We start from the raw sequence: 164,805 nt of genomic DNA on the forward strand, positions 1-164,805 counted from the left end.
TGAGCGCCCGCGCCGCACCCGACGACTCGATCACCGCACCCCACGACGAGGAGAACCCCTGCCCATGTCATCCCGCCTGTCCGCCCCGCTGATCGCCGCCGCGACCTCGACCGCCCTGCTGCTGACCTCCTGCGGCGCCGGATCGACCGACTCCGCCGCCGAGGACGACCAGGTCATCCGCGTCGCCTCGCATATGCCGCCGATGACCGACGTCGTCGAGCTCGCCTCCGAGGTCGCCGCCGAGGACGGCTGGGACGTCGAGCTCGTCCGCGTGAACGACAACGTCCAGTACAACCGGCTGCTGGTCGACGGCGAGGTCGACGCCAACTTCGCCCAGCACGAGCCCTACATGCAGAAGTTCGAGGAGGAGAACGACGCCGATCTGACCGCGATCGCTCCGATCTACGACGCCAAGGTCGGCTTCTACTCCCGGGACTACGACGACGTCGCCGACATCCCCGACGGCGCGAAGGTCGCCCTGCCCAACGACATCTCCAACGAGGGTCGGGCGCTGGCCATCCTCGACGAGCAGGGGCTGATCACCCTGCGCGAGGGCGTGGGCTTCGACGGCCGCCTCTCCGACATCGAGGAGAACCCGCATGACTTCGAGTGGGCGCAGGTCGACCTGCTGAACCTGTCCTCCGCCTACGAGGAGGACGACGTCGCGCTGGTCTACAACTATCCGACCTACATCTCCAAAGTCGGCCTCACTCCGGAGGACGCGCTCTTCCTGGAGGAGACCGTCGATCAGCGGTTCTCCATCTCGCTGGTCGCTCGTGCCGAGGACGAGGAGTCGGAGAAGATCCGGGCGCTGCGCGAGGCGATGACCGGCGAGGAGGTCCGCGACTTCCTCACCGAGGAGCACTCGGCCACGCTGCTTCCGGCGTTCTGAGCGGCGTGGATCCGGCATGACGACGGCGCCCGCCCTTCGACCGGCTGGGTCGAGGGGCGGGCGCCGCATCAGGGGGTGCGGAGCGCCGACGTCGACGACGTCGCCGTCATGCGCCGGTCTCCGCGGCTCAGGCGACGGCCGCGCGCAGCTCCTCGGCCGCCGAGCCGATGTCCTCGGCCGAGTACAGGGCGCCGCCGGCGACGGCGATCTGCGCTCCGGCGGCCTTCACGTCGCCGGCGGTGGTGGAGCTGACGCCCCCGGCGACGGAGAACGGCACGCCGGCGGAGCGGCCGGCGGTGAGCAGGCCGTCCAGCGAGTAGCCCTCCTGGGCCTGCTCGTCCAGGCCGGCGTGCATCTCCACGAACTCGGCGCCGAGCTCGACGGCCTGCTGGGCGCGGAGGGCCTTGTCCTCCACGCCGATCAGGTCGACCACCACGCCCTTGCCGTGGCGGGTCGCGGTCTCGACCGCGCCGGCGATGGTGCTGTCGTCGGCGGTGCCGAGCACGGTGACCAGGTCCGCGCCGGCGTCGAAGGCGATCTCGGCCTCCAGCCCGCCGGCGTCCATCGTCTTCAGGTCGGCCAGGATGATCTTGTCCGGGTGCGCGGCCTTCACCGCCGTGACGGCGGCGAGTCCCTCGCTCTTGATGAGCGGGGTGCCGAGCTCGAGGATGTCGACGTGCGGGGCCGCCGCGGCGGCCCACTCCAGGGCCTGGGCGGTGGTCAGGGTGTCCATGGCGAACTGGATCTTCATCGGGGTCTGCATCACAGGTCTCCTTCAGCGGGGTCGGGGAGGGCGGGATCGGGCCGGCGAGCGTGCCGGCGGGTCATTCGAGGTTCGCGTGGTACGGCCAGAGGTCGTCGCCGGTGAGGCCGCTGCGGCGCCACAGCGCGTGGAAGATCGCATCGCCGAGCAGCGCCACGCTCTGTTCGAAGAGGCCTCCGGCGTACTGCGCGGAGACGGCGCCGCTGCGGTCGAGCTTCTGCGCGGCGGGCACGACCACGGCGGCGTCGGCGAGCTCGGTCAGCGGAGAGCCGGACGTGGCGGTGACGGCGGCGACGCGCGCGCCGGCCGAGCGGGCCTTCTCCGCCGACCGCAGCACGCCGCCGGTGGTGCCGGAGCCGCTGGCGGTCAGCAGCACGTCGCCGGGGCGGATCGCCGGGGCGGTCGTCTCGCCGACGACGTGGACGGTCCGGCCCAGGTGCATCAGACGCATCGCGGTCATCCGCAGGGCGAAGCCCGAGCGTCCGGCGGCCAGCACGAAGACCCGGTCGGCGTCGTCGACGACGCGGGCGAGGGACTCCAGCGCCTCGGGGGTGAGGGCCAGAGCCTCGACGGTGCTGGTCAGCTCGGCGGTGATCGTCCGGAGGGCGCCGGCGACGGCGGTGTCGTCGGCGTCCGCCGGAGCGGAGGCGGGGTTCATGGCAGCGGGGGCGACAGTGGTGTCGGTGTCCATGGAGACGATCCTGCCGGTGTGAGCGCCGTCGCACAGTCCCTCGAACGTCCAGGCGACCTGCCCGTTCGGGCAGGTCGGATAGTCTGGAGGCATGTCGGAGAACTCACCGGAGGCGTCCGAGTCGGCCGACCGGCTCCGGGCGTCCCGCCACACCCGGGCCCTCTCGGAGCTGGCGGATCGTCACGCGGTGACGCTGGAGTCGCTGCTGGCCGCCCTGCGCTCGCCCCGCCTGGGAGACCGCGAGGCGCGGGAGGCCGCGATCACCGTCGCCTCCTCCGCTCTGGTCGAGATGCGCTCGGCGGAGAAGCAGGGGGCGGATCTGCTGGAGCCGGTCACCGGCGCCTTCGCCCAGCTGAAGTCCGAGCTCCGTCCGATGATGCGGTACGGCCGCGTCGCGGTGGAGTTCGTCGAGCCGCCGGCCAACGGGCGCGCGCTGCCGGGAGACGTGGCCCATGCCGCGCGGGCGGTGGTCCGCAGCGCCGTGCTGACGCTGGTGGACTCGGCGAACGCGCGGCGGGTCCGGGTGCACTGGGACTGCGACGGCCTCCACCTGCTGATGCATCTCCGCGACGACGGCGACGGCGAGCTCGGCGCCCACGACGACGTGCTGCGGCCGATCGCCGACCACGTGAGCGCCTTCGAGGGACGGATGGGGGTCGAGTCGACCCTCGGCTGGGGCACGGAGATCAGCATCGCCGTCCCGCTGGATCCGGTGCCGGCGCCGCTGGCCGTCGACGACCTCGGCGACCTCAGCCCGCGCGAGACCGAGGTCCTGCAGCATCTCGGCCGCGGCGCGCGGAATGCGGCGATCGCGGAGGAGCTGGGGATCAGCGGGCACACGGTGAAGTTCCACATCTCGAACCTGCTGCGCAAGACCGGCGCCCGCAGCCGCGCCGAGCTGATCGCGCTGCTGCGCTGATCGACGCTGACCGACGCGTGCCGGCGCCGACCGGTCGGCCGCGGGCCGTCAGTCGCGCAGCGCCTCGAGCGCGGCCCGCATCGCCTCCGGCAGTCGGCACGGCCGGCCGGTCTCCCGGTCGACGGTGGCGATGGTCGTCGACGCGGTCACGCGCGGGGCGTCCTCGCCGTCGGCGCAGACCGCATAGCCGATCGTGCAGCTGGCCGCCGAGACTGTCGGCACGGTCAGCTCGACGGTGATCGGGGAGTGCTCGTAGTCCAGCTGCCGGCGGTAGGTCACCTGCAGGTCGGCGACCACCGACCACACCGGCGAGTCCGCCGCGAGCCGCGGGAAGGCGCCGTCGCCGGAGTCCGGAGCCCAGAGTCCGCGGGTGCGGGCCTCCTCCAGCAGGCGCACGACGGCGGCGTTGTTGACGTGGCCGAAGGCGTCCAGATCGCCCCAGCGCAGGTCCAGTCGCACCGGGATGCCGGTCATCGCAGTCTCCTGTCTCATGCGGTGTGCTCGCAACGGGCGCCGCCGCGGACGCTGTGCCGCAGTCCGTCTGATCAGGGGCGACGGCGCGCCGTCGGCGGAGTCCGTCACAGAGGGACATCTGCGGAATGTCGGGGACATGCCCGGCTGTTAGCGTACAAGGTCCTTCAGCGCCCGCCTGAACACATCTGACGAGGAAGTCCATCATGATCCGTCGTTCCATCGCCGTCACCGCAGCCGCCGTCGCCGTGCTCGCCACCGCCGCCTGCGGCGAGCCGCAGACCCGCGGAGACGCGGGAGATTCCGAGTCCTCCGCCGAGCCGGTGACCCTCGAAGAGGTCCAGGAGGCCGGCACGCTGGTCGTCGGCACCGAGGGCACCTACCCTCCGTTCACCTACCATGAGGGCGGCTCCGGCGAGCTGACCGGCTACGACGTCGACGTCGCCGAGGCCGTCGGCGAGGAGCTCGGCGTCGACGTGCAGTTCGAGGAGACGCAGTGGGACGCGCTGCTCTCCGGACTGACGGCCGGCCGCTTCGACATGCTGGCCAATCAGGTCACCATCACCGAGGAGCGCCGGGAGGACTACACCTTCTCCGAGCCCTACACCTACTCCAACGGGGTGATCGTCACCCGCTCCGACGACGACTCGATCACCGCCTTCGAGGACCTCGAGGGCACGACGACGGCGCAGTCGCTGACCAGCAACTGGTACGGCATGGCGGAGGAGGCCGGCGCCGAGATCGAGCCGGTCGAGGGCTGGGCGCAGTCGGTCGACCTGCTCGAGCAGGGCCGGGTGGACGCGACGATCAACGATCGGCTCTCCTACCTGAACTATCAGGAGGAGGAGAACAACACGAACATCGCGATCGCCGTGCAGACCGAGGAGCAGTCGCGGGCGGCGATGGCCTTCCCGAAGGGCTCGGGCTCGCTGGCCGACGCCGTCGACGAGGCCCTGGCCGCCCTGGCCGAGGACGGCACGCTGACCGAGCTCAGCGAGAAGTACTTCGACGGCGACTACACGACCTCGGAGGCCGCGACCGCGGCGGGCGCTGAGGAAGGCTCCGGCGACTGATGGGCGAGACCTGGCAGCTCGTCCTGGACTCGTTCTGGCCGCTGCTGCAGGGCGCGCTGGTCGGCACCATCCCGCTGACGCTGATCAGCTTCGCCCTCGGGCTGGTCATCGCGCTCGTGGTGGCGATCATGCGGCTCTCCGGCCGCCGGGTGCTCGTCGGGCTCGGCCGCGCCTACGTCTCGGCGATCCGCGGGACCCCGCTGCTGGTCCAGCTCTTCGTGATCTTCTACGGACTGCCGCAGGTCGGGCTCACCTGGGCCGCCTGGCCCAGCGCCGTCGTCGCGCTGTCGCTGAACGTGGGCGGCTACGCCGCCGAGATCATCCGCGCGGCGATCCTCTCAGTGCCTGCCGGCCAGTGGGAAGCCGGCTACACCGTCGGCATGTCCCGGGGCCAGACGCTGCGGCGGATCATCCTGCCGCAGGCCGCCCGGGTCTCGGTGCCGCCGCTGTCGAACTCCTTCATCTCGCTGGTCAAGGACACCTCGCTGGCCGCGATGATCCTGGTCGACGAGACGTTCCGCACCGCCCAGGAGATCGCCGCGGCGACCAACGAGTACCTGATCATCTACATGGAGGTCGCCGTGATCTACTGGGTGATCTGCCTGGTGCTGTCGGCGGCGCAGGGCCGTCTGGAGAGGAGGCTGGAACGCCATGTCGTCCGTGCCTGACCACACCCCCGCCCCGTCGTCGGGCGCTCTGCTGGAGGTCTCCGGGCTGCGCAAGTCCTTCGGCGGCACCGAGGTGCTGACCTCCATCGACCTGCGCGTGGACACCGGCACCGTGGTCGCGCTGATCGGCCCGTCCGGCTCCGGCAAGACCACCGTGCTGCGCTGCCTCAACGGGCTCGAGCAGCCCGACGCCGGCGTCATCAGCTTCGACGGCGGCCCGTCGGTGACCTTCTCCGCGGCCACCACGCGGCGGCGGCGCGAGTCGCTGCGCACCCGCAGCGCGATGGTCTTCCAGGGCTACAACCTCTTCCCGCACCGCACTGTGCTGCAGAACGTCACCGAGGGGCCGATCCACGCGCTGGGCCGGTCGAAGGCCGAGGCGGAGGAGCTGGCGATGCGGCTGCTGGATCGGGTCGGACTGGCCGAGCGTCGGGACGCCTACCCGCATGAGCTCTCCGGCGGGCAGCAGCAGCGCGTGGGCATCGTCCGGGCGCTGGCGATGACGCCGTCGCTGCTGCTCTTCGACGAGCCGACGTCGGCGCTGGATCCGGAGCTGGTCGGCGACGTGCTGCGCGTGATCAAGGAGCTGGCCGAGGAGGGCTGGACCATGGTGCTGGTGACCCATGAGCTCTCCTTCGCCCGCGACGTCGCCGACGAGGTCGTCTTCATGGACGGCGGCGTCGTGGTCGAGCGCGGCCCGGCGTCCCAGGTGCTCGGCGAACCGAGGCAGGAGCGCACGCAGCGCTTCGTCCACCGGCTGCTCAACCCGTTCTGAGGCGGGTCAGTCCCGCAGCGGCGAGCCGGCCACCTCGAAGCGGTGCCCGCCCATGTCTCCGGTGAGCATCGGCATCGCCTCGGCGATCGCCTCCTTCACGCTCTCCAGCTGCAGCGAGTCGTCGTGCGCCTCGCGCGAGGTCCACAGCTCGGCGACGAAGACCGTGTCGGGCTGCTCGTCGTCGACGCCGACTTCGTAGCTCAGACAGCCGGCCGCGGCCAGCTGCGGGTTGTGCCGGGACAGGATGGCGACGACGTCGTCGCGATGCCCGGGCTGGACGTCGATGGTTCCCACGTTCGCGAAAGTCATGCCGCAACCCTAGGAGTCCATGTCGACGCCGCACAGCCCCTCGCGGCCGTCGACGGCCTCGACCAGCAGCGCCGCGCCCATGCCGCCGCCGATCGCACAGGCGATCAGGCCGCGGGTCCCGGCCGGCGCGGTCGCCAGCCGGTGGACGAGATGCGTCGCGGCCACGGCCGGGGAGGCGCCCCAGGGGTGACCGAGCGCCAGGGCCCCGCCGTCGGCGTCGACTCGCGGGTCGCCGGCGCCCAGTCCGAGCGCGTCGAGGCAGGCCAGCGCCTGGGCGGCGTAGGCCTCGACGATCTCCACCGCGGCCAGGTCCTCGAGCCGCGTCCCGGTCGCGGCGAGCACCTGCGCCGCGGCGGGGGCCGCGGCGATCCCCGGCAGGGCGGGGTCGGCGCCGATCAGCGCCCGGCCGCGCACCCGCACGCCGGCCAGTCCGAGAGCGCGGGCCCGTGCGGCGGGCATCAGCAGCAGCGCCGCGGCGCCGTCGGCCGGCCGGGCCGCCGTCGCCGGGGTGACGCTCGCGCCCGGCTCTGCCCGGACCGGGCGGAACCGGGACGTCAGCGCCGGGGTGAGCCGTCGCGGGCCGTCGTCGACGATCCCGCCGAGGGGCGCGACCGGCGCGGGATCCTCCGTGCGGTCCCCGGCTGTGCGATCCCCGGCTGTGCGGTCCCCGGCTGTGCGGTCCCGGGCCGTGCGATTCCCGGCCGCATGCCGCCGGGCCAGAGCATGACTGCGCCGGGCGAAGGCCTCCTGTCGGGCCCGTGGGATGCCGCGGCGGGCCGCCAAGTCGTCGGCCGCGGCGGTCATGTCCGGGTCGGGGAAGCCGGCGGCGGTGAAGGGTCGCTGGTGGACTCCGCCGCCGGCGCGCCTCTCCGCCGGCAGCCCGGAGACGCTCTCCGCCCCGCCGGCGGCGACGACGCCGCCGTCCTGCTCGACCGTCGCCGCGGCCTGCTGCAGCGCCACCAGCGAGGAGCCGCACTGCGCGTCGACGGTCCAGCCCGGACAGCCGACGCCGAATCCCGCGACCAGCGCCGCGCGCCGGCCGAGATTGCCGCCGTCGCCGAGACTGCTGCCCAGCACGACCTGCTCGGGCCGCGCCCCGGCCCGGCGGGCGACCTCGGCCAGGGCGACGCCGGCGAGCTCATGGGCGGTCATCGACGCCAGCGCCCGCCCGCGGGCGGTGATCGGCGTGCGCGCGGCGGCGACGATCACTGCGCCGGCCTCCTGCCGTCCCGCTCTGCTCATCGGATCCCGCCTCGCACGGCCGCCGGCTCCTCCTCGAGCCGCGGCAGGGCCCGCAGCTCCGCGGCGTCGAGCCGACGGACCTTGCCCGAGCCGGTGCGCGGCAGCCGGGCGACGCGGTGCCAGCGCCGCGGCCGCTGCGCCGGGGCCAGGCGCTCCCGTGCGGCGCGGCGCAGGGCCGCGGTGCTGGGTCCGTCCGGGGCGACTTCGACGCCGGCCAGCACCAGCTGCCCGGCCCGCGGCTCGGGCGTGCCGACCACGAGGGCCGCCGAGACGCCGTCGAGACGCTCCAGCTCGGCCTCGACGTCAGCCGGGGACACGGTCGCGCCGGCGGTGAGGATCGCCTCGTCGGCCCGGCCGTGCAGGGTGAGCACGCCGTCGTCGTCGAGCGAGGCGCGGTCGCCGACGGTGAGCCAGTCGCCGTCGCGGCGCATCGGTCCGCCGCCGAGCGTGGTCAGTGCGGCCTGCGGGGTGCGGACCCAGAGCTCGTGGTCGCGCAGGCGGACTTCGACGCCGTCCAGCGGCCGCAGCCCGTCGCCGTGGTCGAAGGCCACGAAGGACAGCTCGGCGGCGCCGGCATAGCCGACGACGCGCAGGCCGTGGGCCCGGGCGCGGGCGGCGAGCTCCGGGTCCAGGGCCGCGCCGCCGATCAGCGCCGAGCGGATGCTGCTCCGCGCGCGGCCCTCGAGCAGCTCGACCAGATCCTGCAGATGCCAGGGCGTGCCGTGGAGCAGCGTCGGTCCGTCGAGGTCGGCGGCCGTCAGTCGCGCCGAGCGCGGGACGCTGAAGCCGGCGGTGCGGGCGGCGGCGTGCGCGAGGCCGAAGAGCGTCATGGAGGACACCGGATGGACCGGCAGCAGGATCCGGTCGCCGGGTTCGGCGTCGAGGGCGGCGTCGACGGCGTCGAAGGCGACCTCCCAGGACGCCGCGCTGCGCAGCACCACCCGCGGACGGCCGCTGCTGCCGGAGGTGAAGGTCGCCCAGGCGGTCTCGTCAGGCAGCGTGCTCGCCTCCACGGCGGCAACGACCTCGGCCCAGTGTTCGTCGCTCCACCGCTCGTCGCCGACCAGCGGGACCTTGCCGGCCGTGCGGGCCTGAAGCGCCTGAAGCAGCACCTGCCGGTGGTCGGCGCCGCGCAGCGGGCGCAGCCGCGGTGCGCCGCCGCCGGGGGTCATCGCCGGACCTCCGGGCGACGGAAGGCCGTCGGGTAGGCCCGATGCAGGCCGACGGTGATCGCGGCGGCGAGGATCACCTTGACCAGGTCGCCGGGGAGGAAGGCCGCCGAGAGCAGCGCCGTCTCCCGCAGGCCCAGGCCGGTGACGGCCGACTGCACCGGGATGCCCAGGGCGTAGATGACGACGATGCCGCCGACGAGGGAGCCGATCAGCACCCGCGGCCAGGTCGGCCGGACCCGGCCGGTGCGGCGCGCGCCGGCGTGGACGATCCACCCGATCACCACGACGCCCAGCACCCAGCCGAGGAGGTATCCGGCGGACGGCCCGGCGAAGGCGCCCAGGCCGCCGCGGCCGCCGGAGAGCAGCGGCAGCCCGGCGGCGACCAGCGTCTCGAGCAGCAGCACTGCCGCGGCCCCCTGTCGCGGGCCCAGCACGGCGCCGGCCAGCATGACGCCCAGCGTCTGGGCGGTGATCGGCACCGGGATGCCCGGGACCGGCACGGCCCCGGGGATGCCGAGGGCGGCGATGACCGCGGCGAAGACGGCCACCCGGGCCAGCGCCCGGGCGGCGTGGGCGTCGGCGGGGCGGCGGGACACGGACGACGGCGCCGGCGGCGCGGTCGACGAGGCGAGGGGCTCGGACACGGATCCTCCTGGGCGCGACAGCTTTTGAACGGTGTTCAAAACCGTACTGCCTGGGGAGGTCTCCGGGCTGGAGGATGACGTCGGCTCGCCGCGCGCGGTTCAGCCGGCTCGGCTCACTCCGGGCGCAGCGTCGTGGAGTGCACCGTCTCGCCCAGCCCGTCGCGCAGCGAGACGGTGAGGGTGTCGTCCGCGGCGAGGTCGACATGGCCGAAGTACTGGCTCGTCCCGTCGCGCGGGGACTGGTTCGCGTGCCGGCCGGCCCGGTGGAAGACCGCCTCCGGGCCGAAGGTCATGTCCAGCTCGTTCGGGCCGAAGGAGCCGGCGTTGATCGGACCGGCGACGAACTCCCAGAAGGGGGCGAAGTCGGTGAAGGCCGCCCGCTCGGGGGAGTAGTGGTGGGCGGCGCAGTAGTGGACGTCGGCGGTCAGGAAGACGACGTTGTGCACGTCAGCGTCCTTCAGCGCCTTCAGCAGCCGGGCGATCTCCAGCTCCCGGCCCAGCGGCGCGCCGTCGTCCGCGTTGGCGATCGCCTCCTGGGCGTCGCCGTCGGGGACGATGACGCCCAACGGGAGATCGTTGAGCACCACCTTCCACGTCGCCCGGGAGCGGGTCATCTCACGGATCAGCCACTGCAGCTGCTCCTCGCCGAGGATCGAGGTCTGCTCGGTCTCGGTGCCGGCGCTGTTCGGAGACTTGAACGAGCGCATGTCCAGGGAGAAGAGATCGAGCTGCGGGCCGCGGGAGATCTTCCGGTGGATGCGCGCCGGCTCGAAGCCGTTCCCGCGGCCCATCGCCCGCGGATCGGCGATCGGCTGGAACTCCTGCCAGGCGCGGCGCCCGCGGGCGGCCAGCGTGTCGACGTCGCGGACGGTGTAGCGCTCGTCGTCGAGCACCTCGCCGGGCCACCAGTTGTTGGTGGTCTCGTGGTCGTCCCACTGGGCGATGACCGGGACCTCGGCGTACATCGCGCGGATATTGGCATCCATGAGGTTGTAACGGTGCCGGCCGCGGTACTCCTCCAGCGTCTCGGCGACCTTGGACGCCTCCTCGGTGACCAGGTTGCGCCAGATCTGCCCGTCGGGCTCCTCGACCGTCTCGGCCAGCGGCCCGTCGGCGTAGATGGTGTCGCCGGAGTGGACGAAGAAGTCCGGGGCGGTCTCGTGCATCGCCCGGTAGGCGAACATCCCGCCGATCTCCTCGTTGATGCCCCACCCCTGGCCGGCGGTGTCGCCGGTCCAGACGAAGCTCTGCCCGCCGGCGAGGTCGACGTCGCGACCCTTCCCGTGCCATCCGGGCCCGCCGGCGGCGGTGGAGAAGCTGCCCTCGCCGGCCTCGCCGAGCCGGCCCTGCTCGTCCTCGAACTGCATCGTGACGGCGAAGCGGGTGGCCGGCGGCAGGTTCTCCGCGCTCAGCCGGGCGGTGAAGTCGGTCTCGGGGCGGGCGACGCCGCCGCGCAGCGTGCGGGAGAAGGCGTTCTTGCCGCGCAGCGGGGCGCCGTCGGCGTCGACGGCGGTGAGCCGGGCGATCAGCCGGCCGGGGCCGGAGCTGCGCGACCACAGCACCGCCGAGCGGTCGGTGGGATCGCCGAACTGCAGGCCGGAGGGCAGGGTGAGCCGGTCGGCGACCAGCGGCGACGCCGTGGCCGACGGAGCCGCGGGCAGCGTCAGGGCGCCGGCGGCGGCCGCACCCAGCGAGCCGGTCAGCAGCGTGCGGCGGGACAGCGGGGACGGGGCGGGGAAGTCAGCCATGCGCTCAGCTCACCGCATGGACGTGACCACATGGTGAACCGCGGGCCAACCCCGGTCCACCGCGTCGCCGTGCGACGGCGAGGGCGACGTCGGCGGCCCGGCCCTGGTCAGCCGCAGATCAGCGAGGCCAGCGCCTCGTCGGAGGCGGCCAGCTGCTCCCGGTCGTGGATGCTGGTCCAGGCCATGACCTCCTCCGCGCCGGAGGCCTCCAGCAGGTCCGTCAGCTGCTCGCCGACCTCGGCGGCGGTGCCGACCACCGCCGCGTCGAGATGCCGGCGCATCGCCGCGTCCGCGGCGTCGGAGACTCCGGCGCTCAGCTGCTCCTCCACCGCCTCCAGCGGCTCGAGCGGACGGAACTCGCCGACCTCGCGGGTGCGGGCCAGCGCCCAGGCCTCGGGCAGCAGCAGGCGCCGAGCCTGCGCGGCGGAGTCGGCGACGGCGACGTCGACGCTGAGGATCAGCCGCGGCTCCGGCTCGGCCGTCGTCGGGCGGAAGTCGCGGCGGTACGCCGCGAGGCGCTCGGGACGGCGCAGCAGGTCGCCGCCGACGACGGCCGGCAGACCCAGCTCGGCGGCGACGACGAGTCCGTCGCCCATGGCCAGCTGGAGGATGGGCGGCGGGTCGGCGACCTGCGGGCGGGCGGTGATGGGCGCGTCGTCGTGCAGATGGTCGATCAGCTCGCGGACCAGCTCCGGGTACTCGCCGTCGTCGAGCCGGGTGCGGCCCAGCGCCCGGCGCACGCCGGCGGTGTAGCCCAGCGAGGCGCCCAGGCCCAGGTCCAGGCGGCCGGGATGCAGCGCCTCGAGCAGCCGGGCCTGCTCGGCGACGCCGGGGACTCCGTGGTGCTCGGCCACCCAGAAGCGATGAAAGCCCAGGGTCTCGGCGCGACGGACACGGTCGACGAGTCCGGTCAGCGCGGCGGCGTCGGGCTCTCCGGCCCGGGTGCGGGCGCGGTCCAGCAGCGAGATCCTCATCGCAGGCCAGTCTTCCACGGTCCGCCGCGCCGACGGGCGGCTCCGGGGCGCAGACGGTGTCGGGTCCGAGGGGCGCCCTGGTATCTTTCCGCCACGCGCCCCGACAGGTGCGAGCAGAAGCAGCCAGGACGGAACGGACCGGCCAGGATGGGCCTTGCCGGTCACGGCAGGGGACGAGGAGGCGGCATGAGCACGGCACCGGTGCCGCAGGGCACGCTCGAGGACGGGCCGCGCGGTCGCGAGCTGCGGATCCGGCGACGGATCCCGGCCCGGATCGAGGAGGTCTGGGCGGCGATGACGGAGCCCGCCCGGCTGCAGCGATGGATCGGTCGGTGGGAGGGTGATCCGGACTCCGGGGCGGTCACCTTCTTCATGACGGCCGAGGACGAGGACGCCGAGCCCGAGACATTCGCGATCACCGAGTGCGAGCCGCCCCGCCGCTTCGCCGCGGACACCGGAGTCGGCGCGAGCACGTGGCACCTGCGCGTCGAGCTGAGCCGGGAGGACGGCCTCACCCGGCTGATGTTCGCCCAGGTCGTCGGGGAGGACCCGCTCGGCAGCATCGGCCCGGGGTGGGAGTACTACCTGGACCGGCTCGTCCGGGTGCTGGACGGCGAGGACCCGGGCTCGGTGGACTGGCGGGACTACCACCCCGCGATGAGCGCCTATTACGAGTCCCTGGCGCGCTGAGCGAGCGTGGCCGCTCCGGACGACGTCGAGGGACGGCCCGGCCGGAGCATCCGGCGGGACCGTCCCTCGACGCGTCGGGAGCGGCAGGTGCGGTCAGAGCCGGCGGCTCAGCCCTCGACGTTCGCCGGGATCACCGCGGACCAGATCTCGCGGAGCTCGTCGAGCCCCAGGATGAAGGAGCCCCCCTCGAAGTCCCCGGCGACCTCGAGCTCGCCGGACTCGGCGTCGACGACGCCCAGTCGCAGCGCCGGCAGCCCGCGGGCGGTGATCATGTCCTTGAAGCGGACCTCCTCGCTGCGCGGCAGCGCGACCAGCGCCCGGCCGGCCGACTCGCTGAACAGCGCGGTGGCCGGGTCGAGGCCGTCGCGCTCGCAGAGCGCATCCAGGTTCACCCGCGAGCCGACGCCGAAGCGCAGGCTCATCTCCACCAGTGCGGCCGCCAGACCGCCCTCGGAGAGGTCGTGGGCGGCGTCGACCATCCCGTCGCGGGAGGCGTTGATCAGCACCGCGCCCAGCGTCTTCTCCCGCTCGAGGTCCACCTGCGGCGGACGGCCGCCGAGGTGCCCGTGCAGCCGGGCGTACTCCGAGCCGTCCAGCTCTGCGGCGGTCTCGCCGAGCAGGTAGATCGCCTGCCCGTCGGCCCACCGCTCGAAGCCCGACGGCGTGCGCCGGCCGACGTCGTCGAAGGCGCCGAGGACGCCGACCACCGGGGTCGGGTGGATGGCGTTCCCGCCGGTCTGGTTGTACAGCGAGACGTTGCCGCCGGTGACCGGGATGCCCAGCTCGCGGCAGCCGTCGGCCAGGCCGCGGACGGCCTCGGCGAACTGCCACATGATCGGCGGGTCCTCCGGCGAGCCGAAGTTCAGGCAGTCCGAGACCGCCTTCGGGATCGCCCCGGAGGTGGCCACATTGCGGTAGGCCTGGGCCAGCGCCAGCTGCGCGCCGGTGTACGGGTCCAGATAGGCGTGCCGCGGCGTGGCGTCCACCGACAGGCCGACGCCGAGGCCGGTGGACTCGTCGACGCGGACCACTCCCGAGTCGTCGGGCTGCGACAGCGCGGTGTTGCCGCCGACGAAGCGGTCGTACTGGTCGGTGATCCAGGACGGGTCGGCCAGGTTCGGGTTGGTCACCAGCTCGGCGACGGCGGTGCCCAGCTGCTCGGCCGTCCGCGGCAGGTTCTGCCCGGCGTCAGTGGCGGCGAAGGAGTCGGCCTGCACGGCGTCCAGCCAGTCGGGGCGCTCGTAGGGGCGCTCGTAGACGGGTCCGTCGTGGGCGACGGTGCGCGGGTCGACGTCGACGATGGTCTCGCCGTTCCAGTCGATCACCAGCCGACCGGTGTCGGTGACCTCGCCCAGCCAGGAGTACTCCACGCCCCACTTCGCCAGCGTGCGCTCGAAGGCCTCGACGTTCTCCGGCGTCACCACGGCCATCATCCGCTCCTGCGACTCCGACATCAGGATCTCGCCGGGGGTCAGCGTGGGGTCGCGCAGCAGCACGTCGGTGAGTTCGACATGCATGCCGCCCTCGCCGTTGGAGGCCAGCTCGCTGGTCGCGCAGGAGATTCCCGCCGCACCCAGGTCCTGGATGCCCTCGACGAGCTCGCCGCCGAAGAGCTCCAGGCAGCACTCGATGAGCACCTTCTCGCTGAACGGGTCGCCCACCTGCACCGAGGGGCGCTTCGAGGGCTTGGAGTCGTCGAAGGCCTCGGAGGCCAGCACCGAGGCGCCGCCGATGCCGTCGCCGCCGGTGCGCGCGCCGAAGAGCACCACTCTGTTGCCCACGCCGGAGGCGTTGGCCAGACGCAGGTCCTCATGCCGCATCACGCCGACCGCCAGCGCGTTGACCAGCGGGTTGGCCTGGTAGCAGGCGTCGAACTCGACCTCGCCGCCGATGTTCGGCAGGCCCAGCGAGTTGCCGTAGCCGCCGACGCCGGCGACGACGCCGGGCAGCACGCGCCGGGTGTCGGGGTGGTCGATCTCGCCGAAGCGCAGCGCGTCCATCACCGCCACCGGGCGGGCACCCATGGAGATGATGTCGCGGACGATGCCGCCGACGCCGGTGGCCGCGCCCTGGTAGGGCTCCACATAGCTGGGGTGGTTGTGCGACTCGATCTTGAAGGTCACCGCCCAGCCGTCGCCGAGGTCGGTGACTCCGGCGTTCTCGCCGATGCCCACCATCAGGTCGGTCTTCATCTCCTCGGTGACCTTCTCGCCGAACTGGCGCAGATGGACCTTCGAGGACTTGTAGGAGCAGTGCTCGGACCACATCACCGAGTACATCGCCAGCTCGGCGGCGGTGGGGCGGCGGCCGAGGATCGCGACGATGCGCTCGTACTCGTCGGCCTTCAGCCCCAGCTCGTCCCAGGGCAGTTCGACGTCCGGGGTGGAGGAGGCGTGCTCGACGGTGTCGATGGAGAAGTCCTGGTCGCTCATGCGGCGCCTCCTGCAGGGTCGGATCCGGCCTCGGAGCCGGCGAGGGAAGAGATCACGGAGGTGAAGACGGTCAGCCCGTCGGTGCCGGAGCGCATGCCGGTCGCGTCGTCGGGGCCGAAGCCGGCCTCCACGGCATGCTCGGGATGCGGCATCAGGCCCACGACGTTGCCGGCGGCGTTGGTCACCCCGGCGATGTCCTGCCGCGAGCCGTTGGGATTGGTCCCGACGTAGCGGAAGGCCACCCGGCCCTCGGCCTCGAGCTGCTCGAGGGTGGCCGCGTCGGCGACGTACTGGCCGTCCTGGTTCTTCAGCGGCACGGTGATCAGCTCGTCGTCGGTGAACTGCGCGGTCCAGGCGGTGGAGGTGTTCTCCACGCGCAGCACCTGATCGCTGCAGCGGAACCGCAGGTGGTCGTTCTTGATCATCGAGCCGGGCAGCAGATGCGCCTCGGTGAGGATCTGGAAGCCGTTGCAGATGCCCAGCACCGGCAGTCCGGCGCCGGCGGAGGAGTCGGCGGACTCGGCGATCCGGCGCATCAGCGGGGCGAAGCGGGAGATCGCCCCGGCGCGCAGGTAGTCGCCGTAGGAGAAGCCGCCGGGGACGATGACCGCGTCGACGTCGCCCAGCGCGTCGTCGGCGTGCCACAGCGGCACCGCCGTGCCGCCGGCGACCCGCACCGCACGGGCGGCGTCGCGGTCGTCCAGCGTGCCGGGGAAGGTGACGACGCCGATGCGCGCGCCGTCGAGGGTCGGCGTGCCGGAGGCGGAGCCCGTCTCGCCGATCAGGGGAGTCTCGGATGCCTGCGCCATGGTCAGCCCTCGTCTCCGGCGCCGGCCTCGGCCGGGTCATCCTCCACCCGGACGTCGACGACGTCCTCGATGACCGGGTTGGACAGCATCTCGGCGGCGGCCTCGCGGGCCTGGGCCAGGACGGCGTCGGTGATCTCGCCGTCGACGCTCAGCTCGAAGCGCTTGCCCTGCCGGACCGCGGAGAACCCGCGGAAGCCGAGGTGGGGCAGTGCTGAAGCGATGGCTTTGCCCTGCGGGTCGAGGATCTCAGGCTTGGGCATGACCTCGACGACGATGCGCGGCATACAGTCTCCTGTGCTCGTGTGCGGGTGACGCCCGCGGACAGGACTGCCGGCCGCCGGACCGGGGCGGACCGCCGGAGAGGTGCCGTCTCACGCGCCGGGGAGCGCGCTCCGCGAGCTTGCCCGACGAGTCTACCGGCTGTGGGACCCGCGCGCGGAGCCGGTGCGGGACGGTCTCGCCGGGGCCGCGCCGCCGTGACCGGCGGACGGGGCGGACGGGGCGGATCGCTCGGAATCCCTGGTGATCAGGGTCACCTGCGGGCTACTCTGGGAGGGTCATCGTCGCCGTCTGCGACGGCGACCGCCGCGAGGAGAGCTGGCAGCGGGGTGAGTGCGATGGAGACCGTCCCGGAGCGCGCCGAGGTCGTGGTGATCGGCGCCGGAATCGTGGGCAGCAGCCTGGTGCGGCATCTGGCCGAGCTGGGCCGACGAGACATCCTGCTGGTGGATAAGGGGCCGCTGCCCGACCCCGGAGGCTCCACCGGCCATGCGTCGAACTTCGTCTTCCCGGTGGACCACTCCAAGGAGATCACCGAGCTGACGCTGGACTCGATGCGCCAGTACGCCGAGCTCGACGTGCTGATCCGCTGCGGCGGCATCGAGGTCGCCCGCACGCCGGAACGGCTGCAGGAGCTGCGCCGCCGGCTGACCTCGGCGCACGCCTGGGGCGTGGACGCCGAGCTGATCTCGCCGGAGCGCATCCGCGAGCTGGTGCCCTGGATCCGCGAGGACCTGCTCATCGGCGGCTTCCACACGCCCACCGGAGCGGTGGTCGATCCGATCCGCGCCGGCGAGCTGATGCGCGCCCGCGCCGAGGAGCTCGGCGCGCTGCGCACGCTCGCCGAGACCGAGATCACCGGCTTCGACGTCGACGGCGGCCGAGTGCGGGCCGTGCACACCTCGCGCGGCCGCGTGGAGGTCGAGCAGGTCGTCGTCGCCTGCGGGGTCTGGAGCCCGCAGATCGCCGCACTGGCCGGCGCCTCGGTGCCGCTGACCCCGGTGGTGCACCAGATGATGGACGTCGGCCCGATCGACGAGCTCGCCGAGACGGGGGAGGACATCTCCCGGCCGCTGGTCCGCGACATGGACGCGCGGATGTACGAGCGCCAGCGCGGCGCCGACCTGGAGATCGGCTCCTACGCCCACCGGCCGATCCTCCATGACCCCGCCGAGATCCCGCCGGTGGGCAGCCCCGGGCAGCGCTCGCCGACGGAGATGCCCTTCAGCGAGGCCGACTTCGCTCCGCAGCTGGCCCATGCGAAGCAGCTGTTCCCCACGCTGGTGGACCGCGACGACGTCGGCGTGGTCGACGCCGTCGACGGACTGCTGTCCATCACTCCCGACGGCGCCCCGGTGCTCGGCGAGACCGCCGAGGTCGACGGGCTGTGGTCGGCCGCTGCGGTCTGGATCAAGGAGGCCCCCGGCGTCGGCCGGGCCGTGGCCGAGTGGATGACGGCCGGGGCCAGCGAGATCGACGTCCACGGGGCTGATGTCACGCGCTTCGCCCCGCACGCTCGCACCCGGCACCATGCCCGCGCCCGGGCGGCCGAAGGCTTCCCCAAGGTCTACGGCATCGTGCATCCGCGCGAGCAGTGGGCCAGCCATCGGCCGGCGCGGACCAGCCCGCTGCAGCTGCGCACCGAGGCCCTCGGCGCGGAGTTCTTCGAGGGCGCCGGCTGGGAGCGTCCGCAGTGGTACCGCAGCAACGAACGCCTGCTGGCCGACTACGGCGAACGCGTCGAGCGACGGCTGCACGAGTGGGACGCCCGCTGGTGGTCGCCGATCATCGAGGCCGAGCATCTGGCGATGCGCGAGCGCGCGGCGATGATCGACCTCAGCTTCTTCGCCGTCTTCGACGTGACCGGCCCCGGGGCGCTGGAGGCGGTCCAGCACCTGGCCGTCGCGAATGCGGACAAGGAGCCCGGCCGGGTCATCTACACTCCGCTGCTCGACGCCCGCGGCGGCTTCCGCGCGGACCTGACCATCCTGCGGCTGGACGAGCAGCATTTCCGGATCATCACCGGAGCCGCCGACGGCGCGCGCGACCTGGCCTGGATCCGCCGCCGTCTGCCGGAGTCGGCCCGCGGCCGGGCGACGGTGACCGACCTGAGCTCGGCGACCTCGGCGATCGGGCTGTGGGGCCCGCGGGCCCGCGACGTCGTCGCCGCGCTGACCGACGAGGACGTCTCCGCCGCCGGATTCGGCTTCGGCGCCGCCCGGGAGGTGACGCTGGCGGGGATCCCGACGCTGATGGTGCGGATCTCCTACGTCGGCGATCTCGGCTGGGAGATCCACACCGCCGCCGAGCACGCCGTCGCGCTGTGGGACGCGCTGGCCGAGGCCGGCCGTGAGCATGGAGCGGTGCCCGCCGGCGCCGGCGTCTACGGCACCACCGGCCGGCTGGAGAAGGCCCACCGGCTGATGGGCGCGGAGCTGGCCCCGGACCGCGACCCGGTCGAGGCCGGGCTGGCGCTGCCGCGGGTGAAGAGCGCAGACTTCCTCGGCAAGGAGGCCTATCTGGCCGTGCGCGAGCAGGAGCCGGCCGCGGTGCTCTGCTCGCTGGTCATGGACGGCCCCGGGGCGGCCGAGCCGCGGTTCCCCGCCGGCAACGAACCGATCCTCGCGCCGGACGGCTCGCCGCTGCGCGACGCCCGCGGCCGACGCAGCTACGTCACCAGCGCCGGGCCTGCGCCGTCGCTGGGCGAGCATCTGCTGCTGGCCTACCTGCCGCCCGAGGTCGCCGTCGACGGCGCGCAGCTGGCCGTGGAGATCCTCGCGGTCCGCCAGCCGGTGCGGGTGCTGACCGTCGGGCGGACGGCGCCGTTCGACCCGGAGCACGCGCGGATGAAGGGCTGAGCGCAGCCGGGGCCGGGTCCGGGGATCGGGCCCGGGCTCAGGCCGCGCCGCCCCGATGCCCCATGCGCCGGGAGAGCTCGGCGGCGGCGTGGAGCACCGCCGTGCGGATCTCCGGCAGCCGCTCGGACGGCAGCCGGTAGGCCGGCCCGGCCGCGCTGATCGCGGCGACGACCCCGCCGCTGTGGTCGAGCACCGGCGCGCCGACGGCGTTGAGCCCCTCCTCGTACTCCTCGAGGGCCTCGGCGAAGCCCTGGTCGCGGATGGCGCCGAGCTCCGCGTCGAGGTGCGCGGCGTCGAGGGTGTGTGCGGTGAACGCGTCGAGCCCCGCCACGACGACATCCTGCCGCTCGTCGGCGGGCAGATGGGCGAGCAGCACTTTGCCCGAGGACGTCGCATGCAGCGCGGTGCGCTGACCGATCCAGTTGCGCATCGCCACGGCGGAGTCGCCCTGGGACTGGCAGACATTGATCGCCACGCCGTCGCGGGTGATCGCGACGTTGGTGGTCTCGCCGACTTCGGCGGAGAGCCGGTCGCAGATCGGCTGGGCCTCCACGCCGATGTCGAGTCGGGCCGCGGTCGCGCTGGCCAGCCGCAGGCAGCCCACGCCCAGATGGAAGCCGTCGGCGCGGGTCGGCGGCTCGATCATGTCATGGCCGACCAGCGTCTCGACCAGCCGGCCGACGGTGGACTTGTGCACGCCCAGCTCGCGGGCCATCGCGCTGAGCGTGGCCTCGCCGTCGCGGGCCAGGATGTGCAGGATCTGCAGCGCGCGGTCCACCGAGCGCACCGTCGTCGAGGACTCGGCGGTCGTCGGCGCGGCCGCGGCCAGGCCTCCGGTGGAGGCCGACGGCGCAGTCCGGCGGGCGTCGTCCTCCCAGCCGTCGTCGGGGTCCTCGGCGGGGGCGGATGCAGGGTTCATGGGCTTCGAGAGTAGTCCGCGGTGCGGGGGTGCGAGCAACAGATGGCGTCTCGCATGACGCAACCTATTGTGTGATACGCGACACAGTGCCACGCTGGAGGTGTCCCGATGATGTGACACCAGCGGAGGTTCCCATGACGGTCAGCGAGGGTACCGCCACCACCACCGACAGCGTCGGTCCAGTCGTCCCGGACCCCCGGATCCTGCTCTACCCGCGGATCCGGAAGTCCCCCTTCTTCTGGGCCTCCCGTCGGCACGGCGTGGCGATGTACAGCGTCTACAACCACACGTACCACCCGCGGCACTACGGCGATCCGGTCGCCGAGTACTGGGCGCTGCTCGAGGGTGTGACGCTGTGGGACACCGGCGTCGAGCGGCAGATCGAGATCACCGGCCCCGACGCCTTCGAATTCACCAACATGCTCATCCCGCGCGACCTGTCCAAGTGCGCGGTGGGGCAGTGCAAGTACGTCTTCATCACCGGCGAGGACGGCGGCATCCTCAACGACCCGGTCCTGCTGCGGCTCGGGGAGAACCACTTCTGGCTCTCGCTGGCCGACAGCGACATCCTGCTCTGGGCCCGCGGCGTGGCGCTGCACTCCGGGATGGACGTGACCATCCGGGAGGCCGACGTCGGCCCGGTCCAGGTGCAGGGTCCGCTCTCGGCCGAGGTGATGGCCGCGGTCTTCGGGCCCGAGGTGCTCGACATCGGCTACTACCGACTGGCCGAGTACACCCTGGACGACATGGAGGTCGTCGTCTCCCGCACCGGCTACAGCGCCGAGGTGGGCTTCGAGATCTACGTCAAGAACGCCTCCCGCGACGGCGTGCGGCTCTGGGAGACGATCTGGGCCGCCGGCGAGCCCTACGGGATGCGGGTCATCGGGCCCTGCCACATGCGCCGCATCGAGGCCGGCATCCTCTCCCACGGCTGCGACATCACCGTCGACACCAACCCCTTCGAGGTGGGGATGGGCTACGACTGGATGGTCAACCTGGATCAGGAGGCCGACTTCATCGGCAAGGAGGCGCTCATCCGGATCAAGGCCGAGGGGGTGAGTCGGCGGCTGGCCGGCATCACCATCGGCGGTCCGCCGCTGGGCACCTTCAACGACGGCTCGATGATCGAGTCCTTCCCGGTCTGGCGCGGCGCGGAGCGCGTCGGCCACGTCACCTCGGCCTGCCACTCGCCGCGGCTGGAGCAGAACATCGGCTACGCGATGGTCCCGATGGAGCTCAGCGAGACCGGCACCGAGCTGGAGGTCGAGACCCCGGCCGGGGTGGTCCAGGCGGTCGTGGTGCCGAAGCCCTTCGTCGACCCGACGAAGGACACGCCCAAGCAGGATCTCAGCGACGGCGCGGCCTCCGACGGCGCGGCCTCCGACGGCGCGGGCGCCGGCGGGTCCGCATCGCCGATCTCGGGATGAGGTGATCAGGATGCGGCGCACCACGGCCCCTGAGTCGGGGCTCGACCGCGAGACGCGTCGCCGGCTCGGCGCGATGCTGGCCGAGGCGCGCTTCGAGGTGCTGCCGCTGGACGGCGTCGTCGAGGGGGTGACTGATCGGCTGCCCGCCGAGGTCACGGTGACGGTCACCTCCTCGCCGGCGAAGGGGCCTGAGGCCACCGTCGAGGTGGCCGCGGAGCTGTCTCGGCGCGGCCATCGCGTCGTGCCGCATCTTGCCGCCGCGCACCTCGCCGGCGAGGACCAGCTGGCCGCAGTGCTGGAACGGCTCGCCGCGGCCGGGATCGAGGAGGTCTTCGTCGTCGGCGGAGACTCCGACGCCGGCGCCGACGGCGCGACGGCGGGCTTCCGCGACGGCGAGCAGCTGCTCGAGGCCGTCTCCCGGCTGGCCCCGCAGCTGCGGCTCGGCGTCGGCGGCTATCCGGAGGGCCACCCGGGCATCCCGGAGGAGGCGCTGCGCGACGGGCTGCGCAGGAAGAGTCGGCGCGCCGAGGTCGTGGTCTCGCAGATGTGCCTGGACGCCGAGACCGTCCGCGGGTGGGCGGCGACGATGCGCGACGACGGCATCAGCGCCCGGCTGGTCGCCGGGCTGCCCGGCGTGGTGGGGACCTCGCGGCTGCTGCGGGTGGGCCGCCGCATCGGCGTCGGCGACTCGCTGCGCTTCCTCACCTCGCGGCTGCGCGGCGGACAGGGCGGCGGGCTGGCCCGACTGGTGGCCCCGGGACGCTGGGATCCCGCCCCCACGGCGACGGCGCTGGCGGCGCCGCCGGCCGAGGGGGAGGTCCCGCTGGACGGACTGCACTTCTACACGTTCAACGCCATCGCGGAGACCGAGCATCGGCGCCGGGATCTGCTGGCGCAGCTGGAGGAGCTCGAACGCCTCGACGAAGGAGGAGCGGCATGACCACGACATCGCACGAGAGGGGCACCACCGCTGCCGACAGCCTGGCGATCTCCTCCGGGGCCGATCTGGCCCGGCTCGAGGAGCTGACGGCGAGCATGGGGCTCGACGAGGACCTCGTCGAGCCCTACGGCCGCGGCGTGGGAACGGTCGACCTCGCCGCGATCGAGCGGATGGCCGACCGGCCGCGGGCGAAGTACGTGCTGGTCACGGCCATCACGCCGACCCCGCTGGGGGAGGGGAAGACCACCACGGCGGTGGGCCTGGGCCAGGGGATGCGGCACACCGGGCGGCGCGGCGTCGTCGCCGTGCGCCAGCCCTCGCTGGGCCCCAGCCTGGGCATCAAGGGCGGCGGCGCCGGCGGGGGCTACAGCCAGGTGGTGCCGATGGACCGGCTCAACCTGCATCTGACCGGCGACCTGCACGCGGTCGCCGCCGCGCACAACCAGCTGGCGGCGATGATCGACAACCATCTGCACCGCGGCAGCCCCTCCGGCCTGGATCCCGAGCAGGTGACCTGGCGGAGGACGATGGACGTCAACGACCGCTCGCTGCGCCAGATCGTCACCGGGCTCGGGCCGACGGCCCACGGACCGGTGCGCCAGACCGGCTTCGAGATCACCGCGGCCTCGGAGATCATGGCCGCACTGTCGCTGTCGACCTCGCTGCGCGACCTGCGGAAGCGGATGGGACGCATCGTGGTCGGCCGCACCCGCGACGGCGAGCCGGTCACCGCCGAGGACATCAAGGCCGCCGGGGCGATGACCGTGCTGCTGCGCGAGGCGATCCGGCCGAATCTGATGCAGACGCTGGAGCGGACGCCGGCGCTGGTGCACTGCGGCCCCTTCGGCAACATCGCCACCGGCAACTCCTCGATCGTCGCCGACCTGATCGGCAGCCGCTGCGGGGACTACCTGATCACCGAGGCCGGCTTCTCCGCGGACATGGGCGCCGAACGCTTCTTCAACATCAAGTGCCGCATCTCCGGGCTGACCCCCGACGTCGCCGTCGTGGTGGCCACAGTGCGGGCGCTGAAGGTCCACTCCGGCCGGCACCGGGTGGTCGCCGGCAAGCCGCTGCCCGAGGAGATGACCGCCGAACGGCCGGACGAGGTCCGCCTCGGTGCGGAGAACCTGCGTGCGCAGCTGCGCATCATCCGTCGCCACGGGGTCACCCCGGTGGTGGCGGTCAACGCCTTCCCGACCGACTACGACTCCGAGCACCGGGCGATCGCCGAGGTCGCCGCCGAGGAGGGGGCGCGCTGCGCGCTGTCCACCCACTTCGCCGACGGCGGCGCCGGGGCCGCCGAGCTGGCCGACGCCGTCGCCGAGGCCGCCGAGGAGGACAGCGAGTTCCAGTTCCTCTACCGCGACGAGACCCCGCTGCGCGAGAAGATCGAGACGATCGCCACCGAGGTCTACGGCGCCGACGGCGTGGACTTCTCCGCGGCGGCCGAGCGGGAGCTGGAGCGGTTCATCGCCGAGGGTCACGGCCGGCTGCCGGTCTGCGTGGCCAAGACGCATCTCTCGCTCTCGGCCGATCCGACGCTCCCCGGCGCCCCGACCGGCTGGCGCCTGCCGGTCCGCGAGGTGCGGCTCTCCGCCGGTGCCGGGTTCATCTACCTGATCTGCGGGACCATGCAGACCATGCCTGGGCTGGGCTCGGCCCCGGCGGCCGAGAGCATCGACATCGACGACGACGGGAACATCGTCGGACTGTTCTGAGCCGCCGGGCTTACGGGGATGCGCGGGGAAGTGATGCTCGGCGCGCTGGGGCGTCGCAGCATCGGACGGCATACTGGGCGTCATGGAATGGAGCGCCTACCTGAGCTTCCTGGCGATCGCCGCCGCCGTCGTGCTGACTCCCGGCGCCGACGTCGCCGTGGTGCTGAAGAACTCCCTGATGAGCGGGCGGCGCGGGGGAGTGGCCGCCGCCCTCGGGGTGACCACCGCCGTGGGCATCCAGGGCGTGCTCACCGCCGCGGGCCTGGGCGTGCTGATCGCCCAGTCGCAGCCGCTGCTGCAGACGATCCGCTGGATCGGCGTGGCGTATCTGGCCTGGCTGGCGCTGCAGGCGCTGCGCTCGGCCTGGCGCGGCGAGTACTCCGGACTGGTGGACACCTCCGGCGTCGCCGCCCGCGGCTACCGGCAGGGATTCCTGACCAACATCACCAACCCGGCGGTGCTGATGTTCTACCTGGCGCTCTTCCCGCAGTTCATGACCGCCGACATGTCGGTCTGGTGGCTGGGCGCGATGGCCATGACGCTGCCCGCGCTGGGCATCGTCCAGCTGGTCACCCTGGCGCTGGTCATCGACGGCGCCTCCCGCTGGCTGCAGCGCCGACGCGTGCGCCGGGTGCTCGACTCGGTCACCGGAGTGGCCCTCGGCGGGCTGGGGCTGCGGGTCGCGCTGCAGTGAGCTGAGACGGGCCGGCGCGGTCGACGGGGCGGCGGGTCTGGCAGACGCCGCGCCCCGCATGCCACGGTGTCGAGGATGTGACCCGGCCGTCGGTTCCGGGTCGTGGGACCCTGCCGATCAGGAGGAGCCATGACACAGCGCATCGCCGTACTGGGCGCCACCGGCACTGCGGGGCGGCGCGTCGCGGAGTCGCTGCGCCGTCGCGACGTCGAAGTCGTGCCGATCAGCCGGGCCGACGGCGTCGACGTGCTGGACCGCGGCGCGCTGGCCGCCGCGCTCGTCGCCGTCGACGCCGTGGTCGACTGCCTGGATCGCAAGACCCCGGCCGCCGGGGTGGCCGGCGACTTCTTCGCCCGGGCCGCGGCCACGGTGCTCGGCGCGCTCGACGACGCCGACGCCGCCGGGGCCCGAGTGGTGTGCCTGTCCATCGTCAACGCCGACGCCCCGTCGGTGAACCGGTGGATGCCCTACTACCGGGCGAAGGTGCGCCAGGAGCAGAGCTGGCGCGTGCACGGCCGCGGTGTCTGCGTGGTGCGCACGACCCAATGGTTCGAGTTCGCCGAGCAGATGATGCAGATGCTGGCCTGCCGCGGCACGGCGGTGGTCCCCGGGGCGCGGGCGCGGCCGACGGCGGCGGCCGACGTCGCCGAGGTGCTCGCCGACCAGGCGCTCGCCGCGGATCCGCCGCGGCTGCTCGAGGTCTGCGGCCCCGATGTGCTCGACATCGCCGAGCTGGCGCGGCGGGTGGTGGCCCGTCGTCGGAGCGGCGGGCCCGGCGGCGTGCGCCGGGTGGTGCGTCTGCCGCTGGGCGGCACTCCGCTGGGGGACGGCTCGCTGCTGCCGCTGGAGCCCGACGTCGTCACCTCCACGACGGCGTCCGAATGGCTGGCCTCCCGCGGCTGAGTCGCGGCGATTCTGTCGACCAGTACCCTGGGGCCATGACGCGGAACTCGGACGAACTGCTTCGACAGATGCTCGATCAGCTGGGCGTCGATCCTCGGGAGGGGGAGGTCCCAGGTCCGGGCCTGCCGCCGGGGTGGCCGAGTGTCCTGGAGCCGCGCCCGCAGCCCGAGCTGCGGCGGCCGCGCCGGGACGAGCCCTGCCTCTACCGGGTGCGGGTGGATCTCGCCGAGGCGAAGCCGCCGATCTGGAGGCGACTGGACCTGCGGTCGGATCTGTCTCTCGATGTGGTCCATTCCATCCTGCAGGCGGCCTTCTTCTGGGACGACTATCACCTGCATCGCTTCGCGATCGGCGATGGCGTGTTCGGCCGCGGCCAGGAGTTCCTCTGTCCGTTCGACGTCGACGAGGGCGACGGCGGCATCCCGGAGGAGGACGTGCGTCTGGACGAGACGCTGGCAGCTCCGGGCGATCGACTGCACTACATGTACGACTACGGCGACGGCTGGCGACTGCGCATCCGACTGGAGAAGGTGCTGGAGCTCGAGCCGGAGGCGATGCCGGCGGTCTGCCTCGGCGGTCGTCGTGCGGCCCCTCCCGAGGATTCCCGAGGGGCCACGGACGAGGAGCTGGCCGAGCTGCTGGACGATCCGGAGGAGTTCGACGCGGACGAGGTCAACGCGCTGCTGGACGACCAGGTCCCGGAGCCCGGTCCGCGGCTTCCGCCGATGATGGAGGAGCTCGTCGACCGGGTCGGGTTCCGGCTGCCCGGGGCGCGGCTGCGTCGCCGGATCGGCGCGCTCGCCGCGCGGCCGGCGCCGTCGCCCGCACGCCGGGAGAAGGAGGCCGCGCTGGTTCCGCATCAGTGGTTCCTCGACCGGGCCGCTGAGGGGATCCCGCTGACCGCCGCCGGGTGGATGGCCCCGGACGCGGTCTCCGCCGCGGCCGAGGTGATCCCCTCGGCGCGGGAGTGGATCGGGAAGAAGAACCGTGAACAGGGGACGATTCCGGTGCTGCACTTCCGCCGGATGATGCAGCGGTTCGGGCTGCTGCACCGCCATCGGGGAGAGCTGCGCCTGACCCAGGTGGGCCGGGCCGCTCAGCACGACGTCGAGGTGCTCTGGGATCAGCTGGCGTCCGCGCTGCCCCTTGCGGACGGCGACGAGTTCGAGCACGACGTCGCCCGCGTCGAGCTGCTGGTCATCGCCGACTCCGGGGAGTCGGCGGCGGACCTCTCCGAGGTGCCCCGGCTGCTGGAGGCCATGCTGTGGACCGGGCCCGACGGGGAGGTGCTGCCACCCTCGGTGCGGCACAGCGTCATCCACAGTCCGAGTCATCTGCTGGCCGAGGTCGGCGAGCACCGACGCTCTCGAGAGGCCGACTCGGGCGTGGAGTTCTTCGACCCGGCGGTGGTGGCGCTGGCCCGCGAGGCCCTGCATCTGGACGCGCCGGCCGCCCCCTGAGATCGGGGGAGGCATGTCGCCGACGCCACGCCGGGACCGGGAATGCCGCGGCGGGTTCCCCTGTTATTTCAAATCGAGAATACTTGCGGAGGGTCGTTGCGCCACCCTCCGCATCCACGATGGGAGGAGCAGGTGATGAGCGGAGAGCAGCTGACCGTCGGGGTCCTGGGGGCCGGCCGCGTGGGCACCGCCGTCGGACGCCAGGCAGTGCGTGCCGGCCACACGGTGAAGATCGCCACCAGCCGACCGGCCGAGGAGAATCGCCTGCTCACCGAGGTCGTCGTGCCCGGTGCCACGGCCGCGGATCCGCAGGACTTCGCCGACGCCGACCTGGTCATCGTCGCGGTGCCGCTGAACAAGCACCGCAGCATCGACGCCTCGGCACTGCAGGGCAAGGTGGTCGTCGACGCGATGAACTACTGGGTCGGCGTCGACGGCTTCCTCGCCGAGTTCGACGGCACCCGCTCCACATCCGAGGTCGTCGGGGAGCTCCTCGGCGATGTGCGCCTGGTCAAGACGCTGAACCACATCGGCTACGGCGAGCTCGAGGTCGAGGCGAAGCCTGCCGGTGCGGAGGATCGCCGCGCACTGGGCGTGGCGAGCGACGATGCCGCCGCCAAGGCTCTGGTGTCCGGCTTCGTCGACAGCCTGGGCTTCGACGTCGTCGACGCCGGCGAGCTGGCCGCCGGCCGGGCCTTCGAGAACGGCTCGGAGATCTTCACCGGCCGGCACACCGCCGCGCAGATGCGCGAGGTGCTCGAGCGCGACACAGCCCGCGTCTGAGCGTTCCCCCGCCGGCGATGACTCGCCGGCGTTGATCGGCCGGCGATGACTCTGTGGAAAGCGTGGGAATGCTCGGACATTCCCACGCTTTCCACAGAGTCATCGTGTCCGGGGCGGCGGCTCAGGCGGTGCGGACGACCATCTTGCCGGTGTTGCTGCCCTGCATCATGCCCAGGAAGGCGTCGACGGCGTGCTCGATCCCGTCGACCACCGTCTCGTCATAGGCGATCTCCCCGGCGGCGAACCACTCGGCCATGCGCTGCGAGTACTCGCCGGCCAGGTCGAAGTGCCCGCCGAGCGTGAAGCCCTCCATGCGCAGGCTGCGGGTGATCAGCGCGCTGAGGTTGTCCGGACCGGGAGTCGGAGCCTCGGCGTTGTAGCTGGCGATCGCCCCGCACAGCGCCAGGCGGCCGCCGGTGTTCATCACGTCCAGCGCCGCCTCCAGGTGGTCTCCGCCGACGTTGTCGAAGAAGACGTCGACGCCGTCGGGGGCGTGGTCCGGCAGCTGCTCGCGAATCGGGGCGTCCTTGTAGTTGACCGCGGCGTCGAAGCCGTACTTCGAGGTCAGCAGTTCGACCTTCTCCGCCGATCCGGCCGAGCCGATGACCCGCTCGGCGCCGAGCAGCCGGGCGATCTGGCCCGCCGTCGAGCCCACGGCGCCGGCGGCGCCGGAGATGAACACCGTGTCGCCGGAGCGCAGCCCGGCGATGCGGGTGAGGCCGACGTAGGCCGTCAGGCCGGTCATGCCCAGCACGCCCAGATGCAGCGAGAGCGGGGCGCCCTCGATCTCGGCGACCGGGCGGAAGGCGCTCTCCTCGGCCTGGGCGACGTCGCGCCAGCCGAGCTGGTGCAGCACCGGCGTGCCGACCGGAAGATCCGCGGAGCGGGAGGCGACGACGCGGCCGACGGCGCCGCCGGTCATCGTCTCCTCCAGGGCGAAGGGCGGGACGTAGCTCTTCACGTCGTTCATCCGGCCGCGCATGTAGGGGTCGACGGAGATGAACTCGTTGGCCACGCGGACCTCGTCCTCGCCGAGATCGGGCAGCTCGACCTCGACTGTGCGGAAGTTCTCCGGCGTCGGCCAGCCGGCGGGACGGCTGACCAGCTGGATCTGGGTGCTGGTGCTGGCATTCGTGGACGACATGAGTGTCCGCCTTTCTGGGCCGGACCGGGGAGGCGGCGCCGGCGAGTCTTTCTGGAATGACTGTTCCAGTATATTCTGGACCAGTCATCACACAAGGGGCGGAACGGAGGATCCATGCCACGCACGCGGGAGTTCGCGACCGACGACGCCGTCGTCGCCGCCCGTTCGGTGTTCTGGGAGCACGGCTACGAGCAGGCCTCGGTGCCCGAGCTGGAGCGTGCCACCGGACTCGGGCGCTCGAGCATCTATCAGGCCTTCGGCAGCAAGCGGGGGCTCTTCGACGCCTGCGTGGAGAGCTACCTCGACGAGGTCATCCGTCCGCGGCTGCGCCCGATGCAGCAGGATCCGGTGGATGCCGGAGCGCTGGCGGCCTACCTGGACGGTCTGCGCGAGGCGCTGGCCGACGCCGCCTCTGATCCCGGGCGGCACGGGTGCCTGCTGATGAACGCCGCCTCGGCCCCGATCAGCCGACAGCATGCAGTGGCCGAGCAGGTGGCCGCCTATCGCGCGGAGCTGCGCGCGGCGATGCGCCGCGGCCTGGCCGCCGCGCGGGCAGGCCGCGGAGCGGGCGACGGCGAGCCGGAGCCGGAGCTGCTGGACCGCGACGCCGAGGCCTGCGCCTCCCTGGTGACCTCAGCCTTCGCGCTGACCCGCGTCGACCACGCCGCGGCGCTGCGCTGCGTCGACGCCGCCCGCGCGATGATCTGAGCCGCTCGGGGCGGTCTGTCCGGGCGGTCGCTCAGGCCTCGGCGAGCTCGTCGACGGCGTCGAGCACCGCCAGCAGCCGCTCGCGCAGTCGCTGCGCCTCCTCGGAGAAGCCCCGCTGCGCGCGGGCGTACTCCGCCCGGCCTGCCGGGGTCTCGATGCGCACCGGCTCATAGCCCCAGTCGGAGAGGTCGTAGGGCGAGGCGCGCATGTCCAGCTCGCGGATGCGCCAGGCCAGATCGAAGCAGTCCAGCAGCAGATCTGCGCTGACTGCCGGGATCAGCTTGTAGGCCCACTTGTAGAGGTCCATGTTCGCGTGCAGGCAGCCCGGCTGCTCCATCTCCACCTGCGTCTCGCGGGTGGGCTGCAGCGCGTTCAGCGGCCGGGCCGAGGGTGTGTAGAAGCGGAAGGCGTCGAAGTGCGTGCAGCGGATGTTCTGCTCCTCGACGACGGCGTCGGTGCCGGCCGCGCCCAGCCGCAGCGGCACTTCATCGTGGCGCTGACCGTGCTGCTCGGAGCGGTAGACCATCGCCCACTCGTGCAGCCCGAAGCAGCCCAGCTGTGCCGGCCGGGCCGCCGTCGCGCTGAGCAGCCGCCGGGCGAAGCCGATCATCGAGGCGCGCTCCTCACGGAAGCGCCCGACGTCGACCGTCGCCCCGCCGGCCGCGGTGCCGTCGTCGACAGTGGTGTAGAACTTCCAGCCCGCCGCCTCCGAGGCTCCGGCGCCCTCGAGGACCATCCCGGCGCCGGGGTGCCAGCGGGAGAGCTGGCCGGGGGAGTGCGAGTAGTAGGTGAACAGGAAGTCCTCGACGGGGTGCTTCTCTCCCGCATGCCGGCGGGCCAGGAAGGCGTCGGCATAGCCGGCGACGGCGCGCTGGTGCGCGGCCGCGCGCTCGCGGTGCTCGTGTTCAGGGATCACGGAGAAAACGGGAGGAGTCTGAAGCTCGGCTGGGACGTGGGTTACACTCATGATTGTCTCTCGCACCATATGCGCAGGCGGCAGGACGGCCCGATCGGGATCGACCTGCCGCCTGCGTGTGTCTGAGGGGATTCTGCCTCGATCACCGCGGCGGGCGCGCGGCGCGCGTTTGGACGCTCCGACGACGATGGCTCTGGAGTTCGGGCCTTAACCCCCTCTGGATCGAAGGGGGTTAAGGCCCGAACTCCAGAGCCAACGCGGGGTGGAGCGGGTCGGAGCCCGGGTGGAGCCGGGGACGGCCTCAGCGGCCGGTGCCGGCGTAGACCGTGGCCTCCTGGTCGGCGTCGAGGCCGAAGGCGGTGTGGATCGCCTGCACCGCACGGCCCAGGTCCTCGATGTCGGTGATCACCGAGACGCGGATCTCCGAGGTGGAGATCAGGCCGATGTTGATGCCGGCGTCGCGCAGGGCGGTGAAGAACCGCGCCGAGACGCCCGGGTGGTGGCGCATGCCGCCGCCGACGAGCGAGACCTTGCCGACCTGCGGCACGTAGTCCAGCTCCTCGAAGCCGATCTGCTCCTTGTTGTCCGTCAGGATCTGCACCGACTTCTCGATGTCCGCACCTGGCAGGGTGAAGGAGATGTTCGTCGTCTTCGTGTCGTCGGAGACGTTCTGCACGATCATGTCGATGTTCGTGCCGGCCTGGGCGATCAGGTTGAAGATGTCGGCGGCCTTGCCGGGCACGTCCGGTACGCCGGAGATCGTCAGCTTGGCCTCGGAGTCGTCGTGGGCGACGCCGGAGATGATGGGCTGTTCCAAGGGTTCCCCTTCCTGGAGGGCGATGGTGTCGTCGGGGCCGGGCAGCACCCAGGTGCCTTCGTGCTGGGAGAACGACGAGCGCACGTGCAGCTTCACGCCGAAGCGCCGGGCGTACTCGACCGAGCGCAGGTGGAGCACCTTCGACCCGGCGGCGGCCATCTCCAGCATGTCCTCGCTGGAGATCTGGTCGATCTTGTGCGCGGACTTCACCACGCGCGGGTCGGCGGTGAAGACGCCGTCGACGTCGGTGTAGATCTCGCAGGCGTCGGCGTTCAGCGCCGCGGCCAGGGCGACGGCGGTGGTGTCTGAGCCGCCGCGGCCCATGGTGGTGATGTCCTTGGACTCGCTGCTGACGCCCTGGAAGCCTGCCACGATGCCGATGTGGTCAGTGTCCAGGGACTCCTGGACGCGGTCCGGGCTGACGTCGATGATGCGCGCCTTGCCGTGCGAGGTGTCGGTGATCATGCCGGCCTGGGAGCCGGTGAACGACTGGGCGGTCTCGCCGTGCTCGTGGATCGCCATGGCCAGCAGGGCCATGGACATGCGCTCGCCCGAGGACAGCAGGATGTCCATCTCGCGGGAGGGAGGAGCGTCGGCGATGGCGGCCGCCAGATCGAGCAGCTCGTCGGTGGTGTCTCCCATCGCGGAGACCACGACGACCACTTGGTGGCCGGCTCGCTTGGTCTCGACGACTCGTCGGGCCACACGCTTGATGCTCTCGGCATCGGCGACCGACGAACCGCCGTATTTCTGGACGATCAGGCTCATGGGGTTGTTGTCTCACTCCCGTACAGGGTCATCTCGCGGACTTGTTCGATTCTACGAGCGCGCCCGGGGGTCGGGCACGACGCGGTGCCCGGTCTCACAGAGTGGATCGCCCGCCGCGGGGCGGGGTCACCGGGGTCGACGACGGCGCGGCGGGCCGGCACGGGGGCCGGCACCCGGGCAGGGGTCGCCGAGGCGTGGGACCGGGCAGGTCTGGTGGGGATCAGGTGTCCCGGAGCACGGCGCCGAGGAAGGCCTTGGTGCGGTCATGGTCGGGCTCGGAGAAGATCTTCTCCGGCGGGCCGGACTCGACGACGTGGCCGCCGTCGAACATCATCACCTTGTGCGAGACGTCGCGGGCGAAGCTCATCTCGTGGGTGACGATCAGCATGGTCACATCGGTGGTCTCGGCGACGCGGCGCAGGATGTTCAGCACTTCGCCGACGACCTCCGGGTCCAGGGCCGAGGTGACCTCGTCGAGCAGCAGGATCTCCGGGTCCATGGCCAGCGCGCGGGCGATGGCCACGCGCTGCTGCTGGCCGCCGGAGAGCGACGTCGGGTGGGCGTGCGCCTTGTCGGAGAGGCCCACCTGCTCGAGCAGGTCGTGGGCCTTGGCGACGGCCTCCTGCTTGGACCGGCCCAGCACGTGGATCGGGGCCTCGACGATGTTCTCCAGCACCGTCATGTTCGGGAACAGGTTGAACTGCTGGAAGACCATGCCGATGCGGGTGCGCAGGTTCTTCTGGTGCTTCTTCGACACCGGCACCCGGCGGCCGTCGCGCTCCTCGTGGGTCAGCGGCTCGCCGTCGACGAAGATGTAGCCGCCGGTGAGCTCCTCCAGCGTCATCACCAGCCGCAGGATGGTCGTCTTGCCCGAGCCGGAGGGCCCGATCAGGGTGACGCGCTCGCCGCGGCCCACGGTGAAGTCGAGGTCCTTGAGGACCACGTTGTCGCCGAACCGCTTCTCCACGTCCCGGAACTCGATGACGGGGGTCTCGGCGGCCGCCGTCGCGGCGGGCGTCGGCGACGGCTGCTCAGTTGGCGTAGGCAAGTCGCTTCTCCAATCGACTGATCAGCAGGGCAGTGGGGTAGCTGGCGGCCAGGAAGATCAGACCCGCGATCGTGATGGCCTCGTTGTACCGGAAGGTCTGGGCACCGATGGTCTGGGCGACGGTGACCATCTCGGGCACCGAGATCACGAAGAGGAACGGGGTGTCCTTGAACATCGAGATCGCGTAGTTGCCCAGCGCCGGGACGGTCGAGCGCAGCGCCTGCGGGATGATCACCCGGCGCCAGGTGCGCACTGCGCTCATCGACAGCGCCGTCGTCGCCTCCCACTGGCCCTGCGGCACCGACTCGATGCCGGCGCGGTAGACCTCGGACATGTAGGTGGCGTAGTGGACGCCGAAGACGATGACGCCGATGACCATCGGGTCCAGCCACAGGAAGCTCCAGAAGAGGAAGAGCAGCTGGACCACGATCGGCGTCATCCGGATGAAGTTGGCCGCCCAGCGCACGACCCAGGCCAGCGGCTTGGGCAGCACGAGGATCAGGATGGCGATGAACAGGCCGAGCACGGCGGCGACGATCGTGCCCACCACCGTCACCACGAGGGTGACTCTGAGGAAGGCCATGAGCATCTCGGGGAAGATCTCGGCGGCGAAGCCCCAGTCGAGGATCGGGCCGGTCTCGTCGACGATGCCGGGATCCTCGGTCTGCGCCAGGACGTGCTGTGCGAGCGTCGGCGACGTCATCACTGGGTCTCCTTCCCGGCGCGCGGACGGGTGGTCGCGGCCTTCGTCCGGGGAGGCGCCGCGGAGGCCGCATCAGGAGGGGTCGGGCGCGGGTCGGGGGAGAGGATCTCCCACAGCGACGGGCCGCGGCCCAGCTTGTGTTTGGCCCGGGCCTCCAGCGCCTGCATGCCGAGGGTGAGGATCAGCGCCAGCACGAAGTAGGTGGCCAGGCCGATGAACGCATGGGAGAACCAGATGTCGGTCGGGCGGCGCAGGTTGTCCAGCTCGAAGGTGAACTCGTTGACCTCCGGGACGATCGAGACGATCGCGCTGCCCTTGAGCAGGTGGACCCACAGGTTCGTCAGCGAGGGGATCATCAGCGCCCAGGCCTGCGGGAAGATGATGCGGCGCATCTTATGCGGCCAGGACATCGACAGCGCCGTCGTCGCCTCCCACTGTCCCTGCGGCACGGAGGTGAGCGCGGAGCGGACGGCCTCGGCGCCGTAGGCCCCGTAGTTGATCGCCAGGGCGATGGCCGCGGTGGCGAAGGTGTTGTCCTGCGGCGCCGGCAGCGTGATGTCGTACTTGATCCAGAACAGCGGCAGCACGTACAGCAGCCAGAAGAGCAGCACCAGCAGCGAGATGCCGCGGAAGAACTCGATGAGCACCCGGGCGGGGCCGCGCAGCCAGAGGCTCCGGCTGCCGGCCATGAGCCCCAGGACGACGGCGATGACGAAGCCCAGCAGGCCGGAGATGACGGTCAGCTGGACAGTGGTGATCAGACCGTCGAGGATGCGGTCGGAGAAGTTGCCCAGCGCCTCGAAGTTCGCGCGCTGCTCGTCGAGCCAGTCCATCGTGCGAGTGGTGCCCCTTCAGTCGGAGGTGCCCGGTGCTCGCCGCACCAGCCGGCGGCCAGCGTTCGGGATGGTCCGAACACTGGCCGCCGTGGTCAGCGGAGTGCCGTGCGGGTCTGCGCGGATCAGTCCAGGTACTTCTCCTCCAGGGCCTCCGTGTCTCCCTCGCAGAGCTCGTCGGCGGTCATCTCCAGGTCCGGCATCTCGGCCTCGGTGAAGCCGAACTCGCCGACGATCTCCAGGTACTCGCCGGACTCCTTCAGCTCGGTCAGGTGCTCGTTGAACTCCTCGCGCAGCTCGTCGTCCTCGGGACGGAAGGTGTGCGCGCCCACTGAGACGGTGTGCGAGAAGGGATCGGTGACCTCGAGGCCCTCCATGTCGCCGGCCATGGTCTCCAGCGAGATGGCGGTCAGGGCGAAGACGTCGGCGCGGCCGCCGTCGACGAAGTCGATGCCGTCCTCCGCGCTGCCCACGCCCTCGGCCTCGACGCCCAGCTCCTCGAGCCAGCCCATCTCGACGCCGGAGCTCAGCGCGACGACGTCGATCCCCTCGCCGGACTCCTGGGCCTCGAGCAGGTCCTCGAAGTTCTGCACGTCGAGCGGGTTGCCCTCCTCGGTCAGCAGGGCGGTGGTGTAGACCAGCTCCGGCGCGCCGAAGTCCGCCTCCGAACAGCGGTCGGGGTTGATGGACATGCCGGCCGAGACCACGTCCCAGTTGCCGGCGTTCAGTCCGGGGATGAGGTTGTCCCACTCGGTCTGCTGGGCGTCGAGCTCATAGCCCATCTCCTCGCCGAAGATCCGCTCGGCGACGGCGATGGTGGCGCCGGTCGGCTCGCCGTTCTCGTCGAGCCAGGAGTAGGGCTCCTCGCCGAAGACGGCGACGTCGAGGACGTCCTCGTCGGAGCCTGCTTCGGAGTCGCCGTCGTCTCCGCCGCCGCAGGCGGTCAGCGCGAGCAGCGCCGTCGCGGTGAACGCGCCGGCCTTCACAGCCATGGAAGTCTTCGTGCCCATTGCGTCAGATACCTCATCCTCTGGTGTGCGAGTGTTCCGCGAGCTCGGGGTGCGAGGGCCGGGCTGCGCGGGTGCACCACACGGTAGTGACCCATAAAGGAAAAGGAAACTGCATTCGCCCGCCGACGATTAGCAGCCGGCCCCTGGCGGTCGACGAACAATGCAACGGGAAAAATGATCGTGATATGAAGTGGATCTCGCCAGATTCCTGCGAGGCCGGGCGGCTGGCGCCGCACCTAAGTGGGGAGGAATTCCTGAGCGAGGTCTGCGAGCGAATCGCCCATCACGCTTGGATAACGTTCTGGAGCGTGCCGTCCGGGACCGGCTGCGGCACTCCCTCGCCGGTGGAGCAGCCGCGCCCTTCAGGAGAGGCTGCGGCGTCCCTCGAAGGCGCGTCCGAGGGTGACGTCGTCGGCGTACTCGAGATCGCCGCCGACCGGCAGTCCGGAGGCCAGTCGCGTGAGGTCGATGCCGATGGGGCCGAGGGTGCGGACCAGGTAGGTGGCCGTCGCCTCGCCCTCCAGGTTCGGATCGGTGGCGACGATGACCTCCTGGACCTCGTCGTCGGAGAGCCGGCTGAGCAGCTCGCGGACGTGCAGCTGCTCCGGGCCGACGCCGGCGATCGGATTGATGGAGCCTCCGAGCACGTGGTACAGCCCGTTGAAGGAGCGCGTCCGTTCGATGGCCATGACGTCCTTGGACTCCTCGACCACGCAGATCACGCTGCGGTCCCGGCTCGCATCGCGGCAGATGCGGCAGGTGTCCTCCTCGGAGACGTTGAAGCAGATCTGGCAGAACTTCACCTTCTCCTTCACGGAGACGATGGCCTCGGCCAGCCGCTTCATGTCGTCGGAGTCGGCCTCCAGGATGTGGAAGGCCACGCGCTGGGCGGACTTCGGCCCGATGCCGGGCAGTCGGCCCAGCTCGTCGATCAGCTCTTGGACAGCACCCTCGTACACGGTGGGGCAGCGCCTTTCTCAGCAAGCGGTCGGGCAGTGTGCCGGACTGCGCAGGCGGTCCGGGCGGCGTCGTCCAGTCTACTGCCGTCCGGTGCGATGCCGACGGTCGACGCGATGCTCCCGGAGTGGAGCGCGTCCCCGGTCAGGAACCCTCGTCGAGGCGTCGCTCCTCGATGAGCGTGGCGTCCAGCAGGCGCTCCAGGGCCTTGCGCCCGAAGACGCTGGACTCCTCGACGGGGATGTCGTCGTCGCTGGGGACCTCTTCGACGTCCTCGGCCGGTGCCGGGGCCCCGGCGGGCGACGCCGCGGAACCGGCGGGGGTGTGCCCCGCCGGGGCGGCCTGCTCGTCGTCCGGCGGCGGCCCCTGCGGATCCATCGGGTCGGGCGGCGGAGGGGCGGCGTTCCAGTCGTCCGGGGCGTCCTGCCGCTGGGCGATGCGCTGCTTGATCGCCGCGATGCGGCCTGAGGCGCCGGCGGACTGCTGTTCGGCACCCTGGTCGGCGGGTGCCGCCTCAGGATGGCCTGCGGATGCCCCCGGGCTGCCTGGGCCTGCCGTCGACGCCGATGCTGACGCCGACGACGACGCGGGCGCGCGGCGGGCGAACACCGGGATCGGCGGCTTCTCGTCGCTCGGTCGGTAGGCGTCGACCGGTTCCTCGGACTGGTCGGGCTGGTCGGACGGCCCGGACTGGTCGGGCGGCTCCACGGGAGCCGACGACGCCGACGGCGCCGGGTCCTCCGGCGGCTCCCGGTGCTGGGCCGCGACGGGCGCCGGCTGCTCCGGCGGCGCGGGGGCGGCCTCGGCCGTCAGAGGAGCCGTGGGGTCGACCGGCTCGTCGTCGGGCTCGTCGGGGGAGTCGGCGACGCCGGCCGGATCGCGGCTGGGCTCGCCGTTCCAGGCCGGATGCGGCGACGGCGGAGCCTGCGGCGGCTCCGGCTCGGCGTCGTAGGGCTCGGGGGTCTCCTCGGCGACCCAGGCGGGTGCGCCCTCGGGCACGTCAGGCCCCTGAGGAGAGGGCTCCTGGGGAGACGGCTCCGGGGAGGACGGCTCCTGGGCAGTCTGCTGCTGCGCGGCGGCGCCCGGCGCCCCAGCGGGCTGCGGCGTCCGGGACGGTTTCGGCTCCGCTGCCGGCGCCGCGGGCTCGGCGCCGGCCGGAGCGGCCGACGTCGACACGTCCGAGGCGGGGGCGGATGCCGGCGTGGGCCGGCTAGGGCCTTTTGGGGAGGAACCAGCTGCCGGCGGGGCACCTCCCGTGATGAGGTCGAAGCTGACCTGCATCCCCAGCACCTGCTGGATCGCGGCATTGAGCGCCTGGTCGCCGCGCCGGTTGGCGAAGGTCGAGCGGGCACCGTCGTTGATGAACTGCAGCGTCAGCGTGCGGCCGTCGAAGCCGGCGACCGAGGCGTTGTCCTTGATCAGCATCCACAGCAGGCGCGACTGCGGCGCCAGCGCCTGGACGATGTCCGGCCAGGCACGGCGCATCATCTCCACGCGCGAGTCGCTCTCCTGGGCGGGCTGCTCCGGGGCAGGCTCCGGCGTCCGCTCCGGGGCAGACTGCGGCTCCTGCTGCGGTGTCGGCTGAGGCTCCGGCGCCTGCTCTGCCGCGGGCGTGGCAGCAGGCTCCTCCGGCGGCTCGGCCGTCGGCTGCTGCGGAGTCGTCGGCTCCGCGGGGGCGGGTGTCTGCTCCTCCGCCTGCTCCTCCGCCTGCTCCTCCGGCGGCTCCTCCGTGTGCTCGGCGGCGCGCGGCACGCCGGGGGTCGCCCACTCGTCGGCGGAGCCGGCGCCTGCCGCGGGCGTCGGCTCGGGCCGGCTCGGTGCGGTGCCCCAGGACTCTGCGGCCGCGGCCGTCGGCTCCTGGGCCGGCGGCGTCGCACCGGACGCGGCGTCGTCGGAGGGCTCCGGCGTCGCGGACGGCGTCGGCGCGGCCTCAGCAGCACCAGCCGCGGCAGCACCGGCCTCAGCAGCACCGGGTTCAGCAGCACCGGGTTCGGCGGCCGGTGTCATCCCCGCCTCCGAGGCGAAGTCCATCCGGCGCTCCATGCGCTCCAGGCGGGAGGCCAGGCTCGAGACGCCCGACTCGGCCTGCGGCAGCAGCAGCCGGGCCATCAGCAGCTCCAGATGCAGCCGCGGCGAGGTCGCGCCGACCATGTCGGTCAGCGCCTGGGCGGTGATGTCGGCGGCCCGGGAGAGCTCGGCGTGGCCGACGGCGGCGGCCTGCTGCTGCATGCTGCGGATCTGGTCGTCGGGGACGCCGCGCAGGATCGCGCCGGGGTTGTCCGGCATCGTCTTGACGATGATCAGGTCCCGCATGCGCTCGAGCAGGTCCTCGACGAAGCGACGCGGATCCTGGCCGGACTGCACGACGCGGTCGACCACGCTGAAGGCTGTGGCCCCGTCGAGCGCGGCGACGGCGCCGACGACGTCGTCGAGCAGGCTGGCATGGGTGAAGCCCAGCAGCGCGACCGCGCGGTCGTAGTCGATGCCCGAGGCCTCGGATCCGGCGATGAGCTGGTCCAGCACGGAGAGCGTGTCGCGGACCGAGCCGCCGCCGGCGCGGATGACCAGCGGCAGCACGCCGTGGTCGACCGGGACCTGCTCCTCGGTGCACAGCCGCTGCAGGTACTCCAGCAGCGGCTCCGGCGGCACCAGGCGGAAGGGGTAGTGGTGGGTGCGCGAGCGGATGGTGCCGATGACCTTGTCCGGCTCAGTCGTCGCGAAGACGAACTTGATGTGCTCCGGGGGCTCCTCGACGATCTTCAGCAGTGCGTTGAAGCCCGCGGCGGTGACCATGTGGGCCTCATCGATGATGAAGATCTTGTAGCGGTCGCGCACCGGGGCGAAGGTGGCCCGCTCGCGCAGGTCGCGCGCGTCGTCGACGCCTCCGTGGGAGGCGGCGTCGATCTCGATGACGTCCAGCGACCCGGAGCCGCCGGTGGAGAGGTCCTGGCAGGATGCGCACTCGCCGCAGGGGTCGCCGGTCGGGCCCTGCTCGCAGTTCAGGCAGCGCGCCAGGATGCGGGCGCTGGTGGTCTTGCCGCAGCCGCGCGGGCCGGAGAAGAGATAGGCGTGCGAGACGGAATTCTTGCCCAGCGCCGTGACCAGGGGAGCGGTGACATGCTCCTGTCCGATCACGTCGGCGAACGTGTCCGGGCGGTAGCGGCGATACAGGGCGGTGCTCACTGACATGACCCTACCGTGCAGCGCGGACGTCCGCATTCGTCGGAGCCCCGGTGCTGGCCCCGGCGTCGGCCCCTGTGCCGGCCTCTTCTCGCGCCTCGGCGCGGGCCCGCAGCCGCCCGGCGATCCGCGCCGCGCCCGGGGCGAGGTACAGCCACGGCATCCGGGGCCGCAGGCGCACCATGAGCACTGTCAGGGCCAGTCCGACGGCGGTGGTCAGCGCGACGTGCCAGGCCGGGTCGGCGCCGAGGCGATCGAGGCCGCGGTGGAGCAGCACCAGGATCGGGAAGTGGACGACGTAGACGACGATCGAGCTGCGCCCGACCCAGCGCAGGAACTGCGCGGCTCCGCCGACGGGCAGCCGCGGAGCGACCCAGAGGATCACCAGCAGGCCCAGCGCCGAGATGCCGGCGGCCTCCAGCGTGCCGAGTCGCAGCCGCTGGTCCTCCAGGCCGAGGTGGGAGAGCACCGCCGCGGCGACGCCGAGCAGCGCCACCAGTGGCCACCGTACGGTGATCCACCGCGGCACCAGGTGACCCAGCCCGGCGCCCAGGAAGAAGAAGGCGCCGTAGTAGAGGGTCTTCGTCGCCAGGCCGGCGGGGACGTCGACGGAGGTGACGACGACGAGCATCGCCGCGGCGACGCCGACGGCGGGCACGGAGCGCAGCAGCACGGCCGCGAGGTAGCAGGCCGACAGTGCCAGCAGGAACCACAGGTAGTCGCCGGTCAGCCAGTAGTCGGGGTCGCCCGGACCGTTGCGGAAGACCAGGACGCCGTAGAGGACCATCCACACCGCCGCCGGCCAGACGATCCCGGCGACCTTGCCCCAGAGGTACTGGGCGGTCGGCTTCGCCAGCGAGGTCGGCAGCAGCATCCCGGAGAGCAGCATGAGCATCGGCATGCGGAACGGCTCGACGTAGCGGTTGATCAGGACCCACTCGCGGATCGCATCGCCGGTGGAGGCCGGGATGGACGCCGCATGGAGCACGACGACGAGCAGCACCGCGGTGCCGCGCAGCAGGTCCATCCATTCCATGCGCGGGCGCGCGGCGGAGGGCCCCTGCGGAGCAGAGGGGGAGGAGGCGGAGGCGGCGGGAGCAGACATGAGCGGCGAAGGCGGTCCTGGTCCGGGATCGGGCGGGTGGGCCGAGCTCAGTGTAGCTGGCGGAGCTGGCGGAGCTGGCGAAACTGGCGGAGCCGGAGGTGCCGGCGGCGCGACCTTCCGCGCGCGGGCTCGAGGTCCATAGGCTGACGCCATGGACGATTCCGCGGATTCCGTGACCCAGCCCGGCCCCGATCGCACGACCCGTTCCTGGGCCGACGTCGACGCGCATCTCGAGCGCAGCATCGTCCGCCCGGACGAGTCGTTCGCCGAAGTGCAGCGCCGCGCGCAGGAAGCCTCGATGCCCGGCATCGAGGTCTCTGCCGGCACGGGCAAGCTCCTCGGGCTGCTGGCCGAGATCTCCGGAGCTCGGCGGGTGCTGGAGGTCGGCACGCTGGCCGGCTTCTCCACGCTCTGGATGGCCCGCGCCGTCGGCGGCGACGGCGCGGTCGTCACCTGCGAGGCCGAGCCGGCCCATGCCGACGTCGCCCGGACCAACCTGGACGCCGCCGGCGTCGGCGGCCGCGTCGACATCCGTGTGGGCGCGGCCGAGCAGACTCTCGAGCAGCTGGTGGAGGAGCACCGCGGCGGCGACGGGGCGGCCTTCGACCTGGTCTTCCTGGACGCCGACAAGGCGGGCAACCCGCGCTACCTCCAGCTGGCGCTGCAGATGGCCCGTCCGGGCACTGTGATCGTCGGCGACAACGTGGTCCGCGACGGCGCCGTGCTCGACGCGGACTCGTCGGATCCCGACATCCGCGGCATCCGGCAGTTCCTCCAGGACCAGGGCGAGGACCCGCGGCTGGAGGCCACGGCGGTGCAGACCGTCGGCGCCAAGGGATGGGACGGCTTCAGCCTGGCGGTGGTGCGCGAGCCGGCGTCCTGAGCGGGGCTGATTGATCTGGGACTGCGGGCCTGGGGCGTGGGTCTGGGCTGCGAGCCTGAGCTGCTGTGGGCGACTCTCCTGCGCTGCGCGTCTCGGTGCCCTCGTGCCCTGGCGTCGAGTGGCGGCTCCGAGCGGCATCTCCCCGAAGACGCGCCGTGTCGCCGCGGCAGAAGCTGCTGGGAGCCGCCACTCGATCGGCGCGGGGCGGGCTCTCAGCCGGGCCGGAGCGAAGAAGAGGCCCGGAGCTCCGTGGGAGCTCCGGGCCTCGATCGGCGGAGGATGAGGGATTCGAACCCTCGAGGGCGTTAACCCAACACGCGTTCCAAGCGTGCGCCATAGGCCGCTAGGCGAATCCTCCTGGCCGCTTTCCGCGGCGATTCCGCCGGCGGCACCCTCGGGTGCACGCGGCGATGCCGCGAAAGCAGATTTCATCCTAGCGGACATCGGGGGCGGAACGCACATCGAAGCCTCGGGTCGGCGGGTGAGTCGTCTCACCGGGTCCGGGCGGGTGCTGGTTGGCCAAGCCGAGCAGGCGAGGGCTACTATGGACGTCGGCCCCACGTGTGGTGTCATCCTGCTGAACTCCCCCAGGACCGGAAGGTAGCAAGGGTAGGTGGGCTCTGGCAGGTGCACGTGGGGCCTTTCCATGCCCGAGCCGGCTTCGGGCCGTCCGGCGATGTCCTGCGTGACGCGGGATCATCCCCGGGGCGGATGGCGGCCGGCTCGAGGCCTCCTAGAGTGCGGGTCATGAGCTCACCCTCCTCTCGCCTCCTGTCAGCTCCCTGCTCCACGAGGCGACGCGCTGTCGGCGATCCCTGGATCCAGGGCACAGTCTCCGGTCTGCTGGCCCTCATGCCCGCGCGCCGCTGGCCGCGTGCGGTGCGCGCGCTCTACCTGTGGGGCCCGGCGGTGCTCCTCGGCGGCGGTGTTGCTGTGATGTCCCTGGCCCCCGCGCCGTCGTCGACCGCCGCCGCAGAGCACGAGCAGCCCGCCGGGGAATCGGCCGCGCAGGACTCGGCCGCGCGAGCGCAGCGATCGGCCTCGCCGCTGCGCCGTGCAGTCGCCGGCCTCGTCGCCGGCGCCGTCGTGGGCGGGACTGCGTACGGCGTCGCCCGCTTCTCGCTCTGGGCCGACGACGCCGCCGAGCGCGGCCTGCAGAGGCTGGGCGTGCCGCGGCCGCGGGCGGCGATGGCCATCATGTCGGGCCTCGGCATCGCCGCGACGGCGGCCGCCGAGGGTCGGGCGGAGGTTCGCACCGAGGCCGATCAGCTCTCGTCCGCCGTCTCCTGACTCTCGGAGGTCGTGTCGTCGCCGGTCTCGTCCTCCGAGGCGTCGGTCGGGCTCTCGCTCTGCGCATCGGCCGGTGACTCCTCCGGCCCCTCGGCCGCATCCTCATGCAGGGCGAAGCTGGTGAACAGCTCCCACAGCTGCTGGTACTGCGGAGTGTCGGCCAGCTCCTCGGCCTCCTCGCGGCTGAGCCAGGTCGGGTCCCCGTTCTCCGGGTGCGGGGGAAGCGTCGCGTTCATGATCACGTTGCCGGCCCGCTCTTCAGGGGTGTGGTGGAAGAAGGCCCAGACGCTGGAGTCCTCGAGGGCCTCGTCGGGCTCCACGGACACCAGGCTCATGACGACCCGGTACTCGCAGTCCTCGGGGACGGAGGCGTCGTCCGAGGAGTCGCTCCCCTCGGGAGGGACCTGCTGAGTGGTGGTCAGACAGTTGCTGGAGAGCAGGCTCTGCGCCCACGTCTCCGTCTCTCCCTGGGCGGCGTCGGTCAGCTGCCGCGAGTCGAGGACCTCGCGGTACATCGGCGGTGCGCCTCCGGCATCGGTGGAGGTGTTGATGACGATCTCGCCGTAGACCAGCCCGTCGGAGCTGGTGATCGGGTAGCTCTGCGAGGACTCGCCGTCGGGCCACTCCGACTGCTGCTCCGCAGTGTCCTCGCCGAGGCTCAGCCCGGAGGGCACCTGCCAGCTGTAGGTGCCCTCCGCCGAGGTGAAGGTCGAGGCGTCTCCTGAGGGATCCTCCGACTCCGTCGCCGCGGACGACTCCTCTCCGGTGCTCCCGTCGGCACCCCCGGCAGCGCTCCCGTCGGCACCGCCGGCAGCGCTCCCGTCGGCACCGCCGTCGGCGTCCTCGCTCGACGCCGCAGACGTGCCCGCCGTCGCGCCGTCGTCCGGGCCTCCGTCCTCGCCGTCTCCGCCGCTCTGGCAGCCGGTCAGCGCGAGCAGCGCGGCGGTGCCCAGTGCGAGCAGCGGGGACGGGGACCTGGAGGTGGTGGTGGGCATCGTCGCGGCTCCTCGAGTCGTGTCTGCCGGGGCGGGCCGTGCAGAATCCGGACGTTCACTGGACAATGGGTGGCGGGACGTGAGCTGCGCAACCCGCCGAGACGTCCCCCGTTCTGAGGACACGATGGTCGCCACAGCCCCGTGGTTCGTGCGTCCAGTGTGCCTCACCGCACAGCATGCGGAAAGTCCCACAAGGGCGGACGCCTGCTCGACGACCGATGGAAGGTGACCTCCATGCCCGCACCCGCTGACCAGCAGATTCAGCAGAACTCGGAGACCCGGCAGGACCGCGGCGACTACACGATCGGCGACTACCTGCTCGACCGGCTGGCCGAGCTCGGGCTGACCGAGATGTTCGGCGTCCCCGGCGACTTCAACCTGCATTTCCTGGACCACGTGGTCGCCCACGACAGAGTCCACTGGGTCGGCTCGGCCAATGAGCTCAACGCTGGCTACTCCGCCGACGGCTACGCCCGCATCCGCGGGATCGGGGCCTTCCTGACCACCTACGGCGTCGGCGAGCTCTCCGCGATCAATGCGCTGGCCGGCTCCACCGCCGAGTCGGTGCCGGTGGTGCAGATCGTCGGCGCTCCGCCGAAGGACGTGCAGGCTTCGGGCCGGAAGATCCACCATTCGCTGGGCGACGGCGACTTCAAGCACTTCGTGCGCATGGCCGCCGAGGTCACCTGCGCTCATGCCGACCTCGACGCCGCCACCGCCACCTGGGAGATAGACCGGGTGCTGCGCGAGGTGGTCTTCCGCCGCAAGCCCGGCTATCTGATGCTGGCCCACGACGTCGCCGAGGTGCCGACCTTCCCGCCGAACACGCCGCTGGCCACCGACCTGGTGCAGACCACGCCCGGGGCCGAGGCGGCCTTCGAGCAGGCCGTCCGCCGCTTCCTCTCCGGGCGCCGGGCCGCGGTGCTGGCCGATCTGATGGTCCACCGGCTGGGCGCGACCGAGCAGCTCTCGGCGATGCTCTCCGAGACCCGGCTGCCCTTCGCCACGCTGGCCTGGGGCAAGACGCTGGTCGACGAATCGGATCCGCATTTCGTCGGCATCTACGCCGGCGCGGCCTCGCAGCCGCAGGTGCGCGAGGTGATCGAGGAGGCCGAGGCGCTGATCACCGTCGGAGTGGAGTACACCGACAACACCACCGCCGGCTTCTCGATGGACCTGGACGCGGCGAAGCTCATCGAGATCTCGCGCTTCGGAGCCCGGGTCGCCGGCGAGGTCTTCACCCCGATCTCGCTGGAGGTCGCGCTGCAGGTGATCCATCGGGTGATCAGCGACCTCGGCGACGTCGAGGCGATGCCGCACGAGACCGCCGAGGACCCGACGACGCCGCACGAGCCGGGGGAGGGGGCGCTCACCCAGGACGCGCTGTGGTCGACGCTGGCCTCGCAGCTGGAATCGGGCAACATCGTCGCCGCGGACCAGGGCACCAGCTACTTCGGCATGGCCGCCCACCGGTTCCCGGCGTCGTCGACGTTCATCGGCCAGCCGATGTGGGGCTCGATCGGCTACACGCTGCCGGCGATCCTCGGCGCAGGCCTGGCCGACCGCGAGCGCCGGCCGGTGCTGCTCATCGGCGACGGCTCCGCGCAGCTGACCATCCAGGAGATGGGCGTCATCATCCGCGAGCAGCTGCCGGCGGTGGTCGTGCTGGTGAACAACGACGGCTACACCGTCGAGCGTGCGATCCACGGCCCCGACCAGTCCTACAACGACATCCCGCGGTGGCGCTGGGAGCTGGTGCCGCAGCTCTTCGGCGCGGCCGAGGGCACGTATCGGTACCACCGCGTCACCACGGAGGCCGAGCTGCTCGAGGCCTGCCGGGACACCATGGCCCACCGCGACCAGCTGGTGCTCATCGAGGCGATCACCGCCCGTGACGACATTCCCCGGCTGTTGAACGACGTCGCCGAGGCGCTGAAGCGCTGAACCGGGGCGGAGCCGCCGCCGCCCTCGCGGATCGGGGTGCAGGAAACTGCACCTCGATCCGGCAGTCACCTCGCTCGTCGCTCGCTGTGCTGTCCGCATAGGCTCGCAGGTGATGGAGACGAAGACGGCGTTCGGTGCGGTCTCCGGCGCGGTCGCCGCCGCCCGCTGATCCTCGGGGTCGGCGGCGACGACGCGCAGTCCCGTCGCGCGCCCTCGGTCCGGCCGGCGCTCGTAGAATGGCCAGCATGAGTCCGGCCGATCCTCCTGAGACGCGGGACCGGTCCCGCCTCCTCGTCGCTGTCTCCTCGGGCCTGGTGCTGGCCGCCGTCACGCTGGGCAGCTGGCTGATGATCGACGGCACGCTCTCCGTCGAGCTCGGCGGGGGAGTGCCGCACACCGAGGACTGCCCCGAGAACGTGCTCGCCCCGGTCGTGCCGGAGCGGGTGCGCATCAGCGTCTACAACGCCACCAACGAGTCCGGGCTGGCCGGCGAGGCCGCCGAGGACCTGCGCGCCCGCGGGTTCCGGGTGGCCGACGTGGGCAACGAATACGTCGCCGACACGGAGTTCGACAGCATCATCCGCGCCGGCGGCCGCGGGCTGCGCCAGGCCCATACGCTGCAGGAGCATCTGCCCGCGGCGGTCGTCGACCTCGACGGGCGGAGCACCTTCGCCGTCGATCTGGTGCTCGGCTCCGGGTATGACGGGCCGGGGACTGCGTCCGACGTCGAGCCGGCCCCCGGACGGCTGTCCTGCGAGGGCGGGTCGTGAGCGGCGCCGGGGCGGCGCCGTCGAGACCGGACGGACGCGGCCGACGGCGCGAGCTGGTCTGGCCGGCCTCGCTCGGCCGTTTGGAGGTCGAGGTCGGCCTCCGCGCCGCCGTCGCCGTGGGCGTCTCGCTGATGGTGCTGCATGCCGCCGGCGCCGAGGACCTGGCCGCCTACGCGGCCTTCGCCGCCTTCGTGATCCTCTACGGCCGCGGCGAGACCTATCGGCGGCGGCTGACCACCCTCGCCGTCGTCGGCACGGTGTTCCTGGCGATCATCGCCGCCGCGATGGCCGTGGCGCTGCGCGGCTCGCCCGATGACGCGGTGGTCGGCGGGCTCGCCGTCGTCGCCGCGCTGGGCATGGTGGTCTCGCAGGCGATGGCGCTGAAGCCGTTCGGGCCGATCTTCATGGTCTTCGCCTTCGGGGTGATCTCCTCGATCCCGCTGACGCCGGAGCAGTTCCTGCCGCGGCTGGGCATCTCCGCGGCCACAGTGGTCTTCTGCCTGCTCCTGACCCTGATCGGCCGGCCGCTGCGCCGGCTGCCCGGTCCCCACCGTCGGCTGCTCGGGCCGCTGGACTCGCCCCGGCGGGCCCTGCACGCGCTGTCCGACCCGGCGCTGTGGGGACTGGCCGCCCTCGCGGCGGCCGGCACGGCGGCGGCGATGCAGCTGTCCTCGCTGGTGGGCCTGGGGCACTCCTACTGGGCGGCGGTGGCCGTGGCCGCCTGCATGCCCCGGCCGCATGCCCCGCTGAGCCTGGCGCGGATCATCCACCGCGTCGTCGGCACCACACTGGGCGTCGGCGGAGCCTGGGCGCTGCTGGTGCTGGACCCGCCGACGCCGGTGGTGATCCTGCTGGTGGCGGCCTTCCAGTTCATCGCCGAGCTCTTCGTGGTCCGCGTCTACTGGTTCGCCCTGCTGTTCATCACGCCGCTGGCGCTGATGGTCAGCCACCTCTCCCAGCCGCGGCCGGTCGACCAGCTGGTGGTGGACCGGGTGCTGGACACGCTGCTCGGCGGGCTGGTCCTGCTGCCGATCATGGGCGTCGTCCACCTGGTGCGGCGCCGGGCGGCCGTGCGCTGAACTGCCCCGAGGCGGTGCCGCGGCACACCTGATGTGTCACCGAAGGCCCGGTCGGCGTTCCTCGGTGACACATCAGGTGTGCGCTCGCCACGGACGGGACCGGAGGCACTCCGGCAGTCCGGTGGTCCTGCACGATCAGCCCTGCTGGCCCTCCCAGCGGCGGGCGCGGATGAACGAGCGCACTCCCAGGACCAGGTAGACCACCAGCAGCACGAAGGCGATGCTTCCGGTGATCACCGCACCGGGCCGCTCGGCCTCGCCGGCGAAGAGCGCCGGCAGGCTCGAGACCTGCATCAGGGTGCCCAGCGCGCCGATGAGCGCGACCACCAGAGCGATGTGGATGCCGATCTTCGGGCGCTTCACCCCGATGATCCCGCTGATCACCAGGATCACGCCGAGGGCCGACGGGATCAGGGCGGTGGCGCTGGCGAAGGCGGTGGCGATGTAGGCGATGATGCCGAGCAGGACGAGGATCCCGCCTAGGCCGATGGTCAGGCGCGGCATGGGGCTCCTTCAGGGTCGGTGCGGATGACGGACGATTCTTCTACACAGTGTAGTAGAAGTGCGGTCGCTCCGGGGCGCTCGCGGGCCTCTCCCCGCCGGTCAGCGCGGTTCCATCCGCACGGCGCCGTCGAGCCGGATCACCTCGCCGTTGAGCATCGGGTTGGTCAGGATCTGCTCGACGGTCAGCGCGTAGTCCTCCGGGCGACCCAGTCGGGCCGGATGCGGGGTCTTCTCCGCCAGGGACGTGCGGGCCTCCTCCGGCAGCCCGGCCATCATCGGCGTCTCGAAGAGCCCTGGGGCGATGGTGACCACCCGGATCTGCGTCGCGGCCAGCTCGCGGGCGGCCGGCAGCGTCATCGAGGCCACCGCCCCCTTGGAGGCGGAGTAGGCGATCTGGCCGATCTGCCCCTCGAAGGCCGCGATCGAGGCGGTGTTGATCAGTACCCCGCGGTCCTCGCCGCGCAGCTCGTTGGCCTGCATGGCCTCGGCGGCATGGGCCATGAGATTCATCGTCCCGCCGGTGTTCACCGCCAGCACGTGCATGAAGGTCTCCGAGTCCAGCGCGCCGCGGCGCCCCACCAGCTTCCCCGGCGAGGCGACGCCGGCGCAGCTGACGGCCGCGCGCAGCGGGGCCCGGTCGGTCGCGGCCTCGACGGCGGCCGCGGCGGCGGACGGATCGGTGACGTCGCCGCCGACGAAGTGCGCGCGCTCGCCGATCGCGGCGACCTGCTGCGCGCGCGTCGAGGACGCGTCGTCCGGGCGGTCGAGCACGACCACCTCGGCGCCGGCGGCATGCAGCCGCGTCGCCGCGGCCAGGCCGAGCCCCGAGGCGCCCCCGCTGACGATCGCGCTGGTGCCTGAGAGATCCATCGTCGTCCTCCTCGCCGTCGTCGGTGACGTCGTCGCTCCTGTCCACAGCCTACGGAGGCGCCGGCGGCAGGTCACGGGCCGCGGCGAGGCGCGAGAGCGTCGATTTCTTCGCCGTCGCGAAGAAGTGCAGAAATTCTCCCCGGATTCCTCGCACAAAGGGGTTGCGGCGGCCGCAGAGTGGGTTCCACGGCGAAGAAGCCGCCGGTCACCGATTCGAAGGAGAACCCCGTGACTGCCACTGCTGAGACCACGACGAGCACCCCGACCGCGACCCGCAGCGCCGAGACCGGCACCGACGCCGAGCGCGCCGAGCAGATCCGGCGGGCCTGGCAGACCGACCCGCGCTGGGCCGGCGTCCGCCGCGACTACACCCCCGAGGAGGTCGTGCGCCTGCAGGGCTCGGTGCTCGAGGAGCAGACGCTGGCCCGCCGCGGCGCCGAGAAGCTCTGGGGCCAGCTCGCCGCAGAGCATGCCGCCGGCACCTACACCAATGCACTGGGTGCGCTGACCGGCAACCAGGCCGTCCAGCAGGTCCGCGCCGGGCTGCGGGCCATCTACCTCTCCGGCTGGCAGGTCGCCGGCGATGCGAACCTCTCGGGCCACACCTACCCCGACCAGTCGCTCTACCCGGCCAACTCGGTGCCGAGCGTCGTGCGCCGCATCAACAACGCCCTGATGCGCGCCGACCAGATCGAGCATCTGGAGGGCGAGCGCAGCGTCGACGACTGGCTGGTCCCGATCATCGCCGACGCCGAGGCCGGCTTCGGCGGCCCGCTCAACGCCTACGAGCTGATGAAGCAGATGATCTCCGCCGGTGCGGCGGCGGTCCACTGGGAGGACCAGCTGGCCAGCGAGAAGAAGTGCGGGCACCTCGGCGGCAAGGTGCTGGTCCCCACCGGCCAGCACATCCGCACGTTGCAGGCCGCGCGGCTGGCCGCCGACGTCGCCGACGTCCCCTCGCTGCTCATCGCCCGCACCGACGCCGAGGCGGCCACGCTGATCACCTCGGACATCGACGAGCGCGATGCGCAGTTCCTCACCGGCGAGCGCACCGCCGAGGGCTTCTACAAGGTCCGCAGCGGGATCGAGCCCTGCATCGCCCGGGCGAAGGCCTACGCGCCCTACGCCGATCTGATCTGGATGGAGACCGGCACCCCGGACCTCGAGGCCGCGCGGCGCTTCGCCGAGGAGGTCAAGGCCGAGCACCCGGACGTGATGCTGGCCTACAACTGCTCGCCGTCGTTCAACTGGCGCAAGAACCTCGACGACGCCACGATCGCGCGCTTCCAGCGCGAGCTCGGCGCGATGGGCTACACCTTCCAGTTCATCACCCTGGCCGGCTTCCACGCGCTGAACCACTCGATGTTCGAGCTGGCCGCCGGCTACAAGGAGCGGCAGATGGCCGCCTATGTGGAGCTGCAGGAGGAGGAGTTCGCCGCCGAGGCGGCCGGCTACACCGCCACCAAGCATCAGCGCGAGGTCGGCACCGGCTACTTCGACGCCGTCTCCACCACGCTGAATCCCGATTCCTCGACGGTCGCGCTGGCCGGCTCCACGGAAGAGGGCCAGTTCAGCTGATCCCCGCCGGGGCGGCCGGCACCCCCGCGATCCCGCCGGTCGCCCCGCCCCGTCGACTCGACCTCACTGCATTCCCCGCCCCTGCTGATCGAAGGAGATCATCATGTCGTTCCCGACGACCCCGACGCATTCCATGCCCCCGACCATCGACGGCGTCACCGTCGCCGGTCCGGAGATCCCCCGGCTCGGCGAGGTGCTCACCCACGACGCGCTGCGCTTCCTGGCCGCGCTGCACCGCGAGTTCGAGCCGCGCCGCCGCGAGCTGATGCGCCACCGGGCCGAGCGCCGTCGCCGCTTCGCCAACGGCGAGGACCCCGGGTTCCTGCCCGAGACCCGCGAGATCCGCGAGAACTCCTCCTGGCTCGTCGCCCCGCTGGCTCCGGGACTGGAGGACCGGCGCGTGGAGATCACCGGACCGGTCGACCGGAAGATGACGATCAATGCGCTCAACTCCGGCGCCCGCTGCTGGCTGGCCGACTTCGAGGACGCCTCCACGCCCTGCTGGTCGACGATGATCGAGGGCCAGCTGAACCTCACCGACGCGCTGGAGCGCCGGATCGACTTCACCGCGGAGAACGGCAAGCACTACGCGCTGCGCGAGGCGGAGCTGACCGACATGCCCACGATCATCGTGAGGCCGCGCGGCTGGCATCTGCAGGAGCGGCACCTGCTGGTCGACGGCGAGCCGATGTCCGGCGGGCTCGTCGACTTCGGGCTGCACCTGTTCCACAACGGTCAGCGGCTCATCGACCAGGGCCGCGGTCCGTACTACTACCTGCCGAAGATCGAGGGCCACCTGGAGGCGCAGCTCTGGGACGACATCTTCACCCGGGCCCAGCAGATGCTGGACATCCCGCACGGCACCATCCGGGCGACGGTCCTGATCGAGACGATCACCGCCGCCTTCGAGATGGAGGAGATCCTCCACGCGCTGCAGCACCACTCGGCCGGGCTCAACGCCGGCCGCTGGGACTACATCTTCTCGATGATCAAGAACTTCCGCGATCGCGGCGAGGAGTTCGTCATGCCGGACCGGGCGCAGGTGACGATGACCGCACCGTTCATGCGGGCCTACACCGAGCAGCTGGTCCGCGCCTGCCATCGCCGCAGGGCCTCGGCCATCGGCGGGATGGCCGCCTTCATCCCGGATCGTCGGAATCCCGAGGCCACCGAGGAGGCCGTCGCCAAGGTCCGCGAGGACAAGACCCGCGAGGCGGCCGACGGCTTCGACGGCTCCTGGGTCGCGCATCCGGATCTGGTCCCGATCGTCGAGGAGGTCTTCGACGAGCATATGGGCGGCATCGAGAACCAGATCGACCGCGACCGCGAGGACGTCGTCCCCGACGCGGCGGCGCTGCTCGACGTCCGTTCGACGCCGGGGCGGATCACCGAGTCCGGGCTGCGGGCGAACATCGCCGTCGGCATCCGCTACGTGGAGTCCTGGCTGCGCGGCCGGGGAGCGGCGGCGATCGACCACCTGATGGAGGACGCCGCCACTGCAGAGATCGCCCGCTCGCAGGTCTGGCAGTGGATCCGCACCGGCAGCCACACCTCCTCGGGGCAGGAGATCACCCGGGCGTTCGTCGCCCGGCTGGTCGACGAGGAGGTCGAGCGGCTGCCGCGGACCGAGGACGACCGGATCGACGACGCGGTGCGGCTCTTCGCGGAATGCGCGCTGGCCGAGGAGTTCCCGGAGTTCCTCACGCTGCCGGGCTATGACCGGCATCTGCGCCAGGACCGTGCGGCCCGTGACGAGACCCGCGACGAATCCCGCCGCGAGCCCGCCGCGGCTGTGAGCTGAGCCACGGGTGCCTAGAATGGCCGCCATGGACACTCGGTCCGAGGCAGCCCCGTCCGCGCCCGCCGAGGGCGACGAGGAGCTCGACCTCGTCGCCCTCGGCCGGCGTGTGCGGCACCTGCGGAAACAGGCGCGGATGACCCTCGACGACGTCGCCGAGCGGCTGGACACCGCCCCCAGCCAGCTCTCGCTGCTGGAGAACGGCCGCCGCGAGCCGAAGCTGAGCCAGCTCACCCAGCTGGCCGCCACCCTCGGGGTGAGCCTGGACGATCTGCTGGGCGCCGAGCCGCCGTCGCGCCGTGCGGCGCTGGAGATCGAGCTGGAGAAGGCCCAGCGCGGTCCGCTGTACTCGGCGCTGGGGCTGCCGACGGTGCGGGTGAGTCCGCGGCTGCCGCTGGACGTGCTCGAGTCGCTGGTGTCCCTGCAGCGCGAGCTGTGGCGGCGGATGGAGGAGCAGGCGGCCACGCCGGAGGAGGCCCGCCGGGCGAACACCGAGCTGCGCGGCGAGATGCGCGCGCGGAACAACCACTATCCGGAGATCGAGGCGGAGGCGCAGGGCCTGTTGGACGCCGTCGGACACGGCGACGGTCCGCTGTCCCACCACGTCGTCGCCGACATCGCCGATCACCTGGGCTATACGGTCCGCTTCGTCTCCTCCCTGCCGCATTCGACCCGCTCGGTCACCGACCAGCGGAACCGCATCGTCTACCTGGCCCAGTCCCGCGGCGAGGGCCAGGACGCCCGGTCGGTGCTGCTGCAGGCGCTGGGCCACCAGGTCCTCGGCCACGCCGAGCCGCAGGACTATTCGGAGTTCCTCCGCCAGCGGGTGGCGACGAACTACTTCGCCGCCGCGCTGCTGATGCCCGAGCGCACCGCCGCCCCCTTCCTGCGCGAGGCCAAGTCCCGGCGCGAGCTGGCGATCGAGGATCTGCGCGACGCCTACGCAGTCTCCTACGAGTCCGCCGCGCACCGATTCACCAATCTGGCCACCGAGCATCTGGGGATCACCTGTCACTTCCAGAAGGTCCACGAGTCCGGGATCATCCATAAGGTCTATGAGAACGACGGGGTGAACTTCCCGGCCGACCATTCCGGGGCGATCGAGGGGCAGACCGTCTGCCGCTGGTGGACCTCGCGGACCGTCTTCGACGCCGAGGACAAGTTCCGCTCGTTCAACCAGTTCACCGACACCGCCGTCGGCACCTTCTGGTGCACTGCGCGGACCGAAGGCCATTCCTCGGGGCAGTACTCGCTGAGCATCGGCGTGCCCTTCGAACACGCCCGCTGGTTCCGCGGCGGCGACACCTCCGAGCGCACCCGCTCGCGATGCCCGGACGACCCGAGCTGCTGCCGCCGTCCGCCGGACGAGCTCGCCGCGGTCTGGGAGGGGCAGGCCTGGCCGGCGGCCCGGGCGAACACCCACCTGCTGGCGGCGATGCCGCAGGGGGCCTTCCCCGGCGTCGACACCACTGAGGTCTACGAGTTCCTGGAGCGGCACCGGCCGGGAGAGTGAGGCCGACGCCGGCCGGTATTGCAACCGGTGCTCCAGCCGGTGCCGCCGTCGGTCGTGCGGCACCGTGACGGCGTGAGTCAGATCACGCGCGGCGTCGAATATGACGACGCTGCCCTCTCGCGCCCGATCCGCAGGAGGAGCGCGAATTGCGCGCAGAATCTGCCTGCGGAGAGGTGTGAAATATGACGTTCCGAGATGGCTCTCCATGCCGGCCGGGACGCGCGGTCTCGCCTTCCGTCGTCGGGTGGTCCCCGCAGTGCCGCGGCGACCTCGCGCAGGCAGGCGCCCGCGCGAGGCTGAGCTCACATCGTGATCGGATCGGAATCTCCAATCCGGACAGAGTTTTCCGGGGGCGTCGGCAGGATTGGTAGGCTCGATGCACTCGCGCCGTGAGTTCATCGTCACTCCTCTCATCTCCCCGCCGGGGAACTTTCTGCCCGTTGGGGCGGACCCCGTCGCGCGGGGCGGGAGCGGCCGGCTCGGCGGCGCCCCTGTCCCCGAATGAAGGAAAGATGTGACTCAGGACATAACAGATCCTGTCGTCAGCGTGCGCGACGCGTACAAGGTGTTCGGGCGTCGGCCCGAACGCGGCGTCGAGCGCCTGAAGGCCGGCGAGACGCGGGACGACCTGCGTGAGGACGGCATCACCGCCGCCGTCATCGACGCCTCCTTCGACGTCTCCGACTCGGAGATCTTCGTCGTCATGGGACTCTCCGGCTCCGGAAAGTCCACGCTGATCCGCATGGTCAACGGGCTGCTCGAGCCCACCGCCGGCTCGGTGAAGATCGCCGGCGAGGACATCGCCCGCATGGGAGCCGCCGGCCTCCGGAAAGTCCGTCGGGAGAAGGTCTCGATGGTCTTCCAGAACTTCGCGCTGCTGCCGCACCGCACCGTCGGCCAGAACGCCGCCTACGCCCTGGAGGTCCAGGGCGTGAATCGTTCCGAGCGCGAGCGGCGGGCCGAGGAGGCGCTGCGCATGGTCGGCCTGGACGGCTGGGGCGGACAGCGCCCGGACCAGCTCTCCGGCGGCATGCGTCAGCGCGTCGGCCTGGCCCGCGCGCTGGCCGCCGGCAGCGACGTGATGCTCATGGACGAGGCCTTCAGCGCGCTCGACCCGCTGATCCGCCGGGAGATGCAGGACCAGCTCATCGAGCTGCAGCACCAGCTGGGCAAGACCGTCCTGTTCATCACCCACGACCTCAACGAGGCCATGCGCCTGGGCGACCACATCGCGATGATGCGCGACGGGCGCATCGTGCAGATCGGCACCTCCGAGCAGATCCTCAACGACCCGGCCACCGACTACGTCGCCCAGTTCGTCCAGGACGTCGACCGTACCCGCGTGCTCTCCGCGGAGAGCATCATGGAACCACCGGCGGTCACGCTCGGCGCCGAACAGGGCCCGCGCAGCGCCCACCGGCTGATGCGCGAGCGGCAGACGACGACACTGTTGGTCGTCGCCCACGGCCGTCGCCTGGTCGGGCTGGTCACCGAGACCGACGTCGCCGAGGCGGTGCGCAGCGGCACGCAGAGCCTGGACGGGATCATCCGGCCGGTGCCGGCGGTCGCGGCGGAGACCCCGCTGGTCGACCTGATGACCGCCGCGGCCGAGTCGCCGATGGCGCTCGCCGTCGTCGACGACGAGCAGCGGCTGCAGGGCGTCATCCCCCGGGTGACGCTGCTCAACGCGCTCGCCGACCCGACGTCGACGGCCACCGGATCCATGGAGGTGATCGGATGATCCGCGCAGCTGCTGAGGCCGACGGCTCGCGGGTGATCCCGCGCGTGCCGGTCGGCGAGTGGATCGACACCGGCTTCGACTGGCTGAAGGACACCTTCGAGGTGTTCTTCGACTTCGTCAGCACCTTCATCACAAGCGTGGGCGACGGGTTCCTGGCCGTGCTGACGTCCTTCGACGCGCTCGTGCTCCTGGTCGTCTTCGCGCTGATCGGCTGGGCACTGAAGAGCTGGAAGCTCGGCGTGCTCAGCGCGGTGCTGATGGCGTTCATCATCAGCGTCGACATGTGGCAGGAGGCGATGGACACGTTCGTGATGGTCGTGATCGCCGCCGCGATCGCGCTGATCATCGGAATTCCGCTGGGCATCCTGGCCGCTCGATCGGAGAAGGTCAGCAACACGGTCCGTCCGGTCCTGGACCTGATGCAGACCATGCCGCCCTTCGTCTGGCTGGTTCCCGTCGTCGCGCTGTTCAGCGTCGGCTTCGCCCCCGGCGTGGTGGCCACGCTGATCTTCTGCCTGCCCCCGGGCGTGCGCTTCACCGAGTTGGGAATCCGCCAGGTCGACGCCGAAGTCGTCGAGGCCGGCCACGCCTTCGGGAGCACGCCGGGCCAGATCCTGCGCCGCATCCAGATCCCGCTGGCCATGCCGACCATCATGGCCGGCGTCAATCAGGTCATCATGCTGGCGCTCTCCATGGCCGTCATCGCCGGGCTCGTCGGCGCCGGCGGCCTCGGCGGCGAGGTCTCCAAGGCGATGAGCACCATCGACATCGCCCTCGGCTTCGAAGCAGGGCTCTCCGTGGTGGCGCTGGCCATCTATCTGGACCGCGTGACCGCGGCCATCGGCAACCGGTCCGCCGGCGGCGGGATGATCAGTCGGCTGCTGCAGCGGCGCAGGGAGGCGAAGACCGTCGCAGCCGCCTGAGTCGAGCCCTACAGGCCACCCTCCGAAATCTCGCACTGAATGAAGGAAGAGGTAGGAAATATGCAGACAGGAAAGATCACGAAGTTCGTCGGCCTGACCGCGGCCGCCGCGTTGGCGCTGTCCGCCTGCTCGGACTCCGGAGAGTCCGGCGGCGACGGCGGCGGCGACGGCGGCGAGGGCGGCGGCACCGTCACCCTGGGCATCCTCCCCTCGTGGACCGACGGCCTGAGCATGGCCCATCTGTGGAAGGTGATCCTGGAGGAGGAGGGATACACCGTCGAGATCGAGGAGATGTCCGAGGCCGGCCCGCTGTACACCGCCGTCGCCGAGGGCGACTACGACGTGTACCCCTCGGCCTGGCCGCAGGTCACCCACGCTGACTACATGGAGGAGTACGGCGACGACTTGGAGGACCTCGGCGCGTACTACGAGGGCGCCGTCCTCACCATGGCCGTGCCGGAGTACACCGAGGTGGACTCCATCGCCGAGCTCAATGACAACGCCGAGCTCTTCGACGGCCAGATCACCGGCATCGAGCCGGGGGCAGGGCTGACCGGCGTCATCGACGACAGCGCCATCCCGGAGTACAACCTCGGGGACAACTATGAGCATGTCACGTCCTCGACCACGGCGATGCTCACCGAGCTCGAGGAGGCCACGGAGAACGAGGAGGACATCCTGGTGGCCCTGTGGCGTCCGTTCTGGGCCAACGCCGAGTACCCGGTGAAGGATCTGGAGGACCCGAAGGGCGCCATGGGCGAGCCGGAGACGCTGAATGCGATCGCCAACGCCGAGTTCTCCTCGGAGTTCCCGGATGTCGCCGAGTGGATGGGCAACCTGACGCTGGACGACGAGCAGTACGGCGAGCTGGAGGACCTGGTGGTCAACCAGCACGAGGACGACCCGGCCGCCGGCGCCGAGGAGTTCGTCGAGAACAACCAGGACCTGATCGACTCCGTCACGGAGTGATCATGTCCGGCTGACGGCGCTGCACGTCGTCGGCTCGACCCGTCGCGGCGGGGTCCGGCCACACGGTCGGGCCCCGCCGTCGTCGTGTCCGGGCGGGGTCGGCCGGCGGCCCGACCGCGCTCAGTCGGCGCGCAGTCGCCGCGGGACGCCCTGCTTGACTCCGTGGCGGCCGTGCAGCAGCCAGTAGAGCCCGATCGTCGCGGTGACCAGCACCGCACAGGCGGCGTACATCAGTCGGTAGCCGCCCAGCTCCAGCAGCGGGCCCAGGATCATCGGGGAGAGACCGAAGCCCGAGTCGAGCAGGATGAAGAACGTCGAGATGCCGATGCTGGTCCGTGTGGCCGGCAGCAGCGCGGCGATGGTGGCCTGGAAGGCCGGCAGCAGCGCGCCGAAGCCCAGTCCGGCCAGCACGCCGGAGAGCAGCACCACCGCCTGGTCCGGCGACCAGGCCAGCAGGCCCAGGGAGACTGCGTAGAGCACCAGCGCGGGGTAGACGACGGTGTTGTCGCCGAAGCGGTCCTGGATCTTCCCGGCGACGAGCCGGGTGACCAGCACGGCGCCGGCATAGATGAGGAAGAACAGCGAGGCGGCGTCGACCATCCCCTCGCTGCGGGCGAAGCCGTTGAGGAAGGTCATCACCGAGGCGAAGCCGAAGCCGAGCATCATCGCGATCGTCGCCAGCGGGAGGGCCCGCGGCTCGAGGATGTCGCCCGGGCGCAGGCGCAGCCGGTCCTTCCAGCGGTCGGGCACATGCGGCGGGGCGGGCAGGCGGATGAACAGCGCGGCGAGCAGCCCGACCACCGAGACCGCGGAGGTGGCCAGGAACATCGCCCAGAAGTCGAAGAGCTCGGTCAGCTGCAGGGTGAGCATCGGTCCCACCGCCGGCGGCAGGGCGACGGCGAGCATGTAGTAGCCCGCCCCCTCGCCGCGGCGGCTGGCCGGGATCAGCGCGAAGACTGCGGCGTTCAGCGCCGTCTGGCCGAAGCCGAAGGAGATGCCGTGGACCATGCGCAGCGCGATCAGCGCCGGATAGGAGTCCACCCAGAGATAGGCGACGCCGGCGAGCACGTAGATCGCCAGGCCGGCGATGACGGTGCGGCGCCGTCCCAGGAAGTCGACGTACTTGCCGGCGGCGAAGCGCGAGATCAGCGCGCCGATGACGAAGGCCGAGGCGGCGAAGCCCGCGGCGGTCTGGTCGGCGGCGAACTCCTCGACGGCGAAGACCGCCATGCCGGTGACCAGCATGTAGAAGACCAGCGCCAGGATGACGTTGATGATGATGGCCAGCAGGAAGTCCCGGGTGAAGAGCCTCTCGCGCCGGGCCGGCTGCTCCTCGCGGCGGCCCTCGCGGCGAGGGGAGGAGGCGGCGTCGACGGCGGGCTGCTGCGGTCCGGTCTGCGGGGTCTCCCTCTCATGGTCCATCACCAGAGGATTGTTTCATGGAGCACACGATCGGCGGGCCCGGCGTCGAGCGGCAGACGCGCCGAGCAGGAATTGTTGAACAATCCTGTGATTTGCGGCATGCTGGAGGTTCCGAACGTGAGGAGGAGCACCTGTGGCACCGATCGATCTGAACTCCGACGTCGGCGAGTCCTTCGGCCGCTGGCGGCTCGGCGACGACGCCGCGATCCTGCGCACGGTCACCAGTGCGAACATCGCCTGCGGCTTCCACGCCGGCGATCCGATGACCATCGAGCAGACCGCCCGCACCGCCGCCGAGCAGGATGTCGCGATCGGCGCCCACATCGCCTACCGCGACCTCGCCGGCTTCGGCCGCCGCCATCTGGAGTGCTCCTACGAGGAGCTCGCCGCCGACGTGCGCTACCAGCTCGGCGGACTGGCCTCCATGGCCGCCGCCTCCGGCGCGCGGATCCGCTACGTGAAGCCGCACGGGGCGCTGTACCACGCGATGATCGCCCATGAGACGCATGCGCGAGCGGTCATCGACACCATCGCCGCCGTCGACGACTCCCTGCCGGTGCTGCTGCTGCCGGGCTCGCGCGGCCTGCAGCTCGCCGCCGAGGCCGGACTGCGCGGCGTCGCCGAGGCCTTCGCCGACCGGAACTACGAGCCCGACGGCACGCTGGTCTCCCGCCGCGAGCCGGACGCCGTGCTCCACGACGCCGAGGCGGTGGTGGCGAACATGGTCCGACTGGCCACCGCCGGCGAGATCGTCGCCCGCGACGGCACCGTGCTGCCCATGGAGGCCGAGAGCATCTGCGTCCACGGCGACACCGACGGTGCGGTGCAGATGGCCGCGGCCGTGCGCGCCGGGCTGCAGGACGCCGACGTCGAGATCCGCAGCTTCGTCGCATGAGCGGCCCCGAGCAGCCGGCCGACGCCCCGGCCGATGCCTCGGCTGTCCTGGAGGGCGGCCACAGTGCGGCGCCGCTGGGCGTCCGCGCCGCCGGAGACCGGGCACTGCTGGTCGAGTACGCGCGGCTCGAGGACGTGCTCGCCCATCACCAGCAGCTCTGCGCCCGTCCGTTGGACGGCCAGCGCGAGGCGGTGGCCGCCGCGCGCACCATCCTGCTGCGCTTCGACGCCCCGGCCTCGGCCGCCGCCGCGCGGCAGCGGCTCGCCGCGCTGCAGGTGGCCGGCTTCTCGGCGGCCGAGGCCCGCGTGGTCGGGCTCGACGTCGTCTACGACGGCGAGGACCTCGACGCGGTCGCCGCCGCCGTCTCGATGAGCCGCGAGGCGCTGATCGCCTGGCACGCCGGCCAGGAGTGGACCGGAGCCTTCGGCGGCTTCGCGCCCGGCTTCACCTACTGCACCCCGACCGACGCCGCGCAGGCGCTGCAGGTGCCGCGGCGAGAGACGCCGCGCACGGCGCTGCCGGCCGGCTCGGTGGCGCTGGCGGCCGAGTTCTCCGCGGTCTACCCGCGCGTCTCGCCGGGCGGCTGGCAGCTGATCGGCCGCACCGACGCGGCGATGTGGGATCTCGACCGCGCCGCGGCGGGGGAGTCCCCGGCGCTGGTGCGCCCCGGCGACGTCGTCCGGCATCGGCCGGTCCGTGAGCTGGCCACGCTGCGCGACGCTCCGCAGCCGCCGGAGGGCGACGACGCCGCCGAGGAGCCGCCGGACGCCGCGTCGGAGCAGCCCGGGCTCGAGGTGCTCGACCCCGGGCTGCAGACGCTGGTCCAGGACCTCGGCCGCGAGGGACTCAGCGACCTCGGCGTCTCGCGCGCCGGCGTCGCCGACGAGGCCGCGATGCGCCAGGCGAACCGGCTGGTGGGCAACGCCGCCGACGCCGCCGTGCTGGAGACCCTCCAGGGCGGACTGCGGCTGCGGGCCGCCGAGACGGTGGTGCTCGCGGTCACCGGCGCCGAGGTCGGTCTGCAGGTCGTCTCCGCCGACGGCGCTGCGCGTTCCCCGGCACTGCGGGCGCCCTTCGCGCTGATCGCCGGCGAGACCCTGACCCTGGACGCCCCGCGCCGCGGGCTGCGCGGCGTCGTCGCCGTCCGCGGCGGCCTCGCCGCCGAGGAGGTGCTGGGCAGCGTCTCGGCCGACACCATGTCCGGCCTCGGCCCCGCGCCGCTGCAGGCCGGCGACCGGCTCGCCGTCGCCGACTCCGCCCTCGCCCCGGTGGGCGCGGAGGAGCCGAGCACGCTGCCCGCCCCCGACGCCGACGGCGCGATCACGCTGCGCGTGGTCCTCGGGCCGCGCGACGACTGGTTCGCCGCCGAGGAGCTCGACCGGCTGCAGCGCCAGGTGTGGCGGGTCTCCGCCCAGGCCGATCGGATCGGCGTGCGGTTGGAGCTGGGAGAGTCGGCGGAGGACGCCGACGGCACCTCCTCTGACGCCCCGCGACCGCTGCGCCGCGCCCGCGACGGCGAGCTGCCCAGCGAGGGCGTGCCGCGCGGGGCGCTGCAGGTCCCGCCGTCGGGGACGCCGGTGCTCTTCCTCAACGACCATCCCGTCACCGGCGGCTATCCGGTGATCGCCGTCGTCCTCGCCGAGGACCTCTCGGCCGCCGCGCAGCTGGCCCCCGGCCAGCACCTGCGACTGCGAGCCGTCGACGGGCCCGACGGACCCGACGGCGCTGACGCGTCCGACCATCCCGACCACGACCCCACGACCCAGGACACCCCATGAGACGACTCCTCATCGCCAACCGCGGCGAGATCGCCGTGCGCATCATCCGGGCCGCCGCCGAGCAGGGCCTGGAGACGGTCGCCGTCCATGCCGACCAGGACGCCGACTCGCTCGCCGTGGCCCTGGCCGACGTCGCCGTGCCGCTGGCCGGGACCACGGCGGCCGAGACCTATCTGGATCAGCAGAAGATCCTGGAGGCCGCGCAGTCGACCGGCGCCGACGCCGTGCACCCCGGCTACGGCTTCCTCTCCGAGAACGCCGACTTCGCCCGGGCGGTGACCGCGGCCGGGCTGATCTGGATCGGCCCCTCGCCGGAGACCATCGAGAGGCTCGGCGACAAGGTCGCCGCCCGCGAGCTCGCCGCCTCGGTGGACGCGCCGCTGGCCCCGGGCACCGACGGGCCGGTCTCCGGTCCGCAGGCGGTGCGGGACTTCGCCGCCGAGCACGGGCTGCCGGTGGTCATCAAGGCCGCCCACGGCGGCGGCGGCCGCGGCATGCGGGTGGTCCGCGACCTCGACGCCGTCGAGGAGGCCTGGGCCTCGGCGGTGCGCGAGGCCGAGGGCGCCTTCGGCCGCGGCGAGTGTTTCGTCGAGCGCTTCCTCGACCGCCCGCGGCACGTCGAGGCGCAGGTGATCGCCGATGCGCACGGGCACGTCGCCGTCGTCGGACTGCGCGACTGCTCGCTGCAGCGTCGCGGGCAGAAGCTCGTCGAGGAGGCCCCCGCGCCCTTCCTGCCCGCCGGCGTGGAGGAGCGGATCCGCGCCTCCGCCGCCGCGATCTGCGCGGCGGCCGGCTACGTGAGTGCGGGCACAGTGGAGTACCTGCTCAGCGACGCCGATGATGCCGGTTCGCAGCCGCTGGTCAGCTTCCTGGAGGTCAACACCCGCCTGCAGGTTGAGCATCCGGTGACCGAGGAGACCTCCGGAGTGGATCTGGTCGTCGAGCAGCTGCGCGTCGCCGCGGGCGAGCCGCTGAACCTCCCCGAGGACTCGGCGCCGCGCGGGCACGCGATCGAGTTCCGGCTCAACGCCGAGGACCCGGCGCTGGGCTTCCTGCCGACTCCCGGCCTCGTGGAGCGCTTCGACCCGCCGACCGGGCCCGGAGTGCGCCTCGACGCCGGGGTGCGCGGCGGCGACGAGATCCCGGCGGCCTTCGACTCGATGATCGGCAAGCTGATCATCACCGGCCCGGACCGCGAGACCGCGCTGCGGCGGGCGCGGCTGGCGCTGGCCGAGATGCGGATCGAGGGCGTGCCCAGCGTGCTGCCCTTCTACCGGGCGGTGCTCGAGGCCCCGGCCTTCCGTGCCGCCGACGGTGCGGGCGGCTTCGCCGTGCACACCCGCTGGATCGAGGAGGAGTTCGACGCCGAGCTCGCCGAGTCCGAGCATCTGGCCGCCGCGCTGCGCCACCGCGAGCAGCAGATGCTGCGCAGCACTGTCGAGCTCGACGGCCGGACGGTGGAGCTCGGACTGCCCGCCGCGCTGCTGCGCCGACTGGGAGGCGCTCCGGCGGGGGAGGCCGGTGGATCCGCCGCCGACGTCGACCGGCCGGGCGCCGAGGACGGCGCGGTGACCACGCCGGTCGGCGGCTCGCTGGTGCGCTGGGCCGCCGAGGACGGCGCCGTCGTCGCGGCCGGTGACGCGCTCGCCGTCGTCGAGGCGATGAAGATGGAGCAAACCGTCACCGCGCCGCAGGCCGGCACGCTGGAGCGTGCCGCGCTGGAGCCGGGCGAGATGCTCGCGGCCGGCCAGCGGCTGGGCACCGTCCGCTGAGCCAGTCGGCCCGGGTCCGCCGGCCGGGTCGGCCCGATCGGCCCCGGCGCGCCCCGTCGCCCTCGGGCCGCCGAGCACTCGACCGTCGGCGCGCTCGGTAGTGTGGAGCCCATGGATCGCACCGAGGACGCCGGACCGCGCGGCGAGACGGCCCAGCGCGCCGAACGCGCCGCGGCAGTGCTGCGCGCGCGGATCGCCGCCGGAGAGGTCGCCCCGGGCGCGAAACTGCCCGAGGTCCAGCTCTGCGCGGATCTGCAGGTCTCGCGGCACACGCTGCGCAGCGCGCTGCAGACCCTGGCCGCCGAGGGGTTGGCCGAGCGGCGGCCGAACGTCGGCGTCTTCGTCCACGCCCCCACGTCGGAGGACCTCGCCGAGATCTACCGGGTCCGGCGGGTCGTGGAGATCGGCGCGGTGCGCCAGGCGGCCTTCGACGCGGCGACGCTGGACGAGCTGGACGCGCTCGTCGCCCATGCCCGGAAGCGCGCCGCGGCCGACGACGTCGCCGCCGTCGCCGAGGCCAACCAGCGCTTCCACCGCCGGCTGGTCGCCCAGGCCGGCTCGGAGCAGCTGAGCACCTTCATGGAGCGGATCCTGGCGCGGATGCGGCTGGTCTTCCACGTGATGCGCGGCGAGCCGACCTTCCACGTGGAGTTCGCCGCCGGCAACGCCGAGCTGGTGCGGCTGCTGCGCGCCGACGACCGCGACGGCGCCGAACGGCATATGGAGTCCTACTTCGACCACGCCGAGCAGCTGCTGGGCGCCCGGCTCGGCGGATGATCCGCCGCCGGACGCCCGATGCGCGTTGCCTCTGGAGTTCGGGCCTTAACCCCCTGCTGTTCGGAGGGGGTTAAGGCCCGAACTCCAGAGGCAACGCAGACGGGGACGTGCTGCGGCGCGGGTGGGGACGGCCGCGGCGACCGGCCCGGTGCCGCAGCTGGACGCGTCAGCCCTGCCGCGGGCTCCGCGAGAGGACCAGCGCGGCGGTGACCGCCAGCAGCGCGAGCACGCCGTAGCCCAGACCGATCGTCACCAGCGAGAGGTGCTCGGTGAGTCGCCCGGCGATCAGCGAGGGGATCGCCGCCGAGGAGTAGTTGACCAGGTAGATCGTCGAGACCAGGCCGGCACGTTCGCCGGGGGAGGTCATCGGCAGCAGCGTGCGCATCCCGCCGGTCTGGGCCGTGCCCTGGGTGATGCCGGCGACCAGGCTGAGGACTACGAAGGGCACGATGGCCCCGGCCGCCAGCGAGGCCAGGATCCCGGCGAGGACGAGCACGTAGGCGGCCGCGCCGAGGCGGAGGCCGAGGACCGGGCGCAGCCTCGCCGTCAGCGGTCCGCCGATCATGTTCAGCACGGTGAACGAGGAGAACACCGCCGCGGCCACCAGCGCCGAGGTCGAGCCGAGATGGTCGGTGGTGATCGAGGGGCCGAAGGACTGGTAGAAGCCGCCGACCGACCAGGTCGCCAGGATCAGCGCGGACATCGCCAGCAGCGGGCGGCCGGCGCCGCGCGGCACGGTGATCCGCGGGCGCAGCGAGGCCGCCGCGCGCCGCAGCGAGGTGCGCGGCGTCGTCTCCGGGCTCAGCGCGACGGCGAGTCCGGCCGCCAGCAGCCCGACGAGCACCACTCCGTAGGTCAGATGCCGCGGATCGGGGCCGTGGTCCACCAGGGCGCCGGAGAGCAGCGCACCGGTCGGAATGCCCAGCATCGGCGCCGCCGAGGTGACCACGGCCGCCAGCCAGGGCGGTCGTCTCGGGGCAGAGTCGATGACATAGGCGCCCAGCGCGCTGGTGGCGATGCCGGTGGCCAGCCCCTGGAGCCCGCGGCCGAGCAGCAGCGGGGCCTCGCCGTCGACGGTCAGCAGCGCGCCCATCCCGCCGGCGGCCAGCACCAGCGCGACGACGGCGATCGGGCGGCGCCCGAAGTGGTCGGAGAGCCGGCCCAGCACCAGCAGCGAGAAGGCCGCGGCGACCATGTAGGTCGCCGCCGCGGCGGCGAGGTCGGCGTTGGTCAGCCCGTCCTCGAGCCGGTAGGTGGGGAAGAGCGGGATCGGAGTCCCGGCGCCGACGAAGATCAGCACCAGGGAGGCCGAGGCGGCGAAGAAGCCGACCAGCAGGCGCCGCGGCGACGGCGGGGCGGGGGAGCCGGGGGTCTCCGAGAGGCTCGGGGCGGGGCGCGATGACGTCTGCGTGGTTCCTCCTGCAGCTGAGGCGTCCGTGCGGGACACGGGCGGGGGACGGGCGCGGGCGGCTCGGCGCCGCGTCGAGGCGGCGCCGGACGGGTGCAGCGCGCCGTCGGCGTCGGACATTCCCTCGGGGAGGTGTCGCGATAGCCTGAGCAGGTGACCACGACATTCACCGCCCGGCGGTCCGACGAGCTCACCGCCCGCGAGATGCACGATCTGCTGAAGCTGCGCGTCGACGTCTTCGTCGTCGAGCAGGAATGCCCGTATGCGGAGATCGACGGCCGGGACCTGCTCGAGGACACCGTCCAGCTCCTCGCCCATGAGGACGGGGAGCTGGTCGCCGCCCAGCGGGTGCTGGGCGTGCACGACGCCGAACCGTCCATCGGCCGCGTCGTCACCCGCGCCGACGCCCGCGGCCGCGGGCTGGCCGGCGCGCTGCTCGAGCGGGGGATCGAACTCTGCCGCCCTGAGGCGACGATCCGTCTGGGCGCGCAGGCGCATCTGGAGCAGTGGTACGGACGCTTCGGATTCGTCCGCGCCGGCGAGGACTACCTCGAGGACGGCATCCCGCACTGCCCGATGCTCCGGACGCCGCGCGGCTGACGGCCGGAGCCGCTCCGCGCCGGCACGAGACGAGAGGAGGCCCCATGACTGCCGACGACACCGGCCCCGGCGCCGGCACGAGCCCCGCGCGAGGCGACGACGACGCCTCCGCCGGCCGGATCTACACCCGGCGCGCGGCCTACCAGTCGCCTCCCGGCGGGGCGCTCGACGTCGACCGCGGCCTCTATGCCGCCGTCGCCGCCGCGGACCGGCGGCTGGTCGAGGAGTTCGAGATCCCGATCCGCTCCGGGCGGGCCTGGCAGGTGTCGGCCGGGCATATCGTGCGGATCCACCAGACTGACGGTCCGCAGGTCGGCGACCTGAACCTGTGGAACCTGCACGACCCGCGGGAGCGGTTCTGGGCGGCGCGGACCCGGCAGCTGCAGCGCTCCTCGATGACCACCTACGACCGGTTCTGGTCCACGCTGCCGGCGCTGCGGCCGCTGGCGACGATGATCGCCGACACGCTCGCCGACCACCCGGACGCCGCGGTGATCCACGATCTGCTGGGCACCCGCTGCGATCCGTATGTGAACCGGATGCTCTCCGGCGAGGACTTCGACCGGCACTGCCATTCGAATCTCACCCGGGCCGTGCTGCCCCACGGGCTGACCGAGCACGACGTCCACGACGTGCTCAACGTCTTCCAGATGGCCGGGCTCAACCACCGCCACGAGTACTTCATGGATGCCTGCCCGGCGAGGCCGGACGACTTCGTGGAGATCTTCGCCGAAGTCGACCTGCTCATGGCGCTGTCCACCTGTCCGGGCGGGGACCTCTCGGTGCACATGTGGGGCCCCGAGGCGGCCTCGACCGAGGAGCAGCTGGCCCACTGCCACCCGCTGGGCGTGCAGGTCTTCGCCGTCGACGACGCCGTCCTGGAGCGCTGGCGGCCGCCGGCGAAGGCCGCCTATCGCGGCGCCGACGGGCTGCACGGCCTCGGGGTGTGGGCGGCGGGGCTCAGGGCACCTGGAGCTTGGCCTCCGGCAGGTCCGTGATGAGCATGTGTCCCGGCGCATGGCTGATCGCCAGTTCGGGGCGCGATTCCATCACCGCCGCCTGCGGGGTCACGCCGCAGGCCCAGAACACCGGAAGCCAGCCGTCGGGCACGTCGACGGCGTCGCCGAAGTCCGGGGCCGCGAGGTCGCCGATGCCCAGGGCGGCGGGGTCGCCCACATGCACCGGCGCCCCGTGGACTCCGGGGAAGCGGGAGGAGATGCGCACCGCGTCGGCCACCCGGTCGGCCGGGATCGGCCGCATCGAGACCACCAAGGGTCCGGAGAGCGTGCCGGCCGGGGCGCAGCGGCGCGTGGTGCGGAACATCGGCACGTTGACGCCCAGCTGCTGGTGGCGCAGCGGAATGCCGGCCCGGCGCAGCGGCGTCTCGAAGGTGAAGCTGCAGCCCAGCAGGAAGGTCACCAGATCCTCGCGCCAGTGCTCGACGACGTCGTCCGGCTCGGCGACCAGGGCGCCGTCGCGGTAGACCCGGTAGGCGGGGACGTCGGTGCGGATGTCGCCGCCGGCCAGCAGCTCCGAGTCCAGCTGCCCGGCCTCAAGGACTCCGAGGACGGGGCAGGCCTTCGGGTTCCGCTGGGCGAAGAGCAGCATGTCGAAGGCCATGCCGCGGGGGAGGGCCAGCACGTTGGCCTGGGCGGCCCCCGGCACCCACCCGCTGGTCGGCGTGCGCAGTCCCCCGCGGAACCGGCCCCGCGCCTGCGCGGGGGAGAGCCGGTCATTGGTCGGCGTCGTCATCGTCGCTCCCTCCTCGTCCGATGTCTCGATGATCAGCCCGCCTGCCAGAGCTCGGCCAGCCCGCCCAGCGAGCTGACACCCATGTAGAGCGTCAGCGCCCAGGCCAGCACGCCGATGATCAGCAGCCAGGCGGGGTGGCGCCGACCCTGCATCAGGTCGCGGCGACGCCAGGCGGCCCAGAGGATCACGGTGAAGCCCAGCGGCAGGACGGCGCCGTTGAAGGCTCCGGCCATGATCAGCAGCGTCTGCGGGGCCTGGCCGACGCTCAGGAAGATCGCGCCGGTGACCGCGAGGAAGCCGGCGGCCAGCCAGTTGCGCGTGCGCTCGCCGGTGCGGGCGGTGACCAGGAAGCTCACCGAGGTGAAGGTCGCTCCGAGGATGGAGGTGATCGCCGCGACCCAGAAGACCAGTCCGAAGGTCCGCAGCCCGATCTCCCCCAGGGCGGCGCCGAAGGCCTCGGCGGCGACGTTGTCCTCGGCCAGCGAGGCCCCGGTGACGACGACGCCGAGGATCGCCAGGAACAGCAGGAAGCGGATGACGCTGGCGACGATGATGCCCAGCACCGAGGTGCGGGTGATCGCGCCGATGTTGTCCACGCCGGTGTTGCCCGAGGCGATCAGCCGGTGGGCGCCGGCGTAGGTGATGTAGCCCCCGACGGTGCCGCCGACCAGAGTGGTGATCACGAAGAAGTCGACCTGCTCGGGCAGCACGGTCTGGCGCATCGCCTCGCCGACCGGGGGAGCGGTGGTGGCCGCCATGGTGATCATCAGCAGGATCAGCACCGCCCCGCAGGCGACCACCACGCGGTCCAGGGCGACGCCGGCCTTGCGGGAGAGGAAGATCAGCAGCGCCAGGACCACGGAGATCCCGCCGCCGATGCGGGCGTCCATCCCCGTCAGCGCGTTGAGCCCCATCCCGGCGCCGGCGATGTTGCCGACGTTGAACACGATGCCGCCGAAGAACACCAGGGCCGCGAGGGCCCAGCCGGCCCCGGGCAGCACCCGGTTGCCCAGCTGCTGGGCGTAGAGCCCGGAGAGTCCGAGCACGCGCCAGACGTTGAGCTGGACGGCGACGTCGATCAGCACCGAGACCAGGATGGCGAAGGCGAACGCCGCGCCGAGCTGGTGGGTGAAGGTCGCGGTCTGGGTGATGAAGCCCGGTCCGACTGCGCTGGTGGCCATGAGGAACATGGCGCCCAGCAGCGCAGTGCGGCGGCGTCGGGTGCGACGGCGGGTCGTCTCGGCGGACGAGGCTGTCGGCGGGGTCGCGGCGGGGTCGGTCACAGATCTGCTCCCTCGGACGTGGTGCTGGTCGGCGGTCGACGTGGCCAGGATGTGACGTGGATCTAGTCGACGAATGCATCACACAGTAGCGGTTGTTCAACAATCGGGGCAACGGATTGTTGGACAAAATTTCCCGGCGAGACACCGGGCAGCGGATCATCCCTTGTCAACCGTCCTTCGGGCGGTGACGATTGACCCACTGCCCATGCCGCGACCGGCAGACGCACGACGGCCCCGGGGAAGGAGCGCCATGGACGAGGACACCGCCTGTGCGATCGTCGGCGGCGGGCCGGCCGGCATCGTCACCGGACTGCTGCTCGCCCGCGCCGGCGTCGACGTCGTCGTGCTGGAGAAGCACGGCGACTTCCTCCGCGACTTCCGCGGCGACACCATCCACCCCTCCACGCTGCTGCTGCTCGACGAGCTCGGGCTGATGGACCGCTTCGCGCAGATCGACTGGCATCGCATGGAGACCGCGCGGGTGCCGGCCGCCGACGGATCGCTGGTCACCACCGGCGACTTCCGCCGGCTGGACCACCCCTACCCCTACGTCGCCCTGGCCCCGCAGTGGGACGTGCTGGACCTGCTCGCCGCGGCCGCCGCCGAGGAGCCGAGCTTCCGGCTGATCATGGACGCCGAGGTCACCGGACTGCGGCGACGCCGCGACGCCTCCGGGAGCGAGCAGATCACCGGGGTGAGATGGCGCGACGCCGACGGCGGCGCCCATGAGCTCTCCGCGCTGCTGACGATCGCCGCCGACGGACGCGGCTCGGTCGTCCGCCGGGAGGCGGGGCTGTCGATGATCGAGCACGCCGTGCCGATGGATGCCTGGTGGTTCCGCCTCGACGCCGACGACGCGGAGTCCCAGGAGGCCGCCGGCCACACGCTCTTCCCGCGCACCGGCGGCGAGCTCCCGGTGATCGCGATCCCGCGCGGGACCTACTTCCAGTCGGCGATGCTCATCCCGAAGGGAGCCGATGCCGGGCTGCGCGCCCGCGGGGTCGGCTGGTTCCGCGAGCAGGTCGCCGCCGCCTTCCCGGAGTTCGCCGAGGCTGCGGCCGCACTGTCGCTGGAGGACGTCCACGTGCTCGACGTGCGGCTGGACCGTGCTCGTCAGTGGTGGCGGCGCGGGCTGCTGGCCGTCGGCGACGCCGCCCATGCGATGTCGCCGGTCGGCGGGGTCGGGATCAACCTGGCCGTGCAGGACGGCGTGGCCGCCGCGCGGCTGCTGGCGGCCCCGCTGCGCGCGGAGACGATCAGCGACGCCGACGTCGCCGCGGTCCAGCGCCGTCGCCGACCGCCGACGGTCGTGATCCAGGGGCTGCAGCGCGTGCTGCACCGCGGACTGGCGCGGCTCTTCGGCGACGGCGCGCAGCTGCGGATGCCGGCCGCCGTCGCGGAGCTGCTGCGGCGACGGCCGGAGCTGACCGTCGGGCCGGCTGCGCTGATCGGCGTCGGCCCGCGCCCGGAGCACGCCCCGGACTGGGCGCGGCGGCGAGCTGCGACGGAGGCGAAGGAGACGAAGGAGGACGACGATGTCACCTCAGGATGAGGGCGGAGCCGCGACGCCGGAGCGCTCGGCGCGCCGATCCCGTCGGTGAGGGTCAGCGCGGCTCGGCCGGACCCGGCCCCGGATGGACCACGACGCTGCCCACCTTCTGCCCGGCGTCCACGTAGCGGTGGGCCGCGACGATCTCCTCCAGCCCGCAGTGCCGGTCGATCACCGGGACGAGGTCTCCGGAGGCGAGCAGCTCGCCGATCTCCTCGATCACCTGCTGGCCAACCTCGGGGAACGGGAAGACCACCCGGCGTCCGCGCGACGGCCGGCCGGGCAGCCGCGAGCCGAGCGCGGACAGCGCGGACCAGGCCAGGTTCTGCCATCCCGGCCCCGGATCGGTGGACACGTAGCGGCCGCCGGGCCGGAGGATCCGTCGACAGTGCCCGAAGGTGCTGGTGCCGACGGCGTCCAGCACGACGTCGTACGTCTCCGGGGCGGGCGGTGAAATCCTCGGCGAACCGGTCGACGACCAGCTCTGCGCCCAGCTCCCGCAGCAGATGCTCATGCTCGGCGGCGCAGACCGCCGTGACCGAAGCCCGGCGATGGGCCAGCAGCTGCACCGCCGCCGAGCCGATGGCCCCTGTAGCGCCGTTGACCAGGACGCGTTCCCCCGGCTGCACCCGGGCGCGCCGGATCGCCGAGCGGGCGTAGTGGGGGCCTTCGGTGCTCGCCGCCGCGTGATCGAGGTCGACGCCCTCCGGCACCCGCGCGATCGAGGACGTCTCCCGGGCCGTCATCAGCTCGGCATGCGCGCCGAACCGGCCCTCGCAGTAGCCGAAGACGCGGTCTCCCGGGCCGAAGCCCGTGACCCGTCCGCCCACGGTGACGACGTCTCCGGCGTACTCGGTGCCCAGGACGGTCCGGCGCGGGCGACGCAGGCCGGCGGAGGCGCGCAGGACCCACGGCCGCGCGGCACGATAGGCGCAGTCGGTGCGGTTCACCGTGGTGGCGCGGACGCGGACGAGCACCTCGTCGTCGGCCGGCTCCGGCGCCGCGACGTCGACCACCTGCACGACGTCCGGCGAGCCGTACTCCGTGGTGACCGCTGCCCGCATCAGTGCCTCCTGACTCGCAGTGTGACCGGACGGCGGGCCGTGGGGAAGGGCGGGCGGCCGCACCACCGGGGACGCCCGCGACTCAGTCCACCGTCGGGCCGTAACGGTCGGAGCTGAAGCCGCGCATCCGCTCGACGAGCGCCTCCAGAGTCGCCGCGGCATGGTGGTTCGGGCGCCAGGCGGCGGTCAGCCGCACCCGCAGGTCTCCGTCGCCGACGCTGATCCGCAGCGGCACCAGCGCGAAGTGCGGGTCGTCGGTGACCACTGCGACCCCGCGCCCGGCCGCCGCCAGGGCCTGGGCGACATGGCTGTGCCGGGCCTCGACCGCCCCGTGCGGGGCCAGTCCGGCGACCTCCAGGGCGCCGTCGAGCAGCCGGCGGGCCATATAGTCGCGCGAGGTGAGCACCAGCTGCTCCTCGACCAGCTCCTCCAGGGCGACGGCGCCGCGTCCGGCCCACCGATGGTCGGCGGGCACGCAGGCCCACACCGGCAGTTCGGCCAGCCGCCAGGAGGCGACCTGATCGCCCGGTTCATGGGTGACCAGCACGAGGTCATGGGCGGCGACCAGCAGGCGCGGATCGGCGTCGACGGGGATCTCGGCCACCGAGGGGACGGGGTCTCCGACGGTGAAGGTGGCGACGAACGGCGCGACGACGTCGACCAGCGTGGTGCCCGGAGCCGCGAGGCCGACATGCTCCAGACGTCCGGCGGCCAGCTGACGGGCATAGCCGCGGGCGTGGTCGTGGGCCTGCAGCACCTGCTGCGCCGTGCTCAGGAAGGCGCGTCCCTCGCTGGTCATCGCCAGTCGGGGGCCGGTCCGGTCGAAGAGCGCCAGCCCCAGATCGCTCTCCAGCGAGCGGATCTGCCGGGAGAGGGCGGGCTGGGTCATATGCAGCGTCTCGGCGGCCGCGGAGACGCCGCCCTCTTCGGCGACGGCGACGAAGTAGCGCAGCAGGCGGTGTTCCATGCCTGCCAAGCATACAGATCATGAAAATTGGGCATTAGACGGCATATCCGGTTCCCGTCATCATCGAGGGGAGACGTACCCGCCCCCTCCGCCCGAGGAGCCGCCATGAGCACTGCGACCACCCCCGCCGCCGAGCACGACGCGCCGTCCGAGACCTCGGCGCCGCTGCCGCAGTCCCGCCGGCTGGCCACTGAGATCCCCGGCCCGCGGGCCCAGGAGCTGCAGGAGCGCCAGCGCGCCGTCGTGCCGGCCGGAGTCTCCTCGATCATGCCGACCTACGCCGTGCGCGCCGAGGGTGGGATCGTCGAGGACGTCGACGGCAACCGGCTGATCGACTTCGGCTCCGGCATCGCGGTGACCAGCGTGGGGGCCAGCGCCGAGCGGGTGGTCTCCGGCGTGCAGCGGCAGGTCGAGCAGTTCACCCACACCTGCTTCATGGTCACTCCCTACGAGGGCTATCTGCAGGTCGCCGAGAAGCTCGCCGAGCTCTCCCCGGTGCCCGGCGAGACCCGCACCGCGCTGTTCAACTCCGGCGCCGAGGCGGTGGAGAACGCGGTCAAGGTCGCCCGCGCGCACACCGGCAAGCAGGCGGTGGCCGCCTTCGACCACGCCTATCACGGGCGCACCACGCTGACGATGGCGCTGACGGCGAAGAACAGGCCCTATAAGCACAGCTTCGGCCCCTTCGCCCCGGAGGTCTACCGGGTCTCGGGCTCCTACCCGCTGCATGACCAGCTCGACGGCGCCGCCGCGGCGGCCCGGGCGATCGACCAGCTGCAGACCCAGGTCGGCGCGGAGAACCTGGCGGCGGTCATCATGGAGCCCATCCAGGGCGAGGGCGGCTTCATCGAGCCCGCGCCGGGCTTCCTGCCGGCGATCGTCGACTGGTGCCGTCAGAACGGCGTGCTGTTCATCGCCGACGAGATCCAGACCGGATTCGCCCGCACCGGCCAGTGGTTCGCCTCCGAGCACGAGGGCATCCAGCCCGACCTCATCACCACCGCCAAGGGCATCGCCGGCGGCCTGCCGCTCTCGGCGGTCACCGGCCGCGCCGAGGTCATGGACTCCGCCCACGCCGGCGGGCTCGGCGGCACCTACGGCGGCAACCCGGTCGCCTGCGCCGCCGCCGTCGGCGCCATCGAGACCATCGAGCGCGAGGGGCTGCTGCACCGGGCGCAGGAGATCGAGGAGCGCGCCGTGGCCCACCTGCGCGCGGCGGCGCAGCACGATGCCCGCATCGCCGAGGTCCGCGGCCGCGGGGCGATGCTCGCCGTCGAGCTGGTGGATCCGGCCACCGGCGCCCCCGACGCCGCACTGACCTCGCGGGCGGCCGCCGCGGCCCGCGCGGCCGGCGTCATCACCTTGACCTGCGGCACCCATGGCAACGTGATCCGCCTGCTGCCGCCGCTGAGCATCGGCGACGAGCTCCTCGACGAGGGGCTGCAGATCATCACCGACGCCCTGGCCGCAGCCTGAACCATCCATCCGCCCGCGCGGCGCCCCGCCGGGCATCTCGTCCTCCGGGAGGAACCCCATGACCACTTTCGACGTCCGCAACCCCGCCACCGGCGCGGTCATCGACAGCGTCCCCGACACCACCGCCGATCAGGCCGCCGCCCAGGTCGACGCCGCCCAGGCCGCCTTCGAGCAGTGGCGGGCCACCGCGCCCCGGCACCGTGCCGAGGTGCTGACGGCCGCCCACCGGGCCCTGCTCGACGACGCCGACCACCTGGCCGATCTGATGGTCGCCGAGAACGGCAAGTCCCGCGCCGACGCCGCCGCCGAGGTGAAGTACGCCGCGGAGTTCTTCCGCTGGTACGCCGAGGAGGCCGTGCGCGGGCCGGGCCAGTACACCGAGGCCCCGGCCGGCGGGGTGCGCAACGTCGTGACCCGCCATCCGGTGGGCGTCTCGGTGCTGATCACCCCGTGGAACTTCCCCGCGGCGATGGCCACCCGCAAGATCGCCCCGGCGCTGGCGGCGGGCTGCTCGGTGCTGATCAAGCCCGCCGGCGAGACTCCGCTGACCGCGCTGCGGATCGTCGAGCTGCTCGTCGACGCCGGCGTGCCCGCCGACGCGGTGCAGATCGCCCCCACCTCCAGCTCCTCGCGGGTGGTCTCCGCCTGGCTCGCCGACGAGCGGGTCCGCAAGCTCTCCTTCACCGGCTCCACCGGGGTGGGACGCACGCTGCTGGCCCAGTGCGCCGAGCGGGTGGTGAACACCTCCATGGAGCTGGGCGGCAACGCGCCGTTCATAGTCACCGCCGACGCCGACGTCGACGCCGCCGTCGAGGGCGCGATGGTCGCGAAGTTCCGCAACTCCGGACAGGCCTGCACGGCGGCGAACCGCTTCTACGTCCACGCCGACGTCGCCGCGGAGTTCATCGCCGCCTTCGGCGCGAAGATCGAGGCGCTGCAGGTCGGGAACCCCGCCGACGGCTCCGATCTGGGGCCGGTGATCCATGCGAAGGCCGCCGCGGGCATCCGCGGGATGATCGACGACGCCGTCGCCGCCGGGGCGCGCATCGCCCACCAGGCCGCCGCGCCCTCGGGCGAGGGACTGGACGCCGATGCCTTCGTGGCGCCGACGCTGCTGGCCGACGTGCCCGCCGACGCGGCGATCCTGGGCGAGGAGATCTTCGGCCCGGTCGCCCCGGTGGTCGTCTACACCGACGAGGAGGAGATGATCGCCCGCGCCAACGAGGCCGAGGTGGGGCTTTCCTCCTACGTCTACTCCGGCGATCTGAAGCACGCGATGCAGATCGGCGAGCGGCTCGAGGCCGGCATGGTCGGCGTCAACCGCGGCGCCGTCTCCGACCCCAGCGCACCCTTCGGCGGCGTGAAGCAGGCCGGCATCGGCCGCGAGGGCGGGACCTTCGGCATCGAGGAGTTCACCGAGCCGCAGTACCTCAGCGTCGACTGGAGCTGACCCGGCCGCTGACCGGCGCGACGCCTCGCCGCCCGGTGAGGCGCCGCGCCCTGCGGGCGGGCCGGCCGGAGATCCCGGCCGCCGCGCCCGCGACCTGATCCGGGCCCCGACGACGATCCGTCGGGGCCCGCGTCGCGTCCGGGGGCGTATCCTGTGCCGCACGCCCCGTCACGGAGAGGATCACCATGTTCGGCGGACTCCACGCGTTCCCGCTCACCCCGATGCCCGATGACGTCCTCGACGAGCCGGCGCTGACCGGCCTGATCGATCGGCTCGCGGCCGCCGGGGTCGACGCGATCACCGTGCTGGGATCCACCGGTTCCTACGCCTATCTCACCGCCGCCGAGCGGGCGCGAGTCGTCGAACTCGCCGTCGCCCGTGCCGGGGACGTCCCGGTGATCGCCGGCGTCGGAGCGCTGCGCACCTCGCAGGTGCTGCGGCACCTCGCCGACGCCGAGGCCGCCGGCGCCTCCGGGGCGCTGCTGGCGCCGATGGCCTACCAGCCGCTGACCGAGGCGGAGATCCTCGGGCTCTACCGGGAGGTCGCCGCCGCCACCGATCTGCCGGTGATGGTCTACGACAACCCGACGACCACGCATGTCGAGTTCAGCGTCGAGCTCTACGGGGAGATCGCCGCGCTGCCCGGGATCGCGGCGATCAAGATCCCGCCGGTCCCGCTCGACCCCGAGTCGGCCCGTCGGCGGGTCGCGGCAGTGCGGGCCGTGGTCCCGGAGCACGTGCAGGTGGGGATCTCGGGCGACCACGCCGCGCTCGCCGGCCTGCAGGCCGGCTGCGAGATCTGGTGCTCGGTGATCGGCGGGACGCTGCCCGATCCGGCGCTGGCGATCACCCGCGCCGCGCAGGGCGGCCGCTGGGCCGAGGCGCGGGCCGCCGCCGAGAGGCTGGCCCCGGTGTGGGAGCTCTTCGCCGCCTGCGGCGGCAGTCTGCGCGGCACGGTCGCGCTCGCCGAGCAGCTGTCCCTGGTGCCGCCGGGCAGCCTGCCGGCGCCGCTGCAGGGTCCGGACGCTGTCGCGCGGCGCCGGGCCGCGGCGGTCGTCGACGCCTGCGGACTGGGCGAGGAGAGGTCCCGATGAGGGCCGACGACGCCGAACCCGGAGTGATCGACCTCAGCCGACCGATCCGTTCGGGGATGATGGTCTACCCGGGCGACCCGGAGGTGACCCGGACGCCGGCGCTGACGCTGGCCGAGGACGGCGTCGCCGTCGAACGGCTGGCCTGCGGCTCGCACACCGGCACGCATGTCGACGCCCCGCGCCACAGCATCGCCGGAGGGCGCACCACCTCGGAGATCACCCTGGAGGAGCTGATCGGGCCGGCGCTGGTGCTGCCGCTCGACGCCGCGCCCGCCGAGCTGATCCCCGCTGAGCGGGTCGAGCGTGCGCTCGCCGACCTGCTCGCACCCGGCGAGCCGCTGCCGCCTCGGGTGCTGCTGGCCGTCGGCTGGGACCGGCACGCCGGCACCGAGATCGCGCTGCGGCATCCGGCGCTGGGCGTCGAGGCCGTCGAGCTGCTCTGGTCCCGCGGGATGCGCGTGCTCGGGACTGATGCGCTGAGCCCGGATGCCACCGCGGGCGAGGCGGCCGGGGCGTTCCCGGTGCACGAGCTCGTCCTCGGTCGCGACGGGCTGATCGTGGAGAACCTCTGCCGGCTGCGCGAGCTGTCCCCGGGGATCCACCCGGTCGGGATCTTCCCGCTGCCGCTGGCCGAGGCCGACGGCGCGCCGGTGCGGGCCGTGGCCTGGCCGCGCTCGGGCCGCCGGAGCTTCTGAAAGTCCCGGCGGCCCGAGCGTCGTCGTCTCCCCGCCCTCAGTAGAGGATGTGGGCGCAGATCACGATCACCGGCAGGGTGATCACTGTGCGCTCGAGGAAGACCATCACCAGGTGGCGGAGCTTCACCGGCAGGCTGGAGGCCAGCAGCATGCCGCCGACCTCGGACATGTAGATCAGCTGGGTGATCGACAGGCAGCCGATGATGAATCGGGTCATCTCCGAGGTGATGTCCATGGCGATCACCGAGGGCAGCAGCATGTCGGTGAAGCCGATGAGCATCGTCTCCGAGGCGGCCTTGGCCTCGGGCACCTGCATCGCCTCCAGCACCGGCACGAAGGGGGTTCCCAGCCAGGTGAACACCGGAGTGTGCTCGGCGACGACGACGGCGAGCGTGCCGACCGCCATGATCACCGGCAGCACGCCGATCCACATCTCCAGCACGTTGGTCAGGCCGCGCTTGACCGTCTCGCCGGGCAGCGCGATCGAGGCCCGGTCCAGCGCGCCCTGCCAGGCGCGCCGCAGCAGCGGGCCCTGCTCCTCGGCGTCCTCCTGGGCGCGGCGCGGCGTGCCGTCGATGTAGACGTCCGGGAACCGGGACAGCGGCGGGATCCGCGGCATGATCATCGCCGCCACCAGCCCGGCGACCACGATGGTGCCGTAGAAGCCCAGGAACATGTGCTCCAGACCCAGGTAGCCCATGACCACGATGGTGAAGGTCAGCGAGACCACGTTGAACGTGGTGCCCAGCACCGCGGCTTCGCGCCGGGTGTAGTAGCCGTGCTCGTACTGCTGGCTGGTCATCAGCACGCCGATGATCGCGTCGCCGAACCAGGAGGCCAGGCTGTCGATGGAGGAGCGGCCGGGCACGGTGAACAGCGGACGCATGATCTTGTTCATCAGCGCGCCGGCGAACTCGATGAGTCCGAAGTTCAGCAGCAGCGGCAGCAGCAGCCCCGCGAAGAAGAACACCGTGACCAGCAGGGCGGCGAGGTCGAAGATCACCTGGCCGGTGTTCTCGCCCCAGAGCCACTGCGGGCCGATCTGCCAGAGCGTCATCGCGCCGACGATCAGGCCGACGACGCGGATGACCAGCCAGGAGACGGTGCTGCGGAACAGCGTGCGCAGCGTGGCCGAGCGCTCCATGAACGCCGGGGCGAAGAGCAGATGGACGGCGGTGCCCGCCGCCGAGACGGCCATCAGTCCGACCATCAGATACGGCATGATGCCGCTCAGCAGGGAGCCGGCGGTGTCGGCCAGGATGGCCACCGGGATGGTGATCGACCCGTCGGGGGAGGGGACCGGCACCATGAACAGCGCGACGCCGATCAGCGAGGGGATGAGGAAGCGCGGGACGGCCCGCGCGGTGCGTGTGGTCGCCATGGCCATCAGCCCTCGGCCCGGCGCTCGGCGGTCCGGCCCATCGCCGAGACGAGCTCGTAGACCAGGTGGCTGGCGGCGACGCCGGTGATCTGGGCGTGGTCGTAGGCCGGGGAGACCTCGACGACGTCGGCGCCGACGATGTTCAGATCCGTCAGCGAGCGGATGATGCGCAGCATCTCGCGGCTGGTGAGCCCGCCGGCCTCCGGGGTGCCGGTGCCCGGAGCGTGGGCCGGGTCCATGACGTCGACGTCGATGGAGAGGTAGACCGGCTTGTCGCCGAGGCGCTCGCGCAGCCGGGCGACGGCGGCCGGCACCCCGTGCTTCTCGATGAACTCGCTGGAGGTGATCTCGAAGCCGAGCTTCGCGTCGTCGTCGAGATCGCCCTTGCCGTAGAGCGGGCCGCGGGTGCCCAGGTGCGCGCTGGCGGTCAGGTCGATGAACCCGTCCTCGGAGGCGCGGCGGAACGGGGTGCCGTGGGTGACCGGGGCGCCGAAGTAGGTGTCCCAGGTGTCCAGATGCGCATCGGCGTGCAGCACCGCGATCGGGCCGTGCTTCTCGGCCATGGTGCGCAGCAGCGGGTAGGCGATGGTGTGATCGCCGCCGATTGTCACCAGCTTCCCGGCTCGCTCGAGCAGCTCGCGGGAGCCGGCGGCCACCGCCTCGATCGCCTCGTCGAGGTCGAAGGGGTTGGCGATGAGGTCGCCGGCGTCGGCGACCTGCTGCACGGCGAAGGGCGAGACGTCCTGGGCGGGGTTGTACGGGCGCAGCAGCCGGGAGGCGTCGCGGACGTGGGACGGTCCGAAGCGTGCGCCCGGACGGTAGCTGACGCCGGAGTCGAAGGGCACGCCGACGACGGCGACGTCGGCGCGGCCGACGTCGTCCAGGCCCGGCAGCAGGGCGAAGTTGGCGTGGCCGGCGTAGCGCGGAGTGGCCGAGCTGTCGCGCGGGCCGACGGGGGAGGGGGTCTGCTCAGTCATGATGTCCTTTCGGCGCCGCAGGGAGGCGGCGGTGCGGAGGCAACGGTGCAGAGGCGGCAGGGTGGTGGGGAGCCGCCGTCGGGTTCAGTCCAGGGCGATGGGCTTCAGCGCGTCCCACTGGTCGCCGGGCCCGGGGTTCGACGCCGACGTCGCCCCGCCCAGGTGGTCCATCACGCCCCAGACGGCGTTCAGCGCGGTGGTGACCGCGCCGTCGGCCCATCCGGCGGTGAACGAGATGTCGTCGCCGGCCAGGAAGATCCCGCGCTGATGCTCGGGCAGGTCGCGCTGGACGAAGTGGTTGAACAGCCGCTCCTGGTACCGGTAGTGGCCGGGCAGGTTGTTCTTGAAGGCGCCCATGAAGTTCGGGTCCGCCTCCCAGGAGACGGTGATCGGCCGGCCGATGATGTGCCGGCCGATGTCCACGTGCGGGTAGATCTTGTGCAGCGAGTGCAGCATCAGCCGGGTGCGCTCGTCGGCGTCCAGCGGCAGCCACTTCAGCGCGTCGTCGTTCCAGGTGTAGGAGAGCAGGATCGCCGCGGGCTTGTCCGGGCCCTCGTCCAGCAGGTAGGTGGCCCGCGGCAGCCGGTCGGTGAGCGTCATCGACATCGCGTCGCGGCCGGTCTGCGGGTCGGTGTCGCGCCAGAAGGGGCGGTCGACCATCACGAAGGTCTTCGAGGAGAGCATGTAGTGGCTCTTCTCGACGGCGTTCCACATCCGCGGGGAGAACAGCTCCTCGTCGGTGTCGATGCGCGTGGAGAGCAGCCAGGACTGGCAGGTGACCACCGCGGCGGCGTACTCGACGGTGCGGCCCCATTTCTCGGTGATGGTCACCCCGCCCTCGATGCCGCGGTGGATGCCGGTGACCGCCCCGCGCGGGGCGCCGCGGTGCAGCGACTCCAGCGAGGTGCCCGCCGGCCAGTGGACGATGTCCTCGGGGGCATGGCGCCACAGCGACTCGGGCAGGCGCTGGGCGCCGCCGACGATGCCGTGGTGGTCGTCGTCGGCGTCGGTGAAGACCACGCGCAGCACCTCGAGCACCGAGTTGGGGAAGTCGGTGTCCCAGCCGCCGGAGCCGAAGCCGACCTGGCCGAAGGTCTCGATGTGCTTCCAGCTCAGCTTCCGGAAGGCCTCCGAGCCGGAGATGAAGCCGTAGAAGGACTCGTCGTCGAAGCGGGCGACCAGCTCGTTCCACAGCCGCTTGAGCTCGGCGGCGTCGCGCCGGCGGATGGCGTCCTGGACGGCGTCGATCTCCGCCTCGTCGCGCAGCGCCTGCTTCCAGGCCTCGGCGACCTCGCGGTAGAAGGCCGGCAGCTGGCCCTCGGTCTCGGCGTAGGTGGGCTCGGCCTCGTCGGCCAGGTCGATCACCGTCGACGGCGTCGCCGGCGACAGCGGGTTCGGGAACTCGCGGGTCTCCAGCCCCAGCAGGTCGACGTAGTGGTAGAAGGCCCGGCCGGTGCTCGGGAAGCGCATGCCGCCGAGGTCGACCACGCAGTCCGGGGCGCCGTCGAAGGCCTGCGACTTCAGCCGGCCGCCGATCTCGCCGGCCTCGTGGATCACCGGCTTCAGGCCCATCTTCATCAGCTCGTAGGCGGCGACGATGCCGGCCAGGCCGGCGCCGACGACGGCGACCTCGGTGCCGCGGACCTCCTCGGGCACGCGGCCCAGGCCCTCGGCGGAGTCCAGGAAGTGGTCGTAGCTGAAGGGGAAGTCCGGGCTGAACATGGTCAGCGGCGGCGTCGCGCCGGCGGCGGCGTGGTCCGGGGCGGTCTCGGTCATGGCGTCCTCATCCTTCGGGCGATCGGGGGCGGCAGGAGGGGCTGCGGTGCGGACGGGCGGGGCGCTCCTGCGCGGCGGCGTCAGGAGACGAATGTACTGAGGCGCACCTCACACAGCAATGAGAGATCATCAGCAGGAGTCATCATATGCTTGCAGATCTGCAGGCCTTCATCGCTCACCGTTCACCGAACAGTCGTGACGAACGCCTCACGCATGATTTGTGTCATGATCGAGGCGGAACTGCGCTGAATTCGGCGGATCCGGCGCACAGAGGGAGGGCCAGGGCATGTCGACCATCGACGACGAGCTCATCGCCGCGCTGCAGGACGACGGCCGCGCCAGCTACAGCGCGCTGGCGACCCGCCTCGGCGTCCCGCGCGGGACCGTCTCCGAGCGACTGAAGGCCCTGACCGAGTCCGGCCGGGTGCGCATCGTCGCCGCCGCCGACCCGGCGTTCCTCGGCGAGACCTGCTCGGCGCACGTCTCGATCGCCGGCCGCGGCGAGCTGAGCGAGGTCATCGAGCATCTGCGCGGCCGCGACGACATCCCGCTGGTCTCGGCGATCTCCGGGGCCCAGGACCTGGTGGTGGAGGTGCGCGCCGCCGACCAGGACGCGCTCTTCGACGTGCTCGCCTGGATCCGGAGCTTCGAGCAGGTCGCCCGGATCTCCACAGTGCTCTACAACGACATCCTGCGCGGATCCTTCGTCTCCGACTACGGCGGCGGCGGGCGCATCGACGCCATCGACAGCGAGCTGGTGGAGCTGCTGCGCCATGACGGCCGGATGAGCTATCGCGATCTCGCCGCCCGCGTGCGGCTCTCGCCGACGGCGGTGCGGGCGCGGGTGCGACGGATGGTCGACGGGCGGATCCTGCGGATCAGCGCAGTGGTCACGCATACCGCCCGGGCCGGACGCACCAAAGTCGGGGTCGGCCTGCACCTCGGCGCCGACGACCAGGCGGTGATCGACCAGCTCATGGGCTGGCCCGAGGCGGAGTTCGCCGCGCTGACCATCGGCGCCTTCGACCTCATCGCCACGCTCAGCTCCGGAGTGCCGGGAGAGGTCTTCGCCCGGCTGGACGAGCTCAAGGGGCTCGCCGGCGTCGCCGGGATGGAGACCTGGTTCCACCTGCAGACGCTGAAGGAGGACTACTCGCGGGCGATCTGAGCATCCAGGCCGCGCCCCGGGCATCGAGTGGGCGATGTGTCGAGGTTTCGGGGCTCTTCACCGGGCGGAACCTCGACACATCGCCCACTCGATGGAGGGCAGGGGGCTCAGAGGCGCAGGTGCACCACAGTGGGCCCGTCGGCGGCCAGCTCTTCGGAGACCACGGCGCTCAGCCGGTCCTCCCAGCCTTCCGCTGAAACGTCGACGGCGGCTCCGCGGGCCCCCATCGCACAGCCCAGGGCCGCGAAGTCGGGGCTGCTCAGCCGCACGCCCGTCGGCTCGACGCCGATCTGGCGCATCTGGGCCTCGATCTCGCCGTAGCCGCCGTTGTCGGCGATGATGATCACCACCGGCAGGCCCTGCTCGACTGCGGTGGCGACCTCCTGGACGGTGAACATCGCCGCGCCGTCGCCGACGAGGGCGACCACCGGTCGGTCCGGGACCCCGATCTGCGCGCCGATGGCCGCGGGGATCCCGTAGCCGAGTGTGGCGTGACCGGGCATGTACAGCAGCTGGTCCTCCCTGCGGGCGCGCAGGGCGTGGATGGTGCCGTCGTAGGTCACCTGGGAGGAGTCGCCGGCGACGATCACGTCGTCGCCGGCGGCCTGCTGGACCACTGTGGTGATCCTCGGCAGCGTCGCGGTGCGGTCGAACTCCTCGTCGACCTCGCCCCGCAGCGTCGCGGCACGCCGGCGGCCGGGCGTCGTCCGGGCAGAGGTCGTCGGGTCCTCGGCGTCGCCCGTCGTTCCGGGCCCCTCCCGGCGAGGGGGCAGCTCGGCGACCAGCGCGCGCAGTCCGGCACCGGCGTCGGCGGCGAGGACGACGTCGCCGGGCAGGTTCTTGTGCAGCTGAGCCGGATCGACATCGAGCCGGATCACCGTCTGGGGGTCGTCGTCCGCGGACTCGGACGCACGGCTCGGGGCTGATCCGTAGGCCGCGCCGATCGTCCCGCCCCACAGGTCTGAATCGCCGAGCTCGGAGCCGACCACCATCAGCACGTCGGCGGACCGGGAGGCTCGTTGGACGGCGGCCCGGCGCACGTCCGCGCGGAGGCTCAGCGGATGGTCCTCGGCGAGCACTCCCTTGCCGTTGGCCGTGGTGACCACCGGGGCATCGATCCGCTCGGCCAGGGCCTGCAGCGCGGGGCCCGCGCCGCGGGCGCCGCCGCCGGCGACGATCAGCGGTTCCTGCGCCGCGGCCAGGCGGGCGGCGGCGGTGCGCACCGGCTCGTCGGAGGCGTCGGGCCGCAGCTCGGCGGGTCCGCCGAGCCGCAGTCCTGGCAGTCGGCCCGACCAGGGGCCTTCGAGCACGTCGAGCGGGACCTCCAGGTGCACCGGGCGCGGGCGGCGGCGGGCGAAGCCGTCGAAGGCCTCGGCGACGGCGTCGACGGCCTCCTCGGCCGTGGTCACCCGACGGGAGGAGCCCATGAGCCGGTCCGCGGCGCCGGAGGCGTCCTTGGTCTCGTGGAGCCGGCCGAGGTCCATGCCCTCGGTGCCGACAGGCATGCCGGGGGAGACGACCAGCAAAGGCCGGGACTCCGCGTGGGCGGTGGCCGCGGCGGTCAGGACGTTGGTCAGCGCCGGACCGGTGGTGGTGAGGACCACCCCCGGGCGGCCGGTGACCAGATGGTGGCCGTCGGCGGCGTATCCGGCGCCCTGCTCGTGCCGTGGCGTGACCGCCCGGACGTCCAGCGTCGGCAGATGTCGGTAGATCTCCAGATTATGAGTGCCGGGGATGCCGAAGACCACGTCGGTGCCGTGGGCGGCCAGCGCGGCGACGACGGCCAGTCCACCGGTGCGCTCTGCGGCGGGGATATCACGCACTACGCGGCGGACGCGCTCCTCGGTGGTGTGCTCAAGCGTCATCGCGGGCCCCCTCCGTGGTCTCCGAGTCTGTTGCGTCCTCCTGGCCCATCGTGCCCTGCGGCTTCGGCGAGTCCGGCGAGGGTGTCGCGTCCTCGTCGACCAGCTGCGGGGCGCCCACCACGCAGGCGACGTTCAGCGCGGCGAAGACGACGAAGAGGACCACGACCGACCAGATCGTGCCGGTCTGACCGTACAAGAAGCTGGCGGTGACCGGGGCCAGGCCGCCGTAGACCGCCGCGCCGACGCCGTAGGTCAGCGAGACGCTGGTGTAGCGCGCCTGCGGAACGAACAGCTGGGAGAGGAACGTCGCCGTCGGCGCATAGGTCATCGACATCGCCACGCGGACCACGGCGACCAGCACGAAGATCATCACGTGGCTGCCGGACCCGAAGACCAGGAACAGCGGAGCGATGAGCACTCCGGAGCTGACCACGCCGATGCCGATCGTCAGGCGGCGGCCGATGGTGTCGCCCAGTGCGGCGACCGGCAGAGTGACCAGCAGCTCGACGAAGGAGGCCAGGGTCATCGCGTTGAGGATGATGTGGGTGGGGACGCCGACCTCCGGCCCGGTGGCGTACGCCTGGGCGAAGGTGGTGGTCAGGTAGTAGCCGCCGGTGGCCACTGGCAGGGCGCCGAGACCCAGCAGCATCGCGATCCAGTTGCGCCGCACCGCGAAGAGCACCGGCACGCCGTCCTTGGACTTTCTGCCGGATCCTTCCGAGGCGTCGGCCTCGGCGACGCGCTTCTCGAAGACCGGGGACTCCTCGACCTTCCAGCGTACCCAGAAGCCGACGGCGACGAGCACGATCGAGACCAGGAAGGGGATGCGCCAGCCGCCGTCGCGCAGGAAGTCGTCGCCGCCCAGCGAGATCAGGCTGAAGATGCCGGTGGCCAGCATCGCGCCGGCCGGATTGCCCAGCTGCGGGAAGCCGCCGTAGAAGGTCTTCCACTTCTTCGGGGCGTGCTCCACCGACATGAGCACCGCGCCGCCCCATTCGCCGCCGACGGCGATGCCCTGCAGCGCGCGCAGCAGCACCAGCAGCAGCGCGGCCCACGTGCCGATCTGCGCGTAGGTGGGCAGCAGGCCGACCAGAAAGGTCGACCCGCCCATCAGCACCAGGGTCATGACCAGTGCCGGCCGGCGCCCGAAGGTGTCGCCGATGTGGCCGAAGATCACCCCGCCCAACGGACGGAGGAAGAAGCCGACGGCGTAGGTCGCGAAGGCTGCGAGGATGCCGACCCAGCGGTCGCTCTCCGGGAAGAAGACCTCCCCGAAGACCAGTGCCGCGGCGGTGGCGTAGACGTAGAAGTCGAACCACTCGATCGTGGTGCCCACGAAGGCCGCCAGGCCGGCCTGGCGAGCCTTCTTCGGCAGGAACTGCGGCTCCGGCGGGGTCGGAGCGGGGGAGCGGTGCGAGGTGTTCATCGAGGGGCCTCCCAGGCGAGGCGTCCGTCGACCCAGGTCTGGCGGACGGTCAGGGCGGGCAGGGTGTCGGGGGATAGGGACAGCGGGTCGTCGTCCAGGACGACGAAGTCGGCCCGGGTGCCGGGGGCGAGCGACCCGAGGTCGTGCTCCCGGCCCAGGGCCCGGGCGGCGTCGACTGTGTGGGCCTGCAGGGCCCGGTCGACGCCGACGGTCAGCTCCGCGGAGCCGTGCACGGCTCCGCTGCGGGTGCGGCGGGTGGCCGCGGTGCCGACGGCCGCCAGGGCGTGCGGATCCGCCACCGGCGCGTCCGAGCTCAGCGCGAAGCGGATCCCGGCGGCGTCGAACTCGCCCAGCGGATTGAACCGCGCGGCGGTCTCGCCGACGGTCGTCAACAGCCCGTCGCCCCAGTTGTGGTAATGCTGCGGCTGGTTGACCGGGATGATCCCCAAGTCGGCGATCTCGGCGACCTGGGCGGCCGAGGGCAGGCCGCAGTGCTCGATGCGATGCCGGGCATCCTTCCTGGGGGCCGTGCGCTGTGCCGCGCGGACAGCGTCGAGGACCATGCCCACCGCCGTCGGCGACTGGGCGTGCGTGGCGGTCTGCAGTCCGACGGAGTGGGCGCGACGCACCAGCTCGGCGTACTCCTCGGGCGGGTGATAGAGCATGCCGCGACGGCAGGGGTCGTCCCGATAGCCTTCCGGGAAGTAGGCCGTGGAGCCGCCGAGGGTGCCGTCGGCGTAGAGCTTGACCCCGGCGAACCAGAGCCGGGCGTTGCCGAAAGCGCCGTGCAGTCCGAGATCCACGGCGGCGTCGAGCAGGTGGGAGAGTGCGTAGAGGCCCACGCGGGTGCGCAGTCGGCCTTCGGCGGCCGCACGCAGATAGGTGTCGAACTCGCGGCGCGAGACCTGGGCGTCGCCGATCGTCGTCACTCCGTGGGAGAGGAACTCCTGCTGGGAGGCGTCGAGCTGTTCCAGGTGTTCGGCGGGAGAGTCTCCCAGATGGAAGTTGGGGCCGTGGCTGCCGATCTTGACGCCGTCGAGGCCGGTGAGCACATTGCAGGCCGAGTCGGAGACCTCTCCGGTCAGCCGGCCGTCGCCGTCGCGGAAGAACTCCCCGCCGGGAGGGTCGGGGGTGGACTCGTCGACGCCGCAGGAGGTCAGGGTCCGGCTGTTGACCACGCCGCCGTGCCCGGAGGCGTTCATCAGGTAGACCGGGCGGTCGTCGGCGACCCGGTCCAGCTCGTCGCGGGTGGGGTGGCGGCCCTCGGCGAGGTTCGTCTGCTCGTAGCCGTAGCCGCGGACCGGCGTGTCGGCGGGCAGTCGGGCCGCTGCGGCGCGCAGCAGCTCGACGATCTCCGGGATGGAGCCGGCGCGCTCGGGGCTGCAGTCGACCCAGCTCATCATCTGTCCGTGCATCAGCGGATGCGCGTGCGGGTCGATGAAGCCCGGCGCGACGACGGCGTCGCCGAGGTCGACGTGGTGCGGGCGCTGGTCGGTCCGGCACAGTCGCCGCGCCTCGGCGTGCGCGGCCGCAGTCTCGCCGATCCAGGCGATGCGGCCGCCGAGCAGCACCATCGCCTCGGCCTCCGGCCGGGCGTCGGTCATCGTGCGGATCCGGCGGGCCGTGACGAGCGTGGGCGCGTCCTCGGTCGGCGGGGTGCTGTGCTCCCCGGTGAACAGTCGGCGCACCGGCGTCCTCCTCGACGATCCTCGGGTGATGTGGCGGGTGCCACATCGATGGGGTCAGAATGTACGGCTGCCGCTGTGCCCCGGGCAATGGGCGGGACGGCAGGAGAAGGAGCGTTCAGGTCCCGATCTGCACGCATACTGTGCAGAGTGTCACTCGTATCCTCGATTAGAGTGGCTTGATCTGCGAAAGTGCACGGACACGGATGCAACCTCGCCGAATCCGGCGGATCGCCGAGGGCGGGGGGAGGAGGCTCCATGGTCGACGTCGACGACGCGCTCATCCGGGCGCTGCAGCAGGACGGGCGGCGCAGCTACAGCGGACTCGCGCGCGACCTCGGGCTCTCCCGGAACCAGGTCTCCGCCCGTGTCCGCGCGATGGTCGCCCAGGGGCGCATCCGGATCGTCGCGGCGGCCGACCCGGGGCTGCTCGGCGAACGGGTCATGGCGCACGTCGCTGTCGTCGGGGCCGGACCGTCGTCGGCCGTGGTGGAGGCCCTCTGCGCCCGGGACGATGTGCCGCTCGTGTCGGCGGTCACCGGCGGCCACGACCTCATCGCCGAGATCCGTACCTCCGACCTGGGCTCTCTGCAGGAGGCGCTGGACTGGCTGCGCCGATTCCCCGAGGTCGCCGCGTTGGACGTGGCGCTCTACGTCGAGGTGAGCTCCGGGGTCTTCATCACCGAGCACTCCGCGGCGCGGGGGATCGACGAGGTCGATGTGCGGCTCATCGAGCAGCTGCGTCACGACGGGCGGGCCAGCTGCCGGCATCTGGCGCGCACGGTGATGCTCTCGGAGTCGGCGGTGCGCGGCCGGCTCGAGCGGCTCACCTCCTCCGGGGTGGTCCGGATCGGCGCGGTGGTCGCCCACGACGCGGAGAGCCGGAGGACCAAGATCGGTCTGGGCATCACGCTCTGCGGCGACGGGGAACCGGTGGTCGCAGCGCTGCGGCAGTGCCCCGAGCTGGAGTTCGCGGCTCGGACCGTCGGACGCTTCGATCTGGTCGCGACGTTGAACTCCGCCGAGGCCGCGACCCTCGTCTCCCGGATCGAGGAGCTCACGGCGCTCCCGCAGGTGGCCCGGATGGAGACCTGGCACCACCTGCAGACCTGGAAGGAGGACTATGCCCTCTCGCTGAGCCGGGAGCGAGCGCTCCGCGGGTGACCGGTGGGCGTCCGCATCGTCTCGAGCGAGGCCCCCGACGACGTCTGCCCTTCGGCGCCCAAGCTCCAGGCGCGCAGGGCCAGGTGCACGTCCAGGCTCCGCGGCGCGCGGTCCCAGCCGTCCCCGAGCACCCGGCGGATCGTCTGCAGCCGCTGTTTGACGGTGCTGCGGTGGACGAAAAGCGCCTCGGCGGTGCGATCGATGCGCCGGTCGGTCTCGAAGAAGGTCGCCGCCGTGCGGGTCAGTTCCGTGCCCCGGGCGGCGTCCTGGGCGGTGAGAGGGGCGATCGGGTCCGTCAGCTCGACAGGGTCCCTGTCGTGGGCTGCGGCCTGCTCGGCGGCGTGGACGACGGCGCCGACGAGACCGACGTCGGCGGCGTCCAGCAGGCCCTGCCGGTCGCCCAGGCGCATCGCCGCCACGGCCATCCGTGCCGTCCGGTGATGGCGGCGCAGCCGACGCAGGGAGTCCATCGGGCCGCTCGTCGCCCCGCGCACGGCCAGTCCTGCCGTCCGCAACGCGGCGTCGGCCGCCCGCGGCCAGTCCGGGTCGGTGTAGACCACACACAGGTCTTCGCCCCGCGGGGCGGTCAGTCGAGTGCCCGGCATACCGCGGAGCAGTCGCCGCACCGGGGCCTCCAGCTCCTGGCTGCAGGACACGACGGCGACCCAGGCGCGATCGTGCGCGGAGAGCTGCCAGCGGCGCAGCCGCTGGTCCAGGCGATGGTCTGAGATCATCCGGTCGGCGAGCAGGTCCTCGACCACGTCCAGCTGCTGGCGGTCCTGGGCATCCTCCTCGGCGCGGATGAACTGCAGGGTCAGGGCCATATGGGCTGCCGCATGCTCGAGCAGCTGCCGGGGCGCCGCGTCTGCGGCGCCCTCGACCACGAGGAACCCCATGAGGGAGTCTCCGGCGGTCACCGGCGCCGCCGTGACGGATCCGCGCGCGCCATCGAGAACCACGGGGTGCTCGCCCGCGGAGACCTCACCGCGCAGCGCGGCGGGCGACGCTGCGGCGCCCTCGAGCAGCGTGCCGCTCTCCGGCGGGGTGACGGCGACCTGCTCGCCGGTCTCGGAGAGCAGCGCGGCCGGCCGGCCCAGCGTGTCGGCCGTCAGCTCGAGCACTCCGTCCTCCGTGGGGGAGCGCAGGATCTCGTGCAGCAGTCCGGCGTCGAACTCCATCACCTGGGTCTGGGAGGTCAGCTCCTCCTGGCTGCGTTCGTGTTCGCGGCTGAGCTGCTCGGCGTCAAACAGGGCCCGGGAGTAGCGCTCGGCGTTGTCCAGCGCGACGGCGGCATGCTTGCCGAGCGAGTCGACGATGTCGACCTCCTCAGGGCTGAACACGCGCCGGCCGCGTTCGGCGACCATCAGGGCCCCGATCACCTGGCCGCCCACCAGCAGCGGAACCCCCATGATCGTCTGCACGCCTTCGGCGGCGACGATGGCGTCGATGCTCTCAAGGTGGGGAATGGAGTCGTCGTGGAGGTAGGCGGTGGTCTGATAAGGCGCGACGCCGGTGGCCACGCGCCCGAGGATGCCGTAGCCGACGGGCATCCGGAGCGTGCGGTAGGCGGTGGTCGCGACGCCGTCCGACTGCCGGATGTAGGTCTCGCCCGAGGGGTGGTCGTTGAGACTGATGTAGGCCATCTCGGCGCGCAGAAGGTGGCGCGTCCGTCGCACGATCGACTGCAGCACGGACTCGACGTCCTGCAGGCTCGACAGCTCGGCGGCAGTGTCCAGCAGTGCACGCAGCAGCGCTTCGCGCTCCGAGCCGGAGGTATCCATCATTGACACATTCTAGAAGGTTTCATGCCCATAGTGGCTGTAGCAGTGCCGGCGCAGTCCTGATGGGATCTGAGGGACCCGTTCGTGGTCGGGGTCACAACCTCGGGGCGACCCGCGATCAGGCCCGACACGCGATCCGCCACATCAGTGAGGAGCACACCCCGGTGAAGATCAGAGGAGCCGTCCTCGAGGAGATCGGCCGCCCCCGCCCCTACGCCCGGACCACCCCGCTGACCGTGGGGGAGCTGACCCTCGAGGAGCCCGGCCCGGACGAGATCCGCGTGCGTATGGAGGCCGCCGGCGTCTGCCACTCGGATCTCTCGGTGGTCAACGGTCATCGTGAGCGTCCCGTTCCGATGCTGCTGGGCCACGAGGCCGCCGGGATCGTCGAGGCCGTCGGCTCCGCCGTCGACGACCTCGCCGTCGGGCGGCGTGTGGTCATGACCTTCCTGCCGCGTTGCGAGGACTGCGCCGGCTGCGCCGCCGATGGACGGCTGCCGTGCCGGCGCGGTTCAGCCGCCAACGAGGCGGGGGAGTTGCTGCACGGCGGACGCCGGCTGCGCCGCGAGGCCGCCGACGTCCACCACCATCTGGGCGTATCCGGATTCGCGACCCACGCCGTCGTGGACCGCGCCAGCGCGGTGCCCGTCGGCGACGACGTGCCGCCCCATGTTGCCGCTGTGCTCGGCTGCGCGGTGCTCACCGGCGGCGGGGCGCTGCTCAACGCGGCCCGGCCCGGCGCCGCGGACTCGGTGATGATCGTCGGTCTCGGCGGGGTCGGCATGGCCGCGCTCGTGACGGCTCAGGCCGAGGGCGTGGACGATCTGATCGCGGTGGACATGGCCGAGGACAAGCTGGACATGGCCCGCGAGCTCGGAGTTGGCCGCACGTTGACGCCTCAGCAGGTCGCCGAGCAGGGGATCACCGCCGACCACGTGATCGAGTGCGCGGGCAGTCCGCGCGCCTTCGAGACCGCCTTCGAGGCCACCGCCCCCGGCGGACGCACTGTGACTGCGGGCCTCCCCGCCCCGACGGCGACGTCGACCGTCTCTCCGCTGCGCATCACCGCGGAGGCGCGGACCATCGTCGGCTCCTACCTCGGCTCCTCGGTGCCGGCCCGCGACATCCCCCGGTACGAGGACCTCTGGCGCGACGGCCGGCTCCCCGTGGAGAAGCTCATCACCGGGCGGATCCGCCTGGAGGACGTCAATCAGGCTATGGACGATCTCGAGGACGGGCGGGCCGTGCGGCAGATCATCGACTTCGACCCCCCGACCGACCGACAGGACCGATGACCATGGACCAGACTCTCGAGAACACCGGCGACTCTCCGGAGGAGCGCGGCGACCTCTCCGCGACCTCGCCCCATTGGAAGGCCGGGCCCTTCCGGGTGCGTCTGCCCTTCGTCCACTACCGTCTCGAATGGCCTGACTACACCCAGGGCCTGCTGATGTGCGCCGTGGACCTCGCCGCCATCCCGATGATGGTGGACCTGCTCGGGATGCCGTTCGAAGTCGCACTCGCAGTGGTCCTGCTCAATGGGATCCTCTACCTGACCCACCATCTGCTCGGCGATCCGGTGGTCCCCGGATGGATCACGCCGGCCATTCCTCTGGTCATCGCCTACTGCGAGACCTTCCCCGAGGGGCCCGAACGGGTCCATGCGCTGATCTCCTTCCAGATCCTGCTCGGAGTGTTCTCCGTGCTGCTCGGCGTCACGGGTCTGGCCCGTCGGGTGGTCGGCGCCATCCCGCCGGCGATCAAGGCCGGCGTGCTGATGGGCGCGGGCATCGCCGCCGTGCAGACCGTCTTCGGCGAGGGTGGCGAATTCGAGACCTTCCCGGTCACCATCAGTATCGCCATCGGACTGGCGTTCTTCCTGATGTTCTCGCGTCACTTCAGCTCCTGGCGGGAGCGCAGCCGGTTCGCCGCCCAGATCGGCAAGCTCGGCGTGCTGCCGGCGATCCTGCTGGCGGTGGTCGTGGCGCCGCTGGCCGGCGAGGCGGAATGGTCGGAGGTCGAGTGGGGACTCATCCAGCCGGACTTCGTCACGCTCTGGACCGACTACACGATCTTCGGCCTGGGCCTGCCGCCGGCGTCGATGTTCCTCACCGCCGTGCCGACGGTGCTGGCCGCCTACATCGTGGTCTTCGGCGACACTCTGCAGGCGAATTCCGTGCTCAAGCAGGCGGACCGTGTCCGCGAGGACGAGGACGTGACCTACGACCCCGACCGGTCGCACCTGATCTTCGGCGGACGCAATGCCCTGATGGGCGTGATCGGCCCCGACGTCGCGATGTGCGGCCCGTCCTGGTCGGCGATGCTCGTCGTCATCACCGAGCGATTCAAGGAGGGGCGCCGCGCGATGGGGTCGCTCTTCGGCGGCGCCGGCTCCTTCCGCTGGGGCACGAACACCGGTCTGGTGCTCATGCCGATCGTCACCCTGGTCAAGCCGGTGCTCGGTGTCGCGCTGGCGCTGACCCTGCTGATCCAGGCCTATGTGAGCGTGCGCATCGGCATCATGGAGGCGCGCAGTCAGCGCGACCTGGGCATCGCGGGCGTGACCGCCGGCGCCCTGGCGCTGCTCGGCGCCGCCTGGGGTCTGGGCGTGGGGGTCCTGATGTGCCTCGTGATATACGGGCGCGACTTCTTCCGCGGAGAGGACGACGGCACCTTCGCCGAGTCCCCGGAGTGAGCCGCAAGGCCCGGGCATCGAGTGGGCGATGTGTCGAGGTTTCCGGGCTTATCGCCGGGCAGAACCTCGACACAACGCCCACTCGATGGAGGATGGAGGTCGACACCTCGCCCGAGCCGATGGAGGGACCTGCCATGCCGACTGAGACGACCGACGCCGCGGCCGAGACCACGGACATCATCCTGGACTGCGACCCCGGCCACGACGACGTCGTCGCGCTGCTGCTGGCGCTGGGCAGCCCGCGGATCCGCGTGCTGGCGGTGACCACCGTCGCCGGCAACCAGACGCTGGAGAAGGTCACCGCCAACGCGCTGGGCACCCTGGCGCTCGCCGGCGCCGAGGACGTCGCCGTCCACGCCGGCTGCGACCGGCCGCTGGCCCGCGAGCTGCGCGTCGCCGCCGACATCCACGGCGAGTCCGGGATCGACGGCGTGACGCTGCCGGCGCCGACCCGCGAGCCGCGGGAGGAGCACGCCGTCGACCGGATCATCGCCGAGGTGATGGACCGGCCGGCCGGGACGGTGACGCTGGTGCCCACCGGTCCGCTGACGAACATCGCCGCCGCCGTGCGCCGCGAGCCGCGGCTCGTCGAGCGGGTGCGCGAGGTGGTGCTCATGGGCGGGGCCTGCCGCGGCGGCAACGTGACCCCGGCCGCCGAGTTCAACATCCACGTGGATCCTGAGGCCGCCGACGTCGTGTTCCGCCAGGACTGGCCGCTGACGATGGTCGGCCTCGACGCCACTCACCAGGCGATCGCCGACGAACAGGTCGTGGCCGCCTGCGGAGGGCTCGGCACCGCCGTCGGCTCGGCGATGGCGGACCTGCTCGGGGCCTTCCGGCGCAATTATCGGGACGTGCAGGGCCTCGTCGGCGCGCCGCTGCACGACGCCTGCACGATCGCCGAGCTCATCGAGCCCGGCCTGCTGCAGACGGTGGCCGCGCCGGTCGCCGTCGAGCTCCAGGGCGAGCACACCACCGGGATGACGGTGGCCGACCTGCGCCCGCAGGCGCCGTCGGACGGCACGACGCGCGTGGCCCTGGGGCTCGACCGCGACCGGTTCTGGACGATCCTCCTCGACGCCCTCGCCCGCCTCTGATCCCGCCCCGGAGGTGATGACTCCGTGGGAGATGTGGGAATGCGCGCGCATTCCCACATCTCCCACGGAGTCATCGCAGGGGAGGGGACGCTCAGCGGCGGCGCCAGGCGGAGACGGCGGCGTCGTCCTCGGCCGGGGCGACGAACGGCGCATAGCGGGCGTCGTGGTCGAGATGGCGCTTCAGCCACGCGACGGTGTGCGCGGCGATCGTCGGATCGGGGTCCAGCGGATCCAGATGGTCGGCGCCGCGCAGCTCCAGATAGGCCGCAGCCCGGGCACGGGTCAGCCCGGCGAGGATCGGCAGCGCATGCTCGTCCACCGGGGCGACGCGGTCCTGCTCGGCGCCGATGACCAGCGTCGCCGCCTCGACCTCGGACCAGCCGCGCCGCGGATGCCACGGCGCCACCGGCACGACGGCGTCGATCCGCCCCCGCTCGGCGGCCGCGCGCATCGCCCCGCCGCCGCCCATCGAATGGCCGATCACCGCCTGCCGGTCCGCGTCGATCCGGACCGGCAGATCCTCGGCGGCCAGCAGGTGGTCCAGGGCCGCGAGCAGCTGGCGGCCGCGCGCGCCCGGCTCGTCGTCGAGGGACTCGGTGTCGAGCGTGATCACCGCGAAGCCGAAGGAGGCCAGCCGCGGTCCCATCCACGCGATCGCCGATTCCTGCGCGCCGTAGCCCGGCGAGATCGCGACCGCTCCGACGGCGCCGTCGACGTCGGTCGGCAGGTGCAGCGTCCCGTCGCCGAAGCCCTCCGCCTCTGCCGCGGGGACCTCGCGCTGGTCGACGGCGAACGGGCCGCGCGGTCGCCGCAGCATCTCCGCAGTCGGATCCGGGCCGCGGGCGTGGTCGACGGACGGCGCCGCCGCGGGAGGGGGCGCCTCGGCCGCGGGCGCCGCTGGCGTCGGACGGGTCGGCGCCGAGGCGGTGGCCAGGCCGACGACGGCGGCGCCGCAGATCAGCAGAGCGGCGGCGCGGCGGGCCGCGGAACCCACGACGGCCATGGCGCCTCTCCCGGTCTCGACAGCGTGCGGCGATGCAGAGCAGTCGTGTCGACCTTCGCCGCGCCGGGGCCCGGTGTCAAGGGCGGCGGCTCGCCGGGCCGCGGAGCTGGCGCCCGACGTCCGGCGATCCCCGCCGGCCCACGCCGGAGCGCCGGTCCAGGTGGCCCTTCAGTCGCGGCTCCGACGCACGGTGATCCTCACGAGGAGCGCGTCATCTCCGCGGCCGGGTCGGACCATCGGCCGGCGCGCACGCCCCGGTGGTAGATCATCCCCGCAGTGAGCGAGACGACGAAGACCACCGCCATCGGCGCCAGGATCCACCAGACGCCGAAGGCCGCCATCACCGGGATGGAGATCGCGGTGATCAGCCCGCCGCCGAAGAACGGCTCGAAGACCAGCTGCTTGTAGCCGAAGGCCTCCAGCGCCGGGGACTCGTCGTGCGGGTCGGCCACGCGCAGCAGCGCCAGGCCGGTGGCCGTCACGCCCATCGACTGGCCGAAATCGGCGATGCCGCGCTCCAGCCAGAACTCCGGCACGATCCGCGGGGTGAAGAACAGCAGCATCAGCGTGCAGAAGGCCACGCCGGCGACCGACAGCACCAGGAAGGTCTGCCAGTAGTCGGCGATGACGGTCAGCGAGATCGACGAGAGCGCGGCGACGATGAGGATGTCCAGCGCCAGGCCCTGGATGCGCTTCATCATCTCGTGGTCGATCAGGTGGGTGTTGCCGGTGCGGTCGAGCACCACCTGCACCAGTACGCCGCCGAGCATCGCCAGGGGGAACAGCGGCACGTAGCCCAGCAGCGTGGTGCCCTCGCCGCCGTCGGCGGTCCACAGCGCGTCGGGCTGGCCCCACAGCGCGTCCTCGACGGCGACCATCGCCTCCTGCATCAGCCAGCCGAGGATGATGGCCACGCCGACGACGGCGACGTGCAGCGTCAGCGGCTCGATCGAGCCCGGCCGGGCGGTCATCCGGCCGGCGTAGACGGTCTCAGAGTCGGTGTACAGGCCGCGCAGCTCGTCCCGGGACTGGTGGGAGACCTCCTTGAGCACGCGGGTGCGTCCGGTGCGCACACCCCAGTTGATCACCGCGACGCCGATGATGATCGCCGAGACCAGTCCGACGGTGGCCATCGCCAGCGCGAGGTCGGCGGCCTCCGGGATGCCGATGTCCTCGAAGACGGTGGTCATCCCGCCGGCGGTGCCGTGGCCGCCCTCGAAGGCGATCTCGATCAGCGCGCCCAGCAGCGGGTCGACGCCGAACAGCGGTCCGAGCACGAGCAGGGCCAGGAGGATGCCGACGACGTACTGGCCCGACCCGTAGGCGATGCCCACCGAGATCTGCGGGCCGGCCAGCCGGGCGACGCGCACCGGCGACGGGATCCGGCTGCCGAGGAACAGCGTGGCGAAGACCACGGTGATCAGCAGTCCCGGCAGCGAACCCCAGATCTCGTAGATCTCGTCGGTGAAGACGCCGCCGGACTCCAGCCAGGACCATCCGGTGGGGCCGGCCAGCCGTCCGGCCACCTGGGGGCCGAGGGCGAGGCCGAGCACGCCGGCGATGATGGCGCTGGGCAGCAGCAGCTTCTGGATGAACGGAACCTTCACGCGCAGGTACTTGCCGGCCAGCATGATCGCGGCGAGCAGGATGATCGCGAATCCGATCGCGTCGGGACTCATCGGGGATGTCCTCCGTCTTCTCTCCGGGCAGGAGGGGGTGCGGCGGGGTCGAGGGGCGGCGGAGTCCGGGCAGTAGACTGATGCCCGTCGTCCGAGTCCGGATCCGTGCTGACCATTCGGGCCCCGGTCACAGTGAGGCGTCACGCTCTTCAGGAATGAAGGGCGCGACGCGCATCTCGTGATCGGCGTCACGTGAGGTGGGCGACAGGATCCAGGTTCCACAGTGTAAGGCGTGAAAGGTCAGGTCGCATGCCGCAGCAGCACGACGGCGGAGCCGCCCCCGCGGCCGGCTCCGCCGCCCTCCCCGTCCGCCGCACCTCGACGGTCGGGAATCTGGTCCGCGGTGCGCTCATCGGGCTCGTGGAGACGGTGCCCGGCGTCTCCGGCGGCACAGTGGCCCTGGTGGTCGGGATCTATGCGCAGCTGCTCGAGTCGGCCGACCACGTCGTCACCGCCGTCCGCCGGCTGCTGCTCGGCCCGGAGCGGCTGGCCGGCGCCCGCGAGCACCTGGCGGCGGTGCGCTGGCGGCTGATCATCCCGGTGCTGATCGGCATGGCCGCGGCGGTCTTCACCGTCGCCGGGCCGATGGCCGCCGCGGTGGAGAACCACCCGGTGCTGACCCGGGCGGCCTTCTTCGGCATGGTGCTGGCCTCGTTGGCGGTGCCGCTGCGCATGGCCGGCCTCGGCGGGCTGCGGATGCGGCACGTCCTCGCCGGCCTGGCCGCGGCGGTGCTGACCTTCTGGCTGGTCTCGCTGCCGCCGACGACGATCTCCGCCACGCCGGCGACCATCCTGCCGGCGGCCGCAGTCGCCGTCTCCGCGCTGATGCTTCCCGGGCTCTCGGGCTCCTTCCTGCTGCTCACCGTCGGCCTCTACGAGCCCACGCTGCAGGCCGTGGACCAGCGCGACGTCGGCTACCTCGGCATCTTCGCCGTCGGGATGGTGCTCGGCGGGATCGTGCTGGTCAAAGTGCTCACCTGGCTGCTGGCCCATCACCGGCGGATGACCCTGGTGGTGCTCGCCGGGCTGATGCTCGGCGCGCTGCGCAGCCTGTGGCCGTGGCAGACCGAGTCGCGGGCGCTGCTGGCCCCCGACGACGCCTGGCTCGGCGTCCTGAGCCTCGGGCTGGCCGGCTTCGTCGTCGTCGGGCTGCTGGTGGCGCTCGACGCCCGGCTGGCGCGCCGGCAGGGCTGAGTCCCGGCGCGAGGCTGTGCCAGAATGGGAGTGAACTGAATAACCTGCCACGTCCTCTGCGTGGGAGAGTCCGGACCCTCCGGGTCCGGCGCCGAAGGAGCAATCTCCTCCCCGAGAATCTCTCAGGCTCCCGTACCGTGCAGAGGTGGCGACTCTGGAAAGCAGCGACGACGCCGGCCGCGAGGCGGTCGTCGTCGCTCACCCACGGTGCAAGCCGGCGGGACCGGACCCGCACCAGCGGCCCGGCCGGTCGGTGAAACTCTCAGGTCGGCGCCGGCACGGCGTTCGAGTACAGAGCGGGGAGGGCGTCCCACGTTCCGTGACCGGAAGGTTCCGCCCATGACCGCCGCTGACCGCACTGCCGCCCCCACCTTCTCCGCCGCCGTCGACGCCGCGCCCCGCGACTTCGCCGCCCGCCACCTCGGCTCCGACGAGCCGGCGGCGGCCACGATGCTGGACACCCTCGGATACGGCTCGCTGGCCGAGCTGATCGACGACGCCGTCCCGCCGTCGATCCGTCAGCAGGGGCCGCTGGAGCTGCCCGAGGCGCTGACCGAGGACGAGGCGCTGGCCGCGCTGCGCGGCTACGCCGGCCGCAACACGGTGATGACCCAGATGATCGGGCAGGGCTTCCACGGCACGCACACCCCGTCGGTGATCCTGCGCAACGTGCTCCAGGACCCGGCCTGGTACACCGCCTACACGCCCTACCAGCCGGAGATCTCCCAGGGCCGGCTGGAGGCGCTGCTGAACTTCCAGACCATGGTCGCCGACCTGACCGGCCTGGATCTCGCCAACGCCTCGCTGCTCGACGAGTCCTCCGCCGTCGCCGAGGCGATCCTGCTGATGCGCCGGGCGAACAAGAAGCACGCCGCAGGCCGCCTCGTCCTCGACGCCGACAGCTGGCCGCAGACCCGCGAGGTCGTCGCCGGCCGGGCCGAGGCGCTCGGGCTCGCCGTCGACGTCGTCGACCTGGCCGCCGAAGGGCTGCCCGACGGCGAGCTGTGCGGGGTGGTGCTGCAGCAGCCCGGCGACTCCGGCGCCGTCGTCGACCACCGGGCGCTGATCGCCGAGGCGAAGGAGCGCGGGGCGATGGTCGCGGTCGCCGCCGACCTGCTGGCCTGCACGCTGCTCACCCCGCCCGGCGAGCAGGGAGCGGACATCGCGATCGGCAGCACGCAGCGCTTCGGCGTGCCGCTGTTCTTCGGCGGCCCGCATGCCGCCTACATGGCCGTCCGCTCGGGGCTGCAGCGCCAGCTGCCCGGCCGGCTGGTCGGCGTCTCCCACGACGCCGAGGGGCGGCCGGCCTATCGGCTCTCGCTGCAGACCCGCGAGCAGCACATCCGCCGGGAGAAGGCGACGTCGAACATCTGCACCGCCCAGGCGCTGCTGGCCGTCGCCGCCGGGCTCTACGGCGTCTACCACGGCCCCGAGGGGCTGCGGGCGATCGCCGAACGGGTCCACGGACAGGCGCGGACGCTGGCCGCCGTCCTGGCCGAGGCCGGCTTCCGCCTGGTCGGCGAGTCCTTCTTCGACACCGTCCAGCTCCGGATGGACTCTGCCGAGGCGGCGCGGCTCGTCGCCGCCGCCGAGGACCTGCGGATCAACCTGCGCCGGGTCGACCAGCAGACGGTGGGCATCACCGTCGACGAGACCACCACCGACGAACAGCTGGGTCGGGTGCTGATCGCCGCCCGGGCGGCGAAGGCCGAGGACGCCGCGGCCGCCGCGCTGGCCGGCGTCGAGCTCTCCGGCGAGCACGCCTTCGCCGCCGAGCTGGCGCGCACCAGCGAGTACATGACCCATCCGATCTTCCACACGGTGCGCTCCGAGACCCGGATGATGCGGTATCTGCGGCGGCTCGGCGACCGGGACCTGGCGCTGGACCGGACGATGATCCCGCTGGGCTCCTGCACGATGAAGCTCAACGCCGCGACCGAGATGGAGGCGATCTCCTGGCCGGAGTTCGCCGCGATCCACCCGTTCGCGCCGACGCACCAGACCGCGGGCTGGCGGGCGCTGATCGCCGACCTGGAGTCCCGGCTGCAGGCGGTCACCGGCTATGCGCAGGTCTCGCTGCAGCCCAACGCCGGCTCGCAGGGCGAGTACGCCGGGCTGCTGGCGATCCGCCGCCACCACCTGGCGAACGGCGAGACCGACCGCGACATCTGCCTCATCCCGGCCTCGGCGCACGGGACCAACGCGTCCTCGGCCGTGCTGGCCGGACTGCAGGTGGTCGTCGTCGACACCGCCGACGACGGCACCGTCTCGATGGAGGCGCTGCGCCGGACGATCGCCGCGCATCCCGGCCGGATCGCGGCCATCATGCTCACCTACCCGTCGACGCACGGCGTCTTCGAGCCCGAGGTCGGCGAGGTCTGCGCGGCGGTCCACGAGGCCGGCGGGCAGGTCTACATCGACGGCGCGAACCTCAACGCGCTGCTCGGCGTCGCCAAGCCCGGCGAGTTCGGCGGCGACGTCTCGCATCTGAACCTGCACAAGACCTTCTGCATCCCGCACGGCGGCGGCGGACCCGGCGTCGGGCCGGTGGCCGTGGCCGAGCATCTGGTCGAGCATCTGCCCACCACCCGGGTCGGCGCCTCCGACGGCGTCCGCGGTGACGACGTCGACCACAGCGCCGAGCGCCTCGCGGAGTCCGCCCGCGGCGGGGCGCCGGTGACCTCGACGCCCTACGGATCGGCCGGCGTGCTGCCGATCTCCTGGGCCTACCTGGCGATGATGGGCGCCGAGGGGCTCACCCAGGCCACCGGCCACGCGCTGCTGACCGCCAACTACCTCTCCGCCCGGCTGGCCGACCACTTCCCGACGCTCTACACCGGCGAGAGCGCCGACGGTCGCCCGGGGCTGGTCGCCCATGAGTGCATCCTGGACCTGCGGGAGCTGACCAAGGCCTCCGGAGTCACCGCCGAGGACGTCTGCAAGCGGCTCATCGACTTCGGCATCCACGCGCCGACGCTGGCTTTCCCGGTCAACGGCACGCTGATGGTCGAGCCCACCGAGTCGGAGGATCTGGAGGAGATCGACCGGTTCATCGAGGCGATGATCGCCGTCCACGGCGAGATCCAGGAGGTGATCGACGGCGAGATCCCGATCGAGGAGTCGCCGCTGCGGCACGCGCCGCATCCGGCCGCCGTCGTCGTCTCCGACGACTGGGACCGGGTCTATGGCCGCGAGCAGGCGGCCTTCCCGGTGCCCGGGCTGCGCCAGGACAAGTACTTCGCCCCGGTCTCGCGGATCGACGGCGCCCACGGCGACCGGAACCTGGTCTGCAGCTGCCCGCCGCCGGAGGCCTTCGAGGTCGACTGACCCTCTCCGCGGCCGCCCCGCCGCACCCCGCCGCACCCCGGCGGGCGTCACGTCCTCGCCCGGGTGTCACGTCCGGGCTGGGACGTGAGATCCCGGTGCGGGCGTGACACTCCAGCACACGAGACCTGCACGACGAGCAGCACCAGGAGCATCCCGATGACCGAGTCGTCCGAGACCGCCCAGACCGCCGAGACCGCCCAGACCGCCCTGCGCGAGAGCCCGCTGGCCGCCGAGCATGCCGAGCTCGGCGCGAGCTTCACCGACTTCGGCGGCTGGCGGATGCCGCTGAAGTACGGATCCGAGCTGGCCGAGCACGAGGCGGTGCGCACCGCCGCCGGACTCTTCGACCTCTCGCACATGGGCGAGGTCCGCGTCGTCGGCGACGACGCCGCGCAGTTCCTCAACACCGCGATGGTCGGCGACTTCTCCCGCGTGCGGGTCGGCAAGGCGAAGTACTCGCTGCTCTGCGCCGCCGACGGAGGAGTGATCGACGACCTCATCGGCTACCGCATCGAGGAGTCCGAGTACCTGATCGTGCCCAATGCCGCGAACCGGGCCGCCGTCGTCGAGGCGCTGGAGCAGCGCGCGGCCGACTTCGACGTCGAGATCTGGGACGAGTCCGAGGGCATCGCGCTGCTGGCGGTGCAGGGGCCGCGGGCCGAGGAGCTGATCTCCTCGGCGGTGCGCATGGACGAGACCGCGATCGTGGAGAACCTGGCCTACTACGCCGTCGACACCGTCACCGTCGGAGGCGACCAGGTGCTGCTGGCCCGCACCGGCTACACCGGCGAGGACGGCTTCGAGATCTTCCTGCCCGTCGACCGGGCCGGCGCGCTGTGGCGGGCGCTGCGCACCCGCGGCGAGGACGTCGGGCTGCTGCCCTGCGGGCTGGCCTGCCGCGACTCGCTGCGGCTGGAGGCGGGCATGCCGCTCTACGGCCACGAGCTCGGCCGCGACCGCACCAGCTTCGAGGCCGGGCTGCCGGTGGTCTCCTTCTCCAAGGAGGAGGACTTCGTCGGCCGCGCGGCCCTGCAGCAGGCCAAGGAGGCCGGCCTGGGGAAGACCTCCGGACAGCGGCTGGTCGGGCTGAAGGGCCTGGGGCGCCGGGCCGGACGGTCCGGGCAGGCCGTGCAGCTGCCGGAGTCCGAGGACGCCGCCGCCGACGACGACGCCGGCCCGCGCCGCGTCGGCGAGGTCACCTCCGGGATGCCCAGTCCGACGCTGGGGCATCCGATCGCCATGGCCTACGTCGACGTCGAGTGCACGGAGGCGGGCACGCGGCTGGAGATCGACGTGCGCGGGAAGCCCCAGCCCGTCGAGGTCGTCGAGATGCCCTTCTACTCGAAGGTGCGGTGATCCGTCATGGCGATCAGTCTCTTCGACCTCTTCAGCGTCGGCATCGGACCCTCGTCCTCGCACACCGTGGGGCCGCTGCGCGCGGCTCGACGCTTCGTCGCCGAGGAGCTGGCCGCGCCGGAACGACTCGCCGACGTCGCCGCGGTGCGGGTGGACCTGTTCGGCTCGCTGGCGGCCACCGGCCAGGGGCACGGCACCTTCGAGGCGGTGCTGCTGGGCCTGGAAGGATGGCGGGCCGAGACGATCCTGCCCGAGCAGGTGGACGCCCGGATCGCGGCGATGACCGACTCCGGGACCGTCGCCCTGGGCGCCCAGCTCGACGTCGACGAGGCGGGGGCGTCGAGCGGAGGCGTGGAGATCGCGCTGCGCGTCGAGGACTTCGTGGTCCGCCCGTTGACGATGCTGGACACCCATGCCAACGGGATGCGGCTGCGGGCCGAGGCGGCCGACGGCACGATGCTGGCCGAGCAGACCTGCTTCTCCATCGGCGGCGGGTTCGTCGTCACGCAGGACGAGGCCGACGCCGAGTCCCTCAGCGAGGCCGTCGAGTCCGCCGAGGCCCAGGTGCCCTGCCCGTTCACCACCGCCGCCGAGCTGATGGACCACAGCGCGCGCACCGGGATGCCGATCTGGCAGGTCATGCTGGTGAACGAGACCGCCCTGGCCGCCGCTCAGGGGCCGGAGCCCGCCGTGCCGGGCGATGCCGAGCTGGTCGTCCGCGACGGCATCCGGCACCTCTGGGACGTGATGGAGGAATGCAAGGACTCCGCGCTGGGCCGCGACGGCACCCTGCCCGGCGGACTGGAGGTCCGACGGCGCGCGCCCGACTGGCATGCCCGCCTCAGCGCGGAGGATCCGGACTGCAGCCATGCCTACTGGCAGGAGTGGGTCAATCTGGTGGCCCTGGCCGTCAACGAGGAGAACGCCTCCGGCGGCCGGGTCGTCACCGCCCCGACCAACGGAGCCGCCGGCATCATCCCCGCCGTCGGGTTCTACGCCGCCCATTACGGGCCGGGCGGGTCCTTCGTGGCGCGCGAGGAGCGGGACGAGGTCGTCCAGCGCTATCTGCTCACCGCCGGGGCGATCGGGGTGCTCTACAAGGAGCAGGCCTCGATCTCCGGAGCCGAGGTCGGCTGCCAGGGCGAGGTCGGTTCGGCCTCGTCGATGGCCGCCGCCGGTCTCTGCGAGGTGCTCGGAGGCACTCCCCAGCAGGTGGAGAACGCCGCGGAGATCGCCATGGAGCACAACCTGGGACTGACCTGCGATCCGATCAGCGGTCTGGTGCAGGTGCCCTGCATCGAGCGCAACGCGATCGCGGCGACCAAGGCGGTCAATGCCGCGCGGATGGCGCTGATGGGCGACGGCGAGCATCGGGTGAGCCTGGACGAGGTCATCGTGACCATGCGCGAGACCGGCGCGGACATGTCCTCGAAGTACAAGGAGACTGCCCAGGGCGGGCTCGCGGTGAACGTCACCGAATGCTGAGGGAGCCCTGAGGAGACGGACGAGGAGCCCGTCGACGGTCCGGTCGACGAACTGTCTCGGCCCGTGGTCGTCGTGGCCACGGGCGGCCACGGGGGCGGGATCGTCCCGGCCGGCTCAGGCGGACGTCTCGACGCGGCGATACCTCTCGTACACCACGCGCGAGGAGAAGGTCCGGGACTCGACGAGGTCCAGGGCGACGGTCTCCTCGACCGGCGGCAGCAGCGGCGTGCCGCCGCCGACGATGACGGGGAAGCGGAAGATCCGGAACTCGTCGACCAGCCCCAGTTCGATCGCCTGCCCGGCGACGTCGGCGCCGCCGATCTCCACGTCCCCGTCGGTCGCGGCGCGCACGGCGGCGACCTCCTCGCCGAGCGGCCGCCGGGCCAGTCGGGCATTGCCCTCCACGCGCCGCAGGGTGCGGCTGACCACGACCTTCGGCAGAGCGGTCCAGACGTCGGAGAAGCGTGCGGAGAGTTCGCCGTCGCGCATCGCCGGATCGGTCTCCCAGGGCAGCATCGTCTCGTAGAGCCGGCGGCCGCAGACGCAGGCGCTCAGCGCGGCGACGCTGTCCAGGTGGAAGCCGAAGAGCTCGTCGTCGGGCGCCGACCAGTCGAAGGCGCCGGTGCGGTCGGCGATGAAGCCGTCCACTGAGGCGCCCATGGAGAGGATCAGCATGCTCGGGCTCCTCAGGCGAAGGCGGAGAGGCCGGTCAGGTCGCGTCCGATGATCAGGCTCTGCACCGACTCGGTGCCCTCGTAGGTGTGGATCGCCTCGACGTCGGCCATGTGCCGGGCGACCTTGTTCTTCAGCAGGATGCCGTTGCCGCCGAGCATGTCGCGGGCGACCTGGGCGATGGCCCGGGCCTTGCGGGTGTTGTGGTACTTCGCCATCGACGCCTGCGCCCCGGAGAGCCGGCCGGCGGCGTCGAGCTCGGTCACCCGGCGGACATGCAGCTGCATCGAGGTCAGCTCCGAGACCATCCAGCTCAGTCGCTCCTGGACGAGTTGGAAGCCGGCCAGCGGACGGCTGAACTGCTCGCGCTGCTTGGCGTAGTTCAGCGCCGCCTCCACCAGGGCGGAGGCATGGCCGACCGCCGACCAGGCCACGCCCAGCCGGGTCGCGAAGAGCACCGCCGAGGCGTCCTTGAATCCCGTGGTGCCCGGCAGCACCGCATCATGCGGCAGCTCGACGTCCCGGTAGTGGATCAGCGCCTGGTGGATGGCGCGCAGCGAGGACTTGCCCTCGATGACTTCGGCCGAGTAGCCGCGGGTGTCCTGGTCGACCAGGAAGCAGCGGACCGCGCCGTGGTGGTCGCCGCCCTCCACGCGCGCCCAGGTGAAGGTCAGTCCGCCCGAGGCGCCGTTGCCGATCCACTTCTTGGTGCCGTTGAGCACGTAGTAGCCGTTGTCGTCGTCGCCGATGAGCTGGGCGGTGGTCTCCAGCGAGACCGAGTCGGAGCCGTGCTCCGGCTCGGTCAGCGCGAAGGCCCCCAGCGTCCGTGCGGCGGCCAGATCCGCCAGATGCTCGCGCTTCTGCTCGGTGGAGCCGAAGAGCGCCAGCGTGCGCAGCGCCAGTCCGCCCTGCACGGCCAGCGCGGTGCCCAGTGAGCCGTCGGCGCGGGAGACCTCCATGGTCACCAGGCCGGCGGCCAGCGGAGACAGCGTGCTGAGTCCCTCCTCGCCGAGACCGTCGACGTCGACGCCGTCGGTGAGCAGCCCGCGGCTCCCGGCCTCGTGCAGCAGGTCCAGCGGGTACTCGCTGCGCTCCCAGTGGCCGGTCATGCGGTCGTCGAGGCCGTCGACGAAGTCGCGGGCGCGGGTCCACCACTCGCGGTCGGCCGCGCCGACGTCGGCGAAGGCCGCGTAGTAGTCGAGGTCCAGGGGAGTGGTGACGTCGTACTCCGGATCCAGCGGCGACGGCATGGTGCCTCCTGCGTCATGGGGTCGCGGCGGGAGGGGGATGCTCGCCCGCCGCATCGTCTGTGATGCAGTTCATGTTACCGGAGAGTCATCGACGGCGGCAGGGGTGCGCCGCGTCATGTGATTCCTGTCACATCCCGGAGGTGCGCCGAGCGTCTCGACGAGCGGCGGGCGTCGATGCCGGGCCCCGGCGTGGCGGGCGAGAAGTCCCTCCGACCAGCAGTGATGACTGTGCAGTAGGTTCTGCTGATCCAAATAGGTTACTTGCATATGGAGTAATTGAGGTTATGCTCCCCTCACATGACTGCTCCTCACGATGTCATCGCTGACCAGCCCCGCCTCGTCGACGCGACGAGCACCGACCGATACCGGAGTCTGATGGCCGAGGCGACCGAGCGGATCGCCGCCCGGTTCGCCGCGGTCGAGACTCCGGCCACCAGCACCTCGGCCCGCGAGCTCGCCGAGCGCGTGGCCGCCGTCGACCTGGACGCTCCCGGCGTCGGGGGAGAGGAGGTGCTCCGCGAGATCGACGAGCTCGTCCTCTCCGAGGCCGTCTGGTACCACCATCCGGCCTATCTGGCGCATCTGAACTGCCCGCTCGACGTCCACGCCGTCGCCGCCGAGGCCGTGCTGGCGGCGGTGAACACCTCGGTGGACACCTACGACCAGTCCCGCATCGGCACCTTCGTCGAGCGGCGGCTGATCAGCTGGGTCGGCGGCCGCCTCGGCTTCCCCGCCGCCGACGGCGTGTTCACCTCCGGCGGCACCCAGTCCAACCTGCAGGCGCTCTTCCTGGCCCGCGAGGCCGCACTCTCCGGCCTCGCGGGAGCACAGCGGGCGGCGCGCCAGCAGCGCCTGACGATCCTGACCACCGCCGAGAGCCACTTCAGCATCGCCAAGTCCGCGCTGCTGCTCGGCCTGGCCGACGACGCGGTGCGCAGCGTCGCCGTCGACGCCTCCGGCCGCATGGACCCGGCGGCGCTCCAGACCGAGCTGGACGCGCTGGACGCCGAGGACCGGATCCCGATGGCCGTCGCGGCCACCGCCGGCACCACCGACCGCGGCGTCGTCGACCCGCTGGCGGCGATCGGCGCCGTCTGCCGCGACCGCCAGGTCTGGTTCCACGTCGACGCCGCCTACGGCTGCGGGCTGCTGGTCTCGCCGCGACGCCGCCACCTGCTGGACGGCATCGACCAGGCGCGCAGCGTGACGCTGGACTTCCACAAGACCTTCTTCCAGCCGGTCTCCTCCTCGGCGCTGGTGCTGCGCGACGCCGCCGACGCCGGCCGGGCCCGCTGGCACGCCGACTACCTGAACCCGGAGGACTCCGCCGAGCCGAACCAGGTCGACAAGTCGCTGCAGACCACCCGGCGCTTCGACGCGCTGAAGCTGCTGGCCACGCTGCGCGGCACCGGCGCGGAGGCGATCGGCCGCGGCGTCGACGCGGTGATCGACCTGGCCGAGGACGTCCACGCCGTCGTCGCCGCCCATGAGGAGCTGCAGCTGCTCGCCGCGACGGACCTGTCCACAGTCCTCTTCCGCTGGCAGCCGGCCGGCGTCGCCGATCACGACGCGGACGTGCTGGTCGGACAGGTCCGCCAGGTGCTGCAGGAGTCCGGCCGTGTGCTGGTCGCCCGGACGGTGCTCGACGGCCGCCCCTGCCTGAAGCTCACACTGCTGAACCCCGAGACCGCTGCCGAGCAGGTCGCGGCCTCGCTGGAGGAGGTCGCCGGCGCCGCGCGGCTGCTGCATGCCCACCGCGCCGGCGTCGACGACGCCGTCGCCGAGGAGGCCGCCCGATGAGCAGCACGTCCAGCGCCACGACGGCACCCGCCGGTGCCGACTCCGCCGACGTCCATGACCTGATCGGAGTGGGCATCGGGCCGTTCAACCTCGGCCTGGCCTGTCTGGCCGACCCGCTCGACGACGTCGACGCCGTCTTCCTCGACGGCCGCGACGGCTTCGCCTGGCACCACGGCATGATGCTCGACGACGCCACGATCCAGGTGCCCTTCCTCGCCGACCTGGTGACCATGGCGGACCCGACCTCGCCGTACTCCTTCCTGAACTGGCTCAAGCACACCGGCCGGCTCTACCCTTTCTACATCCGCGAGGACTTCCACCCGCTGCGCAGCGAGTACGACGCCTACTGCCGCTGGGCGTCCGAGCAGCTGGAGAGCCTGCGCTGGGGCCGGCAGGTCGAGTCGGTCGAGCATGATCCGCAGACGGACCTGTTCACCGTCACCGCGGTGACCGCCGACGGCGTGGAGGTCCGCCGCGCCCGGCACGTGGTCCTCGGCATCGGCACCGCCCCGCACATCCCGGAGCCGCTGCGCGGCCTCGGCACCGCGGCCCGGCATGCGGCCGACTACCTGCCCGCTCGCGGGCAGCTGCTGGAGGCCGGGTCCATCGCGGTGATCGGCAGCGGGCAGTCCGCCGCCGAGATCTACCTGGACCTGCTCGAGCGGCAGGGCGAGCACGGCTACCGGCTGGACTGGATCACCCGCTCGCCGCGGTTCTTCCCGATGGAGGACACCAAGCTCACCCTGGAGATGACCTCTCCGGAGTACACCGACCACTTCCACGCGCTGCCCGAGCCGCTGCGCGACCAGCTCGCCCGCGAGCAGCGCGGCCTGTACAAGGGCATCAGCGCGGCGACGATCGACCGGATCCACGACGCGCTCTACCGGCAGAGCGCCCATCGGACGGTGCCCACCACGCTGCTGACCGACACGGAGGTCACCGCCGCGCAGCCGCGCTCCGGCGCGGAGGCTGGCTCGGGGGAGGGCGTGGAACTCACCCTGCGGCATCGGCAGCTCGGCGAGACCGTCGCGCGCACCGCCGAGCAGCTGGTGCTGGCCACCGGCTACGCTCCGCGCGCGGCGAGCATGCTGGCCGGGGTGGAGCATCTGATCGGCCGCGACGACGCCGGCCGGCTCGCCGTCGCCCGCGACTATCACGTCGACACTCTCGGCGGACGGATCTTCGTGCAGAACGGCGAGGAGCACACCCACGGGCTCACCGCCCCGGATCTGGGCATGGGGGCCTGGCGCAGCGCCTCGATCCTCGCCTCGATCACCGGGCGCGAGCCCTATCCGCTGGAGCGCCGCGTCGCATTCCAGCAGTTCGGAGTCCCCACCCGCACGGAGGTGCCGCGATGATGCCCCTGACCACTGCCGTCCCCGAGACCGCCGAGGCCGCCGAGAGGTCCGAGGCTGCCGCCCCGGCGCCGACGCCGCGGCCCGAGGACCTGACCTTCACTCCCGTGGATCCCGACGCCGATGCGGCGACAGTCGCCGCATGGCTGACGCATCCCGCAGCGGCCTTCTGGCAGATGGGCCACCTGAGCATCGACCAGGTGCGCGACTATCTGCGGGAGATCTCCGACGACGGCGCCCAGGCCGGCTGGATCATCCGCGAGCAGGGCGTGCCGCTGGCCTACGCGGAGACCTACGATCCGGCCCGGGTGCTGCTGGACGAGGTGTTCGCCGCCGTCGACGGCGACCTCGGCATGCACCTGCTCGTCGCCCCGCCGCCGCACGACCCCGCCGCCCGGCGGCCCGGGCTGACCTCGGCGATCATGCGCGCCGTCGTCGACCACTGTCTCGAGACGCTGTCCGCGGCGCGGATCGTCGTCGAGCCCGACGTCGAGAACGACGCCGTGGCCGCGAAGAACGCCGCCGTCGGCTTCGAGGTGCTGCGCGAGATCGACCTGCCGGGCAAGCGCGCGGCGCTGAGCGTGCTCGACGCCGAGCGGGCTCGCGCGGTGCGCGCCCAGGGTGCGGAGCCCGCCGGCGCGGCGTCGCAGGTGCCGCATCTGCGCCCCGAGCATCTGGCCCCGGCTCAGCGGCATCTGGTGGCCAAGGCGCTGGCCGAGTTCAGCCATGAGCGGCTGATCGCCCCGGAGCCCGACGGCGCGGCGGAGCGCTGGGTCCTCGACACCGGCACGAGCCGCTGGCGCTTCGCCGCCCGCCGGTACGCGCTGCACCACTGGGCGGTGGAGGCATCCAGCCTGGTGCGCGAGGACGCCGAGGGCGCGGAGCTGCCGCTGGACGTCCAGCAATTGGTGGTCGAGCTGCACCGGATGCTCGGGATCCCCGACGACCTGCTGGGCACCTACCTGGAGGAACTGGCCTCCACGCTGGCCAGCGCGGCGTATAAGCACCACCGCGGCGGACCGAGCGCCGCGCAGCTGGCGCGCGGCCGGACCGACGTGGACGTCGCCGCCGACTTCCAGCAGACCGAAGCGGCGATGACCGAGGGACACCCCAGCTTCGTGGCGACCAACGGGAGGATCGGCTTCGGCCTCGACGAGTTCGGCGCCTACGCTCCGGAGGCCGGACGCACCTTCCGGCACGTCTGGCTGGCCGCCCGCCGCGAGCACACCCTGCTGTCCACGGCCGCAGGGCTCGGCGAGGAGGCCCACTACGCCGCCGAGCTGGATGCGGAGACCCGCGAGCGGTTCGTCGCCCGGCTGACCGCCCTCGGTCTGGCGCCGCAGGACTACCTCTGGCTGCCGGTGCATCCCTGGCAGTTCCAGCACCGCGTCGCGGTGAGCTTCGCTCCGGAGCTCTCCCGCCGCGACCTGGTGGTCCTCGGCGAGGGCGGCGACGAGCACCAGCCGCAGCAGTCGATCCGCACCGGCTTCAGCCGCACTGCGCCGGAACGCTCCTATGTGAAGACCGCGCTGTCCATCCAGAACATGGGGTTCCTCCGCGGGCTCTCGCCGGCCTATATGCGGGCCACCCCGGCGGTGAACGACTGGGTCGCCGCCCAGGTCCGCGGCGACGCCTTCCTGCGCGGCGTCGGCTTCGAGGTGCTGCGCGAGCATGCCGCGATCGGCTTCACCGGCGACGCCTACCACCGGGCTGAGCCCAGCTCCGACCAGCAGAAGATGCTCGCCGCGCTCTGGCGGGAGAGCCCGCTGCCGCTGCTGCCGGACGGGCAGCGGCTGCTGACGCTGGCCGCGCTGCTGCACCGCGACGACGCCGGGGCGTCCGTAGCCGCGGCGCTGATCGAGCACTCCGGGCTGGCCGCCGACGAGTGGCTCGCCGAGCTGCTGCGGGCCTATCTGCTGCCGGTGGTGCACTGCCTGGAGGTCCACGAGCTGGCCTTCATGCCCCACGGCGAGAACCTGATCCTGCGGCTGCAGGACGGCCGCGTGGTCGGCGCCTTCATGAAGGACATCGGCGAGGAGGCCGCCGTGATCGGCGAGCGCGCGCTGGACGAGGAGATCGAGCGCATCCGGCACGTCGTCGACGACGCCGAGGCCGCCCAGGTGATCTTCACCGACGTCTTCGACGGCGTGCTGCGGCATCTGGCCGCGATCCTCGTCGGCGACGGCGTGCTGGACGAGGAGAGCTTCTGGGGCACCGTCTCGGCGGTGCTGGCCGAGCACGAGCGGCTGGATCTGCGCCGGCGTCGGCGGCTGGACCTGCGGGCGGCCGACGCCGTGCATCACTGCCTGAATCGGCTGCAGCTGCGCAACACCCGGCAGATGGTCGATCTGCAGGACGCCTCGGGCTCGATGATCCGCGCCGGCCGGCTGGAGAATCCGGTGGGCGGCTGAGCGCCGCGGCTCAGCCCGACGATCTCAGTCCAGCGACGGCTCGACCAGGCCCAGCAGCGTGGCCCGGATGAGCAGCTGGACGCGGTCGCGGACCTCGAGCCGCTGCATCAGTCGGCCCATATGCGCCTTGACCGTCGCCTCGGAGATGACCATCTGCTGGGCGATCTCCTGGTTCGAATGCCCGCTGGCCAGCAGTCGCAGCCCCTCCAGCTCGCGGGCCGGGATCTGCGGCGGCTCGGGGAAGCGGCGCAGCGCCGCCTCGACCTGGGCCGGCTCGTCGCGGGCGGAGAGCATCAGGTCCCGGGCGACGGCGGGGGAGAAGGGGGCCGCGCCGTCGGCCACCTCGCGGATGGCCGAGAGGATCTCCTCGGGCTCGGCGTCCTTGACGATGTAGCCGCCGGCGCCGGCCCGCAGCGCCGGGATCACGTAGCGTTCGGTGGAGAAGGTCGTCACCGCCAGCACCGAGACCTCCGGGCAGCGCGCGGTGATCTGCTCGGTGGCCTGGATGCCGTCCATCCCGGGCATATGCAGGTCCATCACGACGACGTCGGGGCGGTGCCGCACGGCGTCGCGCACTGCGGCCTCGCCGTCGCGGACCTCGCCGAGGCAGTCCATGCCGTCGGTGGTGTCCACATAGGTGCGCAGCGCCATCGACATCAGCGGGTGGTCGTCGACGACGAGCACCCGCACCGGCGCGTCGCCGCTGCGGTGCGCTGCGTGGCGGCCGGCCTCGGGCGCGGCGTCCTCGGAGTGACCCATGGCCACGATTCTAAGCGTCCCGCCGCCGGGCGTCGCACGCCGCCGTCGCGAGGTGGGCGAGGGGTCCCGCGTCCGCGCCGCCCGCCGTCCGGGGCGGGGAGACTATAGACGAAAGTCCAATAGCGGCGGGAGCGCCGACCCTGCCAGAATGAGACGTGGCGTACAGAAACAGGTGTACGTGATCGAGGGGCTGGCTTCGAGACGCTCCGATCTACGGTGCAACAGATCGGAACAACGGCTCAGTCAGCTCGAGCCCGGGCGATGGGAACGGCATCGCCCGGGCTCTTCATTCGTCTCGGGGAATCACCGCGCGGCACATCGTCCCGGAGCTTTCGCAGGTTCCCCGGTCTTCAGCGCGGTGATACTGCGAAAGGTCGGTGACACTCGGGGCGCGGCCCGCTCAGCGGCGCAGGCCGCCCTGCCACAGGGCGTCGAAGGGCGTGCTCCCGGCGACGCGCTGGGCGATGCCGGCGGTGACGAACTCCTTGGCCCGACGGGCGGACTCGCGCGGACTCGTTCCCTGGGCGAGCAGCGCGGCGACGGCGGCGGCCAGCGAGCAGCCGGCTCCGGAGACGGCGTGCTCGCCGTTCTTCGGCGCGCGCAGCACCTCGGTGCCCTCGGCGCCGACGAAGACGTCGACGGCCTCGTCGCCGGCCAGCCGGACGCCGCCCTTGGCCAGCACCGCCGCGCCGGAGATCCGGCGGATCTCCTCGGCTGCGGTCTGCAGGTCGTCGACCGTCTCGACCGTCATCCCGGAGAGCTGCTCGGTCTCGAAGTGGTTCGGCGTCACGAAGGTCGCCTGCGGCAGCAGCTCGGCCTTCAGCGCGTTGTCGGTCTCCAACGCATGGCCGGGCTCCTGGCCCTTGCAGATCAGCACCGGGTCCAGGACCACGTGCGCGGGGCTGCGTTCGGCCAGCGCGCCGGCGACAGTGGTGATCGTCGCCGGGCTGCCCATCATCCCCAGCTTCACGGTGTCCAGGGCCTCGGGAGCGTAGTCGGCGAAGGTCGCCTCGATCTGGTCGGCGATGACCTGCGCGTCGATCGGGGTGAAGCGGTGGCTCCAGCCGTCCTTCGGGTCGAAGGAGACGATGCAGGTCAGCGCGGCGATCCCGAAGGATCCCAGCTCTTGGAAGGTCTTCAGATCCGCCTGCGCACCGGCGCCGCCGGTGGCCTCGGAGCCGGCGATCGTCAGCGTCATCGGCGGGCGGGCGGTCTCAGCCGTCGGTGCGGACATCGGCATCTCCTCGCGCAGTCGTCTCGGCGTCGGTCTCGGCGTCGGTGTCGGCGGCGGTCTCGTCGGTCGTCGGGTCCTCGACCCGGGCCAGCGGCTGGGCGATCCAGCGGCCGGCGCCGAGCAGGATACCGGCGGGGAAGCCGACGATGGGGATGAGCATCGGCACCAGGCCCTGCGGTCCGGCGAGCAGCACCACCGGTCCGTGGAGCAGGCCGACCAGCACATAGCCCAGCACATGGACCACCGGGTTCAGGTGATGGCGGTAGAACCACCCGATCAGCAGCGTGCCGGGGATGCCGACGACGACGGCGGCACCGCCGATCAGCGGGATCAGCGGGGCCAGGTAGCCCTCGGCGTCGAGGCCCGGCACCAGCGTCAGGCTCAGCAGCGCCGCACCCATGATCGCCGTGGGCAGCAACCAGGACACCGCCCAGCCCAGCAGGCCCAGGCGCAGCCGGGGGCGCGGGCCGGGCGCGGCCCGGCGCCGGGGGCGACGGCGCCGCGGAGTCTTCTCAGGGGCGGGAGTCGTCATCAGGTCCCTTTCGACGGCGCGGGGCAGGACGGGCGGCGTCCCATTCTAGCGCCGCCGGCTGGACGCGGACCGAGCGTCGCACGGGCGGGGCGCGAGCACGGCGCGGAGAGAGATGGACTTCACAAACTGAGAATGTCATGACAAAGTGACAATACGATGACGAAGGAGCAGACCGTGTCCGATCAGCTGGAGATCACCCTGGACCGCTCGTCGCCGGTCCCGCTGTACCACCAGGTCGCCTCCGCGCTGGAGCGTGCCATCCGTGACGGCACGCTGCCGCCGGAGACCAAGCTGGAGAACGAGATCGACCTGGCCAAGCGGTTCAGCCTCTCGCGGCCGACGATGCGGCAGGCCATGGATCAGCTGGTGCGCGACGGGCTCGTCGTCCGCCGCCGCGGCGTCGGCACCCAGGTGGTCGGCGCGCCGGTCCGCCGCAATCTGCGGCTGTCCAGCCTCTACGACGACCTGCAGGACGAAGGGGCCAGCCAGCGCACCGAGGTCCTCTCGCTGGAGCGCGTGCCGGCCTCCGCCGACGTCGCCGAGCGCCTGCAGCTGCGCGCCGGCGAGGAGGTCCAGCACGTGGTCCGGCTGCGCTCGGTGGACGAGCGTCCGCTGGCGTTGATGGAGAACTGGGTGCCGCCGCACGTCGCCGAGTTCTCCCGCGAGACGCTCGCCGCCGGCGGGCTCTACAACCTGCTGCGCACCGCCGGCGTCGACTTCCGGATGGCTCACCAGCGCGTCGGCGCCGCCGTGGCCGACGCGCGCCAGGCGGAGCTGCTCGGCGTCGCGACCGGCGATCCGCTGGTGACCATGGACCGCACCGCGCTGGACAGCGCCGGACGGGCGGTCGAATGCGGCCACCATCTCTACCGCGCCGACCGGTACTCCTTCGACACCACCCTCGTGAACTGACACTCCGCGTCCGCACTCCCGGACCGAATTCCAGGACCGCATCCCAGGACCACACCCCAGGAAGGACCCCGCCGATGACTTCGCAGAGCACCCGCGTCCCGCAGCCCTCGCCCTGGTTCCACCGCGCCGGCGACGCCGCGCAGGGGGACTGGTTCGTCGATCTGGGCACGCAGGAGTCGCTCGTCCGGCCGCCCGGCTGGACGCACACCGGGCTGCGCGTGGCCGACCTTCCCGCCGGCGGCGAGGTCGTGCTCGCCGCCCAGGAGGAGGAGCGCATCGTCGTGCCGCTCTCCGGCTCCTTCGTCGTCGAGGTCTCCGCGGAGGGCGGGGCCGCCGACGACGGCACCTATGAGCTGGCCGGCCGCGCCTCGGTCTTCGCCGGAGCCAGCGATGTGCTCTACACCGGCGTGCGGCGGGCGGCGACGATCCGCTCGGCCGCCGGCGGCCGCGTCGCGGTGGCCTCGGCCCCGGCCGCTCAGGCCTACCCGGTCCGGCACCTGAGCCTCGACGAGGTGCCGGTGGAGCTGCGCGGCGCCGGCCAGCTCTCCCGCGAGGTGCGCAACTTCGGCACTCCGGCCACGCTGGAGGCCGACCGGTTCATCGTCTGCGAGGTGCTCACCCCGCACGGCAACTGGTCCTCCTACCCGCCGCATAAGCATGACGAGGAGGCCGAGGGCGAGACCGCCCTCGAGGAGATCTACTACTTCGAGATGCAGACCGCGAAGGGCATGCCGATCCCGGACGAGGCCGCCGGCGGCCCGGACGCGATGGGCTATCAGCGCGTCTACGCCTCCGACGACCGCGAGATCGACGTCACCGCCGAAGTCCGCTCCGGCGACGTCGTGCTGGTGCCCCACGGCTGGCACGGCCCGGCGATGACCCCGCCCGGCCACGACATGTACTACCTCAACGTGATGGCCGGGCCAGGCCCGGTGCGGAAGTGGCTGATCAGCGACGACCCGCACCACGGCTGGATCCGGAAGACCTGGGAGCACCAGGACGTCGACCCGCGGCTGCCCTTCGACGGCTGAGCCGCTCTCCTCCGACGGCGCCGTCGCCCGACCACCACGAGCAGCAGAGGACCTGACGACGATGACCACCCGCATCGGACTGATCGGCGCCGGACGCATCGGCGCCATGCACGCCGAGCACCTCGCCGCGCTCGCCGACGACGGCGTCGATCTGATCATCGCCGACGTCGACGCCGCCCGGGCGGCCGAGGTCGCCGAGCCGCTGGGGGCTGCCGCCGTCGCCGACGTCGACGCGCTCTTCGCCGAGCAGCCCGACGGGGTGGTCATCGCCGTCGGCACCGGCGGCCACGCCCCGCTGATCCTGCGCGCGGTGGAGGCGTCCATTCCGGTGTTCTGCGAGAAGCCGGTGGCCGAGACGGTCGAGGCCGCGCTGCCGGTGCTCGAGGCCGTCGAGGCCGCGGGTGCGCAGGTGCAGATCGGCCACCAGCGCCGGCTGGACCCCGGGCACTGCGAGGCCCGCCGCGCAGTGCAGGCCGGCGAGCTCGGCTGGCTGCACACCCTCCGGGCGATCACTGCGGACATGACCCCGCCGCCGGTGGAGTTCCTGGCCACCTCCGGCGGACTGTTCCGCGACTGTTCGGTCCACGACTTCGACACGCTGCAGTGGATCACCGGCCGGCGGATCGTCGAGGTCTGCGCCCGCGGCTCGAACCGCGGGGATCCGGCGATCGGAGCGGTCGGCGACGTCGACACCGCCCATGCGCTGGTCACCCTCGACGACGGCACCGTGGCCACCGTCTCGGCGACCCGGTACAACGGCGCCGGCCATGACGTGCGGCTGGAGCTGCAGGGCTCGGCGGCGAGCCTGCAGGTCGGGCTCGACGACAGCTACGCCGGCCGCTCGGCCGAGGCCGGGGCGGCCTTCCCCGCCGGGCCGGTCCACCGGACCTTCCACGAGCGCTTCGCCGCCGCCTATCGCGAGGAGATGCGCACCTTCGTCGCAGTGGTCCGCGGTGAACAGGACAGCCCCTGCACCCCCGCCGAGGCGGTGGACGCCTCGCGCGTCGCCGATGCGGCGCAGCGTGCGCTGGAGACGGGGCGGACGGAGCCGGTGCGGCGCTGAGCCGGGGCCGGCAGGATCGCCGCCTGCGGCAGGACATCATCGACGAGGAGCGCCGGGATCGCCCGTCCGGCGCGGAAGGAGCACGCATGCGCATCGGTCTGGTCGGCTTCGGCTTCGGCGGACGACGCTTCCACCTGCCCTACATCCAGGCGGCCGAGGCCTGGGAGCTGGTCGGGGTCGTCACCCGCTCGGCCGCCCGCCGGGCCGAGCTGGCCGAGGACGCGCCCGGAGTGCCCGCCGTCGACGACCTCGAGGCGCTGCTGGACCGCGGCGTCGACGTCGTCGTGATCACCACGCCGCCGGAGACCCGGCGCGAGCTGGTGCTGGCGGCCCTGGCCCGCGGCGTGCACGTCGTCGCCGACAAGCCCTTCGCGCCCACCGCCGACGGCGGCCGCGAGCTCGCCGCAGCCGCCCGCGAGGCCGGGCTGCTGCTGACCGTCTTCCACAACCGCCGCTGGGACACTGATCTGCGGACTCTGGCCGGTGTGCTGGAGTCCGGCGAGCTGGGGCCGGTGCGCCGGGCGGTCAGCCGATTCGACGTCGACGAGCCCGACACGCTGGAGGCTGGTCCCGCCCACGGGCTGCTGCGCGACCTGGGCTCGCATCAGGTCGACCAGATGACCCATCTCTTCGGGTCGGTCGTGCGCGTGGACGCGCATCTGGATCACGTCCGGGTCGACGGGCAGGACGTCGACGCCGGGTACGTGCTCGGCCTGCACCACCGCGACGGCGTCTTCAGCCAGGTCACCGCCAGCAAGGTCTTCCACCTCACCGAGCGGGAGCTGACCATCCACGCCGAGCGCGGCTCCTACGTCTCGCGGATGACCGACGTGCAGACCGAGCAGATCCTAGCCGGCGAACACCCGGGCACCGCCGAGAACTGGGGCGTGGAGGACGAGGAGCGCTGGGGCGTGATCTCCACCGCCGCCGGTCGGCGGGCGGTGCCCAGCGCCGTCGGCGACTACGCGGAGTTCTACCGCGAGCTGCATGCCGCGCTCGCCGCGGGGCGGGGGTTCAGCGTCACTCTGGAGCAGGCGGTGCACACGCTGGAGATCCTGGACGCCGCGCGGACCGCCGACGCCGAAGGGCGCAGCGTGCCGCTCTGAACCCCTCGGCGTCGGATCCGCGTCAGCTCCGCGGCGGATCGACGGCGGAGCGCGCGGCTCAGTCCGTCCGCGGCACGCCCAGCTCGCCGGTGACGTACTGGGCGGTGCCGAAGCCGAAGCTCCAGTCCTCCGGACCGTTCTCCACGTATCCGATGAACACGTCCGAGCCGGCGACGCCGACCGGCTCGAGCGCGGCGGCGATCTCCGCGTAGAGCGCCTGCTTCTGCGCGACGTCGCGGCCGCGCTGGGTGAAGATCTGGATGATCACCGGGTCCTGCCGCTCGAAGCCCAGCCCGGCGTCCTGGGCGATGATCGCCTCGGCGGGGCGGGCCGCGAGCACCTGGAAGCGGTCCCGCTCGGGGATGCCGTAGGTGTCGACGATTGCCCGGTGGACGGCGTCGGCGATCTCGCGCGGGTTGGTCCGGGCGTCGCTGTGGTCGATGCGCACCAGGGGCATGAGTGTCTCCTTCGTCAGGGGTGGAGGGGAGAGGGGCGGGGGTCAGCGCAGTCCGGCGCGGCCGGCGGCGTCGAGCAGCACGGCGGAGGATTCGCGCACACCCTCGACGGCGCCGAGCGAGGTGTCCTCGTGCTCGATCTGCACCGCCATGCCGGGGTCGACGGCGTGCAGCGCGGCGAGGAACTCCGCCCAGTACTCGGCGTCATGGCCGCGACCCAGCGCGACGAAGTCCCAGGCGGAATCCTGCGGCCACTCGTTGGCGAATTCCTCGGCGCCGATCTGCGTGCGGTCCTCGTCCGGGCCGAGGCGCCGGAAGCTGTTGTCCAGCACGCCGCACCAGGCGGCCTCCGGATTGACGCGCACATCCTTGGCCGCGGCATGGACGACGTGCCGTCCCAGGCGCCGCACCACCTGGACGGGATCCATCTGCTGCCAGAACAGGTGGCTGGCGTCGAGCTCGACGCCGAGCTGCGTCGCGGAGGTGCGCTCGATCAGCTCCAGGAAGCTCGGCGGGTTGAAGACCAGATTCTGCGGATGCAGCTCCAGCGCGACGGTGACGCCGTGCGCGGCGGCGAGCGCATCGATCTCGGTCCAGAACGCCGCGGCGACCTCCCACTGGTGCTCCAGCACGTCGAGCGCGCGGGAGGACCAGGCGTTGACCACCCAGGCGGGCTGGCCGCCGCCCGGCTCGGCCGCCGGCAGCCCGGACATGCACACCACTCGGGTCTGGCCGAGCGCGCCGGCCACGCGGATGCTGCGCCGCAGGTCCTCGGCGTGCCTCTGTCCGGTCCGCGGGTCCGGATGCAGCGGATTGCCGTTGCAGTTCAGCCCCTGCAGGCTGACCCCGGTGCCCTCGAAGGTGGCCAGCCACTCGGCGGCCCGCGAGGGATCGGCGTCGAGCTCCTCGACTGGGATGTGGGCGGCCGGCAGGAAGCCGCCGGTGTTGAGCTCGACGGCGTCGAGGCCGCAGCCGGCGACGACGTCGAGGGCCTCGGCCAGCGGGCGGTCGTGCAGCGGAGCGGTGTACAGGCCCAGATGCATAGTGGGTCTCCTCTCGGAAGCGGGCGGAGAAGCCCGCGGACGGGTGACCAGTCGGGTCAGCGGGCGACGGAGACTGCGCGCCCCTCGTCCCCGGCCGAGGCGACGACCGCCTCGATGAGGTCGAGGGTGCGCAGCCCCTCGGCGAAGGAGGCGCAGCGCGGCCAGGACTGCTCCTCGTCGAGGCCGACGACCTCTTCGAGGAAGGCCCGGGCCTGGAAGATGAAGCCGTCGTTCTGCCCGACGCCGATGCCCGGGGCCGCCATCGCGTACCCCTCGCCGATGTACGGGTGCTCGGGGCCGAGCTTGACGGTGCGGAAGCCGTTGCTCGCCGCGGCGGCGCCGCCGATCTCCTGGGTGTGGACCTGGATCTCGGCGGGGTTCTCCTGGTCCCAGACCGCCGCGCCGGCGCGGCAGCTGATCTCCAGCCGCAGGCCGTTGGGGTGGCCGGCGGCGACGCGGGAGGCCTCGAAGGTGCCCGCGGCGCCGTCGAAGTCCGCGGTGAAGCCGGCCCAGTCGTCATTGGTGACCGGCTCGGTCTCCTCGCTCACTGCGACCTTGCCGTGGCCGACCGTCGCGGTCAGCGGCAGCGGCCGCTCGGCGACGACAGTGCGGAACCGGGCGCCGGAGACGGCGCGCATCGGTCCGGCCAGGAACTCGGCGGCGTCGAGCAGGTGGCTGCCGACGTCGCCCAGCGCCCCGGATCCGGGCTCGCCGCGGAAGCGCCAGGCCATCGGCGCCTGCGGGTCGCAGGCGTAGTCGGCCAGGTAGCGGCCGTGCAGGTGGACGATCTCGCCGAGCGCGCCGGAGGTCACCAGCTCGCGCAGTGCGGCCAGCCCCGGGGCCCGCCGGTAGGTGTAGCCCAGGCGGGCCACCGGGCCCGCGGTCTCAGCCGCGGCGACCATGGCCTCGGCGTCCTCGCGCGTGTCGGCCAGCGGCTTCTCGCAGAGCACGTGTTTGCCGGCGGCCAGCAGCGCCTCGACTATCTCGCGGTGCAGCCGGTTGGCCACGACCACGGAGACGACGTCGACGTCGGCGGCGTCGAGCAGCGCGCGCCAGTCGGTCTCGACCCGCTCGTAGCCGAAGCGGCCGGCGACGTGCCGGGCCAGCGGCTCGGCGATGTCGGCGACGGCGACGAGCCGCACCGGGCGGGGGAGCGGGGTGCGCACTGTGGTCGCCGCCCGCCAGGCGGCGGCGTGGGCGGCTCCGGCCATGCCGGCGCCGATCACGGCGACGCCGAGCGGACGGTCCTCGGTCATCTCATCACTCATGGGTACTCCTCGGAGACGAGTCCGGGCCGCCCTCGAGGCGAGGACGGCCCGGAGCGTGGGGTCAGGTCCGACTGCCGCCGGCGGCGCGGCGCCGGCGTCAGCGCATGCGCTTCGGGCTCGGCACGGCGGGCATGCCGGCGGTGTTGCGGAAGGTCGACTCGATCTCCTCCAGCGAGCGGCCCTTGGTCTCCGGGACGCGCCGCCAGGTGAAGATCAGGGCGCCGAGGCAGATGACGGCGAAGCCGGTGAAGAGCCAGCCGACGCCGACGGCCTCCAGCACCGGCGGGAAGCCCAGCGAGACGATGCCGTTGCCGACCCACAGGGCGGTGGTCGCCACGCCCATCGCGGCCGCGCGGATGCCCAGCGGGAAGATCTCGCCGAGCATGACCCAGACCATCGAGCCCCAGCTGGCCTGGAACATGAAGATGTAGACGGCCATGCAGACCAGCGTGACGATGCCGACGAGTCCGAAGCCGTCGGGCTCGGGCAGCACCAGGTTGGTGAAGGCCAGCACGCCCAGGCTCAGGCAGGTGCCGACGGCGCCGGCGATGAGCAGCGGCTTGCGGCCCCAGCGGTCCGCGTAGGTCAGCGCCAGCCAGACGGCCAGGATGTTCATGATGCCGATGATCAGGTTGGAGGCGACGGCGGCCTGGTCGGAGAAGCCGACGTTCTGCAGCGTGGTCGGGGCGTAGTAGATGATCGAGTTGATGCCCATGATCTGCTGCAGGATCGCCAGGCCGAGGCCGACGACGAGGATCGGGCGGACCCAGGCCTGCAGCAGCGCTTTGAGATTCTGCGCGCCGGCGGCCTCCTCGGCCTGCTGGATGACGTGGATCTCCTGCAGTTCGGCGGAGGCCTCCTCCTCGGTGCGGTCGTAGAGCAGCACCTGCTTCGCCTCGTCCTCGCGGCCCTTCTTGACCAGCCAGCGCGGCGTCTCCCAGATGAAGAACAGGCCGATGGTGAAGAGCACCGAGGGCACCACCGACAGGCCCAGCATCCAGCGCCAGGACTCCATCGGGGCGAAGGCGAGTCCGATGATGAAGCCGAGGAACTGCCCGGAGACGATCGCCAGGGCGTAGAAGGCGGTGACCTTGCCGCGGATCCGCGCCGGGGCGATCTCCGAGAGATAGACCGGCAGGGTCACCGCCGCCAGGCCGGCGCCGAGGCCGACGATGACGCGGAAGATGAACAGGACCTCCGTCGTCGGAGCGGCCGCCATGCCGAGGGGAGCGATGATGAAGGTCACCGCGGTGGCCATCAGCACCTTCCACCGGCCGAACTTGTCCGACATCCGGCCGCCGACGGCCGCGCCGACGATCGCGCCGAGGATCAGGCCGGTGACGACCCAGCCCTCGGTCCAGCTGTCCATCTGGAACTCCTCGCGCAGATAGATCAGCGCCGCGGAGATGACGCCGGTGTCGTATCCCCAGTTCAGCCCGCCGAGCGCGCCGAAGAGATAGATGAGGATCGTGCTCCTGCGCCGTCCGACGCCGGCCGGCGTGGAGCCCTTCTCAGGCTTGATGTTGCTCATGGTGATGTCCTTCGTCCGATTCGGCCGCCGGCGTCATCGCCGCGCGGCGCTCATCCTGGTCGTCATCTGCTCGAGCTGGAAGCGCGAGACGTCGTGGGCGTCCTCGTTCTCGCCGAAGACGCTGGTGACCATCACCGACTCGGCGCGCTGGTCGAAGTCGTTGCGGGCCAGCTCGGCGAAGAAGCGGTCCCAGTCGACGTCGCCGACGCCGAGCTTGTTGTGCTGGTGCACCCGCGCCGGGGACTCGGGGGGATTGGTGATGTAGCGCAGGCCGTTCGAGCGGTGGTGGTCGTAGGTGTCGGCCACGTGCACCACGCGCAGCCGGTCGCCGACGGCGTCGAGGATCTCCGGCATCGGGTCCTGGTAGTGGAAGGTGTGCGGGGCGACGTAGACGAAGCCGAGGTGCTTCGAGTTCACCCCGCGGATGACCCGCCAGGCGGCCAGTCCCTGCTCGACGAAGTCGTCGGGGTGCGGGTCGATGGCCACATGCAGCCCCTCGGACTCGATGGTCGGCAGCAGCTCGTCCATCGAGCGGTGGAAGGCCCGCTCCGACTCCTCGGCCAGCTCCGGCCGGCCGGAGAACTCGGTGTTGAGCTGCTCGACGCCGAGGTCGACGGCCATCTGCAGGATCCGGCGCCAGTGGCGGACGGCGGCCTGGCGGGCGTCGGGGTCCGGCGAGGACCAGCGCTGCACCGGCAGGATCGAGGCGATCGAGACGCCGGCGTCGGCGCAGGCCCGCTTCAGATCGGCCACGAGGTCGTCGTCGGCGGTGGGGTGCCGGAAGAACGGGGCGAAGTCCGGATGCGGGGTCAGCTGCAGGTGTTCGAAGCCCAGCTCGGCGGCCAGGCGGGGGAACTCCAGCAGCGAGTGGGTGCTGTGGAAGGGTGTGGGGTCCAGGGCGTACTTCATGGGAGTCCGGTCCTCTCGGAAGGGGCGGGCGGGGCGCGCGGGGCGGCCCGGGTCAGTCCGTCGGGCGGGAGTAGAAGCTCGGGCGCTGGGCCAGCTGCACCGTCTGCAGGCCCTGGTCCTGCTGGGAGGCGACGCCGGCGGCGCAGCACGCGGCGGTCGCGTAGCCGTCCCAGGCGTCGGGGCCGGCGATCTCGCCGCGCAGCGTGGCGTCCACCCAGTCCTGCACCTCGCGGTCGTAGGCCTCGCCGAAGCGGGTGACGAAGCCGGCGTCGACGGCGCCGCCGGTGCGCCCGCCGGTGGTGAGCTGCAGCTCGGCGCCCTGGCCGATGGAGACCACTCCGTCCTCGAAGGATGCCTGGGTGTGGACCTGGTAGCCGAACTGGGCGTTGACGAAGATCTCGACTGTGGCCAGCAGGCCGGATTCGGTGCGCAGGGTGACCAGCTGCGGGTCGTGGAGGGTCTCGGCCGCCCGCGAGCTGCGCCGGCCCAGGCGCACCTGGACTTCGGTGACCTCTTCGCCGGTGAAGTAGCGCACGGCGTCGAACTCGTGGACCACCGAGTCGTGGATGATCATCTCGTCGGTGAACTCCGGCGGCGAGACCGGGTTGCGGTGCTGGTGGTGGAGCAGCAGCAGCTCGCCGTGCTCGCCGGAGTCGATCAGCTGCTTCAGCTGCCGGTAGCCGGCGTCGAAGCGGCGCATGAAGCCGACCTGGATCAGCTGCCGGCCGGCGGCCGCCTCAGCTTCGACCACGCGCAGCGAGGACTCCGGGTCCGGGGTGAGCGGCTTCTCGCAGAGCACCGGGATCCCGGCGTCGATGAGCCGCAGCAGGGCCTCCTCGTGGAGGAAGCCGGGAGTGGCCAGCACCACCGCGTCGGCGACGTCGGCGGCCAGCAGCTCGTCGAGGCTGGTGAAGACCTGCGCGCCGTCGGCGCCGGCGGCCGCCGCGGCGGCGCGGTCGGCGTCGATGTCGACGACGGCGGAGACCCGGGCGCGCAGCGTGCGGTGGGCGAGGCGGTCGACGTGGTCCGCGCCCATGCGGCCGGCGCCGACGACGGCGACGCGGAGCTCGTCCTGCGGTGAGATCGACATGTGTGATGCTCCTCGAACGGGGGTGGGGCGAGGCGTGCTCGCAAAGCTGTGACTGCACTCACTGTAGGACACATCACGTGCATATGTCCAGACATTCGGACTATAAGATTCGGTCGACGGTCCGACACAGCTCGGGCGGGGGATCCGGCGCCGCCGGCCGGCGCCCCGAGGGGCGCGGCGACGACGTCCGGATCCCCCGCCCGATCGCTGCGAGGGCCGTGCTCAGCCGTTGGTGCTCAGCTGCTGGAGCTCAGCCGTTGGAAGGGAAGTTCATCGACGCGGTGGACTCGTCGTTCTCATGCGGCCACCGCTGGGTGACGACCTTGCCGCGGGTGTAGAAGCGCACCCCGTCGGGGCCGTAGATGTGCAGGTCGCCGAAGAGCGAGTCCTTCCACCCGCCGAAGGAGTGCTGGGCGGCCGGCACCGGGATCGGGATGTTGACCCCGACCATGCCCACGGTGACCTGCCGCTGGAAGGTCCGGGCGGCGTGTCCGGAGCCGGTGAAGATCGCGGTGCCGTTGCCGTAGGGGTTGGCGTTGATCACCCGGATCGCGTCCTCCAGGGTGTCCACCCGGACCACGGCGAGCACGGGCCCGAAGATCTCCTCCTCATAGGCCGACATCGTCTCCTTCACGCGGTCGAGCACCGTCGGGCCGACGAAGAAGCCCTCCTCGCGTCCTTCGACCACCAGGTCGCGGCCGTCGACGACGACGGCGGCGCCGTCGGCCTCGGCCTCGCCGACCAGTCGGCGCACCCGCTCGGTCGAGGCCGGAGTGATCAGCGGCCCCATGTCGGTCTCGGACTCGGTGCCGTCGCCGACGGTGATGTCCCGGGCGCGCTGCCCGACCTTCTCGACGACCGCATCGGCGGCGTCGCCGACGGCCACCGCCACCGAGATCGCCATGCAGCGCTCGCCGGCCGAGCCGAAGGCCGCCGCCGAGAGGTGGTCGGCGGCCAGCTCGAGGTCCGCGTCGGGCATGACCACCGCGTGGTTCTTCGCCCCGCCGAGGGCCTGGACCCGCTTGCCGTGGGCGGTGGCGGTCTCGTGCACATGCTTCGCGATCGGCGTGGAGCCGACGAAGGAGACGCCGTCGACCAGCTCGTGGGTGAGCAGGCCGTCGACGATCTCCTTGTCGCCGTGGAGCACCTGGAAGACGCCGTCGGGCAGGCCCGCCTGCTTCCAGAGCTTCGCCAGCAGCAGCGAGGCCGAGGGATCGCGCTCGGAGGGCTTGAGCACGAAGGCGTTTCCGGTGGCGATGGCCACCGGCGCCATCCACAGCGGCACCATCACCGGGAAGTTGAACGGCGTGATGCCGGCGACCACGCCCAGCGGCTGGCGGAAGGAGAAGACGTCGATGCCCGTGGAGGCCTGGTCGGTGTAGTCGCCCTTGAGCGTCTGCGGCATCGTGCAGGCGTACTCGACGACCTCCAGGCCGCGGGCGACCTCTCCGGCGGCGTCGGAGAGCACCTTGCCGTGCTCGGCGGTGACCAGCGCGGCCAGCTCGTCGGTGTGGGCCGCGACCAGCTCGCGGAAGCGGAAGAGCACGCCCATGCGCTTCGACAGCGACATCTCGCCCCAGGAGTCGGCCGCGCGCCGGGCGGCCTGCAGCGTCTTCTCCAGGTCCTCGCCGTCGCCCAGGTGCAGGCTGCCGCTGGCGCGGCCTGTGGCGGGGTTGAAGACGTCCTGGCGGCGCTCGCCGTGGCCGGCGTCGGCCTCGCCGTCGATCCAGTGCGTGATGTCGGTGACCGGCGCGGTGCTCCCGGTGGTCTCAGGGGTGGTCTGTGCAGTCATCAGTGGATCCTCTCGTGGTCCGTGGTCCCGTCCCCGGCGGCGGGGGCGGCTCCCAGCAGCCGCCGCTGCCGGGACTTGTGCTGGCTGTAGGTTCGGTGGGCCTGCTGGGTGGAGTCCAGGGCGGAGACGCCGGTGACCGGCACGTCCCACCAGGATTCCGAGTCCGGGGCGTCGATGAAGGGGGTGGACTCGACATGGACGAGCACCGGGCCGGAGCCCTCCTCGCGCGCCTTGGCCTCGGCGACGGCGTCCTGCAGCCGATCGATCACGTCGGCGCCGCGGTCGACGCGGATGACGTCGACGCCCAGCGACTCGGCGTTGGTCGCCAGGTCCACCGGCAGCGCCGAGCCCTCGTCGAAGCTGCGGGTCTCCTCGTCGAGGTAGCGGTACTTGGTGCCGAAGCGCTGCGAGCCCAGCGACTCGGACAGCGCCCCGATGGAGGCGTAGCCGTGGTTCTGGATGAGCACCACGATCAGCTTGATGCCCTCGGCGACGGCGGTGACCAGCTCGGTGTGCATCATCAGATAGGAGCCGTCGCCGACCATGACGACGACGTCGCGGCCGTCGTCGTCGGCGCCGGCGTCCGACGCCGGCCCGGCGGTGGTCGAGCCGGTGGCGGCGGTGCCGGCGGCCTCGGCCAGCGCGGCGCGCTTGACGCCCAGCCCGCCGGCGATCTCGTAGCCCATGCAGGAGTAGGCGTACTCGACGTGATAGCCGTGGGCGTCCTTGACGCGCCACATCTTGTGCAGGTCGCCCGGCAGCGAGCCGGCCGCGCAGACGACGGTGTCGCGGTCGTCCATGGCGGCGTTCACCGCCCCGATGATCTCGTCCTGCGCGGGCAGCGGCTGATTCCTGGTGGTGAAGGCCTCGTCGACGATGCCGTCCCAGCGGGCCTTCTGCGCGCGGACGGTCTCGGCGACCTGCTCGCCGGCGTGATGGCCCACGGAGCTCAGCGCCGCGGTGAGCGCGGTCAGCGCCTTGCCGGCGTCGGCGATCACCGGCACCGAGGTGCCCATCTTCTGGGCGTCGAGCCCGGTGATGTTGATCGTCACGAACCGCACCTCGGCGTGCTGGAAGGCGGTCATCGAGGCGGTGGTGAAGTCCTCCCACCGGGTGCCCACGCCGATGACGACGTCGGCGTCGGCGGCATAGGCGTTCGACGCCGTCGAGCCGGTGGAGCCGATCGCACCCAGGCACAGCGGGTGGTCCCAGTCCATCACCCCGACGCCGGCCTGGGTGTAGGTCACCGGAGTGCCGGTGGCCTCGGCCAGCGCGCGCAGCTTCTCCTCGGCGAAGGCGTAGTGCACGCCGCCGCCGGCGACGATCAGCGGACGCCGCGCCGAGCGGATGACCTCCACCGCGTCGGCGATGTCGGACTCCTCGGGCTCCGGGCGGCGGATCCGCCACTGCCGCGGGGCCAGGAACTCCTCGGGGACCTCGATCCGCTCGGCCTGGACGTCCTGCGGCAGCGAGATGGTCACCGCGCCGGTCTCGGCCGGGTCGGTGAGCACCCGCATGCCGTGCAGCAGCGAGGAGCAGAGCTGCTCCGGGCGGGAGACCCGGTCGAAGAAGCGGCTGATCGGCCGGAAGACGTCGGCGCAGCTGACGTCGTAGGCATGCGGCAGCTCCAGCTGCTGCAGCACCGGGTCCGGCGCGCGGGTGGCGAACTCGTCGGAGGGCAGCAGCAGCGCCGGCAGTCGGTTGGTCGTCGCCAGCGCGGCGCCGGTGACCATGTTGGTCGAGCCCGGGCCGATCGAGGCGGTCACCGCATAGGTCTGCCGTCGGCGGGTGTGGCGGGCGTAGCCGACCGCCTGGTGGACCAGGCCCTGCTCGTTGCGGCCCTGGTGGTACGGCATCAGCCCGGGGGCCAGCGCCTGGGCCTGCTTCAGCGCCTGGCCGACGCCGGCGACGTTGCCGTGCCCGAAGATCCCATGCGTCCCCGGGATCGTGCGGACCTCGACGCGCTCGCCGTCGACGATGTCGACAGTGCGCTGGTTCGCCAGGAACTCCACCGTCGCCTGGGCCACCGACATCTCACGGGTGGTCATCGGTCCTCCTCCTTCGCTCCGGCCGGCGCCGGAGACGTCGCGTCGGCGGCGGGGGCCGCCGCGGGGTTCTGCAGCAGGGACGCGGCCTCGCCCACTGCGGCGGCGACGTCGCCGCCGTCAGGGTAGAGCAGCGTGCGGCCGACGGTCAGGCCCTGCACGCCTGGCAGCCGCAGGGCGCTGCGCCAGGTCTCCAGCGTCTCGTCGGTGGCGCCGGTCGGCTCGCCGCCGAGGAGCACCGTCGGAAGCGTGGTCGCGGCCATGACCCGCTCCATCTCCGCGACGACGGGCAGCTTCATCCAGGTGTCGGCCGAGCTGGCGCCCAGCCCCTGGGCGATGGCCACCGACTGCACCACCGCGTCGGTGCTCAGGTCGTTGACCACGCGGGCTCCGGAGGACCGGGAGATGAACGGTTCGACCATCGCGACCAGGTCGTGGGCGTGCAGCCCGTCGACCGCCTGGGCGGTGGACTCGAGCATCGACGTCGTCGCGGCGTCGTCGAAGGCGATGCGGGTGAGCATCTTGCCGCCGGTGGCGCCGAGGGCGGCCAGGGCGGCGGCGGTGTGGCCGGTGAAGCGGTCGTCGATCTCGTTGACCAGGCCGGGGAGCCCGGCGCGGTTCATCGAGCCGAAGATCTGCTTGCCCTCCAGCGCGCCGAGCAGCAGCAGGTCGTCGAGGACGTCCGGGGAGGCCAGCACGCCGTCGACGGCGGGGTCGGCCAGGGCGATGCGCAGCCGGTCGAGCAGGTCGCGGCGGTCGGCCATCGCCCGGAGGTCGTCCTTCACCGCCAGCGCGCCGCGGGCGGCGTGGTCGGCGGCGATGATGAAGTTCTGCCGCCCGTAGCGGGCGCCGGGGTGGTGCCGACGGATCGCGGCGGCCTCGGCGACGGCCTCGGGGTGCTCCAGACGCAGCCGGGTCAGCGGCTCGTAGCGGCGCGGATCGTCGTCGCCCGGCGGCGAGATCGCCGCGCGGGTCTGGTCGAGGGCGGTGCTCATGCGGTGACCTCCTCGGGCACGGCCCGTCCCCGGGCGGTGAGCATCTCGGCGACCGCCGGGGGCGTGGGCATCGCCTCCGAGCAGGCGATCTCGGAGGCGACCAGCGCGCCGGCGGCGTTGGCGTAGTCGAGCACCTGCTCCAGCGGCCAGCCGGCCAGCAGCCCGTGGACCAGCGCTCCGCCGAAGGCGTCGCCGGCGCCGAGGCCGTTGACGGTCTCCACCGGCAGCGGCGCGGAGATGACCCGCTCGTCGGCGGTGGCGGCCATGACGCCCTCGGAGCCGCGCTTGACCACGGCCAGCTGCACGCCGGCGGCCAGCAGCCGGTCGGCCTGCTCGTCCGGAGTACCCTCGCCGACGGCGACGGCGCACTCCTCGGAGTTGCCGACGGCGACGGTGACCTGCGGCAGGATGCGCTGCACCTGCTCGCGGGCCTGCTCGACGGAATCCCAGAACATCGGGCGATAGTCGAGGTCGAGGATGGTGTGCTGGCCCGCGGCCAGCGACGCCTGCGGCCGGGCCTGATGCGCGGCGACCTGCGCCTCGCGGGCCGTCGGCCGGGAGAGGCCGGTGACGGTGGACCAGAAGATCTTCGCCTCGGCGATGGCCGCGGTGTCCAGCTCGTCGGCCTCGATCTCCCAGTCCGGGGCGCTGGGGGAGCGGCCGTAGAAGTAGAGCGGGAAGTCCTCCGGCGGACGGATCGCGCAGAAGGTCACCGGCGTCTGCAGCGCGGACACCGGAGCGACCCACTGGTCGTCGACGCCGTAGCGGCGCAGCTCGTGGTGGAGGAACTCGCCGAAGGAGTCGTCTCCGGTGCGGGTGATCACCGCCGGGCGGCGCCCGTGGCGGGCGGCGGCGACGGCGACGTTGGCCGGGGATCCGCCGAGGTACTTGCCGAAGCTGGAGACCTCGGCGAGGCCGACGCCGATGTCGTTCGGGTAGATGTCGACGCTGATGCGTCCCATCGTGATGAGGTCGTGGGTCATCGATGCTCCTGTGCGTGCCGTGCCGGCGGGCGGCCGGCTCGTCGGGATGGACGGGGCGTGGGCGGGGCGGTCAGCGGATGCGGGTGCGCGAGCCGCAGCCGCAGAGATGCTTCCGGGTGCGGGTCGCGATGGGCAGCGGGTCGTCGAAGGAGGCCACCGGATACATGTCCTGCTCGACGATCCCGTAGAAGGAGCGGTCCAGCGTCTCCAGCTCGTCGATCACCGACTCCAGCGAGGGCTCGCCGGCCGGCGGCTCGACCATCACTCCGGCCTGGTTGGCCGCGGCCCAGGTGAGGTCCTCGCGGCGGACCCGCTCCATGACCTGCGGGTCGATCTGCTTCAGGTGCAGATAGCCGATGCGCTCCGGGTGGCGGCGGATCAGCTCCACCGAGGAGGCGCCGCCGTACTCGGCGTGGCCGGTGTCCAGGCAGAGGCTGACCCGCTCGGGGTCGGTCACCTCGAGGAACCGCTCGATCTGCTCCATGGAGCAGACGTGGGAGTCAGCGTGCGAGTGGAACTGCTGGGCCAGGCCGTACTGCTCCTGCAGCACGGCGCCGAGCTCGTCGTGGCCCTCGGCCATCCGGCGCCAGCCCTCGTCGTCGAGGGTGCCGGGCTCGACGGCCTCGCCGGTGACGTCGTCGCGCCACATCGCCGGGATGGTCACCAGATGGCGGCCGCCGACGGCGGCGGTCAGCGCGGCGACCCGGTGGACCTGCTCCCAGGTGGCCCGCCGCTCCTCGGGGTCGGCGCGGTGGAAGGCGGTGAAGATCGTGCCGGCCGAGACCTTCAGGTTCCGGGCGGCCAGCTCCTCGGCCAGCGTCGTCGGGTCGGTGGGCAGGTATCCGTAGGGGCCGAGCTCGACCCAGTGGTAGCCGGCCTCGACGACCTCGTCGAGGAAGCGCTGCCACGGAGTCTGCTGCGGGTCCTCGGGGAACCAGACGCCCCAGGAGTCCGGGGCGGTGCCGATGAGCACCGGCGAGTCGGTGCCGTCCTCGGCGCGGACGGGGGTGCGGGCGTGGGCGGTGGTCACTTCGGCCTCCTCGACGGCGTCGGACGCGGGCGGCGGCCGACGGACGGGTTCTGCGTGGTGCACACCACTCTGGCGCTTCGATGTTCTAATGTCAAGACATATAGAGTCAGGGGTCTCCGGAGGCTCGTTCCGGCGGCGGCTCCCGGCGGATCCTTCCGCCGACGGCGGGAGGCCCGTCGCCGCCGGTCGCCGCCGCTCAGCGTCGGTCAGCTGCGGTCAGCGGCCGGCGACGGGGGCGCGGAGGCCCGGCGGGCGTCGTCGGCGTCGTCGTAGCCTGCCGGGACCTCCGAGCCCTCGGCGGCGCGGTGGAAGCTCGTCTCGATCTGCTCCAGCGAGCGGCCCGTGGTCTCCGGGATCCGCCGCCAGGTGAAGGTCAGGCCGGCGCAGCAGATCACCGCGAAGCCGGCGAAGGCCCAGCCGACGCCGACGGCCTCGAGCAGCGGCGGGAAGCCGAGGGCGACGACGCCGTTGCCGATCCACAGAGCGGTGGTCGCCACGGCCATGGCCGCCGCGCGCACACTCAGCGGGAAGATCTCGCCGAGGACCACCCAGGTGATCGAGCCCCAGCTGGCCTGGAACAGGAAGATGTAGGCGGCCATGCAGGCCAGCGTCACCAGTCCGACGACGCCGAAGCCGTCCGGCGCGGGCAGCACCAGGTTGGTCACGGCCAGCACCCCCAGGCTCAGCGCCATGCCGGCCGCGCCGCCGAGCAGCAGCGGCCGGCGGCCCCAGCGGTCGGCGACGGTCAGCGCCAGCCAGACGGCCAGCACGTTCATCACCCCGATGATCAGATTCGAGGTGACGGCGGCCTGGTCGGAGAAGCCGACGTTCTGCAGCGTGGTCGGGGCGTAATAGATGATCGCGTTGGCGCCCATGATCTGCTGCAGCACTGCGACCACGAGGCCGACCAGCAGGATCGGGCGGACCCAGGGGCGCAGCAGCACCGTCAGCGTCTGCGCGCCGGCGGCCTGCTCGGCCTGCCGGATCGCGTGGATCTCCTCCAGTTCGGCGGCGGCCTCCTCCGCGCTGCGGTCGCGCCGCAGGATCTCGCGGGCCTCCTCCTCGCGGCCCTTCGTGACCAGCCAGCGCGGCGTCTCCCGGATGAAGGCCAGACCGGCGGCGAAGAGCACCGAGGGCACCACTGACAGCCCCAGCATCCAGCGCCACGACTCCTCCGGAGTGAAGGCCAGCCCGACGAGGAAGCCGAGGAGCTGGCCGGAGACGATCGCCAGCACATAGGTGGCGGTGACGCGGCCCCGGATGCGGGCCGGGGCGATCTCGGCGAGATAGACCGGCAGAGTCACCGCCGCCAGCCCGGCGCCGAGCCCGACGAGCACGCGGAATGCCAGCAGCACCGCCGCCGTCGGGGCGGCCGCCATGCCGATCGGGGCGATGACGAAGGCCGCCGCCGCGGCGATGAGCACCGGCCGGCGGCCGTGCCGGTCGGAGAGCCGTCCTCCGCCGGCGGCGCCGACGATCGCCCCGAGGATCAGTCCGGTGACGACCCAGCCCTCCGCCCAGCTGTCCAGGGCGAACTCCTCGCGGAGGAACAGCACCGCCGTGGACATCACGCCGGTGTCGTAGCCCCAGTTCAGACCGCCCAGCGCGCCGAAGAGCACGAGCAGGGCGGCGCGGCGGGAGCGGCGGGAGTCGGCCTCGGCGGGGCGGGCGGTCGGCACGGGGGAGTCCTCGGGAACGGGCGGGCGGCGGGAGGGTGTGGAGAGAGGAGGGCGGTTCAGCGCAGCACGCCGAGCCGGCGATGGTGCCGCGCGTAGAGCCAGAAGCCGATCATCCAGGCGGTGATGATCAGGTCGGTCAGCGCGAGCCGCGGACCGAGGGCCTGCCACCGGTCCATCGCGCCGAAGGTCGCCGCCAGCATCACCAGCTGGGCGACGACGGCGACGAGCCCGGCGGGCGCGGCCCAGCGGCGGCGCAGCATCAGCAGCACCGCCGCGACGATGCCGCTGAGCACCTGGACCGCCCAGAGGGCGCGGAGCGCGACCGGGTAGTCGGTGAAGTACTCCACCTGGGCCGGGCCGTAGCCCATCTCGGCGAAGTAGGTCTGCGACATCCGCGCGGTCTCCACCAGGTCCCGCGCCGCGATCGCGTACAGCAGCAGCCCGACGACGCCCATCATCCACAGGTGCCAGGGAGCGCTCGGTCGGGGCGCGGCGTCGTCGGGGGAGGCCCCGGCGGTCATCAGTCCGTCCACCCCATATGCGCCAGCGCCTGACGCAGCAGCCGGGAGCGGCCGCCGAGCAGCTCCGCGCCGACGTCGGCGCCCAGCGCCTGCTCCGGGGTGAGCCAGGCGACCTCCAGTGCGTCCTGGCGAGGCTCGCACTCGCCGGAGACCGGGATGACGTAGGCCAGCGAGACGGCGTGCTGACGGTCGTCGACCAGGCCGGTCTCGCTGGGGCTGGGGAAGTACTCGGCGACGGTGAACGGCACCGGCGACGGCGGCAGCTGCGGCAGCGCCAGCGATCCCAGGTCCTTCTCGATGTGCCGGATCAGCGCCCCGCGGATCGTCTCGCGGTAGAGCACCCGGCCGGAGACGAAGGTGCGGTAGAAGCGGCCGTCGTCGTCGGCGGTGTAGAGCATCCCGATCTCGGTGAGATACCCCAGCGCGTCCAGCCGGACCGGCACGGCCTCCACATAGACCATCGGCAGCCGGCGGCGGGCCTCGTGGAGGTCCTCCTCGCTGAGCCAGCCGGGGTTCGGGTCGGGGGTGCGCACGCTCATGGGTCCACCACTCCTCAGCTCGTGTCAGAGTCTCGTGTCAGATGATGTCGTCGACCGGTCGGCCCATCGCCGCCCGCCGCTCGGCATGATTGATCCGGTGCCGCCGCGACTCGGTGGCGAGCACCACGATGAAGGCGCCGAAGGCCGCCCCGACGGCGACCCACGCCGAGGGGGCGTCGGAGACCAGCCGCGGGAAGACCAGGCAGAGCAGGCCGAAGCCCATGCCGAGCGCCACCGCCATCCGGCCGCGCTCGGTCATCGCGTAGTACGCGCCCGTCCACACGGTGACCATCAGTCCGACCATGCCCCACAGATCCGCGGGCACCCCGGGGATGTGCACGCCGACGGCGGTCAGCGCGATCGAGACCGAGGACATCGCTCCCACCAGCGCCCAGCCGGCGAACAGGCCCACTGTCCTGTCGGTCAGCCGGCGCTCGGCGATGGACCGGGCGGTGTGGAAGGTGAACTGACGGACGACGTCGAGCAGCGCCAGCGCGGCGGCCAGCGACGCCAGCACCGCCAGCCAGAGCATGTCGGCGTGCACTGCGGCGGTCCAGCCCAGCATCAGCCAGGAGGAGGCGGCGACCAGCCAGCCGGAGCGGCGCTGCCGTCGGGCGGAGCGCTGCGACGGCGCCCACTGGTGCAGCGCGTGCAGCACCAGCCCGACGACGATCAGCGGCCAGAGCCAATAGTGCACGGCATCGGGCGTCAGCAGGGAGCGGCGGCCCGTGTACCAGCCGTCGACGAGCCCGTCGAGCCCTCCGACGGCCAGGATCCGCGTGTCGGCCTGCCAGCCGGCCATCCACAGCACCGAGAGCACTGCGGCACCGGCGCCGAGGGTCACCACGACCCGGCGGAGCAGGTCATGCGGCCGCGGCCTGGGGTCGGGGCCGCGCGAGGGCAGGTTATAGGGCGGGATGTAGGTGTAGAGGTCCTCTTCGTCGTCGGCGCGCTCCTCCTCGGCCTGCGACTCCTCCTCCTGCGAGGTGGCCGCCTCGATGGCCGAGGCCTTCTCCAGGATGACGGCGCGGCGGCGTTCGGCGCTGGCGCTGCGGCTGCCGGCGCCATGGTCCCAGGGCAGCGGGCGATCGTCCGTCGCCGCCGGCGGGCGCGGCATCGCCAGTCGGCCGGGACCGTCCACCGGCGGCAGATGCCGGGTGTCCTCCGGGGCGTCGGGGGTCTTCGAGTCCGCGTCCGCGTCCGCGGCCTCGGGCCGGGACGCACCGGCGGTGTCGGCCCCACCGGCCGCACCGGCCGTGCCGCCGGCGTCGTCGGGACGTCCGGCGTGGTCGGCGCCGGCCGGGCGCGGCGGCGCCGGGAGCGTCGGAGCGGGCGGCTGCTCCGCGGGAGCCTCCTGCTCCTCGGGCGGGAGCGGGGCGGCGCTGCCGACGGCGGGGACGTCGGGCTCGGCGTCCTCGTCATGCTCGGCGACGCGCCGGTCGCCGTCGATGATCTCCTGCAGCGACGCGGCGATCCGGCCCCTGGCGCGCTCGAAGCGGGCGTCGAGCGTGTCGAAGAACTCGCTGAGCGCCGACTCATCGGTCTCGCGGGCCTCCGGCGGCAGCTCCGGAGTCGGCTCGCTGCGGCGGATCCGCGGGGCAGTGGACGACGCTGCCGCCGACGACGACGCTGCCGCCGATGACGACGCGGCGTCCCCGGAGGTGTCCTGGTGAGCGTCCGCCATCTCGTCCTTGCCCTCGTCGGTCTCCTCGGCGGGGGGCGTCTCGACCTCGGCCGCGGCGGGTTCCGCCGGGGCGCCGTGCTCGTCCGGCTCGGGGCGCTCGGTCGGCTCGGAGTGCTCGGTCGGCTCCGGCGCCGACGCCGCCTGCTCCGGGCGTCGGGCGGCGTCGTCGGGCACGGAGGCGGTGACCGACGGCATGGGTTCCGAGGACCGGTCAGTCACGGGCGGGCTCCCCTCTGCGGGCTCGGGCGTCGGCGGACGCCGCTGGTGTCACCATGCGTATGCGGACGCGCGGTCGGTCAGGATCCGCCGTCCGTGGAGGAGGCCCCCAGGGAGGACGGCGCGTCCCGGCCGGCCGCGCGGCGGGATCTCGCGCGCCGGCGTCGGGCGGCGACTCCGGCGGCGAGAGCTCCCACCAGAGTACCCGCCGCCGCGGCCGTGGCCGTGCTGGCCCACGGGGGCAGGCCGGTGGTCGTTCCCGTAATGTAACCCAGCCCGACGAGCCACGCCGACCAGGTGGCCGCGCCGACCAGCGCCAGCGCGGCCGTGCGCGGTCCGCTCAGCCGCAGCATCCCGGCGGTGACCATCGAGGTGGTGCGCCCGCCGGGGATCGCGCGGATGAGCAGCAGTCCGATCCAGGTGGTCGCTCCGCCGGCCCGCAGCGTGACGCGCAGCAGCATCCGGTGCAGACGCCGGCCCCAGCGCCAGCGATGCAGCACGCGCAGCCCCTGGCGGCGGAAGAGCAGATGGACGCCGACGTCGCCGAGCAGGCAGCCGAGCATCGTCGTCGCCAGCACCAGCGGCAGGCCCATCAGTCCCTCGGAGGCCATCGCGCCGGAGGCGATGACCATCAGCTCCGAGGGGAACGGCGGGACGAACGCGGTGACGGCCACGGCGACGACCAGCACGGCGAAGTACCACAGGCCCCACTGCTCGAAGAGCGCCGGATCGCCCAGATGCAGCGCGGAGGCGGCGATCAGGCTCATGCCGGATCCTCGTCGGCCGAGGCGGCGGTGAGCACGGCCGTCGACGGCGCGGCCGGAGCCTCGGCCAGGCTCCGGGACGAGGTGAAGCGACGCGGCTCGCCGGTGAGCGGATCCTCGAACTGCAGCGACTGCGCCAGCAGCTGCAGCGGGGCGTCGAAGTCGTCCTCGGCGTCGTCGAGCAGCTCGGGGTAGAACCGGTCATGCAGGATGCCCAGGCCCAGCATGGCCATGTGCACCCGCAGCTGATGGGTCTTGCCGGTGTGCGGGGTGAGCCGGAACCGGCCGGTGCGCCGTCCCGCGGCGCTGGTGCCGATATCCAGCAGCTCCACCCGGGAGGAGGCGTTGGCGCCGGGGACCGGGGCGGTGCGGCGCTTCCCGCGGCGGGGCCGACGCCGATCCTGCGGACGCCGGCCCGAGTCGGCCACGGCGTAGCTCTCCCGCTCGGAGGTCACCTGGCCCTTGATCTTGGTGATCCGGCTGCGCACCTGCAGCGGGAAGCGTGCGGCCAGCGACTCGTCGTCGGGCGCGTCCGGGCCGCAGGGCAGCGCGCTGACGCATTCATAGGACTTGGACACTGCGCGGTCCTCGAAGAGCGTCTGATAGGCGCCGCGGGTCTCCGGCCGCTTGGAGAGCAGCACCAGCCCGGCGGTGCCGCGGTCCAGCCGATGCGCCGGGACCAGATCCGGCAGCTCCAGCCGCCGGCGCAGCCGCACCAGCAGCGACTCCTGCACGTAGCGGCCGGCCGGGGTGGTGGGGAGGAAGTGCGGCTTGTCGACCACCAGCAGGTGCTCGTCCTCGTGGAGGACCTCCTCGGTGACCGGCAGCGGGCGCTCGCCGGCGACCGAGCGGTAGTACCAGAGCGCAGTGCAGGCGCCCAGCGGAGTGGAGGTGTCCAGCGGGGCGCCGTCGCCGTCGACGACGTCGCCGGCCTCGAAGCGGGCGGTGATGCCGCCGTGGTCGATATGCCCGAAGGTCTCCAGCACATACTCGTGGACGGTCGTCCACGGTCCGGACTGCGGCAGGCGCAGACGGGTGGCATTGACCCCGTCGCGCACGGGGAGGGGAGACGTCTGGGCCACTGCGCCAGCCTACCGGCCGCCGCGGTTCATCCCCAGTCGGGGGCCTTCGCCCGGGCGGACTCCTCGTCCGGAGCGGACAGCGGATGGTTGACCTGCCAGCAGACGCCGAAGCGGTCCTGGATCCAGGCGAAGTTCTTCGCGAAGTCGTAGTCGCCGGGCTCCATCAGGAAGGTCCCCTCCTGGGCGAGCACCGAGACGATGCCGTCGAACTCGCCGGAGGACTCGACGACCACGGCGATGGAGGTCGAGGGGGTGAAGCCGAACGTGTGGGTGACCAGACTGTCCTGGATCATCAGCACCTGGCCGCCGATGGTGATCTGCGCGCTGGCCACCAGGCGGTGCGGCGCGGGCGCGTCGGCGGGGACCGGGGCCAGATCGGAGCCGGTGCGCGGATGCGCCTGCCCGTCGGCGCGGGCGGAGGCGTCCGCGGCGGTCCCGGCCGCGGCGTCGGACGTCCTGTCCTCCGCGGCGGCGTCCTTCTCGCCCAGGTCCTCGTCGACCTCAGCGCTGAGGTCGAGGACCTCGGTCCCCTCGGGGTGGTGCTGCATCTCGAGCAGCTCGGCATCCGGGAAGGCCTCGAGGTAGAGTTCCACCGCCTCGGCGGCCCGACCTTGGAACATCAGAAACGGCAGGCAGAGCGTCATGGCCCCAGCCTATCGGGTGCGCGGCGGCCGCGGCCCGGGCGGGCCGGCCGGGTCGTGGCCGCCCCGGGGCGTCCCGGAGACGATGACTCGGCGGAAAGTGTGGGAATGGTGTCGCATTCCCACACTTTCCGCCGAGTCATCCGGGGCGGGGCGGCACCTGGGCAGGCGCGCTCAGACGGAGAAGCGCAGGCCCGACGGCGAGGAGCGGAACCCGGCGCGCTGCAGGGCGGCGCCGAAGGCGCTGCGCAGCACCGGGGCGCCGTTGATCTGCTCGACGGCGAGCCGGGCGGTCTTCGCCGCCCGCAGCCGCTCGACCAGCGCGACGGCGACGACCTCCATGAGGTCCTCGTCCTCGGTGAACAGCAGCATCGTCCGCCCGCCGCGCTCCATGTAGAGCACCAGGTCGCCGCGGTGGATCGCCACCAGGGCCCCGGCCTTGCGCCCGGGGCGGTGTGGGGCCTTCGAGGTCCCGTGGTGCTCGCCGCTCTGCGGCGGCTCGGGCCAGTCCAGCGCCGCCCCGTAGGCGTTGGCCGGGTCGGTGGCGGCCAGCACGACTGTGCGCTCGGGGTCGGCGCCGTCGTCGTCCTGCCGGGCGCGGGCATCCTCCTGATCCTCGGAGACGGCGCGCAGCTGGTCGATGGTCGCCGAGGTGGTGAACTGCGCGGCGCCGAGCCGCTCGACGAAGTAGCCGCGGCGCAGCCGCCCGGCCTCCTCGGCGGCGGCGAGGACCTTGTACATCGCGGCGAAGCCGCCGGCCAGCGGACCCTCGTCGCGGCGGCCGCCGCCGGCCTGCTGCTCGGCGGACACCGACCCGCGGGTGACCACGCCGTAGCGGTCCAGCAGCACCTCGGCCTCGGCGTAGGCGGCCTCGGTGGGATCCGACGTCGTGCGCGGCACCAGCGTCCAGCGCGGCCCCGGCGAACCGCCGGGCGCCGGGGCCCCGCGGTGGGCGGCGACGGCGCGGCGCAGCGCGGTCCGCCGGGCGGTGTGCCGGGTGCGTGCGGGCCGTCGCGGCCCGCGGTGCGCCGTCCGGCCGCCGGAGAGCAGCTCGCGCACCGCCTGGAAGCTGTCCGGAGTGACCTCGCCGTCCCAGAACATCGTCCGCAGCGCCTCCTCGACCTGGTCGCGGCTCGGCGCCGTCGTGGCAGGGTCGGCAGAGTCGGCAGAACCGGCAGGGGTTGCAGGGGCGGCAGGGTCGGCGGATGCGCCGCGGCGGGAGAGCTCGTCGGCGATCGCCTCGGCGAACCAGGCCCCGCCGCGGGCGAGCACCCCCCGCACCGCGGCGCGGGCGGCGTCCTGGTCATGGGCCGCGTCGCCGGTGTCGGTGCGCTCCTCCGCCGGTCCGGGACCGAGCAGTCCGGCGTCGAGGTCCTCGCGGGGCAGCAGGCTCAGCCAGCCGTCATGGCCGGAGAGCGTGCCGCGGCCGACGGCGAGCACCGCCCCGGAGGCGAGGAGCTCGTCGAGCATCTGCGGGCGGTAGTCGGCCACCCGGACGGCCAGCAGATGCGACTCCCAGGCGCTGGCCGGCGCGGCGGCCCCGGCCAGCTGGGAGATCGTCTCCAGCAGCCCGGCCTCGCCCTCGACGCGGGTCCGCGGCGCGGCGTGCTGCCAGCGGGCGAGGAACTCGGCGTAGGCGGCGGTGGGCACCGGCTCGACTTCGGCCCGCAGCGCGGCCAGCGAGCGGCGACGGATCCGGCGCAGCATCTCGACCTCGCACCATTCGGCCGCGCCCGCGCCGGTGCTCCCGCCGCCGGTCGCGCCGTCGCCGGCGGGACGGAAACGCCCCTGCACCACCCGACGCTGCTCGGCCAGCCGGTGCAGCACCTCCTCGACGACGCCGACGCCGAGTCCCAGCGCCGCGGCGGCCTCGGCGGCGGTGAAGGGGCCGTGGGTGCGCGCGTGCCGGGAGACGACGTCGCCCAGCGGATCCTCCACCGGCTCGAGGAACGGCTGCGGGATGCCCGGCGGCAGCGGGGCGCCGACGCCGTCGCGCAGCTTCGCGGCGTCCTCGATCGCGGCGCAGCGCTCCTCGCCGGCCCAGCGCACGCGGAAGGCCCGCTGGTCGGCGACGAGCTGCTCGGCATGGCCGGCGGCGGTCTCGGGGTCCAGCGGAGGCGGAGCGGCGGGGGAGTCGGCGTCGTCGCCGGGTGCTGCGCCGTCGCCGGGCGCTCCGCCGTCGCGGTGCTCGCCGTCGTCGTCCTCGCCGACCATCCGGGCCGCGAGCTCCTCGGCGGAGAGCGGGCCGAGCAGGCGCAGCAGGTCGGCGACCCCCTCGACGCCGCGCAGCCGCCGCGAGGGCGCGGTCCGCTGGGCGTGGGCCTCGGCCTCGGCGATGATCTGCGGGTCCAGCAGATCGCGCAGCTCCACCTGGCCGAGCAGCTCGCCCAGCAGCTCCGGGTCGACCTGCAGTGCGGCGGCCCGGCGCTCGGCCAGCGGGGAGTCGCCCTCGTAGAGGTACTGGGCGATGTAGCCGAAGAGGATCGACTGGGCGAAGGGCGAGGGCTGGGCGGTGGTGGCCTCGACCATCCGCACCCGGCGGGCGGAGAGCTGCTCGGTGAGCTCGCGCAGGGCGGGCATGTCGTAGACGTCCTGCAGGACTTCGCGCATCGCCTCCATGATCATCGGGAAGTCCGGATGCCCGGAGGCGACCTCCAGCAGCTGCGAGGCGCGCTGGCGCTGCTGCCACAGCGGAGTGCGCTGCCCCGGCGACTGCCGCGGCAGCAGCAGGGCCCGGGCGGAGGCCTCGCGGAAGCGGCCGGCGAAGAGCGCCGAGGCGCTGACCTGGGAGGTGACGATCTCCTCCAGCTCGTCGGGCTCGAAGGCGAAGAGCTCCGCGCCGGGCGGCTCCTCGTCCATCATCGGCACCCGCAGCACGATGCCGTCGTCGGAGGCCAGCGCCTGGCCGTCGAGGCCGTAGCGCTCGTGCAGCCGCTCGCCGACCGCCAGCGCCCAGGGGGCATGGACCTGCAGGCCGTAGGGCGAGTGCAGGACGATCCGCCAGTCGCCGAGCTCGTCGCGGGTCTGCTCGACCACCAGATCGACGTCGCTCGGCAGCGTGCCCACCGCCTGGTGCTGCTCGTCCAGGTAGCGGCGGAGATTGTCGCGGGCCCAGGTGTCCAGGCCGAGGGCGGTCAGCCGCTGCTCGACGGCGGCCCCCTCCCCGGTGCGGACCTCGCGCTGGAAGGCGCCCAGCGCGCGGCCCAGCTCGGCGGGCCGGCCGATGCCGTCGCCGCGCCAGAACGGCAGCGTGGCCGGCTGGCCGAAGGCCGGAGTGACCAGCACGCGGTCGAAGGTGATCTCCTCGATCCGCCAGCTGGTCGCTCCCAGGGCGAAGACGTCGCCGATGCGCGACTCGTAGACCATCTCCTCGTCCAGCTCGCCCACCCGACGGCCGCCGGCCCGGGAGGATCCGGCGTCCTCGCCGCCGGCCAGGTAGACGCCGAAGAGCCCGCGGTCGGGGATGGTGCCGCCGGAGGTGACCGCCAGCCGCTGGGCGCCGGGCCGGCCGGCCAGCGTGCCGGCGTCGCGGTCCCAGACGATCCGCGGGCGCAGGTCGGCGAAGCGGTCGGAGGGGTACTTGCCGGCCAGCAGGTCCAGAGTGGCCTCGTAGGCCGAGCGCGGCAGCGAGGAGAAGGGGGCGCTGCGTCGGACGGTCTCGAACCACTCCTCGACGTCGAGGTCCTCCAGCGCGCAGGCGGCCACGGTCTGCTGGGCGAGGATGTCCAGCGGGCTGCGCGGCACATGCAGCGCCTCGATCTGCCCGGCGAGCATGCGTTCGACGACGACGGCGGTGGAGACCAGGTCGCCGCGATGCTTGGGGAAGAACCAGCCGATCGAGACCTCGCCGACGTGGTGGCCGGCGCGGCCCAGCCGCTGCAGCCCGGCCGAGACCGCATGCGGGGCCTCGACCTGGACGACGAGGTCGACCGCGCCCATGTCGATGCCTAGCTCCAGCGAGGACGTCGCGACCACGCAGCGCAGCCGCCCGGACTTCAGGTCCTCCTCGATGACCTGGCGCTGCTCCTTGGAGACCGAGCCGTGGTGGGCGCGGGCGAGCAGCTCGGGGGCGGCGTCGTCGCCGGCGTCGGTACTGTCGGTGTCGTCGGCGACGGCGCGGCTGGCGGCGCCGCCGTCGTCGGGGTTCACCGTCTGCTCGGGCGCGGGCCGGCCCTGCTTCTCGGCATGGATCTCGTTGAGCCGGCCGGTGAGCTTCTCCGCCAGCCGGCGGGAATTGACGAAGACGATGGTCGAGCGGCGGGAGGAGACCAGCTCGACCACGCGGTGCTCGACATGCGGCCAGATGGAAGGGGTCAGCGGCTGGTCGGCGCCGTCGTCGTCCTCGGACTGCGGGGCGGCGAGGTCCTCCACCGGCACCGAGACGGTGATGTCCCACTGCTTCTCCGCCTCCGGGGCGACGACGTCGACCGGTCGGCCGCCGCCGAGGAAGCGGGCGACCTCGTCCTTCGGCTCGACGGTGGCCGAGAGCCCGATGCGCTGGGCGGGGGAGTCGAGCATCGCGTCCAGCCGCTCCAGCGAGAGCGCCAGATGCGCGCCGCGCTTGGTGCCGGCCATCGCGTGAACTTCGTCGACGATGACGGTGCTGACGTTCGCCAGCGTGCCGCGCGCCTGGGAGGTCAGCATCAGATACAGCGACTCCGGCGTGGTGATCAGGATGTTCGGCGGGTTCCGCACCAGGTCGCGGCGCTCCTTGGGCGTGGAGTCACCGGTGCGCACGCCGACGGTGATGTCGGACGGCTCCTGGCCGAGGCGGCGGGCGGTGTGGCCGATGCCGACCAGCGGGCTGCGCAGGTTCCGCTCGATGTCGACGCCGAGGGCCTTCAGCGGCGAGATGTAGAGGACGGTGGTGCCCTGCTGCGGCTCGGCGACGAGCTGGTCGAGCGCGGAGAGGAAGGCCGAGAGCGTCTTGCCGGATCCGGTCGGGGCGACCACCAGGGCGCTGCGTCCGGCGGCGATGGACTCCCAGGCCCCGGCCTGGGCGGCGGTCGGGGCGCCGAACGAGGCCCGGAACCACTCGCGGGTGGGTTCGGTGAAGGGCGCCAGCGGATCCATGGGTCCACTCTAGGACCTGGGGCCGGGGGCGATGAGTCCGCGTGCCGGAGGTGATGACTCCGTGGGACGTGTGGGAATGCGGCGACATTCCCACACCTTCCACGGAGCCATCGTCGGGGGCGACGGCGGGCGCGACGGCGGGCGGTGACGCCGTCGTGGTTGCCCCGCGGCGGAAGGCGGGCGAGGATCGGGGCATGAGTCCACACGCGGATCGTGACCTCCCCCCGCCGGTGCTGCCTGCGGCGGAGGTGCGTCGGCGGCTGGTCGCGGGGCTCGGCGAGGTCGATGGACGCCTGGCGCAGCTGCGCGCCCGGCTCGGCGTCGTCGTCGGCGTCGCTCGAGTGCTGCCGGTGGAGCGCACGCCGGAGAGCGAAGCCGCCGTCGCCGCCGCGCTGGACGAGGTGCTCGACCCTCGGCGCGAGGGCGTGCTGCCCCAGGTCGCCGCGGATCTGCTCCTCGGGCTGGTCACAACGAGGCCGCCGCGCGGAGCGCGCGCCGTCGTCCAGCTGACCTGGTATCCGGACCGGGTGCGGATCGTGGTCCACGCCGTGGAGGCTCCCGGGATGCGCGGCGCGGCGGCCGGGGCGCTCGCCGTCGTCGAGGAGGCGCTGGCGCCGCACGCGTGCGACTGAGCGCGTCGGGTTGTCCCCTCACTCGCGGCGCGGCACTATCGGGCGCATGGACTCCCGCGGCGCACAGCACACACCGGCCTCCGTCCTGCCCGACGCCGAGGTCCGACAGGTCCTCATCGATCACCTGCTCATCGGCATGGCAGGGCTGTGGGGCCGGCTCAGCTCCCTCGTCGGAGACCAGCGTCAGATGGAGGTGCTGCGCTCCGCCGAAGCGGTCCGGACGCTCGAGGACGCCGTCGACGAGGTCCTCGCGGCCGATCGCCCCGGCGTCCCCGCGGGGACCGAAGGCCGGCTGACTCTGGGCATCGTGGGCACCGGATCCGGCGGAGGGCATCCTGTCGCAGTGCAGGTCATCTGGCATCCCGAGCACGTCGACGTCGTCGCCCACGCGCTGAGAGGACCGGGCATGCAGGGCTCGCCGACTCAGGCGCTCGCCGTCGTCGAGGAGGCGCTGGCGCCCCACCACCGTCGATGACTCGGCGGAAGGTGTGGGAAAGCCGGCACATTCCCACCCGTCCCGCCGAGTCATCGTGAGGCGGCAGACTCACCGGGCATGCGGCAGGCTCACCGGGCGTGGGGCAGCAGATCCTCGCGGCGCAGCGGCCGGTTGAACAGAGGACCCTCGGGCTGCAGCACCTCACCGGCGGCCAGCGGACCGAGCGAGACCGGGTCGAAGCCCATGGCCTCCAGCAGCGCCATCGCCCGGCCGCGGGCGGCGGCGTCGTCGCCGGCGACGCCCAGGGCGCGGCGCTGGGTGACCGGCAGGTCCAGCTGCGCGGCGTCGTCGAACTCGGAGTGGGAGACGTGGTTCAGCGCCTTCACCGTCCGAGCCCCGGCGAAGTGCTCGGCGACCGCCGACGACGTCGGCTCGCCCCGGATGACCGCGCCCTCCAGCCAGGTCGGCAGGATCTCGTCCTGCCAGGTGTTCGTCGCGTCGACCAGCACGGTGCCTTCCACCCAGGCCGGATCGACCTCGTCGAGCTCCTCCTGCGGGACCGCCAGGATCACCGCGCCGCCGTCGTGCGCGCGGGTGCGGGCGGCGACGTCGGCGGGCTCGACCGCCTGAGCCCCCGGGGCGTGGATGGTCAGGTGGTGGCGCAGCGCCTTCGGCGGACGGGTGTTGGCGATGTCGACGCCGTAGCCGGCCTTGAGCAGGACGCGGGCGAAGGCGGTGCCGGCGCGGCCGGCGCCGAGGATGCCCACCACCTCGGGAGTGCCCGGGGCGGGGGAGCCGTGGACCGGCGGCATCGGGGCGTTCTGCGGATCAGTCATGATGCTCAGACATGGTGGTAGGGCCTTCCGGCGGAGATCTCCTGGGCGCGGTAGACCTGCTCGGCGAGGATCAGCCGCACCAGCTGGTGCGGGAAGACGAGCTGAGACAGCGACCAGACCATGTTCGCCCGCGCATGGACCTCCTCGGTGACGCCGTAGGCCCCGCCGACGAGCAGCACGATCGAATGGCCGGTGTCGAAGCGGGACTGCAGGTGGTCGGCCAGCTGCGGGGAGCTGAGGTTCTTCCCGCGCTCGTCGAGCAGGATCACATGGTCGGCCGGCTTCACCGCGTCGAGCAGCCGGGCGGACTCCTCGGCGCGGGCGGCGTCGCCGTCGCGGGAGGAATGGGGCAGCAGCTTCCAGCTCAGGTCATAGGGCTTGCGCAGCCGCTTGGTCCAGCGCTCGATGCCGTCGACCGCCCACGTCTCGTGCTTCCTGCCGACGGCGACGACTGTGATGCTCATGGTCATCGAGCCTATGCCGGGCGCGCGGGCGGGTCCAGGCGGGTCCGCGTCGGCGCCTCCGGACCCGGGCCTCGCCGCAGCGCCTCCACGGCTGCCGACGGCCGAGCCGCTGACGGGGTCACTCTGCATCCGCCGACGTGCTGCGCCGATCCTCTCTCAGCAGCCGTGTCACCTCGGCCGCCGTCGCCCACGGGTGGCTGACGAAGCCGTTGTGGCCGCCGGAGAGCTCGACGAGGTCGCGGTCGAGTGCGGTGGCCAGCTCCGCGGCGCAGCGGCGTTCCCACCGGTGCGGATTGTCCGCTCCGCCGGTCGGCACGATCCGGGTCGTCTCCGGCACGGTCCGGACGGCGTCAGCGTCCAGCGCGGCGGATCGCACCGCGGGGAAATCGTGCGCGAAGAACCAGGTCAGATGCTCCCGGACGTCGCCGACCGGCTCCTCCGGGCGCGCACCGTCCTGCGGGGTCGGCTGGGGGCCGGCGAGCGAGGCCATGTGCCCGATCGCGGCGAAGACGTCGGATCGGGCCAGCTCGGCGACGGCGTCGAGGCCGGCTTCGCGCTCGGCGTCGGCGACCACCGCCGTCATCGGAGGCTCGTGGGCGATGAGCGTGTCCACCTGCCCGGGGTGGTCCACCGCGAGATGCAGTCCGATCAGGGCGCCGATGCTGGCCCCGATGACCACGGCCGGCCGGGCGGTCAGCTCCGCCAGGACCGCGGAGGCGTCGTCGGCATGCCGTCGCATCGACACCGGCACCTCCGACGACGCCGGCGACCGGGACAGCCCGCGCCGGTCGTAGGAGATGACCTGGTGGCGACGGGCCAGCTCGCCGGCGAACTGCCGGGTCGCTCCTGCCTCGCTGATGCCTCCCTGGATCAGCAGCAACGGCGGTCCCTGCCCGCAGGTCTCATAGTGCAGCGTCGCCCCCGCGACGGCCACGGTGCCCTGGTGCAGCTGCATGCGTCTGCCCGCCTCTCGTCCTGTCATCGTCGGCCCGGAGTCGCACCCGTCATCCTGTCAGGTCCGGGGCCGGCAGGCGTTCCTCCATGGCGGACCCGGTGGGACGATGCCGGCATGAGCCGCATGATCTTCGTCAATGTGCCGACCTCCGACCTCGCCGCCGCCGACGCCTTCTACGGCGGTCTCGGCTTCACCAGGAACGAGCAGATCTCCGACGAGAACGCCAGCAGCTGGATCATCGAGGACTCGATCCTCGTGATGGTGCTCCGGACGGAATTCTTCGCCTCGTTCCTGACCGGCGACGACACTCCGCATCTGCCCGGCGACGGCGGCCCGCGGGAGGTGCTCAATGCGCTGTCCTGCGACTCTCGGGAGGAGGTGGACGAGCTGCTCGCCGCCGCCCAGAGCCACGGCGGGTCCGTCTATCGCCCCGCCGACTCGTCGTTCCCGGGGATGTATCAGGCGGCCGTCGCCGATCCGGACGGACACGTCTGGGAGCTGGTCTGGATGGACGTGGAGTCCTTCTCCGAGGAGGCCGGCGGCGAGGCCGAGGCCTGATGCGTGGGTGAACAGAGAAGACCCCCGGGACGGCCGGCGCTGAGGGGGCGCACAGAAGGCCGACCCGGGGGTCGATCACTCGCACCTCGATGAGGTGATCACCACGCTACACAGGCTTCATGACTGTGGGCCGGGTAGCCGCTGGGAATGTGCTGGACGCGGCGAGGCCGGCAGGGGGCGCTCGCGGAGAGCTGGGGACAGAGAAGGGGCCGTCATCTCCGGATCCCCGGGATGACGGCCCCTCGTCGGCGGAGGCGGGGGGATTCGAACCCCCGGTCCGGGGTTAACCGGACCCTTCATTAGCAGTGAAGTCCGTTCGGCCGCTCCGGCACGCCTCCTGTGCATGGATCGGGCGAGCCCCTCCATGCGCCCGACAAGATTAGCGCCTCCGGGGCGTCGAGTTCAAAGCAGGCCGGTTTCAGTACTCTGGTGGGAGCGGCGGCACGGTGCGTGCGGCCGGCACGGCCGGCACAGCCGGCATGGCCGACGTCGGCTCCTGCCGTCTCGACTGCTCCGTCGCCCCGCCGCGTCCGATCGTCGTCCCCGGAGGTCCCCGCCCGCATGCCAGAGCACGAGGTCGCCGAGCAGCCCGCCGTCGCGGAGCCGGCCGCCCGCCCCGAGGGCCGCGCCGGTCCGGGCGAGCACGTCGTCGCCGTCGTCGGCGCCGGGCCGCGGGGCACCTCGTTCCTGGAGCGGCTGCTGGCCCATCTGGAGGAGCTGCCCGCCGACGGTCGGGCCCGGGCGCCCTGGCTGCGGGTGGTGGTCATCGACTCCGCCGTCCATGGGCCCGGGCGCGTGTGGGACCCCGAGCAGTCGCCGCTGCACCTGATGAACACTCCGGCCAGCTACCCCACGGTCGCGCCGGTGGGGCGCACCTGCGAGCAGCTGGCGCCGTCGTCGATCTCGCTGAGCTTCTCCCAGTGGCGACGCCGCCGCGGACTGGTCGACGAGGACGCCCCGGACACCGACTTTCCGCGCCGCGCCGACTACGGCCGCTACCTGGCTGACGTGCACCGCCAGACGGTCGAGGCGCTGCAGGATCGGCCGGGGGTGGCGGTCGAGTCGATCCGCGCCGCCGCCGTCGCGGTGGAGCGGGAGGATCCCGACGACGCCGCGTCCGCGAGCCTGCTGACCCTCGACGACGGCACGACCCGGCGCGCAGATGCGGTGGTGCTGGCCGTCGGGCATGTCCCGGCCCGGCTCAACGACGCCGGCGCCCGCACCGCCTCCGCCGCGGAGGAGCTGGGGCTGCGGCACGTCGCCCCGGCCGTCCCCACCGACGTCGACGTCGAGGCCTTCCCCGCCGGCGAGACGGTGCTGATCCGCGGGATGGGGCTGAACTTCTTCGATCTGATGATCCGCGCCACGGTCGGCCGCGGCGGCCGCTTCCGCTGGGACCCGCAGGCCGAGGCCGGGCGCCGCTGCGCGTATGTGCCCGCCGGGCGCGAACCGCTTCTGGTCGCCGGTTCCCGGCGCGGCGCGCCCTATCGGGCGAAGACCGACGCACCGGGCTTCGTCCCCGCCGGCATCCGGCTGGTGCATCTCACCGACGCGGCGATCGAGGAGGCCGAGCGCCGGCACGGCACCCTGGACTTCGCCGCCCATCTGTGGCCGCTGATCGCCCGGGACGTGCTGGCCACCTACTACCGCACGCTGGTCGAGGTCGCCGGCGAGCTCTTCGACGACCCGGCAGGATTCGTGGAGGCCTTCGACGCACTGCTGCGCCGGGATGACCTCGGCGAGCAGGTGCTGGCCTCCCGCGGCCAGGCGCTGCTGCACGTCCACGCCCCGGATGCGATCTGGCTCGACGTCAGGTCCCTGGGTCGACCCTTCGACGGCGTCACCTTCGCCTCCGCCGCCCAGCACCGCGAGCATATGCTCGCCTATCTGGAGGACGACGCCGCCAGCTCGGCCGCCGGCGCCGCCAGTCCGGTGAAGATGGCGATCGGCGCGATGCATGCCGCACGCATGCGGCTCAAGGCGCTGATCAGCGAGGGCCGGGTGGCCGAGGCCTCGCGCATCGAGGACGTCGAAGGGTGGTTCGAGCCGCTCATCGAAGGGCTGGCCAGCGGACCGCCGATGCAGCGCATCGAGGAGCTGGCCGCCCTGATGCGCGCCGGCGTCGTCGATATCCTCGGCCCGGACCCGCTCCTCGACGTCGACCGCGGCGCCGGCTGCTTCACCGCCGAGTCGCCGTGGGTGGAGGCCGAGCCGATGACGGCGCGCTGGCTGGTGGAGGCGATGATGCCGGCCAACCGGGTCCGGCTCTCGGATTCGCCGCTGGTGCGCTCGCTGCTGGCCTCGGGGCTGGCGCGGTCCCAGGAGGTCGTCGACGTCGCCGGGGCCCCGCGGGCGGGGAAGGGCTTCGCCGTCACTGCGGCGCCGCACCGCCTCGTCGACGCCTCCGGTGCGGCGTCTCCGTCGATCTACGTGCTGGGCCTGCAGCTGAGCTCCGTGCAGTGGGGGACGGCCATCGCGGCCGAGGCCGGCGGGGATCCGCAGGCCGGGGCGCGCACCCTGGCCGACGCCGACGCCGCGGCCGGCAGCGTGGTGCAGACCGCGCTCGGGGCGGCCGTGCTCGAGGCTCCGGCCGGCTGAGCGCGTCGCAGCCGGCCGGCGCGCGGAGACGTCGCGGCTGGACAACTGCTCGACACGGTGAGGCAAGCCACATCGACGGGCTGGTCCGTAGCCTCGAGGGCGCGTCGACCGCGCCGCACCGCCGAAGGACCCGCCGCGCGTCGCAGCCGCTGCGGGGAAAGGACTCCACGTGACTCGTACCGCCGATCTGCTGATCACCGATGCCCGCATCGACCCCGAGGCCTCCGGGACCGAGCCGATCGACAGGATGGCCGTCGCCGACGGACGGATCCTCGCGCTGGGGGAGGAGGCCTCCGCCTGCGCCGGGCCCGAGACCCGCGTGGTGGAGATGGGCGGCCGTGCCGTGCTGCCCGGCTTCGCCGACGGGCACGCCCACCACCTCATGGCCGGCCAGGCCGATCTCTTCGAGCTCCAGGCCAGTCCCGCGCTCGGCCTCGACGAGCTGCTCGAGGCCGTGGCGGCGCATGCGGCGACGCTGGCCGAGGACGCCTGGATCGTCGGAGGCGACTGGGGCAGTGGCCTGCTCGCGGAGATCAGCACGCCCGAGGCGCTGGCCCGACTCGACGCCGCCTGCGCCGGCCGTCCGGCGATGCTGCGCGACGACAGCAAGCACAATCGCTGGGCGAGCTCGGCGGCCCTGGCCGCCGCCGGCATCACCGCCGCGACCCCGGACCTCGACGCCGGCGAGATCCTGCGCGACGCCTCCGGAGCGCCCACCGGCGTGCTCGTCGAGGCGGCGAGCTCGGCCGTGGAGGAGGAGCTGGAGCGACGGCGCCCGATGACCACCGAGCAGACCGCCCGCGCTTCGCAACGCGGCATCGAGATCCTGCACTCCTACGGGATCACCGCCTTCCAGGACGCCGGAGCCTCGCTGCCGATGCTCGAGGCGCTGCACCATCTGGACGAGTCCGGGCGGCTGGACGCCTGGGTGGTTGCCTCGATGCTGGCCAACGACCTCGTCTTCGGCGCCGGCAGGCCTGCTGATGGTCGGCATGGCCGCGCTCTGCCTGCCCTGTGCAGTGCATCTGTGGCGGAGGGAGACGGTCCGCGCTTGGGCGGCGGTGGGGGCGATGAATGCCGGGATGCTCCTCGTGCATGCCGGGATGATGCGCTCCGCCGCCGGCGGGCATGCGGCGGGGGAGATGCCGGCGGGGAACGCCGAGGGCTCGCCGATACTCCATGAGGCGCTGATGCTCAGCGCGACCGTGCTCTCCGGCACGGAGGTCGTCCTGGCCGGCGTCGGGTTGGCGGTCGAGGCGTCCCGGCGCCGACGAGCCGCATCTCGCGCCGCATGACGGGTCACTGGACCGGGCGGCCGGACTCGTCCGCAGCATCCGAGAGCCGCTTCTGTCGCAGGGCTGTGAGATGTCGTCGGGCTATAGCACCACGACATCTCACAGCCCTACGATGGACGGCGCTGGACGGCGCCGGCCCCGCTCAGCCCCGCGCCGGCTCCATGTTCTGCGCGAAGAACGCCGCCAGCGCGTCGGTGTCGGTCAGCGGCAGCACGTGGGCCACGTACTGGTCGGGACGGACCACGACGACGGCGCCGTCGCGGGAGATGCCGCGCTCGTCGAAGATGTCCTCGCCCTCGAGGATGCCGAAGACCTTCTCGTACTGCAGCAGCCGGTACGGCCCGACCTCCGGCAGGAAGATCCGCGGCGCGTCGGTGACTTCGAATTCGGTGTGGCGCTGCTGGTAGATGACCTTCACGTCGAAGAGCGCATCGAGGTCCTGGCCCGCCGCGGTGAAGCGCCGGACGGGGGAGTCCGGCGACTCCGCCATCCACTCCGCCCAGCGGGTCAGCGCCGATTCCTGCCCGGCCGCCGGCCGGTCGGCGAAGGCGTAGATCCGCCAGCGGCCGTCGGCCTCGGCCTGATGGCCCAGATGCAGCGGATTGGTGTCGCAGACCCGCACCGCGCGGGCTGACTTGAAGCGCTTGCCGATCGGGAAGCCCTCGGCCAGCTGCTGGCGGTCGGCGGTGCCGGTGATCGGGGAGGGCTGGTACTCGGTCATGAAGCCGGCGGGGAACTCGGCGGTCTTGACGTAGAAGTCCTCGAGGAAGGAGGGATCCTCGAACTCCTCGGGCTTCATCGCCATCAGCGTCGACCACTCGCGGTCGAAGTCGATGAGGTTCTGCGCGACCGTGTGGCGCTCCGCCGAATAGGTGCGCAGCAGGTCCGGCGAGCTCACCCCGGAGACCACCTGCCCGAGCTTCCAGCCGATGTTGAAGCCGTCCTGCATCGAGACGTTCATCCCCTGGCCGGCCTTCGCCGAGTGGGTGTGGCAGGCGTCGCCGGCGATGAACACCCGCGGGCAGCCGCCGCCGTCGTCCGTCCCTCCGGACTCGTCGCCGGAGGCGTCGACGTCGTCGAACTTGTCGGTCAGCCGGTGGCCGACCTCGTAGACGCTGCTCCAGGCCACGTGCCGCACATCGACGGAGTAGGGGTGCAGGATCTCGTTGGCCTTCTCGGCGACCTGCTCGACGGTCGTGCTGCGCACGTCGCCGTGCTGATCGGCCTCGCCGAGGTCGACGTACATCCGGAACAGATGCCCGCCCTCGCGCGGGATGAGCAGGATGCTGCCGCCCGAGTCCGACTGGATCGCGCACTTGAGGCGGATGTCGGGGAAGTCGGAGCGGGCCAGCACGTCCATCACGCCCCAGGCATGGTTGGCCTGGTCGCCCTCGAGCCGCCGGCCGATGGAGCCGCGCACCCTGCTGCGCGCGCCGTCGGCGCCGAGCACGTACTTCGCCCGCACTGTGCGCTCCTCGCCCTCGCGCGGGCCGGCGGTGTGCCGCACACGCACCGAGACCGGGAACTCGCCGGAGTCCTCGACGGTCAGGTCCAGGAACTCCACCCCGTAGTCGGGCCGCATCCGCGACGGCGCCATCTCCATGGCCTCGGCGAAGTAGTCCAGGATGCGCGCCTGGTTGACGATCAGGTGCGGGAACTCGCTGACGCCCTGGGGGTCGTCGATCGGCTGGGCGGTGCGCACGATCTTCTCCGGCTCCTGCGGGTCCGGCTTCCAGAAGGCCATCTCGGTGAGGTGGTAGGCCTCGCAGCTCAGCCGCTCGGCGAAGCCGAAGGCCTGGAAGGTCTCGACGCTGCGCGCCTGGATGCCGTCGGCCTGCCCGACCTCGAGCCGATGCGGACGGCGGTCGATGATCCGGGTGTGGACGTCGGGATAGGCCGCCAGCTGGGCGGCGGTGATCATGCCGGCCGGTCCGGTGCCGACGATGAGCACGTCCATCTCATCGGGCAGCTCCTCCGGCCGGTCGAGGCCGATGCCGGCTGCCGGCTGGACGCGCGGGTCTCCGGAGACGTATCCGTGGTGGTGGAACTGCACTGTGCTACTCCTGGGTATTCTGCTCGTCCCGCGGCTCTGCGGGGATGAAGTCTGCGGCCAGCTTCTCGGCGCCGCGGGCGACCAGCGCGACGTCGGCGCCGACCAGGATCCAGGAGGCGCCGGCCTCGAGATAGGCGCGCGCGGCCTGCGGGTCGAAGGCGTTGACCCCCACCGGCTTGCCGGCCGCCCGCACGCCGGCGAAGGCCCGGTGGACGGCGTCGACGACCTCGGGATGAGTCTGCTGCCCGATGCGGCCCATCGAGGCCGCCAGATCCGACGGGCCGACGAAGACGCCGTCTACGCCCTCGACCGCGGCGATCTCCTCGGCGCGCTCGACGCCGTCGGCGGTCTCGATCTGCACGAACAGCGCGACATGCTCGGCGGCCTCGGCCAGATAGCCCGGCACCCGGTTCCAGCGCCCCGAGCGGGCCAGCGCGCTGCCCACGCCGCGGACGCCGGTCGGCGGGTACTGGGTGCAGGCGACGACTTCGCGGGCCTGCTCGGGCGAGGAGACCATCGGCACCAGCAGGTTCTGCGCCCCCAGATCGAGGACCTGTTTGATGGTCACCGCGTCGCCGACCGGCACCCGGACCACCGGGGTGACGTCATAGGCCGAGGCCGCATGCAGCTGGGCCAGCACCGACTCCAGCCCGTTGGGGGCGTGCTCCATGTCGACGAGTATCCAGTCCAGCCCGGAGCCGGCCATGATCTCGGCCATCACCGGCGAGCCGGAGCAGACCCAGCCGCCGACCAGCGCGCGGTCGGCGGAGGTCAGCCGCTCGCGCAGCGTCGCCTCGAGGGAGGAGGTCATTCGAATCGGCATGTCACAGCTCCCAGATCGCGGTAGTCGCAGTGGACGGTGTCGCCGGCGTGGACCCACATCGGGCGGGTGAAGGAGCCGGCCAGGATGGTCTCGCCGGCGGAGAGGCCGTCGCCGTGCTGGGCGAGCTTGTCGGCCAGCCAGGCCACGCCGCGGGCCGGATGGTCCAGCACCGCCGCGGCCACACCCGTGTCCTCGATGGCCTCGTTGCGGCGCAGCAGCGCCGAGACCCAGCGCAGATCGACGGCGTCGGGCCGCACCGGCCGGCCGCCGAGGACCATCGCGCCCATGGCCGCGTTGTCGCTGATCGTGTCGACGATGGTCCTGCCGGCCATCTCCACCCGGCTGGAGAGGATCTCCAGGGCCGGGATCACATAGTCGGTCGCGTCGAGGACCTCGGTGACCGTGGTGTGCGGCCCGGTCAGGTCCCGGCCGAGCACGAAGGCCAGCTCCACCTCCACGCGCACGTTGGAGAACTGCGCATGCTCGATCACCGCGCCGGTCTCGTGGACCATGTCGGCGAAGATCGCCCCGTAGTCGGGCTCGGTGATGCCGGTGGCCTCCTGCATGACCTTCGAGGTCAGCCCGATCTTCCGGCCCACCGGACGCCGGCCAGCCGCGATGCCGCGGCGGCGCCACTCGTTCTGCACCGCGTAGGCGTCCTCGACGGTCATCTCCGGGTGTCGGGCGGTCAGCCGCTCGATCGTGCCGCGATCGCGCTCTGCGGCGGCCAGGTCGTCGGCGATCGTGGTGATCTGCTGGTCGGTCAGCATCGGGATCTCCTTCACAGCTGGTGGCCGAGCTTGTACTCGCCCTGCTTCCACTCCGGCATCTGCTCGGCGTCGTCGGGGCGGGTGTAGGAGAAGCCGTCGGCGCCGATGGTGACCTCCATCTCCGAGTCGTCGGTGCGCTCCCGGGTGGGCACCGGCGCGCCGTCGAGGTCCAGCACTGTGGAGGCGTCGGTGTACCAGGAGGGGACCACCGGATTGCCCCACCAGTCGCGGCGCTGGTTGTCGTGCACGTCCCAGGTCACCCGCGGGTTGTCCGGATCGCCGGTGTAGTAGTCCTGGGTGTAGATCTCGATGCGGTGGCCGTCGGGGTCGCGCAGGTAGAGGTAGAAGGCGTTGGAGACGCCGTGCCGGCCCGGTCCGCGCTCGATGCAGTCCGAGCGGCGCAGCGCGCCCAGCTTGTCGCAGATGGCCAGGATGTTGTGCTTCTCGTGGGTCGCGAAGGCCACATGGTGCATCCGCGGTCCGGTGCCGCCGGTCATCGCCGTGTCGTGCACGGTGGACTTCCGGCGCATCCAGGCCGCGTAGACGGTGCCGCCGTCGTCCTGGATGTCCTCGGTGACGCGGAAGCCCAGGTTCTCCATGTAGTCCACCGCGCGCGGCACGTCCGGGGTGACCTGGTTGAAGTGGTCGATGCGCACCAGCGCGCCCGGGGTGTGCAGGTCGTAGCGCCAGGCGAGCCGCTCGACGTGCTCGACCTCGTGGAAGAACTCGTAGGGGAAGCCCAGCGGATCCTGCACGCGCACCGAGTCGCCGACGCCGCGCACGAAGCCGGTGCGGTTCCGCACCGTCGGGCAGCCCATCTCCTGGTAGTAGGCCTCGGCGCGGTCGAGGTCCTCGGGGCTGCGCACCCGGTAGGAGAACGCCGCCACCGCGGGGACCTCGCCCTTCCGCAGGATCAGGTTGTGGTGGATGAACTCCTCCATGGAGCGCAGGTACACGGCCTGCTCGTCCTCGGCGGTGACCACCAGGCCGAGCACGTCCACGTAGAACTCGCGGGAGCGGGCCAGGTCGGTGACCACCAGCTCCATCGACGCGCAGCGCAGCACGTCCGGGGCGGGGGAGGTCGGGACCGGGATCGGGGCGGCGGGCGGCGTCGCCGAGCCGGGGGTCTCAGAGGTCATGGTCGTGCATCCTCCATCGAGCGTCGTCGCTCATCGTCGGAACAGTGCGGAACGGTGCTGAACAGCGGGGGAGGGGCAGGGATCAGGCCTTGCCGAAGACGGGGTTGTGCACCTCGCCGAGGTTGATGTGCACCGCCTGCTGGTCGGTGTAGAAGTCGATGGAGCGGTAGCCGCCCTCGTGGCCGAGCCCGGAGGCCTTCACCCCGCCGAAGGGGGTGCGCAGGTCGCGCACGTTGTTGGAGTTCAGCCACACCATGCCGGCCTCGACGGCCTGGGCGAAGGTGTGCGAGCGCTTCAGGTCATTGGTCCAGACATAGGCGGCCAGCCCGTACTTGGTGTTGTTGGCCAGCGCCAGCGCCTCCTCCTCGGTGTCGAAGGGGGTGATCGCCACCACCGGCCCGAAGATCTCCTCCTGGAAGATCCGGGCGTCGGAGGGGACGTCGGCGAAGACGGTGGGGGCGACGAAGTTGCCGGTCTCGAAGCCCTCCGGACGGCCGCCGCCGGCGACCAGCCGGCCCTCGGACTTTCCGAGCTCGACGTAGCTCATCACCTTCTCGAAGTGCTCGGGGTGGACCAGCGCGCCGACCTCGGTCTCCGCCTCGTCCGGCATGCCGACCTTCACCCGCTTCGCCTGGGCGGCGTAGCGCTCGACGAACTCGTCGTAGACCGAGCGCTCGACCAGGATGCGGCTGCCGGCGGTGCAGCGCTCACCGTTGAGCGAGAACACTCCGAAGATCGTGGCGTTGATGGCCGCCTCCAGGTCGGCATCGGCGAAGACGACGGCCGGGGACTTGCCGCCCAGCTCCATCGACAGCCCCTTCAGATGCGGGGCGGCGTTGGCGAAGATCAGCTGTCCGGTGGTCGACTCGCCGGTGAAGGAGATCAGCGGGACGTCGGGGTGCTTGACCAGCGAGTCGCCGGCGTAGCCCTCCTCGCCGAAGCCGTTGACCAGATTGAACACTCCGGCCGGCAGCCCGGCCTCCTCGAAGATCCCGGCCCAGAGGCTGGCCGAGAGCGGGGTGAACTCGGCGGGCTTGAGCACCACCGAGTTGCCGGTGGCGATCGCCGGTGCCAGCTTCCAGGACTCCAGCATGAACGGGGTGTTCCACGGAGTGATGAGCCCGGCGACGCCGATCGGCTTGCGGTTGACGTAGTTGGCCTGGCGCCCGGGGACCTTGAAGGCGTCGTCGGTCTGGGCGACGATCAGATCGGCGAAGAAGCGGAAGTTCTCCGCCGCCCGGCGGGCCTGGCCGGCCGCCTGGGTGATCGGCAGTCCGGAGTCGAAGGACTCCATCGCCGCCAGCTGTTCGCCGCGGCTCTCGACGACGTCGGCGATCCGGTGCAGCACGCGGGAGCGCTCCCGCGGCAGCATCGTCGACCACGGGCCCTCGTGGAAGGCGCGCTGCGCCGCCTGCACGGCGCGGTCGATGTCGTCCGGGCCGCCGGAGGCCGCCTGGATGTAGGTCTCGTTGCTCACCGGGTCGAGGACGTCGAAGGTGGTGCCGTCCAGCGAGTCGACGAAGGCGCCGTCGATGTAGTGCCGGATCTGGTCGGGCAGGCCGTCGGGCGGGGTGGTGGTCTGCTGGGTCATCGGTGGTCTCCTCTGCTCGCTCAGCATCGGGGTGGTGTCGGGACAGGTTCTGCGTGGGGTCCGGGCCGGGCCCGGTCAGGCGCCGCGGTGGCGCCGGTAGGCGTCGATCGTCCGCCAGCGGTGGCGGCGCACCGCCAGCTCGACGTCGAGCGCGTCGGCCTCTGTGCGGATCAGCCGGAGGATCTCGTCGTGCTCGGCGACCGACTCCGGGGCGCGGTCGGGGACGAAGGCGAACGTCGAGCGGCGCAGCCGCGCCAGCCGGGTCCACTCCCGCTGGACGAGCTCCTCCAGGTGCGGGTTGGGGCAGCGCAGATGCAGCACGTCATGGAACTCATGGTTCAGCGCGGTGAACTCGCCGGGGTCGAACTCGTCCAGCACCGACCGCATCCGGTCGTTCAGCCGCTGCGCCCGCTCGACCTCCTCGGCGCCGAGGTGAGGGAGGGAGAGGGCCGTGGCGGTGCCCTCCAGGACGCCGAGGGTCTCCATCGAGTGCAGATAGTCGGCCTCGTCCACCATCGCGACGCGGGCGCCGACGTTCTTCTCGAACTCGACCAGTCCCTCCGCCTCGAGCCGGCGGACGGCCTCGCGCACCGGCACCACGCTGACGCCGAGCTCCTCGGCGATGGTGCCGAGGACCAGCCGGTATCCGGGGACGAACTCCTGTCGGTCGATGCGCTCGCGGATCCAGTGGTAGGTCCGCTGGGACTTGCTGGCTCCGACCGGGGCGCTCGTCGCGCCGCCGGCCGGGGGTGCGCCCGCCGTGGTGGGCGTGGTGGGCTCAGCCATCGGCGTCTCCGCGCCGGGCGGCCGACTCGGCCTCGAAGCGTTCCCGCCAGGCGCTGTTCATCGGGAACAGCCCGTCGATGGGGTGCCCCTCGGCGATGCGGCCGGCGACCCAGGCGTCGGCGTCCTCCTTGGCCAGCACGGCGTCGACCACCTCGTCGGCCAGCGACGGCGGGATCACGATGACGCCGTCGTCGTCGCCGACGATCACGTCGCCGGGCTGCACGGTCGCCCCGCCGCAGCTGATGGTGACGTCGGTGTCCCAGGGGACGTGCCGCCGGCCCAGCACGGCCGGGTGAGCGCCCTGGCTGAACACCGGCAGGTCGACGGCGCCGACGGCCGCGGCGTCGCGGACGCAGCCGTCGGTGACGACGCCGGCCGCGCCCCGGGCCTTCGCCCGCAGGGCCAGGATGTCGCCCAGCGTGCCGGCCCCGCGCTCGCCGCGGGCCTCGATCACGACGACCTCGTCGGCCTCGACCGCGTCGAACGCCCGCTTCTGGGCATTGTGGCCGCCGCCGTGGGCGGAGAACAGATCCGGACGGAGCGGGACGAAGCGCAGCGTGCGGGCGGTGCCGACCATCGTCGCGCCCGGGGTGTCGCCCCGGAGCCCGTCGAGGGTGACGGTGTCGAAGCCGCGGCGGCGCATCTCCTGGGCCAGTCCCGCGACCGGTGCGCGCTGCAGCTTCTCCTTCAGCCGCGGAGTCAGGGTGCCGGGCGCCGTGTAGGGCGCCGTGTCGGGCGCCGCGCCGGCGGCGTCCTCGGGCGGCAGTCCGGCCTTCTCCCGGGACCCCCAGGCCTCTTCCCGCTGGCGGTCGTCGACGGCCGGGGTGAGCCCCAGCGCCGGGTCGAAGTCGCCGGGGCCCTCGACCACGTGCGAGACGGCGCGGCCGCTGCTCGGCGCGCCGTCGGCGTCGGGCGCGTCGACCTCGACCTCGATGGTGTCGCCCGGCTCGGCGACCGAGGCCCCGGCGGGGGTGCCGGTGAGGATGACGTCGCCGGGCTCCAGCGTCAGATGCTGCGAGAGGTCGGCGACCAGCCGCGGCAGCGTGAAGATCATGGCCGCGGAGGTGTCCTCCTGGACCAGCGCCCCGTTCTTCCAGGTCCGCAGGCGGAGGCTGTCCGGGGAGACGGTCGCGGCGTCGATGCGGCCGGCGGCCAGGGAGGTGTAGCCGTCCCGGCCCTTGTTGCGGAGGTTGGACCCCTTGTCGGCGCTGCGCAGGTCGTAGAGTCCCCAGTCGTCGGCCGCGGTGACCGCCGCGATGTGGTCCCAGGCGTCCTCGGCCCGCACGCGGCGGGTCGTCGCGCCGACGATGAGCGCGATCTCGCCCTCGAAGGCCAGCAGCTCGGTGCCGGCGGGGCGCTCGACCTCGGCCTCGCCGGTGGCCACGGATCCGCTCGGCTTGAGGAAGTAGGACGGGGCGGCGGGCCGACGGCCGCGCTCGTCGGCCCGCGAGGCGTAGCTCAGGTGCACGGCGATGATCGTGCCGGGGCGGTCCGTCTGCGGGGAGCCGGACGCCGCGTCGGTCGTCGCGTCGGCCGCCGCCCTGCTGGAAGATGTGCTCGAGATCATATCTCAGATCGTATACGCTCCGTGATGCGCCGCACAAGCCCCCTGCGGCGGGACTCTCGCGCCGCCTGTCGATGCTCGTTCCGGCGGGGGCGGATCGATGCCTCGTGAAACTGACCAACCGTTCGGTCATTTAGTCTGGTAGTGTGTTCTGCATCACTGTGACTGCGGTCACAGCTCCTCGATGACCACCTGCACCCTGTGAGCCCCGTCCGGCATCACGCTCAGATGTGGAGATGACATGAGCCAGACGACGTACACCAGCACCGAGGGCCACGAGATGACCCGCGAGGAGAAGAAGGTCCTCGCCGGGACGCTCGTGGGAACCACCATCGAGTGGTACGACTTCTTCATCTACGCCCAGGCGGCCGGCTTCGTGCTGGCCCTGCACTACTTCGAGCCGCTGGGGGAGGAGAATCAGGCGCTGGCCCAGATCATCTCCTGGGCCTCGGTCGGCATCTCCTTCCTCTTCCGTCCTCTCGGCGCCGTCGTCGCCGGCTGGCTCGGCGACCGCTTCGGCCGCAAAGTCGTGCTGGTGCTGACCCTGATGGGCATGGGCGGCGCCACAGTGCTGGTCGGCCTGCTGCCGACCTATGCGATGTGGGGGCTCGCCGCCCCCGTGCTGCTCGTGCTGCTGCGCGTGCTGCAGGGGCTCTCGGCCGGCGGCGAATGGGGCGGCGCCGCGCTGCTCTCCGTCGAGCACGCCCCGCGCCACAAGCGCGGGCTCTTCGGCTCCTACCCCCAGATCGGCGTGCCGGTGGGCATGCTGCTGGCCACCGGCTTCATGACCGTGCTCAACGCCTTCACCACTGAGCAGCAATTCATGGACTGGGGCTGGCGCGTGCCCTTCCTGTTCTCCTTCGTGCTGATCATCGTCGGCTACCTCATCCGCGTGAAGGTCGACGAGTCCCCGGTCTTCACCGAGATGCGCGAGCGCAAGAAGCAGGCCTCGGCGCCGCTGAAGGACCTGCTCACCACGCATAAGAAGTACACGTTCCTGGCCGCCCTGATCTTCGCGGCCAACAACGCCGCGGGCTACCTGGTCATCGCCTTCTTCGCCGCCTACGGGGCCAATCACCTGGGGATGGCCCGCTCGGACACGCTGACCGCCTCGCTCATCGGCGGCGTCGGGTGGCTGATCTTCACCATGCTGGGCGGCTGGATCTCCGATCGCATCGGCCGCGTGCTCACCTTCCAGATCGGCTACGGCATCATCATCGTCTGGGCCATCCCGATGTGGTTCCTGATGGACACCGCCTCGCTTCCGCTCTTCGCCGCGGCGATCTTCCTGCTGACGGTCGGGCTGGGCCCGTCCTACGGGCCGCAGTGCGCGCTCTATGCCGAGATGTTCCCCGCCGCGATCCGGTTCTCGGGCGTCTCCATCGGCTACGCGCTCGGCTCGATCATCGGCGGGGCCTTCGCGGCCACCATCGCCCAGGGCATCCTGAACACGACCGGACAGTCCTGGCTGATCGGCGCCTACATCGCGGGCCTGGCACTGATCTCATTCCTCGCGGTCTCCGTGGTGCCCAAGACCTTGCAGGGGATCACGCTCACCGATGACAGTGAACGGGAGGAGCTGACTCTCCGGCCCTCGGCCCGATGAGAGGCGCCGGATCAGCGGGGCGCCGGCCCACCGGTCGGACGTCCCGCGCGGCCGCTCGGCGCGCCCTCACCGCGCGCGAGGCGGTCGCACCGCAGACTCGACTGCATCTGTTGTCCGCACCATCCATGAGAGGACCCCACCCATGCGACCCCGTACCTCGATGATGAGCCTGTCGGCCGTCGCCGCGGCCTCCGCCCTGCTGCTCACCGCCTGCGACGACGGCGGATCGGGCGGCGACGACGGCGGAGACGGCGGCTACGCGATCGGCATCTCCCAGTTCGTCACCCATCCCTCCCTCGACGAGAGCCGCGACGGCTTCAAGGCGGCCTTCGACGAGGCCGGCGTCGACGTCGACTGGGACGAGCAGAACGCCCAGGGCGAGCAGGCGACGGCGAGCACCATCGCCGGCACCTTCGCCACCGACGACCTGGATCTGGTCCATGCGATCGCCACGCCCTCCGCCCAGGCGGCCGCCCAGTCCATCCAGGACACTCCGGTCATCTTCTCCGCGGTCACCGACCCCGAGGGAGCCGGGCTGGTCGACTCCTGGGAGGAGCCGGGGGCCAACGTCACCGGCGCCTCGGACATGAATCCGGTCGACGCGCAGTTCGACGTGCTCTCCAGCCTCGCGCCGGATGCGGAGGAGGTGGGCGTCATCTACTCCTCGGGCGAGACCAACTCCGAGGTGCAGGTCGAGCAGGCGAAGGAGGCCGCCGAGGAGCTGGACCTGGAGATCCAGGAGGCCGCGGTCACCAACTCCTCCGAAGTCCAGCAGGGCGTGGAGTCGTTCTCCGACGTCGACGCGATCTATGTGCCCACCGACAACCAGGTGGTCTCCGCGCTGGAGTCGGTGCTGCAGTACGGCCAGCAGAACAGCATCCCGGTGGTCGCCGCCGAGGGAGACTCCGTGGAGGCCGGGGCCGTGGCCACCGAGGGCCTCGACTACCATCAGCTCGGCCGCCAGGCCGGCGAGATGGCCCTGCGCATCCTCGAGGACGGCGAGGACCCGGCGAGCATGCCGGTCGAGACTCAGGAGAACTACGAAGTCGTCGTCAACCCCGAGGCCGCCGAGGCGATGGGCGTGGAGATCCCGCAGGAGCTGATGGACCGCGCCGACGTCGTCGTCGGCGAGGACGTCGAGCCCAAGGATCCGTCCGAGGCCGGCGAGGACGGCTGAGCCGACGATGACCGCGCCGGGCTCTGCAGGCTCGGCGGACGACCGGACGCCGGCCCGTCCTGATCGGGCGGGGCGGCGTCGCCCCTGACGGCACACGACGCGTCGTCGCCCGCGACCCGGGCGACGACGCTGACGAGGACGAGAGATGATCACCGCATTCGAGCTGGGGATGGTCTACGCGATCATGGCCCTGGGCGTCTATCTGACGTTCCGCATCCTGAACTTCCCCGACCTGACCGTCGACGGCTCCTTCACCACCGGCGCGGCGACGGCGGCGGTGCTGATCACCGGCGGGACCGACCCCTTTCTGGCCACGGCGGCCGCCTTCGCCGTCGGCACCGCGGCCGGGTGGATCACCGGGATGCTGCACACCAAGGGCGGGATCAACGGGCTGCTGGCCGGGATTCTGACGATGATCGGGCTCTATTCGATCAATCTGCGCATCATGGGCGGGGCCAATGTCCCGCTGCTCGGCGAGGACACCGTGATCAGCGCGCTGCGCGACCTCGTCGGCGTCGGCTGGGAGTCGGTCGCGGTGCTGGCGCTGGTCGCGCTGGTGTTCAAGCTGCTGCTGGACTGGTATCTGCACACTGACAACGGCCTGGCCCTGCAGGCCACCGGCGACAACGAGCAGATGATCCGCTCGTTCGCGGTCTCCACCGACCGGATGAAGATCCTGGGACTGATGCTCTCCAACGGACTCGTCGCCCTCTG

At 72.5% G+C, this 164,805-nt stretch carries 136 protein-coding genes, 2 tRNA genes, 1 other RNA gene, 2 pseudogenes and 1 riboswitch; of the genes and pseudogenes, 63 read left to right on the forward strand and 78 right to left on the reverse strand.

Annotated elements, in window-relative coordinates; genetic code table 11:
- Positions 1 to 64: 64 nt before the first annotated feature.
- The gene (locus ABD652_RS11240; protein WP_344721365.1) at positions 65 to 892 is read left to right on the forward strand and encodes a MetQ/NlpA family ABC transporter substrate-binding protein; all 828 of its coding nucleotides are present in this window, start codon (positions 65 to 67) and stop codon (positions 890 to 892) included.
- Positions 893 to 1,019: 127 nt separating this feature from the next.
- Here the strand turns inward: ABD652_RS11240 and hxlA are convergent, their stop codons facing one another.
- On the reverse strand, positions 1,020 to 1,643 hold the full coding sequence (hxlA, locus tag ABD652_RS11245; protein WP_344721639.1) for a 3-hexulose-6-phosphate synthase: 624 nt from the start codon (positions 1,641 to 1,643) through the stop codon (positions 1,020 to 1,022).
- Positions 1,644 to 1,716: 73 nt separating this feature from the next.
- Positions 1,717 to 2,346, reverse strand: coding sequence for a 6-phospho-3-hexuloisomerase (gene hxlB / locus ABD652_RS11250; protein WP_344721367.1), 630 nt, complete (start codon positions 2,344 to 2,346; stop codon positions 1,717 to 1,719).
- Positions 2,347 to 2,437: 91 nt separating this feature from the next.
- On the opposite strand from hxlB, the gene ABD652_RS11255 reads away from it, so the two are divergent.
- Positions 2,438 to 3,265 carry a helix-turn-helix transcriptional regulator gene (locus tag ABD652_RS11255; RefSeq protein WP_344721369.1) on the forward strand — a complete coding sequence of 276 codons (828 nt, stop codon included), beginning with the start codon at positions 2,438 to 2,440 and terminating at the stop codon, positions 3,263 to 3,265.
- A 48-nt stretch (positions 3,266 to 3,313) separates the two neighbouring features.
- Here ABD652_RS11255 and ABD652_RS11260 read toward each other — a convergent pair whose 3' ends face one another.
- The gene (locus ABD652_RS11260; RefSeq protein ID WP_344721371.1) at positions 3,314 to 3,757 is read right to left on the reverse strand and encodes an acyl-CoA thioesterase; all 444 of its coding nucleotides are present in this window, start codon (positions 3,755 to 3,757) and stop codon (positions 3,314 to 3,316) included.
- Positions 3,758 to 3,942: 185 nt separating this feature from the next.
- On the opposite strand from ABD652_RS11260, the gene ABD652_RS11265 reads away from it, so the two are divergent.
- The 3 genes from ABD652_RS11265 to ABD652_RS11275 are packed head-to-tail and all read left to right on the forward strand — an operon-like array spanning position 3,943 to position 6,252.
- Entirely contained in the window at positions 3,943 to 4,809 is an 867-nt protein-coding gene (locus ABD652_RS11265) for an amino acid ABC transporter substrate-binding protein (protein ID WP_344721373.1), read from the forward strand.
- A complete protein-coding gene (locus ABD652_RS11270; protein WP_344721375.1) occupies positions 4,809 to 5,477 on the forward strand; it encodes an amino acid ABC transporter permease in 669 nt (222 codons plus the stop codon). Before ABD652_RS11265 ends, ABD652_RS11270 begins: the two co-directional genes overlap by 1 nt.
- On the forward strand, positions 5,461 to 6,252 hold the full coding sequence (locus ABD652_RS11275) for an amino acid ABC transporter ATP-binding protein (RefSeq protein ID WP_344721377.1): 792 nt from the start codon (positions 5,461 to 5,463) through the stop codon (positions 6,250 to 6,252). Before ABD652_RS11270 ends, ABD652_RS11275 begins: the two co-directional genes overlap by 17 nt.
- A 6-nt stretch (positions 6,253 to 6,258) precedes the next feature.
- Here ABD652_RS11275 and ABD652_RS11280 read toward each other — a convergent pair whose 3' ends face one another.
- The 6 genes from ABD652_RS11280 to ABD652_RS11305 form a co-directional block, all read right to left on the reverse strand.
- Positions 6,259 to 6,561 (reverse strand): putative quinol monooxygenase, encoded by a 303-nt coding sequence (locus ABD652_RS11280; protein WP_344721379.1) that lies wholly within the window; start codon positions 6,559 to 6,561, stop codon positions 6,259 to 6,261.
- Between the two features lie 9 nt (positions 6,562 to 6,570).
- A complete protein-coding gene (locus tag ABD652_RS11285) occupies positions 6,571 to 7,803 on the reverse strand; it encodes a thiolase family protein (RefSeq protein WP_344721381.1) in 1,233 nt (410 codons plus the stop codon).
- Positions 7,800 to 8,975: a class I adenylate-forming enzyme family protein gene (locus tag ABD652_RS11290; protein ID WP_344721383.1), complete on the reverse strand. Its 1,176-nt coding sequence runs from the start codon at positions 8,973 to 8,975 to the stop codon at positions 7,800 to 7,802. Before ABD652_RS11290 ends, ABD652_RS11285 begins: the two co-directional genes overlap by 4 nt.
- A complete protein-coding gene (locus ABD652_RS11295; protein WP_425574577.1) occupies positions 8,972 to 9,619 on the reverse strand; it encodes a biotin transporter BioY in 648 nt (215 codons plus the stop codon). Before ABD652_RS11295 ends, ABD652_RS11290 begins: the two co-directional genes overlap by 4 nt.
- A 113-nt stretch (positions 9,620 to 9,732) precedes the next feature.
- On the reverse strand, positions 9,733 to 11,367 hold the full coding sequence (locus tag ABD652_RS11300; protein WP_344721385.1) for an alkaline phosphatase D family protein: 1,635 nt from the start codon (positions 11,365 to 11,367) through the stop codon (positions 9,733 to 9,735).
- Between the two features lie 107 nt (positions 11,368 to 11,474).
- Entirely contained in the window at positions 11,475 to 12,341 is an 867-nt protein-coding gene (locus ABD652_RS11305; protein WP_344721387.1) for an LLM class flavin-dependent oxidoreductase, read from the reverse strand.
- 186 nt (positions 12,342 to 12,527) lie between these two features.
- Here ABD652_RS11305 and ABD652_RS11310 point away from each other — a divergent pair, with 186 nt between their 5' ends.
- On the forward strand, positions 12,528 to 13,031 hold the full coding sequence (locus ABD652_RS11310) for an SRPBCC domain-containing protein (protein WP_344721389.1): 504 nt from the start codon (positions 12,528 to 12,530) through the stop codon (positions 13,029 to 13,031).
- 107 nt (positions 13,032 to 13,138) lie between these two features.
- Here the strand turns inward: ABD652_RS11310 and purL are convergent, their stop codons facing one another.
- From purL to purS, 3 genes are read right to left on the reverse strand one after another with little or no spacing between them, the layout of a single operon-like run.
- Positions 13,139 to 15,463 carry a phosphoribosylformylglycinamidine synthase subunit PurL gene (purL, locus tag ABD652_RS11315; protein ID WP_344721391.1) on the reverse strand — a complete coding sequence of 775 codons (2,325 nt, stop codon included), beginning with the start codon at positions 15,461 to 15,463 and terminating at the stop codon, positions 13,139 to 13,141.
- Positions 15,460 to 16,272, reverse strand: a complete 813-nt coding sequence (gene purQ, locus ABD652_RS11320; protein ID WP_344721393.1) for a phosphoribosylformylglycinamidine synthase subunit PurQ — start codon at positions 16,270 to 16,272, stop codon at positions 15,460 to 15,462. The genes purL and purQ overlap by 4 nt, the downstream gene beginning before the upstream one ends.
- A gap of 2 nt (positions 16,273 to 16,274) precedes the next feature.
- Positions 16,275 to 16,556, reverse strand: a complete 282-nt coding sequence (gene purS, locus ABD652_RS11325; protein ID WP_344721395.1) for a phosphoribosylformylglycinamidine synthase subunit PurS — start codon at positions 16,554 to 16,556, stop codon at positions 16,275 to 16,277.
- A 333-nt stretch (positions 16,557 to 16,889) separates the two neighbouring features.
- On the opposite strand from purS, the gene ABD652_RS11330 reads away from it, so the two are divergent.
- A complete protein-coding gene (locus ABD652_RS11330) occupies positions 16,890 to 19,409 on the forward strand; it encodes a GcvT family protein (protein ID WP_344721397.1) in 2,520 nt (839 codons plus the stop codon).
- A 37-nt stretch (positions 19,410 to 19,446) separates the two neighbouring features.
- Here the strand turns inward: ABD652_RS11330 and ABD652_RS11335 are convergent, their stop codons facing one another.
- Positions 19,447 to 20,328: an IclR family transcriptional regulator gene (locus tag ABD652_RS11335; RefSeq protein WP_344721399.1), complete on the reverse strand. Its 882-nt coding sequence runs from the start codon at positions 20,326 to 20,328 to the stop codon at positions 19,447 to 19,449.
- 134 nt (positions 20,329 to 20,462) lie between these two features.
- Here ABD652_RS11335 and ABD652_RS11340 point away from each other — a divergent pair, with 134 nt between their 5' ends.
- From ABD652_RS11340 to ABD652_RS11370, 7 genes are all read left to right on the forward strand, one after another.
- The gene (locus ABD652_RS11340; protein WP_344721401.1) at positions 20,463 to 21,755 is read left to right on the forward strand and encodes a glycine cleavage T C-terminal barrel domain-containing protein; all 1,293 of its coding nucleotides are present in this window, start codon (positions 20,463 to 20,465) and stop codon (positions 21,753 to 21,755) included.
- Positions 21,756 to 21,765: 10 nt separating this feature from the next.
- Positions 21,766 to 22,695 carry a methylenetetrahydrofolate reductase gene (locus tag ABD652_RS11345; RefSeq protein ID WP_344721404.1) on the forward strand — a complete coding sequence of 310 codons (930 nt, stop codon included), beginning with the start codon at positions 21,766 to 21,768 and terminating at the stop codon, positions 22,693 to 22,695.
- Positions 22,692 to 24,416, forward strand: a complete 1,725-nt coding sequence (locus ABD652_RS11350) for a formate--tetrahydrofolate ligase (RefSeq protein WP_344721406.1) — start codon at positions 22,692 to 22,694, stop codon at positions 24,414 to 24,416. Before ABD652_RS11345 ends, ABD652_RS11350 begins: the two co-directional genes overlap by 4 nt.
- An 82-nt stretch (positions 24,417 to 24,498) precedes the next feature.
- Positions 24,499 to 25,110, forward strand: a complete 612-nt coding sequence (locus ABD652_RS11355; RefSeq protein WP_010524392.1) for a LysE family translocator — start codon at positions 24,499 to 24,501, stop codon at positions 25,108 to 25,110.
- Positions 25,111 to 25,239: 129 nt separating this feature from the next.
- Positions 25,240 to 26,013, forward strand: coding sequence for an SDR family oxidoreductase (locus tag ABD652_RS11360; protein ID WP_344721410.1), 774 nt, complete (start codon positions 25,240 to 25,242; stop codon positions 26,011 to 26,013).
- Positions 26,014 to 26,048: 35 nt separating this feature from the next.
- The gene (locus ABD652_RS11365) at positions 26,049 to 27,473 is read left to right on the forward strand and encodes a plasmid pRiA4b ORF-3 family protein (RefSeq protein ID WP_344721412.1); all 1,425 of its coding nucleotides are present in this window, start codon (positions 26,049 to 26,051) and stop codon (positions 27,471 to 27,473) included.
- A gap of 135 nt (positions 27,474 to 27,608) precedes the next feature.
- A complete protein-coding gene (locus ABD652_RS11370; protein ID WP_344721414.1) occupies positions 27,609 to 28,256 on the forward strand; it encodes an NADPH-dependent F420 reductase in 648 nt (215 codons plus the stop codon).
- 121 nt (positions 28,257 to 28,377) lie between these two features.
- Here ABD652_RS11370 and ABD652_RS11375 read toward each other — a convergent pair whose 3' ends face one another.
- Positions 28,378 to 29,400, reverse strand: coding sequence for an NADP-dependent oxidoreductase (locus tag ABD652_RS11375; RefSeq protein ID WP_344721416.1), 1,023 nt, complete (start codon positions 29,398 to 29,400; stop codon positions 28,378 to 28,380).
- Positions 29,401 to 29,514: 114 nt separating this feature from the next.
- Between ABD652_RS11375 and ABD652_RS11380 the strand changes: the two genes are divergently transcribed.
- A complete protein-coding gene (locus ABD652_RS11380) occupies positions 29,515 to 30,108 on the forward strand; it encodes a TetR/AcrR family transcriptional regulator (RefSeq protein WP_344721418.1) in 594 nt (197 codons plus the stop codon).
- Between the two features lie 31 nt (positions 30,109 to 30,139).
- On the opposite strand, the gene ABD652_RS11385 is transcribed toward ABD652_RS11380, so the two are convergent.
- From ABD652_RS11385 to ABD652_RS11425, 9 genes are all read right to left on the reverse strand, one after another.
- Complete coding sequence (locus ABD652_RS11385) at positions 30,140 to 31,024, reverse strand: 3-methyladenine DNA glycosylase (RefSeq protein WP_344721420.1); 885 nt, start codon at positions 31,022 to 31,024, stop codon at positions 30,140 to 30,142.
- 301 nt (positions 31,025 to 31,325) lie between these two features.
- Positions 31,326 to 32,609 (reverse strand): aspartate kinase, encoded by a 1,284-nt coding sequence (locus tag ABD652_RS11390; protein WP_344721422.1) that lies wholly within the window; start codon positions 32,607 to 32,609, stop codon positions 31,326 to 31,328.
- A gap of 220 nt (positions 32,610 to 32,829) precedes the next feature.
- Positions 32,830 to 33,657 carry an ectoine/hydroxyectoine ABC transporter ATP-binding protein EhuA gene (gene ehuA, locus ABD652_RS11395; protein WP_344721424.1) on the reverse strand — a complete coding sequence of 276 codons (828 nt, stop codon included), beginning with the start codon at positions 33,655 to 33,657 and terminating at the stop codon, positions 32,830 to 32,832.
- Positions 33,641 to 34,360 carry an ectoine/hydroxyectoine ABC transporter permease subunit EhuD gene (ehuD, locus tag ABD652_RS11400; protein WP_344721427.1) on the reverse strand — a complete coding sequence of 240 codons (720 nt, stop codon included), beginning with the start codon at positions 34,358 to 34,360 and terminating at the stop codon, positions 33,641 to 33,643. Before ehuD ends, ehuA begins: the two co-directional genes overlap by 17 nt.
- On the reverse strand, positions 34,360 to 35,193 hold the full coding sequence (locus tag ABD652_RS11405) for an amino acid ABC transporter permease (protein WP_344721429.1): 834 nt from the start codon (positions 35,191 to 35,193) through the stop codon (positions 34,360 to 34,362). Before ABD652_RS11405 ends, ehuD begins: the two co-directional genes overlap by 1 nt.
- A gap of 125 nt (positions 35,194 to 35,318) precedes the next feature.
- Positions 35,319 to 36,185 (reverse strand): transporter substrate-binding domain-containing protein, encoded by an 867-nt coding sequence (locus tag ABD652_RS11410; RefSeq protein ID WP_344721431.1) that lies wholly within the window; start codon positions 36,183 to 36,185, stop codon positions 35,319 to 35,321.
- Between the two features lie 380 nt (positions 36,186 to 36,565).
- A complete protein-coding gene (recR, locus tag ABD652_RS11415; RefSeq protein ID WP_344721433.1) occupies positions 36,566 to 37,162 on the reverse strand; it encodes a recombination mediator RecR in 597 nt (198 codons plus the stop codon).
- 142 nt (positions 37,163 to 37,304) lie between these two features.
- Positions 37,305 to 40,349: a DNA polymerase III subunit gamma and tau gene (locus tag ABD652_RS11420; RefSeq protein WP_344721435.1), complete on the reverse strand. Its 3,045-nt coding sequence runs from the start codon at positions 40,347 to 40,349 to the stop codon at positions 37,305 to 37,307.
- 4 nt (positions 40,350 to 40,353) lie between these two features.
- A complete protein-coding gene (locus tag ABD652_RS11425) occupies positions 40,354 to 41,445 on the reverse strand; it encodes an acyltransferase family protein (protein ID WP_344721437.1) in 1,092 nt (363 codons plus the stop codon).
- A gap of 151 nt (positions 41,446 to 41,596) precedes the next feature.
- On the opposite strand from ABD652_RS11425, the gene ABD652_RS11430 reads away from it, so the two are divergent.
- Positions 41,597 to 42,328, forward strand: coding sequence for an O-methyltransferase (locus ABD652_RS11430; protein ID WP_344721439.1), 732 nt, complete (start codon positions 41,597 to 41,599; stop codon positions 42,326 to 42,328).
- A gap of 273 nt (positions 42,329 to 42,601) precedes the next feature.
- On the opposite strand, the gene ABD652_RS11435 is transcribed toward ABD652_RS11430, so the two are convergent.
- A tRNA-Ser gene (locus tag ABD652_RS11435) sits at positions 42,602 to 42,686 on the reverse strand.
- A gap of 192 nt (positions 42,687 to 42,878) precedes the next feature.
- On the opposite strand from ABD652_RS11435, the gene ffs reads away from it, so the two are divergent.
- Together ffs and ABD652_RS11445 are read left to right on the forward strand one after the other, a co-directional pair.
- Positions 42,879 to 42,975, forward strand: an RNA gene (ffs, locus tag ABD652_RS11440) — signal recognition particle sRNA small type.
- A gap of 205 nt (positions 42,976 to 43,180) precedes the next feature.
- On the forward strand, positions 43,181 to 43,618 hold the full coding sequence (locus ABD652_RS11445; protein WP_344721442.1) for a hypothetical protein: 438 nt from the start codon (positions 43,181 to 43,183) through the stop codon (positions 43,616 to 43,618).
- On the opposite strand, the gene ABD652_RS11450 is transcribed toward ABD652_RS11445, so the two are convergent.
- A complete protein-coding gene (locus ABD652_RS11450; RefSeq protein ID WP_344721444.1) occupies positions 43,594 to 44,613 on the reverse strand; it encodes a hypothetical protein in 1,020 nt (339 codons plus the stop codon). The two genes, ABD652_RS11445 and ABD652_RS11450, sit on opposite strands and share 25 nt — an antisense overlap.
- A gap of 234 nt (positions 44,614 to 44,847) precedes the next feature.
- On the opposite strand from ABD652_RS11450, the gene ABD652_RS11455 reads away from it, so the two are divergent.
- The 3 genes from ABD652_RS11455 to ABD652_RS11465 all read left to right on the forward strand — a co-directional run bounded on the left by ABD652_RS11455 (position 44,848) and on the right by ABD652_RS11465 (position 48,406).
- Positions 44,848 to 46,557 (forward strand): alpha-keto acid decarboxylase family protein, encoded by a 1,710-nt coding sequence (locus ABD652_RS11455; RefSeq protein ID WP_344721446.1) that lies wholly within the window; start codon positions 44,848 to 44,850, stop codon positions 46,555 to 46,557.
- Positions 46,558 to 46,802: 245 nt separating this feature from the next.
- A complete protein-coding gene (locus tag ABD652_RS11460; RefSeq protein WP_344721448.1) occupies positions 46,803 to 47,327 on the forward strand; it encodes a LytR C-terminal domain-containing protein in 525 nt (174 codons plus the stop codon).
- A complete protein-coding gene (locus tag ABD652_RS11465) occupies positions 47,324 to 48,406 on the forward strand; it encodes an FUSC family protein (RefSeq protein WP_344721450.1) in 1,083 nt (360 codons plus the stop codon). The genes ABD652_RS11460 and ABD652_RS11465 overlap by 4 nt, the downstream gene beginning before the upstream one ends.
- A gap of 135 nt (positions 48,407 to 48,541) precedes the next feature.
- Here the strand turns inward: ABD652_RS11465 and ABD652_RS11470 are convergent, their stop codons facing one another.
- Both ABD652_RS11470 and ABD652_RS11475 read right to left on the reverse strand, forming a co-directional pair.
- Positions 48,542 to 48,910 carry a hypothetical protein gene (locus tag ABD652_RS11470; protein WP_344721452.1) on the reverse strand — a complete coding sequence of 123 codons (369 nt, stop codon included), beginning with the start codon at positions 48,908 to 48,910 and terminating at the stop codon, positions 48,542 to 48,544.
- A gap of 99 nt (positions 48,911 to 49,009) precedes the next feature.
- The gene (locus ABD652_RS11475; RefSeq protein ID WP_344721454.1) at positions 49,010 to 49,780 is read right to left on the reverse strand and encodes an SDR family NAD(P)-dependent oxidoreductase; all 771 of its coding nucleotides are present in this window, start codon (positions 49,778 to 49,780) and stop codon (positions 49,010 to 49,012) included.
- 228 nt (positions 49,781 to 50,008) lie between these two features.
- Here ABD652_RS11475 and aceA point away from each other — a divergent pair, with 228 nt between their 5' ends.
- From aceA to ABD652_RS11505, 6 genes are all read left to right on the forward strand, one after another.
- Positions 50,009 to 51,358, forward strand: a complete 1,350-nt coding sequence (aceA, locus tag ABD652_RS11480) for an isocitrate lyase (protein ID WP_344721456.1) — start codon at positions 50,009 to 50,011, stop codon at positions 51,356 to 51,358.
- Positions 51,359 to 51,461: 103 nt separating this feature from the next.
- Positions 51,462 to 53,159, forward strand: a complete 1,698-nt coding sequence (aceB, locus tag ABD652_RS11485) for a malate synthase A (protein ID WP_344721458.1) — start codon at positions 51,462 to 51,464, stop codon at positions 53,157 to 53,159.
- A gap of 16 nt (positions 53,160 to 53,175) precedes the next feature.
- Positions 53,176 to 54,669 carry a helix-turn-helix domain-containing protein gene (locus ABD652_RS11490; protein ID WP_344721459.1) on the forward strand — a complete coding sequence of 498 codons (1,494 nt, stop codon included), beginning with the start codon at positions 53,176 to 53,178 and terminating at the stop codon, positions 54,667 to 54,669.
- A gap of 547 nt (positions 54,670 to 55,216) precedes the next feature.
- Positions 55,217 to 56,410: a quaternary amine ABC transporter ATP-binding protein gene (locus tag ABD652_RS11495; protein WP_344721461.1), complete on the forward strand. Its 1,194-nt coding sequence runs from the start codon at positions 55,217 to 55,219 to the stop codon at positions 56,408 to 56,410.
- Entirely contained in the window at positions 56,407 to 57,333 is a 927-nt protein-coding gene (locus ABD652_RS11500) for an ABC transporter permease (protein WP_344721464.1), read from the forward strand. Before ABD652_RS11495 ends, ABD652_RS11500 begins: the two co-directional genes overlap by 4 nt.
- 60 nt (positions 57,334 to 57,393) lie before the next feature.
- Positions 57,394 to 58,302 carry a glycine betaine ABC transporter substrate-binding protein gene (locus tag ABD652_RS11505; protein ID WP_344721466.1) on the forward strand — a complete coding sequence of 303 codons (909 nt, stop codon included), beginning with the start codon at positions 57,394 to 57,396 and terminating at the stop codon, positions 58,300 to 58,302.
- Between the two features lie 120 nt (positions 58,303 to 58,422).
- Here the strand turns inward: ABD652_RS11505 and ABD652_RS11510 are convergent, their stop codons facing one another.
- Complete coding sequence (locus tag ABD652_RS11510) at positions 58,423 to 59,724, reverse strand: MFS transporter (protein ID WP_344721468.1); 1,302 nt, start codon at positions 59,722 to 59,724, stop codon at positions 58,423 to 58,425.
- Between the two features lie 17 nt (positions 59,725 to 59,741).
- Here ABD652_RS11510 and ABD652_RS11515 point away from each other — a divergent pair, with 17 nt between their 5' ends.
- The 5 genes from ABD652_RS11515 (at position 59,742) to ABD652_RS11535 (ending at position 64,946) form a co-directional block, all read left to right on the forward strand.
- Positions 59,742 to 59,876 carry a hypothetical protein gene (locus ABD652_RS11515; protein WP_344721470.1) on the forward strand — a complete coding sequence of 45 codons (135 nt, stop codon included), beginning with the start codon at positions 59,742 to 59,744 and terminating at the stop codon, positions 59,874 to 59,876.
- Positions 59,858 to 60,619: a LamB/YcsF family protein gene (locus tag ABD652_RS11520; RefSeq protein WP_344721472.1), complete on the forward strand. Its 762-nt coding sequence runs from the start codon at positions 59,858 to 59,860 to the stop codon at positions 60,617 to 60,619. Before ABD652_RS11515 ends, ABD652_RS11520 begins: the two co-directional genes overlap by 19 nt.
- Positions 60,616 to 62,397 carry a 5-oxoprolinase subunit B/C family protein gene (locus ABD652_RS11525; RefSeq protein ID WP_344721474.1) on the forward strand — a complete coding sequence of 594 codons (1,782 nt, stop codon included), beginning with the start codon at positions 60,616 to 60,618 and terminating at the stop codon, positions 62,395 to 62,397. Before ABD652_RS11520 ends, ABD652_RS11525 begins: the two co-directional genes overlap by 4 nt.
- Positions 62,394 to 64,169 (forward strand): acetyl/propionyl/methylcrotonyl-CoA carboxylase subunit alpha, encoded by a 1,776-nt coding sequence (locus tag ABD652_RS11530; RefSeq protein ID WP_344721476.1) that lies wholly within the window; start codon positions 62,394 to 62,396, stop codon positions 64,167 to 64,169. The genes ABD652_RS11525 and ABD652_RS11530 overlap by 4 nt, the downstream gene beginning before the upstream one ends.
- A 111-nt stretch (positions 64,170 to 64,280) precedes the next feature.
- Positions 64,281 to 64,946 carry a GntR family transcriptional regulator gene (locus tag ABD652_RS11535; protein ID WP_344721478.1) on the forward strand — a complete coding sequence of 222 codons (666 nt, stop codon included), beginning with the start codon at positions 64,281 to 64,283 and terminating at the stop codon, positions 64,944 to 64,946.
- A 166-nt stretch (positions 64,947 to 65,112) separates the two neighbouring features.
- Here the strand turns inward: ABD652_RS11535 and ABD652_RS11540 are convergent, their stop codons facing one another.
- Positions 65,113 to 66,393 carry an MFS transporter gene (locus ABD652_RS11540; protein ID WP_344721480.1) on the reverse strand — a complete coding sequence of 427 codons (1,281 nt, stop codon included), beginning with the start codon at positions 66,391 to 66,393 and terminating at the stop codon, positions 65,113 to 65,115.
- A gap of 114 nt (positions 66,394 to 66,507) precedes the next feature.
- Here ABD652_RS11540 and ABD652_RS11545 point away from each other — a divergent pair, with 114 nt between their 5' ends.
- Positions 66,508 to 66,954 (forward strand): GNAT family N-acetyltransferase, encoded by a 447-nt coding sequence (locus tag ABD652_RS11545; protein ID WP_344721482.1) that lies wholly within the window; start codon positions 66,508 to 66,510, stop codon positions 66,952 to 66,954.
- A gap of 44 nt (positions 66,955 to 66,998) precedes the next feature.
- Positions 66,999 to 67,952, forward strand: coding sequence for an urea carboxylase-associated family protein (locus ABD652_RS11550; RefSeq protein WP_344721484.1), 954 nt, complete (start codon positions 66,999 to 67,001; stop codon positions 67,950 to 67,952).
- On the opposite strand, the gene ABD652_RS11555 is transcribed toward ABD652_RS11550, so the two are convergent.
- Together ABD652_RS11555 and ABD652_RS11560 are read right to left on the reverse strand one after the other, a co-directional pair.
- Complete coding sequence (locus ABD652_RS11555) at positions 67,915 to 68,706, reverse strand: putative hydro-lyase (RefSeq protein WP_344721486.1); 792 nt, start codon at positions 68,704 to 68,706, stop codon at positions 67,915 to 67,917. The two genes, ABD652_RS11550 and ABD652_RS11555, sit on opposite strands and share 38 nt — an antisense overlap.
- Positions 68,707 to 68,738: 32 nt before the next feature.
- A complete protein-coding gene (locus ABD652_RS11560) occupies positions 68,739 to 69,989 on the reverse strand; it encodes an NRAMP family divalent metal transporter (RefSeq protein ID WP_344721488.1) in 1,251 nt (416 codons plus the stop codon).
- 250 nt (positions 69,990 to 70,239) lie between these two features.
- Here ABD652_RS11560 and ABD652_RS11565 point away from each other — a divergent pair, with 250 nt between their 5' ends.
- The gene (locus tag ABD652_RS11565) at positions 70,240 to 71,541 is read left to right on the forward strand and encodes an FAD-dependent oxidoreductase (protein ID WP_344721490.1); all 1,302 of its coding nucleotides are present in this window, start codon (positions 70,240 to 70,242) and stop codon (positions 71,539 to 71,541) included.
- A 52-nt stretch (positions 71,542 to 71,593) separates the two neighbouring features.
- Here ABD652_RS11565 and ABD652_RS11570 read toward each other — a convergent pair whose 3' ends face one another.
- The 3 genes and pseudogenes from ABD652_RS11570 to ABD652_RS11575 all read right to left on the reverse strand — a co-directional run bounded on the left by ABD652_RS11570 (position 71,594) and on the right by ABD652_RS11575 (position 73,569).
- A complete protein-coding gene (locus ABD652_RS11570) occupies positions 71,594 to 72,052 on the reverse strand; it encodes a zinc-binding dehydrogenase (RefSeq protein WP_344721492.1) in 459 nt (152 codons plus the stop codon).
- Between the two features lie 223 nt (positions 72,053 to 72,275).
- Positions 72,276 to 72,764, reverse strand: a pseudogene (locus ABD652_RS13970) (alcohol dehydrogenase catalytic domain-containing protein); the annotation flags it as partial.
- Complete coding sequence (locus tag ABD652_RS11575) at positions 72,685 to 73,569, reverse strand: LysR family transcriptional regulator (RefSeq protein WP_344721494.1); 885 nt, start codon at positions 73,567 to 73,569, stop codon at positions 72,685 to 72,687. The gene ABD652_RS11575 and the pseudogene ABD652_RS13970, both read right to left, overlap by 80 nt.
- A gap of 105 nt (positions 73,570 to 73,674) precedes the next feature.
- On the opposite strand from ABD652_RS11575, the gene gabT reads away from it, so the two are divergent.
- The 4 genes from gabT to ABD652_RS11595 all read left to right on the forward strand — a co-directional run bounded on the left by gabT (position 73,675) and on the right by ABD652_RS11595 (position 78,284).
- Positions 73,675 to 75,045, forward strand: a complete 1,371-nt coding sequence (gene gabT / locus ABD652_RS11580) for a 4-aminobutyrate--2-oxoglutarate transaminase (RefSeq protein ID WP_344721496.1) — start codon at positions 73,675 to 73,677, stop codon at positions 75,043 to 75,045.
- A 58-nt stretch (positions 75,046 to 75,103) separates the two neighbouring features.
- On the forward strand, positions 75,104 to 76,495 hold the full coding sequence (locus ABD652_RS11585) for an NAD-dependent succinate-semialdehyde dehydrogenase (RefSeq protein ID WP_344721498.1): 1,392 nt from the start codon (positions 75,104 to 75,106) through the stop codon (positions 76,493 to 76,495).
- A gap of 185 nt (positions 76,496 to 76,680) precedes the next feature.
- Positions 76,681 to 77,589 carry a dihydrodipicolinate synthase family protein gene (locus tag ABD652_RS11590; protein WP_344721500.1) on the forward strand — a complete coding sequence of 303 codons (909 nt, stop codon included), beginning with the start codon at positions 76,681 to 76,683 and terminating at the stop codon, positions 77,587 to 77,589.
- Positions 77,586 to 78,284 carry a cyclase family protein gene (locus tag ABD652_RS11595; RefSeq protein WP_344721502.1) on the forward strand — a complete coding sequence of 233 codons (699 nt, stop codon included), beginning with the start codon at positions 77,586 to 77,588 and terminating at the stop codon, positions 78,282 to 78,284. Before ABD652_RS11590 ends, ABD652_RS11595 begins: the two co-directional genes overlap by 4 nt.
- Positions 78,285 to 78,321: 37 nt before the next feature.
- Here the strand turns inward: ABD652_RS11595 and ABD652_RS11600 are convergent, their stop codons facing one another.
- From ABD652_RS11600 to ABD652_RS11610, 3 genes are all read right to left on the reverse strand, one after another.
- Positions 78,322 to 79,665, reverse strand: a complete 1,344-nt coding sequence (locus ABD652_RS11600; RefSeq protein WP_344721504.1) for a YjiH family protein — start codon at positions 79,663 to 79,665, stop codon at positions 78,322 to 78,324.
- Positions 79,666 to 79,670: 5 nt separating this feature from the next.
- Positions 79,671 to 80,642 carry an agmatinase gene (speB, locus tag ABD652_RS11605; protein WP_344721506.1) on the reverse strand — a complete coding sequence of 324 codons (972 nt, stop codon included), beginning with the start codon at positions 80,640 to 80,642 and terminating at the stop codon, positions 79,671 to 79,673.
- A gap of 84 nt (positions 80,643 to 80,726) precedes the next feature.
- Positions 80,727 to 82,418 (reverse strand): flavin monoamine oxidase family protein, encoded by a 1,692-nt coding sequence (locus tag ABD652_RS11610; protein ID WP_344721508.1) that lies wholly within the window; start codon positions 82,416 to 82,418, stop codon positions 80,727 to 80,729.
- Between the two features lie 286 nt (positions 82,419 to 82,704).
- Here ABD652_RS11610 and ABD652_RS11615 point away from each other — a divergent pair, with 286 nt between their 5' ends.
- Positions 82,705 to 83,586, forward strand: a complete 882-nt coding sequence (locus ABD652_RS11615) for an Lrp/AsnC family transcriptional regulator (protein WP_344721510.1) — start codon at positions 82,705 to 82,707, stop codon at positions 83,584 to 83,586.
- A gap of 107 nt (positions 83,587 to 83,693) precedes the next feature.
- Here ABD652_RS11615 and ABD652_RS11620 read toward each other — a convergent pair whose 3' ends face one another.
- From ABD652_RS11620 to ABD652_RS11630, 3 genes are read right to left on the reverse strand one after another with little or no spacing between them, the layout of a single operon-like run.
- Entirely contained in the window at positions 83,694 to 85,451 is a 1,758-nt protein-coding gene (locus ABD652_RS11620; RefSeq protein ID WP_344721512.1) for a thiamine pyrophosphate-dependent enzyme, read from the reverse strand.
- On the reverse strand, positions 85,441 to 86,877 hold the full coding sequence (locus ABD652_RS11625; RefSeq protein WP_344721514.1) for an MFS transporter: 1,437 nt from the start codon (positions 86,875 to 86,877) through the stop codon (positions 85,441 to 85,443). Before ABD652_RS11625 ends, ABD652_RS11620 begins: the two co-directional genes overlap by 11 nt.
- Complete coding sequence (locus tag ABD652_RS11630; protein ID WP_344721516.1) at positions 86,874 to 88,565, reverse strand: amidohydrolase; 1,692 nt, start codon at positions 88,563 to 88,565, stop codon at positions 86,874 to 86,876. The genes ABD652_RS11625 and ABD652_RS11630 overlap by 4 nt, the downstream gene beginning before the upstream one ends.
- A 255-nt stretch (positions 88,566 to 88,820) precedes the next feature.
- On the opposite strand from ABD652_RS11630, the gene ABD652_RS11635 reads away from it, so the two are divergent.
- Positions 88,821 to 89,726, forward strand: a complete 906-nt coding sequence (locus tag ABD652_RS11635; RefSeq protein WP_344721518.1) for an Lrp/AsnC family transcriptional regulator — start codon at positions 88,821 to 88,823, stop codon at positions 89,724 to 89,726.
- Here the strand turns inward: ABD652_RS11635 and ABD652_RS11640 are convergent.
- Positions 89,684 to 91,510 (reverse strand): helix-turn-helix domain-containing protein, encoded by a 1,827-nt coding sequence (locus ABD652_RS11640; RefSeq protein ID WP_344721520.1) that lies wholly within the window; start codon positions 91,508 to 91,510, stop codon positions 89,684 to 89,686. The two genes, ABD652_RS11635 and ABD652_RS11640, sit on opposite strands and share 43 nt — an antisense overlap.
- A gap of 161 nt (positions 91,511 to 91,671) precedes the next feature.
- On the opposite strand from ABD652_RS11640, the gene ABD652_RS11645 reads away from it, so the two are divergent.
- The 3 genes from ABD652_RS11645 (at position 91,672) to ABD652_RS11655 (ending at position 95,299) form a co-directional block, all read left to right on the forward strand.
- Complete coding sequence (locus ABD652_RS11645; RefSeq protein ID WP_344721522.1) at positions 91,672 to 92,802, forward strand: alcohol dehydrogenase catalytic domain-containing protein; 1,131 nt, start codon at positions 91,672 to 91,674, stop codon at positions 92,800 to 92,802.
- A 2-nt stretch (positions 92,803 to 92,804) separates the two neighbouring features.
- A complete protein-coding gene (locus ABD652_RS11650) occupies positions 92,805 to 94,202 on the forward strand; it encodes a permease family protein (RefSeq protein ID WP_344721524.1) in 1,398 nt (465 codons plus the stop codon).
- A 134-nt stretch (positions 94,203 to 94,336) separates the two neighbouring features.
- On the forward strand, positions 94,337 to 95,299 hold the full coding sequence (locus ABD652_RS11655) for a nucleoside hydrolase (protein ID WP_344721527.1): 963 nt from the start codon (positions 94,337 to 94,339) through the stop codon (positions 95,297 to 95,299).
- A 91-nt stretch (positions 95,300 to 95,390) separates the two neighbouring features.
- Here the strand turns inward: ABD652_RS11655 and ABD652_RS11660 are convergent, their stop codons facing one another.
- Positions 95,391 to 96,302: a poly(ethylene terephthalate) hydrolase family protein gene (locus ABD652_RS11660; RefSeq protein WP_344721529.1), complete on the reverse strand. Its 912-nt coding sequence runs from the start codon at positions 96,300 to 96,302 to the stop codon at positions 95,391 to 95,393.
- A 197-nt stretch (positions 96,303 to 96,499) separates the two neighbouring features.
- Positions 96,500 to 97,981: a sodium/glutamate symporter gene (locus ABD652_RS11665; RefSeq protein WP_344721531.1), complete on the reverse strand. Its 1,482-nt coding sequence runs from the start codon at positions 97,979 to 97,981 to the stop codon at positions 96,500 to 96,502.
- Positions 97,982 to 98,230: 249 nt separating this feature from the next.
- Between ABD652_RS11665 and ABD652_RS11670 the strand changes: the two genes are divergently transcribed.
- From ABD652_RS11670 to ABD652_RS11685, 4 genes are all read left to right on the forward strand, one after another.
- Positions 98,231 to 99,175, forward strand: coding sequence for a DUF368 domain-containing protein (locus tag ABD652_RS11670; RefSeq protein ID WP_344721533.1), 945 nt, complete (start codon positions 98,231 to 98,233; stop codon positions 99,173 to 99,175).
- 51 nt (positions 99,176 to 99,226) lie between these two features.
- Positions 99,227 to 99,323: riboswitch (glycine riboswitch) on the forward strand.
- 191 nt (positions 99,324 to 99,514) lie between these two features.
- Positions 99,515 to 102,502 carry an aminomethyl-transferring glycine dehydrogenase gene (gcvP, locus tag ABD652_RS11675; protein ID WP_344721535.1) on the forward strand — a complete coding sequence of 996 codons (2,988 nt, stop codon included), beginning with the start codon at positions 99,515 to 99,517 and terminating at the stop codon, positions 102,500 to 102,502.
- A gap of 156 nt (positions 102,503 to 102,658) precedes the next feature.
- Complete coding sequence (gene gcvT, locus ABD652_RS11680; RefSeq protein ID WP_344721537.1) at positions 102,659 to 103,858, forward strand: glycine cleavage system aminomethyltransferase GcvT; 1,200 nt, start codon at positions 102,659 to 102,661, stop codon at positions 103,856 to 103,858.
- 6 nt (positions 103,859 to 103,864) lie between these two features.
- Positions 103,865 to 105,343 (forward strand): L-serine ammonia-lyase, encoded by a 1,479-nt coding sequence (locus ABD652_RS11685; RefSeq protein ID WP_344721539.1) that lies wholly within the window; start codon positions 103,865 to 103,867, stop codon positions 105,341 to 105,343.
- Between the two features lie 114 nt (positions 105,344 to 105,457).
- Here ABD652_RS11685 and ABD652_RS11690 read toward each other — a convergent pair whose 3' ends face one another.
- Positions 105,458 to 106,018 carry a dihydrofolate reductase family protein gene (locus ABD652_RS11690; protein ID WP_344721541.1) on the reverse strand — a complete coding sequence of 187 codons (561 nt, stop codon included), beginning with the start codon at positions 106,016 to 106,018 and terminating at the stop codon, positions 105,458 to 105,460.
- Between the two features lie 11 nt (positions 106,019 to 106,029).
- Positions 106,030 to 107,265 (reverse strand): acyl-CoA dehydrogenase family protein, encoded by a 1,236-nt coding sequence (locus ABD652_RS11695; RefSeq protein ID WP_344721543.1) that lies wholly within the window; start codon positions 107,263 to 107,265, stop codon positions 106,030 to 106,032.
- Positions 107,266 to 107,562: 297 nt separating this feature from the next.
- Between ABD652_RS11695 and ABD652_RS11700 the strand changes: the two genes are divergently transcribed.
- From ABD652_RS11700 to ABD652_RS11710, 3 genes are read left to right on the forward strand one after another with little or no spacing between them, the layout of a single operon-like run.
- The gene (locus ABD652_RS11700; protein WP_344721545.1) at positions 107,563 to 109,065 is read left to right on the forward strand and encodes a pyridoxal phosphate-dependent decarboxylase family protein; all 1,503 of its coding nucleotides are present in this window, start codon (positions 107,563 to 107,565) and stop codon (positions 109,063 to 109,065) included.
- Positions 109,062 to 110,423 carry a lysine N(6)-hydroxylase/L-ornithine N(5)-oxygenase family protein gene (locus tag ABD652_RS11705; RefSeq protein WP_344721547.1) on the forward strand — a complete coding sequence of 454 codons (1,362 nt, stop codon included), beginning with the start codon at positions 109,062 to 109,064 and terminating at the stop codon, positions 110,421 to 110,423. Before ABD652_RS11700 ends, ABD652_RS11705 begins: the two co-directional genes overlap by 4 nt.
- Positions 110,423 to 112,831, forward strand: coding sequence for a GNAT family N-acetyltransferase (locus tag ABD652_RS11710; RefSeq protein ID WP_344721549.1), 2,409 nt, complete (start codon positions 110,423 to 110,425; stop codon positions 112,829 to 112,831). Before ABD652_RS11705 ends, ABD652_RS11710 begins: the two co-directional genes overlap by 1 nt.
- A gap of 24 nt (positions 112,832 to 112,855) precedes the next feature.
- Here ABD652_RS11710 and ABD652_RS11715 read toward each other — a convergent pair whose 3' ends face one another.
- From ABD652_RS11715 to ABD652_RS11725, 3 genes are all read right to left on the reverse strand, one after another.
- The gene (locus ABD652_RS11715; protein WP_344721551.1) at positions 112,856 to 113,590 is read right to left on the reverse strand and encodes a response regulator; all 735 of its coding nucleotides are present in this window, start codon (positions 113,588 to 113,590) and stop codon (positions 112,856 to 112,858) included.
- A gap of 400 nt (positions 113,591 to 113,990) precedes the next feature.
- Positions 113,991 to 114,824, reverse strand: coding sequence for a PfkB family carbohydrate kinase (locus tag ABD652_RS11720; RefSeq protein ID WP_344721553.1), 834 nt, complete (start codon positions 114,822 to 114,824; stop codon positions 113,991 to 113,993).
- Positions 114,805 to 115,356: a hypothetical protein gene (locus tag ABD652_RS11725; RefSeq protein ID WP_344721555.1), complete on the reverse strand. Its 552-nt coding sequence runs from the start codon at positions 115,354 to 115,356 to the stop codon at positions 114,805 to 114,807. Before ABD652_RS11725 ends, ABD652_RS11720 begins: the two co-directional genes overlap by 20 nt.
- Positions 115,357 to 115,530: 174 nt before the next feature.
- Here ABD652_RS11725 and ABD652_RS11730 point away from each other — a divergent pair, with 174 nt between their 5' ends.
- From ABD652_RS11730 to ABD652_RS11745, 4 genes are all read left to right on the forward strand, one after another.
- Entirely contained in the window at positions 115,531 to 116,268 is a 738-nt protein-coding gene (locus ABD652_RS11730; RefSeq protein ID WP_344721557.1) for a GntR family transcriptional regulator, read from the forward strand.
- A gap of 74 nt (positions 116,269 to 116,342) precedes the next feature.
- Complete coding sequence (iolB, locus tag ABD652_RS11735; RefSeq protein WP_344721559.1) at positions 116,343 to 117,299, forward strand: 5-deoxy-glucuronate isomerase; 957 nt, start codon at positions 116,343 to 116,345, stop codon at positions 117,297 to 117,299.
- A gap of 61 nt (positions 117,300 to 117,360) precedes the next feature.
- Complete coding sequence (locus tag ABD652_RS11740; protein ID WP_344721561.1) at positions 117,361 to 118,362, forward strand: Gfo/Idh/MocA family protein; 1,002 nt, start codon at positions 117,361 to 117,363, stop codon at positions 118,360 to 118,362.
- An 86-nt stretch (positions 118,363 to 118,448) separates the two neighbouring features.
- A complete protein-coding gene (locus ABD652_RS11745) occupies positions 118,449 to 119,468 on the forward strand; it encodes a Gfo/Idh/MocA family oxidoreductase (protein ID WP_344721563.1) in 1,020 nt (339 codons plus the stop codon).
- A 58-nt stretch (positions 119,469 to 119,526) separates the two neighbouring features.
- Here the strand turns inward: ABD652_RS11745 and ABD652_RS11750 are convergent, their stop codons facing one another.
- The 19 genes and pseudogenes from ABD652_RS11750 to ABD652_RS11840 form a co-directional block, all read right to left on the reverse strand.
- Positions 119,527 to 119,925 (reverse strand): tautomerase family protein, encoded by a 399-nt coding sequence (locus ABD652_RS11750; protein ID WP_344721566.1) that lies wholly within the window; start codon positions 119,923 to 119,925, stop codon positions 119,527 to 119,529.
- Between the two features lie 42 nt (positions 119,926 to 119,967).
- Positions 119,968 to 120,966: a sugar phosphate isomerase/epimerase family protein gene (locus ABD652_RS11755; RefSeq protein ID WP_344721568.1), complete on the reverse strand. Its 999-nt coding sequence runs from the start codon at positions 120,964 to 120,966 to the stop codon at positions 119,968 to 119,970.
- Between the two features lie 56 nt (positions 120,967 to 121,022).
- Positions 121,023 to 122,234 carry a Gfo/Idh/MocA family protein gene (locus ABD652_RS11760; protein WP_344721570.1) on the reverse strand — a complete coding sequence of 404 codons (1,212 nt, stop codon included), beginning with the start codon at positions 122,232 to 122,234 and terminating at the stop codon, positions 121,023 to 121,025.
- 97 nt (positions 122,235 to 122,331) lie between these two features.
- Positions 122,332 to 123,777, reverse strand: a pseudogene (locus tag ABD652_RS11765) (sugar porter family MFS transporter); the annotation flags it as partial.
- 21 nt (positions 123,778 to 123,798) lie between these two features.
- Positions 123,799 to 124,674 (reverse strand): sugar phosphate isomerase/epimerase family protein, encoded by an 876-nt coding sequence (locus ABD652_RS11770; protein ID WP_344721572.1) that lies wholly within the window; start codon positions 124,672 to 124,674, stop codon positions 123,799 to 123,801.
- 52 nt (positions 124,675 to 124,726) lie between these two features.
- Positions 124,727 to 125,764 carry a Gfo/Idh/MocA family protein gene (locus tag ABD652_RS11775; RefSeq protein ID WP_344721574.1) on the reverse strand — a complete coding sequence of 346 codons (1,038 nt, stop codon included), beginning with the start codon at positions 125,762 to 125,764 and terminating at the stop codon, positions 124,727 to 124,729.
- Between the two features lie 250 nt (positions 125,765 to 126,014).
- Positions 126,015 to 127,556: a CoA-acylating methylmalonate-semialdehyde dehydrogenase gene (locus ABD652_RS11780; RefSeq protein WP_344721576.1), complete on the reverse strand. Its 1,542-nt coding sequence runs from the start codon at positions 127,554 to 127,556 to the stop codon at positions 126,015 to 126,017.
- Positions 127,556 to 129,604, reverse strand: a complete 2,049-nt coding sequence (locus ABD652_RS11785) for a 3D-(3,5/4)-trihydroxycyclohexane-1,2-dione acylhydrolase (decyclizing) (RefSeq protein WP_344721578.1) — start codon at positions 129,602 to 129,604, stop codon at positions 127,556 to 127,558. The genes ABD652_RS11780 and ABD652_RS11785 overlap by 1 nt, the downstream gene beginning before the upstream one ends.
- A complete protein-coding gene (locus ABD652_RS11790; RefSeq protein ID WP_344721580.1) occupies positions 129,601 to 130,596 on the reverse strand; it encodes a Cgl0159 family (beta/alpha)8-fold protein in 996 nt (331 codons plus the stop codon). Before ABD652_RS11790 ends, ABD652_RS11785 begins: the two co-directional genes overlap by 4 nt.
- Complete coding sequence (iolC, locus tag ABD652_RS11795) at positions 130,593 to 131,579, reverse strand: 5-dehydro-2-deoxygluconokinase (RefSeq protein WP_344721582.1); 987 nt, start codon at positions 131,577 to 131,579, stop codon at positions 130,593 to 130,595. Before iolC ends, ABD652_RS11790 begins: the two co-directional genes overlap by 4 nt.
- A gap of 70 nt (positions 131,580 to 131,649) precedes the next feature.
- Positions 131,650 to 132,609: a sugar phosphate isomerase/epimerase family protein gene (locus ABD652_RS11800; protein ID WP_344721585.1), complete on the reverse strand. Its 960-nt coding sequence runs from the start codon at positions 132,607 to 132,609 to the stop codon at positions 131,650 to 131,652.
- Positions 132,610 to 132,815: 206 nt separating this feature from the next.
- On the reverse strand, positions 132,816 to 134,288 hold the full coding sequence (locus ABD652_RS11805; protein ID WP_344721587.1) for a sugar porter family MFS transporter: 1,473 nt from the start codon (positions 134,286 to 134,288) through the stop codon (positions 132,816 to 132,818).
- Positions 134,289 to 134,344: 56 nt separating this feature from the next.
- Positions 134,345 to 134,809 (reverse strand): hypothetical protein, encoded by a 465-nt coding sequence (locus ABD652_RS11810; protein ID WP_344721589.1) that lies wholly within the window; start codon positions 134,807 to 134,809, stop codon positions 134,345 to 134,347.
- Positions 134,809 to 135,348, reverse strand: coding sequence for an NUDIX hydrolase family protein (locus ABD652_RS11815; protein ID WP_344721591.1), 540 nt, complete (start codon positions 135,346 to 135,348; stop codon positions 134,809 to 134,811). Before ABD652_RS11815 ends, ABD652_RS11810 begins: the two co-directional genes overlap by 1 nt.
- Before the next feature lie 37 nt (positions 135,349 to 135,385).
- Positions 135,386 to 137,251 carry a hypothetical protein gene (locus tag ABD652_RS11820; protein WP_344721593.1) on the reverse strand — a complete coding sequence of 622 codons (1,866 nt, stop codon included), beginning with the start codon at positions 137,249 to 137,251 and terminating at the stop codon, positions 135,386 to 135,388.
- 77 nt (positions 137,252 to 137,328) lie between these two features.
- Positions 137,329 to 138,015: a DedA family protein gene (locus tag ABD652_RS11825; RefSeq protein ID WP_344721595.1), complete on the reverse strand. Its 687-nt coding sequence runs from the start codon at positions 138,013 to 138,015 to the stop codon at positions 137,329 to 137,331.
- Positions 138,012 to 139,094, reverse strand: a complete 1,083-nt coding sequence (locus ABD652_RS11830; protein ID WP_344721597.1) for a pseudouridine synthase — start codon at positions 139,092 to 139,094, stop codon at positions 138,012 to 138,014. The genes ABD652_RS11825 and ABD652_RS11830 overlap by 4 nt, the downstream gene beginning before the upstream one ends.
- A 26-nt stretch (positions 139,095 to 139,120) precedes the next feature.
- Positions 139,121 to 139,738, reverse strand: a complete 618-nt coding sequence (locus tag ABD652_RS11835) for a VOC family protein (protein WP_344721599.1) — start codon at positions 139,736 to 139,738, stop codon at positions 139,121 to 139,123.
- A 171-nt stretch (positions 139,739 to 139,909) separates the two neighbouring features.
- Entirely contained in the window at positions 139,910 to 144,808 is a 4,899-nt protein-coding gene (locus tag ABD652_RS11840; RefSeq protein ID WP_344721601.1) for a DEAD/DEAH box helicase, read from the reverse strand.
- A gap of 194 nt (positions 144,809 to 145,002) precedes the next feature.
- On the opposite strand from ABD652_RS11840, the gene ABD652_RS11845 reads away from it, so the two are divergent.
- Both ABD652_RS11845 and ABD652_RS11850 read left to right on the forward strand, forming a co-directional pair.
- The gene (locus tag ABD652_RS11845; RefSeq protein WP_344721603.1) at positions 145,003 to 145,440 is read left to right on the forward strand and encodes a hypothetical protein; all 438 of its coding nucleotides are present in this window, start codon (positions 145,003 to 145,005) and stop codon (positions 145,438 to 145,440) included.
- A gap of 46 nt (positions 145,441 to 145,486) precedes the next feature.
- On the forward strand, positions 145,487 to 145,915 hold the full coding sequence (locus ABD652_RS11850) for a hypothetical protein (RefSeq protein WP_344721605.1): 429 nt from the start codon (positions 145,487 to 145,489) through the stop codon (positions 145,913 to 145,915).
- A gap of 89 nt (positions 145,916 to 146,004) precedes the next feature.
- Here ABD652_RS11850 and ABD652_RS11855 read toward each other — a convergent pair whose 3' ends face one another.
- From ABD652_RS11855 to ABD652_RS11865, 3 genes are all read right to left on the reverse strand, one after another.
- Entirely contained in the window at positions 146,005 to 146,712 is a 708-nt protein-coding gene (locus tag ABD652_RS11855; protein ID WP_344721607.1) for an NADPH-dependent F420 reductase, read from the reverse strand.
- 5 nt (positions 146,713 to 146,717) lie between these two features.
- A complete protein-coding gene (locus ABD652_RS11860; protein WP_344721609.1) occupies positions 146,718 to 147,176 on the reverse strand; it encodes a 23S rRNA (pseudouridine(1915)-N(3))-methyltransferase RlmH in 459 nt (152 codons plus the stop codon).
- Between the two features lie 118 nt (positions 147,177 to 147,294).
- On the reverse strand, positions 147,295 to 148,131 hold the full coding sequence (locus ABD652_RS11865; protein ID WP_344721611.1) for an alpha/beta fold hydrolase: 837 nt from the start codon (positions 148,129 to 148,131) through the stop codon (positions 147,295 to 147,297).
- A gap of 114 nt (positions 148,132 to 148,245) precedes the next feature.
- Between ABD652_RS11865 and ABD652_RS11870 the strand changes: the two genes are divergently transcribed.
- A complete protein-coding gene (locus ABD652_RS11870) occupies positions 148,246 to 148,689 on the forward strand; it encodes a VOC family protein (protein WP_344721613.1) in 444 nt (147 codons plus the stop codon).
- Between the two features lie 249 nt (positions 148,690 to 148,938).
- Here ABD652_RS11870 and ABD652_RS11875 read toward each other — a convergent pair.
- Positions 148,939 to 149,027, reverse strand: a tRNA-Ser gene (locus tag ABD652_RS11875).
- Between the two features lie 223 nt (positions 149,028 to 149,250).
- Between ABD652_RS11875 and ABD652_RS11880 the strand changes: the two genes are divergently transcribed.
- Both ABD652_RS11880 and ABD652_RS11885 read left to right on the forward strand, forming a co-directional pair.
- Positions 149,251 to 151,287 (forward strand): FAD/NAD(P)-binding protein, encoded by a 2,037-nt coding sequence (locus ABD652_RS11880; protein ID WP_344721615.1) that lies wholly within the window; start codon positions 149,251 to 149,253, stop codon positions 151,285 to 151,287.
- 169 nt (positions 151,288 to 151,456) lie between these two features.
- Positions 151,457 to 152,470, forward strand: coding sequence for an amidohydrolase family protein (locus ABD652_RS11885; protein WP_344721617.1), 1,014 nt, complete (start codon positions 151,457 to 151,459; stop codon positions 152,468 to 152,470).
- Between the two features lie 254 nt (positions 152,471 to 152,724).
- Here ABD652_RS11885 and ABD652_RS11890 read toward each other — a convergent pair whose 3' ends face one another.
- The 7 genes from ABD652_RS11890 to ABD652_RS11920 all read right to left on the reverse strand — a co-directional run bounded on the left by ABD652_RS11890 (position 152,725) and on the right by ABD652_RS11920 (position 161,311).
- Positions 152,725 to 154,635, reverse strand: coding sequence for an FAD-binding monooxygenase (locus tag ABD652_RS11890; RefSeq protein WP_344721619.1), 1,911 nt, complete (start codon positions 154,633 to 154,635; stop codon positions 152,725 to 152,727).
- A 4-nt stretch (positions 154,636 to 154,639) separates the two neighbouring features.
- Positions 154,640 to 155,458 (reverse strand): HpcH/HpaI aldolase family protein, encoded by an 819-nt coding sequence (locus ABD652_RS11895; protein ID WP_344721621.1) that lies wholly within the window; start codon positions 155,456 to 155,458, stop codon positions 154,640 to 154,642.
- On the reverse strand, positions 155,443 to 156,228 hold the full coding sequence (gene hpaH / locus ABD652_RS11900; RefSeq protein WP_344721623.1) for a 2-oxo-hept-4-ene-1,7-dioate hydratase: 786 nt from the start codon (positions 156,226 to 156,228) through the stop codon (positions 155,443 to 155,445). Before hpaH ends, ABD652_RS11895 begins: the two co-directional genes overlap by 16 nt.
- Before the next feature lie 11 nt (positions 156,229 to 156,239).
- Entirely contained in the window at positions 156,240 to 157,367 is a 1,128-nt protein-coding gene (gene hpaD / locus ABD652_RS11905) for a 3,4-dihydroxyphenylacetate 2,3-dioxygenase (RefSeq protein WP_344721625.1), read from the reverse strand.
- Positions 157,368 to 157,449: 82 nt separating this feature from the next.
- Entirely contained in the window at positions 157,450 to 158,958 is a 1,509-nt protein-coding gene (gene hpaE, locus ABD652_RS11910; RefSeq protein ID WP_344721627.1) for a 5-carboxymethyl-2-hydroxymuconate semialdehyde dehydrogenase, read from the reverse strand.
- 75 nt (positions 158,959 to 159,033) lie between these two features.
- Complete coding sequence (locus ABD652_RS11915; protein ID WP_344721629.1) at positions 159,034 to 159,744, reverse strand: GntR family transcriptional regulator; 711 nt, start codon at positions 159,742 to 159,744, stop codon at positions 159,034 to 159,036.
- A complete protein-coding gene (locus tag ABD652_RS11920) occupies positions 159,737 to 161,311 on the reverse strand; it encodes a fumarylacetoacetate hydrolase family protein (protein ID WP_344721631.1) in 1,575 nt (524 codons plus the stop codon). The genes ABD652_RS11915 and ABD652_RS11920 overlap by 8 nt, the downstream gene beginning before the upstream one ends.
- Before the next feature lie 238 nt (positions 161,312 to 161,549).
- Here ABD652_RS11920 and ABD652_RS11925 point away from each other — a divergent pair, with 238 nt between their 5' ends.
- The 3 genes from ABD652_RS11925 to ABD652_RS11935 all read left to right on the forward strand — a co-directional run.
- The gene (locus ABD652_RS11925) at positions 161,550 to 162,914 is read left to right on the forward strand and encodes an MFS transporter (RefSeq protein ID WP_344721633.1); all 1,365 of its coding nucleotides are present in this window, start codon (positions 161,550 to 161,552) and stop codon (positions 162,912 to 162,914) included.
- Between the two features lie 142 nt (positions 162,915 to 163,056).
- On the forward strand, positions 163,057 to 164,091 hold the full coding sequence (locus ABD652_RS11930) for an ABC transporter substrate-binding protein (RefSeq protein WP_344721635.1): 1,035 nt from the start codon (positions 163,057 to 163,059) through the stop codon (positions 164,089 to 164,091).
- 145 nt (positions 164,092 to 164,236) lie between these two features.
- Positions 164,237 to 164,805 (forward strand): ABC transporter permease (locus ABD652_RS11935; RefSeq protein WP_425574578.1); only part of this gene is annotated, 569 nt, incomplete at its 3' end.

It is taken from the genome of Nesterenkonia halobia (assembly GCF_039536005.1).
Taxonomy (GTDB): Bacteria; Actinomycetota; Actinomycetes; order Actinomycetales; family Micrococcaceae; genus Nesterenkonia; species Nesterenkonia halobia.

Excerpts from the sequence above, each read along its gene's own strand:
- ABD652_RS11240 (WP_344721365.1), top strand. The coding sequence starts at position 65 with ATGTCATCCCGCCTGTCCGCCCCGCTGATCGCCGCCGCGACCTCGACC.
- hxlA (WP_344721639.1), bottom strand. The coding sequence starts at position 1,643 with ATGAAGATCCAGTTCGCCATGGACACCCTGACCACCGCCCAGGCCCTG.
- hxlB (WP_344721367.1), bottom strand. The coding sequence starts at position 2,346 with ATGGACACCGACACCACTGTCGCCCCCGCTGCCATGAACCCCGCCTCC.
- ABD652_RS11255 (WP_344721369.1), top strand. The coding sequence starts at position 2,438 with ATGTCGGAGAACTCACCGGAGGCGTCCGAGTCGGCCGACCGGCTCCGG.
- ABD652_RS11260 (WP_344721371.1), bottom strand. The coding sequence starts at position 3,757 with ATGAGACAGGAGACTGCGATGACCGGCATCCCGGTGCGACTGGACCTG.
- ABD652_RS11265 (WP_344721373.1), top strand. The coding sequence starts at position 3,943 with ATGATCCGTCGTTCCATCGCCGTCACCGCAGCCGCCGTCGCCGTGCTC.
- ABD652_RS11270 (WP_344721375.1), top strand. The coding sequence starts at position 4,809 with ATGGGCGAGACCTGGCAGCTCGTCCTGGACTCGTTCTGGCCGCTGCTG.
- ABD652_RS11275 (WP_344721377.1), top strand. The coding sequence starts at position 5,461 with ATGTCGTCCGTGCCTGACCACACCCCCGCCCCGTCGTCGGGCGCTCTG.
- ABD652_RS11280 (WP_344721379.1), bottom strand. The coding sequence starts at position 6,561 with ATGACTTTCGCGAACGTGGGAACCATCGACGTCCAGCCCGGGCATCGC.
- ABD652_RS11285 (WP_344721381.1), bottom strand. The coding sequence starts at position 7,803 with ATGAGCAGAGCGGGACGGCAGGAGGCCGGCGCAGTGATCGTCGCCGCC.
- ABD652_RS11290 (WP_344721383.1), bottom strand. The coding sequence starts at position 8,975 with ATGACCCCCGGCGGCGGCGCACCGCGGCTGCGCCCGCTGCGCGGCGCC.
- ABD652_RS11300 (WP_344721385.1), bottom strand. The coding sequence starts at position 11,367 with ATGGCTGACTTCCCCGCCCCGTCCCCGCTGTCCCGCCGCACGCTGCTG.
- ABD652_RS11305 (WP_344721387.1), bottom strand. The coding sequence starts at position 12,341 with ATGAGGATCTCGCTGCTGGACCGCGCCCGCACCCGGGCCGGAGAGCCC.
- ABD652_RS11310 (WP_344721389.1), top strand. The coding sequence starts at position 12,528 with ATGAGCACGGCACCGGTGCCGCAGGGCACGCTCGAGGACGGGCCGCGC.
- purL (WP_344721391.1), bottom strand. The coding sequence starts at position 15,463 with ATGAGCGACCAGGACTTCTCCATCGACACCGTCGAGCACGCCTCCTCC.
- purQ (WP_344721393.1), bottom strand. The coding sequence starts at position 16,272 with ATGGCGCAGGCATCCGAGACTCCCCTGATCGGCGAGACGGGCTCCGCC.
- purS (WP_344721395.1), bottom strand. The coding sequence starts at position 16,556 with ATGCCGCGCATCGTCGTCGAGGTCATGCCCAAGCCTGAGATCCTCGAC.
- ABD652_RS11330 (WP_344721397.1), top strand. The coding sequence starts at position 16,890 with ATGGAGACCGTCCCGGAGCGCGCCGAGGTCGTGGTGATCGGCGCCGGA.
- ABD652_RS11335 (WP_344721399.1), bottom strand. The coding sequence starts at position 20,328 with ATGAACCCTGCATCCGCCCCCGCCGAGGACCCCGACGACGGCTGGGAG.
- ABD652_RS11340 (WP_344721401.1), top strand. The coding sequence starts at position 20,463 with ATGACGGTCAGCGAGGGTACCGCCACCACCACCGACAGCGTCGGTCCA.
- ABD652_RS11345 (WP_344721404.1), top strand. The coding sequence starts at position 21,766 with ATGCGGCGCACCACGGCCCCTGAGTCGGGGCTCGACCGCGAGACGCGT.
- ABD652_RS11350 (WP_344721406.1), top strand. The coding sequence starts at position 22,692 with ATGACCACGACATCGCACGAGAGGGGCACCACCGCTGCCGACAGCCTG.
- ABD652_RS11355 (WP_010524392.1), top strand. The coding sequence starts at position 24,499 with ATGGAATGGAGCGCCTACCTGAGCTTCCTGGCGATCGCCGCCGCCGTC.
- ABD652_RS11360 (WP_344721410.1), top strand. The coding sequence starts at position 25,240 with ATGACACAGCGCATCGCCGTACTGGGCGCCACCGGCACTGCGGGGCGG.
- ABD652_RS11365 (WP_344721412.1), top strand. The coding sequence starts at position 26,049 with ATGACGCGGAACTCGGACGAACTGCTTCGACAGATGCTCGATCAGCTG.
- ABD652_RS11370 (WP_344721414.1), top strand. The coding sequence starts at position 27,609 with ATGAGCGGAGAGCAGCTGACCGTCGGGGTCCTGGGGGCCGGCCGCGTG.
- ABD652_RS11375 (WP_344721416.1), bottom strand. The coding sequence starts at position 29,400 with ATGTCGTCCACGAATGCCAGCACCAGCACCCAGATCCAGCTGGTCAGC.
- ABD652_RS11380 (WP_344721418.1), top strand. The coding sequence starts at position 29,515 with ATGCCACGCACGCGGGAGTTCGCGACCGACGACGCCGTCGTCGCCGCC.
- ABD652_RS11390 (WP_344721422.1), bottom strand. The coding sequence starts at position 32,609 with ATGAGCCTGATCGTCCAGAAATACGGCGGTTCGTCGGTCGCCGATGCC.
- ehuD (WP_344721427.1), bottom strand. The coding sequence starts at position 34,360 with ATGACGTCGCCGACGCTCGCACAGCACGTCCTGGCGCAGACCGAGGAT.
- ABD652_RS11405 (WP_344721429.1), bottom strand. The coding sequence starts at position 35,193 with ATGGACTGGCTCGACGAGCAGCGCGCGAACTTCGAGGCGCTGGGCAAC.
- ABD652_RS11410 (WP_344721431.1), bottom strand. The coding sequence starts at position 36,185 with ATGGCTGTGAAGGCCGGCGCGTTCACCGCGACGGCGCTGCTCGCGCTG.
- ABD652_RS11420 (WP_344721435.1), bottom strand. The coding sequence starts at position 40,349 with ATGTCAGTGAGCACCGCCCTGTATCGCCGCTACCGCCCGGACACGTTC.
- ABD652_RS11425 (WP_344721437.1), bottom strand. The coding sequence starts at position 41,445 with ATGTCTGCTCCCGCCGCCTCCGCCTCCTCCCCCTCTGCTCCGCAGGGG.
- ABD652_RS11430 (WP_344721439.1), top strand. The coding sequence starts at position 41,597 with ATGGACGATTCCGCGGATTCCGTGACCCAGCCCGGCCCCGATCGCACG.
- ABD652_RS11445 (WP_344721442.1), top strand. The coding sequence starts at position 43,181 with ATGCCCGCGCGCCGCTGGCCGCGTGCGGTGCGCGCGCTCTACCTGTGG.
- ABD652_RS11450 (WP_344721444.1), bottom strand. The coding sequence starts at position 44,613 with ATGCCCACCACCACCTCCAGGTCCCCGTCCCCGCTGCTCGCACTGGGC.
- ABD652_RS11455 (WP_344721446.1), top strand. The coding sequence starts at position 44,848 with ATGCCCGCACCCGCTGACCAGCAGATTCAGCAGAACTCGGAGACCCGG.
- ABD652_RS11460 (WP_344721448.1), top strand. The coding sequence starts at position 46,803 with ATGAGTCCGGCCGATCCTCCTGAGACGCGGGACCGGTCCCGCCTCCTC.
- ABD652_RS11470 (WP_344721452.1), bottom strand. The coding sequence starts at position 48,910 with ATGCCGCGCCTGACCATCGGCCTAGGCGGGATCCTCGTCCTGCTCGGC.
- ABD652_RS11475 (WP_344721454.1), bottom strand. The coding sequence starts at position 49,780 with ATGGATCTCTCAGGCACCAGCGCGATCGTCAGCGGGGGCGCCTCGGGG.
- aceB (WP_344721458.1), top strand. The coding sequence starts at position 51,462 with ATGTCGTTCCCGACGACCCCGACGCATTCCATGCCCCCGACCATCGAC.
- ABD652_RS11490 (WP_344721459.1), top strand. The coding sequence starts at position 53,176 with ATGGCCGCCATGGACACTCGGTCCGAGGCAGCCCCGTCCGCGCCCGCC.
- ABD652_RS11500 (WP_344721464.1), top strand. The coding sequence starts at position 56,407 with ATGATCCGCGCAGCTGCTGAGGCCGACGGCTCGCGGGTGATCCCGCGC.
- ABD652_RS11505 (WP_344721466.1), top strand. The coding sequence starts at position 57,394 with ATGCAGACAGGAAAGATCACGAAGTTCGTCGGCCTGACCGCGGCCGCC.
- ABD652_RS11510 (WP_344721468.1), bottom strand. The coding sequence starts at position 59,724 with ATGGACCATGAGAGGGAGACCCCGCAGACCGGACCGCAGCAGCCCGCC.
- ABD652_RS11515 (WP_344721470.1), top strand. The coding sequence starts at position 59,742 with ATGGAGCACACGATCGGCGGGCCCGGCGTCGAGCGGCAGACGCGCCGA.
- ABD652_RS11525 (WP_344721474.1), top strand. The coding sequence starts at position 60,616 with ATGAGCGGCCCCGAGCAGCCGGCCGACGCCCCGGCCGATGCCTCGGCT.
- ABD652_RS11530 (WP_344721476.1), top strand. The coding sequence starts at position 62,394 with ATGAGACGACTCCTCATCGCCAACCGCGGCGAGATCGCCGTGCGCATC.
- ABD652_RS11535 (WP_344721478.1), top strand. The coding sequence starts at position 64,281 with ATGGATCGCACCGAGGACGCCGGACCGCGCGGCGAGACGGCCCAGCGC.
- ABD652_RS11550 (WP_344721484.1), top strand. The coding sequence starts at position 66,999 with ATGACTGCCGACGACACCGGCCCCGGCGCCGGCACGAGCCCCGCGCGA.
- ABD652_RS11555 (WP_344721486.1), bottom strand. The coding sequence starts at position 68,706 with ATGACGACGCCGACCAATGACCGGCTCTCCCCCGCGCAGGCGCGGGGC.
- ABD652_RS11565 (WP_344721490.1), top strand. The coding sequence starts at position 70,240 with ATGGACGAGGACACCGCCTGTGCGATCGTCGGCGGCGGGCCGGCCGGC.
- ABD652_RS11570 (WP_344721492.1), bottom strand. The coding sequence starts at position 72,052 with ATGAGCATCTGCTGCGGGAGCTGGGCGCAGAGCTGGTCGTCGACCGGT.
- ABD652_RS11575 (WP_344721494.1), bottom strand. The coding sequence starts at position 73,569 with ATGGAACACCGCCTGCTGCGCTACTTCGTCGCCGTCGCCGAAGAGGGC.
- gabT (WP_344721496.1), top strand. The coding sequence starts at position 73,675 with ATGAGCACTGCGACCACCCCCGCCGCCGAGCACGACGCGCCGTCCGAG.
- ABD652_RS11585 (WP_344721498.1), top strand. The coding sequence starts at position 75,104 with ATGACCACTTTCGACGTCCGCAACCCCGCCACCGGCGCGGTCATCGAC.
- ABD652_RS11590 (WP_344721500.1), top strand. The coding sequence starts at position 76,681 with ATGTTCGGCGGACTCCACGCGTTCCCGCTCACCCCGATGCCCGATGAC.
- ABD652_RS11595 (WP_344721502.1), top strand. The coding sequence starts at position 77,586 with ATGAGGGCCGACGACGCCGAACCCGGAGTGATCGACCTCAGCCGACCG.
- ABD652_RS11600 (WP_344721504.1), bottom strand. The coding sequence starts at position 79,665 with ATGGCGACCACACGCACCGCGCGGGCCGTCCCGCGCTTCCTCATCCCC.
- speB (WP_344721506.1), bottom strand. The coding sequence starts at position 80,642 with ATGACTGAGCAGACCCCCTCCCCCGTCGGCCCGCGCGACAGCTCGGCC.
- ABD652_RS11610 (WP_344721508.1), bottom strand. The coding sequence starts at position 82,418 with ATGACCGAGACCGCCCCGGACCACGCCGCCGCCGGCGCGACGCCGCCG.
- ABD652_RS11615 (WP_344721510.1), top strand. The coding sequence starts at position 82,705 with ATGTCGACCATCGACGACGAGCTCATCGCCGCGCTGCAGGACGACGGC.
- ABD652_RS11620 (WP_344721512.1), bottom strand. The coding sequence starts at position 85,451 with ATGACGCTTGAGCACACCACCGAGGAGCGCGTCCGCCGCGTAGTGCGT.
- ABD652_RS11625 (WP_344721514.1), bottom strand. The coding sequence starts at position 86,877 with ATGAACACCTCGCACCGCTCCCCCGCTCCGACCCCGCCGGAGCCGCAG.
- ABD652_RS11635 (WP_344721518.1), top strand. The coding sequence starts at position 88,821 with ATGGTCGACGTCGACGACGCGCTCATCCGGGCGCTGCAGCAGGACGGG.
- ABD652_RS11640 (WP_344721520.1), bottom strand. The coding sequence starts at position 91,510 with ATGATGGATACCTCCGGCTCGGAGCGCGAAGCGCTGCTGCGTGCACTG.
- ABD652_RS11650 (WP_344721524.1), top strand. The coding sequence starts at position 92,805 with ATGGACCAGACTCTCGAGAACACCGGCGACTCTCCGGAGGAGCGCGGC.
- ABD652_RS11655 (WP_344721527.1), top strand. The coding sequence starts at position 94,337 with ATGCCGACTGAGACGACCGACGCCGCGGCCGAGACCACGGACATCATC.
- ABD652_RS11660 (WP_344721529.1), bottom strand. The coding sequence starts at position 96,302 with ATGGCCGTCGTGGGTTCCGCGGCCCGCCGCGCCGCCGCTCTGCTGATC.
- ABD652_RS11665 (WP_344721531.1), bottom strand. The coding sequence starts at position 97,981 with ATGAGTCCCGACGCGATCGGATTCGCGATCATCCTGCTCGCCGCGATC.
- ABD652_RS11670 (WP_344721533.1), top strand. The coding sequence starts at position 98,231 with ATGCCGCAGCAGCACGACGGCGGAGCCGCCCCCGCGGCCGGCTCCGCC.
- gcvP (WP_344721535.1), top strand. The coding sequence starts at position 99,515 with ATGACCGCCGCTGACCGCACTGCCGCCCCCACCTTCTCCGCCGCCGTC.
- gcvT (WP_344721537.1), top strand. The coding sequence starts at position 102,659 with ATGACCGAGTCGTCCGAGACCGCCCAGACCGCCGAGACCGCCCAGACC.
- ABD652_RS11685 (WP_344721539.1), top strand. The coding sequence starts at position 103,865 with ATGGCGATCAGTCTCTTCGACCTCTTCAGCGTCGGCATCGGACCCTCG.
- ABD652_RS11690 (WP_344721541.1), bottom strand. The coding sequence starts at position 106,018 with ATGCTGATCCTCTCCATGGGCGCCTCAGTGGACGGCTTCATCGCCGAC.
- ABD652_RS11695 (WP_344721543.1), bottom strand. The coding sequence starts at position 107,265 with ATGCCGTCGCCGCTGGATCCGGAGTACGACGTCACCACTCCCCTGGAC.
- ABD652_RS11700 (WP_344721545.1), top strand. The coding sequence starts at position 107,563 with ATGACTGCTCCTCACGATGTCATCGCTGACCAGCCCCGCCTCGTCGAC.
- ABD652_RS11705 (WP_344721547.1), top strand. The coding sequence starts at position 109,062 with ATGAGCAGCACGTCCAGCGCCACGACGGCACCCGCCGGTGCCGACTCC.
- ABD652_RS11710 (WP_344721549.1), top strand. The coding sequence starts at position 110,423 with ATGCCCCTGACCACTGCCGTCCCCGAGACCGCCGAGGCCGCCGAGAGG.
- ABD652_RS11715 (WP_344721551.1), bottom strand. The coding sequence starts at position 113,590 with ATGGGTCACTCCGAGGACGCCGCGCCCGAGGCCGGCCGCCACGCAGCG.
- ABD652_RS11720 (WP_344721553.1), bottom strand. The coding sequence starts at position 114,824 with ATGTCCGCACCGACGGCTGAGACCGCCCGCCCGCCGATGACGCTGACG.
- ABD652_RS11725 (WP_344721555.1), bottom strand. The coding sequence starts at position 115,356 with ATGACGACTCCCGCCCCTGAGAAGACTCCGCGGCGCCGTCGCCCCCGG.
- iolB (WP_344721559.1), top strand. The coding sequence starts at position 116,343 with ATGACTTCGCAGAGCACCCGCGTCCCGCAGCCCTCGCCCTGGTTCCAC.
- ABD652_RS11740 (WP_344721561.1), top strand. The coding sequence starts at position 117,361 with ATGACCACCCGCATCGGACTGATCGGCGCCGGACGCATCGGCGCCATG.
- ABD652_RS11745 (WP_344721563.1), top strand. The coding sequence starts at position 118,449 with ATGCGCATCGGTCTGGTCGGCTTCGGCTTCGGCGGACGACGCTTCCAC.
- ABD652_RS11750 (WP_344721566.1), bottom strand. The coding sequence starts at position 119,925 with ATGCCCCTGGTGCGCATCGACCACAGCGACGCCCGGACCAACCCGCGC.
- ABD652_RS11755 (WP_344721568.1), bottom strand. The coding sequence starts at position 120,966 with ATGCATCTGGGCCTGTACACCGCTCCGCTGCACGACCGCCCGCTGGCC.
- ABD652_RS11760 (WP_344721570.1), bottom strand. The coding sequence starts at position 122,234 with ATGAGTGATGAGATGACCGAGGACCGTCCGCTCGGCGTCGCCGTGATC.
- ABD652_RS11770 (WP_344721572.1), bottom strand. The coding sequence starts at position 124,674 with ATGAAGTACGCCCTGGACCCCACACCCTTCCACAGCACCCACTCGCTG.
- ABD652_RS11775 (WP_344721574.1), bottom strand. The coding sequence starts at position 125,764 with ATGTCGATCTCACCGCAGGACGAGCTCCGCGTCGCCGTCGTCGGCGCC.
- ABD652_RS11780 (WP_344721576.1), bottom strand. The coding sequence starts at position 127,556 with ATGACTGCACAGACCACCCCTGAGACCACCGGGAGCACCGCGCCGGTC.
- ABD652_RS11785 (WP_344721578.1), bottom strand. The coding sequence starts at position 129,604 with ATGACCACCCGTGAGATGTCGGTGGCCCAGGCGACGGTGGAGTTCCTG.
- ABD652_RS11790 (WP_344721580.1), bottom strand. The coding sequence starts at position 130,596 with ATGAGCACCGCCCTCGACCAGACCCGCGCGGCGATCTCGCCGCCGGGC.
- iolC (WP_344721582.1), bottom strand. The coding sequence starts at position 131,579 with ATGACCCACGACCTCATCACGATGGGACGCATCAGCGTCGACATCTAC.
- ABD652_RS11810 (WP_344721589.1), bottom strand. The coding sequence starts at position 134,809 with ATGACCGCCGGGGCCTCCCCCGACGACGCCGCGCCCCGACCGAGCGCT.
- ABD652_RS11815 (WP_344721591.1), bottom strand. The coding sequence starts at position 135,348 with ATGAGCGTGCGCACCCCCGACCCGAACCCCGGCTGGCTCAGCGAGGAG.
- ABD652_RS11825 (WP_344721595.1), bottom strand. The coding sequence starts at position 138,015 with ATGAGCCTGATCGCCGCCTCCGCGCTGCATCTGGGCGATCCGGCGCTC.
- ABD652_RS11835 (WP_344721599.1), bottom strand. The coding sequence starts at position 139,738 with ATGACGCTCTGCCTGCCGTTTCTGATGTTCCAAGGTCGGGCCGCCGAG.
- ABD652_RS11840 (WP_344721601.1), bottom strand. The coding sequence starts at position 144,808 with ATGGATCCGCTGGCGCCCTTCACCGAACCCACCCGCGAGTGGTTCCGG.
- ABD652_RS11845 (WP_344721603.1), top strand. The coding sequence starts at position 145,003 with ATGAGTCCACACGCGGATCGTGACCTCCCCCCGCCGGTGCTGCCTGCG.
- ABD652_RS11850 (WP_344721605.1), top strand. The coding sequence starts at position 145,487 with ATGGACTCCCGCGGCGCACAGCACACACCGGCCTCCGTCCTGCCCGAC.
- ABD652_RS11855 (WP_344721607.1), bottom strand. The coding sequence starts at position 146,712 with ATGACTGATCCGCAGAACGCCCCGATGCCGCCGGTCCACGGCTCCCCC.
- ABD652_RS11860 (WP_344721609.1), bottom strand. The coding sequence starts at position 147,176 with ATGAGCATCACAGTCGTCGCCGTCGGCAGGAAGCACGAGACGTGGGCG.
- ABD652_RS11865 (WP_344721611.1), bottom strand. The coding sequence starts at position 148,131 with ATGCAGCTGCACCAGGGCACCGTGGCCGTCGCGGGGGCGACGCTGCAC.
- ABD652_RS11870 (WP_344721613.1), top strand. The coding sequence starts at position 148,246 with ATGAGCCGCATGATCTTCGTCAATGTGCCGACCTCCGACCTCGCCGCC.
- ABD652_RS11880 (WP_344721615.1), top strand. The coding sequence starts at position 149,251 with ATGCCAGAGCACGAGGTCGCCGAGCAGCCCGCCGTCGCGGAGCCGGCC.
- ABD652_RS11895 (WP_344721621.1), bottom strand. The coding sequence starts at position 155,458 with ATGCCGATTCGAATGACCTCCTCCCTCGAGGCGACGCTGCGCGAGCGG.
- hpaH (WP_344721623.1), bottom strand. The coding sequence starts at position 156,228 with ATGCTGACCGACCAGCAGATCACCACGATCGCCGACGACCTGGCCGCC.
- hpaD (WP_344721625.1), bottom strand. The coding sequence starts at position 157,367 with ATGACCTCTGAGACCCCCGGCTCGGCGACGCCGCCCGCCGCCCCGATC.
- hpaE (WP_344721627.1), bottom strand. The coding sequence starts at position 158,958 with ATGACCCAGCAGACCACCACCCCGCCCGACGGCCTGCCCGACCAGATC.
- ABD652_RS11915 (WP_344721629.1), bottom strand. The coding sequence starts at position 159,744 with ATGGCTGAGCCCACCACGCCCACCACGGCGGGCGCACCCCCGGCCGGC.
- ABD652_RS11920 (WP_344721631.1), bottom strand. The coding sequence starts at position 161,311 with ATGATCTCGAGCACATCTTCCAGCAGGGCGGCGGCCGACGCGACGACC.
- ABD652_RS11925 (WP_344721633.1), top strand. The coding sequence starts at position 161,550 with ATGAGCCAGACGACGTACACCAGCACCGAGGGCCACGAGATGACCCGC.
- ABD652_RS11930 (WP_344721635.1), top strand. The coding sequence starts at position 163,057 with ATGCGACCCCGTACCTCGATGATGAGCCTGTCGGCCGTCGCCGCGGCC.